At 26.5% G+C, this 230,686-nt stretch carries 232 protein-coding genes, 3 riboswitches and 2 other annotated features (2 of these 237 running past the window's edge); of the genes, 53 read left to right on the top strand and 179 right to left on the bottom strand.

The features are described 5' to 3' along the window. From ABCP60_RS02350 to ABCP60_RS02320, 7 genes are all read right to left on the bottom strand, one after another. Positions 1–657, bottom strand: the 5' portion of a protein-coding gene (locus tag ABCP60_RS02350) for a DUF4179 domain-containing protein (protein WP_343101140.1). The gene continues 426 nt to the left of window position 1, outside the view; 657 of the gene's 1,083 nt are visible here — the first part of the coding sequence; it begins with the start codon at positions 655–657; its stop codon lies off the left edge, out of view. Positions 658–666: 9 nt separating this feature from the next. Further along, entirely contained in the window at positions 667–1,200 is a 534-nt protein-coding gene (locus ABCP60_RS02345; RefSeq protein ID WP_343101139.1) for a sigma-70 family RNA polymerase sigma factor, read from the bottom strand. Positions 1,201–1,544: 344 nt separating this feature from the next. Then, positions 1,545–1,634 (bottom strand): cold shock domain-containing protein, encoded by a 90-nt coding sequence (locus tag ABCP60_RS02340; protein WP_343101138.1) that lies wholly within the window; start codon positions 1,632–1,634, stop codon positions 1,545–1,547. A 33-nt stretch (positions 1,635–1,667) separates the two neighbouring features. Then, entirely contained in the window at positions 1,668–1,871 is a 204-nt protein-coding gene (locus ABCP60_RS02335) for a helix-turn-helix transcriptional regulator (protein ID WP_166505131.1), read from the bottom strand. A gap of 5 nt (positions 1,872–1,876) precedes the next feature. Beyond that, a complete protein-coding gene (locus tag ABCP60_RS02330) occupies positions 1,877–2,239 on the bottom strand; it encodes a DUF3796 domain-containing protein (RefSeq protein WP_343101137.1) in 363 nt (120 codons plus the stop codon). 304 nt (positions 2,240–2,543) lie between these two features. Next, positions 2,544–2,765, bottom strand: a complete 222-nt coding sequence (locus ABCP60_RS02325; protein ID WP_343101136.1) for a hypothetical protein — start codon at positions 2,763–2,765, stop codon at positions 2,544–2,546. 367 nt (positions 2,766–3,132) lie between these two features. Continuing rightward, positions 3,133–3,351: a hypothetical protein gene (locus tag ABCP60_RS02320; RefSeq protein WP_343101135.1), complete on the bottom strand. Its 219-nt coding sequence runs from the start codon at positions 3,349–3,351 to the stop codon at positions 3,133–3,135. A gap of 812 nt (positions 3,352–4,163) precedes the next feature. Between ABCP60_RS02320 and ABCP60_RS02315 the strand changes: the two genes are divergently transcribed. Next, complete coding sequence (locus tag ABCP60_RS02315; RefSeq protein ID WP_343101134.1) at positions 4,164–4,862, top strand: hypothetical protein; 699 nt, start codon at positions 4,164–4,166, stop codon at positions 4,860–4,862. Between the two features lie 285 nt (positions 4,863–5,147). Here the strand turns inward: ABCP60_RS02315 and ABCP60_RS02310 are convergent, their stop codons facing one another. After that, positions 5,148–6,419, bottom strand: a complete 1,272-nt coding sequence (locus ABCP60_RS02310) for an SMEK domain-containing protein (RefSeq protein WP_343101133.1) — start codon at positions 6,417–6,419, stop codon at positions 5,148–5,150. Between the two features lie 590 nt (positions 6,420–7,009). After that, entirely contained in the window at positions 7,010–7,672 is a 663-nt protein-coding gene (locus ABCP60_RS02305; RefSeq protein WP_343101132.1) for a hypothetical protein, read from the bottom strand. Positions 7,673–8,474: 802 nt separating this feature from the next. Here ABCP60_RS02305 and ABCP60_RS02300 point away from each other — a divergent pair. Continuing rightward, positions 8,475–9,116, top strand: coding sequence for a VanZ family protein (locus tag ABCP60_RS02300; RefSeq protein ID WP_343101131.1), 642 nt, complete (start codon positions 8,475–8,477; stop codon positions 9,114–9,116). 73 nt (positions 9,117–9,189) lie between these two features. On the opposite strand, the gene ABCP60_RS02295 is transcribed toward ABCP60_RS02300, so the two are convergent. The 4 genes from ABCP60_RS02295 to ABCP60_RS02280 all read right to left on the bottom strand — a co-directional run bounded on the left by ABCP60_RS02295 (position 9,190) and on the right by ABCP60_RS02280 (position 10,929). Further along, positions 9,190–9,372: a hypothetical protein gene (locus tag ABCP60_RS02295; protein WP_343101130.1), complete on the bottom strand. Its 183-nt coding sequence runs from the start codon at positions 9,370–9,372 to the stop codon at positions 9,190–9,192. A gap of 127 nt (positions 9,373–9,499) precedes the next feature. Beyond that, entirely contained in the window at positions 9,500–9,970 is a 471-nt protein-coding gene (locus tag ABCP60_RS02290; RefSeq protein WP_343101129.1) for a peptidase dimerization domain-containing protein, read from the bottom strand. Further along, positions 9,912–10,496: a hypothetical protein gene (locus ABCP60_RS02285; protein WP_343101128.1), complete on the bottom strand. Its 585-nt coding sequence runs from the start codon at positions 10,494–10,496 to the stop codon at positions 9,912–9,914. The genes ABCP60_RS02290 and ABCP60_RS02285 overlap by 59 nt, the downstream gene beginning before the upstream one ends. Before the next feature lie 151 nt (positions 10,497–10,647). Then, positions 10,648–10,929, bottom strand: a complete 282-nt coding sequence (locus tag ABCP60_RS02280) for a Mor transcription activator family protein (RefSeq protein WP_343101127.1) — start codon at positions 10,927–10,929, stop codon at positions 10,648–10,650. Positions 10,930–11,049: 120 nt separating this feature from the next. Here ABCP60_RS02280 and ABCP60_RS02275 point away from each other — a divergent pair, with 120 nt between their 5' ends. Genes ABCP60_RS02275 through ABCP60_RS02265 form a run of 3 tightly spaced genes read left to right on the top strand, consistent with a single transcriptional unit; the run spans position 11,050 to position 11,697 of the window. Further along, positions 11,050–11,274, top strand: coding sequence for a DUF1659 domain-containing protein (locus ABCP60_RS02275; RefSeq protein WP_166505127.1), 225 nt, complete (start codon positions 11,050–11,052; stop codon positions 11,272–11,274). A gap of 29 nt (positions 11,275–11,303) precedes the next feature. Next, the gene (locus tag ABCP60_RS02270) at positions 11,304–11,531 is read left to right on the top strand and encodes a DUF2922 domain-containing protein (RefSeq protein WP_195928376.1); all 228 of its coding nucleotides are present in this window, start codon (positions 11,304–11,306) and stop codon (positions 11,529–11,531) included. Between the two features lie 13 nt (positions 11,532–11,544). Next, on the top strand, positions 11,545–11,697 hold the full coding sequence (locus tag ABCP60_RS02265; RefSeq protein WP_195938084.1) for a YvrJ family protein: 153 nt from the start codon (positions 11,545–11,547) through the stop codon (positions 11,695–11,697). Positions 11,698–11,716: 19 nt separating this feature from the next. On the opposite strand, the gene ABCP60_RS02260 is transcribed toward ABCP60_RS02265, so the two are convergent. Beyond that, complete coding sequence (locus ABCP60_RS02260; RefSeq protein WP_343101126.1) at positions 11,717–12,685, bottom strand: hypothetical protein; 969 nt, start codon at positions 12,683–12,685, stop codon at positions 11,717–11,719. Positions 12,686–12,942: 257 nt separating this feature from the next. Here ABCP60_RS02260 and ABCP60_RS02255 point away from each other — a divergent pair, with 257 nt between their 5' ends. Next, positions 12,943–13,377, top strand: coding sequence for a type II toxin-antitoxin system HicB family antitoxin (locus ABCP60_RS02255; RefSeq protein ID WP_343101125.1), 435 nt, complete (start codon positions 12,943–12,945; stop codon positions 13,375–13,377). Between the two features lie 168 nt (positions 13,378–13,545). On the opposite strand, the gene ABCP60_RS02250 is transcribed toward ABCP60_RS02255, so the two are convergent. From ABCP60_RS02250 to ABCP60_RS02240, 3 genes are all read right to left on the bottom strand, one after another. Further along, on the bottom strand, positions 13,546–14,139 hold the full coding sequence (locus ABCP60_RS02250; protein ID WP_343101124.1) for a GNAT family protein: 594 nt from the start codon (positions 14,137–14,139) through the stop codon (positions 13,546–13,548). A gap of 198 nt (positions 14,140–14,337) precedes the next feature. Further along, positions 14,338–14,526 carry a hypothetical protein gene (locus tag ABCP60_RS02245; protein WP_195928372.1) on the bottom strand — a complete coding sequence of 63 codons (189 nt, stop codon included), beginning with the start codon at positions 14,524–14,526 and terminating at the stop codon, positions 14,338–14,340. Positions 14,527–14,551: 25 nt separating this feature from the next. Beyond that, positions 14,552–14,863 carry a hypothetical protein gene (locus ABCP60_RS02240; protein ID WP_343101123.1) on the bottom strand — a complete coding sequence of 104 codons (312 nt, stop codon included), beginning with the start codon at positions 14,861–14,863 and terminating at the stop codon, positions 14,552–14,554. A gap of 442 nt (positions 14,864–15,305) precedes the next feature. On the opposite strand from ABCP60_RS02240, the gene ABCP60_RS02235 reads away from it, so the two are divergent. Then, positions 15,306–16,268, top strand: a complete 963-nt coding sequence (locus tag ABCP60_RS02235) for a bile acid:sodium symporter (RefSeq protein WP_343101122.1) — start codon at positions 15,306–15,308, stop codon at positions 16,266–16,268. A 187-nt stretch (positions 16,269–16,455) separates the two neighbouring features. Here ABCP60_RS02235 and ABCP60_RS02230 read toward each other — a convergent pair whose 3' ends face one another. Beyond that, positions 16,456–18,549, bottom strand: a complete 2,094-nt coding sequence (locus ABCP60_RS02230) for an FtsX-like permease family protein (RefSeq protein WP_343101432.1) — start codon at positions 18,547–18,549, stop codon at positions 16,456–16,458. Then, positions 18,542–19,297 (bottom strand): ABC transporter ATP-binding protein, encoded by a 756-nt coding sequence (locus ABCP60_RS02225; RefSeq protein WP_343101121.1) that lies wholly within the window; start codon positions 19,295–19,297, stop codon positions 18,542–18,544. The genes ABCP60_RS02230 and ABCP60_RS02225 overlap by 8 nt, the downstream gene beginning before the upstream one ends. A gap of 136 nt (positions 19,298–19,433) precedes the next feature. Between ABCP60_RS02225 and ABCP60_RS02220 the strand changes: the two genes are divergently transcribed. The 3 genes from ABCP60_RS02220 to ABCP60_RS02210 all read left to right on the top strand — a co-directional run bounded on the left by ABCP60_RS02220 (position 19,434) and on the right by ABCP60_RS02210 (position 21,985). Continuing rightward, positions 19,434–20,135: a LytTR family DNA-binding domain-containing protein gene (locus ABCP60_RS02220; protein WP_343101120.1), complete on the top strand. Its 702-nt coding sequence runs from the start codon at positions 19,434–19,436 to the stop codon at positions 20,133–20,135. Positions 20,136–20,143: 8 nt separating this feature from the next. Then, a complete protein-coding gene (locus ABCP60_RS02215; RefSeq protein WP_343101119.1) occupies positions 20,144–21,415 on the top strand; it encodes a GHKL domain-containing protein in 1,272 nt (423 codons plus the stop codon). 138 nt (positions 21,416–21,553) lie between these two features. Beyond that, a complete protein-coding gene (locus tag ABCP60_RS02210) occupies positions 21,554–21,985 on the top strand; it encodes a hypothetical protein (protein ID WP_343101118.1) in 432 nt (143 codons plus the stop codon). Positions 21,986–22,007: 22 nt separating this feature from the next. On the opposite strand, the gene ABCP60_RS02205 is transcribed toward ABCP60_RS02210, so the two are convergent. The 4 genes from ABCP60_RS02205 to ABCP60_RS02190 all read right to left on the bottom strand — a co-directional run bounded on the left by ABCP60_RS02205 (position 22,008) and on the right by ABCP60_RS02190 (position 25,146). Then, positions 22,008–22,541: a permease gene (locus tag ABCP60_RS02205; RefSeq protein WP_343101117.1), complete on the bottom strand. Its 534-nt coding sequence runs from the start codon at positions 22,539–22,541 to the stop codon at positions 22,008–22,010. Continuing rightward, positions 22,538–23,017 (bottom strand): permease, encoded by a 480-nt coding sequence (locus ABCP60_RS02200; protein WP_343101116.1) that lies wholly within the window; start codon positions 23,015–23,017, stop codon positions 22,538–22,540. Before ABCP60_RS02200 ends, ABCP60_RS02205 begins: the two co-directional genes overlap by 4 nt. A 94-nt stretch (positions 23,018–23,111) precedes the next feature. After that, complete coding sequence (locus tag ABCP60_RS02195; RefSeq protein WP_166505116.1) at positions 23,112–23,822, bottom strand: tRNA threonylcarbamoyladenosine dehydratase; 711 nt, start codon at positions 23,820–23,822, stop codon at positions 23,112–23,114. An 88-nt stretch (positions 23,823–23,910) separates the two neighbouring features. Then, positions 23,911–25,146, bottom strand: coding sequence for a nucleoside transporter C-terminal domain-containing protein (locus tag ABCP60_RS02190; protein WP_092926548.1), 1,236 nt, complete (start codon positions 25,144–25,146; stop codon positions 23,911–23,913). A 393-nt stretch (positions 25,147–25,539) separates the two neighbouring features. Between ABCP60_RS02190 and ABCP60_RS02185 the strand changes: the two genes are divergently transcribed. The 5 genes from ABCP60_RS02185 (at position 25,540) to ABCP60_RS02165 (ending at position 28,780) form a co-directional block, all read left to right on the top strand. After that, positions 25,540–25,755, top strand: a complete 216-nt coding sequence (locus ABCP60_RS02185; protein WP_343101115.1) for a hypothetical protein — start codon at positions 25,540–25,542, stop codon at positions 25,753–25,755. Positions 25,756–25,852: 97 nt separating this feature from the next. Further along, complete coding sequence (locus tag ABCP60_RS02180; protein ID WP_166505115.1) at positions 25,853–26,602, top strand: DUF6873 family GME fold protein; 750 nt, start codon at positions 25,853–25,855, stop codon at positions 26,600–26,602. A gap of 21 nt (positions 26,603–26,623) precedes the next feature. Further along, positions 26,624–26,836, top strand: a complete 213-nt coding sequence (locus tag ABCP60_RS02175; protein ID WP_092926554.1) for a hypothetical protein — start codon at positions 26,624–26,626, stop codon at positions 26,834–26,836. Positions 26,837–26,951: 115 nt separating this feature from the next. Then, positions 26,952–27,671, top strand: coding sequence for an ABC transporter ATP-binding protein (locus ABCP60_RS02170; protein ID WP_343101114.1), 720 nt, complete (start codon positions 26,952–26,954; stop codon positions 27,669–27,671). After that, positions 27,668–28,780 (top strand): ABC transporter permease, encoded by a 1,113-nt coding sequence (locus ABCP60_RS02165; RefSeq protein ID WP_092926558.1) that lies wholly within the window; start codon positions 27,668–27,670, stop codon positions 28,778–28,780. Before ABCP60_RS02170 ends, ABCP60_RS02165 begins: the two co-directional genes overlap by 4 nt. A 58-nt stretch (positions 28,781–28,838) precedes the next feature. Here the strand turns inward: ABCP60_RS02165 and ABCP60_RS02160 are convergent, their stop codons facing one another. Continuing rightward, on the bottom strand, positions 28,839–29,750 hold the full coding sequence (locus ABCP60_RS02160) for a hypothetical protein (RefSeq protein WP_343101113.1): 912 nt from the start codon (positions 29,748–29,750) through the stop codon (positions 28,839–28,841). Between the two features lie 136 nt (positions 29,751–29,886). Continuing rightward, positions 29,887–30,696, bottom strand: a complete 810-nt coding sequence (locus ABCP60_RS02155) for a transporter associated domain-containing protein (RefSeq protein WP_166505108.1) — start codon at positions 30,694–30,696, stop codon at positions 29,887–29,889. 437 nt (positions 30,697–31,133) lie between these two features. On the opposite strand from ABCP60_RS02155, the gene ABCP60_RS02150 reads away from it, so the two are divergent. After that, positions 31,134–32,276, top strand: coding sequence for an AraC family transcriptional regulator (locus ABCP60_RS02150; RefSeq protein ID WP_343101112.1), 1,143 nt, complete (start codon positions 31,134–31,136; stop codon positions 32,274–32,276). Positions 32,277–32,366: 90 nt separating this feature from the next. Here the strand turns inward: ABCP60_RS02150 and ABCP60_RS02145 are convergent, their stop codons facing one another. The 8 genes from ABCP60_RS02145 to pfkB all read right to left on the bottom strand — a co-directional run bounded on the left by ABCP60_RS02145 (position 32,367) and on the right by pfkB (position 38,634). Continuing rightward, positions 32,367–32,582: a DUF3955 domain-containing protein gene (locus tag ABCP60_RS02145; RefSeq protein ID WP_240276036.1), complete on the bottom strand. Its 216-nt coding sequence runs from the start codon at positions 32,580–32,582 to the stop codon at positions 32,367–32,369. 229 nt (positions 32,583–32,811) lie between these two features. Continuing rightward, positions 32,812–33,909 (bottom strand): DUF4179 domain-containing protein, encoded by a 1,098-nt coding sequence (locus ABCP60_RS02140; protein WP_343101111.1) that lies wholly within the window; start codon positions 33,907–33,909, stop codon positions 32,812–32,814. Position 33,910: 1 nt separating this feature from the next. Beyond that, on the bottom strand, positions 33,911–34,444 hold the full coding sequence (locus tag ABCP60_RS02135; protein ID WP_092926570.1) for a sigma-70 family RNA polymerase sigma factor: 534 nt from the start codon (positions 34,442–34,444) through the stop codon (positions 33,911–33,913). Positions 34,445–34,935: 491 nt separating this feature from the next. After that, the gene (locus ABCP60_RS02130; protein WP_343101110.1) at positions 34,936–35,502 is read right to left on the bottom strand and encodes a maltose acetyltransferase domain-containing protein; all 567 of its coding nucleotides are present in this window, start codon (positions 35,500–35,502) and stop codon (positions 34,936–34,938) included. 27 nt (positions 35,503–35,529) lie between these two features. Further along, positions 35,530–36,057, bottom strand: coding sequence for a GNAT family N-acetyltransferase (locus tag ABCP60_RS02125; RefSeq protein ID WP_271934585.1), 528 nt, complete (start codon positions 36,055–36,057; stop codon positions 35,530–35,532). A gap of 57 nt (positions 36,058–36,114) precedes the next feature. After that, positions 36,115–36,951, bottom strand: coding sequence for a GNAT family N-acetyltransferase (locus tag ABCP60_RS02120; RefSeq protein WP_343101109.1), 837 nt, complete (start codon positions 36,949–36,951; stop codon positions 36,115–36,117). A 283-nt stretch (positions 36,952–37,234) separates the two neighbouring features. Continuing rightward, positions 37,235–37,507: a hypothetical protein gene (locus ABCP60_RS02115; protein ID WP_271934619.1), complete on the bottom strand. Its 273-nt coding sequence runs from the start codon at positions 37,505–37,507 to the stop codon at positions 37,235–37,237. A 191-nt stretch (positions 37,508–37,698) separates the two neighbouring features. Continuing rightward, positions 37,699–38,634, bottom strand: coding sequence for a 1-phosphofructokinase (gene pfkB, locus ABCP60_RS02110; protein ID WP_343101108.1), 936 nt, complete (start codon positions 38,632–38,634; stop codon positions 37,699–37,701). Positions 38,635–38,891: 257 nt separating this feature from the next. On the opposite strand from pfkB, the gene ABCP60_RS02105 reads away from it, so the two are divergent. Next, positions 38,892–39,281: a 4Fe-4S binding protein gene (locus ABCP60_RS02105; protein WP_092926580.1), complete on the top strand. Its 390-nt coding sequence runs from the start codon at positions 38,892–38,894 to the stop codon at positions 39,279–39,281. Between the two features lie 145 nt (positions 39,282–39,426). Then, complete coding sequence (locus ABCP60_RS02100) at positions 39,427–40,557, top strand: anaerobic sulfatase maturase (RefSeq protein WP_240276042.1); 1,131 nt, start codon at positions 39,427–39,429, stop codon at positions 40,555–40,557. A gap of 157 nt (positions 40,558–40,714) precedes the next feature. Here the strand turns inward: ABCP60_RS02100 and ABCP60_RS02095 are convergent, their stop codons facing one another. The 4 genes from ABCP60_RS02095 to ABCP60_RS02080 all read right to left on the bottom strand — a co-directional run bounded on the left by ABCP60_RS02095 (position 40,715) and on the right by ABCP60_RS02080 (position 46,100). Continuing rightward, a complete protein-coding gene (locus ABCP60_RS02095) occupies positions 40,715–40,879 on the bottom strand; it encodes a DUF4177 domain-containing protein (protein ID WP_141664391.1) in 165 nt (54 codons plus the stop codon). Positions 40,880–40,982: 103 nt separating this feature from the next. Further along, the gene (locus tag ABCP60_RS02090) at positions 40,983–42,701 is read right to left on the bottom strand and encodes an ABC transporter ATP-binding protein (RefSeq protein ID WP_343101107.1); all 1,719 of its coding nucleotides are present in this window, start codon (positions 42,699–42,701) and stop codon (positions 40,983–40,985) included. Between the two features lie 292 nt (positions 42,702–42,993). Beyond that, the gene (locus tag ABCP60_RS02085; protein WP_343101106.1) at positions 42,994–45,408 is read right to left on the bottom strand and encodes an ABC transporter permease; all 2,415 of its coding nucleotides are present in this window, start codon (positions 45,406–45,408) and stop codon (positions 42,994–42,996) included. Further along, positions 45,399–46,100 carry an ABC transporter ATP-binding protein gene (locus tag ABCP60_RS02080; protein WP_343101105.1) on the bottom strand — a complete coding sequence of 234 codons (702 nt, stop codon included), beginning with the start codon at positions 46,098–46,100 and terminating at the stop codon, positions 45,399–45,401. The genes ABCP60_RS02085 and ABCP60_RS02080 overlap by 10 nt, the downstream gene beginning before the upstream one ends. Before the next feature lie 218 nt (positions 46,101–46,318). Here ABCP60_RS02080 and ABCP60_RS02075 point away from each other — a divergent pair, with 218 nt between their 5' ends. After that, positions 46,319–46,924 (top strand): hypothetical protein, encoded by a 606-nt coding sequence (locus ABCP60_RS02075; RefSeq protein ID WP_166505100.1) that lies wholly within the window; start codon positions 46,319–46,321, stop codon positions 46,922–46,924. 126 nt (positions 46,925–47,050) lie between these two features. Here the strand turns inward: ABCP60_RS02075 and ABCP60_RS02070 are convergent, their stop codons facing one another. Beyond that, on the bottom strand, positions 47,051–47,272 hold the full coding sequence (locus ABCP60_RS02070) for a PC4/YdbC family ssDNA-binding protein (protein ID WP_092926592.1): 222 nt from the start codon (positions 47,270–47,272) through the stop codon (positions 47,051–47,053). A gap of 215 nt (positions 47,273–47,487) precedes the next feature. On the opposite strand from ABCP60_RS02070, the gene rbr reads away from it, so the two are divergent. Further along, positions 47,488–48,081: a rubrerythrin gene (rbr, locus tag ABCP60_RS02065; protein WP_092926594.1), complete on the top strand. Its 594-nt coding sequence runs from the start codon at positions 47,488–47,490 to the stop codon at positions 48,079–48,081. Between the two features lie 31 nt (positions 48,082–48,112). Here the strand turns inward: rbr and ABCP60_RS02060 are convergent, their stop codons facing one another. Continuing rightward, positions 48,113–48,646 (bottom strand): solute carrier organic anion transporter, encoded by a 534-nt coding sequence (locus ABCP60_RS02060; RefSeq protein ID WP_166505099.1) that lies wholly within the window; start codon positions 48,644–48,646, stop codon positions 48,113–48,115. Positions 48,647–48,848: 202 nt separating this feature from the next. Between ABCP60_RS02060 and ABCP60_RS02055 the strand changes: the two genes are divergently transcribed. Beyond that, entirely contained in the window at positions 48,849–49,265 is a 417-nt protein-coding gene (locus ABCP60_RS02055; protein WP_343101104.1) for a hypothetical protein, read from the top strand. Positions 49,266–49,345: 80 nt separating this feature from the next. Here the strand turns inward: ABCP60_RS02055 and ABCP60_RS02050 are convergent, their stop codons facing one another. Then, positions 49,346–50,749, bottom strand: coding sequence for a YfcC family protein (locus ABCP60_RS02050; RefSeq protein WP_092926600.1), 1,404 nt, complete (start codon positions 50,747–50,749; stop codon positions 49,346–49,348). Positions 50,750–50,928: 179 nt separating this feature from the next. On the opposite strand from ABCP60_RS02050, the gene ABCP60_RS02045 reads away from it, so the two are divergent. The 4 genes from ABCP60_RS02045 (at position 50,929) to ABCP60_RS02030 (ending at position 53,805) form a co-directional block, all read left to right on the top strand. Then, positions 50,929–51,276 (top strand): DUF1622 domain-containing protein, encoded by a 348-nt coding sequence (locus tag ABCP60_RS02045; RefSeq protein ID WP_092926602.1) that lies wholly within the window; start codon positions 50,929–50,931, stop codon positions 51,274–51,276. A gap of 85 nt (positions 51,277–51,361) precedes the next feature. Then, positions 51,362–51,621: a binding site (T-box leader), on the top strand. A 93-nt stretch (positions 51,622–51,714) separates the two neighbouring features. Then, complete coding sequence (locus ABCP60_RS02040) at positions 51,715–52,506, top strand: amino acid ABC transporter substrate-binding protein (protein WP_343101103.1); 792 nt, start codon at positions 51,715–51,717, stop codon at positions 52,504–52,506. A 17-nt stretch (positions 52,507–52,523) separates the two neighbouring features. Beyond that, positions 52,524–53,135 carry an amino acid ABC transporter permease gene (locus tag ABCP60_RS02035; protein WP_343101102.1) on the top strand — a complete coding sequence of 204 codons (612 nt, stop codon included), beginning with the start codon at positions 52,524–52,526 and terminating at the stop codon, positions 53,133–53,135. A gap of 10 nt (positions 53,136–53,145) precedes the next feature. Beyond that, positions 53,146–53,805: an amino acid ABC transporter ATP-binding protein gene (locus ABCP60_RS02030; protein WP_343101101.1), complete on the top strand. Its 660-nt coding sequence runs from the start codon at positions 53,146–53,148 to the stop codon at positions 53,803–53,805. Positions 53,806–53,936: 131 nt separating this feature from the next. Here the strand turns inward: ABCP60_RS02030 and ABCP60_RS02025 are convergent, their stop codons facing one another. Beyond that, complete coding sequence (locus tag ABCP60_RS02025) at positions 53,937–54,347, bottom strand: FxLYD domain-containing protein (RefSeq protein ID WP_092926610.1); 411 nt, start codon at positions 54,345–54,347, stop codon at positions 53,937–53,939. Positions 54,348–54,425: 78 nt separating this feature from the next. Then, positions 54,426–55,583, bottom strand: coding sequence for a serine/threonine-protein kinase (locus tag ABCP60_RS02020; RefSeq protein WP_343101100.1), 1,158 nt, complete (start codon positions 55,581–55,583; stop codon positions 54,426–54,428). A gap of 111 nt (positions 55,584–55,694) precedes the next feature. Here ABCP60_RS02020 and ABCP60_RS02015 point away from each other — a divergent pair, with 111 nt between their 5' ends. Both ABCP60_RS02015 and ABCP60_RS02010 read left to right on the top strand, forming a co-directional pair. Then, positions 55,695–56,990 (top strand): hypothetical protein, encoded by a 1,296-nt coding sequence (locus ABCP60_RS02015; RefSeq protein ID WP_343101099.1) that lies wholly within the window; start codon positions 55,695–55,697, stop codon positions 56,988–56,990. Positions 56,991–57,005: 15 nt separating this feature from the next. Then, complete coding sequence (locus ABCP60_RS02010; protein ID WP_343101098.1) at positions 57,006–57,440, top strand: hypothetical protein; 435 nt, start codon at positions 57,006–57,008, stop codon at positions 57,438–57,440. Between the two features lie 78 nt (positions 57,441–57,518). On the opposite strand, the gene tlp is transcribed toward ABCP60_RS02010, so the two are convergent. Then, positions 57,519–57,746, bottom strand: coding sequence for a small acid-soluble spore protein Tlp (gene tlp / locus ABCP60_RS02005; protein WP_166505089.1), 228 nt, complete (start codon positions 57,744–57,746; stop codon positions 57,519–57,521). A 304-nt stretch (positions 57,747–58,050) separates the two neighbouring features. Further along, a riboswitch (glycine riboswitch) is annotated at positions 58,051–58,138 on the top strand. 225 nt (positions 58,139–58,363) lie between these two features. Between tlp and ABCP60_RS02000 the strand changes: the two genes are divergently transcribed. After that, positions 58,364–59,734 carry a sodium:alanine symporter family protein gene (locus tag ABCP60_RS02000; RefSeq protein ID WP_343101097.1) on the top strand — a complete coding sequence of 457 codons (1,371 nt, stop codon included), beginning with the start codon at positions 58,364–58,366 and terminating at the stop codon, positions 59,732–59,734. Positions 59,735–59,833: 99 nt separating this feature from the next. On the opposite strand, the gene ABCP60_RS01995 is transcribed toward ABCP60_RS02000, so the two are convergent. The 23 genes from ABCP60_RS01995 to ABCP60_RS01885 form a co-directional block, all read right to left on the bottom strand. Further along, the gene (locus tag ABCP60_RS01995; protein ID WP_343101096.1) at positions 59,834–60,817 is read right to left on the bottom strand and encodes a lipoate--protein ligase; all 984 of its coding nucleotides are present in this window, start codon (positions 60,815–60,817) and stop codon (positions 59,834–59,836) included. Positions 60,818–60,835: 18 nt separating this feature from the next. Next, positions 60,836–61,693, bottom strand: coding sequence for a lipoyl synthase (gene lipA, locus ABCP60_RS01990; protein WP_092926624.1), 858 nt, complete (start codon positions 61,691–61,693; stop codon positions 60,836–60,838). A 179-nt stretch (positions 61,694–61,872) separates the two neighbouring features. Beyond that, positions 61,873–63,858 carry a tetratricopeptide repeat-containing diguanylate cyclase gene (locus tag ABCP60_RS01985; protein WP_343101095.1) on the bottom strand — a complete coding sequence of 662 codons (1,986 nt, stop codon included), beginning with the start codon at positions 63,856–63,858 and terminating at the stop codon, positions 61,873–61,875. Positions 63,859–63,935: 77 nt separating this feature from the next. After that, the gene (locus tag ABCP60_RS01980; RefSeq protein ID WP_092926628.1) at positions 63,936–64,712 is read right to left on the bottom strand and encodes a sulfite exporter TauE/SafE family protein; all 777 of its coding nucleotides are present in this window, start codon (positions 64,710–64,712) and stop codon (positions 63,936–63,938) included. A 761-nt stretch (positions 64,713–65,473) separates the two neighbouring features. Next, positions 65,474–67,855, bottom strand: coding sequence for an ATP-binding protein (locus ABCP60_RS01975; RefSeq protein ID WP_343101094.1), 2,382 nt, complete (start codon positions 67,853–67,855; stop codon positions 65,474–65,476). 149 nt (positions 67,856–68,004) lie between these two features. Then, positions 68,005–69,345, bottom strand: a complete 1,341-nt coding sequence (locus ABCP60_RS01970) for a nucleobase:cation symporter-2 family protein (protein WP_343101093.1) — start codon at positions 69,343–69,345, stop codon at positions 68,005–68,007. A gap of 195 nt (positions 69,346–69,540) precedes the next feature. Continuing rightward, on the bottom strand, positions 69,541–70,716 hold the full coding sequence (locus ABCP60_RS01965; protein WP_343101092.1) for an MFS transporter: 1,176 nt from the start codon (positions 70,714–70,716) through the stop codon (positions 69,541–69,543). Between the two features lie 239 nt (positions 70,717–70,955). Continuing rightward, the gene (locus ABCP60_RS01960) at positions 70,956–71,105 is read right to left on the bottom strand and encodes a hypothetical protein (protein ID WP_176698697.1); all 150 of its coding nucleotides are present in this window, start codon (positions 71,103–71,105) and stop codon (positions 70,956–70,958) included. A gap of 21 nt (positions 71,106–71,126) precedes the next feature. Then, entirely contained in the window at positions 71,127–71,303 is a 177-nt protein-coding gene (locus ABCP60_RS01955) for a hypothetical protein (RefSeq protein WP_176698698.1), read from the bottom strand. A gap of 192 nt (positions 71,304–71,495) precedes the next feature. Next, a complete protein-coding gene (locus tag ABCP60_RS01950; protein ID WP_092926636.1) occupies positions 71,496–72,440 on the bottom strand; it encodes an L-lactate dehydrogenase in 945 nt (314 codons plus the stop codon). 205 nt (positions 72,441–72,645) lie between these two features. Then, positions 72,646–73,500 (bottom strand): DUF4438 domain-containing protein, encoded by an 855-nt coding sequence (locus ABCP60_RS01945; protein ID WP_343101091.1) that lies wholly within the window; start codon positions 73,498–73,500, stop codon positions 72,646–72,648. 219 nt (positions 73,501–73,719) lie between these two features. Next, a complete protein-coding gene (gene nagE / locus ABCP60_RS01940) occupies positions 73,720–75,159 on the bottom strand; it encodes an N-acetylglucosamine-specific PTS transporter subunit IIBC (protein ID WP_343101090.1) in 1,440 nt (479 codons plus the stop codon). Between the two features lie 96 nt (positions 75,160–75,255). After that, positions 75,256–75,744 carry a PTS glucose transporter subunit IIA gene (locus tag ABCP60_RS01935; RefSeq protein WP_092926642.1) on the bottom strand — a complete coding sequence of 163 codons (489 nt, stop codon included), beginning with the start codon at positions 75,742–75,744 and terminating at the stop codon, positions 75,256–75,258. A gap of 221 nt (positions 75,745–75,965) precedes the next feature. Next, entirely contained in the window at positions 75,966–76,562 is a 597-nt protein-coding gene (locus ABCP60_RS01930) for a TIGR04100 family radical SAM protein (protein ID WP_092926644.1), read from the bottom strand. 16 nt (positions 76,563–76,578) lie between these two features. Next, entirely contained in the window at positions 76,579–77,100 is a 522-nt protein-coding gene (locus tag ABCP60_RS01925) for a TIGR04002 family protein (RefSeq protein WP_092926646.1), read from the bottom strand. A gap of 157 nt (positions 77,101–77,257) precedes the next feature. Beyond that, the gene (locus ABCP60_RS01920; protein ID WP_092926648.1) at positions 77,258–77,467 is read right to left on the bottom strand and encodes a hypothetical protein; all 210 of its coding nucleotides are present in this window, start codon (positions 77,465–77,467) and stop codon (positions 77,258–77,260) included. A gap of 294 nt (positions 77,468–77,761) precedes the next feature. Beyond that, positions 77,762–79,030 carry a HAMP domain-containing sensor histidine kinase gene (locus ABCP60_RS01915; RefSeq protein WP_092926650.1) on the bottom strand — a complete coding sequence of 423 codons (1,269 nt, stop codon included), beginning with the start codon at positions 79,028–79,030 and terminating at the stop codon, positions 77,762–77,764. After that, on the bottom strand, positions 79,014–79,679 hold the full coding sequence (locus ABCP60_RS01910; protein ID WP_092926652.1) for a response regulator transcription factor: 666 nt from the start codon (positions 79,677–79,679) through the stop codon (positions 79,014–79,016). The genes ABCP60_RS01915 and ABCP60_RS01910 overlap by 17 nt, the downstream gene beginning before the upstream one ends. A 135-nt stretch (positions 79,680–79,814) precedes the next feature. Beyond that, the gene (locus ABCP60_RS01905; RefSeq protein ID WP_092926654.1) at positions 79,815–80,024 is read right to left on the bottom strand and encodes a cold-shock protein; all 210 of its coding nucleotides are present in this window, start codon (positions 80,022–80,024) and stop codon (positions 79,815–79,817) included. Positions 80,025–80,234: 210 nt separating this feature from the next. Then, on the bottom strand, positions 80,235–82,514 hold the full coding sequence (locus ABCP60_RS01900; RefSeq protein ID WP_343101089.1) for a heavy metal translocating P-type ATPase: 2,280 nt from the start codon (positions 82,512–82,514) through the stop codon (positions 80,235–80,237). Between the two features lie 276 nt (positions 82,515–82,790). After that, complete coding sequence (locus ABCP60_RS01895) at positions 82,791–83,429, bottom strand: hypothetical protein (protein ID WP_343101088.1); 639 nt, start codon at positions 83,427–83,429, stop codon at positions 82,791–82,793. Further along, positions 83,429–84,103, bottom strand: a complete 675-nt coding sequence (locus ABCP60_RS01890) for a hypothetical protein (RefSeq protein ID WP_092926660.1) — start codon at positions 84,101–84,103, stop codon at positions 83,429–83,431. The genes ABCP60_RS01895 and ABCP60_RS01890 overlap by 1 nt, the downstream gene beginning before the upstream one ends. Before the next feature lie 124 nt (positions 84,104–84,227). Further along, the gene (locus ABCP60_RS01885) at positions 84,228–84,899 is read right to left on the bottom strand and encodes a PspA/IM30 family protein (protein ID WP_092926662.1); all 672 of its coding nucleotides are present in this window, start codon (positions 84,897–84,899) and stop codon (positions 84,228–84,230) included. Positions 84,900–85,124: 225 nt separating this feature from the next. Between ABCP60_RS01885 and ABCP60_RS01880 the strand changes: the two genes are divergently transcribed. Further along, positions 85,125–85,649 (top strand): 2'-5' RNA ligase family protein, encoded by a 525-nt coding sequence (locus tag ABCP60_RS01880; RefSeq protein ID WP_343101087.1) that lies wholly within the window; start codon positions 85,125–85,127, stop codon positions 85,647–85,649. Positions 85,650–86,288: 639 nt separating this feature from the next. Here ABCP60_RS01880 and ABCP60_RS01875 read toward each other — a convergent pair. Further along, complete coding sequence (locus tag ABCP60_RS01875) at positions 86,289–86,480, bottom strand: DUF1450 domain-containing protein (RefSeq protein ID WP_343101086.1); 192 nt, start codon at positions 86,478–86,480, stop codon at positions 86,289–86,291. A 230-nt stretch (positions 86,481–86,710) separates the two neighbouring features. Between ABCP60_RS01875 and ABCP60_RS01870 the strand changes: the two genes are divergently transcribed. Further along, a complete protein-coding gene (locus ABCP60_RS01870) occupies positions 86,711–87,319 on the top strand; it encodes a GPR1/FUN34/YaaH family transporter (RefSeq protein WP_092926668.1) in 609 nt (202 codons plus the stop codon). 401 nt (positions 87,320–87,720) lie between these two features. Beyond that, positions 87,721–89,544 carry a translational GTPase TypA gene (typA, locus tag ABCP60_RS01865; RefSeq protein WP_092926670.1) on the top strand — a complete coding sequence of 608 codons (1,824 nt, stop codon included), beginning with the start codon at positions 87,721–87,723 and terminating at the stop codon, positions 89,542–89,544. Positions 89,545–89,623: 79 nt separating this feature from the next. On the opposite strand, the gene ABCP60_RS01860 is transcribed toward typA, so the two are convergent. The 3 genes from ABCP60_RS01860 to ABCP60_RS01850 form a co-directional block, all read right to left on the bottom strand. Continuing rightward, positions 89,624–90,931 carry an APC family permease gene (locus ABCP60_RS01860; RefSeq protein ID WP_092926672.1) on the bottom strand — a complete coding sequence of 436 codons (1,308 nt, stop codon included), beginning with the start codon at positions 90,929–90,931 and terminating at the stop codon, positions 89,624–89,626. 31 nt (positions 90,932–90,962) lie between these two features. Further along, positions 90,963–91,697 carry a gamma-glutamyl-gamma-aminobutyrate hydrolase family protein gene (locus ABCP60_RS01855; protein ID WP_092926674.1) on the bottom strand — a complete coding sequence of 245 codons (735 nt, stop codon included), beginning with the start codon at positions 91,695–91,697 and terminating at the stop codon, positions 90,963–90,965. A 382-nt stretch (positions 91,698–92,079) separates the two neighbouring features. Beyond that, positions 92,080–94,095 carry a sigma 54-interacting transcriptional regulator gene (locus ABCP60_RS01850; protein WP_092926676.1) on the bottom strand — a complete coding sequence of 672 codons (2,016 nt, stop codon included), beginning with the start codon at positions 94,093–94,095 and terminating at the stop codon, positions 92,080–92,082. Positions 94,096–94,683: 588 nt separating this feature from the next. Here ABCP60_RS01850 and ABCP60_RS01845 point away from each other — a divergent pair. Then, positions 94,684–95,739, top strand: a complete 1,056-nt coding sequence (locus ABCP60_RS01845; RefSeq protein WP_343101431.1) for a nitronate monooxygenase family protein — start codon at positions 94,684–94,686, stop codon at positions 95,737–95,739. A gap of 148 nt (positions 95,740–95,887) precedes the next feature. On the opposite strand, the gene ABCP60_RS01840 is transcribed toward ABCP60_RS01845, so the two are convergent. Next, complete coding sequence (locus ABCP60_RS01840; RefSeq protein ID WP_092926680.1) at positions 95,888–97,018, bottom strand: aldo/keto reductase; 1,131 nt, start codon at positions 97,016–97,018, stop codon at positions 95,888–95,890. Positions 97,019–97,395: 377 nt separating this feature from the next. On the opposite strand from ABCP60_RS01840, the gene ABCP60_RS01835 reads away from it, so the two are divergent. Together ABCP60_RS01835 and ABCP60_RS01830 are read left to right on the top strand one after the other, a co-directional pair. Beyond that, positions 97,396–98,331, top strand: a complete 936-nt coding sequence (locus tag ABCP60_RS01835; RefSeq protein ID WP_343101085.1) for a magnesium transporter CorA family protein — start codon at positions 97,396–97,398, stop codon at positions 98,329–98,331. A 188-nt stretch (positions 98,332–98,519) separates the two neighbouring features. Beyond that, positions 98,520–99,482: a calcium/sodium antiporter gene (locus ABCP60_RS01830; RefSeq protein ID WP_166505075.1), complete on the top strand. Its 963-nt coding sequence runs from the start codon at positions 98,520–98,522 to the stop codon at positions 99,480–99,482. 45 nt (positions 99,483–99,527) lie between these two features. Here ABCP60_RS01830 and ABCP60_RS01825 read toward each other — a convergent pair whose 3' ends face one another. Then, positions 99,528–101,387, bottom strand: coding sequence for a sel1 repeat family protein (locus ABCP60_RS01825; protein ID WP_092926686.1), 1,860 nt, complete (start codon positions 101,385–101,387; stop codon positions 99,528–99,530). Between the two features lie 291 nt (positions 101,388–101,678). Between ABCP60_RS01825 and ABCP60_RS01820 the strand changes: the two genes are divergently transcribed. Beyond that, positions 101,679–101,825, top strand: coding sequence for a hypothetical protein (locus ABCP60_RS01820; protein ID WP_343101084.1), 147 nt, complete (start codon positions 101,679–101,681; stop codon positions 101,823–101,825). Between the two features lie 43 nt (positions 101,826–101,868). On the opposite strand, the gene ABCP60_RS01815 is transcribed toward ABCP60_RS01820, so the two are convergent. The 3 genes from ABCP60_RS01815 to ABCP60_RS01805 form a co-directional block, all read right to left on the bottom strand. Further along, positions 101,869–102,096 (bottom strand): hypothetical protein, encoded by a 228-nt coding sequence (locus ABCP60_RS01815; protein ID WP_166506227.1) that lies wholly within the window; start codon positions 102,094–102,096, stop codon positions 101,869–101,871. A gap of 107 nt (positions 102,097–102,203) precedes the next feature. Next, entirely contained in the window at positions 102,204–102,608 is a 405-nt protein-coding gene (locus tag ABCP60_RS01810; RefSeq protein WP_166505073.1) for a hypothetical protein, read from the bottom strand. Positions 102,609–102,857: 249 nt separating this feature from the next. Further along, a complete protein-coding gene (locus tag ABCP60_RS01805) occupies positions 102,858–104,021 on the bottom strand; it encodes an AI-2E family transporter (RefSeq protein WP_092926690.1) in 1,164 nt (387 codons plus the stop codon). A 482-nt stretch (positions 104,022–104,503) separates the two neighbouring features. Between ABCP60_RS01805 and ABCP60_RS01800 the strand changes: the two genes are divergently transcribed. The 3 genes from ABCP60_RS01800 to ABCP60_RS01790 all read left to right on the top strand — a co-directional run bounded on the left by ABCP60_RS01800 (position 104,504) and on the right by ABCP60_RS01790 (position 105,575). After that, entirely contained in the window at positions 104,504–104,743 is a 240-nt protein-coding gene (locus ABCP60_RS01800) for a hypothetical protein (protein WP_343101083.1), read from the top strand. Positions 104,744–104,969: 226 nt separating this feature from the next. Then, entirely contained in the window at positions 104,970–105,164 is a 195-nt protein-coding gene (locus ABCP60_RS01795; protein WP_343101082.1) for a hypothetical protein, read from the top strand. 234 nt (positions 105,165–105,398) lie between these two features. Beyond that, positions 105,399–105,575 carry a hypothetical protein gene (locus ABCP60_RS01790; RefSeq protein WP_343101081.1) on the top strand — a complete coding sequence of 59 codons (177 nt, stop codon included), beginning with the start codon at positions 105,399–105,401 and terminating at the stop codon, positions 105,573–105,575. Between the two features lie 76 nt (positions 105,576–105,651). Here ABCP60_RS01790 and ABCP60_RS01785 read toward each other — a convergent pair whose 3' ends face one another. Continuing rightward, positions 105,652–106,851 carry a hypothetical protein gene (locus ABCP60_RS01785; RefSeq protein WP_343101080.1) on the bottom strand — a complete coding sequence of 400 codons (1,200 nt, stop codon included), beginning with the start codon at positions 106,849–106,851 and terminating at the stop codon, positions 105,652–105,654. A gap of 249 nt (positions 106,852–107,100) precedes the next feature. On the opposite strand from ABCP60_RS01785, the gene ABCP60_RS01780 reads away from it, so the two are divergent. Then, on the top strand, positions 107,101–107,892 hold the full coding sequence (locus tag ABCP60_RS01780; protein ID WP_343101079.1) for a hypothetical protein: 792 nt from the start codon (positions 107,101–107,103) through the stop codon (positions 107,890–107,892). A gap of 27 nt (positions 107,893–107,919) precedes the next feature. Here ABCP60_RS01780 and ABCP60_RS01775 read toward each other — a convergent pair whose 3' ends face one another. The 5 genes from ABCP60_RS01775 to ABCP60_RS01755 all read right to left on the bottom strand — a co-directional run bounded on the left by ABCP60_RS01775 (position 107,920) and on the right by ABCP60_RS01755 (position 111,269). After that, on the bottom strand, positions 107,920–108,228 hold the full coding sequence (locus tag ABCP60_RS01775; protein ID WP_092926701.1) for a GIY-YIG nuclease family protein: 309 nt from the start codon (positions 108,226–108,228) through the stop codon (positions 107,920–107,922). 76 nt (positions 108,229–108,304) lie between these two features. Beyond that, a complete protein-coding gene (epsC, locus tag ABCP60_RS01770; protein WP_092926703.1) occupies positions 108,305–108,820 on the bottom strand; it encodes a serine O-acetyltransferase EpsC in 516 nt (171 codons plus the stop codon). A gap of 19 nt (positions 108,821–108,839) precedes the next feature. Beyond that, positions 108,840–109,739, bottom strand: coding sequence for a cysteine synthase A (cysK, locus tag ABCP60_RS01765; RefSeq protein WP_092926705.1), 900 nt, complete (start codon positions 109,737–109,739; stop codon positions 108,840–108,842). A 189-nt stretch (positions 109,740–109,928) separates the two neighbouring features. After that, positions 109,929–110,576, bottom strand: coding sequence for a C40 family peptidase (locus ABCP60_RS01760; RefSeq protein ID WP_343101078.1), 648 nt, complete (start codon positions 110,574–110,576; stop codon positions 109,929–109,931). Between the two features lie 90 nt (positions 110,577–110,666). Continuing rightward, positions 110,667–111,269, bottom strand: coding sequence for an NUDIX hydrolase (locus ABCP60_RS01755; protein ID WP_092926709.1), 603 nt, complete (start codon positions 111,267–111,269; stop codon positions 110,667–110,669). A gap of 127 nt (positions 111,270–111,396) precedes the next feature. On the opposite strand from ABCP60_RS01755, the gene ABCP60_RS01750 reads away from it, so the two are divergent. After that, entirely contained in the window at positions 111,397–111,648 is a 252-nt protein-coding gene (locus tag ABCP60_RS01750; protein WP_092926711.1) for a DUF1294 domain-containing protein, read from the top strand. A gap of 46 nt (positions 111,649–111,694) precedes the next feature. Here ABCP60_RS01750 and ABCP60_RS01745 read toward each other — a convergent pair whose 3' ends face one another. Further along, a complete protein-coding gene (locus ABCP60_RS01745; RefSeq protein WP_092926713.1) occupies positions 111,695–112,642 on the bottom strand; it encodes a polysaccharide deacetylase family protein in 948 nt (315 codons plus the stop codon). A gap of 328 nt (positions 112,643–112,970) precedes the next feature. Between ABCP60_RS01745 and megL the strand changes: the two genes are divergently transcribed. Then, on the top strand, positions 112,971–114,164 hold the full coding sequence (gene megL / locus ABCP60_RS01740) for a methionine gamma-lyase (protein ID WP_092926715.1): 1,194 nt from the start codon (positions 112,971–112,973) through the stop codon (positions 114,162–114,164). Positions 114,165–114,226: 62 nt separating this feature from the next. Here the strand turns inward: megL and ABCP60_RS01735 are convergent, their stop codons facing one another. Further along, positions 114,227–115,141, bottom strand: coding sequence for a DNA-processing protein DprA (locus ABCP60_RS01735; RefSeq protein ID WP_166505062.1), 915 nt, complete (start codon positions 115,139–115,141; stop codon positions 114,227–114,229). A gap of 283 nt (positions 115,142–115,424) precedes the next feature. Between ABCP60_RS01735 and nhaC the strand changes: the two genes are divergently transcribed. Beyond that, the gene (gene nhaC, locus ABCP60_RS01730) at positions 115,425–116,831 is read left to right on the top strand and encodes a Na+/H+ antiporter NhaC (RefSeq protein ID WP_092926719.1); all 1,407 of its coding nucleotides are present in this window, start codon (positions 115,425–115,427) and stop codon (positions 116,829–116,831) included. Positions 116,832–116,866: 35 nt separating this feature from the next. Here the strand turns inward: nhaC and ABCP60_RS01725 are convergent, their stop codons facing one another. From ABCP60_RS01725 to thiD, 6 genes are all read right to left on the bottom strand, one after another. Then, positions 116,867–118,522, bottom strand: a complete 1,656-nt coding sequence (locus tag ABCP60_RS01725) for a PAS domain-containing sensor histidine kinase (protein ID WP_343101077.1) — start codon at positions 118,520–118,522, stop codon at positions 116,867–116,869. Between the two features lie 134 nt (positions 118,523–118,656). Next, on the bottom strand, positions 118,657–119,271 hold the full coding sequence (thiE, locus tag ABCP60_RS01720) for a thiamine phosphate synthase (RefSeq protein WP_092926723.1): 615 nt from the start codon (positions 119,269–119,271) through the stop codon (positions 118,657–118,659). A 29-nt stretch (positions 119,272–119,300) separates the two neighbouring features. Next, positions 119,301–119,924 (bottom strand): energy-coupled thiamine transporter ThiT, encoded by a 624-nt coding sequence (gene thiT / locus ABCP60_RS01715; protein ID WP_343101076.1) that lies wholly within the window; start codon positions 119,922–119,924, stop codon positions 119,301–119,303. Further along, positions 119,912–120,595: a thiaminase II gene (gene tenA / locus ABCP60_RS01710; RefSeq protein ID WP_343101075.1), complete on the bottom strand. Its 684-nt coding sequence runs from the start codon at positions 120,593–120,595 to the stop codon at positions 119,912–119,914. Before tenA ends, thiT begins: the two co-directional genes overlap by 13 nt. Further along, a complete protein-coding gene (gene thiM / locus ABCP60_RS01705) occupies positions 120,595–121,380 on the bottom strand; it encodes a hydroxyethylthiazole kinase (RefSeq protein ID WP_195236924.1) in 786 nt (261 codons plus the stop codon). The genes tenA and thiM overlap by 1 nt, the downstream gene beginning before the upstream one ends. 16 nt (positions 121,381–121,396) lie before the next feature. Next, entirely contained in the window at positions 121,397–122,203 is an 807-nt protein-coding gene (gene thiD / locus ABCP60_RS01700) for a bifunctional hydroxymethylpyrimidine kinase/phosphomethylpyrimidine kinase (RefSeq protein WP_092926731.1), read from the bottom strand. Positions 122,204–122,353: 150 nt separating this feature from the next. Next, positions 122,354–122,450, bottom strand: a riboswitch (TPP riboswitch). A gap of 356 nt (positions 122,451–122,806) precedes the next feature. Here thiD and ABCP60_RS01695 point away from each other — a divergent pair. Then, positions 122,807–123,919, top strand: coding sequence for a DEAD/DEAH box helicase (locus ABCP60_RS01695; protein WP_195580921.1), 1,113 nt, complete (start codon positions 122,807–122,809; stop codon positions 123,917–123,919). 302 nt (positions 123,920–124,221) lie between these two features. Here ABCP60_RS01695 and ABCP60_RS01690 read toward each other — a convergent pair whose 3' ends face one another. The 10 genes from ABCP60_RS01690 to ABCP60_RS01645 form a co-directional block, all read right to left on the bottom strand. Next, positions 124,222–126,372: a YhgE/Pip domain-containing protein gene (locus ABCP60_RS01690; RefSeq protein WP_166505056.1), complete on the bottom strand. Its 2,151-nt coding sequence runs from the start codon at positions 126,370–126,372 to the stop codon at positions 124,222–124,224. Between the two features lie 16 nt (positions 126,373–126,388). Further along, positions 126,389–128,539 carry a YhgE/Pip domain-containing protein gene (locus ABCP60_RS01685; RefSeq protein WP_343101074.1) on the bottom strand — a complete coding sequence of 717 codons (2,151 nt, stop codon included), beginning with the start codon at positions 128,537–128,539 and terminating at the stop codon, positions 126,389–126,391. Positions 128,540–128,710: 171 nt separating this feature from the next. After that, positions 128,711–129,805, bottom strand: a complete 1,095-nt coding sequence (gene orr / locus ABCP60_RS01680) for an ornithine racemase Orr (RefSeq protein WP_343101073.1) — start codon at positions 129,803–129,805, stop codon at positions 128,711–128,713. After that, positions 129,790–131,181, bottom strand: a complete 1,392-nt coding sequence (locus ABCP60_RS01675; protein WP_166505053.1) for a GlmL-related ornithine degradation protein — start codon at positions 131,179–131,181, stop codon at positions 129,790–129,792. Before ABCP60_RS01675 ends, orr begins: the two co-directional genes overlap by 16 nt. A 2-nt stretch (positions 131,182–131,183) precedes the next feature. Then, positions 131,184–133,400 (bottom strand): D-ornithine 4,5-aminomutase subunit OraE, encoded by a 2,217-nt coding sequence (gene oraE / locus ABCP60_RS01670; RefSeq protein WP_092926743.1) that lies wholly within the window; start codon positions 133,398–133,400, stop codon positions 131,184–131,186. Next, on the bottom strand, positions 133,394–133,768 hold the full coding sequence (locus ABCP60_RS01665) for an ornithine aminomutase subunit alpha (protein ID WP_092926745.1): 375 nt from the start codon (positions 133,766–133,768) through the stop codon (positions 133,394–133,396). The genes oraE and ABCP60_RS01665 overlap by 7 nt, the downstream gene beginning before the upstream one ends. 127 nt (positions 133,769–133,895) lie before the next feature. Next, a complete protein-coding gene (gene ortB / locus ABCP60_RS01660) occupies positions 133,896–135,314 on the bottom strand; it encodes a 2-amino-4-oxopentanoate thiolase subunit OrtB (protein ID WP_092926747.1) in 1,419 nt (472 codons plus the stop codon). Continuing rightward, entirely contained in the window at positions 135,304–135,615 is a 312-nt protein-coding gene (ortA, locus tag ABCP60_RS01655; protein ID WP_092926749.1) for a 2-amino-4-oxopentanoate thiolase subunit OrtA, read from the bottom strand. Before ortA ends, ortB begins: the two co-directional genes overlap by 11 nt. A gap of 84 nt (positions 135,616–135,699) precedes the next feature. Further along, positions 135,700–136,764 (bottom strand): 2,4-diaminopentanoate dehydrogenase, encoded by a 1,065-nt coding sequence (gene ord, locus ABCP60_RS01650; RefSeq protein WP_343101072.1) that lies wholly within the window; start codon positions 136,762–136,764, stop codon positions 135,700–135,702. Between the two features lie 271 nt (positions 136,765–137,035). After that, positions 137,036–138,433, bottom strand: a complete 1,398-nt coding sequence (locus ABCP60_RS01645) for a sigma 54-interacting transcriptional regulator (protein ID WP_166505049.1) — start codon at positions 138,431–138,433, stop codon at positions 137,036–137,038. Between the two features lie 268 nt (positions 138,434–138,701). Between ABCP60_RS01645 and ABCP60_RS01640 the strand changes: the two genes are divergently transcribed. Then, positions 138,702–140,648 carry a HAMP domain-containing sensor histidine kinase gene (locus ABCP60_RS01640; protein ID WP_343101071.1) on the top strand — a complete coding sequence of 649 codons (1,947 nt, stop codon included), beginning with the start codon at positions 138,702–138,704 and terminating at the stop codon, positions 140,646–140,648. 31 nt (positions 140,649–140,679) lie between these two features. Here the strand turns inward: ABCP60_RS01640 and ABCP60_RS01635 are convergent, their stop codons facing one another. From ABCP60_RS01635 to ABCP60_RS01625, 3 genes are all read right to left on the bottom strand, one after another. After that, on the bottom strand, positions 140,680–141,534 hold the full coding sequence (locus tag ABCP60_RS01635) for a GTP pyrophosphokinase (RefSeq protein WP_343101070.1): 855 nt from the start codon (positions 141,532–141,534) through the stop codon (positions 140,680–140,682). A 70-nt stretch (positions 141,535–141,604) separates the two neighbouring features. Then, on the bottom strand, positions 141,605–142,237 hold the full coding sequence (locus ABCP60_RS01630) for a hypothetical protein (protein ID WP_092926759.1): 633 nt from the start codon (positions 142,235–142,237) through the stop codon (positions 141,605–141,607). Positions 142,238–142,354: 117 nt separating this feature from the next. After that, a complete protein-coding gene (locus ABCP60_RS01625; RefSeq protein ID WP_195236919.1) occupies positions 142,355–143,188 on the bottom strand; it encodes a DegV family protein in 834 nt (277 codons plus the stop codon). A 224-nt stretch (positions 143,189–143,412) separates the two neighbouring features. Here ABCP60_RS01625 and ABCP60_RS01620 point away from each other — a divergent pair, with 224 nt between their 5' ends. Further along, positions 143,413–143,961: a TetR/AcrR family transcriptional regulator gene (locus tag ABCP60_RS01620; protein ID WP_195236918.1), complete on the top strand. Its 549-nt coding sequence runs from the start codon at positions 143,413–143,415 to the stop codon at positions 143,959–143,961. 91 nt (positions 143,962–144,052) lie between these two features. Here the strand turns inward: ABCP60_RS01620 and uvsE are convergent, their stop codons facing one another. Beyond that, positions 144,053–145,012, bottom strand: a complete 960-nt coding sequence (uvsE, locus tag ABCP60_RS01615) for a UV DNA damage repair endonuclease UvsE (protein ID WP_092926765.1) — start codon at positions 145,010–145,012, stop codon at positions 144,053–144,055. 165 nt (positions 145,013–145,177) lie between these two features. Here uvsE and ABCP60_RS01610 point away from each other — a divergent pair, with 165 nt between their 5' ends. Next, positions 145,178–146,767 carry a polysaccharide biosynthesis C-terminal domain-containing protein gene (locus ABCP60_RS01610; RefSeq protein ID WP_092926767.1) on the top strand — a complete coding sequence of 530 codons (1,590 nt, stop codon included), beginning with the start codon at positions 145,178–145,180 and terminating at the stop codon, positions 146,765–146,767. A gap of 38 nt (positions 146,768–146,805) precedes the next feature. Here ABCP60_RS01610 and ABCP60_RS01605 read toward each other — a convergent pair whose 3' ends face one another. The 8 genes from ABCP60_RS01605 to asnS form a co-directional block, all read right to left on the bottom strand. Then, entirely contained in the window at positions 146,806–147,663 is an 858-nt protein-coding gene (locus tag ABCP60_RS01605; protein WP_343101069.1) for an alpha/beta hydrolase, read from the bottom strand. 87 nt (positions 147,664–147,750) lie between these two features. Further along, the gene (locus ABCP60_RS01600) at positions 147,751–148,497 is read right to left on the bottom strand and encodes a nitroreductase family protein (RefSeq protein ID WP_207741681.1); all 747 of its coding nucleotides are present in this window, start codon (positions 148,495–148,497) and stop codon (positions 147,751–147,753) included. A gap of 90 nt (positions 148,498–148,587) precedes the next feature. Further along, complete coding sequence (locus ABCP60_RS01595) at positions 148,588–149,043, bottom strand: zinc ribbon domain-containing protein (protein WP_092926772.1); 456 nt, start codon at positions 149,041–149,043, stop codon at positions 148,588–148,590. Between the two features lie 19 nt (positions 149,044–149,062). Beyond that, the gene (locus tag ABCP60_RS01590; protein ID WP_343101068.1) at positions 149,063–150,403 is read right to left on the bottom strand and encodes a hypothetical protein; all 1,341 of its coding nucleotides are present in this window, start codon (positions 150,401–150,403) and stop codon (positions 149,063–149,065) included. 87 nt (positions 150,404–150,490) lie between these two features. Further along, the gene (locus tag ABCP60_RS01585) at positions 150,491–150,784 is read right to left on the bottom strand and encodes a rhodanese-like domain-containing protein (RefSeq protein WP_092926775.1); all 294 of its coding nucleotides are present in this window, start codon (positions 150,782–150,784) and stop codon (positions 150,491–150,493) included. Positions 150,785–150,849: 65 nt separating this feature from the next. Continuing rightward, positions 150,850–151,032: a hypothetical protein gene (locus ABCP60_RS01580; RefSeq protein WP_092926777.1), complete on the bottom strand. Its 183-nt coding sequence runs from the start codon at positions 151,030–151,032 to the stop codon at positions 150,850–150,852. A 224-nt stretch (positions 151,033–151,256) separates the two neighbouring features. Beyond that, a complete protein-coding gene (locus tag ABCP60_RS01575) occupies positions 151,257–151,445 on the bottom strand; it encodes a ferredoxin (protein ID WP_092926779.1) in 189 nt (62 codons plus the stop codon). A gap of 158 nt (positions 151,446–151,603) precedes the next feature. Next, on the bottom strand, positions 151,604–153,004 hold the full coding sequence (gene asnS / locus ABCP60_RS01570; protein WP_166505037.1) for an asparagine--tRNA ligase: 1,401 nt from the start codon (positions 153,002–153,004) through the stop codon (positions 151,604–151,606). Positions 153,005–153,098: 94 nt separating this feature from the next. Continuing rightward, positions 153,099–153,331: a binding site (T-box leader), on the bottom strand. A 138-nt stretch (positions 153,332–153,469) separates the two neighbouring features. Here asnS and ABCP60_RS01565 point away from each other — a divergent pair. Next, positions 153,470–153,862 carry a hypothetical protein gene (locus tag ABCP60_RS01565; protein WP_166505036.1) on the top strand — a complete coding sequence of 131 codons (393 nt, stop codon included), beginning with the start codon at positions 153,470–153,472 and terminating at the stop codon, positions 153,860–153,862. 36 nt (positions 153,863–153,898) lie between these two features. On the opposite strand, the gene cspC (ABCP60_RS01560) is transcribed toward ABCP60_RS01565, so the two are convergent. The 5 genes from cspC (ABCP60_RS01560) to cspBA all read right to left on the bottom strand — a co-directional run bounded on the left by cspC (ABCP60_RS01560) (position 153,899) and on the right by cspBA (position 162,670). Beyond that, positions 153,899–155,581, bottom strand: coding sequence for a bile acid germinant receptor pseudoprotease CspC (gene cspC, locus ABCP60_RS01560; RefSeq protein WP_195236913.1), 1,683 nt, complete (start codon positions 155,579–155,581; stop codon positions 153,899–153,901). Positions 155,582–155,602: 21 nt separating this feature from the next. Further along, positions 155,603–157,288 (bottom strand): S8 family peptidase, encoded by a 1,686-nt coding sequence (locus ABCP60_RS01555; protein ID WP_343101067.1) that lies wholly within the window; start codon positions 157,286–157,288, stop codon positions 155,603–155,605. 117 nt (positions 157,289–157,405) lie between these two features. Beyond that, positions 157,406–157,609 carry a DUF3787 domain-containing protein gene (locus ABCP60_RS01550; protein ID WP_334292232.1) on the bottom strand — a complete coding sequence of 68 codons (204 nt, stop codon included), beginning with the start codon at positions 157,607–157,609 and terminating at the stop codon, positions 157,406–157,408. Positions 157,610–157,654: 45 nt separating this feature from the next. Continuing rightward, positions 157,655–159,340 (bottom strand): bile acid germinant receptor pseudoprotease CspC, encoded by a 1,686-nt coding sequence (cspC, locus tag ABCP60_RS01545; RefSeq protein ID WP_343101066.1) that lies wholly within the window; start codon positions 159,338–159,340, stop codon positions 157,655–157,657. Positions 159,341–159,364: 24 nt separating this feature from the next. Continuing rightward, positions 159,365–162,670 (bottom strand): bifunctional germination protease/germinant receptor pseudoprotease CspBA, encoded by a 3,306-nt coding sequence (gene cspBA, locus ABCP60_RS01540; RefSeq protein WP_343101430.1) that lies wholly within the window; start codon positions 162,668–162,670, stop codon positions 159,365–159,367. A gap of 158 nt (positions 162,671–162,828) precedes the next feature. Here cspBA and ABCP60_RS01535 point away from each other — a divergent pair, with 158 nt between their 5' ends. Beyond that, positions 162,829–163,920 (top strand): AI-2E family transporter, encoded by a 1,092-nt coding sequence (locus ABCP60_RS01535; RefSeq protein WP_092926793.1) that lies wholly within the window; start codon positions 162,829–162,831, stop codon positions 163,918–163,920. A 178-nt stretch (positions 163,921–164,098) separates the two neighbouring features. Continuing rightward, complete coding sequence (locus ABCP60_RS01530) at positions 164,099–164,449, top strand: hypothetical protein (protein WP_166505029.1); 351 nt, start codon at positions 164,099–164,101, stop codon at positions 164,447–164,449. A gap of 27 nt (positions 164,450–164,476) precedes the next feature. On the opposite strand, the gene ABCP60_RS01525 is transcribed toward ABCP60_RS01530, so the two are convergent. From ABCP60_RS01525 to ABCP60_RS01510, 4 genes are all read right to left on the bottom strand, one after another. Then, on the bottom strand, positions 164,477–164,683 hold the full coding sequence (locus ABCP60_RS01525; RefSeq protein WP_092926795.1) for a hypothetical protein: 207 nt from the start codon (positions 164,681–164,683) through the stop codon (positions 164,477–164,479). 45 nt (positions 164,684–164,728) lie between these two features. Beyond that, positions 164,729–166,300 (bottom strand): hypothetical protein, encoded by a 1,572-nt coding sequence (locus tag ABCP60_RS01520; protein WP_343101065.1) that lies wholly within the window; start codon positions 166,298–166,300, stop codon positions 164,729–164,731. Positions 166,301–166,544: 244 nt separating this feature from the next. Next, on the bottom strand, positions 166,545–167,609 hold the full coding sequence (locus ABCP60_RS01515; RefSeq protein ID WP_343101064.1) for a peptidylprolyl isomerase: 1,065 nt from the start codon (positions 167,607–167,609) through the stop codon (positions 166,545–166,547). 167 nt (positions 167,610–167,776) lie between these two features. After that, the gene (locus ABCP60_RS01510) at positions 167,777–168,637 is read right to left on the bottom strand and encodes a hypothetical protein (protein WP_092926800.1); all 861 of its coding nucleotides are present in this window, start codon (positions 168,635–168,637) and stop codon (positions 167,777–167,779) included. A 294-nt stretch (positions 168,638–168,931) separates the two neighbouring features. Between ABCP60_RS01510 and ABCP60_RS01505 the strand changes: the two genes are divergently transcribed. Further along, complete coding sequence (locus tag ABCP60_RS01505) at positions 168,932–170,170, top strand: NAD(P)-dependent oxidoreductase (protein WP_092926802.1); 1,239 nt, start codon at positions 168,932–168,934, stop codon at positions 170,168–170,170. Between the two features lie 18 nt (positions 170,171–170,188). On the opposite strand, the gene ABCP60_RS01500 is transcribed toward ABCP60_RS01505, so the two are convergent. From ABCP60_RS01500 to ABCP60_RS01475, 6 genes are all read right to left on the bottom strand, one after another. Then, a complete protein-coding gene (locus tag ABCP60_RS01500) occupies positions 170,189–170,779 on the bottom strand; it encodes a hypothetical protein (RefSeq protein WP_092926804.1) in 591 nt (196 codons plus the stop codon). A 163-nt stretch (positions 170,780–170,942) separates the two neighbouring features. Then, positions 170,943–171,902: an alpha/beta hydrolase gene (locus ABCP60_RS01495; RefSeq protein ID WP_343101063.1), complete on the bottom strand. Its 960-nt coding sequence runs from the start codon at positions 171,900–171,902 to the stop codon at positions 170,943–170,945. Positions 171,903–172,080: 178 nt separating this feature from the next. Further along, a complete protein-coding gene (locus tag ABCP60_RS01490) occupies positions 172,081–174,198 on the bottom strand; it encodes a DNA topoisomerase III (RefSeq protein WP_195580909.1) in 2,118 nt (705 codons plus the stop codon). A 145-nt stretch (positions 174,199–174,343) separates the two neighbouring features. After that, a complete protein-coding gene (locus ABCP60_RS01485; RefSeq protein WP_343101062.1) occupies positions 174,344–175,015 on the bottom strand; it encodes a hypothetical protein in 672 nt (223 codons plus the stop codon). 614 nt (positions 175,016–175,629) lie between these two features. Next, complete coding sequence (locus ABCP60_RS01480) at positions 175,630–176,136, bottom strand: superoxide dismutase family protein (protein WP_343101061.1); 507 nt, start codon at positions 176,134–176,136, stop codon at positions 175,630–175,632. A gap of 179 nt (positions 176,137–176,315) precedes the next feature. Next, positions 176,316–176,612, bottom strand: a complete 297-nt coding sequence (locus ABCP60_RS01475; RefSeq protein WP_166505022.1) for a hypothetical protein — start codon at positions 176,610–176,612, stop codon at positions 176,316–176,318. Positions 176,613–176,761: 149 nt separating this feature from the next. Between ABCP60_RS01475 and ABCP60_RS01470 the strand changes: the two genes are divergently transcribed. Next, the gene (locus ABCP60_RS01470; RefSeq protein ID WP_195236901.1) at positions 176,762–177,112 is read left to right on the top strand and encodes a cupin domain-containing protein; all 351 of its coding nucleotides are present in this window, start codon (positions 176,762–176,764) and stop codon (positions 177,110–177,112) included. A gap of 121 nt (positions 177,113–177,233) precedes the next feature. On the opposite strand, the gene rbsB is transcribed toward ABCP60_RS01470, so the two are convergent. The 9 genes from rbsB to ABCP60_RS01425 all read right to left on the bottom strand — a co-directional run bounded on the left by rbsB (position 177,234) and on the right by ABCP60_RS01425 (position 186,170). Then, complete coding sequence (rbsB, locus tag ABCP60_RS01465) at positions 177,234–178,127, bottom strand: ribose ABC transporter substrate-binding protein RbsB (RefSeq protein WP_343101060.1); 894 nt, start codon at positions 178,125–178,127, stop codon at positions 177,234–177,236. An 11-nt stretch (positions 178,128–178,138) separates the two neighbouring features. Continuing rightward, positions 178,139–179,113 (bottom strand): ribose ABC transporter permease, encoded by a 975-nt coding sequence (gene rbsC / locus ABCP60_RS01460; protein WP_092926820.1) that lies wholly within the window; start codon positions 179,111–179,113, stop codon positions 178,139–178,141. Positions 179,114–179,115: 2 nt separating this feature from the next. Then, the gene (gene rbsA, locus ABCP60_RS01455; RefSeq protein WP_092926822.1) at positions 179,116–180,609 is read right to left on the bottom strand and encodes a ribose ABC transporter ATP-binding protein RbsA; all 1,494 of its coding nucleotides are present in this window, start codon (positions 180,607–180,609) and stop codon (positions 179,116–179,118) included. Between the two features lies 1 nt (position 180,610). Beyond that, positions 180,611–181,006 carry a D-ribose pyranase gene (rbsD, locus tag ABCP60_RS01450; protein ID WP_092926824.1) on the bottom strand — a complete coding sequence of 132 codons (396 nt, stop codon included), beginning with the start codon at positions 181,004–181,006 and terminating at the stop codon, positions 180,611–180,613. Between the two features lie 3 nt (positions 181,007–181,009). Further along, positions 181,010–181,918 (bottom strand): ribokinase, encoded by a 909-nt coding sequence (gene rbsK / locus ABCP60_RS01445; protein ID WP_092926826.1) that lies wholly within the window; start codon positions 181,916–181,918, stop codon positions 181,010–181,012. A 577-nt stretch (positions 181,919–182,495) separates the two neighbouring features. Then, positions 182,496–183,140, bottom strand: a complete 645-nt coding sequence (locus tag ABCP60_RS01440) for a pentapeptide repeat-containing protein (protein ID WP_343101059.1) — start codon at positions 183,138–183,140, stop codon at positions 182,496–182,498. Next, a complete protein-coding gene (locus ABCP60_RS01435; protein WP_343101058.1) occupies positions 183,141–184,526 on the bottom strand; it encodes an MATE family efflux transporter in 1,386 nt (461 codons plus the stop codon). Positions 184,527–184,658: 132 nt separating this feature from the next. Continuing rightward, a complete protein-coding gene (locus tag ABCP60_RS01430) occupies positions 184,659–185,441 on the bottom strand; it encodes an HAD family hydrolase (protein ID WP_092926832.1) in 783 nt (260 codons plus the stop codon). A 99-nt stretch (positions 185,442–185,540) separates the two neighbouring features. Next, positions 185,541–186,170 (bottom strand): DUF3786 domain-containing protein, encoded by a 630-nt coding sequence (locus ABCP60_RS01425; protein WP_343101057.1) that lies wholly within the window; start codon positions 186,168–186,170, stop codon positions 185,541–185,543. Between the two features lie 210 nt (positions 186,171–186,380). Between ABCP60_RS01425 and ABCP60_RS01420 the strand changes: the two genes are divergently transcribed. Continuing rightward, positions 186,381–187,418 (top strand): YdcF family protein, encoded by a 1,038-nt coding sequence (locus ABCP60_RS01420; RefSeq protein WP_343101056.1) that lies wholly within the window; start codon positions 186,381–186,383, stop codon positions 187,416–187,418. 54 nt (positions 187,419–187,472) lie between these two features. On the opposite strand, the gene tpx is transcribed toward ABCP60_RS01420, so the two are convergent. From tpx to ABCP60_RS01405, 3 genes are all read right to left on the bottom strand, one after another. Beyond that, positions 187,473–187,958, bottom strand: a complete 486-nt coding sequence (gene tpx / locus ABCP60_RS01415; protein ID WP_166506224.1) for a thiol peroxidase — start codon at positions 187,956–187,958, stop codon at positions 187,473–187,475. 127 nt (positions 187,959–188,085) lie between these two features. Next, a complete protein-coding gene (locus ABCP60_RS01410) occupies positions 188,086–190,224 on the bottom strand; it encodes a sensor histidine kinase (protein WP_343101055.1) in 2,139 nt (712 codons plus the stop codon). A 228-nt stretch (positions 190,225–190,452) separates the two neighbouring features. After that, a complete protein-coding gene (locus ABCP60_RS01405; RefSeq protein WP_092926838.1) occupies positions 190,453–191,145 on the bottom strand; it encodes a response regulator transcription factor in 693 nt (230 codons plus the stop codon). 599 nt (positions 191,146–191,744) lie between these two features. On the opposite strand from ABCP60_RS01405, the gene ABCP60_RS01400 reads away from it, so the two are divergent. Next, the gene (locus tag ABCP60_RS01400; RefSeq protein ID WP_092926839.1) at positions 191,745–192,143 is read left to right on the top strand and encodes a GtrA family protein; all 399 of its coding nucleotides are present in this window, start codon (positions 191,745–191,747) and stop codon (positions 192,141–192,143) included. A 53-nt stretch (positions 192,144–192,196) separates the two neighbouring features. Here ABCP60_RS01400 and ABCP60_RS01395 read toward each other — a convergent pair whose 3' ends face one another. The 41 genes from ABCP60_RS01395 to fliD all read right to left on the bottom strand — a co-directional run. After that, the gene (locus ABCP60_RS01395) at positions 192,197–192,550 is read right to left on the bottom strand and encodes a response regulator (protein ID WP_092926840.1); all 354 of its coding nucleotides are present in this window, start codon (positions 192,548–192,550) and stop codon (positions 192,197–192,199) included. A gap of 21 nt (positions 192,551–192,571) precedes the next feature. Then, positions 192,572–193,381: a protein-glutamate O-methyltransferase CheR gene (locus ABCP60_RS01390; RefSeq protein WP_092926841.1), complete on the bottom strand. Its 810-nt coding sequence runs from the start codon at positions 193,379–193,381 to the stop codon at positions 192,572–192,574. Next, on the bottom strand, positions 193,365–193,847 hold the full coding sequence (locus tag ABCP60_RS01385; RefSeq protein ID WP_092926842.1) for a chemotaxis protein CheW: 483 nt from the start codon (positions 193,845–193,847) through the stop codon (positions 193,365–193,367). Before ABCP60_RS01385 ends, ABCP60_RS01390 begins: the two co-directional genes overlap by 17 nt. A gap of 19 nt (positions 193,848–193,866) precedes the next feature. Continuing rightward, positions 193,867–194,352, bottom strand: a complete 486-nt coding sequence (locus tag ABCP60_RS01380) for a chemotaxis protein CheD (protein WP_166505011.1) — start codon at positions 194,350–194,352, stop codon at positions 193,867–193,869. 10 nt (positions 194,353–194,362) lie between these two features. After that, entirely contained in the window at positions 194,363–194,977 is a 615-nt protein-coding gene (locus ABCP60_RS01375; RefSeq protein WP_092926844.1) for a chemotaxis protein CheC, read from the bottom strand. 16 nt (positions 194,978–194,993) lie between these two features. Continuing rightward, complete coding sequence (locus ABCP60_RS01370) at positions 194,994–196,061, bottom strand: chemotaxis response regulator protein-glutamate methylesterase (RefSeq protein ID WP_166505010.1); 1,068 nt, start codon at positions 196,059–196,061, stop codon at positions 194,994–194,996. Between the two features lie 25 nt (positions 196,062–196,086). Then, positions 196,087–198,231 carry a chemotaxis protein CheA gene (locus ABCP60_RS01365; RefSeq protein WP_343101054.1) on the bottom strand — a complete coding sequence of 715 codons (2,145 nt, stop codon included), beginning with the start codon at positions 198,229–198,231 and terminating at the stop codon, positions 196,087–196,089. 107 nt (positions 198,232–198,338) lie between these two features. Continuing rightward, positions 198,339–200,084, bottom strand: a complete 1,746-nt coding sequence (locus tag ABCP60_RS01360) for a methyl-accepting chemotaxis protein (protein WP_240276099.1) — start codon at positions 200,082–200,084, stop codon at positions 198,339–198,341. A 430-nt stretch (positions 200,085–200,514) separates the two neighbouring features. Further along, complete coding sequence (locus ABCP60_RS01355) at positions 200,515–201,633, bottom strand: hypothetical protein (protein WP_166505008.1); 1,119 nt, start codon at positions 201,631–201,633, stop codon at positions 200,515–200,517. A 32-nt stretch (positions 201,634–201,665) separates the two neighbouring features. Continuing rightward, positions 201,666–201,929, bottom strand: a complete 264-nt coding sequence (fliN, locus tag ABCP60_RS01350; protein WP_092926849.1) for a flagellar motor switch protein FliN — start codon at positions 201,927–201,929, stop codon at positions 201,666–201,668. A 3-nt stretch (positions 201,930–201,932) separates the two neighbouring features. Beyond that, the gene (locus ABCP60_RS01345) at positions 201,933–202,820 is read right to left on the bottom strand and encodes a FliM/FliN family flagellar motor switch protein (RefSeq protein ID WP_092926851.1); all 888 of its coding nucleotides are present in this window, start codon (positions 202,818–202,820) and stop codon (positions 201,933–201,935) included. Positions 202,821–202,884: 64 nt separating this feature from the next. Continuing rightward, the gene (locus tag ABCP60_RS01340) at positions 202,885–203,634 is read right to left on the bottom strand and encodes a flagellar hook-basal body complex protein (protein ID WP_092926853.1); all 750 of its coding nucleotides are present in this window, start codon (positions 203,632–203,634) and stop codon (positions 202,885–202,887) included. Positions 203,635–203,646: 12 nt separating this feature from the next. Then, positions 203,647–204,420, bottom strand: coding sequence for a flagellar hook-basal body complex protein (locus ABCP60_RS01335; protein WP_343101053.1), 774 nt, complete (start codon positions 204,418–204,420; stop codon positions 203,647–203,649). Between the two features lie 15 nt (positions 204,421–204,435). After that, positions 204,436–205,149 (bottom strand): FliA/WhiG family RNA polymerase sigma factor, encoded by a 714-nt coding sequence (locus ABCP60_RS01330; protein WP_092926857.1) that lies wholly within the window; start codon positions 205,147–205,149, stop codon positions 204,436–204,438. A 17-nt stretch (positions 205,150–205,166) separates the two neighbouring features. Next, positions 205,167–207,224 carry a flagellar biosynthesis protein FlhA gene (gene flhA / locus ABCP60_RS01325; RefSeq protein ID WP_092926859.1) on the bottom strand — a complete coding sequence of 686 codons (2,058 nt, stop codon included), beginning with the start codon at positions 207,222–207,224 and terminating at the stop codon, positions 205,167–205,169. A gap of 17 nt (positions 207,225–207,241) precedes the next feature. Then, positions 207,242–209,068, bottom strand: coding sequence for a fused FliR family export protein/FlhB family type III secretion system protein (locus ABCP60_RS01320; RefSeq protein WP_166505004.1), 1,827 nt, complete (start codon positions 209,066–209,068; stop codon positions 207,242–207,244). A 4-nt stretch (positions 209,069–209,072) separates the two neighbouring features. Further along, positions 209,073–209,342: a flagellar biosynthesis protein FliQ gene (gene fliQ, locus ABCP60_RS01315; protein ID WP_092926863.1), complete on the bottom strand. Its 270-nt coding sequence runs from the start codon at positions 209,340–209,342 to the stop codon at positions 209,073–209,075. A 13-nt stretch (positions 209,343–209,355) separates the two neighbouring features. After that, positions 209,356–210,024: a flagellar type III secretion system pore protein FliP gene (fliP, locus tag ABCP60_RS01310; RefSeq protein ID WP_092926865.1), complete on the bottom strand. Its 669-nt coding sequence runs from the start codon at positions 210,022–210,024 to the stop codon at positions 209,356–209,358. Further along, positions 210,008–210,484, bottom strand: a complete 477-nt coding sequence (locus ABCP60_RS01305; protein WP_207743597.1) for a hypothetical protein — start codon at positions 210,482–210,484, stop codon at positions 210,008–210,010. Before ABCP60_RS01305 ends, fliP begins: the two co-directional genes overlap by 17 nt. Further along, positions 210,481–211,188: an OmpA family protein gene (locus tag ABCP60_RS01300; RefSeq protein WP_195236884.1), complete on the bottom strand. Its 708-nt coding sequence runs from the start codon at positions 211,186–211,188 to the stop codon at positions 210,481–210,483. The genes ABCP60_RS01305 and ABCP60_RS01300 overlap by 4 nt, the downstream gene beginning before the upstream one ends. Beyond that, positions 211,178–211,993 (bottom strand): motility protein A, encoded by an 816-nt coding sequence (locus ABCP60_RS01295; protein WP_092926871.1) that lies wholly within the window; start codon positions 211,991–211,993, stop codon positions 211,178–211,180. The genes ABCP60_RS01300 and ABCP60_RS01295 overlap by 11 nt, the downstream gene beginning before the upstream one ends. Before the next feature lie 20 nt (positions 211,994–212,013). Further along, positions 212,014–212,883: a flagellar hook-basal body complex protein gene (locus ABCP60_RS01290; RefSeq protein ID WP_166505001.1), complete on the bottom strand. Its 870-nt coding sequence runs from the start codon at positions 212,881–212,883 to the stop codon at positions 212,014–212,016. Between the two features lie 21 nt (positions 212,884–212,904). Further along, on the bottom strand, positions 212,905–213,435 hold the full coding sequence (locus ABCP60_RS01285) for a flagellar hook capping FlgD N-terminal domain-containing protein (RefSeq protein ID WP_343101052.1): 531 nt from the start codon (positions 213,433–213,435) through the stop codon (positions 212,905–212,907). A gap of 11 nt (positions 213,436–213,446) precedes the next feature. Further along, positions 213,447–214,688 (bottom strand): flagellar hook-length control protein FliK, encoded by a 1,242-nt coding sequence (locus tag ABCP60_RS01280; protein WP_343101051.1) that lies wholly within the window; start codon positions 214,686–214,688, stop codon positions 213,447–213,449. A 12-nt stretch (positions 214,689–214,700) separates the two neighbouring features. Beyond that, a complete protein-coding gene (gene fliJ, locus ABCP60_RS01275; protein ID WP_166504998.1) occupies positions 214,701–215,141 on the bottom strand; it encodes a flagellar export protein FliJ in 441 nt (146 codons plus the stop codon). 15 nt (positions 215,142–215,156) lie between these two features. Beyond that, positions 215,157–216,464, bottom strand: a complete 1,308-nt coding sequence (fliI, locus tag ABCP60_RS01270; RefSeq protein WP_240276106.1) for a flagellar protein export ATPase FliI — start codon at positions 216,462–216,464, stop codon at positions 215,157–215,159. Beyond that, positions 216,461–217,237 (bottom strand): FliH/SctL family protein, encoded by a 777-nt coding sequence (locus ABCP60_RS01265; protein WP_195580895.1) that lies wholly within the window; start codon positions 217,235–217,237, stop codon positions 216,461–216,463. Before ABCP60_RS01265 ends, fliI begins: the two co-directional genes overlap by 4 nt. Next, on the bottom strand, positions 217,221–218,297 hold the full coding sequence (gene fliG / locus ABCP60_RS01260) for a flagellar motor switch protein FliG (protein ID WP_195580894.1): 1,077 nt from the start codon (positions 218,295–218,297) through the stop codon (positions 217,221–217,223). Before fliG ends, ABCP60_RS01265 begins: the two co-directional genes overlap by 17 nt. Before the next feature lie 16 nt (positions 218,298–218,313). Further along, positions 218,314–219,876 carry a flagellar basal-body MS-ring/collar protein FliF gene (fliF, locus tag ABCP60_RS01255; protein ID WP_166504997.1) on the bottom strand — a complete coding sequence of 521 codons (1,563 nt, stop codon included), beginning with the start codon at positions 219,874–219,876 and terminating at the stop codon, positions 218,314–218,316. A 22-nt stretch (positions 219,877–219,898) separates the two neighbouring features. Beyond that, positions 219,899–220,216: a flagellar hook-basal body complex protein FliE gene (gene fliE, locus ABCP60_RS01250; RefSeq protein ID WP_166504996.1), complete on the bottom strand. Its 318-nt coding sequence runs from the start codon at positions 220,214–220,216 to the stop codon at positions 219,899–219,901. 15 nt (positions 220,217–220,231) lie between these two features. Continuing rightward, positions 220,232–220,636 carry a flagellar basal body rod protein FlgC gene (flgC, locus tag ABCP60_RS01245; RefSeq protein ID WP_166504995.1) on the bottom strand — a complete coding sequence of 135 codons (405 nt, stop codon included), beginning with the start codon at positions 220,634–220,636 and terminating at the stop codon, positions 220,232–220,234. 4 nt (positions 220,637–220,640) lie between these two features. Then, positions 220,641–220,964 (bottom strand): flagellar basal body protein, encoded by a 324-nt coding sequence (locus ABCP60_RS01240; RefSeq protein WP_166504994.1) that lies wholly within the window; start codon positions 220,962–220,964, stop codon positions 220,641–220,643. 453 nt (positions 220,965–221,417) lie between these two features. Then, a riboswitch (cyclic di-GMP riboswitch) is annotated at positions 221,418–221,499 on the bottom strand. 917 nt (positions 221,500–222,416) lie between these two features. Continuing rightward, positions 222,417–223,895 carry a CDP-glycerol glycerophosphotransferase family protein gene (locus ABCP60_RS01235; RefSeq protein ID WP_195580893.1) on the bottom strand — a complete coding sequence of 493 codons (1,479 nt, stop codon included), beginning with the start codon at positions 223,893–223,895 and terminating at the stop codon, positions 222,417–222,419. A 65-nt stretch (positions 223,896–223,960) separates the two neighbouring features. Further along, positions 223,961–224,266: a hypothetical protein gene (locus ABCP60_RS01230; protein WP_343101050.1), complete on the bottom strand. Its 306-nt coding sequence runs from the start codon at positions 224,264–224,266 to the stop codon at positions 223,961–223,963. Positions 224,267–224,758: 492 nt separating this feature from the next. Then, positions 224,759–225,409, bottom strand: coding sequence for an NTP transferase domain-containing protein (locus ABCP60_RS01225; protein WP_166504992.1), 651 nt, complete (start codon positions 225,407–225,409; stop codon positions 224,759–224,761). Further along, positions 225,382–225,984: an HAD-IB family phosphatase gene (locus tag ABCP60_RS01220; protein WP_166504991.1), complete on the bottom strand. Its 603-nt coding sequence runs from the start codon at positions 225,982–225,984 to the stop codon at positions 225,382–225,384. The genes ABCP60_RS01225 and ABCP60_RS01220 overlap by 28 nt, the downstream gene beginning before the upstream one ends. 37 nt (positions 225,985–226,021) lie before the next feature. Then, positions 226,022–228,256 carry a glycosyltransferase gene (locus ABCP60_RS01215; protein WP_343101049.1) on the bottom strand — a complete coding sequence of 745 codons (2,235 nt, stop codon included), beginning with the start codon at positions 228,254–228,256 and terminating at the stop codon, positions 226,022–226,024. Between the two features lie 85 nt (positions 228,257–228,341). Next, positions 228,342–229,145 (bottom strand): flagellin, encoded by an 804-nt coding sequence (locus ABCP60_RS01210; RefSeq protein WP_166504989.1) that lies wholly within the window; start codon positions 229,143–229,145, stop codon positions 228,342–228,344. Between the two features lie 137 nt (positions 229,146–229,282). Continuing rightward, positions 229,283–230,089 carry a flagellin gene (locus ABCP60_RS01205; RefSeq protein ID WP_166504988.1) on the bottom strand — a complete coding sequence of 269 codons (807 nt, stop codon included), beginning with the start codon at positions 230,087–230,089 and terminating at the stop codon, positions 229,283–229,285. A gap of 117 nt (positions 230,090–230,206) precedes the next feature. After that, the gene (locus ABCP60_RS01200) at positions 230,207–230,527 is read right to left on the bottom strand and encodes a hypothetical protein (protein ID WP_195580891.1); all 321 of its coding nucleotides are present in this window, start codon (positions 230,525–230,527) and stop codon (positions 230,207–230,209) included. Between the two features lie 15 nt (positions 230,528–230,542). Further along, positions 230,543–230,686, bottom strand: partial view of a flagellar filament capping protein FliD gene (fliD, locus tag ABCP60_RS01195; RefSeq protein WP_343101048.1) — the 3' end only. The gene runs 1,428 nt beyond the window's last position; only the last 144 of its 1,572 coding nucleotides appear in the window; its start codon lies beyond the right edge, outside the window; its stop codon occupies positions 230,543–230,545.

Raw genomic sequence — 230,686 nt, 5'->3', positions numbered from 1 at the left:
ATATTCTTCTTTATCATTATAATAAAGATTGCTGATAGTCATCTTTAAATTATACTCTTTGCCAGATTCTATATTATCTAAAATTTCATATGAATTTTTATCTGCATTATTTATATCAGTATTTAGATCCCAGAAATTAATTTTTAATAACATATTTACTTTATTCTCCCCTTTGACATTTTCAGATTCTACTACACCACCACTTGGAGCTAATAATGGAATATTATCAATAGTAACAGTAGGAAGAGATGGATGTATCTTAGATGCATCTATATTTTTATCTTTTGGTTTAAAATTTGTATAGTCCATACTCATACTAACTAATATCTGTCCATCATCTATCATTAATTCGCCTAAGCTAAATTTTAGTCCATTATCTTCAACAGTTTGCAACCCCTCAAATTTATATTTATCAAATATACTATCCTCTCTGCCTAGAAAAGATTCAATATGTTTTGTTATATTTTCTATATAAGCCCATGTTGTTTCACTATTTATAGCTATAGTTCCTACTATAAGGGCAGCGGATAGTCCTGCTGCTATACTTTTTCTTTTACGTGATTTAATTCTCTTTTTTTCACTAAAAGCCTTATCTATAGCTTCATCTATAGCACAATCAAAATTACTCGGTATCTTTATATGATCTAATTTATTCACTTAGTTCCCCTACATTAATATCTTGTATAGTTTTTCTTTACCTCGTCTTAGGTAAGTTTTAACTGTATTTTCATTAGTTTCAGTTATATCCGCGATTTCTTTTATAGTCATATCATAAAAATATTGAAGTATTATAGGGGTTTTAAATTTATCTTCTAATATGTCTATAGCATTATACAAATCAATTTTATCTTCTAACTTTTCATATGATATATCTTCAATTGATTCGAGTTTTTCAATATTATTAATAGTTCTACCCTCATTTCGACTTCTATCATTAACATTATTTATTAGTATTCTAGTAATCCATGTTTTAAAATAATCAGGATTTTTTAGTTTATGTATATTTATAACTGCTTTATATACTGTTTCTTGGCATATCTCTACAGCATCTTGTTCATTTTTTATATATAAAAAAGCTGTTTTATATAAGTATTCTTTATGATCGTTTATAATTTTTTCAATTGCATCCCTATTTCCCCTCATAGCTTTTTCTACTATGAGCCTATAGCTGTTATTATTTAGATCTTTAATAGTTTCCATTAGTAATAATTCTCCCTTATGTGTCCTTTATATTCCCTTTATTAGACGTAATAAGTGTATCAAAAGTTTCAGTTTTTTTAAAAGTATTAAAACTTTTTTCTGTCACAAATTATAATTTAAAGACGTTATGTATAGTAAGAAATATTATTTCAAACAAATCAAGTAGTCAAGATCTAGAAGAAAGAATATTTTAATTGTTAATTTATAAGATGATTTATTTATATGTATTTGGAAAAATAGGCTATGTTTTAAGTCAATGTTGATATTAGGAATAATTTCAATAATAAAAAAGTAGGGGTATACCAATTGGATAACTCCTACTTTTCGTTCGCATTATATTAATATTATTCTTTAATATCTTCTACTGATATAAAACCAAATCCTTTTTCATTGTCAAACCATTTTACTATTCCGTTATTCATTAAAAAATACACTTGTACACCTATTTCTACGTTTCTATTAATTTATTAAAATTCAAAAATAAATAATTCTTCAATGGGAGTATTTAACTCCCTTGAAATTCTAACAGCTAATTCAAGTGAAGGATTGTATTTTGCATTTTCTAAACGAGCTATAGTTTCTCTTCTAACACTAACTTTATTAGCTAATTCTTCTTGAGTTAACTCATTAAATTGACGATATTTCTTTAAATTACTAATAAACTTTGCCATATTTTTTACTTCCCTAAATCAAATTTGTAAGTTAAAAATGCCCATAAATTCATTGATATTGCAAAAGTAAGTGCTACTATTAATATTTGTAGTCTATAAAGTGTTAGTACATCTACTGTATATAACTGAATTAATACACTTGATACAATTGCTATAGCAAAACATGCAGGAAATACTATAGAAGCTGCTCTATGTTTATTGTGAATTAATCTCTCATCTTCACAATCACCTAGCTTGTACCACCAATAATTAGCTAATTGACCAAAGAAGGCAAAATATAGAAGTCCTAGTGGATCACCATTTAATTCTTTAAAACCTAAAAATCCAAATAGTGCAAATAAAATTGAATACTTGCTTACCCCTTTCATAAATAAATCCCCCTTCGTTAATGTGATATATTTATATCTCTATATTACATATATATCACATTGGTTTTTATATTATGACTAAAGTAAAAAAATATATAAACAAATAGATAATACCATAGCAAATTTGACTTATACCCTTTATTATTAATCAGTTATCATTATCAAATTATAAAAATAATCTTTTATCAATACCACAAACCCAACTTGTAGTCTTTTCATAATCTAGTATATTTTTGACTATCTTATCCTTTTTTCTTCATCTTTAAACCTTGATAATCCACTATTAATTTTAATAGGTATTATCTTAACCGTATACATTACTATCAGTTATATCCTTGTCTAACGCATATTTAATATCCTTATAATCCTTTATTATTTTACTTTGATATAATAAATCTCCATTATACATCCCTGTAATATCACGAACAAAATCACTAAAATTATGCCATCTATCACATACAATAATACCCTTTGCTCCATATAAATTGTATTTTATATTTTTAGGATTATAATATCTTTCCAGCATTTAGCCCAAATTAAAAATAAAGGATGCCTACTATCACATTTGATCCTTCTAAACTCTTTACCTTCTCCATAATATCCAATACAAAAAACAGACTTTCTATATAGATTTTTAGGCTTCTATTCTGCTATTTTAAACAAATGTGTTTCTGTAATATATTGATATTTGCCTAAATATTTAATTAATCTATAATTACTTTTATCACATTTTCCTATAACCTTAAACTTTTCTCCGTGCCTATTTTTCGTGTATTGTACCTACCACATATTTTTTATTTCTTAGCATCTTATTCACCTTTGTAGAATACTTCTATTCTACCCTTTCTAATATTCATAATTTCCTAATATTCATTTTATAAAAATACATTCTTTTACATTTCTAATATATCTATAATATCTTGTATTATATAATCTAATTCTTTCTCATATACACTCGATATTGGCTTCTTATACTTATATGTATAACTTATTGTGGTATCACTTAACCCTAATCTCTTAGCTATATTTGTTTTATTTATATCTATGTCTATAAATTTTTCAATCTTACTTACTGTTGCATTGACTTTATTTTCATTCATTTTTTCAGACAATAGCTAAATCTTATAGATCTACTAATTGCCTCGCAATCACTTATTCTTTTTATAAAAAATATTACATACGAACATAAGAAAGGTATTTTTGAAAAACTTATTTCGTAAAATATATGTATTATGTGAAGTATGTCGCCAAGGATTGGTTTAGGTTTGTATTTGATAAAAAAATATCTCTCGTCTATTAAAATAAGCATTGGTAGTTAAAATCTCCATACACCTACCTTTGAAGCCATATTCAAGTTCTAATGTTTCCTTGAATTGCTTCTGTTGTTCTTTAGACATTCTAACACCAACAAACTTACTCATTAAAAATTGTTCATATTATTCTTTATTTACATCTACATATTTTGCTTCAAGTAAATCTGCTATTGCTTTAGGATAGCCATTTTCTTTGACTTCTTCAAACTAATCTTTAGTATACTTTAGTTCTCTTAGCATAGATTTATTTACTATGAATTCACCTTGCTCTGTAACCTCTATTTATTGTTATTGCGTTATCGTTAATTGGTTCGCACCTCCTTAATCAAAAGCTTTACATTATTATTAATACATTTTTTTCCGTCAGTTATAATAATTACTTCTAGACTTTTTTCTAATTTTATATTAGATATATAATCAAGCTTTTAACTATTCTGATATGTACATTAACTTTTTTATACTGAACTTCGATATGTTAATTATATTTATAATTTAATTTCTTGCAATTGATGAATACTGAATATTTTGTTTATAAATAGGGTTTGATTGAATAAGTCATTTTTTTTATATATAATATAAGGTATAATTCAGTAAATTTAAGGAGGGTAACTATGCCAATAAAAGATAGTGTAAAGAATAAACTAAGAATAGAGTCTGGGAATAGATGTGCTTTTCCTGGATGTAATGAGAAACTTGTTAATGATACAAATACAAGATTTAATTTTTGTCATATAATTTCAGAAAAACCTAATGGTCCAAGATACGATGCAAATTATGTAGATTATGACCAAGAAGAAAATATAATATTATTATGTGCAACTCATCATGCAGATATAGATAAAAATGAAGATAAATATACTGTTGAAGTACTAAGAGATATGAAAAATCAACATAAATTAGAAGTGGAAAAAGCTACAGATAAAAATTCACAATGTAATAATATAGATAAAGAAATATTAGATTTATTTTTTAAGTTAGTTAAAGAATTTTCAGTCGATAATATTATAGAAAAGAACGACTTTATGTCAACTTTTAAATCATCATTTGTATATGATTTAGACACATTTAATGAAATCATTGATGAACATATATGTACTTCTTATAATAGAAAATATGCTAGTGAAGATATAATGGAAAAAATTTATGAAATTCACTATAGTTTAAACAATTTATTAACTGAAATATCTCTTAAATGCCATCCAAGTCAATGTGGTCTTAATTCTGTTATATTTGAAAAAATGGATGAATGCAAAATATTAAATTCAAGGAAACTAATTATTAATAATATTGGATATCTAGAAAAACTGTAAAGCATAAAAAAATTAACTTACATACAAATTAAAATATTGATTTTAATTAACATTACTTAAACCAAAATTGGGCAAATTTTAAAATGGATATATTGGTACAAAAAATTCGTATCAAGAAATTTATAAAAACGACCTAAAAATTTAATAGTTAAAACAAGGGTACGAAAAAAATTCGTACCCTTTAGTTGTGTTATAGTAGTTAAGGTACAAGCAGTATTGTATCCATTACAAGGATATAAACATTATTTTAACATTTGTTAAAATTATTAAAAATGTAAATTTTAGTTATAACTCTTCTTTTTCATACTTACTTACTATCTTATATATAATCTCTTTAACATCATTACTTATATCTTTAGATAAACAAAGTATATTCTCTTTTAGTTTAAGTTTTTCTTTTATATAATCATTCTGATAAAATTCCTTGAAGAAATTATATGTATAAGCTATATATTCTGCTTTTGTATAATATTGTTTATTATTTATATCTTCATGAAGTTTATTATCTATTAAGTCTTTCTTAGAAATAGGCTTTCCATTTGTTAACATAGTAAATGCAGTATTATATTTCTCTACTATTATTTTATAGTTTGCATCATCAAAATATCTATTATAATAATCATACTCCCCTTCACTATTAATTAAATTCAATATATCTTCAGGATATACTATCATATCCAAAATTTCTATTTCTTCCAATGGTACCTCTTCCCAATATACAATATCTCCATCATCATCCATAATAGGATATTCACCTTGCACAGTGTATCCGTATAAATCATTTATCCCTCTCTTAAATTGACTTAGAAATATTGACATACCAATAGCTAACGAATTTATCTTCTCATAGTTCTTTATATTTAGTATAAGGTTTTTTAACCTTTTTATAAGATTTTTATCTAATGCATATTTATAATTATTATTAACTACTTCTTCTATAAATTTATAATTGAACTTTGATGTAATATCTATTTTTTGTGATAATATATTTTCTAGCTCTGTTACTATAGGTTGATAAACATTATTCTTTCTGCTATTTACATCAATTTGATATCTCTTATTTTCAAATATCATATCTATATTATCTTTAAGGTAATTTTTTATCTTTTCAATTTTTTTTATCGATTTAGTGTTTATTAATTTAGATAAATCTGTTAAATCAATTATATCAAATTCAAATTCATCATATTGAAAGTCATTTCTGTAATTAAGCTTTTTTCCTAAAATCAAAATATATACCAGGTTATATTTTTCATATAATTTTTTATCTTTAAACTTTTCTAATGTTGATTTTATTTTTGAAGAAGTGTTTGTAGTTGTTATTTGAAAGCATACACCTTCATATTCATCTCCTAAATCAATTGCTGGAAAATTCATTTTCAATTCATTTAAATTTATTAATTCTAAGTTATATAATATATTTAAAAGCCCACAAAATAAATCTTCACAATCAGAGTTTATATCATACAATCCTTTAACATTTCTTTTTTCAATATAATGTTCGAGTACACTTAAGTATTTATCTATCTCTTCTGTTAAATTAGATTTCTTTATCATTCGTATCTCCCTATTAAAATTTTTATATTACTATTATAACAGCAGACTTATATGGCACATAGATATTTTATAAATAAAATTTAAAATGACATTCTCAATGTACTAATAAATATTTAATCAACTAAAAAGGACATACTCGCAAGTACATCCCTTAAATCAGATATGATATTAAATGTATTTATAATCAAAGTCCAACTACTGGAGTTTAACCCTTGGACTATATAAGCGAATGTAGAAGGATAGCACACCTTCTACATTTCCAATTTATATGTAAATCGGTAACAAAATTGATTTTTTCATTCATATTTTCTCTTTATCCTTTCTAATATTTTTATTAGTATTTATTAGTATCTGTATGTAAATTTTTATCGTATTTTTTCTTGCATAGTTATTTAAGAGCTAATATTGGATTTATTTTAGAGAAGTAAAATTAATAAAAAAGTCTTATTTTATGGAATTATAAAGGTTACGTAAAAAGTTAGTAACCTTTATATGGATACAAATATTACTTGTTCCCTTACATAGCCTAAATAAATGTGAATTTTATTTTAAAAAAGCATCTAATATATTACTATATCAAATGCTTATATCTAAACGATACCACCATTTTTATGTTTAAATATTTTTTCCTTTATTTTTAGGAAGAATAAAAAAATAAGTTTTACACCTACTATCATTCCAAAATACATTATTGTTCTTTTTATCTTTGCATCATTACTTAATTCAACATTAAAAATAATGTCATTAACATATAGCCCCCATATAATAATTGTAAATCCAACTATATCTGTAATAGTTTCAAATATGACTCTACTACCAATATTAAGCTCCTTTATATTTTCTGAAGTATTATCATGTATTATTCTAAGATTCGCTATTTCTTTACAGATTTCTTGATGTTTTTCTTGTGTAATACAAGCTTCTCCATCTGATGTTAATACTTTCAATTCTTCCTGTATCTCGTTTGTTTTTTTATCTAATTCCCTTGTTACTTTCATAATAGTTAATGTTTCTCTTCTATATATTTTCACAGAAACCAAAACATATAATATTGCAAATATAACTACATTTAAAATTAAGCATATAGTCATTAATCTAAATATATCTAGTTTTAAAAATAATTCTCGCTTATACAAAAACATCATTGAAAAACTAGGTGCTATCAAAGAAAATATAATAGCAGATGTATTTATAATTTTTTTATATTCTTTTTCTTCTATCCATGTAGTACACATTGTAAAAAATTTATCCATATTTTACCTTCTCCCACTTAAATTATGCCAATTTCTATTTTAACATTTTATTACAAAATAAAAAAGATATCCCAACAAGAGCATCCTCTTAAATTATATGTGATACCAAGTCTATTTTATAATAAAATCTTTCAATCTATGAGGTAGTTACCTAGAAGTACTAATAAACGAGGTAATATGGTCGGTAAAATTTTTTACATAAATTAAAAAATAATGATTGAGTAAGTATAAAGTAACCCCTTACAAATATTAGCATAACTACTGACTTCAATAGTTACAAATATTTTTTAATAACAATTAGTTACAACTTTGTCGTATGAATTTACAAACAATTTACATAAGTGAATAATCAAAATAATACATAAGGAACTAATTACCCAATTTGAACATTATAGGTAATATTATAAGTAATATCACTAATATAGTATATTGAAATACATTCCAAAGCTTTTTTAACACTAAATCATCTCCCTCTTAACAAATCCCTATTTTAAGCATACAATCTCAAAATTTATTTATCAGTTTAATAAAATTATCTATTTTATATTAAGTTCAGTATTTATAATATCTACTAAGTATTATGCCTTTAGATTCAAAATAATTATAATATCTCTTAAATATAGTACTCACTAAATAAAATAGTTATTTAATATGTAAATAATAGTAACCTTAATAAACCTTAAGAGCATCTTAAGGTTTTCTTAATATTTAAAAATTAAGATTATGATAGTATTTATATTAACAAATAAACTAAATTTTAAAAGGAGATAACTTATAATTATGTCGATTCTTTACCACTTCTTTGTGTAATATTGCCTTGTTCAATATATCAAATAATTACTATAAAATCAGGAGATTTAAAAGAAAAAAACATTTAGTACCGCATTTAATATGGATATATATTTTCCTAATTTATATTTACTCAGCACTTGATATAGCAGGAATTGGTAGTGTATGGGACATTGGTCAATATAGTGAAATTATTAGATTAGAAGAAATAAATTTAATTTTATTTAACTCAGACGGTATTTTGACTTATATTCTAAATATTATTATGTTTATGCCTTTAGGATTTTTACTTCCTTTAATTTGGAAAGAATTTAGAAATCCTGTTAGAGTATTCTTGACTGGAGTAGGTTTTTCATTAGTAATTGAGATTTGTCAATTATTCAACCACAGAGCTACAGATATTGATGATTTAATTATGAATTCTTTAGGTGCTATTATTGGGTATTTTATATGGGTATGTGCAAATAACTTATTTAATAGTATAAATAAAAAAGCTATTTCTATATCTAAAAGTGAATCTATTATTCAAATTGAAGATACTATAGATAAAGATAAAGAAACTATTTTAATATCTAAAAATGAGGCTATCATATACCTTATATTATCTGTTTTAGGGGAATTCTTCTTGTATAACTGGTATATTATCTCTAGCTAAGCTATTAAAATTATGCTATAAATATAAAAAAGTGACTAGAAGTTAATCTAAGTCACTTTTATCTCTATTAAAATTAATTAAACAAGAATATTGTTTCTTTTTCTATATCATTCTCACTAGAATTTTTCAAAATATCCTTACTATTTTCATAATTTCCATTATTAGGATTATGCTCTTTATAATAAATCTTTGATTCATATGCATACATTTCTTTTGAAGTATTTAATATATTATATTTATATAATTTAGCATGCATACATTACTTACTTCTTCTTTATCTTATTCTTCTTCTTTTTCTTGTTCTTCTTTTTCTTGTTCTATATTTTCATACGAGTCGTTATAATTTGTTTAACGATTAGCTATACGTATCGTAGTACGAGTCGCTATAAATTTACCTTATTAGTTAAAACATCATATCCTGTATATGCTAATGCTAGTGCCCCAGTTAGTAGTCTTTCATGACCAAGTAGAGTTATTGTAGCATCTGCTAATTCTTTACTATGTCCCGTTATATAAGTATCTGAGATTCCTATATATGGATGAATCGTTGGAGTTATATGACTTACATTTCCTATATCACTTGATCCTGCTGATTCTTTTTCCTTAATTTCTGTAATTCCAAGAGCTCTTAAATTTTCGTTAAATGCTTCTGATAAATTTTCATTCGTTACTAGATTATCATAAGGTAGCTCATATCTTTTCATACTAAGAGTTGCTCCTGTCATAAGGGCTGCTCCTTCTGCAATTTTCTTTACTTTTTCTAATATATCTTCTAATGTTTCTTTTGTTGATGCTCTAAAATAAAATTGAGCAATAGCTTCGTCTGGAACTATATTTGCCGCTACACCACCCACTAGTTATTATTCCGTGCATTCTAACATCTGGTGTAACATGTTGACGTAAGGCATCTATCCCATTAAATAATTGAATAACACTATTTAGAGCATTTATTCCTTCATGAGGACTATCTGCTGCATGTGATGTTTTTCCTTTATATGTAAACTCTAATGGATAAAGTGCTATAGTATCTCCACTTTTAATTGTTTCACTTGATGGGTGCACCATCATAGCTGCATCTAGTTCATCAAATACGCCATTTTCAGCAAATATCACTTTTGCTCCATTAGTTTCTTCAGCTGGAGTTCCATATACTATAATACGACCTCCAACCTCATCTAATATTTTACTTAAAATTACTCCTGCACCAGCTGACATTGGACCTATCATGTTGTGACCACATCCATGACCTATTTCTGGTAGGGCATCATATTCGCATAAGTATCCTATTGTTGGTCCTTCTTTTTTACTATCATAAGTTGCTCTAAATGATGTTTTTATATTTAAAAATTCTCTTTCTACAGTAAAATTATGTTCTCTCAAAAAAGAAGTTAATATTTCTACCGCTTTAAACTCTTGGTTTCCTAGCTCTGGATTGTTGTATATATATTCACTAATATCTGATAATCTATCTTTTATTTTTTGTCCCTCACTAAATAATAATTCTTTAATATAAATCTCCCCCTTTATTTAATTAGCTTTTTCTAATTGATTTAGCTATTGTTATATCTTCTTTTAGTATTCTTTTTATATGAGTAACACTCATATTGTACTCTCTAGCTAAATTATTTACATTAAACCCATTGTATTTTTTAATAATCTCTCTATTTCTAGCATTTTTTATAGCACTAGTATATGTTGGTATATAAACATTACTCCCTCCATACATTCTAGCTATTTCTAAAAACTTCTCCTTACCTACTATTTCAAGTAGCATCTCTAATCTTTCACTAACATCTTCACTTTTTATCTTCATATTCTCCTCCTAAACAAAATTTGTACACTTATGTTTTAACTACATGTGTTTAATCTTAAGTACTATCTAATTATAAGTAAGGGAAGTTACTTATAGTTTAAATTTAAAGGGGGAATAAATATGGCAGTAACTATAACTAAAAATCCATCATATTTAAAGCTTAGATTTGATTGTGGAAAAGATGATGAAACTGGTAAAACAGTAGTAAGAACAAAGTCTTACTCAAATGTAAATCCAGATGCAACTGATCAAGATGTATATGACGTAGGTACTATATTATCATCACTTCAAAATCAAACATTACTTGAAGTGGCTAAAGTTGATAACAATACTTTATCAGCTTAATATTAATTATAATTTTAAGGAGGTATGCTATGGAAATCAAGAAAAAATTAATTATGTCTTTTAAAACTTTATCTGGTAAAAAAATATCTATATCAGTTGATGACCCTAGAGAAAATTTAACTGAATCTGAAATAAAAACAGCTATGACTACTATATTATCTAAAAATATATTTAAGGTAAATGGTGAGGATTTAGATTCTTTAGTTGAAGCTAAAGTTGTTGAGACTGGCACTACTGAATACGATTTAGTATTATAATATAGGTGATATTATGGAATTTGATATACAAACTTTAATATCTAATATTGGATTTCCTATCACTTTGTCTATGTATTTACTTATACGAATTGAAGGAAAGCTATTAAATCTTACTGATAGTATTAATAATTTATCTAAAAATATATTAAGTATCAAAAAGGGATGAATTTCATCCCTTTTTATTATTAACTCTTTTTCTTCTCTAGGCATTTTTCAGGGTAAATATAAATTAATTCCCATTTACCATCTTTACCTTTTTTATAATCAGCTATTTTTATATCAACACCATTAGTTAACTGGTAAAATAAAACATAATATTCATTTCCATCTTTATCCTTAAAATAAACTCTCTTTTCATATCCTTCTTGCTTAACATCTATATCACCACTAACTAAGGAACACCAATCTCCATACTCAATGGCAACAAAGCTATTTGCATCATATGACCATCCATGATAAGGTGCACACAAATAGTTTTCAGCTGTATATTTTATATCTTTAATTTTATAATATCCATTTTCTTTATCTAAATAAATATATCCATAATAGTATGCAAATAATCCCTTTTGCTCCTTAGAACCTTCTATTACTTCTAGTTCAACAAAGTACTTAATTTCATTAGGATTATTTTCACTTGGTGGAACTTCATTTAGCTTTATTAAATTAATATGTAGCTTGTTTTCAAATGATTTTAAATAATCTTTATATGAATATTTTTCTTTATAAGAGTCTGATAAAAAGTTATATGAAACAGGATAAGGACCCTTTGCTTCACCTAATGTACCACATCCAGTGTTTGTACCTTTAGTAGGATTTGCTGCCTCTCTTAAAACGCTAAAATAGTTTATTATAGTATCCCTTGGAGTTTCTAAAAGCTTTTTAGGTAATTTTACATCAGAAGGTTTGCCATTGTAGATATTGTAAAGTGAAGTTTCTATTCTATCGTTTAATATAGGCATATTAGATGGTCTAAAAAATCTTTCTAGGCTATAATACTCTTCACTATTATCAACATCATGCTCATATTCTACTTTTCTTTCTTTTATATATTTTCCACCTAGTGTTAATTTATCATGTTTTCCTTCACATATTCCTATTATAGGTGTGCTTATTAGTGCTATTGTAATTAAAAATATAACTTTGATTTTAAACATAGCTGTCCTCTTTTCATTTCTTAGTAAGTTCATTACTATGTTTAACAAATAGAATTAAATTTATTATTAAATTTATAAAAATAAATAAATCACAACTAAAAATATAATTATTTATATATTGGATTATTTTGTATTTACCTATTTACACGTATTTAAATACGTATTATTATATATATAGTAATGGATTAAATTAGTTATCTTAAACCTATTTTTCTTTATATTAACAAACCAACTATCATCAAAGGAGAAAATAAAAAATGAAAAAAGATTTTTATACTTATATAGCCGTAGTATCTTTAGAAAAAGATGATTCACGTCCTGATGAATATTATGCAGCATATGTCCCAAATTTCGGTGAAGTATATACAGATGGTGAAAACTTAGAAGAACTCTTAAAAAATATAACTGAATGCTTAGAATTTGGAATATATGGAAGAGAAAAAGACAATGAAGATTTACCAGATCCAATAAATCCTATTGAATATAAAGATAAGTTAAATGATAATGAATTTTTAATGTCTGTAAATGCAATAATGCCTAGAGTAAGAAAGGCTTTCGATAATATATCTATAAAGAAAACTTTAACTATTCCACAATGGTTAAATATAGAAGCTATGAAGCAAAATTTAAATTTTTCTCAAATACTACAAGATGCTTTAAAAAAAGAACTTGGAATAATAGAAAAGTATTAATATTTAAATAATTTTTAAAAATATATTCACTATTCTTATTATACTTTTTATAAAATTTATGATATAATGTTAAATGTTCAATTTTAATACAGATACCTTTCTGTGTTAAATTTGTTTTCTGTGTTAAAGCTGGTAGGATTTTTTCCTGCCAGCTTTTTATTTTTTCTGTTATATGAATTCTTCAATTCTCTCAAATTTAAGTATGTCACTTTTTAAATTATCCCAATCTTTTTTTAATAAATCCATATATATTACATCTGCAAACTTACCATATCGACTATCAAAATAAGCCTCTCTAATTATACCAATTTCTTTAAAGCCTAATTTTCTATATAATTGTTGTGCTCTTTTATTATCACTCATAGTAGTCAGCTCTATTTTATTTATATTTAAGAACTTGAACATAAAATCTATAAAGTGATATAAAGCATCTACTCCATTACCTTTACCTTGCTCTTCAATATTGCATATTTTTATGCCTAACTCAGCTTTCTGATTCCTACTATCCCAATTACAGTAATTTATTTCCCCTATCGGAACCAAAGTATCTTTTTTACAAATAATAAATCTTTTAGAATTTGGAAACATTGTTGTATCTTCAATATCTTTTAAAATGCTCTTCTTTATCGATTCTTTACTCTGTAAAGTTCCAAATACATGAGTAGCATGTTCCATCATCTCTCCATCATTCCACCATTTATATAAGTATTCTTCATCTCCTAATTCCAATTGTCTTATTATTAAATTTTTGCTATTAATCACTTTGCTTATCCCCTTTTAATAAAAATTTTATAATAAACACTACTACATAAAATTTTACATATTAATTTAATATCCTTTAATAACTTATAAGAAAATTAGTGTACATAAAAATAGATGTTTTCGTGAACATTCATATTTATAACCTTTTTACACTCTTTATTTTCTTGTAATAAAAAAGGAATGAAATACATTCCTTTTTTATTTATTATCTAATTTACTAAGTATTAGTTGAGTACAATAAATTATGGTAAATATTATAGTTGCAAACATTGATACATATATCCCAAGCTCTCCTAATACAGAATTTAAAATCATATTTACAACAAACAAACATACCAAAACTATACCTATAGTAATTAATAATGAATATAGTATTTTTTTATCCAAACTATCACCCCTTATCTCATATTTACTATCCATCGCCATAGTAATCAGCAAAGTATAAAATTCCTTTTTTTACTACTTTATAATTTCTAAGTATCCCTTGGGTTGCTTTTTCTACTGGTGGATTAGTTAACGTATAACATTTTGCTTTTTGCTTTTCTAAAAGCTCTTTGTCTATTTTGTTGTGAAATTCATCATCAACTATATCTGTTGTAATGGCTTCTATAAAATATCCACTAAAAAATACATGTGTTCTTAATGCAATATTAGGTGTTATATGTAGCATAACGAATAATATGATAGATAATACGATTATTATAGCTATTTTATTCTTTCTCATAATTTTCTCCCTCCTTTCATAACTTAAAGTTTAATATATTATTTTTCAAATACGCCCTACAATTTTTGCATACTTATATTATAGCTTAATATTAGTATCATACATTTAAAAAACAACAATTCTTTTAAACATATAAAATAAAAAAGGGAATGAAATACATTCCCTTTTTTATCTATTATTTTAATGTTTTTCATAAATCTTTATTAGCTCCCATTGTATCATCTAATATATCTTTTGCAATATTAGCAGAGAATATATCTTTAATAACTCCAGTAATAATTACTAATTGTGATGATAATATAATTAAATATAAATTTTAGATAAAGAGGAACGAATCGTTCCTCTTTGACTTTTCCATTTTTTGCATTTTAATTCTTCTTAATAAACAGTTGCAATTGATAATAAATATCTATAGAATTGTAAATATATAAGGAGGTTTAAAATGGACAATATTAATAAATTTCAAAGTTTAATTATATTATTAATGGTATTAATAGGAATAATACTCGGGCAAATAAATATTGTACAAACCTATTCTGAATATTTAATTATGCCTTCTTTGATAATAATGTTATTTTTAGTATTTATACAAATACCATTAAAAGATATTACAAAATCATTTAAAAATATAAAGTTTACATTAACAGCAATACTTATAAATTTTGTATGGACACCTATTTTAATATTCTTTTTAGGGAAATTTTTCTTACAAAATAGTCCAGAGCTTTTAATTGGATTTATAATGCTTATGGTAACACCTTGTACTGATTGGTATTTAATATTTACAGCTATAGCAAAAGGTAATGTTGCATTAGGAGCATCAATTTTACCACTAAACTTTATGCTTCAATTACTACTACTTCCTGTGTATGTATTTTTAATTGGAGGCTCAAGTGTAAACATAGATGTATTAAGCCTTACACAAGGAATGGTTGTAAGCTTATTTATACCTCTTTTATTGGCGACTATTTTTAGAAAAATTGCAATTAATAAAAAAGGGTTAAGTTATTTTGAAGAAAATATATCTTTAAAAGCTTGTGATTACCAAGGTTATTTTTTAAATTTAGCAATAATTTCAATGTTTGCATCTCAAGGTAAAGTATTACTTAAAAATCCTCAAGTACTTTTACAGCTTTTACTACCAGTACTATTATTTTTTATAATTAACTTAGTTATTGGACAAGTTGTTGGTAGAAAAATAAAATTAAGTAAAGAGGATAATGTTGCTTTAAGCTTAACTACTTTAGCTAGAAACTCACCTATAGCACTAGCAATAGCAGTTTCAGCTTTTCCTAATGAGCCTTTAATATCATTAGCGCTTATAATAGGACCTTTAATAGAATTGCCTGTGTTATTTCTAGTGTCTAAAATATTATTAAATATTAATTATGTTAAACAAACATAATATAAAAATAACTGTACCTTATGTATTTAAACACTTTAAAATCTCAGGTACAGTTATTTATTAAATTTTATATTATAGTTTATAATAATAAAATTTACTTTATATATATAATAGTTTTATATTTTCTTTAATTAATATATTAATCATTCAAATAGTTATATAGGCAAGCATAAATATACACTGCTATCTAAATTTTTGCTATCTTTTTAACTTTTTCAAGAGAAAACTTATATATTATAAACATAAATAATATTACTAATAAAATTATTAATAACCCTACAACAAGAGCTAAAAACTCTCCTTGTGATATATTTCCTCCACTATTTCCGTAGAATATAGTAAGATATATCATATATGTAAAAATACTTCCTATTACTGTTGGATATATAAATACCTTAGCTAATTGCTTTTTAATATTTTTTTCAATATATTTTTTGTTTGCTCCAAGCTTTTTAATATCTGAAAATAGCTGTTTATTATCAAGTCCAATAGTTACTGCTCTAGTATAAGCTATTATTGCCGTTGATGCTAAACATATTATTGCTATATAAATGAATAACATAATAAACACAGCCATATTCTTAAGTAAATCTTGTTTATCTAAAGGTTTAAACATAGGATAATACTTCCACTCATTAAAAAGTTGATTATTATCTGAAGAAAGTTCTAACTTGATATCATAATCATACTCTTCTCCATTTTTTTGTGCTAACATTTTTTCATACTCATCAAAAGAAGTTAATACTGCTACATCTTTTGAACTTCTATTTATAATTTCTTCTTTTAAAGCTTTAGCAAATTCATAAGTTTCATTAGGATTTATAACATTAAATAACACAAACTTCTCGTATTGTTCTTTTGGTAATCCTTTTGAAAGTCTTAAATAATCTTCATCTGATATTACATACTTTCCTTGATGTTCTTTCGCAAAAGGTCTAAAAGAAACTGTTCCTGCAAATTTTATTTTGTCAGATTCTCCTGTTACTGGATGAGTTATTGTATCTAAATCATTAAATTTTGACCAAATACTTTCAGATTCTCCATCAGCTATAACTTTATAATACTCACCTTTAGCAACATCAATATTTTGTCCTGATACTTTATTAAAATCACTTTCTTTGAAAAACTCATTATATTGCATTTTTTTTATATACTCATCTATAAGCATATTGTTTTCATCAAAATCTCTATAATATCCATTTGTAATAAGTGAAATAGCATCTACTTCATAGTAATCTGTTATAGAAACGTTATTATCCTTAGAAAGAGAATATATTTCTTCTTTATTTATTTGATTTTCATTTCCTTTATAGTAAAAAGCATAATCTATAGGATTGTTTTTTATATCTACTAAAAGACCAGTCATCGCTGTAGGTGTATAAAATGCTGCAAACACTCCTCCTGCAATTAAAAATGTTATTACACACATGTTCCTAACTGTCTGTTTTCCTGAAAATCTCATCATATTTGTTGATATAATATTTTTATAATACTTTTTAGGATTTTTTCCTTTTTTACTATAGATTATTGCGTGAGTTAATACCATATAAAGACCTAAAAATGATAATAAATACACTACATTCCATATAGATGGCATAATATATCCTATTGTTTCTACTATTATATTTGGAACACCATATCCTAAAAACAATCCACTTATAACTAATATCCACCCAACTACACCAGTCCAAGGTTTAATATCTTTTACAACTTCAGACTTTCTTTGTTCATAGATAATATCCATAATATTACTTCTTTTTATAAACTTAGCACCATTTATAAATATACATAATGTTACAAAAATACAAAACCCAACTCCAAATATAAGTCCTGTAGCTCCAAATTGATATGCCATTTCTTTTGTATCTATAATAAATATCTGAAAAACTTTCCATATTATATAAGAAACAGGAATACTAAGAACCACCCCAACTATTAAACATATAGGAATAATAAATAAAAGTTCTTTTAATAAAACTTTTTTAAGCTTTGACTTTCTTTCTCCTAATGCCATTAAAATTCCAAACTCACGACTTTTATATTTATAGAATAAAGAAGATGCATAAGTTGTAAATACAGCACATCCAATAATTGCTATGGAAAATATCATATAACCTTGTTTTCTACTATCTCCTCCTGATGGTAAGATGTTCATTACTGTTGGGCTAAAAAACATTAATGCATATGAAGTAACTAATAAAACCGATAAAGTTATACAAAAAGCAAGCATATAATAATTTTTTATGCTATTTTTTCTAAGCTTTGATATAACATTATTCATTGTCACTATCATCACCTCCTAGTTTTTTAAGTGTATCTAGGAGTCTATCCATAAATTCAATTCTATTTGTAGTTTTAGTAAGCTCTGTATATACTTCGCCATCTTTAAGAACTATAACTCTATCACAAAATGATGCTGCAAAACTATCGTGAGTTACCATAAATACAGTTGCACCTAATTCTTTTTTTGCTTGAACAAACGAATCTATAACAACTCTACATGATTTACTATCTAAGTTTCCAGTTGGTTCATCTGCTAAAATAATATATGGTTTATTAATAAGAGCTCTTGCAACAGCACTACGTTGTTTTTCTCCTCCTGATATTTCTGCTGGATATTTATCTTTTATATGTGAAATACCAAAAGTATCACAAAGCTTGTTTGCAAGTATTTCCATTTTAGTAACATCTTTATCTGCTATAATCTGTGGTAAACAAATATTTTCTATTACACTTAATCCGTCTAATAACATAAAATCCTGAAAAACAAATCCTAGCTTTTGATTTCTTATATCCGCTAAACCTTCTTCATTTAATCCTGATATATTTTCTCCTCCAAGTAATATCTCACCTTTTTCAAAAGGCACAAAGCAAGAAATACAATTTAAAAGTGTAGTTTTTCCACTTCCTGATGGCCCCATAACGGCTACAAACTCTCCTTTTTTCACATCAAAAGATATATTTTTTAATACATCATAATTTACATTTCCTGTTTTATAACTTTTATATAAATTCTTAACTTTAAGCATACTGTTCCCTCCTAATATTTTATAATTTAATTGTATATTTTTATTAAGGCGTTAAAAACTATACCAAATGTAATCTTTTGCAGTGATATTGTAATTTTTGGTATGCTATAATAAAAAAATAGGGGGAATAATTTTTATGCTTAAAATTGCAATATGTGATGATGAAAAATCTCAAATTAATTTACTAAAAAATATATTATCAATACATTTAGATTTAAAGGGGTTATATTATAGAATCTATGAATTTGATTGTGGAGAAAGTCTTATTAATTCAATTACTAAAGAAAATTATGATATTATATTTTCAGATATAGAAATGAAAGATCTAAATGGAATAGATACTGCAAAAAACATTAGATTACACAATAAAAAATCTATAATTATATTTGTTACATCATATCCTGATTTTGTTTTCCAAGGGTATGAAGTTAAGGCATTTAACTATATATTAAAGCCTTATAAACCAGAAAAAATAGGACAAGTTTTAAACTCTGCTCTTGAAGAATTAGATGAAATTCAAGATAAGTTCTATATTGTAGAATCCAAATCTAAAACTGAAAAAATAAACTTAAGTAATACCTATTATTTTACTAGCGATAGGCGTAAGGTAAATGCAGTTACTTTCACGGAAACTATAGATTTTTATGATAAACTAGACAACCTTGAAAAAAATCTACCTTCATTTTTCGTAAGAATTCATCAACGTTATCTTATTAATATCAACCATGTATCTTCAGTAGAATCTAGTAGCTTAGTTATAAATAAAGAAACCTTACCTATAAGTCGTGGTAGATATAATTCATTTATGATTGAGTTTGCAAAAACAATGCTAAGGTAGGTACTTTTATGTATGATATAATTTACAATCTTACAACTTTAATACTTTATGCAGTAACAAGCTACTATTTTTATAAAGTTATAGTAAATTTTTCATCAGTTAAAGATAATAAATATGCTAAATTTGCTTCTATACTTGGAGCTTATCTTATTCCAAATGTAATTATATATACTTCAGATATTGTTAATGTTTTTTATACTATGATTGGTTTTATTTTAATAATGGTTGTTTTTTATAAATCTAGCTATATTAAAAATATTTCTTCTGTAATGATTTTTTATCCTATTGTAGTATCTATAAATTTAATGGCCAATGACTTTTGTGCTAAGGTTTATATTTATTTAGGTGAGACTTTATGGATGGATTATTTTGCTCAAACACTAGAAATGTGTATTATTTCATTTTCTTGGTTTTTAATTTACCATTTTTCTAAAGACAAGCTAAGTAATATAGGTAGATATATTGATATAAAAACATGGATTATGATAGATATTATATGCTTAGCACCTTTTATTTCCATAATAACAACAATTATAAATACACCTTTAGGAAAAGAATATCAAGCATATCCCATAGCAATTGCATGTATAATTACTAGCTTGAGTATGATATTTCTTATTGAGTATATAGTTAAAAATGTTAAAAATCGCCTTGAAAATCAAAACCTAAAACTAGAATATAGCTACTATAGAGAGCTTGAAGAAAATCAAAAAAATGTAAGAAAGCTACATCACGATATGAATAACCACTTATCTGTAATATATTCATTTTTAGAATATGATAATTTAGAAGGTGCAAAAGATTATTTTAATGAACTTTCAGATAAGTTTAATGTAAGCAATAGAGTGTTTTGTAAAAATAGTATTGTAAATGCAGTTATAAATTCAAAATACAATTTAGCAATACAAAATCAAATTGATTGTTTTTTTAATATTGATATAGACGAGATTCTTCCTTTAGAAGATATTGACCTTTGTTCTATTTTTTCAAATACACTTGATAATGCTATTGAGGCTTCTTTAAAGTTAAGTGATATTTCACAGAGAAAAATATCTTTGAAAGCTCGCTGCAATAAAGGTTATTTTAGTTACTCTATTTGCAATAATTACAACGGTGTTATTAAATTTAACAATGGAAAGTATAATTCTACTAAGTTAGATTCAAATATGCATGGATTTGGCATTGAAAACATAGATGATATTGTAAAAAAATATAGTGGCACCCTTAATATTACTTATTCTGAATGTGAATTTAATGTATTGGCAATTATTAAAATTTAATTACTCATAAAAAAGGAGGAAGCAATCGTTCCTCTTTTTTAATATAATAATCTTTTATACACTTATTATTATCATAATTAAACTTAATATAAATTCATGTTATAATAACCAATAAATACATAATAGAAAGGATACAATATGGAAATTTACTTACCAAAAATAATAGCTAATTCACCAACTAAGCTACCAATACTTGAAAAAACAATACTTTACTATATAATTGACAAAGCATTTAAATACAAAGATGAAAACACTAAAGATTTAAATATAGAAATTAATATAAATGAAATAATAGAAATTATAAAAAACTCAACAATAGAATGTATGGATATAGTATCTCAAACTAAACAAGCTATAAATAATCTAAAAAATATAAAATTAAGTTTAGTAGATAATGGTTTTCATATAAAGCTTAAACCAATCGAAAATATAGGTATATTTGCATCAAATATTTACGTTTATTTAAATCCTATAATTGTAGAATATTTAGACCAAGTCCAACTTGGAAATTACGTTAAATTTGACTTAATTACAAATTCTATAGTTAATAAAACTAAAACATTTATATAATATTTTAGAAGATATAATACATTTAGATATTATGTCTTCTACTAAAATGTATTTGTTTTTTATCTATAAACTCAACCAAGTATCCCATAAATATTACTCCAATTATATCAATTATAAGTCTAACTAATGTAAACTCATATCCAAGAGCATCTATTTCAAATGTCAACGTAGAAATCTTAACAACACACCAAGCATTTAAAAATATAATTATATTTGAAAACCTAACCCCTTTATCCATAAGAACTTTGGCAAAAGGAAATGCTGCATACATAGGACCTGCTGCAAAACATGCTAAAGCAAAAGATAAAAATATACCAAGTAAGCCTGATTTATTTCCCATATACTTAATAAAATACTCTCTAGGAACCCACTCATCCAAAAGGGAAAGTAAAATCATAACCCCTGGAAGTATACCTAACATCTGCAAAGTACTAGATTTTACGTTACTAAAAATATTAGTTCCCAAATTATTATTAAAAAAATATATAAATATACAAATAATAAATCCAATAAGTACATATTTATATCTATTTAAAATAAATTTTATATTTATCATCCTAAAATTCCCCCTACAAAAGAAGCTACTACAAAAGCAAATAAAAATGCTACAATATTTCTATAAAAAGCAGCCTTCTTTCCTATAAATTTTGATTCTAGTGGAAGTGTTAGTATTCCAACCATAGTAGAAGTTGATATAAATGCTGCTACTTGTGCATATCCAGCCCCACTTTTAAGTAGAGAATCCCCTACTGAAAAAGCCACAAATGTAGGCATCATAGTAACTGCACCTATCACTGATGATATAGTTGTTCCAATAAATTTTGATTCTTCGCCAATAAGCTTTGATATAGACTCTGTGTCTAATACAGATAAGATTATAGCAATTATAATTACAATAAGAAAAAATTGAGGCATTATCGCTTCTAATGATTTCACACCTTTTACAAAAGCACTTTTTGTTTTTTTTGAATCTCTTATAAATGAAAAAATAAATAAAATAATACACATTAAATAAATAATAAAATTAATCAAACATACTCCCCCCGTAGCCATGCTATAATTAGAATTTAATTATAATATGCAATATTTATTATCATTGCCACTTAAAGAAATTATAGAAAAAATTCTATTTATTATTTAACAAATCTCTAACAACTTCAGATGCTATAATAAGACCTCCAGAAGATGACATAAAAGATATACTTCCAGGAATTATTCTATGACCATCTGATATTTTTTCTTTTAACTCTAAAGGGTTTTCACTTGAAAAAACTACTTTTAAATGATCAATATTTCTGTCCCTTAATTCTTTTCTTACTACTTTAGCTAGAGGACAAGTATGAGTTTTTGAAATATCACTTACTTCTATTTTTGTTGGATCTAATTTATTGCCCATACCCATAGAACTAATTATTGGTATATTTCTTTTTTTACACTCTTCTATTAAATGAATTTTAGATGATACCATATCTATTGCATCTACTACATAATCATAATCATCATTAATTATTTCTTTGCTAGTATCTTTATTAAATATAGTATTTATAGCTTTTATATTTAAGTTTTTATTTATATCTAAAAGCCTTTCTTTTACTACTTCTACTTTGTCTTTGCCTAATTTTGAGTTAAGCCCTGGTAGTTGCCTATTAAAATCACTTTCACAAACTTTAGCATAATCTACTATAGTTATATTTCCTATTCCAGCTCTTACTAAAGCTTCTACACAAAAGCTTCCTACTCCCCCTACTCCTATAACTAGAATATTTGAATTTTTAAGTTTCTCTAATCCATCTTCACCTATTAAAATGGCTGTTCTTTTTATAAATTTATTTTCCATTTTAACTCTCCTTTTTATTTATATCTTAACTAGTATAACAAAAAAAGAAGGAACGATTCGTTCCTCCTTAATAATCTTATTTATTTAATTATATAGCTATTATTAATCCAACTACTAATGCACTTAGTACACTAACGAAGAATCCACCTAACATTCCTTTGAATGCTAATTTAGCTAATAAACTTCTCTTTTCTGGACAGAAAACTGATATTCCTGATATACATATACCCATACTTGATATATTAGCAAATCCACAAAGAGATATTGCCATCATAAGACCAGTTCTGTAGTCTAAGTTTGGTAACATTGTACCTAATTGTCCAAAAGCAACGAATTCATTTAATACTAACTTACTTCCTAAAAGCTGAGAAGCTGTTAATATCTTGTCTGTAGGAAGACCCATTAATGCTCCTATTGGTGCAAATATATATGATAATATTTGTTCTAATGATAATCCTACAACTCCTAATATACCATTAACAAGTGCAACTAAAGCTATTATAGCTATAAGTGAAGCACCTATACCTAATGCCATTTGAAGCCCGTCATTAGCACCTTGAGATATTGCAGATATAAGATTTGGGTTATCCCCTTTATTATCTATACTTATTTCTTCTTTAGCACCTTCATGTTCATGACCCTTAGCTACAAATTCATGTTCAACTTCTGTTTCTGGAAGTATTATCTTAGATACTATTATACTTCCAAGTGGCACTAATGCTCCACCTATAAGTAAGTATTCCATAGGTATTCCAAGACCTGCATATCCCATTAAAACAGTTGCAGACATACTACCCATACCAGATACTAAAACTAACATTATTTCACTTTTAGTCATTCCTGATAAGTACTTTGAAACTAATATTGGAGATTCAGTTTGTCCTAAGAACATATTAGCAACAGCAACGAAACTTTCTACTTTAGAAGTTCCAAGTACTTTACCTATAACCCCACCTATTGCTTTAACAACAGCTCCTATTATACCTAAGTAGTATAATGCAGCTACTAATGCTGATATAAATATTATGTTACCTAAAACTTGTATACCAAATATCATCCCTGTTGGAGCACCTGAATCTGCTAGTGGCCCAAATACAAATGATAAACCTTCAAATCCATAACTTAAAGTAGCAGTTACTACATCAGATACCTTTTGTAGTGCAGCTCTTCCAAGTGGGAATTTTACCAGTAAAAATGCTAGGATAAATTGTATTATAAATGCTTTAGCTATCATCTTTTTATTTATTGCTTTTTTATCAGATGATAATAGATACAATATTCCTAACAAAATAATTATGCCTAGTGCATTTATTAGTATTGTCATATTTTCTCGCCCTCTACTTTTGTTTAATTTCTGATAAATTTAGTTTATTTATCTAGTCTAAGTATTTATGATATGCACCTCTTAAAAATTAAATATTAGAAGCCTTGCCCCATACATGTCATTTTTCAATACTTTTCGACAATTAATAAAACTTTATTTACCAATATAATTAAAATGTAAATGTTATTTTTCTTTAATATTATAACCTTTTCTTATTTATTATGACAAGACTTTTATTTTATTTATTAATTATTTATTTACATTTTTATATATATTACCCATTTTTAATCTTTATATTATCTAAATTTATAACAATTTAATCTAAGTATTAGTATAAAATATATTAGCTTACATATACTTTTAATATATAATTTATTATTAAAGGAGTATAAAATGAAAAAAAACTCTAACAAAAAACATGATAATTTATCATTTTTAAATCATTTTGATGACCAATACAATCAAATAATAGATAATAACGACGTTTTTGAAAGTTCTGATAGTGAAACTACTGATTTAATAAATTTTAGAGTAATAAATACAAATAACTCTTATCCATCTCAAGATCCTAATATTTACGAAAGTAATAGTGAAGATAACAAATCATAAAGTTACTTAAAAGGCATGTAAAAACATGCCTTTTAATATTGTAAAATATTAAATTTTTATGATAAGCTAAAATTATTATATATTTAGGAGAAAATTTATGAAATTTATAAAAGATTCTTTTATAGTTAATGACTATGTTAAATTAGCAATAGTAGACAAAAGAATTACTCCTACTATGGAGAAAAATTTAAGAGCTAGAGGTATAGATTTAATAAAAACAATTGGATGTAAAAATTCTTATGATGCTATAAAGTTTCATCCAGATATAAGTATATTTAAATTAAATGATGAAAATATAGTTGTATCTCCTGATGTCTATGATTATTATAATGATAAATTAAAAAAGTATAACTTTAATGTCATAAAAGGAAATCTACCTATAGAAAGTAAATATCCAAACAATATACAATATAATGTTTGCTTGTTTGGAAAGTATGCTATTCATAATTTTGATTATACAGACAAAAACATTTTAAAGTACATAAAAGAAAATAATCTTACTATGATTAATGTAAATCAAGGATATACAAAATGTTCAGTATGTATTGTTGATGAAAATTCTATTATAACTTCAGATGAAGGTATATATAAAGAAGTAATAAAACACAATATTGATTGTTTACTTATATCTAAAGGAAATATTGATTTATTTAATATGAATTATGGATTTATAGGTGGATGTAGCGGACTTATATCTCATAAAGAATTAGCTTTTTACGGTAATATCAAGCTTCACCCTGATTATGATAAAATTTATGATTTTGTTAAATCTAAAAATAAAGAAATTATTTCTTTAAGTGATGAAAAATTATTAGACTTAGGCTCTTTAATACCTATTATGTACTAAATTTTGAAAGGTGTGACATATTTGAGCGTTGATAAATTAAAAATAACCTTTAATAATGGCTTTACTAAAATAGTAGAAAGAAATAACATTAAAAACTTTAATGCCCTACTTGATTGGATGGACAAATTTAATTCTAATCAATATGTAAGTTTACTTACTGTCTCTGGATTTGAACTTGGTAGTTCTATATCTTTAGATAAAAATAATATAAAATCTATAGAAATAATAGATTAATAAAAAGAGGACTTAAAAGTCCTCTTTTTATTATCCTTAAGTTTTTTAACTTTATTATAATTGTAGTATAGTCATTAATAGGCACAGTATATACTAAAATAGAAAGGAGTATTTTATGAATATTGTTGAAGTTTCAAATATATCTAAGGAAATATCTAAATCTATAATTTTAGATGATTTAAGCTTAGATATAAAAAAAGGTGAAATAGTTGGTCTTATAGGACCTTCTGGTGCTGGTAAAACGACTTTTGTTAAAGCTATAATAGGTATGGAAAAAATAGATAGCGGATTTATAAAAGTATTTAATAAACCCATTCCTAATTTAGATGTATTACAAAACATAGGATATATGGCACAGTCAGATGCTTTATATGAAGATTTAAGTGCAAAAGAAAATTTAGATTTCTTTGGAAAAATATTTGGATTAAATAAATCTAAAATAAAAGAAAGAATAGATTATACTTCAAAATTAGTTAATCTTGAAAATCACCTTTCTAAAAAAGTTAAAAGTTTTTCAGGAGGTATGAAAAGAAGACTATCACTTGCTATATCTCTAATTCAAGACCCTGCTCTTTTAATATTAGATGAACCTACTGTAGGTATAGACCCTCGCCTTAGATTTGATATATGGAATGAGCTTTATAACTTAAAAAATGAAGGAAAATCTATAATAGTAACAACTCACGTTATGGATGAAGCAGTAAAATGTGATAGATTAGCTTTAATAAGGGACGGTAAAATAATTGCTACTGGTACGCCTAATAATTTAATAAAAGAATTTGAAGTTAATACTATAGAAGAAATATTTTTAAAATTAGGAGGTGAAACTAAATGAGAGTTAAAGCATTAGCAATTAGAATTATAAAACAAACTATAAACGATAAAAGAACCCTAGCTCTTATGATGTTTGCACCTCTTATAGTTATGTCTTTAGTATATTTTTTATTTAATTCAAGTAAAGATGTAAAACTAAATATAGGTGTTTATAATACTAATAGTGAATTTAATGATAACTTAAAGGAAACAGATTTAAATATACTAAATTATTCAAATAAAGATAATATAAAAGATAAAATATTAAAAGATGATTTAAGCGCATTTATATATTTAGATGATAATACTTTAAATGTTACTTATGAAAATAGTTCTCCTCAAAATAGTAAACAGATTGAAGCTAAGATAAATGCTACATTAGCAAAAGACGAAATGATTAATATTAAAAATTCACTTAGCTCATATCAAAAGCAATTTGCCTTTTCTAAAAATACACCTAACTTAAGCGCTAACTTAGGTATTAGCAAAGTATCTGTTAAAAATAACTATATATATGGAGATAAAAATTTATCTTACTTTGATACTTTAAACCCTATACTAATTGGATTTTTTGTATTCTTCTTTGTATTTTTAGTATCAGGTATATCTCTTTTAAAGGAAAGAACTTCAGGTACATTAGACAAACTGCTTTCTACTCCAATTAAAAGAAGTGAGATTATAAGAGGTTACTTACTAGGTTATGGATTATTCTCAGTTATACAAACTATAATTTTAGTACTATTTTCTGTATATATACTAAATATAAAAATAGTTGGAAGTGTATTTTTAGTAATAATTATAAATATATTAATAGCCTTTGTAGCATTAACTTTAGGTGTTTTAATGTCTACTTTTGCAAATTCAGAATTTCAGATGATGCAATTTGTACCAATTATAATAGTACCTCAAATATTTTTTACAGGAATAATTCCAGTAGAATCTATGGCTAATTGGTTACAAGTTTTATCTAGATTTACACCATTATACTATGGTTCTAATGCACTTAGTGGTGTAGTCTTAAAAGGATATACCTTTAATGATATATATATGGATATAATTATATTGCTACTCTTTGCTATAATACTTTCATTATTAAATATAGTAGGTCTAAAAAGATATAGAAAAATATAAAATTCATTTTTTAATCAAATAAAGCGTACCTTATAAAATTATAAGGTACGCTTTATTTTTAGTCTACTCTTCTAAATTTAAATCTAGTTCTTTCATCAGCATTTACTGCCCTTGCTACTAGTCTAGCATCACTTTCTCTAACTCTAACAAAGTATCCATTAGGTGCCCTTAATACATATTCTCTATCACCTGTTCTATATATTGTAAACTCTGTAGCTCCTCTTCTATCAGTATCTGCAATTAAAAAGTCTCTATTATCTACTCTTACGAAACTTCCTCCTGCTTCTCTTATTTTTGCTTTATTACCATCTATTATAAGTCTAAATGTATCACCGCTATTAGCATTTTGAGCTGTTGCATATAAAAAGACATCTCTTCCAATTACTACAAATTTATCGTCAAATACTGACTTTATCTTTACTCTTGACCTTTCATTACCACTATCAGGCTGTGGCTTTGACTTTAGTTGTTGTTGTTGCTGTGGTTGTGGTTGCGGTGGCATGCTTGGTAAACCAACTTGTCCTGGTGATCCTCCTGGAAATTGTTGATTTGTTCCTTGATTTTGAGATCCTCCTGGAAATTGTTGATTTGTTCCTTGATTTTGAGATCCCCCTTGAAATTGCTGATTTGTTCCTTGATTTTGAGACCCTCCTGGGAATAATTGGTTTGTTCCTTGATTTTGGGATCCTCCTGGAAACTGTTGATTTGTTCCTTGATTTTGAGACCCACCTGGAAATTGTTGATTTGTTCCTTGATTTTGAGATCCTCCTGGAAATTGTTGATTTGTTCCTTGATTTTGGGACCCACCTGGAAATTGTTGATTTGTTCCTTGATTTTGAGATCCTCCTGGAAACTGTTGATTTGTTCCTTGATTTTGAGACCCACCTGGAAATTGTTGATTTGTTCCTTGCCCTTGTAAAGATTTATTATTCATATTATTTTTATTCATATTGTCATTATTTAATTGCATGTAAAATCCCCCTAGTTGATTTTTTTATTTTGTATATGTATATGACAATATATAATTAAAAGTTACTCTATTATGTATATCAAATAGATACTATTATTTTTTATAATATTATAAAAAGGTGTAGAATAATCTACACCTATAATATACTTATTTGAATATCTTCTATTCTTCTTTTATTAATTCTTATTAATTTAAGAATTAACTTCCCTAAATTAATCTGTATGTCTTCGTTCTCATTTGGAATCTTTCCTAGCTGATTTATAATATAACCGTTTAAGGTGTCATAATCTCCTTCTTCAATGTTAACATTAAATATTTCGTTAAAGTCACTTACACTTAATACTCCTTTAACCATAAAGTTGTTGTCATCTATTTTTTTGATTTTATCATGGTGTAAATCACTTTTGTCATAAGTTATACCCTTGATCTCACAGATTAAATCTTCCATACTTACTATGCCTGAAAATGCTCCATATTCATCTATTAATATAAATAAATTATCATTTTGTGAATCTATTGAATTGAATAATTCACTTACATTTTTAGTTTCTGGTATGAAACATGGTTTATGAAGAATCTTTCTTATGTCTATATTTTTAAATCCTTCTTTTCTAGCCTCAATCATTAAATCTTTTACATGTAAGACTCCTATTATATTGTCTACATATTCTTCGTATACAGGTATTTTCGAATAATTTATTATAGATATATCATCTAATATAGTATCTATATTTTCATTTACATCTATTAAAAATGCATCTTTACTTGATACCATAATTTCTCTAGCTACTTTATCGTTTAATTCAAACTTACTATCTACAGCTAGATTATCTAATTCATTATTTTCTTTTTTACCTGTTATAATGTGAATAATATTATTTATAAAGTCCTTCACATTTTTAAAAATTGATTGTAAGATGGTCCTTTCGGGTTCAGGTTCTAACATACTCATATCTCCTTTAAATATAAATTTTTAAATGATTTTATCACAGTTAATTATATAAGTCAATTTACCTATAGTATATACTATGACTTATGTCTGTATAAGTTGTTAGACAAATATTTACTACGTCTATACTTATATCTTATAATTTTATTTTATATTAAAATCAAATATTTTAAAACCAATTTTTATAAAATTTACTTTGAACTTTTATTCATATATTTTACTTAATAAATTCACTTTAGGATTGTTTCATCCTACAAAAATAATTCATTATACATTTTTTACTTTTATACCCTAATTTACTTAGAATAAACATTTTCCTTTACAACTTTTTTAATAAATACACTTTTATTTATCTTAATTTACATACCATATTAAATAGTATAAAATTATATTAGGGGAAAATTTTAACATATTAAACTTTTTAGGGGGTATCCATGTTCATAAAAACTACTAATCCTACCTTTAAAAATTTTGGGGAACTAGTTTGTGATAGTTTAGATAGAGATTTTTCAAAAGATATAAATATAAAAAACAAAAGTATTAAGAAGTTAAAATTAACATCTGATAATTCTACCTTTTTAAAAGTAAATAAAGGTGTTGTTATGATACTAGTTTCATTAGATGGAAAAGATATAAAATCTTTTATAATAAATAGGATAATTAACTTAAAAAAAGGAATATATTTCAATATAATATCAATTTCAGATGAAAGTGAAATAAGCATAATATCTAAAGATGAATTTAAGTCTATAAATCTAAAAGAAGAATATACTTATACTAAAATTTCATCTTCCCTTAATATTGATCAAATTTATACTAAGTTTTATCAAGAAAAGGGGACTAACTATTCTTTTGCTGGTGAATCTCACCCTTATTGGGAACTTACATATGTTGATAAAGGAAACCTATCTACTAATGTAGATGGTAAAGAATATAATTTAAAACAAGGCGATCTCATATTTTATGCTCCATTTCAATTTCATACTCAAGCTACTTCAGATAATATTAGCTCTTACTTAACTATTAACTTTAAAATGGACTCTAATGACTATGAAGTACTTTGTAATAAAGTATTTACTTTAGAAAGAGAATCCTACAATATTATAAGTAAACTTATAGAAGAACTTTCAAACGACGATATATACTCCAATGATTTATCTATTTGTTACTTAAAACAGCTTATTATACATACTGCCAGACTAAAAAATACCTACTTTCAATCTAAACCAACGACTCACATGCGACAAACTTATGAAAACAGCTTATTAAATGAAATACTTTCATTTATAGATGAACATATATACGAAAAATTATCTATAAATACATTATGTAGTCATTTTTGTATAAGTCCATCTATGATACACTCATTATTTAAAAAGAATATGGATAATACTGTAAAAAATTATATAAATGAATTAAAATTATCAAAAAGTAAAGAACTTATTAAAAACACTTCTTATACTATTAGTGAAATATCTGAGATGCTTGGGTTTTCTTCTATTCACTATTTTTCTAAAAAATTTAAGACATCATTTGGTATTTCTCCAACTGAATACTCAAAATCAATATATGATTAACCTCATTTTTATTAATTCTAAACAATTTTATACTTAACATAAATTCTATATATATGAAAAAGCTGGCTTATATGCCAGCTTTTAATTTATCTATTGATTACATTTTGATCTTTTAAAATAATTTAATCCTACTCTAACTAATACTCCTATTATTCCTATAAATAAAAATAGATATCCTATAGGTATTAAGAAAAATGGCTCTACTAAAGTACCATCTGGTGCTACTTCACTTCCTATAAAATTAAAACTTACAAAACATCCTATACCTATAATAAATGGTATTAAATTTAAAATATATTTTTTCATATTTCCTCCATACACGATATATAATTATTGTTTTTCGATAAATAAATTATATAATACATAAAGATATATTTCAATACTTTTTATTGTTTTTCGATATTTTTTATTACATATTTGCAATTATATTATCTAAAATATTTATATAACCTTATTAAAAATTCACAAAAGTTTAATAAAAATAAATAATACCAATGACTATTAATAATCATTGGTATTATTAAAAAATATTAATTTAAGGAATATCTATTTCTATTTTTTCATCTTCAAAATATTTAGTATTATTTTCCGAATAGATTACAGGAATTATGGTAATCTTCTTTTCGCTACCTTCACGTTCAAAATTATGGTATATACCATTTCCATTTGAATTACCAATTCCCCCACCAAATAATCTATTTCCACTTTCATCTTTTACAAAAACATCTGCATTATGTATTAAGGATGTTACATTGGACTCATCTCCTTCTAATTGTGTTTTAATATTCACTGAAGTAGGAGAAATTCTTACTTGATCAATTTTAAATTTAACCCCTTTACCTATATCTATAACTTTGTTAATATCGACAATTTTTAAATCACTAGATATATTAGAACTATTTATAGTTGTATTAAACTCCCAATTGCCAAAACTTTTACTTAATAACCTTCCTTTTTCAGTCTTTGATTCCCCTATATCAAAATCTTTAAATTTGATTTTTAAATTATAATCTTTATTTTTTTCTAGATTATCAAGTATCTCAAAGTCAGTATCCACAAGTCCATCTCCGTCAGTGTCAATACTAGTTAAATTAACAGTATATAAAAACTCTTTTTTATTTTCAGCTCTTAAATCTCTTTGCATGATTCCCCCTCCTTGACCAGGGAAAGACATATCTCCTATAGTTACTATTGGGATATCTGGTATAAAATCTTTTTTATTAATGCCATGCTCTTTAAAATTAAAATTAGTATAATCCATACTTAAACTTATAATTAATTGTCTATCATCAAGCATTACATCTCCTAGATTAAGAACTAATCCATTATCTTCTATTGATTGATTCCCTTCAAATTTGTACTTCTCAAATTCACCATAATCTCTATCTAGGAAAGATTCAATATGATTTACTAATCTATCAATATATGCCCATGTAGTTTCATTAGTTAGAGCCACAGAGCCTAGTATAAGTGTTGCTGATATACTTGCTGCTATTAATTTTTTATTTACTTGTTTTCTTGACTTTAACTTAGATTTCATTATATTTTTCATTTTTTCGTTATCAGTTTTTACTTCATCATATCTATCAAATTGAATTTTTTCATTATTTAATACTTTATATTTATCTATCATATTATTTTCCTCCGTCATTTAATAAAGCTTTTCTTATTTTCGCCTTACCCCTAGATAATTTACTATGTATACTTGAAATAGCTAACTTTTTATCATTTGCTATATCTACTACACTTTCATCATCTAGATAATATCGTCTAAATATTTCTTTGTCTTCTTCTGATAAGAAGTTTAATGTCTCATTTAATTCCTCTTGAATTTCTACCTTTAGTAAATTTTTGTCTATATAATATGTTTGTTCATCTAAACTAGATGTCTCTATCTTATTTAGATATTTTCTTTTGTAGTCAATTGCTTTATATTTAGCTATTGCACATATCCAGTTTTTAAAAGAGTTTTTATCTTTTTCAAATCCTTCTATATTATCCCAAATGGCTAGTAAAGTATCACTAACACATTCTTCTTCGTAATTAATAAGTGTACCTAAGTGATATCTAACTACTGAAGTAATAAGGGCATTATACTGGTCTATTAAAATTTCCATTCCTTTTTGATTTTTCTTTTTGATATATTTAATCATTAATTTGTCTTGCAAGTTACTTCCTCCTAACTATAAAAGCTTTTACAATAATTAATTCGTAAATAAAATTAAAAAACTTGCATGTTTAAATATTTTTTTATTTAATTATTTATTTGTTATATAATCAAAATTTTGACACTAACTAAATTACTCTAGCAAAATCAATACATTTAACAGTGCCATAAACTATTAATTTATAGATTTTATCACAAAGAACTTTATACCAAATGATTTATAGATACGCAAGTGTAAGTAAAAAACACAAGAATGTATTATTGATTTTTATACAGATAAGTCACTTAGAAAAGAAGTTAAAAATATTTTAAATAAAAAGTTGATATTTTTGGAAGGCATTTATTTGAAGGTTATAATTAATAATATATAACTAAAAATGTACATAAATTAACACCAACTAATATCAGAATAAATTCTATGATATTACTTGGTATTACTTATCTTTAATAAAGTTTTATAGTTTTTGAAAAATATTTAATAATAGATATTTACTATAAATATTTTATAATTTTAGCAGGATTTCCACCTACTACTACATTGCCCGGAACATCTTTTACAACTACAGCTCCTGCTGCAACCACTACATTATCACCAATTGTTACCCCAGGCGCTATAACTGAATTTCCACCAAGCCAAACATTATTTCCAATAGTAACTGGCTTACCATATTCTAAGCCAGATATTCTTAATTCTACATCTAATGGGTGAGTTGCAGTATATATGCATACTCTTGGAGCCATCATACAATTATCTCCTATTGTTACTTTACAAACATCTAATATAATGCAATCATAATTTGCAAAGAAATTTTCTCCTACATAAATATTGTATCCATAGTCACAACGGAAAGTAGGTTTTACACAAAAATTTTCACCTGTTTTTCCAAATAAAGATTTTAATATTTCACTTCTATTTATATCTGAAGAATTGTTAAATTTTCTAAGAATGCTTTGAGCTTTCTCATGTTCTTTTACTAATTCACTATCTAAAGCACAATAGAGTTCTCCTGATAACATTTTTTCTTTTTCTGTTTTTTGATGTATTATTTTCTCCTTCATTGCAAATATCTCCCTAACTAATTTTAATTATAAATTTATCTGTTTTTCCATTCTTATATCACTATACCAATTTTCATTGTAATACACAAAATTTTCAGATTTTCCTATTGCTTTATACCCATTTTTCTTATAAAAATTTATAGCTTTAGTATTGTATTCAAATACCCCTAACTCTATTTTATTTTTACCTAACTCTCTTACCTTATCTTCTAATAACTTCATTACTTTTAGTCCTATACCTTTCCCCCTACATTTATTATCTCCTACACATATACTAATCCAAGCAGTATCATCACATTCATTAAATAACATTTTAAAATTTGTATCAATAGTTACAAATCCAACATTTCTATCATTTTTAACTATCATGTATGTATGCTTGTATTCATTTATTCTAGTTCCTTCTATTAATTCCTCTAATGTTATATCTTCTATTTCTCCTTCTTTAAAATTTGGTCTAAGTAAATACTTTATACTGTTGTCATTATTCCATTTTTGTATTAATTTAAAATCATCTATATCTTTATGCGTTATCTTTTTTAATTCTACACCCATTAATTTTTCCCCCTTTATACAAATAAAGTATATAGATTAATCTATATACTTTTACCTCTATTCTTTATAAACATAATACAAACAATCATTTTCAAAATTAGTTAATGACTCATATTTGTTTTCTTTTAACTTACTTATTAATTCATCACTTGGATTATGTATATATATTTCAGCTTCACTAGAATTTTCTTTTAATAAATAATAATTTACACAGTCATTAATACCTTCAAAAGTATTATCTATACATATTATAGAAGGATTTCCTTTCACTTTAACTATACATCTATGACCATTTACTATTACTAAAGAATTACTTTTAACTAACTCATCATATATTTCTTTACATAAATTAAAATAAGTAAATCCATAAGTTATTCTATTTTTATTTTTCTTAAAATAATCTAAATTTTTAAATTCTTCATATGATATGTCCCATTTTTCAATATTAAAATCATTTATATCTTTATTGTAATTATCATTTTCTTTAAATACTACCAGACAACTATCTTCTAAATAAAAATTCTTTGCCTTCATCATATTTATGCTAGCTACAGTATCTTTATGAGTGCACATTGCTATATTAGTTATCTTATTATTTCTTAAATCTTCTCTTGCTAAATTAAACAACATATCGCAAATTGCATGTGCATATTGTCTCCCTCTATAATCAACATGTACTCTAAGCCCTTCAAGCCATCCTTGTCCATCTATTAGAATACTATATTTTCCTACTGCTACTACCTTATTATCTACAACTAGCCCTAAAAAACACCCATCTTTTTCATCTACCCATTTGTGAAATACACTAGGTAAATAATCATTGCCTTCCCAAATATTTCTTGATATATCCACTATATCATCATAGTCTTCATGTGTAAGTATTTTATAATTCATTTTTTCACCCTTTTTACTTCTTTGTTTTAATAAAATTGATTTATTTTAATTATACATCTTATTTACTTATTATTAATACATAAATATATTTTATCCTAGGAGGAACGTTTCGTTCCTCCTTCTTTAATCATGAAAATGTGTCCACGATTTTATAAATACTTATATATTATTTTGACTACTTCACAAGGCTTTATATATTCTTAAAATCAAATAAACAATAAAAAGAGCAGTAATTTTAATCTTACTACTCTCAATATAATAATTTTATTTAAATAGATAAATATTACTCCTCAATATTTTTATATAAAGTATATCCACTCATCAATATCCCTAATCCACCTATAAAAGAAAAAACAAATCCACCTGTTCTAAAATTATCTATATTAGATTTAACAATCATTTCATATTGAGATGTTTCCATTCCTCCACCACTAGCTTGAATTGCATCATATCCCATTTTTAGCCCTATAGATGTCGATAAAAATATTAATATCATACCGATAATAAACGAAATTACCATACACTTTAATGAACCAATTAAAAATTTATTTTTCATACTTCCCCCTTAGTTTGATATTAACTGCTAATTTAATTATAACACACAACATTTTTAACGCATATTCATTCAAATAGAGGTTTTTGTATTTATATTATTTTATAATTAAAAAAGCTATAAAATTTAGTATCTTCCCTAATTTTATAGCTTTTTAACTTATTTTATTTTTTAGTTTACATAACCTAATTATATTAGATTTTACTATACTCTAATACTTCTATTTCTTTAAATAACTTTTCAACTTCATTTACATCTATAAATCCAGTTTTAATATTCATAGCATTAGACATTCCACAAGCATTAGATAACCTTAGACAGTCCTTTAATGAATAATCATTTAATAATCCATATGCAAATCCTGCTATTGATGAATCTCCACTACCAACTGTATTTTCTATTTTTATACTTGGTATTTTTACTTCATATATACTATCCTTATTTACAAGAATCATCCCATCTTTGCCCATAGATATACATATATTTTCTATATTATATCTTAATAATTTATAAGCCTCTTTTATAGCATCTTCTTTATTATTTATATTACACTTACATAAAGCCTCTAGTTCATCTATATTAGGTTTTATCATATATATATGACTATTTATTGCACTTTCAAGGTATTTACCGCTAGTATCTAATATAAATTTTATATTTTTAATCCTACATATTTCTCCTAACAATCCATAATAATCAATTGGCAATCCTTTAGGTAAACTTCCACTAGCTACTAGTATTTTAGTTTCTTCTAATATATGTTCTAAATGTCTTTCAAACTTTATCATGTCGTTTTCTTCTACTGTAGGACCACTTTCAAGTATTTCTGTACTTACTTTATTTTTATCTATTATATTTAAACAAACTCTAGTTTCACCATCTATTTTTATAAATTCATCTCTAAGACCAATCTTTTTTATTTCATCCTTTATATAAAGGCCATTGTATCCACCTACAAAACCCATACATATAGGACTATGCCCTAATTGATTTAGTACTCTAGCTACATTTATACCTTTTCCACCTGCACTTTTTTTAACATCCCCTGCCCTTTGAACCTTTCCTATTTCAAAAGATTCTAGTTTGTAAAGTGTATCTATTGATGGATTAAATGTTACAACTGTTATCATAAGCTTTGTCCTCCCTTTTTATGATTACACTAATATTATATAAATTTGATTTATTTATGTATTTGTAATTTCATTTGATTAATTTGTTATTTTCTTCTTCATATTTAATATATTTTTCATATTGTTGTTCTAAAATTTTTAAGTTCTATAAATTATTTTACTTGTCACAATTTCAAATTGATTTTTATAAGTATTTGTCCTACACTTAACTTGAATACAGTTAGCAATACAATCTAAATTTTTAGGGGGAAAAGGGAATGAAAAAATTAGTTGTTACAGACAGATCTCTATGTCAAAATTGCTTAGCTTGTGAAATGACTTGCTCAAATGCATTTTATAAGCATTATGGATTAAACACTCCATGTATAAAAATAGGATTAAAGAAAGATGATTCTTTAGATGTTAAGGCATGTAATCAATGTGGTCTATGTGCTAAAAAATGTCCTCAAGGAGCAATAACTCAAAATCCTAAAGGTGTTTATATGATTAATAAGAAAAAATGTAATGGTTGCCTTACTTGTGTTGATGCCTGTCCTAAAGGCATAATAGCAAAAGTAGATGATAAGCCTGTGCCATCTAAATGTATAGCTTGTGGACTTTGTGTTGATGCTTGTCCTATGGGAATTCTTGAGATTAAAGAAGGTTAATTTTATAATAAAATATATTAATAACCCCTGTTTAATATAAAAACAGGGGTTATTAATATATTTTATATTTAATAAATATTATTTTTTAATATATAATAGTTATTAATAACAGATATACAATTTTATCTACCTAAAGGGGGATTTTATGAATCATTTAACAATTTTAATAAAGCCTAGTTCTAGTGCTTGTAATTTAGATTGTAAATATTGTTTTTATAAAGATATATCAAAAAATAGGGATGTTTATACTAATGATTTTATGGATATTTCTACACTAGAAAATATAGTTAAAAATGCTTTAAGTAAAAATGTAGATTATATAAACTTTATATTTCAAGGTGGAGAGCCTACTTTAGTAGGCATTGATTTTTATAAAAAGCTTATAACATTACAAAATAAATATAACAATAATAATATTAATATTGTAAATTCTATTCAAACTAATGGTATAAATATAGATGATGAATTTGCGATTTTCTTTAAAGAAAACGATTTTTTAGTTGAAATATCACTAGATGGTTTAAAAGAAACTCACGATTTATATAGGACATATAAAAATGGCTCTTCCACTTTTGATGAGGTTATATCAGCTATTAATATATTAAAAAAATATAAGGTTAATTTTAATATACTATCTGTTGTAACTAAAGAAAGCGCTAAAAATATAGATGAGATTTATGAGTATTTTAAATCTAATGATTTTCCATATATACAATTTATACCCTATATAAAAAACTTCGAGATAGATAATCAAAATAAATATATAGAAAATGAGTTTAAAAATTACTTAGATACTACTAGTTTTTATATATTTTTAGATAAATTATTTAATCTTTGGTATAAAGATATTAAAAACGGTAAGTTTGTAGAAATAAGAAACTTTATGGATTATATAACTGTTCTTAAAGGATATAATCCAACTAGCTGTGGTATGAATGGATTTTGCAGTCTTAATATAGCTATTGAATCCAATGGTGATGTTTATCCTTGTGACTTATACTGCTTTGATTATTGGAAATTAGGTAACATTAATAAAGATTCTTTAGACGAACTTATGGCTTCTTCTAAGGCATTAGAATTTTTAAATCGTTCTTTATACATACATAATACCTGTAAAAAATGTAAGTACTTTAAGCTTTGCGGTGGTGGATGTAGACGTAACCTAGAGCCTTTTGTTGATAATATACCTTCTTTTAATTATCAATGTAAAGCCATCAAACAATTTTTAGATAAAAACTTAAATAAGTTAATATCTATATCTAATATGTTTGATTGAATATAGTTTTATTTAAAAATTTTAAAATTTAAATATATAAAAATGTATCCTATGTAAGTAGATAATTTAAAAACTACTCTATAGGGTACATTTTTTTAATTTACTTATACATTAATTTTTACATATTTAATTAGGCTAATATATTTTATAGATTATTTTAATCTTCATCTTCTATTTTTATCTTTTTGCTAAGATAGTGCCAAGAGTTCCAAACAGATACTAACTTCCATCCATCACTTCCATATTTATTTAATATTTCAGCTGTCTTTTTAGCATTTTCATTTATTACTACACATTTATATTCATATGTTTTTTTGCTCATAAAAAACCCCCTTAAATATACTCTTATAATTGATATATTTAAGAGGGTTATAATATATGCTATTTTTACAAATTTTTAAGTTAATTTTGTTTGCTTAAATTGTCTATGTTATTTTATTTTTGTTATCATCACTTTGTATATAATATAAGCTATAAAAATATCCTTTAAGGTCGATTAATTCTTTAAAGCTTCCTTTTTCTATAACCCTTCCTTCTTTCATAACTATTATCTCATCATAATTTATTAATATATTTTTTATAAGCTTGTGAGTTACAACTATCATCGTTAAATCATTAAGACTTAACAGTGATGTTTCTAAGTTATAAGCAGTTTCATTATCTAATGCAGATGTAGACTCATCTAGTATAAGTATCTGTGTATTATTTATAAGTGCTCTAGCTATAGCAATTCTTTGTTTTTCTCCACCTGATAACTTATTTCCATTTTCTCCAACATGTGACTCTATTCCATTTTCAAGTTTATTTATGAGAGGTAATATCCCTGACCTTTTACAACTTTCTAACACTTGTTCATCGCTATAATTTGCAAATAATTTTATATTTTCCTTTATAGAATCATCAAACATAAATACATTTTGTTGTATCATTGATATATTTTTATATAAATCTAAACTGTATATTTCTTTTAAATCTTTATTATCAAAATTTATACTTCCTTCATAGTCTGTATAATACCTCATAAGTAATTTTATTAAAGTACTTTTACCGCATCCACTTTCTCCAACTATTGCATACTTTTTATTTTTCTCAAAAGTTAAATTTATATTATCTAAAGCTTTTCTATCACTAGTATATGAGTAATTAAGGTTTTTAACTTCTATAGAATTTTCAAACTCATTAAGCTTAACTTCTTCTATACTTTCATTGGATGTTTCAAGTATTTCTTCTATTTTATCTGCTATAAGAGATACTGATTTTATTTGATTTATGAGAGATATACTTGTTTTAACTGGAGATACTATATGGGTACTTAATTGTATTATTATTATGGCAGTACCTACTGATATACTTTTTTTATACATTAAATACCCACCTAAAATTAATACTCCTAGGTATATAGTTACACTAAAAGATAGAGAAAATCCTTTTATTATTGCTTCAAGTATTGCATATCTTCTTTTACTACTTTCTACTTTAATCGAACTTTCTTTAAATATTTTATTTATCTTATTACTTATATTAAAGCCTTTTATAACTTCAAATCCTGTAAACAAATCTTTCGTTAATGAAGTTATTTCTTCTAGATTTTTTGAGTATTCATTCTTTTCTATAACTAACTTCTTAGATAAAGCATTTGGTATTATAAATCCAAATGCTCCAAATACTGCTATAAATACAACTATAGATGGACTTATAAAAAATAATACTCCCAATGATATTGTAAAAGATATTAATGATGATATTATTAAAAATATATTATTTAAAAAATTATCTTCTATCATTTTTACATCATTGTATAATACTGATATGTACTTACCACTGTTATCTAGTGAAAAGTCTTTTATATCTTTATTTATTACTTTAAAAAATATATCACATCTTAAGTAATTTACTGTATTTTTTATATATTTAGACATTACAAGACCATCTAAATACTCTGTTATAAACATTATAATTATTAATCCAATTGTTGCCACTATTATTGGTATAAATTTATTTACATCCCCACTTGCAAATATGTCTACTATAAATCCCATCATAAAATCAAAACATATACTAGCTAATGCTACTAAAGATATCGTAGCTATTCTTGTAAAAAACTGCCCTTTGTATTTTAAAGCATATTTCAAAAGCATTTTCATAACTATTTCTCCTAATATTAACAATCAATTTTTAACTTATCTAAACTATTTTAATTTAAACTTTAATATAAAAACTGTAGTTTAGACTACAGTTTTTATATATCTATATTATTTAATAGTTCTTTACTCCATCCTGAAGTTGTACTAGATATCACTCCTATTTCTTTAACTATATCGTATTTTATACTTGCCATAATTCACATCTTTACCTTTATTATACAATGATTATACCACAAAAATGATTGTATAATACTTATACAAACAGTATATTGTTATATGGAATTTGTGTAATTTATTGCTCACTACAAGATTTTAAAACTTCCTGTAATGATATTTTTTCTATTTTTTTCTTAGCTGCATATGTTCCTAGCATAAATATAAATAATATTATAATTAAGCCAACTATACCTTGCCATATTTCAAATTCAAATGGCATAACCATTCCAAACTCACTAGCTAGATATCTAATGCCAAATCCTAATCCAAATACAGTTATTGGTATACTTATAATATATGAAATTATAGAATAAACTAGGTAACTACTTAACATCATAGAATTAACTTCTTTTTTAGAATATCCCATTACTTTAAGTAAAGATATTGAATAATAATTATCTTCTACAGTCATAGTTGTAAGCACATATAAAACTATAACAGCTATAAATACTGCAATAATTATCATTGAATATATAGCTACTTTTACAAATCCTTGCATTGATTTTGTTTGTTCTAATATATCATTTTTATTTATAACTAATAAATAATCACCTTTATCTAATTTATCTTTTGAATATACACCAGTATAAAAATCATCTTTATCTATATTTTTAAATGCTTCATCTTTAGTTATTATATTACTTAGATTATTTCTATCCATATATACTTTAGGCTCACCATAATCCCTAGATATCCCTACTATCTTTTCTTTATATACTTTATCATTTATAGTTATATTTATAGATTCACCATTTTTTACTCCATAAGTTAAATAAAAACTATTATTTACCACAATACCATCTTTTAATTTTTTAGTTATATCATTTTCTTTTTTATCATATACTTTATGTAATTTATTATCACTGTCTATTCCTGTAATATTTATATTATCTTCTTTGTATATTCCATTAGGTAAACTTATAAATTTCTCATCATCATTGTTAAGCTTTGGATATTCTTTAGACATATTAACAATTCCCTCATATACATATCCTACTGATTTATAATAATCTACACTCATTTTATCAAAGAAATCAGACATCATAAGACTCATTATTATAAGCATTGATGAAAATACTATTCCTAAGAAAAATACTAAAAATTTATTAGTATTTGCAAGTATAAATGAGTATTTAAATTTTGTTTGAGGTTTAGCATTTTTTAATAATTTACTAACTAATTTATTAAGTTTTCCTACCTTTTCATTAACACTTGATTTTATAAGGTTTATTGCCTTTTTAGAAAGCATCTTATTTATAAGTATAGTTGAAAGTCCTATTATAACTACTAATGGTACTACTATTGCTACTAATAATACACTTAAATTAGTTCTTATTTCTCCACTAGGTATTAAATAAAACTCTAAGTAAAAATTACTCATATATGGTGCTGTATATACCCCTAATATATATCCAGTAAGTAAAAGTGGTAAAGATATTATTGTTAGTATCATTATATATGGTTTAAGTATTTCATATTTTGAATATCCTAGTGCTTTTAAAACTCCTATTTGAGTTTTTTCATTTTTAACTATTCTATAAGTTATCATAAGTACTATTAAAACAGCTATTGTACTAATACTTACACTTATACCTATAGTCATAGCTTGACCGCCCTTTATTTCTTCATATATTGCTCCACTTTTCATTTGATTTTTTGTAAGTACTATACTAGTTATATACTTTAAATCATTTTTATCCTTATATGTTTTAATAATATCTTCATTGAAGTTTTTTAAGCTTTCTTCATTATTAGAAACTCCAGATAAATAAAAATCTTCTTTTCCCTTTATACTTTCATATTCTGTATTATTTACTAATCCTAAAGTCATTTTAGAATTATCTATATTAAAATCTGTTCCACTTATAGGCAGTGTATTATCTGCAAACAATACAAACCCTGTTATAATGTAATTCTTTCCGTTTATGTCAATACTATCGCCTATATCTAAGTTATTTTTCTTAGCATATATATTAGTTACTGCTATTTCATTATCTAATTTAGGCTTATTTCCTTTTTCTATATATGATAGGTTTATATTTTTACTATCTTTAAATAATGTTATCTTATTACTTTTACCATTATTTTTAAAGTTTACTTCTTTGTAAGATCTATTTTCTAATTTAAAACCTTTATAATCTTTTTCAAATGCATTTATTCTATTTTCTATTATCTTATTATAAATATTAATATCTGACTTTTTTATATCACTTAATGTATATATAAGCATACTACTTGCTTTCATTTTTTCTTTATCTGATAAATTATTAATATCAAATTCTGTTAAACCATTTATCATACTTATAGAAAAATCTTCTTGATTAGTTTCATTAATAAAATTTTCCAAAGGTGTTTTTAAGCTATCAATAGCATAAAACATGGTTGTATATAAAAAAGAACTAAGTGCTATTATTATACCTATAGCAAGAATTTGTAATTTCTTTTTCTTAAATGTATTTAAAGTATTTTTAAATAAAACTCTTACCCCCATTTTATTTCACTTGCCTTTCTTTTTTTGGTATTTAAGATTTCTTCGACTATTTTTCCTGAATTCATTTTTATTACTCTATCAGCCATAAATGCAATATTTGGGTTATGAGTTATAACTACTGTTGTTGTTTTAAATCTTTCATTCATATTTTGTATCATTTCTAATACTTGCTTTCCAGTTTCTTCATCTAATGCACCAGTTGGTTCATCACAAAACATTATCTTTGGATTTTTAGCTATACTTCTAGCTATAGAAACTCTTTGCTGTTGCCCACCACTTAATTTGTATGGATATTTATCTTTTTCATTTTTCATACTTACTGCATCTAACACTTCATCAATATTTAATGGATTTTTTCCTATACTTGAACCTATTTCAATATTTTCTTTTACTGTAAGATTTTGAAGTAGATTATACTGTTGGAATATAAACCCTAAATTATTTCTTCTAAATTTTGTAAGCTTATCTTCATTGTAATCACTTATTTTTTCATCATTATAATAGATTTCTCCACTACTTGGTGTATCTAATCCACTTATAACATTTAACATTGTACTTTTTCCACTACCACTTGGACCTAGTATAACTATAAATTCACTATCCTTAATTTCTATATTTATATCTTTTAATGCTACTGTTTCAACTTCTCCACTTTTATAAATTTTCCCTACATTCACTAATCTAATAGACATGACAAAGCCCTTTCATTTTTAAATTTTTTATAATTAATTATACTCATACATTTTTAAGTACTTTTAATAAAGTTATTATATATTTATATTCTCAAATTTTATTATATAAAACATCATGTATAACTTTAAACATTAAAATTATTAAATAATAAAAATCACATTTAATGCTTTGTTCATATGCTATATTAGACGCTAAAAATTACTAAATTTCAAAGGAGGTGTTTGGTATATCATACTACCAAGACAATGAATATAATTGCAGCTGCTTATCAAAATATAGTATAGTTGGAGCTAATTCTTTAGATATTGATGTTGACTACTGTGAGCCTGAAATAAGATCAGACATTGTTATGCCTGAGTACAAATCAGTTAGACTTTGGGGGCAAATAGTAAATCATAAAGGAGAGCCAGTAGAAAATGCCTTAGTAAAATTGTTAGGAGTTGAATGTTATGACGATCAAATTTACTATAAAGGAATAGCTCATACTATAAGCGATTGTGAAGGATTTTATCAATTTGATTTATCTGACTATGAAGATAAATATTCTAGTTTCAAATTATTAGTAAACAAAGCTACTTATGATTCAGAAAAGGTAGTATCACTTGAATCTAACAACTGTGATTCTTGTTGTAACCAAAATTACTGCGATGATTACTCTAAGTGTGATATTTCATCATTTAGTTCTCTAAACTATTACCCTAGAAAATTTTCTACTTTTTATGAAATAAAAAATAATTTTAATTGCATATGTAAAAAAAATCACAACTGCAAAAACAGGATAACTTGTAACAAAAAACATGATAAAAATATCTCCAGAAGCTAGTTTGCTTTTGGAGATATTTTTTGTGTATAAAATGCTATCTTAAATCCATCATAAAATAAAAATATATAAATATGCTAAGTTATCTAAGTTTTTACTTCAATATAAAAAATATATAAACTAAAATTTCTATATATCCATATTATTTAATAATTCTTTAAGAGATTTTAATTCCTCTGCTGTTAAAGTTATTCCTTTTCCCATTTTTTCATGTTCTGATGACCAATCTCTTAAATCATACTTAGGTTCCCTATTGTTCCAACTTATAATATTTAATTCTTTTTTCCACCCTGAAGTTGTAGTTGATATTATCCCTACCTCTTTTACTATATCATATTTTATACTTGACATGATTTCACCTCTTTATGTTTGTATATATAGTAATTATACCACGAAAAGTTTTATATAAAACTTTAATAAATAATTTAACAAATGCTTTAATTTACTTAATTTTTATTAAAAATATCAATCTTTATTAATTAAAAGTTATTAAATTACTATAAATGTATATTTTATTTATTTTGGTAAATAATCCTAATAGCAATATTTTATTAAAGGAGTATAATATGAGTTTATTAAAAGATAGTAGAACAAAAGAAAATTTAATGAGGGCTTTCGCTGGAGAAAGTCAAGCTAGAAACAGATATACATTTGGAGAAAGTTTAGCTAAAAAGCAAAATTTATATGTAGTTCAAAAAGTATTTAATTATACAGCAGAACAAGAAAAAGCTCATGCTTGGGTTTTTTATAATCATCTAAAAGAACTTTCTGGCTCTTCTATAACTATAGATGCTGGATATCCTGTTGAAGTATATGACGATTTAATTAAAACATTAAAAGATTCTCAACATAATGAATACGAAGAATGGGATAAAGTTTACAAAGAATTTGCTAAAACAGCTCGTGAAGAAGGTTTCTTAGAGGTAGCTAATAGTTTTGAGAAAATATCTGAAATAGAAAAAATTCATGGAGATAGATTTGGAAGATTTGCTAGTGACCTTGAAAACAATACTCTATTTAAAAAAGATACTGAAGAAAAGTGGATTTGCTTAAACTGTGGTCATGTTCATACAGGTACTAAAGCTCCAATGGCTTGCCCAGTTTGTTCATATCCACAAGGATATTTTATATTATATTCTAATTCACCATTTGAAAATTAATAAAAATCCCTAGTTATTCTAGGGATTTTTATTATCTACAATTACATACACATTTACAATTTAAGTTACACCCGCAGTTATGATCATTTGAATTACACCCACAGCTATGATTATTCGAGTTACATTCACAGTTATGACCATTTGAGCTACATCCATCATTCTCTTCATGACAATTTTTATGACATTCATCACTTTGTTTCATAAGTCTTCGAGCTTCACACATTAACTCTTCACCCTCATTTGATATTCTTCTACAATCATTCCATAATCTACGAGCTCTTTCACATTCTTCCATAGCTTGTCTTTTTAATTCCTCTGCTCTTCTTTCTGATTGTTGTGCTTGTTGTGCAGCTTGATTTGCTCTATTTATTCTTTCATTCGCTTCATCACATTTTCTTTGAGCTAAACATTTAAGTCTTCTACATTCTGAGCAATCAATATCATGATCACATTTACATTTATGATTTTTTTCACACTCTTTTTTATTTATATTTATGCCTTTACAACAAAAATTTTTATGACATCCACAATTATGCTTTTTATAATTTCCTTTTTTGCATACCATAATATCCACCCTTTTTTTTTATTAGACATGATATATTAAATATCATCTTCTTAATAATATATATATGCAGTCTTCTACAAAATGTGAGTTAACTTTTATAAATACTTATATTTTTTTGTACTTAATAACTAATTATATAGAGGAAACTCTATATATTATAAAGAATACTTATATAATCTTTTAATTTGGAGGTTTTTATATTATGAGAAAGTTATTTATGGCTTTTTTATTATTTTCATTAAGTATGTATTTAATAGGTTTTAATTCTTTTGATAATAATATAGACCCTAATTTGAAATTTGAATTTTTAGGTTATATAAGTGATAATAATTGCACAAAAATAAATATAAGATTAAAAAATGAATCGAACGATGAATTTATAGATCCAGATATTAGCTTAATATTAAGCGATAAATACGAAAAACAATATAGCTATACTATAAAATCTAAAGATATAAATAATATTACTCCAAATAGTTATGTAGATTTAGAATTTGTTTTTGAAAATAAATTCAATTTAGAAAAGTATAACCTCAAAGATAAAAATGTGATATTTAAATCTTTTATAAAAGATAAGTCTCCTTCAAATTCTATTAATATGCTTTTTAGTATAAATTAGGTATAAAGTAAAATATGAGATAGTTATAGTATAATTTAAAGCACTACTATCACTATCTCATATTTATTAAATATTTTTAATTATAATAACATCATCCCTATTGATAATATAATAGCTGATGATATATATATACAAATGATTATCTTACTTGCAAACTTAACCCATGTACTATATTCAACCTTTGCTATAGCAAGTCCCCCCATTATAACTCCAGATGTTGGTGTTATAAGATTTACAAGTCCGCATCCAGCACCAAGAGTTGATATAATTAATTCTGATGGAAATCCTAAACTTTTTGCTAATGGTCCAAATATAGGCATTGATACACTAGCTAAGCCTGATGTAGAAGGTATTAAAAATGATAAACCTATATATATTAAAAATGCTATGTTTATAAATAATATAGGTGACATTCCACTTAATGCATGTGATGCATTATTAAGAACATAAACATCAAGTCCTGTACTACTCATTATAACAGATACTCCTCTTGATATACCTATTATAAGCGCAACTCCTACCATCTCAGATGCTCCGTCTATTATAGCTGAAACTATTTCTTTTTCTTTTAATCCATATACTACACCAATTACAATAGCCATTAATGTATACCATGTAGCAAGTTCTGAAAACCACCAGTTTCCAAGTGCATTACCTGTTAAAAAGTCAGTATGCTTAAATATAGTTATTCCAAACTTTTCCCAAGGAATAACTCCACATATCATAACTACAAATGATAATCCAAATAAAGCTAATACTATTTTTCTCTTAGTTGTAAATTCTAAAGTCTCTTTTTTTGAATTTATAAATGCACTTTTAGCTGATTCTACTTCTTCTTTTGATAATAAAGTTGCATTAGGATTTTCTTTAACCTTTTTAGCATGCTTCATAACAAAGTATATAGATATTAATAGTGATGACAACCAAAGTGCTGCTCCAATTCCCATAACTACCGCTTGATTAACTTCAACTCCAACACCTTTAAGAGAATCTATACTTATTGAAACCACAAATGGGTTTACAGTTGAACCTAAAACTCCACATCCAGCACCAAATAATATAGTAGCAACTGCTGTTAAAGAATCAAATCCAGCAGCTAACATAGTAGCTGTTATTAATGCATAAAAGGCTAATGTTTCTTCTGACATACCAAAGCAAGTTCCACCTAATGAAAATGTAAACATTAGTATTGGTATTAATATAAATTCTTTCCCATTTAGCTTTTTTACTATTGAACCTATTCCTGCATCAAGTGCCCCTGTTTTTGCTACAACACCTAAAAATCCACCCATTAAAAGCACATATAAAGATACATCTATAGCATCTTTTAATCCTTTTATAGGAGACATTACAACGTCTGATATCCCTGCTTTATTAACCTGTGGTATAAACTGTGTAATTATACCTATTACTATAATTATAGAAAACAATATAGTATATGCAGTAGGCAGGTTAAACTTCTTTTTGTCAGTTTGTCTTCCCATAACTTCCTCCGTATATTTTTTTTCTAAAATAGTTATAGCATACTTAATAATAAATTAAAATACTTTACTTTTAAATTTATGTTATATTCAGTAGTTTTTTTTAATATTTTGTCATATCTAATTAGTAATAAGTTTTTATATTTTACACAACCTATATTTATATAATTTATTTAAAGGATATGGTTAATTTGGATTTTAAAAATATTTTAGAAAAATTAATAATTATTTTACAAGGTTTATCTACAATAGTAATAATATGGGGTATAGCAATTCAATTTGCTTTATGGTTAAAATCAGAAATTGTATCTAAGACTAGAAAGACTGCTGTTGAAAATGTTACTACCATCAAAAACTTTTTGGGCACATACATACTATTTGGCTTAGAAATTCTAATAGGTGCAGATATTATAGAATCAATATTAGACCCTAGCCTTAATCATATATTAGGCCTTGCTGCCATAGTTATAATAAGGACAATTATCTCTTATTTCTTAAATAAAGAAATTGAATCTATTAATAAAAACTAATATATTAATTTTTAGTATTAAAAAAAAATATTGACATAAATAAAAAATAGATTTATTATTTAAAACAATAAAGTTAATTACATAACTAAATGCAATGATAAGAAATAGTAAAAGTAAGTATCTTTAACAGAGAGTTACCGGTTGGTGAGAGGTGCAATTGATTTTACTTTGAACACATCTTTAAGCAGAGCACCGAAAAGATATCTTAGTAGGCTGTTTCCGGATTCCCTGCACCCGTTATAGTGCTAGAGTATAAACAATTTATTTGTCGTACTCAAAGAGGTTAGTGTCGTGAGGCATTAATAAATAGAGGTGGAACCACGTGAGTTAACTCCCGTCCTCTAGCAATAGCTAGAGGCGGGAGTTTTTTTAGTTTATTTCCTTATGCGCGCAAAGAAATACACTTAAAAAATTAAATTTACTATAAGGAGATATTATATGAAAAATATATTAAAAAAATTTAGTTTAATGATATTAATTATAATCCCTCTAATATTAATTGGAGGTTGTGAGAAAAAATTTACTAATTATAAAAATAATAATCAAGATAATACAGTAGTTATAGGGTATGACAATACCTTTGTACCTATGGGTTTTTTAGATGAAAATAATGAAGTTGTAGGATTTGATATAGACCTTGCTAAAGAAGTTTTCTCTAGGCTTAATATGAATGTAAAATTTCAAAATATAGATTGGAGCATGAAAGATACAGAGCTAGACTCTGGTAATATAGATGCTTTATGGAATGGTTATACGCTAACAGAAGAAAGAAAGAAAAAAGTAGAGTACTCTAATTCTTATCTAACTAACAAACAAGTTATAGTTACTTTATATAATTCTTCTATAAAAAATAAATCTGATTTAAAAGGAAAGTTACTAGGAACTCAACAAGGTAGTGCTGGCTTTGATGTTATAGAAAAAGATACTAATCTAGTTAATAACTTACAGGATAAAACACCTATACTTTATGATAGCTTTGACAATGCATTTAGAGACTTAGAGTTTGCTAGAGTTGATGCAGTTGTAGCTGATGAAGTATTAGCAAAGTATTATATAAGCAATTCAAATAAACAAAATTTTGTAATCTTAAAGGATAACTTTGGGGAGGAAAGCTTTGTCATCGGATTTAAAAAAGGAAATACTTCACTTTCCAATAAAGTAAATAAAGCTTTAACTGAAGTTAAAGAAGATAAAACTTTCGATAAAATTTATAAAAAATGGTTTAACTAGATTTAGGAGGATTTAATATGTTACAAGGATTAAAAATAGTGTTTATTGTATTTATGCTAACACTTATAATATCAATACCTCTAGGTATAATTATTTGCACATTAAGATTATCTAAAAACAATATTTTAAATGGTATTTCAAAATTTTATATATTAATCTTTAGAGGTACTCCACTTTTATTACAACTAATATTTATATTCTACGGACTTCCTCTTTTAGGAATTGTATTTGATAGATTTACAGTAGCAATACTTGCCTTTTCTCTAAACTATAGTGCATATTTTGCAGAAATATTTAGAGGAGGCATAGAGTCAATAGATAAAGGTCAATATGAAGCCTCTTTAGTACTTGGGTTTGACAGATTAACAACTTATAAAAAAATAATAGTACCCCAAGTAGTAAAAAGTATTTTAGCTCCAATGTCTAATGAAGTTATAACATTAATAAAAGATACATCTTTAGTTTATATATTAGGACTTAACGATATACTAAGACTTGCTCAGATAGCTTCTAATAGAACTTTAAGTTTAATTCCCCTACTTAAGGTTGGTCTTATATATTTAGGATTAATTTTCATACTAAGTAGTGTCTTTAAAGCTTTAGAAAATAAGTGTTCATATTATAGATAGGAGTTTTTATATGTTAGAAATAAAAAATTTAAATAAATCATTTGGTAAAAATAAAATATTAAATAATATATCATTTAATATAAATAAAGGTGAAATTGGAGTTTTACTTGGAAAATCCGGTGCTGGTAAAACAACTTTACTTAGATGTATATGTGGACTAGAAGATTTTGATAGTGGAAGTATTGTAATAGATAAAACCACTATGAAAAGCTCTATGGATATACTAAAGTTAAAAGGTCAAATTGGAATGGTATTTCAAAATTTTAATTTATTTCCACATATGTCTGTACTTGAAAACATTACCTGTGCATTAGTTAATGTACTAGGTCAAAGTGATAAAGAAGCTTTAGAAAAAGCTACTAGTTTTTTAGATTTAGTTAACTTAAAAGATAAACTAAATTCATATCCTTTTGAACTATCTGGTGGACAAAAACAAAGAGTAGCAATCGCTCGTGCAATAGCCATATCCCCAAAGATATTATGCTTTGATGAACCTACATCTGCACTAGACCTAGAATCTATAGAGGATATAATAAATATCATGTATAAGTTAAAAGAAAATGGTATGACTATTTTAATAATTACTCATGACTTAGATTTTGCAAATAAAATTTCCGATAAAAGCATAACTATAAAAAATGGATTAGTTGATAATTTAGCCATACTTTAATAAAAAATTTCCTTCACTTGAACTACGTATAGGCAAAGTGTTTCATATCACCGACAACTACTTCCGTTAATCAAGTTTAGCATTTAGTATTAAAAAAAGTATATCTTAACAATTGTTAAGATATACTTTCCTTAAAATGCAGTATTCGTAGCAGTTATTTCGTAGCTATCAAAATCATCTTTTTCACATAATATTTCAACTTTTCTTTTTTCTCCTGGTGCTATATCACTTTCATTAGTAAAAGATTTTTCTATAACAGTACCATCTTTTCCTAATAGCTTATAATCAAACTGAACATAATCTATCATTTCATTACTTGTATTTTCAAAAACTCCAACTATTTTAGTCATGTAATCTTCTTTTTTTATTTCCCAAGTAATATTTTTAGCCATCTCTTCTATTTTCTTATTTTCTTTTTCTGATTGTGATTGTGTTTCTTCTATAGCATGGTTAACACTAGATGCACCTTGTGCAAGCATTAGAGCGCAACCTCCTATTATAACTACAAATCCTATTATAACTCCTAGTAAAACTTTTTTCATAAATAACCTCCATAATAACTATTTCATTATTTATTATAAAGTTTATTTATAGCCTATTGGTATGCTCATAGCATACAACTACCCTACAATATGAGTTAATGGTATACCTAGACCCCAAAATATTATATTAGAATATAGTACATATCCAAGTATCTTTATATGTAATTTATTACTTTTTATAATTGGTAACTTGTTTTTTATATCTAGAAAATTAGTATATAATAAAAAATACATTAAAAGCATTATTACTACTATTAAGTTTTGTATTAATTCACCAATGCTACTTCCAACAAATAGTCCTATTATTAAAAATATATAAAATACTGTAGATAGTGTCATATTGATCCTATTTCCATTTCTAAACCCTGGTATATACTTAGATTTTAACCTAGTGTTTTTATTAATTTTTTTAGTTTTAATATTTATAGGTTTACTACTATCTTCATTTATAATTTTTTCTTTTAATTTATATCCTATTTTTTTTATATTTTTTTCTTTACTGGCTTGTGTTTTATAAATTAATTTTATTAGATCACTCTTTAGTGCTGATACATCTTGATACCTATCATCTGGAGATATCTTAGTACATTTCTTTATAACATTTTCCAATAACCCTTTATTTTCAACTTCTTTTATATGCTTTCCTGTAGTTAGCACATTCATCATAATACCCAATGAGTATATATCGCTTCTACAATCACTTTGTTCAAATCCAAATTGTTCAGGAGATGCATAACCTTTAGTGCCTAGTAAAATTGTATCCATATTTTCTCCGTATTTATAATTTCTAGATATATCAAAATCAATAAGCTTTAATACATTATCATTACTTATCATTATATTAGATGGCTTAATATCTCTATGTATTATTGGTGGATTTAGATTATGTAATATATTTAATATGTCACATAAAGATATTATATAATTTATAACTTCTATTTCTTCTAAATGATCTGTTTCTTTTAATTTTTCATGAAGAGTTTTACCATTTACAAACTCCTCTATTACTACCAACTTATTATCTATTTCAAATACTTCATATATTTTAGGTATATTTTCACTTTTTATATTCTTTAAAGCATAGTATACATCTTTATTACATTCTTTTAATAATCTTTTTATATATAATTTGTTTTTTATATTATTATGAACAAGTATTACTTCACTTTTACTACTTTTATGTATTGTTTTTAGTTCTTCATATAAAGACAACTCTAGTTCTGCTTCTAAATTCAAATTTAATCCCTCTTTATCTACATTTTCAGTAAAATTATATCATACATAAATACTATTTTGTTAAACTTCTAATTTAATGATAATATTATATTATCTGTAAGGAGGTTTTATATGAACGTAAAAACTATATCCCCTTTTTCTATATTATCAAAATCTATAATTTTATTTATACTAGGACTTATTATGTTATTTAGTTCTGATTTTATAGGAAGTATAACAACTGATATGATACTAACTTTTTTATTAGTTATAGGTACATTATCTATGCTAACTTATATTTTTAACAAAGAAAAGCGCCATATAAGTACACTAGTTGAAGGTATTCTTTGTATTTCTCTTGGGCTTTTTATTAAATATAATCCTATTTTTTTAACGGTATCTATTATAAGAGTAATAGTTCTGTATGCATTATTAAATTTTGTAGGTAGAATTACTGCAGCTATTATTTTATACAAAAACAATGTAAAAGAATGTGTAAGAGGCTTTATTTTTAGCTTAATATCATTAGGATTTGGTGTTGTTTTATTATTTTATCCACTAGATTATATATCTATAGTAGATAAAATATGCAGTATATATGTAATACTAATATCTCTTACACTTTTTTCTGATTTTTTAAGGGAGATTTTAGATATCAATGCCTTTAAATCTAATTTAAAAAGGAGATTTAGGATTACACTACCAATAGTTTATGCCGCATTTATACCTCAACATCTATTAGATAAAATTAATAATTTTATCAAGGTAAATCCTAATAATAAAGTTTTAGTTGAAAGTAGTGACTATGATAATCTAATAGATAACTCTTTTTCAACAATAGATATATTTATTCATCTAGCTCCTGATTGTGCTAATGGATTTGGTCATGTTGATATATCTTTTGATGGAATAACTTATTCATATGGAACTTATGATAGTAGTTCTAATAGATTATTTACACTTGTTAGCGATGGTGTTTTATTAGAAGCTAATACTAAAAAATATATTAATTTTATAAATTCTAAATGCAATCGTTCTCTAATAGGGTTTACTTTAGCATTAAATAAAATTCAACATAATGCTATTAAAGATAAAATATCATCTATTAAAAACAATTGTATTCACTGGGAATGTAATTCAAAGAAAGATCCATTTAAGGAGTATACTGATGAAACAAATCTAATGTTTTTAGATACTAATTGTAAATTTTATAAATTCAAATCTGGGTATTTTAAAACATACTTTACTCTAACAGCAAATTGCGTAAGACTTGCAGATACTATCGTAGGTTCTATAGGTTTAGATTTAATAGCAATAAATGGTATAATAACACCTGGTACTTATTATAATTATTTAGATAATTTATTTAAAAGAAAAAATACTATAGTTGTAAAAAAACAACTTTATATGAAACAATCTTCTATATAAATTGGAGGTGATAGCTTGAATAATGAAACAATAGAGTTAATGAGAGTTTTAAAAAATATAAAAGATGAAAGCTGCTTAGATGAGTATCTAGTAGATATCTATGATAAATATAAAGGCTTAGAGTTCAAAACATTTTTTGAAGATATTTTAAAACATAAACAAATTACTAAAAGTGAACTTATAAAAAATGCTTGTATAGATAGAACTTATGGTTATCAAATTTTAAATGGAAGTAAAAAACCTAGTCGCGATAAAGTTATCAAACTTTGTATCGGAGCAAGTCTAGATATTAAAGAAACTAATAAAGCTTTAAGACTTGCAGATTGTGGTGAGCTATATTCTAAAAATTTAAGAGATGCTGTAATTATATTTGGTGTAAACAAAGGAATCGGTATTCTAAAATTAGATGAACTTTTATACGATAGAGGTTTGGCTTGTTTAGATGATTAATATTTTAAAAGGTAATAAGTTTATGTTAGTACATACTTATTACCTTTTTTATATTTAGGATTAAATTATATATTTTATTTATCTATACTCATTTTTATTTACATTAGCTTCTTCTTTTATTTCACTACGCATATTACTAAGAGATTCCTCTCTTCTTTTATTTTTTTCCTCTAATTTTCTTCTTTCTTCAGGATTATCTACCTTTTCAATCATTTCATTTGCTAATCTAATATTTTTTAGAGTATGATTTATATTACATTGTATTTTCTCAACATTGTCTCTTCTATCGTCTGGATTTGGTTTCATTTTATATCTCCTTTTAATTAATTTTCATTAGTTATATTGTTCAATAGACATATTTTTATTCTAGTTTGATTAAGTCAAAAAATATATATTGTAGAAATTATCCTAAGATTTTAAATATCTAGTTTATATAGCTAAAGTTTTTAATTTTATTTTTTTTGATTTGACATTTGATATTTTTTTTTGTACTATTATAGCAAATGCAATAACAAATCAATACCCGATTGAAGCTTTATAGAAGAGATGTCATTTTGACACACCGAAGGAGTCGCACTCTCAGGTACTTTTATAAGTAGGACTGTAAAGCTTAGGGAACTCTGGAGAGACCTATATAGGCGCCGAAGGGGCAAGGCAATTTTGCTCAATCTCTCAGGCAAAAGGACAGGGATTATGTACTATACTTACTTTTTGTATAGTTTTATAGTTGTAGTTTATCCAGAGCTAAGTCTTAAGACTTGGCTTTTTTTATTCAAGCAATTATTATTCTTATTATTTAGAAAATTAAAAATTTCTAAATATCTTATCTTCCTGTCAATTAATTCATTTTCCTTTATTGATTTATTAAGGCATAAAATTCACTTCGCTTAAAAAATAAGCGAATATATAAGGAGTGTATTTTTATGAATTTAATTGATGTTTTATCTCAAATTAACTCATTTATATGGGGACCACCTTTACTAATACTATTAGTTGGTACTGGTATATTATTTACTTTTAAACTTGGATTTTTACAAATAACTAAATTACCTACTGCTTTAAAATTAATATTTAAATCAGAAAATAATGGTAGTGGAGATATTTCAAGCTTTAGCGCTTTATGCACTGCTCTTGCTGCTACAGTTGGTACTGGAAATATAGTTGGTGTTGCTACTGCTCTAAAAATAGGAGGTCCTGGTGCATTATTTTGGATGTGGGTTGCAGCATTTTTTGGAATGGCTACTAAATATGCTGAAGGAGTACTTGCTATAAAGTATAGAACTAAAAATGAAAAAAACGAAATTTCTGGTGGTCCTATGTACTATATAGTAAATGGTATGGGATCTAAGTATAAACCTCTTGCTATTTTCTTTGCTATAAGTGGTATTTTAGTTGCTCTTTTAGGTATAGGTGCATTTACTCAAGTTAATTCTATAACTGATTCTATCAATGGAAGTTTTGGAATTAATCCTAAAATAACCGGAATTATATTAACATTAATTGTAGCCTTAGTTATATTTGGAGGTATTAAAAATATTTCAAAAGTAGCATCTACAGTAGTTCCATTTATGTCTTTTGTATATATACTAATGTGCTTTTTAATTATTTTAGGCTCATTTAATAAAATACCATCTACATTTATATTAATACTAAAAAGTGCTTTTACACCTACATCTTCTATAGGTGGATTTATGGGAGCTAGTGTATCTATGGCTATTAGAAATGGTATTGCTCGAGGTGTATTTTCTAATGAATCTGGACTTGGTAGTGCTCCAATTGCAGCAGCAGCTGCTAAAACTAATCATCCAGCTGAGCAAGGTCTTATATCTATGACTGGGACATTTATAGATAGTTTGATAATCTGTTCTCTTACTGGATTTTCACTTATATTATCTGGTGTATGGAAAGGAGATTTAAATGGTGCTCTTATGACTCAAAGTGCATTTGAAAGTGTTCTTCCACATATTGGACCTTTATTTTTAACTATTAGTTTAAGTTTATTTGCTTTTACTACTATACTTGGTTGGTGTTATTATGGAGAAAGATGTTTTGAGTTTTTATTTGGTATCAAGTTTATAAGTGCTTACAGGGTTGTCTTTGTTTTAATGATACTTATTGGATCATTTTTAAAACTTGAAATGGTTTGGATAATTGCGGATATTGTTAATGCTCTTATGGCTATACCTAACCTTATAGCTCTAATTTATCTTACTCCTGTAGTTATAGCTGAAACTAATACCTATATGAATTATTTAAAATTAAAAAAAGAAGATTCTTATGCTATTAATATATAAATAAATTACATTAATAACTTATATTTTATATATGTTATTTTAAATATAAAACCTGTATCATTATCTATTGATACAGGTTTTATATTATTATATCTAAAATTATATTATACATTCTATAAGTTCTTCTTTGTTCACTCTATAGAAATACTTATTTATATCAATATTTTCTAATATATCTAATATATCTTTTTTATTATATCTACATCCACATAGTAAACTTGATATATCCTCTATTTCGCCCTCTCCAAAAAAGTCTCCATTTATCTTACATTCTTTTATCATGCCTTTATCTACATTAATCCTAAACTCTACTTTTCCTCCATCTAATCTTTTTCCTTTAGTGATTTCAAATTTAGGAGATTTACCGTAGTTCCATTCCCAAGTTTCAAATTTTTCTTTAGCTATTTCTTCTACTCTCTTTATATCTTCTTCTGTTAAATTATAAACTCCACTAGATTCTTTAAGTAAACTCTCTAGCATTATATCTTTAAACTTTAAACTATCCATATCTTCCTTTAAATAGTTTTTAAGATTTGTAACCCTATCTTTAACTGATTTTATTCCTTTAGATATTATCTTATCTTCAGCTACAGTTATACTTCTTACCATTTCCTCTATGTTAGTGTCAAATAGTATAGAACCATGGTGTAATTTACATCCATTTTTAACACATTGTGCATTTCCAGAGAATTTTTTGCCATCTACTAATAAATCATTTCTACTATTAAAGTATGCATCTATTCCTTGACTTTTTAATGCCTCAATAATTGGTGTTGTAAATGTTTTAAAGTCTATTCCATTTCCATTATAGTTTTTAGTTATAAAGCTAAATTGCCATCCATTCATATCCGTATATATAGTTCCGCCACCTGTTATACGTCTAACTACATTTATATTATTATTTTTTACATAATCTTCATTAATTTCTTCTATTGTATTTTGGAATTTTCCTATCATAAGTGTTGGATTTGTTCTCCAAAACATAAATATAACATCATCTTTTAAGTCTTTCTCATTTATAAGATAATACTCTAGTGCAAAATTAAAGTATGGATTAGTTGAATTATTTTCTACATATATCATGGTTTTATCCCCTTTTGTCTATTTAATAGCTTCTTGTGCATTATACGAACTTCTAACTAAAGGACTACTTGCTATATACTTAAATCCTTTCTCTACTCCAACCACTCTATATTCTTCAAATTTTTCTGGTGTTACGTATTCATAAACTTCTATGTGTTTGTTTGATGGTCTTAGATATTGACCTATTGTAAATATGTCGCATCCTACCTTAAGTACATCATCCATAACCTTAAATACTTCTTCATCACTTTCACTAAGGCCAACCATTATACCAGTTTTTGTTAATATATGAGGTGCTACTTCCTTTACATATTTTAAAACATCTATACTTCTTTCATATATTGCTTCTGGACGAACTGTATCATATAATCTTTCTACAGTTTCGACATTATGATTTATTACATCAGGATTTGCTTTTATAACTATATCTAAATTTTCTTTGATACCTTTTAAATCTGGTATTAGCACTTCTACAGTAGTATCTGGATTTAAACTCTTCACAGCTTCTATAGTTTTTGCAAAGTGACTAGCTCCACAATCCTCTAAATCATCTCTTGTTACACTTGTTATAACTGCATGAGATAATCCTAGTTCTTTTACTGCTTTTGCTACATTTTCTGGTTCATTTATATCAAGATTTTGAGGTTTACCATTAGTTACATTACAAAACCTACAATTTCTAGTGCATTGACTTCCCATTATCATAAATGTAGCTGTTCTTTTTTTATAGCATTCACCTAAATTAGGGCATTTTGCTTCTTTGCATACTGTATTTAATGATAACTGTTCCATCATAACTTCAATCTCTTTTATAGATTGACGTTCATAATTTACTCTTAGCCACTTTGGCTTTCTTCTTACTTTTGTTTTTTCCATATAATCCCCCTGATAAACGTTTGTCATATACCTTTCTTTATACAATATTAGATATTAACATATAAATTCCTTCATACTTATTCAAATTTTAAATAAAAGCCCTTAAAACATTAATATCATTTTAAGGGCTTTTATTTAAAATTTAATATAATTTTTATAATTAAAAGTTCATTACTTTTTTAATTATATATACTATATCTATTTCTTCCATTATTTTTAGACTCATACAATGCCTTGTCTGCTTTATCTATTGCTAAATATATATCTTCTTTCATATTTTTCTTTTTAGTATATATACCTATACTTGTAGTTACTATGTCATTAACTAATGAATATTTATGTTCTATTGCCTTATTTTTTATATCTTTTTGTATTTTTTCTACTATTTCTATGGCTTCATTTTCACTAGTGTCCTCTAGTATAATAACTATTTCTTCACCTCCAAATCTTATTCCTATCCCTTTCTTTCTAATATTCATAAGAACTGAATTTGATACTTCTTTTATTACTTTATCTCCTTCTATATGTCCATAATTATCATTATATTTCTTAAAGTAGTCTATATCTAGTAATACTATAGAAATTTCCTTTTCTTCTAGTTTCTTTATATTTCTCTGTTCATAATCATCTAGATATCTCCTATTATAAAGACCTGTCATACTATCTTGATAGTGTAATTTTTTTAATGCTTTCACACGAACTATTCTTGCTATTAAAATAATAATTAATATTACTACTATACATGTCATAATTAATACTTTTATTTGTTCGTTTTTCTCTTTCTCTTTTAATACTTCATTTTCATATGCCTTTATTGAATATTCAATATAATCATTTTTTATAATTTCATCTAAAGATTCTTTCTTTTCTTTTAGTATTTCATTGTATTTTTTATATGATTCTAGATCTCCTATTTTACTGTATATTTCAGCTATATCAGAATAGATATCAATTTCTATATATTTAGCACCTTCATTTTTTAGCTTTAGTATTTTATTATATATATCTAAAGCTTCTTTATAATTTCCTTCTTCTTTTAATATACTTGCATATGATAATCCTAAGAAAATATCTTTATGAATAAAATATTCTACTTTATCTTCTTTTAATAACTCTGAACCTTTTTTTATATATTTTTTAGCTTCTTCATAATTTCCTTTATGTATATTTATATTGGCTATATTATAATTTAGAAGAATTTCTACATCATCTTGTTCATTTTTATCTAGATATTTTATATATTTTTTTGTCTCATTTACTACATCACTACATTTATCGTAATCACCGATACTTAAGTATGCATGCATCTGATTTATATATGTATTTACCTTCGCTTCTGCATTGTTTAATTTATTTGGTATTTTTATATTTATTGCCATATCATACCAATCTATAGCTTCTTTATGCAGACCTAATTCATATACTATATTACCTATAAAAGTATATGCTTTAGCTTCATACACACCAGCTTTATCTATATTTGGATGTTTCTTTGCTAAATTTATAACATCTAAATAATTATATATAGCTTTGCCATACTTTCTATCCATAGTATATATTATAGCTAAATTTCCCCTTAATGCCATTTTAGTCTCTATATCTAAATTGCTAGTTTCTTCTATATATGATTTTAGTAATTTTATTGATTCATCCTTAGTTTTTGCATTATAACTTAATGGAAATATTACTTCCCAAACTACATTACTATTATTTTTATATGACTTATCTTCCTTTATATATGTAATTGCCTTCTTAGCATTAGTTATTAAATTTTCACTTTTGCCTTCTTCTAAAAGACAATTATTTAAAAGTATATAATTGTATACTTTTAAAAATGTATCCTTAGAATTTTTTATATCCTTTTTGGCTAATTCAAAATTTTTTATTGCACTTTTATAATCATTTATACTATAGTCTATATAACCTTGTATAAAGTAATATTCACTGTCTTTTACTTCATCCTTTAAATTAGCCCTAACTTTATTTATATAGTTTTTTTCTAATTCCTTTTTATTATATGTACTCTCTATACTATCTATTATGATATCTTTACTCAAATTACTATCATTTAGTTTTTGTGCATATACACTATTATTTTTTATTGATACACAAATTATAAATAAAATGGTAAAGAGTAAAAAAATACTTTTTATATTTTTTATCATTATATTTTTTCCCCTCATTTTCTTACTTAGATATTTTTTGATATTAACAATTATTTGGTTATTAAATATATATTTAACTATTTTTTTATTAAATTGTACAAATTAAAACACATAATAATTAACATAGTATATGTAAAAAGATTTTTTATATTGTTTTTCTTCATCTTTCCTAATAAATAACTTCCTATAAATCCTCCCATAATACCACCTACAACCATGAAAGGAAGTACCTCTAAGTTATATACACTAAATCCTTCTGATAAAAACACCGATAAAAGTTTAGACCCTTGTGAAAAAAATATTATAAATATAGAATGTATAGAACTTTCCTTACTTCCCATACCTAGTATATACATTAATGCAATTACATTTATCGGTCCTCCACCTATTCCTAAAAATGAAGAAATTATACCTAATATAATACCTATCAATGCACAAAATCCTATATTATTAACTCTAAAACCTTTAATTTTACCTTCATTAATATATAAAATTAAAACTACACCCATAAGTATAAATAATGTAGTTGATTGTATTTTTTGGCCTAGTAAATTGTTGTTTAAAGCCGCTAAAAATAAGGTAAATAAATTTTTACCTAATATCCCACCTATTATAGAACCTATTGCTAGAGATATAGTTCTCTTTCCATCTAATTTAACTTTATTTTTTATGCTTTTTAATAAAGCTACTATTGACATAGAAAACACAGTAAAGCTAGATAATATACTTATCGTACTTATATCATAATTTCCTAATGTATCAAGTACTGGCTTTATTATAACTCCTCCACCAATTCCTGATATTGCACCAATAGTCGTCGCTATTATTCCTACTAAAAAATATATGATATTCATTAATTCCCCTCCCTTATGCAAAATATCTTAATTTATGGTCTATAGTCATATTTTATCATAGTATTATTTATTTTTTATGATAATTTTATAATACCATTTCAATGAATCCTTTGATTTTAGCCAATCTGTATTATTATTTATCTTCATCTTTTTTCATATTTTTAAATTAATCTTATCTTATTAATTCTTGCAGTTTTTACAAAAAGTACATATAGCAATTCAATCGCTTTAGCTGTATCATTTATAACCCCTCTTATTATGGGCAGCGCATTCTTCTTTTTATTTAAAGGAAGTAAATTTTGTTGTTCCTATGAAAGTAGCAATTCATTTGAAAGATAGGTAAGTTAACTTTGTGTAATATGTCTAATACATTGATGTTTAAAAAATACAAACTACAAAAACTTAATAAATTAAATAATATTGCTATATAATTATAATCATGTTTATTTACTGCATCTAAAAAAGTAGATATATCAAATATTTTTTATTACTTGATATATCTACTTTTTTTAAGATTCTATACATTACTTTTTGTAAATTAAAGCATATAAGATGTATATTTTATATTCTTTAATTATTATCAGTAAACTCCATATTCCATTTATTTTCTATCTAATTTACTATAAATACATTTATAGTCTGCGTAAGCAACTATACAAAGCATCGATAATAATAATATAATTCAAAAAAGGTTTTCACTTTAGCTAGTGAAAACCTTCATGGTTTATAATTAATTATTCATTAATTTATTATATATATTTTTAAATATTATATATATCTGAAAACTCTATATTACACTTTTCTATTTGTGAATCTCTTAAATTTTTATCTAATATAGTTACTTCTTCATCTTCAATTAAAGATACAGGTATTTCAAATATAAATTCACTTCCTATATTTAATTCACTTTCTACCCTTATAGAACCTCCATGCATTTCTACTAAAGATTTAACTAAGGATAAACCAATTCCACTACCTTCTCTTCTTTTTATTAGTGCATCATTTACTTGTCCAAATCTATCAAATATAATTCCTATTTTATCCTTAGGTATTCCAGTCCCATTATCTTTTACAGATACTATTACCTTTTTACCATCTGATTTTAAACTTACTATTATTTCTCCATATTCTCCTGTATATTTTATTGCATTTGATAATAAGTTTAGCATAACCCTCTCTATTTTATCAGGGTCACATGCTAATATTTCACACTCTGTATCAGTATCAAATATTAAATTTATATTTTTACACTCTACATAATTTACAACTGATAGAGTTATATCCTCTATTATATTAACTATATTATTATTAGAAAGTTGTAATTCATAGTATCCTGTTTCTATTTTACTTATATCTATAAGATTATTTACAAGTCTTAAAAGTCTATAAGAATTTTGCTTTATTGTACTTATATGATTAATAAGTTTTTCAGTAGTTATGCTATTTTTATATATACTTTGATTTAATAACTGCATGCTCCCAAGTATTATATTAAGTGGAGTTTTAAATTCATGTGATATATTAGAGAAAAATTCATTTTTCATACTCTCTATTTCAATAGCTTTTTCTAGTTTTTTAGTTTGTTCTTCAACATACATTTCTTTTGTTATATCTCTTCCTGTAACTAAAAAATGATTTTCTTCCTCTACATACTTGCTACCTATATGTAACCATATATATTTTCCATTTTTGTTTAAATATCTATACTTAACATTTTTTCTAAATTTAGAACCTTTTTTAAAATCTTTAACTGATAATACCTTTTTCATATCTTCAGGATGTAGTAAATTTTTTAAATTAATATTTATTAATTCTTCTTCTGTCCATCCTAATACTTCACTCCATTTTGAGTTTGCTTTTTTAAAATATCCATCTTCATCTATAACCCCTACTAAATCAACTGCTGTTTCTAAAAACAATGCCAATTCTCTTTCTGTATTGCTTCTTTTTTTATTTTCTATTTTTATTTCATTAGTGAGTTTTAAGTTTTTGATTAATATAGCCATCTGACCACATATAGCTTTTATAAAATTACTTTGGTCATATTCTGGTGGTTTATTATCATATTTATAATATATAGTTAATATGCCTATAATATCATCTCTTAATTTTATTTTATAAGTTCCTATGTATTTCACTCCATCATTTTCCATTTTTTTGCATATATCTATATGGCTTACTTCATTTATATCCCTTAAGCCATCTGACATATTATTAAAAATTTCCCACTCTATTGTATCTTTACCTAGTTTTATTATACCTTCATGCTGTGATACAACAGAATAACCTCTTCTTATATATGATTTTAATTCTTTTTTATCTTTATCATACAACCATATAGATATTCCATCAATACTTAAGTATTTTAAGAGCTCATAACAACCATTTTCTAATAATCCTTTTATATCACGATTAGATCTATTTAAAATATTGTTCAAAGTTGATACTTGATTGTGGTTATTAAATACCTGCTTTTCTATCTTTTTTCTCAAACTTATATCCCTTGTAGCTCCTACCGTATAAATTACATCTTCATTTTCACCAAGTATAGGTGCCTTATACGATTCAAACTCTTTGCTTATTCCATTTACTATTATAGCTTCTTCAAGTAGCCTTGGCTTTTTTGTATTTATTACCTCTTCATCTACCTCTTTATATAAATGTGCATATTCATCTTTAAAATTATCTATATCATAATTTCCTATCATATTTTCTTTTTCTTTGTTGGCAAGACTTGCTAGATATCTATTTGAGTATAAATATTTACCATCTATATTCTTAATCCATAATCCTATCGGTATACTATCTAGTAGATTATCTAAGTCTTCTATTGTATATGATTTGCTTATTTCTTTACATAATATAAAAATTACTTCTTTTTCTTCAAAAAAATCTATTATTATATCACAGTTAAATTTGACAATGTCTTTTGTCTTTCTATAAAACAACAAATCTATATTTTCTTCTTTTTTTATACAATCAATATCTTCTATATTATATAAAATATTATTTATATTATTTTGTATTATATCCTCTTGTTTATACCCTAATTTTTCTAATAATACTTCATTACAAAATAATATATCTCCTTTATTATTTATAATTATTATATTCTCATTTAATTTATTAAATATCCTTTTCATCGGTATATTTCCCCCTGTTATATCTTTCCCTATTATAATTATATATAACTTATACCTAAATTTAAATAAAATTTTAACACATATATATAAAGTTTTTTATAAAAAAATAGCTATTTTTACATATAAAAATAACTATCTTTTATTTTGTATTAAGATATTTGACCTTCTAATTTAACTTCTAATTCTACAGATTTTTCTTCTTTTGGAAGTACTATATTTAAAACTACTGCTATAATTGCAACTAATACAAGTCCTGAATCTCCAAATATTAATTGTATAGATTCCGGCATATTAGAAAGAACTCCTGGAACAAATGATAATCCAACGCCAACTCCTAATGAAAGTGCTACTATTGTGCTATTTCTATTATTAAGAGGCTCACTAGTTATAAGCTTTATCCCACTAACTGCAATCATTGCAAACATCATTACACTAGCTCCACCTAATACACTTGAAGGCATTAAAGATATTATTGCTCCAAATTTTGGAAATATTGCTGCTAATATTAAAAATACTGCACCTGTTGCTACTACATTTCTATTTATAACTTTAGTCATGGCTATAATCCCTACATTTTGGCCAAACGAAGTATTTGGAAGTACACTAAACATTGCCCCTATAACACTTCCTATACCATCTGCCATAACTCCACCTGCTATTTCTTTATCAGTAGCATCTCTTCCTATCCCTGAATGGGCTATTGATGTTATATCCCCTACTGTCTCAACAGCTGAAACTATAAATACACAAGCTACTGCAAATATTGCGTCTAGATGGAATTCAAACCCGAATGTAAACGGCATTGGAACAGATATCATAGACATCTGAGATAGTTGCGAAAAATCTATCTTTCCCATTGGTATTGCTACTATATATCCAACTATAAGTCCTATAAGTATTGATGCTAAACTAGTTATCCCTTTAGTATATTGATTAAAAATTAATACAGTTAGTAAAACTACTGTTCCTAATATAAGATTTGATATTGAACCAAAGTCACTAGCTCCTACTCCACCTGCAAAATAATTTATACCTGTTGGAAGTAAAGATATACCCATAGCTAAAACTACTGTTCCTGTTACCACTGACGGGAAAAATCTCCTTAATTTTTTCATACTTTGACCAAACATTACTTCTATAAGCCCACCTACTAGACATGCTCCAAGTATCGTTTCATATCCATACTTAGCACCTATTGCTGTAAGTACTGGTACAAACCCAAAACTAGTTCCCATAACTATTGGTAACCTTGCTCCAAATGGACCAACTTTATAACATTGTATTAATGTTACTATTCCAGATACAAACATAGCACATTGTATTAAAGAAGTTTTATCAGCTAATGACAAGTTAAGTATATTAGAAATTATTATAAGTGGTGTAACATTTCCAACAAACATCGCTAGTATATGCTGAAGACCTAAGGGTATAGCTTCTGTTAATTTTGGCTTACCATCTAGTTGATAAATAACCGAACTTTGATTCTTCATTTTATATTTCCTCCCCTATGAAACCGATTATTATTTCACAAATTTATTTAATAATTCGTATTTATAGGTTAATTATAGCATAACAGTATTTTTTTTCAATAATTTATGAACTTTTTTTAAATTTTATCTATTTAAGTACGATTTAATAAGTACTTTATTCTTAATATTCATATTAATTTCTATTTTTTATACTAGTTATTCTTCATTTATTTCTAATTTAAGTTTTTTTAATATTAAAAGTCCGAATGCTCCTATAAAAGAAGCCAACATAACTACTATCCACCCTATAGATATAGAGCTTGAATCTATAATTTTCCCCATTATCATAGGTCCCATTGCATATCCCATTCCAGTAATTAATGGTATTACAGAACTTATCCTTCCCCTATGAGATATAGGAGTATTGTTCGCTATAAAAGCCGAACTATTAATAGCTATTAAAACTTCGCCTATAGTTAATAATATTATTGCTAGGAAAAATAATGACATCACTTTTGAAAAACTAACCACTAAAAAACATAACCCATATAAAATTCCTCCTATAGACATAATGTTCATAGATTTATATTTTTTAGTTTTACTAGTGAGTATAGGAGTTAATATAATTACTATAAATCCATTTAATCCTCCTAATAATCCATACAATCTTGCCCCATCCTCTCTAAATATTTCTCCCATTTGAAGAGGAAGAGAAAATCCCCATTGAGAATATGAAAATTGATATAATAGCATTATAATAGGAAATGCTATTAGTATAGGTCTTTTAATTAATACTTTTAAAGTAGAAAAATCTTTATATTCATCATCATATATCTCTTTTGAGTCTATTACATTGCTTTTTTTAATTTTTGTTGGCTCTTTTACATAAAATATAAATAGTGTTAGGGCTATTAAGGTAGTTATAGCATCTCCTATAAATATTAAAAATAAATAATCTTTATATAAAAATCCACCAAGTATTGGACCTATAGAAAAACCAATATTCACTCCCATATACAATAGTGAGTATGATTCTTTTCTATTTCCTTCATTAGTTAAATCTGCATTTAACGCATCATAAGCAGGTGATGATATTGAATAAAAACATGATGATAATATCATTATCTTAGCTGTTAATACAGTAGTATCCATAAGCCCACATATAATTAACATAAGTGCACCTAAAGCTTGAAATGTTATTATAACTTTTCTTCTTCCAATCGTATCACTTAACTTTCCTCCAGTTATCATACATGGAGCCTGAAATACTGCAAGCATTGTCACAAATTGACCGGCTTCAAAAGCTGACATTCCTATTTTTTGTGTAAGTATCAATGACATAAGAGGATGTACAAAAGAACCTATACTATTTACTATTTTACCTATAAACAATATGTATATCTCTTTTGGGAGTCCTTTATATGTATTAAGTAATTTATTAATAATAATCCCCCCTAAACTCTATTACCTCATTCATTAATAATTAATATTAGTATTTCTATTTATATTTTTCAATAATTTATATATCTAAATGCGCCTACTTAAATAATTTATTCAAATAAAATAGTAGGTTATTTAATATAAATATTAATTAACCTACTATTTTATAACTATATTATTGTGTTACTAATTTAATTATCACTTACTTTTTTATTATCGTCTTCTTTTTCTAATTCATTTATATTCTCAGCTATTTCTTTTATAGAGGAACTATTTGAAAGTATATATTTTGCATACTCAATTGCGTCTTTATAATGTCCATTTGAAAATTTATTCTCCATTAGTTTCCTCCTAAATTTAATTTAACATGGTGGGAAATGATGTTTTTTAGCTAATCTTTCGCCTACTATGTCACCTATTTTTTTATTAGTACTTATTTCTTTTGCAATTTCCATTCTATTTTTATTTTCTTTTAATAACTTATCCATATGTGGATTATTATCTGACCTTCCTTCATTTACTTTAACTTCTTTTTTCATAACTTTATCCTTTCTTTTAAATTGTGCTTACTTTTAAGTTCTCCATATATTGAAGTTTTATTATTATAAGTTTTTTTATATTTTAGATAAATTTGTTTAAACTGATACTCTAAATATTTCATATACTATTACATAACTATAAATAATTAAAAGCGCTACTTAAAATTAAGTAGCGCTTTTAATTATTTATTTTTATAAGTCTAATTTTTTTATATTTTCTTTCATTATCTTTATAGAATCATTTAACTTTTCTTTTTCTGTAGCATCAAGTGGTAAATGTATCACTTCTCTTACTCCATCTTTATTTACTATACTTGGAACTGCTATATACACGTCTTCATTTCCATATTCTCCATTTAAATATGATGATACTGTAAGTACTGTATTTTCATTTTCAAGTATAGCTTTAGTTATCTTAGTTAAAGCCATTCCTATACCATAATATGTCGACTTTTTACAATCAATTATTTTATAAGCTATATTTCTAACTTCATCTTCTATTTTTTCTAAATCATCAAAATCTATATTCTTATCTTTTCTAGATGCTATTTGATATATTGGTTGTAATCCACAAAGTGCATAACTCCAAGCTACAAATTGAGAATCTCCATGTTCACCCATTACATATGCATTTATATCTTTAGGATTTACATTTAATCTTTCACCTAATGTATATCTAAGTCTAGCTGAATCTAGTGTCGTTCCTGATCCTATGACTTTCGATTTATCATAACCAGATAATTTCCATGATACATAAGTCATTATATCAACTGGATTTGTAGCTATTAATAATATTCCTTTAAAGCCTGTCTTTTTTATTTCTCCTATTATAGACTTCATTATTTTTGTATTTTTATGTAATAAGTCTAATCTTGTCTCTCCTTCATTTTGTATAGCACCTGCTGTTATGCATATTATGTAGGCATCACTACAATCGCTATAATCCCCTGCATATATCTTCATTTTTCTTGGTGCAAAGCTAAGTCCATGATTTAAATCAATAGCTTCTCCTTCAGCTCTTTTTTTATCTAAATCTATAAGTACTAATTCTTCGCATGTTCCTTGGTTCACCATTGAATAAGCATAGCTCATTCCCACCATTCCTGTTCCTACTATTACAACTTTACTTTTATTCATTTGGCCCCTCCTAGTTAGTCTTTTCATATTATATACCATTTTTTGCAAATTTTAAATCTTTAAAATTGTTTTTATAATAGATTTCACTTTTTTGGATATACATATTCTCATATATTAAAATAAAATATTTATTTTTTAGTAACTATAGATATACTTACTTTTAACTCAAAAAAAGGTCTTCTATTTAAATAGAAGACCTTTTTTTTTATTTCATATAATTTTTTATATTAGCATTTTCATCTATAATACCTTCTATAGTGTCATCTTTACAAGTCATTATAACTGTTACCCCTGGCCCATGACCTGATTTCACACAATCACTATGAACTACAACTCCTATACTTACAGCACCTTTTAAATATCCTACACCATATGTGTTATCACAATCTTGAAGTAATACTAAATCACCAAATTTTAACTTATCAAGCCCTAATCTCTTTATTTCTTCCATATCAGCTGTCATTATGTCATAATCACCATCTGTAGCAGCACTTTTAGAACCTATACCAGACCCCATTAAATATGCTGGAACTTTTCCTACAACATTAACTTTAAGCTTTCCATTTTCTTCTTTTATGTTTAATTTTTCAAATAAATTAGGATCTATATTCATTATGTGTACATTTTCATAATTATTTAACTTAAGCCCTTGTCCATATGCTTTTACCATTATTTTATCATCGATTGCTAAATCTTCTAAAGTTTCCTCATCAAAATATATTAACACATGGTCTATGCCTCCATGCATACCTGTTACATATCCCTTTTTACCTTTAGCATCCCCTGATACTATTTTAGCTTCATTTCCAATACATGCAAATGTCATTAATGCTGCATTTTCTGAACTATTTTCATTTCTTATAGATACACCTGGCTCTACATGGTCACCTGCCCAATTAAAAACACTATCACCAACAGATACATTATATGATATTCCACCTGTTGCTGGAAGTATCATAGGTTTTCCATCATAACTTATTCTATAGTTTCCACCTATTGGATGATGAATTTTACCTTGTACTGACCATTTAACTACATGTTCTTTATTAGTATTTAACATATATCCCCCTCCTATTTTTAGATAATTTTTTATTTTCATTTATTTTATATTATAGCTATATTTTGGTAAAAGTTGAACAACAAAAATTGACTTTACTCATACTACCTACACTTTTTCTTAGTATTCACTAAGAAAAACCTTCGCTTAAATCTTTTAAAATTAATAGAATTTAAAATTCACTATATTATAAATAAGGATACCTAAGTTTAGATATCCTTATTATTTTCTAAGACTTTCATTTATTCCATCAGCTACGAATTCAACTTTCGTACCAACTATAACTTGAGCACTAGTCTTGTTTAATTTAACAACACCTTTTGCTCCCAATGATTTTAAACCTCTTTCATTCATTTTATCAGTATCAACTAATTCTAGTCTTAGGCGAGTTGCACAGTTTTCTACCTTAATTATATTATCATCTCCACCTAGATATTCTATATATTTTCTAGATATTTCATCTTCACTAGTTACTGCTACTTCACTATTTTGTATTGGATTTGAACTAAGTTCATCATCATCTTCTCTACCTGGAGTTGGTAAGTCTAGCTTAACTATTAAGAAGTAAAATACTACAAAGTATAAAGCACCAATTCCAAGTCCTACTAGTAATATATATATTGGATTAGTAGCTAAGTTAAAGTTTAGTAAATAGTCTATCGCTCCTGCTGAAAATGTAAATCCATGAAGTACTCCTAGAGAATCTGTAATAAACATAGATATTGCTGTAAGTATTGCATGAGCTACTAATAATGCTGGTGATAAAAATATAAATAAAAATTCAAGTGGCTCTGTAACACCTGTTAATAAAGCTGTAAGTCCTAAAGAAAAAAGCATACCTGCTACTGCTTTTTTCTTTTCTTTCTTAGCTGCACAGTATATAGCAAATGCTATTGCTGGTAAACCAAACATCATTACTGGGAAAAATCCTGCCATAAAGTGTCCTGCTGTAGGATCTCCTGCAAAGAATCTGTTTAAATCTCCTGTTGTCCCATTAAAGTTTCCTAATTGGAACCAGAAGAATGAATTAAATACATGATGAAGTCCCATTGGTATTAATAGACGATTAAAGAATCCATATAATGCTGCTCCCATAGCTCCAAACCCTGCTATAGCTGCTGATATATCTCCTAAAAAAGCTTGAATACTAGGCCAAACTATAGCTAAAGGTATAGCTACTATAGCTGATATTAATCCAGACATTATAGGAACTGCTCTTCTTCCACCAAAGAATGCTAAAAATTCTGGCAGTTGAACTTTTCTATATCTATTATATGATAATCCACCTATTAAACCTGCTAGTATACCTCCTAAAAATGATATATTTAATGTTGATGCTATTTCTGGTGCAAAATTTATACCCCAGTATTTAGTAGTAACATTAGTTAAAGTTAAATAAGATATAACACCTGCTAGAGCTGATGCACCATTTTGATCATCAGATAAGCCAACTGCAACTCCTAGTGCAAATAATAATGGTAAATTATCAAATAATGCAGACCCTGCTGCTCCAAAAAATGGAAGTACTTGAGACATAAATGGCACTGCATACAATGCTTTTATTACATCAGGTTGTCCAATTCTTAGCATAATACCTGCTATTGGTAGTGCCGCTATAGGTAACATAAGTGATTTACCTATACGCTGTAAAAATTTAAGCATATAATTTCCTCCTGTTGATGTCATTATTTATTTTAATTTAATTTTATTACATATAAAAGGTCCTTAGATATATCTAAAGACCCCCCTATTTGTTAGTTATTTAACTATTTCTATTCTATTTTCTTCTTTAGCTTCTACAGCACCTGTTACAATTTTTACAGACTGTCCATCTTCTAAACTAGTAAATATTATAGGACTTATATCCGATGTTGCATTATTTTTTATAAAGTCAACATCCATTTTCATTATTTTATCTCCTGCTTTAACTTTATCTCCAACATTTGTGAATATCTCGAAACCTTCACCTTTTAAATTCACTGTATCTATTCCTAAATGTATAAGTAATTCTAAACCATCATCAGTTTTTAACCCCATAGCATGTTTAGTATCAAATATCATCTCAACTGTTGCATCTACTGGTGATACTATAACCCCATCATTTGACTTTATAGCAAATCCATCTCCCATAATCTTGTTGGAAAATACCTCATCTGGTACATATGATAACTCTAATATTTCACCATTTGTAGGCGATAATATAATACTGCTTTTATTTTTCTTTTTGAAGATATCAAATATTCCCATTGCTCTTTGCTCCTGTTCTTTTGTTAATTTAATTTTCTTTTTAGTTGTAGTTTACCATAAATACCGTCAAATTTTATACTTTTTTTATATTTTTTTTACTTTTTATGAAATATTCCCCATTGAATTTAAATTTATATTTTAATACTTATTTATTATTATATATACTAAAAAACTATAAAAATAAATTTATTTTTATAGTTTTTTAGTGTACTCTAAGTATTTTAATTTTTATTTCTTACTTTTAAATCTATTCCAAGCTTATTTGCTAACACTTTTGACATTTCTATTTCTTCTTGCGATATTTCATCTACAACGGAAAAAGCTACTTCACTTATATACTCTTTACATTCTTTTGCAAAATTTATCATATATTCAAATGATACTTCCCCGTATTTAGGTCTTGTAACCTTTGTATAAACCTCTTTATTTGGAGCATTTAAGCTAATTGATATAGAATCTATATTATCCTTTAATAGTATTGCTGTTTTCTTTTTATGAATCAAATCACTTAAACCATTGGTATTAACCCTAACTTTTACATTACTTTTTTCTTTTATAAACTTACTAATTTCTATTACTTCGTCTAGTCTAACTAAGGGTTCTCCATATCCACAAAATACAACTTCATTATAATCGCTTAAATTATAATTTTTAAAAGCTTCCTTTATTTCGTCAATACTTGGTTCATGTTCTAGCCATAAACTTCCACTTTTTTCAATTTCATCCTTCTCATCTCTTATACAAAATATACATCTACATGGACATTTATTAGTTAAGTTTACATAAAGACTATCACCTATTGTATATAATATATTCATATCTATCTCCTTTTTATTAAAATTTTTTCTTTATTTCTAATTTATCAAAAGTACTTCCAATTAATAAAAACACTATAAAGCTTCCTATTGGTTGTACAAAACCTACAAGAGACAATACAAATGCACCTACAAATGTACCTGATATAATTCCCCCTGCTATCATATATAAAAACCATCCTACAAATCCCGCAATAAAGCTTCCTATTATATTTCTTTTAGTTATTATTTTTTCGCTATTTGAGCTTATAAATAATACTAATATTGGCTTTATTATTATTGTTGGTATTAGCCATATAGCTGCACCACTAACTAAATCTGCCATTCCAGCTCCTATTGCTGCACAAATCATTGCGTAAGGAGTAGGAAGTATAGCTGCTGCTAAATATATAAATGAATCCCCTATATGAACATACCCTCCATTAGCTCCTACTGGAATATGTAATATATATGCTGTTGTTAAACAAACTAGTGCGGCAAATAAAGATGATGTCACTAAAAATTTTGTTTTAGTTTTACTTACTTCATTCATTCTATCCATAATTATTCCTCCACTTTTAATGAATCCTAATTAAATATTACTACCTAACCCATACAATTTCCATATATGGATCTTAAATATATAATAAATATAAAATGTAATGATACAATTTTATTTAAATATTAAAAGAGCTAAATAATTTAGCTCTTTTAGGTATTTATTTATGTTCTTTTTCCATTTGTTTTTTTAAATTTTTAGCAAATTTTTTTTCTTTATATCTTTCCATTCCATCTTCCACTTGATTTTCCATATTAGCCATAAATCCTAGTACATTTTCTTTTACATCTTCTGCTTTTTCTTTAGCTCCATCAAGTCTTTTTTCCATATCATTTTTCATATTATTCATATAATTTTTCATAGTAGTCATATATCCTCCTTTATTTATATTATTTTTTGCATTTTATTAAAAATTATTACTTTCTTTTTTTGTACAAAATCTAATTTATTATTTTATAAATTATACATTTTACTTACAATTAAAAATATCCCCTATATAAAATATAGGGGATATAAATAATGGCAACCCATAGGAGGATGTGAGGGAGTGTTGCCATTATTTTAGGGTATTATATTATGGTTTTTAAGCTAGTCTTTCTATACTTATATATTAACTTTTTAATATGAATTTAATATGAGTTTTAAGTGAATGAACTTTGAAAGTTTAATTAAACTCTATAGTAAATATTACTGAATTCTCTTTATTTTTTATGTTATGCTTAAATCCATGACTTTGAAGTATTTTACTAACTAAATATAACCCTAGCCCACTTCCTCCAGTTTTTCTAGATCTTGATTTTTCTACTCTAAAAAATGGCTTAAATATCTCATTTAGATATTTTTTATCTATAGTAATGCCTGTATTTTCGACTTCTAAATATATTTTTGAATCAGTTTTTCTTCTAGCAATTTTTACACTTTTAGTGTACAGCTTCACTATTATAGTTTCTTTATTTGGTGAATATTTTATAGCATTGTTTATTATATTACTTATTGCTTTTTTTATTCTATCTTCATCACATTTTACATACAAATCTTTTTCTATATCTATTACTGTATTTAAATTTTTATCTTCTATTAAAAATGCTTGTCTTTTTATTATATTTTCAACCATATTGCTTAAATTAACAGTATCTAAAGTCAAATCAGTTTCTAATATTTCACATTTTGATACTTCTATCATCTCATTTACCAATTCTTTTAACTCTTGTGTAGTATCATATGATTTTTCTAAATATAAATCTCTATCTTTATATTTCCCTATATTATAAATCATACCTTCTAGTTGTCCACTTATTATAGTTATTGGCGTTTTTAGTTCATGAGATATAGTAGCTATAAATTCTTTTCTTTTATTTTCAGCTTCTCTTTCAGTTTCTATTATATCTATCAAAGGTTTAGTTATTACTTTTGTATATATGTATGCACCTATTATAGCTATTAATATAGCTACCCCTATAATATATGGCATAAGATTTCTTATAACCTCAGTAGCTTCATCTATAGGCTGAAGCGGCATTACTATACTTAAATTATATGGGAGTATTGAATCTTTAGTATATATAGTAATATTCTTAGGGTATTCTCTACTATTATTTATTATATATTTACTATGATTAAGTATTAATAATTCTGTTCTACCATAAATTCTTCTTCCACTTTGGTTAGTTAAAAGAACAGATAGATTTTGACTCGCTTCTAGTTGATGTAGCTTCTCTTTTAATTCATCCGTTGTATAAAATACTGATTCTTTCTTAAGTCGTGCTACACTTTTTTCGAAATTCCCTATTTTATACTCATAATAATATGTTGGTAATAAAAAATATAAGATTAGGTATATTATTATAGCTAATGCTAGTAATAACCCTGTTGTTATTGTAAATAGTTTATACTTTATATTTAATTTTTCCCATTTACTAAATATCTTTTTCAAGAGTATATCCTATACCTTTTACTGTTTTTATATATGGTAATACTATTTTTTTTCTTATATTTTTTATATGTGCATCAACTATTCTTGTATCTCCATAATAGTCATATCCCCATATACTATCTAATAAACTTTCTCTAGTTACCACTTGTGGATATTTTTCTATTAAAGTCTTAAGTATATTAAATTCCTTTAAAGTAAGTTCTATAGTTTCTTCTTTTATTTGTGCTGTATACGTATTTAAATCTAATTTTAAGTCTTCAAAGATTAAACAGTCACTACTAGTTTGTGATGTCCTTCTAAGCACTGCTTCTACTCTTTTTATAAGTAACTTAAATGAAAAAGGCTTTGTTATATAATCATCACACTCTAAATCAAACCCTTTTATCTGATCTGATTCGTCAGTTAATGCTGTTAAAAATATTATAGGTACATTTGAATTTTTTCTAATCATTTTACATACTGAATGTCCATCTAAATTTGGCATCATAATATCAAGTATTATTAAATCATATTCTTTTTCCTTAAACTTTTGTATACCTTCTACTCCATCATTAGCTGAGTCTATTTTATATCCCTTAGAACCTAAAAACTCAACTATGAGTTCTTGTATATCTGAATCATCTTCAATAACTAATATAGATTCACTCATTTTATCAACTCCATTTGATCTTTATTTATATTTAATTTTATCATAATTAATTTATAACTATATGAATTTTTTATGAAGTATATAATTTTTTCCGTAATTAAAAATAAGGAACTATCAATTGATAGTTCCTTATTTTTATAATTTGTGTACATTTATAGCTGACATTCCTTTTGGAGCCTCTACCATATCAAAGCTAACTTCTTCACCTTCATGTAAATTCTTTTCATCATTTTCTTCTTTTATATTTGTAAAGTGAACAAATACGTCTTCACCAGTATCACAAGTTATAAAACCATATCCTTTTACACTATTAAACCACTTTACTACACCGTTGAACTTTGCCATTTTGTCTACTCCTTTAATATTATTAATTAATAATATTATTTCTTTACTTATATATTTTATACTATTAACTCTTTAAAGTTCATCTTGTTTTGATTTACTAATACCAAATAATAGCTTGCCTAATTTACAAACTTTATTTTCATCATTTTACACTATTTTAAATTAATTTTTTATAAACTAAAAAGAGTTACTTAAGGTAACTCTTTTTTATTATTTGTATGTTTTAAAGTTTTTTAGTCTAAGTGCATTACTTACTACTGATACTGAACTTAAACTCATAGCTGCTGCTGCAAACATTGGATTTAGTAGCGGTCCTCCGAATATATAAAGTAGCCCTGCTGCTATTGGTATTCCTATTGTATTGTATCCAAATGCCCAGAATAAGTTTTCTTTTATATTCTTAATTGTCTCATTACTTAGTTTTATTGCATTACATACATCAATTAAATCACTTTTCATTAAAACAATATCTGCAGATTCCATAGCCACATCTGTTCCATTTCCTATAGCTATACCTACGTTAGCTTGTGCTAGTGCTGGTGCATCATTTATACCATCTCCAACCATAGCAACAAACTTACCTTCATTTTGAAGATTTTTAACTACATTTGATTTATCTTGAGGTAATACTTCTGATACTACTATATCTATTCCAACCTCTCTAGCTATAGCATTGGCAGTCTTTTTATTATCTCCTGTTACCATAACTACTTTTATTCCCATTTCATGTAATTTGTCTACTGCTTTTTTACTATTTTCTTTAACAGTATCGGCAACTGCTATTATTCCAGCTATATTATTTTCTATAGCTATATACATAGGTGTTTTTCCTTCTTGTGCTAACCTATCAGATTTTTTATGTAGAGATTCTAGACTTATATCTCTACTTTCCATTAATCTTTTATTACCAAGTAATATATTTTTATTATCTATGTTTACTTCTATACCATGTCCTGGTATAGCTTTAAAGTTTTTAACTTCTACAAATTTTATTCCTATTTCTTCACCATACTTAACTATAGCTTCCCCTAATGGATGTTCTGATGTTTTTTCTGCACTTGCTGCTATTTGTATTATATATTTTTCATCTATATCATCACTTACTATAACATCTGTTACTTTTGGCTTACCTTCAGTTATAGTTCCTGTTTTATCAAATATTACAGTATCTACTTTATGTGCAAGTTCTAAAGCTTCTCCACCTTTTATAAGTATTCCATTTTCTGCCCCTTTTCCTGTACCAACCATTATAGCTGTTGGTGTTGCAAGTCCTAATGCACATGGACAGGCTATAACTAATACAGATATAAATATTGTTAAGACAAACTCTAAATCTTTATTTCCAAATAGAGCCCAAGCTGCTGCTGACACTATAGCTATTATTATAACAACTGGTACAAAATATCCTGATACAGTGTCTACAAGTTTTGCAATCGGTGCTTTTTTACCTTGTGCATCTTCCACTAATTTTATAATTTGAGATAAAGCTGTATCACTACCTACTTTTTCTGCTTTAAATTTTATACTTCCATGCTTGTTTATACTAGCTCCAGTTACCTTATCACCAATATTTTTTTCAACAGGTATACTTTCCCCTGTAAGCATTGATTCATCTACTGATGTAGTACCATCTACTACAACACCATCTACTGGTATCTTGCTACCTGGTTTTACTATTATTATATCTCCAACTTCAACTTCATCTATTGGTACTTCAATTTCTTTATCACCTTTTAATATAAGTGCAGTTTTTGGTTGAAGTCCCATAAGTTTTTTTATTGCTTCACTAGTTTTTCCTTTTGATCTTGATTCTAAATATTTCCCAAGTAATATTAAAGCAATTATTATTCCCGCACTTTCATAGTATAACTGATGATGTCCGTGAGACATTTGTCCATTATAAGTTGCTATTTTAAATGTTGTATATACACTATATAAAAATGCTGCTGATGTACCTATTGCAACTAGAGAATCCATATTAGGACTTTTTGTTAGTAATGCTTTAAATCCATTTACATAGAATTTGTACCCAGCTCCCATTACAGGTATAACAAGTAACATTTGAATTAGTGCATAATTTAAAGGGTTTGTATTAGGATTTATTATGCTTGGTACTGGTAATGGACCAAAAGGTTTTGTTATCATAGGTCCCATCGCTATATAAAATAGTGGTATAGAGAATCCTACAGCTATTATAAACTTAGTAAATAAAGTTTTCATTTCTTTTTCTTTTCTTAATTTATCTTCATCTATTTGATTTTTATCTTTATTATTCTCTAATACTTCATATCCTGACTTTTTAATAGCTTCTTCTAATTTAGATAATTTAATCTTGCTTGGATCATAACTTATTGATGCTATTTCTGTAGCTATATTCACACTTGAACTTTCTACTCCATCTAATTTCTTAGTAGCTCTTTCAACAGCTTTTGCACATGCTGCACAAGTCATTCCTGTGACTTTATACGTTTTTGTAATTATATTACCCATGTCATTTGGCTCCTTTATTTTTTAATTATATTTTTTCTATACCCGGTATAGGTATATTAAAACATTTTTTATAAGTCTATAAATTTTTAAGTGCTATCACTTAACAAATAAAAAATATACTTTCCTAATATCATAATAATTTCCTCTTATACTTAAAATATCCATTTTATAACCTATTTTTTATCAATACTTTTATACTAAAAAATCCTTATCTGTAAAAAAATAACCTATGTATAGACTTATTATCTACCATAGGTTGTTTTTTCTTTACTAATATTAATCTCCGTCTCTTCTATTTTTTATAAAATCTATTGCTATATATAACACTACTACTATAGTTAATATAACTACTAGCTTTACTATCCACGAGCTCATTGAAAAACTATAAAACATTCTTCCAAAAGGATTAAATCCTCCGCTATAATATCCTCCTCCAAATATAGGCCTACTTGATTTAGGCTCATCATAGTCATAATATTTTTTATTGGTATTAGAATTATTTTCATTACTTTCATTTTTAGGCTTTGTAGAAAAACTTCCTGAGTCTGGTTTTATAGTGCTATTTGATTTGCTATCTGTTTTACTGTCTATATTGCTGTTATCACTTGGCTTAGTCGTAAAGCCTCCTGAATCTGGCTTTATAGTACTTTGTGGTTTGCTACTTTTACTGCTCTTTAAGCTACTACTTGGTTTACTAGAAAAACTACCAGAACTTGGCTTTATACTCTTTGGCTTAGAGTAACTTTTACTAGAACTACTTGAATGAAAAGAGCTCCTACTTCTTGAGTAAGCTACTTCACCTAAATCTTTCCCATAGGCCTCTGATTTTATCATTGAGAGTGAATTAAATGTAACTAAAAACGTAAATAAAGCTACTAATAATAGGGGAAATAATCTTAACTTATTTTTCTTCACTATACTGTAAGCCCTAGTTCTATAAATTTATTATTAAGTCTTATAAGTTCATCTTGACTATCATCAACTATTACAGAATCATAATTTTCTTCCCCTTTAAATTTAGAGTATCTTAATAAATGTTGATTATCATAGTCTTTTGAATCAATTAAATATACATATCTAAATATATTGCTATCACTTTTTTCTATTAAGTATCCTGCTACATTAAATATTATTTCTTTATTACCATCGTATAAAGTCACAGTTTCCTTTGTTTTAGTAAATGCATCAGTTTTTTTATCACATCCATATACATATTCTTCTTCTCTACAATTTAAACAAGAATTAACCATGCAATTTGATGCACAATTTATACACTTACATTTGCTACACTTTTGTAGTTTATCTATATCCCTTTTTTTATCTATAGTTAAATAATTATTAATTTTTGATTCTATATCATCACTTTTACTGAATAATTTTTTAAAAAAGCCTTTATCTTTTTTACTTTCACTTTCTAATCTATCTAAAAAGTCCATATAATCTTTTAATGTTTCAACTTTATTTATAAATGTTCTTTTATTTAATTCATTTTCATCTAACATTTGTCTTAAGTCATCATAAGAAAACATTATATCTGAGTAAATCTTTTTATATTTGTCTTTTTCGCTTTGTATTATTTCATTTGCCATAACTTTGCACCCCTTACATTAACTAATAAAAAAAATTTGCTTCGTCTATATAACCAACTTTTATGATTTGGTATTTAAACGAAGCATTCATCTACAAATATTTAAATAGATTAATATAATCTACTTATTTTTTCATTTGTTCTTTTATTCTTTCTAATTCTTTAGCTACTTCATCATCAACTGATGGAGAACTACTTATATATTCATCTAAAAGTTCATCTTCGTCTTTAGGTTTTAAATCTTCTAATGCTTTACCATAGCTTTCCTTTTGAGCAACTTTCTTTTCTAGTTCATCTAAGTTTATACCATGATCATCATTTAAACCAGCTAATGTCTCATTTATATCATTATTTATTTCAGCAACATCAAGTCTTGTAGCTAATTCTTGCTTTTTAGATTTCATTTTAGATATTTCTATTTCTAAGTCTGATATTTTATTTTTTACAAGTTGTATTTTTTCATCTTGTTCTTTTATTCTAGCTTCTGTTTGAGTTAATTTTCCTTGAAGTTCTAATTTTTGTTTTACAAAGTTTTGCGCTTTTTCATTGTCTTCCTTTTGTATAGCAACTTTAGTGGCTTCTTCATATTTATCTATTTTTTCTTGTATATCTTTTTTCTCATTTCTAATTCCATCTACTGATGCTATAAAGTTTGCACATTGTTTTTTAGCATCTTGTAATAACTTTTCTTTTTTAGTTATAGATAGTTCTAACATTTCAATTGGATTTTCATGCTTATCTAACGCTTTGTTAGCCTTTGCATCCACTATATTTTTTAGTCTTTTAAAAAAGCTCATTTTTCATCCCATCCTTTTATTATTGTGATTATACATTGATAATCATAACCTTATAATATATTGTATATTTATATATAACATGTGTCTATACTATAATTGGTATAAATACTGTAACCTTTTAACTTAATATATAAATATATGTTGTATTTCATTTTATAATATTTATATGAATTCTTTATGAAATATTTGTTAAAAATTAGTATAAATATACTTGGAGGTAAACATTTGAGATATGTAATAGTTAGTGTTTTAAAAAAAGATGCAGGCAAATTTAATAACACTTTAAGAAAGGATGTCTTTGATAAGTTTGGTGTTAAATCTTCTAAACTGCCTGCTCACTTTACTATAAAATCCCCTTTTGAAAGTGATGATATTTCGCAATTAGAAAAAACATTAAATATATTTTCTAATTCTAATAATGCTACACCTTATGAAATACATGGATATGATCATTTTGATGATCGAGTTATATATATGAAAGTTTTTATGAGTAATGATGCTAAATTTGTTCATGATAAACTTATAGATGAACTTTCCTCTATAAATTATATAAACTTTGATAGCCATGATGGTAAGGATAAAATATTCCATGTTACAATAAGTTCTAAAAAAATAAAAAATAAGTTTAATGAACTGTGGGATTATGTAAATAATATCCCTTGTGATTTCTATTGCAGTTTTGATAATATTTCAATATATAAGTGGATAGATAATAATTGGATACTTCACAAAGAATATATTCTCAAATAAATATATTTTTATATAAAATTCCCCTTTAAAAAATAAAGGGGAATTTTATAATTATATACATTTTCTACTTTTTAGGATTACCAACCCTATCTACTTCACTACTTTCGTATAAGTTTACTATCGTATTAAACCCTTTTTATATCTTAAAGTATATATTATCTATTGATAGATTCATATTCATTCTTGCACTTTTATTTTGTAGTACTACAAATTGATCAACATTTGAAGTTTTAGTAGAGCTACATCCTACCAACATAAGTGACGAGATAAATGTAATTCCAAGAACTGTTTTTGCCTTCTTTGTTCATATTACCCACACTAATATTTCCCATGTTTTTGTTTTAATTTATATTGTATATTTATAGATAGATTTTTTTATCGATTTTCTGAATTATATATATATTAATTAATTTATATATATCCCTTTCCTTTTATATATGATAAAAAATTTACTTCGCCTAAGCGACGTGTCAGAGAAACACTTCGTGTCGCCAATGACTTCCTCCGTTGCTCAAAATATCTTTTTTTCGATCAACTAAACTTATTGGTATTACTTGACTACAATAATTATACACAGTTTTTAAAGTATCATAATTTCCTTAAGCATAAAAAAATACCATGATTAATCATGGTATTTTTTTATTTTTTTATAATATCAAATAGCTCTTTTTCTGTTTGCTTTATAACAAGATTTCCATTAATCTTAGCTACAGCCTCTTTTGAATACATTCTACAAACACCTATACATCCTGTACTTACATTTTCTCCTCCAGCTATTTCTTTTAATTTATTAACATCAACGTTTGAGCAATATGGACACACTCTAATCATTTTCATTCTCCTTATTTAATTAATTATTTTAAATTATTATTACCCTATAAAAATATACAGTAAACATTTGTATATTTTTATAAATTTTATTCAATTTGAATTTTTTTGAATTTTCTCTTGCGTTTTTGTCAATAAAGATGTTATTATAGTTTAGTCTTTGTTATGAATAAAGTATATTGTATACAAAGATGAACTTATATAATTATAAATAAATTTTTTTGGAGGCAATCATGAACGAAACTAAAGTTAAAGTTGTAACTGCTGATCCTTCAGCATTAGGGCTTTTTGGATTAGCAATGATAACATTAGTTGCATCATCTCAAAAGTTAGGATTAACTTCTGGTGTATCTTTTGTTATACCATGGGCAATATTTTTAGGAGCATCTGCCCAATTAATGGCAAGTATAAACGATTTTAAACATAACAATACATTTGGAGCTACTGCATTTGGTGGATATGCATTTTTCTGGTACTCAGTTGGATTAGTATGGTTAATTCAAAATGGAGTATTTGGACAAGCTTTAGCTTCTACTATAGATGTTAAGCAATTAGGTTTTGCATACTTAGGTTACCTAATATTTACTTTATATATGACTATAGGCGCAATGGAGACACATAAAGTATTATTTATAATATTTGTACTTATAGACTGCTTATTTATAGGGCTTACTTTAAGTTCATTCGGTATAATGTCAGAAGCAACTCATACATTTGCTGCATACTCAGAAATGCTTATAGCAGTATTCTCATTCTATGGTTCTGCTGCTTCAGTACTGAATGCTCATTTTGGAAGAGTATTTTTACCTGTTGGTAAGCCATTTGGAATATTCAAAAAATAATTTAATATTAACTAAGATTTTTAAATTTATATTATAATAATTTTTAGACATATTTTAGACATTAAAATCCTACCTATATATATAGGTAGGATTTTTTCATTTAATTAATATTTTTTTATTTGTATTTATTGATTTTCTCATTGTTATTTTCATTAAACTTAAAAATGCAATCTAAATTCTATTCAAAACTTTTAATACATATCTACCCTTTACCACAAACATTTTCCCTTAGATAAAAAAACTAACTTTTATTTTTTATCTTTAAAATTAACTTTAAATTATTTTTTTTTACATAAAATATATTCATTGTTATACTTTTATTTTAAGTTTTAGTATCTTGTATACACAGTTATACTGTGCTATACTAAATAAGTTATTTTAATGCGAAAGGAGCATATTCAATGTCAAAAAACAAAATAATAAACATAGCGGTTATAGCCCACGTTGATGCTGGTAAGTCAACTTTAGTTGATGCTTTCTTGCATCAATCTGGAACATTTAGAGATAATGAAGTAGTTAAAGACTGTGTAATGGATAGTAATGACCTTGAAGCAGAAAGAGGTATAACAATATATTCTAAAAACTGTTCTATAAACTATAAGGACTACAAGATAAATATAGTAGATACACCAGGACATAGTGACTTCTCTTCTGAAGTTGAACGTGTTATAAAGACTGTTGATACAGTTATATTACTAGTTGATGCTAGTGAAGGACCAATGCCTCAAACAAGATTCGTTTTACAAAAATCTTTAGAAGCTGGACTTAGACCAATACTTTTCATAAACAAGATAGACAAGCAAGATCAAAGAGCTGAAGAAGTTGTTGATGAAGTATTTGACTTATTCGTTGACTTAAACGCAACTGATGAGCAATGTGAATTCCCAATAATATACGGTATAGCTAAACAAGGTATAGCTAAGAAAGAAATGGACGATGAAAGTACTAACTTAGCTCCATTATTTGAAACTGTTGTTGAACATGTTGAAGCATACCCTGATTACAGTGAAGAACCTCTTCAATTACAAATATCTGCACTTGCTTATGATGACTATGTAGGTAGACTTGGAATCGGTAGAGTTTACAAAGGAACTATAAAAAATGGTTCTCAAGTTTCTATATGTAAAGCTGATGGTTCAGTAGCTAAAGGAAGAATATCTAAGCTTACAGTTTATGAAGGATTAAACCAAGTTGAAAAAGATGAAGCTTATGCTGGAGATATAGTTGTTATAGCTGGTATAAGTGATATATCTATAGGTGAAACTATATGTGATAGTGACAATCCAATTCCAATGGAAATGATACACATAGAAGAACCTACTTTATCTATGAACTTCTTAGTTAATGACTCTCCATTCTGCGGAAAAAGTGGTAAGTTCGTAACTACAAGACACTTAAAAGATAGATTAGACAAAGAATTAGAAGTTAATGTTGGTCTTAAAGTTGAGCCATTAGACACAACTGATGGATACAGAGTATCAGGACGTGGAGAGCTTCACTTATCTATCCTTTTAGAAAACATGAGACGTGAAGGATACGAAATAGGTGTTTCTAAACCAGAAGTTTTATTTATAAAAGAAGATGGTAAGTTATTAGAGCCAATGGAAAGAGTTATAGTTAACTGTCCAGAAGTTTACTCAGGAACTGTGATAAATAAATTAAACCTAAGAAAAGCAATGATGGAAGCTATGGAAATAGAAGGTGACTATGTTAAAATAACATTCATCGCTCCAACAAGAGGATTACTTGGATACAGAAGTGAATTCATAAACGATACTCGTGGAGAAGGTTCTTTAGTTAGATCATTTGAGAGATATGAAGAACATAAAGGTGAAATACCTGGAAGAACTAACGGAGTTTTAATAGCTCAAACAGCTGGTACTACTATGGCTTATGCTCTTAATGCATTAAGCGAAAGAGCTCAAATGTTTGTTGACCCTGCTGTTGAAGTTTACGAAGGTATGATAATAGGTATGAACTCTAGAAAAGATGACATGACTGTTAACCCTTGTAAAAATAAGAAATTAACTAACGTTCGTGCTTCTGGTACTGATGAAGCAGTTAAGTTACAAGCTGCTAGAACATTCACATTAGAAGAAGCTTTAGAATTTATAGAAGATGATGAGTTAGTTGAAATAACTCCAGATGCTATAAGACTTAGAAAGAAATTCTTAAATGAGCATGATAGATTAAAATACAACAAATCTAGACAAGCTAATAAATAGTTTATAAAAAGAACACTTTAGTAATTCTCTAAAGTGTTCTTTTTTATATTTCTAAAATATTAATTCTAGATACTATTTATTATTCAACATTTTTAACTTTATACACTTTAGTCATATAGAAATAGAATGGTACAGCTATTAGTAATCCACCTAGTCCCCATACTATCTTCATAGGGTCACTAATTCCTGCTTCTATTAATAGCCATAAACTAATTAATACTGCAAATATTGGTACAAATGCTCCACCTGGTATTCTAAATCTTACTTGCTTATCTTTATATTTCTTTCTAAATACTAATACTGCTATACATGTTGGTATATATTGTATAAATCTAGATATAACACTTATTTGTAATAAAAATTTAAATGAACCTGACCAAGCTATTAAAAGAGTTCCAACAACTGTTATTATTATTGCTATATATGGAGCACCTTTTTTATTATTTTTAGCTATGCACTTTGGAACTAATCCTTGTTCAGCTAATGCAACCCCTGATCTTGGTGTTAAGAAAGATGCTGCTATATTTATACCACCAACAGATATTACTGTTCCTATTGTTATTATATAAGTTCCAATATTACCTACCATTGATTTAGCTGCATCTGCTACAGGTGTTGCTGCTCCACTTAACTTAGGGCCTAATACACCAACACTTATAGCTAAAACAAACACATATACAATTGATACTATTGCCATCACTGTAATTAAAGCTTTTGGAACGTTTTCCCTAGGATTTTCCATATCCTTTGCTGCAACTGCCAAAGATTCAAATCCTGTAAATGCATAAAATAATGATATTGCAGCTGCAACAAATGCTGTTGTTGTAGCTTCACCAGATGGTACAATTACAAACGGTTTAAAGTTACCACCTTTTACAAAGAAAATTCCTACAACTATAAAGAATATTAATGGAACAAGTTTACCTATAGTTATTATATCATTTAAAACTTTTGATGCTTGTACACCCATTATGTTTACTATTCCAAGACCTATTAATACTACACCTATTATAACATTTTTAGTAAATGGATCTGCTGCTTGAGGCCAAACAGTAGAAATCGTTATTGCAAAAAAGTTTGCCATAGCTGCCCAAGCTATCATACCTATAGCCCACTTCATAAATCCAACTTCAAAACCTATAAATTGACCAAACGCTTCCTTAGCATAAAGATATGGTCCACCATTTTCATCAAACCAACTTCCTGCCTCAGCAAAACAAAGCGCTATAGATACTGCAAGTACTGTACAAAATACTAGTACAACAATACTTGCAGGTCCTATCATTTTATATGCCTCTCCTGGCAATCCAAATATACCTGAACCTATGATTGAGTTAATGCCTAGAAGTACTATACTCCAAAAACCTAATTTTTTACTACTTTCCATAGTCTTCCTCCACCAAAATATATATTTATAATTATTTAGTTGCTTCTGTTATTAATGCCTTAAATAGCTTTTGCATGATAGGATAATCCTTTGTCATCATTTCTGGATGCCATTGAATTCCTAATACAAATTCTTCTCCTTCTTTTTCTATAGCTTCAATTACTCCATCTTTAGATTCTGCACAAACTATATATCCATTAGCTAACTCATTTACAGCTAAATGGTGAAAACTATTAACATGTATCTCACTTTCTCCTAATATATTATGTAACTTCGTACCTTCTCTTATTATGGCTGTATGTGTAGCTACATTTGATAAATGACCTTGATTATGTTTTATATAACATCCATCTATTAGAGATAAGTCTTGATATAAGCTACCTCCTTCACATACATTTATAACTTGTTCTCCTCTACATATACCTAAAATTGGCTTCTTCATTTCTAAGGCATATTTTAATAATTTAAAATCATAAGCATCTCTTTTAGGTAATATTCCACCTAATTTTTGATGTGGTTCTTCTCCCCAATTTAAGGGATTTACATCATGCCCTCCAGATAAAATAAGAGCATCTATATTTTTTACTTGTTCTCTTATTATTTCATCATTATAAACCATTGGAACTATGTAAGGTACACCCCCACACATAGCGACTGATTGAACATAGTCATTATTTACATATGCTCTTTCGTATCCTGGAAACATTCCTCCTTCATCTATTATAAGGCTACCTGATATACCTACTATAGGCTTTTTGTTTGTCATAAATTAATGCACTCCAATTCTTCTATTATTTTTAGATTATAACTATAATCTTTTGTACATCAATTACTTTAAGCAAACACTATGCCAAATTTGTATTTTATTTTTTTATATTTAGATATTTTGTATAATTTTTAAGTCCATTAACTTAATATATTTTTTAATTTTATACATTTTCAGATGTTCTTCTAATAAAGGTATACACTCATTTTATGAGTTAATTTAGTCTAGTTTCATGAATATTTTCAATAGAAAAATAGCAATAATCATAAAAATTTTTTCAATATTTGTTTTAGGAAAACTTTTACTTTACTTATTAAATAATACATAATGTTAAAATATATTTATAGGTTAAATAGGCAGTTAAATCTGCCTACTTAACTGCCTATTTTAATAACTTAAGCACCTCTATTCCCTTTTGACTTAATTCGCTTCCTTTCCTACCACTTTTTGATACTACAATATTTCTTCCTTTTAATACTTCTAATATATGTCTAATTTCACCTTCACTTATTAGTATATCTTCTTTTATAAGTTCTTTAAGTATAGCACTTCTTCCTAATGATTTATTTAAGTCATTATGATTTTTGATACATTTCATTACCTTTACTGTCTTTTCTAAAGATGTTCTATTTTTTATATAATCTATATCTTTTTTATAATCCTTTTTTATATTAGTTAGATTATGAGGTAAATCATTTGTAGTAACTTCATCTTTTGATGCCATAGTATCTATATACATAGCTGTATTTCTTAACTCTCTTATATTACCTGGCCAATCATAATCATTTATTATAATTTTTACATCTTCACTTACCTTAATTTTTCTTTTTATAAAATGTTTAAGCATCATATCTATATCTTCTTTTCTCTCTCTAAGTGGAGGTATGTGTATAGGTAATACATTTATTCTATAATATAAATCTGCCCTAAACTTTTCTTCTTTTATCATTTTAAGCAAATCTCTATTTGTTGCTGCTATTACTCTAACATCAATATCTATTACGCTTTGTCCTCCAACTGGCATAATTTGATTTTCTTGAAGTACTCTAAGTAACTTAGTTTGAAGATACATAGGCATATCCCCTATTTCATCTAAAAATATAGTTCCATTATGAGCTTGTTCAAATAGTCCTTTTTTACCACCTTTTAATGCACCAGTAAATGCTCCTTCTTCGTATCCAAATAACTCACTTTCTAATAAATTTTCAGGCATAGCAGCACAGTTTATAGCTATAAAAGGTTGTTTACTTCTATTTGAATCATTATGTATAGACTGAGCTAACAACTCTTTTCCAGTTCCACTTTCACCAGTTATTAAAACTGTATAATCTGATTTAGATATCTTTCTGGCTAACTTTTTTGTATTTTCCATATTTATAGAATTAGTTTTAATATCATCAAAAGTATATCTAGCTACTTGACCTTTATCTTTAAGAACTTTACTTAAATTTTGTTCTAATTTTTTTATATAAGTTACCTCTTGTATACAAAAATATGACCCTATATTTTTACCAAAGCTATTTATTGTGTGCTTGTTTATTGTTATATACTTATCTTTATATTTAATAACATTATCATCTTTTGTCTTATCTTTATTTAATATATCTTTTAATTCTTTATCATCTAAATTTTTAATGTTTTTACCTATTATATCTTCTTTTATATCTAAAATATTTTTCACACTTTCATTAAGGACTTTTATAATACCTTCATTTGAAAGTAATATCATACCATTTTTAGATAACTTTATAATAGATTTTAGCTCATCATTTTCTACTGTAAGATTTTTATAGGTATGATTTATTCCTGAATGTATACTAATAACTTCTTCAGAGTATTTTATTAGTCTTTGTGTTACTTCTTTTTCATCGATTTTTAGTTTGGTTATTATTTGTAGAAATGTAGATATGTCTATAAATCTATGCCCTATATCAATTACTTCTTCTATATAATCAGGAACTAAGTGTGTTTCACCAGGAGTTACACAAACTTTAATATCCTTGTATTCTTTTTCTTTATCATAGGGAATTAAATTTAAGTGATTTATACCTATGTGGTATAGCATGGATATAGTTTCAAGTATTGTTTCCTTGTTATCGTTTACAACTAACACATCTATATTTTTAGGTAGTGAAAACAGTCTGTATATATCTTTTTGCTTTACACTTCTATTTATTATTATTATTTTCTTGCTATCATCTATATAATTTTTTAGTTTTATAGACCTATCTCTAAGCATGACAAGAATTATATCATCATCGATTTTTTGACCTTTTTGTAGATTATTAAAAAAATAATTGTTTATTTTTAATTTGTCTTTGAATATCATCTTTATATTGTTGTTTAAAAAGACCTCTAATGTGGATAATCCATCTGTAACTATACCTATTGTTTTCATATTAAGTCTCCCTTTTTACTTTGTATTATATATTTTTTAATTTTTGTTATCTAATTATCCACTATTATATCTAATTTATACTTAATTTGTCTTTTATAAAAAAGAAGTTTGCTATTTTTATAGCAAACTTCTTTTTTATGTTTATTCTATATCTATTTAATATTTTATTTTATGTCGTCTATTGGTTTATATCATCTAGTATGTGATTCTCGCTTAAACATGATAAGAATGTTAATCCATACATAACACAAACTATTACTGCTGTTATAAGTATTATACCCATATCTATCACTCCTTTGCTTATATTATATCTTTAATATATGAAGTATTTATGAATTTATTTTGAAATTTCATGTATATTCATTAGTTTTTCCTATTTTTTACTATGTATACATTATAGTACTTTTTTATTATTTATTTATAGTTTAAATATTGTAACCTTTTTAAATTTTTATAATATATCATTATACAATATCTTTATTTTTCTAAAAATTTACTTGTTGTTTTCTTACAATTTATTATATAATATTATTAGTACCTGGTATTAATATTTGATATAATTTTTTTTATATTAAGGAGGCGTTTTTTATTAAAGCATTAAAAATTGGAGATTTAATAGCTAAAGTTCCTATAATACAAGGTGGAATGGGTATAGGAGTATCTAGATCTTCCCTTGCAGCTGCTGTAAGTCGTGCTGGTGGTATAGGAGTTATATCTGGCGTACAAATTGGCTATGATGAAAAAGATTTTGAATATAACCCTCTAAGAGCTAACTTATCGGCCCTTAGAAGTCATATAATAAAAGCTAAAGAAAATTCTAATAAAGGAATAATAGGTGTTAATCTAATGGTAGCTATGAACTACTACGAAGAACATGTAAAGGAAGCTATTTCCTCTGGTGTTGACCTTATAATATCTGGGGCTGGTCTTCCTATTAAATTACCTTCTTTAATTAAAGGCTCTAAAGTAAAAATTGCACCAATAGTCTCAACTGCTAAAGCTTGTAGTGTTATCCTAAAAATGTGGGACAAAAAAGACAAAACTACAGCTGATTTAATAATAGTTGAAGGTCCAAAAGCTGGAGGTCATTTAGGTTACAAAAAAAGTGAACTAGAAAATATAGATAGCATTAATTATGATAAAGAATTTGTAGATATACTAAAAATTACCAAAGCTTATAGTGTTAAATATAATAAAGAAATACCAGTGGTAGCCGCTGGCGGCATATTCAGTGCTGATGATGTTTTAAAATATATAAATCTAGGTGCTAGTGGTGTACAAGTAGGTACAAAATTTGTTACAACTTATGAGTGTGATGCATCTTATGAATTTAAACAAACCTATATAAATTCTACTAAAGACAATATAAATTTAGTTGTAAGTCCAGTTGGAATGCCTGGTCGTGCAATACACAATAAATTTATAGAACGTAATTCTATATCATCACCTAAAATAACTAAATGCTATAATTGTTTAATTCCTTGTAATCCTAAAACTACTCCTTATTGTATATCAGAAGCTCTTATAAATGCAGTAAAAGGAGATGTTGATAATGGATTGCTATTTTGTGGTGAAAATGCCTACAAAGTAGATAAATTATCTTCTGTTGATGAGGTTATAAGAGAATTAACTTCTAAGTTATAGATAATTAAATTTTAGCTTTAATTGTATTTAAATGCTCTTACACTCCTAAATCTAGGGCTATTTCCTAATTCTAAAGCTAAAAATTTAAAATAAAAATAGACTAACATATGTTAGTCTATTTTTATTTTCTAAAACTAATATATTTTTATCATTTAAATGTATCTTTAACTTCTTTTAACTTTTCTATTATATTTATATGTTGAGGACATTTCTCTTCACATAATCCACATTCTACACATTTTTTTGCATCATTTCCCGACCCTACTAAAAACATATTGTATTGTTCTTTATTTTTTCCTATATCATTAAACATGAATGCATTATTTAATAATTCAAAGCAGTTTGGTATTTTAACACTGTTTGGACATGGTATACAATATTTACATCCAGTACAATTTACTCTTATTTTGGATTTAAACATATCTCTAAGCTCTTTTATCGTTTCTTTTTCATATTTACTCATAGATTCTTTTATACCTTCCTTAGAAGCTATATTTATATTCTCTACAACTTGTTCTAAACTTGACATTCCACTTAAAACTACATCTATCTCTTTCTTATCATATAAAAACTTAAAAGCCCATCCTACAGCATTTCTACTAGTTAAGCTATTATTAATTATATTTGTTATATCACTAGATAAATTATTTACTAATGCTCCTCCTCGAAGCGGTTCCATTATAACTATACCTAATCCTTTTTCTCGAGCATACATAAGTCCATCTGTACCTGCCTGATAATCTTCATCTATGTAATTATACTGTATCTGGGCAAATTCCCAGTCATAGTCATCTACTATTTCTTTAAATACATCTAATGTATCATGAAATGAAAAACCAATATGTTTTACTATTCCTCTTTCTTTTATATCTTTTATAAAATCAAATAACCCATTTTCCTTTAATCTAGTATAATCTTTCTTATTTAGATTATGTATTAAATAAAAGTCTATATAGTCAGTTTGTAATTTTTCTAATTGTTCATATATATATTTATACATATCTTCTCTTTTATTTACTAGCCATGAAGGTAGCTTTGTCGCTAATTTAACCTTTTCTCTATATCCATCTTTTAATACTTCTCCTACAAATATTTCACTTTCTCCATTATGATATGGGTATGCTGTATCTATATAATTTATACCGTTATCTATTGCATATATAAGCATTTCCCTTGATTTTTTCTTGTCTATTTTATTATCCTTTAATGGAAACCTCATACACCCAAATCCTAATATAGACACTTTTTCACCAGTATTTCCGATTTCTCTATATCTCATATTACTTCCTCCCCCTCTAAAAATATTATCTACTTATATTATATTTAATAATTTTTCCTATATATTACAATTTTTTATTATTAATCAAATAAATCATGCTATATTCTTTATTTTTTTAATATATTTTTAACTGAAAACTTGATTTATGTTTGATAACAAGGTATCCTATTTAAAGGATATAAAATTTTTAATATTATTTTTAATAGGAGAGTGATGGAAAATGGATCAAAGTCCTTTGGGGGATATTGATTTAAAAAGCATCACTTATTATTATCTTTTAAATGGCTAATTTACTTATCTTCTTATATAAATCAGTCATTTAATTAATAATACTAAGTGATAAGATTTATATAAAATTGAATAAAGGATGTGTTGCCATGATAAGATACTATAAGACTATTGACAACAAATTAGAAAAGTTAAATTCATTTGAAAATGGCTGTTGGATAAATCTTGTTGAACCTAATCAAAATGAAATAAGTGAGATAGTTAATTTATTAAATATAGATGAAGATAGTGTAAGATCTGCTCTTGATGAGGAGGAACGCTCTAGAATAGATGTCGAAGATAATCATACACTTATACTTATTGATATCCCAGTTGATGAAAGTGATGTAAATTCAACTCATTATACTACTATTCCTATTGGTATAATAATGTGTGAAAATGCAATACTTACTGTATGTTCTGCTCAAACTAAAATTATAAATGATTTTATTGTAGGCCATATAAAAGAATTTTACACTTATAAAAAAACTAGGTTTATACTTCAAATTCTTCATAAAAATGCTAGTTATTATTTATATTATCTAAGAAAAATAAATAAAATAACTACCGTTATAGAAAAAGAAGTTACTAAATCTATGAAAAATAAAGAACTTATACAGCTTCTAGAACTTGAAAAATCATTAGTTTATTTTTCTACTTCTTTAAAAGCTATAGAACTAGTTTTAAATAAAATGGTTCGTACTACTAGTATAAAAAAATACTCTGACGATGAAGATTTGCTAGAAGATGTTATAGTTGAAAATAAACAGGCTTTAGAGATGGCCACTATATATGGAGATATATTAAGTAGAATTATGGATGCTTTTAGTGCTATTATTAGTAATAATCAAAATAATGTTATGCAGTTTTTAACATCTGTTACTCTTATAACTACTATACCTACTATTGTATCTGGTTTCTTTGGAATGAACGTTGGAGGTATTCCTTATGCAAATCATATTAATGGATTTTGGATTGTAATGGTTATTACTGCTTTAATTTGCTTAGTTGTTACATTCTTTATGTCTAGAAATAAGCTATTATAATATAACAATTAATTTTAATATATTCTATAATATAATTTTCATATATTATAGAACCCTTGTAAAATAACTTGATTAACAAGTTTTTTATAAATCAAGACCTTCGAGGCAGACATGCTCTACCTTGGAGGTTTTTTATTATAAAGTTGCGTGAACTTATATTTACTTATTTATTTTTGGGAGGTAATTGTATGAATTACATATTACTAATTTTCGGTTTTTTACTGCTTATAAAAGGGGCTATCTACTTTGTTGACGGTTCATCAGATATTGCCACTATACTAAAAATTCCTCCAATTTTAATTGGACTTACTATTGTAGCTTTTGGTACATCATTACCTGAAGTTTCAGTTAGTATAATAGCTTCTATAGATAATCAAAATGGTTTATCTCTAGGAAATATTATTGGCTCTAATATATTTAATATATTGATGGTTTTAGGTACAACTGCTTTTATTAAAAATTTACAGGTTAGAAAATCAATAGTAAAAAAGGAGATGCCAATACTTATAATTACCTCTATGATAGCTTTATACTTGTCAATAGACTTAACTATAAGTCGTATTGATGGTATGATACTTTTATTGTTATTTTTACTATTTTTATATGATATGATAAAAGAAGCATTAAGAAATAGAAACTTGTCACTAAAAGAAAGTTATGAATTTTTAGAAGCAAATACAAATATAGCCTCTATATCTATAGATAATTCTTTAGCTAAGTCTTTATTAATTTCAGGAGTTGGTCTTATAGCTATTATAATTGGTGGGAAAATGGTTGTAAGTTGTGCAACTAATATAGCTTATTCCTTTGGCGTAAGTGATCACTTAATTGGTATCTCAGTTGTAGCACTTGGTACTTCTTTACCAGAATTTATTACATCTGTTATTGCAGCCACTAAAGGTGAAAACGATATTGCTGTTGGGAATGTAATTGGTTCTAATATATTTAATATTTTATTTATTTTAGGTGCATCAGCATTTATCTCTCCTTTATCTCTAGAGCCTGCACTAATATTGGATAGTATATTTATGATATGCGCTATAATACTTTCTTATATATTTGTTGTTCAAGATAAAGAAATAACAAAGTACGAAAGTTTATTTTTAATAACTACATATTTTATATATATGATATATTTAGTTTCAAGGTAAAAATACCTCAAAGTAATATATTTTACTTTGAGGTATTTTCTTCTATTATTTATCTATTATCATTTCTTCTAATGGTTTTTCAAATTGTAATTTTAAATTCTCATCTTTTTCTAATATATATATTGGTACATACTCTTCTTCTTCCTCATTTAAATCAATTTCTTTAAATGGCGGAGTAAGTACTTCATCAAAGTTTATGCTCAGATCTGGCATTGTCTTTAATATTTGCTTAGAATTATCATATTCTTCTTCTGCTAGACTTTTATACATATCTAAACTTTTCTTATAATATATACCAGCTAGCATGTATTCACATTTTTTATTTCCTAAATTAAAACCTTCTTTATAGTATTTTTTAGCTTCTTCATCTTCATTTAATTTTAAACTTAATTGCCCTAAGTTATATATAGATTCTTCGCACTTTTGGTTTCTAGCCTTTTCGTACCAATACTTTGAATTTGTATAGTCTTTATAGAAAATATCATATATAAGACCTAGCATGTGTTGTGAATATATATTTGAATCATTCGCTGGTGTTTCAAACATTTTCTTTGCTTCTTCATAATTTTCTTCTGCAAAGTATATTCTACCTAAATGTATTCTTGAATTTATGTGATTTTTTAATATGGCAATATTAAAATACTTCTTAGCATTTTCTATATCATTATTAGCTTCATATATACATCCTGCTTTATAGCTAGATTCTACATCTTGATTTTCACTAGCTCTTTTATACCACATTAAAGCTTTCTCAAAATCACACTTATCTTCATATATCTTCCCAAGCTTAACTTGACATGATAACTTATTTTCTATTTTTCTATAACAAGATATGGCATTGTCTATATCATTTATCTTATGATATAAATCACCCATATTTTCAATAGATTCTATTAATCCTCCTTCTATACATTCCTCATAATATTTTTTCGCTGTTTCATAATCCTCTTCTTCAAAATATAAACCTGCTAAATTATTTTTAGCTTCTATTATATCTGAATTTGATGCTATCTCATAATACTTTTTAGCATTTTCTATATCATTATTTCTATTATATAAGTTTCCTAATCTATAACTTGCTAAAGCACATCCATTTTTTATACTTTCTTCATAATATTCTATAGCATTTTTATCATCTTCATCTCTATCATATATATATGCCAATCTATATTGAGACTTTGTACAACCTTTGTCAGCACTTTTTATATAATATCTTTCGGCCTCTTCAAATTCTTCATTAATCTCCATTATAAGACCTATATTAAAGCACCCTTTTAAATTTCCTACTTTATGTAAATGTTTATATAAGCTTATTGCTGACTTATCATCACCATCTATATAGTTTATTATCGCTAAATTATACTTAGATTCTTCATTTAATAATACTGAACCCTTCTTATAATATTCAATAGATTCTTCTTTTTTTCCTAATTTATCATAAAGTATACCTAGATTAAAGCAAGCTAAACCAAAATTACCTTTAGCTGCTTCTTTTAACCACTTTTCACTTCTTATATAATCTTTAAGCTTATAATGAACAACTCCTAAATTATTTTGAGCTTGTAGATCTCCTAAAATAGCCAATTTTTCATACCAATAAAGTGAATATTCATAAGCATTAGATATAAAATATATATTGCCTAGATTAAGAGCAGCTTCTTCTTGTCCATTCCTAAATGCCATAGAATACCACTTTTCTGCTTCATTGTATTGACCTCTAGATTCAAATATATTACCTAATGCATATTGAGATTTTACATATCCTTCTTCTGCAGATTTTATATATACTTCTATAGCTTTATCTATTTTACCCATTTTCTCAAGCAAACTTGCTTTAGTATGATGTATTGCTGGGTCTTTTGGAATATTTTTTATATTTTGTATTGAAAATTTTGTACTTCTCATATTTAACTCCCTATTTAAACTTTACTTTTATTTTAGTAATCTGTTTTAATAATTATATATTATATAACAAACTTACAATTTTTAGCTAATTTTTTGTCTTTCTGTAATAATATTGTAATAGTAGATATATTTAATTAATTTTTATGTAGTGTATAGCCATGCATACTAATATCTTATATAATTTATGTATAAATTATATTTATTATGAGTTTAAGTGGCTTGTTCATTTATGTATTAGCATTATAATGTTTTTTAATAAATATTTATAACTTAGTAAATAGGAGTGATTTTATGAGTATAGATTTAATTTTTAAAATAGTTATGGCTATTGTATTAATTGGTATCGCTATAAAAGCAATTAAGTTTTTAGGTGGATTAGTCTTTAAGATAGCACTTGTACTATTTATAATACTTTTAGTTTATAGAATGTTTATCTAAAATAGAAAATACCCCACTTGATTTACTTTAAGTGGGGTATTTTCTATTTTAATGTTTTTAAATCTATATATGCTTCAATTTGAGGTATATACAACATATGATTTTCTTTTATATGTGTATTACCAAATTCCTTAAGTTCTTTTCCTTCTTTATCTTTAGTTATTTTATATCTTACAACTTCATTACCTTCATTTATACTTGCATTAAAAAACATTCCTTCATACTGCTTAAATCTAAAATTAAAATTATCTCTTGTAAGTTTTATAGTTATTTCTGCCATAACTCTTCCTTTCTTTATATATTTTAATTTTGTCTTATTATATCATAATTATAAATCATAAAAAAGAGCCATCTAATATTAGATAGCTCTTTTTTATATTAAAAATATAGCTCTTTAATCTTCATAGCATCATTTGTCCAACCATTGTTTTTACGTATTAATTTTAAATTTTTACCTTTACTTACTAATATTGTAACTAACTCTTCTTTCCCCTTTTCTTCTACAATAAAATCCTCAACATTTTTTAAGGGTATCTTTGATAAATTGTTTCCCTCGGATAATCCCCCTAATGGTACATGATATATTCCTTCTAAGTATAAATTTTTATCTGTTAATGTAACTATGTATTCATTAACGATTTCTCCTGCTGCAACTAGTGATTGACTCGCTACAAACATATTGGTTAAAAAATTTAATACTAATTCAGTATTGCTTACTTTCCTATAACACTTCATACTAGCTCTTACTATTTCGTTGTCTTCTAATTCTAACTCCCTACTCATAAGACTTTTCCTCCTAATGATGTGATTATTATGATTAATAATTTATAGCTAAGTACTCTTATATAAAATAAGCTTTTACTCCATTATACAATGTATAATTGACTCAATCAAGTAAATTATTTTTTTATGTATATTTATATTCTTTTTGTCAATAATATAAATGTTATTACGTTACTCTCAGAATTTATAACATTTAAGAGGCTGTTGCAAAATGATTAGATTTAATCATTCTACAACAGCCTCTTTGCATTACATATATTTTTCTGTATCTTCTGGCAGCCCTTTTTTCTTTAATCTATATTCCACTATCTCTTTTACTATAGAGTATAGCCAAGCAAATAAAGGAACGCCTATTATCATTCCAACTAATCCTAATAACTTTCCTGCTACTAATAATGAGAATAATATCCAAAATGCTGATATTCCTATTGAATCTCCTAATATCTTAGGTCCTATTACATTACCATCTAATTGTTGTATAATAATTATTATTAATATAAACCATAATGCTTTAATTGGAGATACAAACATTATTATTATAACTGAAGGTATAGCTCCAAAGAACGGCCCAAAGAATGGTATTATGTTAGTTATACCTATTATTACTGATATAAGTAATGTATATGGCATTTTAAATATTGTAAGTACAATGAAAGTTAATACACCTATTATAGCTGAATCTATTATCTTTCCACTTAAAAACTTACCAAATGTATCATTAGCTCTATTTGTTAACTCAATAGCTTTGTCAGCACGTGCTTTATTAAATATCGCATAAGTTACTTTTTTGCTAAGTCCACAGAACTTTTCCTTATCTATTAACATATAAATAGATATTATTAAGCCTAATACTATATTCCAAACACCTGATGCAGTAGTTTTTAACATGCCTCCAAGTACCGGAATTAAATTAGATATTATTTTTATAGTATAGTCTATAAATTCGTTCCACTTACCTACAGCTATAGTCATATATTCATTGTTTAAATCTATATTTTTAGTTAGACTTTCTATGAATACAGTTACATTATTTACATATGTTGGTATGTCATTAACAAGTCCTACCACACTATCTACTAACTGTGGTAACACAAATTGTATAAATAAATAAAGTATTATAAAAGCTGTTGTGTAAGTTAATAATAAACTTATAGCTCTTTTACCTTTTTGTTTCATGTTTTTAATTGAATCAAACACTAAAATTTTTTCTTCAAAAAATACTAGTATAAAGTTAAGTAAATATGCTATTACAAATCCTATAACAAAAGGTTGTAATGTTGACATAACCCAACTTAAGTTTTCAGTAAATGCTGGTAGTTTGTCTAATATATTAAAAAACAATAAACTACAGCATATAACTATAATCGCATACACCGATATAGTAGTATATTTGTTATTCCATTCAACTTTCATTTACTTTGTGATTCCTCCTAATTAAATTTACCTTCTAATAGATGATTATTTTTTACCTATCATATAATTATAACCAATATAACATATTTATTGTCAATAAATTGATATATTTAATATGAATTTATCTTCATATTAAAATTTAATCTTAACTACATAGTGTTTCATCTTTGTCTGTTTTAGTAAGACCACTTATATATTTTAATATTATTGATTTACCCACATCATTTATTCCAAGTAATGCTGTTATCTTTCCTTTTTATATATTTTCGTTTTATGTTGAAATACAATAAATTCGACTTTTGCTTTTTTACTAAGCTTAATTTATATATTAGTAATTTGTTAAATACTTTTTGTATAATTTTAAATATTTTTGTCGAAATTAGTAACTTTTTCTGTATTTAGTACATATTATTTATTAGATATATGAAAATATATCTTTTGATTTAAATCTTAAATAATAAAAATATAGTGGAGGTTTTAATATGTTTGGAAACGACTTTAATGGATTTGGAAGAAATAATGGTTTTTGTGATGATAACTTTTTAATAATATTACTTTTATTACTTTGTAACGATGGATTTTGCTGCGGTCACGGTAGAGGCCATGATGGAGACAATTGTGAAGATAACAATAGAAGATGTAATAATAACGAATTCTTTATATTTATAATAATCATTTTATTCTTCTGTAATAAAAAAGGACATGGTAATTGCTTAAGATAATGTAAGTTATAATATATATTAATTAACAAAAGGCACCTATTATAGGTGCCTCATTTATATATATATTTATTTTTTATTTAAATTAATTACATAATTCATTAATTTACTCCAATCACTTTGTCGAAATTAGTAACTTTTTCTGTGTTTTATACATATTATTTATTAGATATATGAAAATATATCTTTTAATTTAAATCTTAAGTAAAAATATAATGGAGGTTTTAATATGTTTGGAAATAATATTTTTTGTAATGATAATTTTTTAATAATATTACTTTTATTACTTTGTAACGATGGATTGGACTGCGATCATCATAATGAATGTGATCACCATGATAAATGCAACGATAGAAATGTATTCTTTATATTTATAATAATTCTTTTATTCTGCTGTAACAAAAAAAGACATGATCATTGTTAAGATAATATAACTTATAATATCTATTAATTAAAAAAAGGCTCCTATTATATCATAGGTGCCTTTTTTATATACAATTTTTTATATTTTTAATTGATTTAATTACATAACTAATTCACTCTATTTTTTTGTCGAAATTAGTAACTTTTCCTGTATTTAGTACATATTATTTATTAGATATAAAAAATTATATCTTTTAATTTAAATCTTAAGTAAAAATATAATGGAGGTTTTAATATGTTTGGAAAAAATAATTGTTTTTGTGATGATAACTTTTTAATAATATTACTTTTATTACTTTGTAACAATAGATTTAACTGCGACTTCGACTGCGATGATAATAATAAATGCTTTATATTTATAATAATAATCCTTTTATTCTTCTGTAACAAAAAAGGACATGATCATTGCTAAGATAATATAACTTATAATATATATTAATTAATAAAAGACACCTATAATATTATAGGTGTCTTATTTATATATGCAATTATTTTTTAGATATCTTTTTTATCATTCCCATAATTTCTTCCATAGACTTTCCTTCTACTTCTTGCTTTAGTTTATTTATATCTATGTCTTCTAATATATTACTTATATCATTATTCATATTTGGTTTGCTTTTATCATTTTGTACATTATCAAAATCTATATTTGATGCTATTTTTTTAGCCATTTCTACAATTTCTTCCATAGACTTTCCTTCTACTTCTTGCTTTAGTTTATTTATATCTGCATCTTCTAATATATCACTTACATCATTATTCACATTTGATTTATTTTCTTCATTTTGTCTATTATCGAAGTTTATACTTGATGATACTTTTTTAGCCATTTCTATAATTTCTTCCATAGATTTTCCTTCTACTTCTTGTTTTAATTCATCTATATTTACGCTTTCTAGTATTCTTTTTAAATTTTCATTTATATCTTCATTATTTTTATTACTTTTTTCATTTCCATAATCTGGTTCCATTTTTGATATTCCTCCATTCATTAGTTTTATAATTTCGCCAATTGAATTATTATTACTTTCGTTTAGTTTATAATCACTCATTAACATATTTGATAATAAACCATCTAATACATTTACACCTTCTAAATTAGATTTTGAATATATATTTTCATCTAAACTCATTATGGTTAATGGATTAATTTTCTTATTATTAATATATTGTAGTAATAATTCTACCAACTTGTTTGTGTTAATTTTCTTGCCTGACTTTTTGTTGTGCTCTTCTCCTTTATGATTTTTATTACCATTAATTCTAGTATTGTTATGCAAGCCTGTTGCTTTATATCTATTGCTACTCTCGATTGACTTTTTATTGTTCTCTTTTTCTTCTTTATCATTTTGATTTACATTACTTTTAGTGTTATTATTTGATTCTATTACTTTGCATTTGTCACTACTCTCGTCTGATTTTTTGATTTGCTCTTTTTCTTCTTTATTATTTTGATTTACATTACTTTTAGTACTGTTATTTGATTCGGTTACTTCGCAGTTATCACTACTCTCGTCTGACTTTTTATTATATTTTTCTTCTTCTTTACAATTTTTGTTGTACTTTCTTTCAACACTCTTGTTCAAATTGTAAAAAGGAGATCTTTTAGAAATGCTATCCATTAACATATAATCTTCATAGTCTTCATAACCTTCTATTCTATTATTTTTCTCTTCAGAGTTCACAAAATAAGCCTCCTTTTATTAATTAAAGTATCTATACGACACCTTACATCATTATATGTATTAAATTTCTTAAGGGTGACTTATTTAAAATGCTTGATAAAATGAATATCTCTTATATTTTCCCATCACTTATTGTATATATATTTTACTTATTTTGGTGACTTATTGTTTCCTTTTAAATGTTTTTATCATATATGTATATTATGTAGTATTACTACTAAATTAAAATATTTGACATGGGGTGTTTGTATGCATAAAGATTGTATGAATAAAACTAAGAAGTGTAAAAAGTACTATGATTTAGATGATTGCCATTGTGAAAAAGAATATAAAAAAGATAAGGGTGCAAATTTAAAAATGTCCCCTATGTTTGTATATCCTGTCGATTTGTGCAACTGTGAAATATTTCATATATTATGTAATTGTATAGGAAGGATTGTTGGATTAAAGTTAGTAGATAATAATTGTATATTAAGACTTTGTATATGTGATGTAAATAGTTGCGGAGTTGTTGGTAAAACTCCATCCGGTAAGGGACCTATATACGTAAAACTTAATGCCATTCAATATATAGATTTTGGTAAAGAAACCTATGTTAATCCTCTATGTGGTACAAATTTGAGTATAGGTGTACAAGTACCTAAGGGTGAAATGGGACCTATGGGGCCTGCTGGTCCTAAAGGCGAAATGGGACCTACTGGGCCTAAGGGGGCTCAAGGTGAAATGGGACCTATGGGACCTGCTGGACCTAAAGGCGCTAAAGGCGAAATGGGACCTATGGGACCTGCTGGTCCTAAAGGTGAAATGGGACCTATGGGACCTTCTGGACCTAAAGGTGAGATGGGACCTATGGGACCTTCTGGATCTAAAGGTGAAATGGGATCTATGGGACCTGCTGGTCCTAAAGGCGAAATGGGACCTACTGGGCCTAATGGGGCTCAAGGTGAAATGGGACCTATGGGACCTAAAGGATATGAAGCTCCTGGTAAAAAAGTAAAAGAAAAATATATGCCTCCTAAAAAAATCCCTTATAAAAATTAATATAAAATATATAAAGAGGAAGCTTGATTATTTTAAAGCTTCCTCTTTATATATTTTATATTCTTCTTTATCTTCTAATTCATTTACAAACTCTTCATTATTTTCTATTAGCCAAAGCTTTTTATTTCTAGAAAGTTTTTTTATATAACTTTCTAATTTCATAGCTTTACTTTTCGTATCACTTACAAAACATACTTCTAGTTTTAAAAAACCTCTTGATCTTGTGTATTTAGAATTTATACCTTTTTCGTGTTCTTTCATACGTCTTATTACATCAGTTGTGTATCCTGTATATAAAGAATTATCTCTACATCTTATTATATATGTAAAATGCATAAAATCATCCATCCTTAATTTTTAACTTTATAATATATAATAACATGTTTTAGATATATTATGTTACTTTTTGAGATTATCTTATCTTCACAACTTTACCAGGTATTCCAACAACTGTAGCTCCATTTGGTACATCTTTTAAAACAACTGCATTTGATCCTATTTTTGAATTTGATCCTATATTGATAGGACCTAAAACTTTGGCTCCTGCCCCAATTATTACATTATCACCAACAGTTGGATGTCTTTTTCCCTTTTCTTTTCCTGTTCCACCTAAAGTTGTTCCATGATATATAGTTACTCTACTTCCAACCTCAGCAGTTTCTCCAATAACTACCCCCATACCATGATCTATAAGTATTCCTCCACCTAATTTAGCCCCAGGATGTATTTCTATACCTGTTAAAAATCTTGAGATTTGTGATACTAACCTTGCTAAAAAAAATCTCTTATGTCTATATAAAAAATGAGAAATACTATGCCCTATCCTTGCATGTATAGATGGATAAAGTAAAAATACCTCTGTTTTGCTTCTTGCTGCTGGATCATTCTCCATTATATACTCAATATCTGCTTTAATTTTCTCAAACATATAATCATCCCTCTATGATTTAATTAAATATATTCAAAGACATATATTTATCTAACCCATCTGGTGATACTGTAACTATTTTCTTATTAGGAAATCTCTTTGATAATTCTAGTGCACCATAAACATTTGCACCTGATGATATTCCTACTAATATCCCTTCTTTTTTAGCCATTAATCTTACTCCTTCATAGGCCTCTTCATCACTTACTGTAATAACCTCATCTACTATACTATCGTCATAATTTTTAGGTATAAATCCTGCTCCTATACCTTGAATTTTATGAGGTCCTTTAATATTTTTAGATATTACAGGTGAACTTTTTGGCTCTAATGCTACCACCTTAATGTCTTTATTTTTTTCTTTTAGGTATCTTCCTATTCCTGTCAATGTTCCTCCTGTCCCTACACCACAAACAAAAATGTCTATATCTTTAACATCATTTAATATTTCAACTGCTGTTGTATTGTAATGAGCATATGGATTATCTTCATTTTCAAATTGATTTAAACTTATATAGTTTTCATTATTTTCTATTAACTCTTTAGCTTTATTTATAGCACCATCCATACCTAGCTTGCCATCTGTTAATATTAATTTGGCACCATAACATTTCATAAGTGTCCTTCTTTCTTCACTCATAGTGTCTGGCATTACTATTATAACTTCGTATCCTTTTAAAGCTCCTACCATTGATAGAGCTATACCTGTATTCCCACTTGTAGCTTCTACCAATACACTTCCATTTTTTAATATATTTCTTTCTTCTAGCCCTTTTATCATATTTAAAACAGCTCTATCTTTTATACTTCCTCCTGGGTTGTATTTTTCTAGTTTTACATATATATTTTTATTACCTATATTGTTAAGTTTTATCATAGGAGTATTTCCTATTGTAGATAGTATATTTTCATTAATCATAATTTGCTCCTTATATTTTAGTATTTATTTCTATTATTTTATAATATATAAATATAAATTCCATAAATATATATATTTATACTATAAAAAAAATCACTTACTTAATCTTAAGAATATCTGCCTATAAAATAAGTTAAGCTATATCATAAACTTATGATACATCTTAACTTATTTTATAGGTAATTAATTCTATGGTCTTCTGGCTCCTCTATAGTGTTTTTCGTAATAACCTGTTAGTTTAGATTTTTTAACTCCATCTTTTGGATTAGATGCATGTATAAATTCACCATTTCCTACATACATTCCCACATGACTAACTCTGCCTTTATTCATAGTATCGAAAAATATTAAATCTCCGACTTGTAAATCCTTTTTGTCAATAGCTTTGCCAAACTTACTTTGTTCATAGGATACTCGAGGTATATCTTTACCTAGTGCATTTTTATAAACATATTGAACTAGCCCAGAACAATCAAAAGATTTTGGTCCTGTTGCCCCCCATACATATGGCTTTCCTATTTGGCTTTCTAGCAATTTTATTGCATCATTCATCTTATTATTACTTTTTTGATCATTATTTATATTACTACTATTATTAACTTTACTTACGTTAACATTACTTAAAAGTGTATCTAAACCATTAAGTTTATTTTGATTCTCATTACTACAGCTACAACTACAGCTACATGTTGGACTATCATTAAGTATACTATTAAATGTACTTTGTAATACAAAATCAAATACATTTGAATTATTGTTTGTACAAGCTTTATTTTTTGAATTAGATTTGCTTATAGCATTTAAAAGCTCTATCATAACTATTTGGTTAACATTCATACTAAATCTCCCTACTTACTTATATATAAAAAACCGTACATTAAATAATACGGTTATCATATATATATATTTAGTAATTATATAATATAATTAATGAAATAGTTTTTCACCTAAGTTTATAAACATTTGAAGTAGTAGATATGATTTTATATCTATTTTTTCTCTTCCGTTTATTATTTCTTTAGCTTCTTCCTTTGATACTAAAAATGCTTCTATATCTTCATCTTCTTCTAAAAATTCTTTACTTAAATTGCCATCACATAAACAATATACAAATGCTACTGATTCATCAGTCATTCCTGGAGATAAATATAATTTATCATTACTATTTATATTATTTATACTTATAAGTTCTAGACCTGTTTCCTCTTTTAATTCTCTTTTTACCGCTTTTTCTATACCCTCTTCATTATCCACAAGTCCTGCTGGAAGTTCATATATATAACTATTTATAGGTACTCTAAATTGTTTTATAAGTACTAACTTCTTTTCGCTTTTATGATATGCTGCTATTACTACTGCATCTATTTTATCTTCTTTATCGTTTATATATATTTCCTTTAGATTATTTTCATCTTTTCTTGATGCTACCATCCAGTGTCTTATGTCATTATTTTTATTTTCATATTCAACATCATAAAGTCCTACAAATTTAGTTTTAACTAATGTGGTTACATCTTTTATTTTAGTCATGTTTTACACTTCCTTTTTATTTATTCTATGTTAATATTATACTAATGTATAATATATTTTTATAGTATATAAGTTATTATATTCATTTACGATTATTAATATTTTAATTAAAAAGAAAGGATTATATATGGAAAATTTATTTTTATTTTATATGTTAATTATAAATATAGCTTCTTTTTATTCAATGTATATAGATAAGAAAAAGGCCATAAATCATGAATATAGAATAAGCGAAAATACTCTTATGATGCTATCATTAGTAGGTGGCAGTTTAGGTATATTAATTGGAATGTATAGATTCCACCATAAAACGCAAAAAAACAAGTTTAAAATAGGAGTTCCAATAATTTTAATTATTCAGATGCTAATTTTAACATAATAAAAAAGCCTACAAGGTAATAAATACCTGTAGGCTTTTTATAAAATTAAGATAATGTTTTAAATTCATATCCATTTGATTTGAAATATTCTATTATTTGAGGTAATGCTTTTGCAGTAGCTTCTTTTCCATATGTATCATGCATTAATACAACTACCATTTCTTTACCTTGTGCTGTCTTTTTAGCATATTCTACTAATTGAGCTGGAGTTTTTCTTCCACCTTCTGCATCTCCACTTAAAGCATTCCAGTCTATAGATGCCATTTTATTTTCGTTTAAATACTGATCTAATGGTTCCATACCTTTCCATGACATATGTCCACCTGGACATCTTATAACTCTTGTTGAGAAGTTTGGACCTAAAGTATCCTTTAATATCTTATCAGTTTTTGCAAAGTCACCTTTAAAATTATCTAAATTTAAAACTCTATTAGGATAAAGTATTTTATAATCATGGCTATAAGAGTGATTAGCTATTGCATGACCCTTATCAAATTCTTCTTTTATAAGTTCTTTAGCTTTTGATCCGCCACGTTCAATATTTTCTCCTGTTAAGAAAAATGTTGCTTTAACTCCGTACTCATCTAATATTTTTAATATTTGTGGAGTAACTGTTGTTGATGTTCCATCATCAAAAGTTAAAAATACTACTTTTTCTCCATTGTTGCTATAATCGTATTTCTTTAATTTGTCAGCCACTTTTAATGCATCATAAGTATATTTTTTACCTTCATGATTAACTCCGACCATTCTCTTTTTAGCTTCTTCTTCTTCTTTACGCTTCTTCTCAGCTGCTAATCTTTCTGCCTCAGCCTTTTTTTGCATTTCAATTTTTTCTTGCTTTTGTTCAGCTATAAATGATGCTGTCGCTCCGACTAACTTATAGCCTCCAAATATTATGACTATTGATGCTACTGAAACTAATGCTACTTTTTTAACATCAACGCGACCTTTTTTCTTAGAACCAAAGTTTATATTGTTCTTTTTCGGCATAAAAAATTCCCCCGTTCTGTCTTTTATTGTCTATAATTGTTCTACATTTAATTATATAGCACTTATTTGTAAAAAACCACATGATAAAATTTACAATTTTGTATCCAACTATTTTATACTAATGGTTTTTAATTTATCAAATAATGGTATCTAATTTCTTTAATTTTCATTATATCTAAATATTTTAAATTATAGAAATCTTACTATTTTATTCCATATTGTTTACAAAAATTTTTTTTAGTGTTATATTGATGTTGAAAACTTAACAAAACGTTTTCAAGAAAATTGTAAGACACTACTATTTAATCAAATTTAGGAGGGAATTACTATGGAAAACTTAAGAGGGAAAAAATTTGCTACAAAAGCTATTCACGGAGGACATCATAAAGATCCAGTATCTGGTGCTTTAACTACACCAATATTCCAAACATCAACTTTTGTATTTGATAGTGCTGAACAAGGTGGTAGAAGATTTGCTCTTGAAGAAGGTGGATACATATATTCTAGATTAGGAAATCCTACAAATTCTCAATTAGAAGAGAAAATGGCTTTACTTGAAAATGGAGAAGCTTGTATGTCAACAGCTTCTGGAATAGGTGCTATAAGTTCTGCTCTTTGGACTGCTTTAAAAGCAGGAGATCATGTTGTTGCTTCAAAAACATTATACGGTTGTACATTTGCATTACTAAATCATGGTATAAGTAGATATGGTGTAGATGTAACTTTCGTAGATGCATCTAATATAGATGAAGTTAAATCTGCTATGAGAGAAAATACTAGAGTTGTTTATTTAGAAACTCCAGCAAATCCAGATTTAAAGATAATGGATATTGAAACTATATCTAATATTGCACATGAAGTTGAAAATTGTATAGTCATAGTAGATAATACATTCTGTACTCCATACATACAAAGACCTCTAGAATTAGGTGCAGATGTAGTTGTTCATTCAGCTACTAAATACTTAAACGGTCACGGAGATGTTATAGCTGGTTTTGTAGTTGGTAAACAAGACTTTATAAATCAAGTAAGATTATTTGGAGTTAAAGATATGACTGGTGCTGTTTTAAGCCCTTTCGATGCTTATTTAATACTTAGAGGTATGAAAACTTTACAAATTAGAATGGATAGACATACTCAAAATGCTATGAAAGTTGCAGAATTTTTAGAAACTCATGAAAATGTTATAAAAGTAAATTATCCAGGACTTAAAAGCTTCCCTCAATATGAACTAGCTAAAAAACAAATGGATATGCCTGGTGGTATGATAGCCTTTGAAGTTAAGGGTGGATTAGAAGCAGGTAAGAAATTATTAAATTCTTTAGAATTATGCACTCTTGCTGTTAGTTTAGGGGACTGTGAAACATTAATTCAACATCCAGCTTCAATGACTCATTCTCCATATACTCCAGAAGAAAGAGCTGCAGCAGGAATTTCAGATGGATTAATTAGAATATCTGTTGGATTAGAGGATTGTGATGATATAATAGCAGATTTAAAACAAGGTCTTGATAGACTATAGTAATTTTTCTTTAATATAACTAGAGAGGTAAACGCCCTCTCTAGTTTTTATTTAGATAACTTTTATAATTTAAATACTAGTTGCTTACCATTATCTATATAATTTTTATTACCATTTTCTATTTTTTCTTTAAGCTTATTTATATCACATTCATCATTTATAACTATACAATTTTTATTATCTATAATCTCTACATTTCGCTTAATATTTATACAAGATAAAATCCTATTTTGATTTATGCAAAAATTAATGGTATGATTTGTACCAGAATTTTCATTTGTCTCACATACTATTAAAGCATTGCTTAATCCACTTTGAAGTCTATTCCTTCTTATAAAATTGCTTTTATGTATATTACTTCCTAATGGATATTCGCTTACTAAGCACCCTTTATTATCTACTATATCATTTGCTAACTTTACATTACTTTTAGGATATATATTATCTAAAGGACATGGTAAAACCGCTACTGTACTTCCAAATGCATCTAAGCAACCTTTATGTGCTTGTTCATCACAACCTTTAGCTAGTCCACTTATAATACTATATCCATCTTTCCCTAGTAAATAGGCCATATTGTAAGATGACTTTAGCCCTTTTACACTAGCTTTTCTACTTCCTATTATAGCTATTGATTTATTATTTGTCATAGCACTATAATTTCCTTTATAAAAAAGTAATAATGGTCTATCATTTATGTGTCTTAACTTTTCAGGATAGCTACTTTCTAGTATGCTTACAATTTTTATATTTTGTTTTATACAAGATTCTTTAATTTTATATGTTTTATTAATAGCTATTTTTATATCATCTAACGTATATATTCGTTTTGTTTTACCTTTCAAATTTGCCTCTTCCAGTAAATGTAAAATCTCTTTTTCATTATGTTTTGTACTTTTGCTAATATGTAGTATGTATTCTATTGTTTTATTTCCTATGTATTTTAAATTAAGCAACGTAAGAATTAAATCATTCATATCTTTCTCCTGATTTATCGTTTTAATTAGTTTAACCAATCTAAATAGTAATTTTTGCTTTTCAGCAAATTTTTTTGCATAGTTGCTTATTTTTTTGCAATAATGCGTTTTATATTTTTATAATTTTTTTAATTTTTAGATAATTTTCTAATTAATTACATATATAATACTTTTTTATTTATTATCATATACATCTGGCATATTATTTGCTTTATTTAATTGTAATCATATTTTTATTTACTTCTAGTGAAAATTATAAATTTCTAAGGGGGACTTTTATTTTATGAGTAAAAGAGAAAAAAAGCAAGCTACCTTAGTTGATGCATTAATACCAATTGTATGTTTAGCTTTATTTCTAGGTATATCTATATTTAAATACGGAGCTTCTCCTCATGTTCCTTTAATCGGTGGAGCTATAGTCGCTGGCTTAGTAGCTGTTTACAGACTTGGATTTGAGTGGAGCGAATTAGAGGAAAGCATGTTTTCTTCTATAAAAATGGCCATGCAGGCTATTCTTATCATAATGATAATAGGTGTGCTTATTGGAACTTGGATAATTAGTGGTGTTGTTCCATCTATGATTTATTGGGGATTAAAAATCTTATCTCCAGGAATATTCTTAGCAGCTACTACTATTATCTGTGGTATAGTTTCTTTAGCTACTGGTTCATCATGGAGTACTATGGGAACTGTTGGAGTTGCTCTTTTAGGTATTGGGCAAGGTCTTCAAATTCCAGCACCTATAGTTGCAGGAGCAATAATATCAGGTGCTTATTTTGGAGATAAACTTTCTCCTCTATCAGATACAACAAACTTAGCTCCTGCTATGGCTGGTGCTACTTTATTTGAACATATAAATTATATGCTTTATTCAACTATACCTTCTCTTTTAATATGCCTTGTACTTTACAGTATAATAGGTATGAGATATGGAGGACAAGAATTAGACATGTCTAATATTAATTTAATAAGAGATACTTTGGCTAGTTCATTTAATACTCTATCACCTATATTATTTATACCTCCAATAGTGGTTATTGGTCTGGTAATATTTAAAGTTCCTGCTATACCTGGGCTTATATTTGGTGCTATTTTAGGATTTGTATTTGCTATAGTATTTCAAGGTGCATCAGTTGGAGATATAATAAGTGCAGCTCATACTGGTTTTGTTTCTAATACTGGTGTTGCAGAAGTTGATGAATTATTATCTAAAGGCGGATTAATGAATATGATGAGTACTGTTTCTTTAACAATATCTGCTCTAGCTTTAGGTGGAATACTTGAAAAAACTGGTATGTTAGAGGCTTTAGCTTCAGCTTTACTTAAATTTGCAAAAGGTACATTTGGAGTTGTTTTTTCAACTATGGTTACATGTGTAATGACTAATACAGTAGCTGGTGAACAGTATTTATCTATAGTTATACCTGGAAGAATGTTTAAAGATGAATACGCAAAAAGAGGTCTTCATCCTAAAATGCTATCAAGAGCGCTTGAAGATAGTGGGACTATGAGTTCTGCCTTAGTTCCTTGGAATACATGTGGAGCTTACATCTATGGTACATTAGGAGTTAGTACTTTTGCCTATCTTCCATATGCATTCTTAAACTTAATAAATCCTATTGTTTCACTATTTTTGATAGCAATTAAATTTAAAATAGCTACAATCCCTAAAAAAGAAGTAAATAAATAAAATACTAAAAAATAAAAGCATCCATATGGATGCTTTTATCTATATATATCAGAAAATTCTATATTACACATTTCAATCTTACTATTTTCTGATATAAATTTCTTTATATTTGTTTTGCTTTTTACTAACTTGCTTGGTAAATAAAATTCAAACTTACTACCTTTTCCTACCTCACTTTTTACACTTATATCTCCGCCATGAAGATTTACTAAAGATTTAACTAGTGATAAACCTATTCCACTACCTTCATAACTACTTGCTATATTACTCTTTACCTGTGTAAATCTTTCAAATATACTTTGTAATTTATTACTATCTATACCTTCTCCATTATCACAAACAGATATATACACTCTATCTCCTTTGCTTTCTACATTCACATAAATACATCCATTAATACTTGTATGTTTAATAGAATTAGATAATAAATTTAAAAGTATTCTTTCTATTTTTTCTGGATCAAATGCAAGTATCATTTCCTCACAGTTTGTATCAAATACCAAATCAATTTGTTTATTTTTAGCATAAGGAGTTACAGATAAACTTATCTCTTCTACTACATTTACTATATTATAGTTTCCAAGCTCTAATTCATAATATCCTGCATCTATTTTTGTTATATCTATGATATTATTTACCAATCTTAGTATCCTATATAGGTTTTGCTTAAATAATTTAATATAATTTTCTAAATCTATCTTATCATTAAATTTTATATTTTCTTTTACTATATTAATATCTATTAACTGTATTATTCCAAGCATAATATTAAGCGGTGTCTTAAATTCATGGGATATATTTGCGAAAAATTCATTTTTCATTGACTCTAAATATATATTTTGCTCTAATTTTTGCCTAGCTTCTACATCTTCTTTTTCTTTATCTATATCTCTTACAGAAAATGCTATGATATCTCTTTCTTTTATATATTTTAAGTGCCATCTCAGCCATTTATAGCTATTATATTTACATATCATTTTATTTTCTATTACCTTTACATTTCCATCCTTTAAACTTAAGATATTTAAAAATTCTTCTTTATGATCATCATATATTTTATCTATTATACTAGTTGATGTTAATTCTTCTTCATTAAATCCTGTTATTTTATTACATTCTTTTGTAAAAAGTTTAATGTAAGCATTTCTATCTATAGCTCCTATTACATCTGCAGATATACTTAAGAATACCTCCAAATCCTTTTTTATAAATTCTACTTTTTTTATTTCATCTATAAAGTTAATTATAGTACCTTCTAAATCTATATTTTCTAAGATTTTATATATATCGCTGTCTTTTTTTATTTCATCTAAGATAGCACTCATATCATATATTAATTTCTCTGAATTTTTAAACTCCCTTTTTCTATTGTTATCTATATTAATTACCATATTATCTATATTATTGTCAGTTATATCTCTTACTAATATATATGTACCATTATCTTTCGTTTTAGTTATATTAGTGCTTAATTCAAATTCTCCATTTGATGTATTTAGTTTTATACCTATATCGAAGTAGTTTTTAAACTCTAATTTTTCTATTTTTACTTTACTACTTATATCTATGTTTAAGGAATTAATGTCTTTTTCATTTATATACTCTAATAACTTATTGTTACAAAATATTATATTAAAATCTTTATCTAATATAAATATACTATCACTCAAATTATTAAAAAACTCTTTCATTCTTATCTCCCCCAAATATAACCCTTAATAAGTATTCTACACTTTTAGGCAATTTCCTTGAATTGTATTACCTTTTTAGAGTTTAATTTATAATAAAAAAGAAGATACTTTTAAAAGCATCTTCTTTTTTTATATTATATAACATCCATAAATTTTTTAGTTTGACCATATATATCATCATATTTTAATATCTCTGATACTATTGCATATCCATCTATATTTTCATTTTTTAAAGCAGATATATTAGATAGATTTATACCACCAATACATACTATTGGTATATCTATATTTTCTTTTATACTTCTTAATTCTTCTATACTCACATGTTTTGCATCCAATTTAGTAGTTGTAGTAAACATTGATCCTACACCTATATAATCTGCACCATCATTTTTTGCCTTAAGTGATAATTCTAAATTTTGAGTAGATACCCCAATTATCTTATCATTCCCTATTAAATGTCTAACTTCACTACATGGTATATCACTTTGTCCTATATGAACACCGTCTGCACCTACTAACATTGCTATATCTACTCTATCATTTATTATAAAAATTGCATTATATTTTTTTGTAAGTTCTCTTAATTTATAAGCTTTTTCTAAAAATTCTTTTCCTGATGCTTTTTTCTCTCTTAATTGAACTGTTTTTACGCCTGCTTTTAATGCTTCTTCTATAGACTCATAAAAATCTCTACCTTTTAAAATATCTGAGTCTGTAACTAAATATAATTTTAATTTTTCTCTCATCTTTATCTCCTATATTAATTTTTTAGTATTTATTGGCTAATTGATATATTTAAAACCTTACTAAACCTCTTTATAGGTATAAATAATATTAATATGCTAGTTAATAATCCTTCTACACCTGCACTTGATATATTATATACACATGAATATACTATAGGATTCATTCCTTTAGGTGCATATTGTGCAAAATATAATACTCCTGATATTATATACATTAAAACACTAAGGCTAGTTGCTAATATGCATCCTGCAAATATATTAAATTTTTTATCTCTTCCAAATATTCCTGCTAACCCTAGTACCATCATTGGAAGTATATAATCTAATAAAAACTGAGCTGGATGTATTATTGTTGGTCCACTTATTAACTTTATTAAAGCAAAAACTAAACCTGCAGTTATCCCAACTTCTTTACCGTAAAGTATAGCAAGTAGCATTGTAGGTAACATTGAAAATAAAGTTATTCCCCCGCCTTGAGGATATTTTATAAATTGAATCATAGAAAGTATATAAGACATTGCTGAAAACATACCGATTAGTACTATTTCTTTTGTGCTTAATTTTCTATTTTTCATATCTTTTAGATACAAGCAAAACCATCCTATACTAACGATTAATATAACTATTCCTAATATATTATTTAAACTAGACATAAGTCTCCCTCCTTAGTTTCTTTATAGGCCATATTCCAAAATTCTAATTCATGTAAACTTGATTTTATAAATATTTCTTTTAAGTTTTCTCTTTCTTCATTACTTATATCTCTACATAAATAGTTAACATAATCTAACCACTCCCTTAGATTCTCGTCAAATTTTCCTTCAGAGTACATATCTATCCATTCTTTGTAGTAATTTCCTTCTAATGTCTCTTTGTAATTATCTAGTAGATAGTGTCCTATATAATTATAGCTCCAGTTACAAGGCATTGTAGAGATTACAATTTCTCTTAAATTTCCTTTTAAGGCTATAGCTTGCATATAACTAGTATAATTATCTGTTGTTATTTCATATTTACATGTTTCTGCTATTTTTGGTGGTACTCCTAATTTGTTCATATAACTAACATGTACTGCTGTTTCATATTCTATCGATGCACTTATGGCTCTACTGAAAAAGTTTATTTCCTCTATAGTCTTTGACTTTATTAAGCACATTGCAAATACTTTACCAAATTCTTTAAGGTATAAATAATCTTGTACTAAATAATTTTTAAATTTCTCTTTAGGTAAAGTACCTTCTCCTAGTTCTTTTATAAATGGATGTTCTAAGTATTCTTGCCATATATTTTTAACTTCTTCAAATAAATAATCTGTAAATTTCATTATATAACCTCAACCTTTCCAAATTTATTTAGCTTTTCTTCATCTAGGTCATATATATTATTCATAAGCTCAACTTTGAAGTCTCCTATAGATATATTTTCTTTATCAGCTAGCTGTCCGCATAAACTCATCGTCATTATCCCCATAGAGATAGCCTCTAAAGTTTTATCACTACTCCCAAGATATGATCCCATTAAGCTAGCACACATACACCCTGTACCAGTTATATACTTTAACTTAGGTGTTCCATTATATATTTTAATTATTCTATTTCCATCAGTTACACTATCTACTTTTCCAGTTGCACAAACTACACATTCTAATTTGTTAGCAATCTTTTTTATAGCTTCATCAATATTTTTGTCATCATCAAAAGAGTCAACACCCTTGCCTTTAACATCAAATCCACCTATATATTTAATCTCAGCTACATTTCCTTTTATTGCAGTAAATCTTACTTCATTTAATAATCTTTTTACAAAATTTGCCCTAGTTTTTGTAGCAAATACTCCTACTGGGTCAAGTACAACAGGTTTATTGTACTTATTGGCCATTTTACCTGCTTGTAAAAATAATTCTAAGTTAGAAGATTTCATAGTACCTATATTTATAACCACTGCACTTGCTACCTGAACAATCTCTTCTACTTCTTCATATGAAAAACTCATTAAAGGACTCGCTCCTAGTGCCAATGTTATATTAGCACAATCATTTATAGTTACTTCATTAGTATAATGAAGTACTAATGGATTAATTTCTTTAACTTTATTTATTAAACTATACATATTCTCTACCCCAATACTATATTTTCTTATTTTCTATTTCATAGAAATGATGAACAGGTCCTACTCCACTTCCTATATCAAAACTATATCTTATTGCGTTTGTTATATACTCCTTACTTCTTTTTACGCTTTCACATATATCATATCCTAATGCTAAGTGTGCAGCTATTGCTGAAGATAGTGTACATCCTGTTCCATGCGTATTTTTTCTATATAGCCTTTCACTCTTATATACTTTAAATATATCTTTGCCTATAAGTATATCTACAGCATCACCGTCTAAGTGTCCCCCCTTCATAAGTACAAACTTCGGACCTAATTCTAATATTTTTTGACCTGCTAATTTCATATCCTCAACATTGTCTATTTTAATACCTGTTATTTCTTCTGCTTCTGGTGTATTTGGTGTTATTATGTAGGCCATTGGTATAAGATACTCTATCATACTTTGCTTAGCTTCTGGCTTAAGTAGTGAATATCCACTCTTTGATATCATTACCGGATCAATAACTAGATTTTCTGGTTTGTATTTATCTAGAGTTTTTGCTATTTCTTTTATTATTTCTTCACTAGATACCATACCTATTTTTAAAGATTTTGGACGTATATCATCAAATACAACTTCTATTTGTTTTTTAATTATCTCTTTGCTTAAATCTTCTACCATAAATACACCTTTAGTATTTTGGGCTGTTATAGCTGTTATAACACTCATCCCATAAGTTCCTATTGCACTAAATGTTTTTAAATCAGCTTGTACACCTGCTCCACCAGACGAGTCTGAACCTGCTATTGTCAGTGTAGGTATTTTGTAGTTTTTCATATGATCTTCTCCCTTTTATTTATTAAATATTTAATTTGCTAAAGCTTGTTATCTCCTCAATTAACTTCAATATCATATATTTTTGCAATTAAAAAGCTATACCCCAACATTGGAATATAGCCTTAATTTCTAATTTAATATATAATATAATAATATATTATCAAGCTTTCCTACGCTGGTATTATCCAGATCAGGTACAAGGGTTAACGTTTCGTCTCTCAGCCTTTCGGCACCCCTAGCAAATATTTTATTTTATACTTATAGTATATTTCTATAATCTAAATAAATCAACTTTAATTATAATTTATAAAATCTTCTGTATATTTATAAATACTAACATTTATTTAATACCCATTAATATATAAAACTAACATTAATATTTTATATTAATAAATAATATTATTAGTATTAATTATAACTATATGATATTATTTATTAATACGGAAAATATAAATAAAAAGTTTACTTCGTTTAAGCGATATTCAGGATAACTATTTCTATGTCGCAACGATATAACGTTCACTAATGCTTTAAGCAACGTGTTGGCAAACTATTTCGGTCAAATCCGTTGCTCAAATTATAAAGATATTAAGAGGTAATATAATGAATTTTGAAGAACTTGGAATTAGTAAAGATTTAGTAAATGTACTAAAAAATAGGGGAATTAACTCTCCTACACCTATACAAAAAGAAAGTATTGGATTTATAAAGTCTGGAAAAGATGTTATAGCAGAAGCTCAAACTGGTACGGGAAAAACTCTAGCATTTTTACTTCCTATATTTGAAAATATTAATCCAAACGCTAATTATGTTCAAGCACTTATATTGTCACCAACAAGAGAGCTAGCTATTCAAATAACTGAACAAGCCATTGAACTTTCAAAAGGTAAGAATATAAATGTATTATCAGCTTATGGTGGAAAAGATATAGCAGGTCAATTAAAAAAGTTAAAGGGAAATATACACCTTATAGTAGCTACACCAGGAAGACTTTTAGATCACTTAGATAGAAAAACTGTAAATCTTAGTAAGTTAAAAACTTTTGTACTAGATGAAGCTGACCAAATGTTATTTATGGGATTTAAAAATGAAGTTGAAGCTATATTAAAGGAAGTTCCTAAAAAGCGTCAAACATTGTGTTTCTCCGCTACTATGAACTCACAAGTTAAAAAATTAGCTTATAGATATATGACTGATCCTGTTGTTGTATCTATAGAAAAAGAAGAAATAACACTTGAAAATATAAATCAAGAAGTTGTAGAAACTACAGATAGAAGAAAACAAGATGCACTATGTTCTGTACTTGATAAAGATAATCCTTTTTTAGCTATAATCTTCTGTAGAACCAAAAGAAGAGCAGATGCTTTAGATGAAGCACTTTGTCAAAGAGGGTATAATTGTGCTAAACTTCACAGCGACATCCCTCAATCAAAACGTGAAAGAATTATGAAATCTTTTAGAAATGCAGATATACAATATCTTATAGCTACTGATGTTGCATCTAGAGGTATTGATGTTACTGGTGTTACTCATGTATATAACTATGATATACCAGAAACTTCAGAAGACTACATACATCGTATTGGTAGAACTGGTAGAGCTGGTGAAAAAGGTTATACTTGTCTATTTGTTGCCCCAAAAGATGAAAGATATTTAGAGCAAATTGAAAATGCTATTCAATATACTATCCCAAGAAGAGAAATAGATAATAACTAATAGTAATGTTAATAAAAATACCTAAAGGAATTATTCCTTTAGGTATTTTTATTTTCTATATCAATATTCTCTAATTCTTCTTTAGTCAATATCTTCTTTCTAGATATAAGCATATTGCACTCCATGCAATAATAATTAATAGTACCTCATCCATCTAGTACATCTAATTTAGATTTACAGTATGGGCAATAATAATCCTTGTTCATATTGTCACTTCCTTAATGTTTATTATGATTATTATTTTACTAGTCATGGAAATGCTATTCAATATTTATTTGTTAAATAATTACCATTATTTATAACTATAAACCAGACTCCTTAAACTTATCATTCATAAATTCAGTTATATTATGGAAAGTTTTCTTAAATATGACTAATGATATAAATATTACAAAGAATATTGCTAACATAGATAAATCATAATATACAGCACTCATGCTAGGTCCTGCTATAGCTTCTCTAAATCCATCTATAGCATAAGTAAATGGCCAATATGGTTGTAATATTTCAAATATCTTAGGGTTAGTTTGTATAGGATATATCCCTCCAGAACCTGCTATTTGGAAGACCATAATAACTATAGCTATAGCTTTACCTAAGTTCCCAAATAAAGAAACTAATGTAAATATAATTGTAGTAAATAGTATAGAAGATACTATAGTAAATAAATACATTAAAGGTATACTAACAGGCTTATCAAATATAAATATATTACCTGTTGCAATTATTAAAGACTGTATTAATGATACTGTCATAAATGTAAGCATTTTACCAAAATGTTTTTGAACTAAATTAGTTTTTTCTCCCGCTAATTCTTCACACTCTGTTGTAAGTAGTGATGTAGATAAAAGTGCTCCTACCCATATTGCAAGTACTGAATAAAATGGCATTAAAGCGACTCCAAATATACCTGCCTTATATAACTCTTCTGTCTTAACATTAACAGGTGATGATATAAAAGATGCTATCTCTTTTGAATTTTTATCTAATATTGAAATTAACTTGTCTAAATTTTTATCTGTTAATATCTTAGTTTTTTCTACTAACTTATCTAAATCATCTTCAAACTTATTAAGTTCTTTTGATATATTACCTGCTTGTTTTACAAAAACATCACTACTTGATATTCCATAAGTAGAAAGTGCATCTATTTGAGGTATTATAACATTTATACTTTCTAATATGTTGTTTATATCAGAAGAGCTAGAAATCATAGCATCTCCTACACTATCTAAAACATTAGATACATCAGAAGTAAATATAGTATTTGTTAAATTTAACTTATTGTTAAATGAATTTTCTAATTCTGATAAAGAATTAAGTTGTTCATCTATTTGTTCTTTAGTTCCACCACTTTCAATTACTGATTTTAACTCACTTAATTTATCTTTTTCTGAAGAAAGTATAGTTTTTAAAGTATTAAGTGAATCTATTATATTTTGTGTCTTAGAACTTTCATGTTTGCTATTTATATTTTCAAGATCACTTATAACTTTATCTATCGTATTTTCCATAGTTGATATCAATTTTAATACCGACTCTATCGTATTTTCTACATTTTCAATTGAAGAACCATCATTTATATTTTTTAAATTATCAATTTCATTTTGTAATTTAGTATTTATATTATTTATAGTATTCATATTATTATTCATATTTTCTGATGCATTATTCACACTATCCTTTGTAACTAATACTAAATTTTTACTATTTTTTACTACATCTTGAAGACTATTTATTTCTTTTTTTATCTGAGGAAGATTTCCTTTTGTATTATTTAAATACTTTTTAAGTGTATTTGCATGAGAATTTGCTTCTTTTACATAATTATTTATTTTCTCTAAATTATTATATGTACTATCTAAAGCATTTTTTAATTCTATTATCTGCGGTTTATTGTCTTCTAACTTAACTCCTAATGTTGATAAAAATGAAAAAGCTTCTTTATTTAAAGTATCAACAAAATTAGCTTTTATTTCTTCTACTAACTTATTTTTAGCAACATCTGTTATTTTAGTAGCTATTGCATTAACTTTTTCATTAGCCTTATATATAATATTTGGCTTTTGAGGGTCTTTCGTTGTAAGTGTTGACAAATCTTTAGAAAAATCAGGTGGTATTTCAATTAATGCATAAAATTTTCCTTCATTTAACTGATAATTTCCTTGCCACTCATCTACAAACTGCCACCCTATGTCTTTATTCTTTTTAAGCTCTTTAACTATTTCATCACCTACATTTATAAACTTTCCATCAACGGAAGTTCCCTCATCTTGATTTACTATAGCTACTGGAATATTTCCCGTGTTTGAATAAGGATTCCAGCAAGCCTCTATATTAACCCACGCATATAACGATGGTATCAAACAAAGCCCTCCGATTATTATAAAGGCTGACTTAATAGTTAATATATTTTTTAAATCTCTTAAATAAATTTCAAAAATCTTTTTCATATGTTCACCTCTATAATTATTCTGATAAACCAGATTCTTTAAATTCTTTCTCAAATTTTCTAACTGATTTATTAAGCTTTTCTTTAAGTAAATATCCTATGAGTATAGTTACTACTCCAAACACTATAAGTATAGACACATTAAACATAACTGTACTTAAAAGTGGACCTGCTATAGCTTCTCTTAAGTTGCTTAGTGTATATGTAAATGGGAAAAATGGTTGCATTATTCTAAATATTAAAGGGTCTACTTGTATAGGATAAGTTCCTCCAGATCCAGCAATTTGTATAACCATAAGCACTATACCTATTGCTTTTCCTATATTCCCAAATAGAGAAACCAATGTATATAAAATAATTGCAAATGCTGCTGATGAAAGTACTGTAGTAAATATAAATAGTCCTAGATTTTCAGTTTGAACGCCAAGTACAAATTTATCTCCAAGACCTACTATAAAACCTTGTATCATTGCTAAAAATACAAATGTAATCATTTTTCCAATGTATTTTTCTTTTATACTTAATTCTTTAAATTTATCCACTTCAGTTGTAAGAAGTGATGTAAGTACTAATCCTCCAACCCATAGTGAAAGTGTTGTATATATAGGTGCCATACCAGATCCATAATTTTCAATAGGATATATTGGTTCTGATTTTAAATTAAATGGATTAGATATATAATTTCCCATAAGTTGTGGCTTACTTTGAAGTATTGATATTATAGAATTTAAATCATTATCACTAACTTTTTTTAATTCTGTACTTAATATATGTATAGTATCTTTAAATTGGTTTAATTTAGAGTCTAAATCCTTAGACATTTCTGCAGTTAAACTACTTCCTTTAGATACATACCCTAGCATATCATTTAAAGCTTGAACTAATCCCTTTGAGCTATCTACTAATGTAGCTGCATTTTTAGCTGCATTTACTAAACTATCCGCAGTATTGTTTAGTGCTGGTCTAACCTTAGAATCATAGGAATTTATTGCATTATTTACATTACTTGATAAATTACTTGCAGTTAAATTTATAGAGTTTAATGTATCTTTCATAGATTCTATTGATCCATTTAGTTGATTTTTAAGATTCCCTATGTTTTCTTGCTGTTTACTTAATTCATCTTTTATTATATTTAATTCATTAATTAATTTATTTATATTTTTATTAGATTTAACTTCATTAAATTCTTCTAAATATTTAATAACTGAATCTATTTGGTTTTTAGTACTATTAATTTGATTATTTATCTGCGATATCGCTGATGCAACATCTGCTTTTGAAATATTACCAGAATTATGACTAATACTATTTACTATATCCTTTGTCTGATTATTTTCATTATTAATCTGGTTTAAAGTTGATTTAATACCATTAAATGAGCTATTTAAATTATCTTTTATGTTTTCTATGTTTTTACTTGTATTCATATTATTATTAGATACTGCATCTAGCCCACCTGTAACTTGTGGCAGTGTACTTTGTATACTTTTTAAATATGTAGCTAAGTTCTCAGAATTATTATTGACACTATCAAGTATAAAATTAATAATATCCATGTGTTCATCTAAACCTATCACAGCTTTTTTTAATTCTAATATTTTATCTTTACTATCTTCAATATCTTTTCCATATGTATTTAATGAAGAGAATAAAGTTTTATTTACAGTGGCTATAAAATTTGAATTAATCTCATTTACAAGTGTTTCCTCAGCAACCTCTGTTATTTTACCTGCTACTGGATTTGATTTAGTGTTTACTTTATAAATAATGGTTGGCTTTATAGGTTTTCCACTTGTAACACTAGTTAAGTCCTTTGAAAAATCGCTAGGTATTTCTATCATTGCATAATAGCTTCCATCTAATACACCCATATTACCCTTTTTAGAGTCAACGAATTTCCATCCAATGTCCTTATTTTTCTTAAGTTCACTTATGACATCGTCTCCAACATTTAATTTTTTGCCATCTAGAGTCGTTCCCTTATCATTATTTACTATAGCAATTGGAACTGTACTAGTATTTTCATAAGGGTTCCAACAAGCTTTTATATTTACCCATGCATATAACGATGGTATGAAGCATAATCCTATCACTATTATTAGAGCTATAGGATTTTTAATTAGATTCTTCATATCTGTTTTAAAAATTTTAATGGAATTTTTCATATTTACCTCCATTTTAGTTTGATTCCTAAACATACTTCATGTAGTATTATATCACTTTTCACGTTATAATTAAATTTTTTTAAAATCATAAATATACTTATTCTATAAACTTAAAAGCCATTTTTATATAAAATATTATAAAAAAAGCTATCTTTAAAGATAGCTTTTTACCTATACAAGTTGTATTTGAGTACTTAAGTTATATACTACTTTTTTTTCTACATAATTACTTGTGCAAGCTGTTAATATTCCACCATAGCTAGTAACTACAAACCCTAGTATATCTCCTATATTATATATACTTTCACTATTTGTTATATCTAGTATCATATGATCAGAACTTGCACCTATTATCTGTATATTTTCATCAGTTGGAAATATTGATTCAATATCTATATCTTGCTTTCCTATGCCAACTATTGCTCTTTTCATTATGCCCTTATCCTCATAATGAGGCACTTTTCCAAAGGCATCTTTACCTATTTCTCCTATTGGCATTGACGGTTTATCTTTTATTTCTATAATTTCACAATATAATTTAAAACTATCATGATATGTTTCTTCTATGAAGTTTCCATATGCAGTTTCTTTTCCAAGAAGTATGGCTTCTCCTAGTCTTAGATTTGTTATACCTTTTGGCAGTTTTCCTTCTTGAAGTAAATATATAGAACTTGAATTTCCACCAGATATAAATTCTAATTTTATATTATGTTTATCTTCTATATTTTTAGCTATTTTTACTAACCCTCCTAAATTTTCCTGTGATGGAAGTATAGCTCCATAGCAAGTTAAATTAGTGCCTATCCCTATAAGTTTTATATTTTTTAGGTTTAATACGTTATCTACTACATTATATAGCTCTTCTTCATTAAAATATCCTTCTCTTAAATCCCCTAAATCGACCATTAAAACTATATTATGAACTTTATTAATGTTTTTAGCTTCTTCATTTAATCTATATATAGTTTCTATTTCAGAATTAAAACTTATATCTGAGTATTTAACAACTTCTTTTGATTCACTTATCATTGGTATTCTAAGTAATATTTTAGGAAGTTTTAGACTTTGAAGTTTCTTTAAATTTTTAATTCTTGAGTCAGCTATATAATCTACATATTCGTTACTTATTTCTTCTACGACTTCAGGAATTGCACAATATACTTTTGTTACTATAACCATTTTTAAGTTCTCTTCATTTAATATACTTTTAAGCCTACATACATTGTGTTTAAGTTTAGTTATATTTATTTCTAATCTTGGATACACAAAGTTTCCTCCTTAAAATTTAAACTCTTTAACATAAGCTTAAGAGCTGCATCTTCGTATTTTTTAGATAATACTCCAAGAGATGCCATTATATAGTCATTATCTACTAATACCTTTACAGTTTCTTTTGGAAACAATAAGTCCTTATTTTTGTTGTTTTTAGGTATTTCTTTCATTATTTCAACTCTGTTAGGAAGCCTAGTTAAAGCACCACCAGTTCCTACAATATATCTAACTTCTGTTAAGTCCTTACCTTCAGCTATCCTACTTTTACCACTAGTAGAATATATACTCCTTATAATTCCTGAATGTCTTTTAGTGGCACGAAGAGCTGCTTCTTTAGTAAGTCTTTCTACTAAAATTATTTGTTCTTTAGTTTTCGGTATTGGTAAATAATTTTCTATAACTTCATCTAAGTTTATATCACTTAATTCTTCCTGTAGATTTTCTTTTCCTATGGTATTTACTATATTTCTCATATTAACGTAAACTCCTAAGTCACCTTCAACACTTCTTTTAGCTATTGGTTCTGGATTTACAAGTATTCTACTTATTCCATCATTTCCTTCTGTTACAGAATGTATATCAGTAGTTGCACCTCCTACATCTATAACCATCAAATCTCCTATATTTTTTCTAAGTAGCTTTGATGCCTCCATAACAGCCCCTGGTGTTGGCGTTATATGAGAATTGACTAATTCTTTTATATGTTCCATACCCGGCGCATTAGTTATATGTTCTTCAAATACATTTTGTATAACGCATCTAGTTGGTTCTATATTTAGATAATCAATTTTAGGATATACGTTGTCAACTATATATAGCTTATAGTTTGTATCTTCAAATATTAATTTTATTTCTTCTATATTTTCAATATTTCCAGCATATATAACAGGTATTCCTAGATTAAGTCCTGCTATTAATTCTGCATTATAAATTGCAGTATCTCGCTCTCCATAGTCTACCCCACCAGCTATAAGTATTATATTAGGGCTTATCTCTTTTATTTCTTTTAAATCCGTTCTTCTTAGTTTTCCCGCTGTTACCTTATGTATAACAGCTCCCGCTCCAAGTGCTGCTTCTTTGGCAGCTTTAGCCGTCATATCATATACAAGTCCATGAACAGTCATTTTAAGACCACCTGCTGCACTAGATGTAGCAAAAAAGTCATTATATTCTATACTGTCTACTCCTAACTTCTTAGCTAAATCATCTATTGCTCCATTTAGTCCATTTCTTACATCTCCACCTTCAAATACAGTTGTTGGTGCTTGACCTTGACCAATAAATTTTGGACTGTCTGTATGTATGCCGAAAAAGGCATTTACAACAGTTGTTGTAGAGCCTATTTCAGCAACTAATACATCTACTTTCATGTTTAATTATTTCCTTCTAGTGCTAATTTTTCTCTTCTTTTTTCAACTAAGAACGTAGCTACGTTAACCCCTCTATCACTTCTTCCAAATCCAGCATCCATTCCATTTTCAACTGCTATATCAGGCGTTACTTGAGTTCCTCCTGCTGCTACCATTACCTTATCTCTTATTCCCTTTTCTACACAATATTCATGTAATTTTTTCATATTTTTGTAGTGTATATCATCATGACTTATTATAGTTGATGCAAGTATAGCATCTGCATTTAACTCTATTGCTGCATTTACTAATTTTTCAACTGGTACTGATGTTCCTAAGTAGTGGCATTCTATACCATATTTTTCTATACCACCATGTTTTATGTCTATAACTTCTCTAAGTCCAACAGAGTGTTCATCTTCTCCTATTGTTGCACAAACTATCTTCATAGGCATTTTTTCTATATCTTCTCTTATTTCATCATCTGTCATTACCTTTTGCTCTTCTGGTATATCAAGTTTAGCTATATCTATGCTAAATGGAACTTTACCTTTTAACTCTATTCTAGTTCCTTCTGCACTATGCATAACTTCTCTGTGGATAACTTCTACTTCTTCTAGATTCATTTTCTTAGCAAATTCTATAGCTGCAAATTCAGCAGTTCTCTTATCTGTTGGTAGCATCATAGTAAGCATTACTGTACCATCTGCACACCATTCCATTTCTGGCTTTATCTTAGTAGAATTTCTAAATTCTTCTACCTCTTTAAGTCTTACGTTTACATTATCCATATCATCTAGTTCATCTATATATATTATTTTATCGGGTTCTTCAAAAGTACATCCATCTATCAACTTAGAAGGATTATCTACTAAAGTTTCATCATATTGAGCTACATTATTGTATCCAAAGTGAGCTGTAACTGGAGCTAGATAATCTTCATCTCTTTCATATACACTTCCTGCTCCTACTCCTTCTCTTATCTTTCTACTTATTCCGTCTCCATTTCTTTCTGGGTAGTTACCAGAATCAACAAAGAATCCTTTTTCAACAGCTTCGAAATATCCACCTTCTTCTAATATTTCTTCCATATATAATACTGCTCTTTCTTTTAACTCTCTTGCTTTATCTCTAAGTGGACCTGTTTTTTTAAGTTCTATCATATCCATAAGTCCATCCATACCAACAAGTGCTTGTTTTGCAGTATCACAAGCTTCTATGTTGTACATATGCCAAGGAACGTTTCTTCCTTCGTCTGGAGTTATAGTAGATTGTATATCCGCTCTTGTTAAAACTGAAGTCAATAAGTTAAGTACATGAGTTACTGTTGCTTCTCTAGTTGATGAATCCATATATTTAGTATTCATTTGTGCTCTCATTTTATAGTCACTAAATAACTCTCTTAAAGCTACTGCATAAGGTAGGTCTAGTGTTAAACATGGTGCTGGAGGTGCTGTTGGTGGTACTGTTGATAGGCATATATTGTCTTTATTAATTCCTACTTTTTCTGAGAATACTGAGTTTAGTGCATGTTGAACCATAAGTTCAGGCATAACCTTCCAAGCTTCTCTAGCTGTTGCATTTGCATTGTGTGCTCCATCTATTTGAGCCATATTAGCAAAAGCCATTATATTTTTTGCTTCACAAGCATCAACAAATGATCTTATCATATTTATATTTCTATATAATACGTTGTATTGTGGGTCTTGATGAGCTCCGTTTATTCCTTCTTCTGCAAACATTACAGCAACCTCAGGTCCTGCAACTCCACTTACATAGGAATGATAGTTTATTGGTCTTCCAACTTCTTCTTCTATAAAATCAAGAGCTTTTCTTTGTGCTCTAACTTGCTTTCTTGTTATAGGAACTCCTCCTATTCCCTGTGGTGTTCCTTCTATTAATCCATCAAAGTGAGATTGACCAGCCGTTCTTATAACCATTAAATGGTCTGCTCCATGATGTGCTGCCATTCTCATTCTTCTTATATCATCTTCAAATCTTCCTGATGCTATTTCTGTTGTTATAACTGCATTAGGTTGAGGGTCTATATTATTAAAGTATTTAGCTGAAGGAAGTGCTACACTTTCTTTTAAAGGTGCTGAACAATCCTTATATTTAAAAGGTCCCATTTCTAAATCTTTTTCATTTTCTCTCCATGTCCAGCCTCTTCTTTTTGGTCTATAATTTTCTAGATCTTTTAATATATATTCTATATCTAATTTTTTATTTTCTTTTAACATTGTGCTCCCTCCTTCGCAAATAAACTAACTGCTTCATCCCAATACTTATTTTCTATAAGCATAAGACCAGCTTCGCGAACACTTATATTTTTTTCTTTGGAAAATTTATAAACAACATGCCCCGCACCTTTTCCTATAAGTCCATTTTCAAGTACACCATTTACTATTTCTTTAGCTTCTAAAGAAGAAAATCCCATTCTTAGTAGTACTGATCTTTCTATTGATGGTGTGGTATTTTTTCTTCCTAGTTCTATCATCGGTTCAACTATTTCACTTGCTAAGCTCCAAAATCTATTCTTTAATTCTTCATCACTTAAATTTGCTAGATGAACTCTTCTTTCATTAAAATCATCATTTCTCTTTTTCATACGTCTCCCCCTATTCTCTATTACTTTCTATTTATGAATCTCTATATTATAATTTTAAACCCTAATTTTTAGTTTTTTACACTCTATACCAACTAATCATGATAAGTGAAATAATTAGTATGTAAGGCTATTTCCCTTTAACTAGTACTTCATTAGCAACCTTTTTTACAAACTCTATATCACACTTACAATCTTTAGCTAAAAATTCTATATCTTCATTATTTAACTTACTTACATTATTATTTTTTATTGCATTTTTTATATAAGATTTTTTTATCTTATTCATATCCAAATCAACTGCTTTTATCATACTTGGATGTGATGGTAATATTAAATTTTCTCCACAAACTTCATCTTGTGGATTTCCGAACTTAATTTCTATCCCATTTTCACGCGCAAATGTAAGTTGTGGATTTATATGTTTTCCAGCTCCTGTATACTCTGTTTCTTGAACTACTATTATTTGGTCTTCATCTAGTTCTCTAGCTAAACTAAATGCTACTGCCAAAGATGTATTTCCAGCTGGACCTCTCTCTATACCTTCAAGTTGTGCTAGTAGTTCTGTCATATAAAATACTTCCCCTTGACTTACTGTTAAGTATCTATCCATATATCTTAGTGGTCTTGCAGCTGATCTTGGTACATCTGAACGGTCTGGCCAAGTACAAAATGGTATTCCAAACCCAGTGTGCCCTGTAGTAAATGATTTTTTATTAAATTGAGTATCACTAGCCATATGAAGTCCTTTTAGGTTGACGCTTGCACCTACTACTTTAACATCTGTAGCCCCAGCTTTTTTTAGTCCTCTAGCTGTTCCCGTTAAATTTCCTCCCCCTGCATTAGTGCATACTACTACATCTGGATCTTTTCCTAATTTTTCTCTACACTGCATAGCTATTTCATATCCTAATGTCTCAACACCAGCTATCCCAAATGGAGAATAAAGTGATGCATTAAAATATCCTGTTTCTTCTAATAATGTTAAAAATGTATAAAATAACTCAGGTCCTACAGTTAATTGAACAACTTCTGCACCATAGGCTTCACATTTTCTTGCTTTTTCTATTATTTCAGGCTGACCTATTCCATTACTGTCATAACACTCCTGAACTATTATACATTTAAGGCCTTGCATAGCTGCTTGAGATGCAACTGCTGCTCCATAATTTCCACTAGTTGCTGCAATTACTCCCTTATATCCCATCTTTTTAGCATGATATACTGCTGTTGCTGCACGTCTTGCTTTAAAACTTCCAGATGCATTACATGCTTCATCTTTTACAAATATCTTTGCACCTTTTCCCTTTGGCGATACTTTTCTAGCAAGTTTAGTTATATTTTTAAGCTCTATTAATGGAGTATTTCCTACTGCGAAATTTCCTTGGATTTTTTCTATTTCGCTTAAAGAATATCCTGTTTCTTTCATCATTTTTTCATAATCAAAGGATATTCCTTCGTTTTCAAACTTTGTATAGTCTATCCCTATTGCATTTTTCATTATTTCATTTTTTCTACTCATTACAGCACTATAACTATTATCTTTCATTTTCTTCACCTCCAAATAGTATATTTCTTGCCTGTAAACCTATTTGAAGTAATTCTGGTATACACTTTCCATAATCATGTTCATAATATGGTTCTACTTTTAGTAATTTTCCACTTACATTTCTTCCTGTTATAGTTTTTATATTAACTAGTTCCCCAATATTAGCATCTTCTTCTATAAATCCTTTAACCCACATTTCAAGAGGATGTAATTTTGTATCATCTGGAACTTGTGGCGCCCTTTGGCTAGATTCTAATACTATGTTGTGAATTATTACCCAATTTCCACGCTTAGCATCCATAAATCTACTCTCCTTTTTTTCCAATACTAGTAAAATTAATTTACTAGTATTGGTTTGTTATATTCTTTATTTATAAATTTATATTTAAGCCTTAACAGTTTCTTTTAAATTAACTAATTCTCTCATATCGCCCATTATTGCTCTTGGAACAGGTATATCAAGCATTGTTCTAAGTCCTGGTATTGCATTTATAACATGTGGTATAGAATTTACACACATTGCTATAGTACCTATCCCTCCTGGTATCTCTGGAGTTATTTGTAAATTTATATTTGGAGTACCTTTTATAGTTACATAATCTCCTGTTGATTGCCCTTCTAAGTGAGGTAATATTTGTTGTGGATGTTCCATTTCTATTTTAACTTTTCCATCAACATATCCATATCCACATTGTCTACAACCTGCAACATTTCCTGCTTCTACCTCAGCGTACTCGCTCTTTCTATATACACTACTCATTATTGGTTCTCTAGTTTCCTCTACTTTTTCTAAATTCCATCCTATACCATGTGTTATCATGTTTATAGATTCAGGAAAACCTACATGACCTGCTATTGATCCATCTTTAACTCCATTTTCAAATTCATCTTTTGTAACTCCAACCCCCTGTTCTATCATAACTGCTTTACCAAATGGAGATAAGTCATTTACTCTAGCAGCCTTTATATACTCTACTTCTTCGCAAGTTCCAGTTAAAGCAAGTATTAATAAATCAAGTACAAATCCTGGGTTTATTCCTGTACCAAGTACACTTACTCCATTTTCTTTAGCTATCCTATTTAATTCTTTAGCTAATTCTGGTTCTTGTGCTTTTGGATAAGACATTTCTTCTGCTGTTGATATAACGTTTATTTTTCTTTCTAATATGTATTTTATCTTATCAAATGCTCCTTTAGTGAATGAGTCAGTTGCAAGTAACACAACATCTGCACATTCATCAGTGAAAGCTTCTTTATAATCAGGCTTTATTATAACTTCTGGCCTTTCTCCTCTTTCACACCCTAGTACATCATATACACTTTTATTTACTCTTTCTGGATGCATATCACAAACTGCAACTATATCTACTCCATTTTTTTTAAGTAACATTTTTGCCATTCCACTTCCCATTGCTCCAAATCCCCATATTCCAACTTTTATATTTCTCATATATACTTCCCCCTTATATTTATTTTTTATGCTTTATATATAAAGCAAGAGTAATGCCAATTTTTTAATTTTTCCTATTTTTTAAAAATTTATCTATTTTTCCCCTCGTAATTTTTTATACATAGGGTATCTTTCCTTTTTTACATGCAAGAATTTTATATTAATCATAAAACTGTTGATACCTTATACAAATGATATATATCAATAGGTTTGAAAATAAAAAAAAAGAGCATTAAATTTTGCATGTACTGCAAAATTTTTTGCTCTTATACTATCTATTAATTCTTATATTATATTTTTTCATTTTATACTGAAGGTTTTGCCTTGTTATTCCAAGTATAGCAGCTGCTTTTGTTACATTTTCTCCCGATTTTTCTAAAGCTTCATGTATATATCGTTCTTCTATATCTCCTATTATCCAATCTAAAGGCTTTGAGCCTATATCTATTATATATGTATTTTCTGATAAATTGGTTTTATATTCATTTATATTTATCATATCTTCATCTAAAACATCTTCATTTTCCATAAGGCTCATACTAGAGTATATAGTATTTTCTAATTCTCTTACATTTCCTTGCCAAAAGTGATTTTTAAGTACCTTAGCTCCCTTTTCAGATATACCAATTAAGTTTTTATTTAATTTATAATTATATTTTTTTATAAATTTATTTGCAAGCAATATAATGTCTTCACCTCTTTCTCTAAGAGGTGGTATTTCTATATAAATTACATTTAATCTGTAATATAAATCTTTCCTAAGTTTTCCTTCATTTAATATATCTACAGGATTTTCATTAGTTGTAGCTATTACCCTTACGTCAACTGGTATATCCTTTGTTCCTCCAACTCTTCTTACATATCCTTCTTGAAGCACCCTAAGTAGCTTTGCTTGAAGTTGAAGTGGCATAGAATTTATTTCATCTAAAAGTATTGTACCCTTATTAGCTTGTTCAAATAAACCTGGCCTATCTATTGCACCTGTGAATCCTCCTTTTACAGTTCCAAATAGTATTCCTTCTAATAAGCTTTCGGGAAGTGCCGCACAATTTTGTGCTATAAATGGTTTGTCTCTTCTTTTACTTTCATAGTGTATAGATTGACTTATAAGTTCTTTTCCTGTTCCTGTTTCCCCATATATAAATACTGTTGCATCACTTTTAGTTGCTTTTTTTGATATGTTAATTGCTTTTTTTATACATTCACTTTCACCTATTATATCGCTAAAATTATATCCTTCTTTTGTCTTATTTTTTCTATTATTTTCCTTAATATCATTTAATTTTATAATCTGTTCTGATAATGTTTGAATTTGAGTCATATCTTTTGAAACTTCTAATGCGCCAATTAGCTCCCCATTAATTTTAACTGGTATTGTCGTATTTATAGTAGTTATTTCTTTTCCATCTTTGTTTAAGTATTTTTGTACATTATCTTTTATCTCTTTTTTATTTCTAATAACCTTAAGTAGCGTACTATTTTTTATTTCCATATTTTTTAATACATCTTTGAAAGATTTATTTAATACATCTTCTTTATTCATATGTTCTAATTTTGCCATAGCATTATTATATATTAATGTTTTTCCATTTTTATCTATAAAATGTATACCTTCATCTATGCTTTCTATTATTTTTTCTATAACTTCTTTATATATATTATTTTGCATAGCCCCTCCACCTAAATATCTATTTTATAATATAAAAATTTTTTGTATCAAACTTTTTCTTAAAATTACAACATACTTTTAAGAATTTAACTTTTGCACCCTATTTTCCTTTTTTATCAAATATATTTATTAGATATATAATTTTATATTATTTCAATTATTTATATATGTGTTATAAAATATCTTTCTATTTTTGATGTAGGTATTTATACTTTTTTCTGCTATAATTTCTATATAATTACAATTTTTTTCAAAAGGGTGTATAAAAATGTTGAATAAAGTTAAAAATAATTTTAGGTATTTAATATTACCTACAATAATAGTTTTATTTTGTCTAAATACTACAAATACAAATGCAATTTCAACAAAAAATGTATTATTCATCAGTTCATACTCTCCAAGTTTTATAACATTTGATGACCAATTAAATGGTATCTGTGATTCTATCGATAGTAACTACGAAGTTCAAATAGAATATATGGATATAAAAAAATTTAATGATGAAGAATTCAGAAAAAATTTCTATAATTTAATAAAATTTAAAACTAAAAATTATAGAAAATATGATGGCATTATTCTCGGGGACGATGCTGCTTTAGATTTTGCACTAAATAATTTAGAGTTATTTAAAAATACTGCTGTGGTATTTCTTGGTATTTCAGATGAAGATAATATAAAAAGGGCAATGGAGAGTAATATAAATGGGGGTGTTATTGAAAAGCCATCTATATCAGAAAATTTAAATCTAATACATAATTTATTTAATGAAAATAAAAACTTAATCTTAATAAGTGGTGATGAAAGTAAGTATAAAAAAGAGATTGATGAATTTTATAGCTTTAAATCTAAATACAAAAATTTTAATTATAAAAATATTGTAATACCCGATAAAATTGATGAATCCTTTTTATCTAAGCTATCTAATATAGATAAAAATAAAGATGTTGTTTTGTATCTACATCCATATATAATCAACTCACCTAAAGACTTATATATATATGAATCAGTTGAAACAATCTCTAAGTATATAGATGCACCTATGTTTACAACCTTAAACTATAATCTTTATGATAATATGGTTGGTGGGAAAGTAGTAAGTCATTATGAACAATCTACTCTTGCAAGTAAATTACTTAAATCGATATTAGATGATAAAGTAAATACAAAACAACTTATAACCAGTGATGAGGCTAATGTATGGTGTTTTAATTATGATAATTTAGTTAAATATAATATACCAAAAAATAAGCTTCCAAAAAACTCAATAATAATAAATAAACCCATTCCATTTTTTGAAAAACATAAGGAACTTATTTTTCCTGTTACTTTGACTTTAATTGGACTAGTATGTATAATAATTGCTTTACTTATACATGCCCATAAAACTTCAAAACATAAAGAGGAATTAAATAAATCTAAAAAGATTGCTGAGGATGCTAATATTGCAAAAAGTAATTTTATAGCTAATATAAGTCATGAACTTAGGACACCAGTTACTGTTATTTCATCAGCTAATCAACTTTTAAGTATATTATTATCTAAAGAAACTTTACATAATGATGATAAAATACTTAGCAACTTAAATATTATTTCTCAAAATTCAAATAGACTCATTAGACTTATAAATAATGTTATCGACGTAGCTAAGTTTGACTGTGGGTTTTATAACTTAAAACTTAAAAATATCGATATAATATCATTTATAGAAAATACTGTTTTATCTGTAATTCCTTATGCTAAATCTAAGAAACTAAATATAATATTTGACACTAATATAGAAGAACTTAATATGTGTGTTGATCCTGAAAAAATTGAAAGGATAGTACTAAACCTTCTTTCAAATGCTATCAAATTTTCAAGTGAAGGAGAAGATATATTTGCAACAATAATTTCAGATGAAAATAATTTTAATTTTATAGTTCAAGATAATGGTGTTGGTATAGATGAAGCTAACTTAAATAAAATATTTGAAAAGTTTACTCAAATAGATAGTGTATTTACCCGACAAAATGAAGGAAGTGGAATAGGACTTTCTATTGTTAAATCATTTGTAAAACTTCACCAAGGTACTATAAGTGTTAACTCAAAATTAGGTGAAGGATCCTCTTTTATAGTATCATTACCTATAAATTCTACATTAACTACTGGTGATGATTTAGAAATACCTTCTAACTTAGATGGTGCTAGCATTGAACTATCTGATATATTTAAATAAAAAGATACAAGTTAAAACTTGTATCTTTTTATTATATTAAAATTTCATCTATATCTCTTATAAACTCTAATTTCTTAGTGTCACTTATTTCTTTATTAACTTCTATTTTCTCTTTTAGTGCTAACAATTTCTCTTTTTTTATATCTAGTCTAGATTTTCTTATGTCCATTTCATCAAAACTTTTACTTAACATATTTATAAGAGACGCCATTTCATCAGAACTTCCTGCTATTCTATTTAATAACATTAAATTTTGTTCTAATAACTCTGGTATTTCGCTTAATGAATATCTAAGTTGATGATCTATTTCTCCATATCCTTCTTCAAATATAGTTCTAACTTGTATCTCAGATATAACTTTTTGCGTCGTAGGGTAAGATTCTATAAGATAATGTACTGACCTATACCCTGATATTCTTGAACACACTTCTATACCCAATTCTTCAAATTGCTTAGTATTATCCCCTTCTCTAACATTTGCTACTATTTCATTAACACGCCACATAAGGCTTATAAAATCATGTATTTCTTTCCAATCTTCCTTAAATATATGTATAACTCTTATTCCTAATAAATCTGTTATTTCTTGTTTATAGTTTGATACAGTAAAATTAAAATCTTCTCCATACTTTTTTCTTCTGTCTGGTGTTTTTCTTATTACTTTTTCTAATAAGTGCTCTTCATCTTTAACCCTAGTTTTAACTGAGTGTACTTTTTTATGTGCCCTTAATATATTTGCTATTAATTCAGCTTGCGTTTCATAACTTTTTCTATAATTTTTAAAATCCTCATATATATCTACTAGATCATTCCAATTTATATTATTTTCAATTAAAAAATCTTCACTTATATTGTAACTATTTAAAAAGTCTGTTTTATTAATCATTTCAGCCTCCACTTAAGTTCGTATAAATAATATTATAACCTATAAAAAACTTTATTTGTAAGCAATCTTTCTATAGGCTAATAGATATATTATTTTGATTGTCTATAATAAATCCATATTTTTTATATAAATTTCTTAAATCCTTTTCACTTATAATATTCTCATCTGCTACTAATAGACCTTCTATAATTTTTATTTCCTTTAGATTATTCTCTTTAAGTACCTTATTAATATCTCTAATTATATCTTTTAAATTAATAAGTATCTTTCTACCATATCCTTTTTTTGATTTAATAGCTCTAAAATTATTTATGTATAAACTAGATCTTTCTTTGTATTGATAGTATACACATTCCATATATGCCTTATTTTTACTGCCACTTAATGTTTGTATATTCACAGGTATACCTACAGATATAGTATTTATATCTATACTAATAATAATATACATTAGTCTATCTAAATTATCTTTATATTCTTTAATTATTATATTTTTTTTATCATTTGATTTTATATACCTTTTTAAATTTCTTAAAAATTTAACATAGTAATTATACTCATCAATATATTTAAAATCATCTTCATTTAAATTGTATTTATTATTATCTTTAATCACACTAAGTTTTAGTTTGTTTATAGCACTTATATCTTTAGTATTTATATATTGTTTCATTTTATTTATCTTAATATCTAAAGTTTCCATATGCTCCCCCCCTAAAAATAGTATTTTTACAATTTTATAGGAGTATAAAACAAAAAAGAACTTACTCATATGAGTAAGTCCTTTAATTTATTTAATACTATTTATATTTTTGAGCTACTATAATATGCTTATAAGTATTGCACCTTTTGAAGTATATGTTCCCATAACTGATCCAACTTCACTTATAGTTATATTTTTAAAATCATATTTATCTTTCATTATCTCTTTTATTTTTTCTGCTTTTTCTATACAATTTGAATGTGCTATTGCTAATGATTTTTTATCATCATTTATATATTTACTTACACTATCTATTACTTTTTTTATACAATTATTATCTCCTCTTGCTTTATCTACTGGTTTAACTACACCATCTATTACCTGTATTATCACCTTAAAATTAAGCACATTTATTATTTTTCCAGCTAAAGGATTTACTCTTCCTCCCTTTATAGCATTTTCTAGAGTATCTAGTGCTCCAAAAAATATAACTTCATTTTTTAATTTTTCAATTTCACTAACTATTTCCTCAAGAGATTTCCCTTCCTCTGCTAATTCACATGCTTTAACAACTAATAATCCTTGACCAATTGAGCCATTTAATGTATCTATTATTTCAATCTTTTTGTTATTTTCTTCTAAAAACATATTTTTAGCAAGCAATGCTGTTGAGTATGTAGCTGATAATTTAGATGTTAATGTAAGTACTAAAATTTCCTCTTCCTTGCAGTCATAATGCTTTACAAACTTTTCAGGAGATGGACAAGAAGTTTTTGGAAGTTCATTAGAATTGTCCATCCTTTTATAAAATTCACTTTTTTCTATGTCTCCATCTTCATAAACATCTTCTCCAAAAGAAACATTAAGTTTTACTATGCCTATATCATATTTTTCTATTGTATCTTTATTTAAATCACATGAGCTATCTGTTATTATTTTTACCCTTTTCATAGATCTTTCCTCACTTTATTATTTTTAAATTCACCATAATATTAAAAATATAAATCAGTCGGTCGGTTGACTGATATATATTTTCATTGTATATTTACTATATATAAAAGTCAATAGTTAAAATATATTATTGAGATCTTCTCAATTATATGATTTATTGACAATAAAATTTTATGATATTATAATTTACTTGTTATAATAGTAGTATTTGAAAGGGATATCACATGAAACCAAATAATATGAAAGAAAATATTTTGCTTACTGCAACAGATTTGATGATTAAAAATGGTATTAAAAATACAAGTCTAGCAGATATAGCAAAAGCTGTTGATATAAGTAAAGGAACTTTGTATTATCATTATTCTTCTAAAGATGATTTAATATCAGATATAGCCAACATGCATTTAATGGCTATTACAAATGCTGCTCTTGATTGCGTATGTAATATAGATTCTGATGCTTCTAACGAGCAAATGATAAATCTTATAATGGATAAAATATCAACTATTGAAGGAAGAGGCAGAATTCACATGTATATACTTTGTGAGGCTATAACTAGTAATGATAATTTAAGAGAAGAAATAAAACTTAAATATATTGAATGGAGAAATACTATTAAATCAGAGCTTATAAAAACTAATAAAAAAGATGCAGAAGCCCTTTCTTTTTTACTAGTATCTATAATAGATGGTTTAGTTGTACAAGGTTTATTAAAAACTGAAAAGATACCATATGAATCTATAGCTAACTTTTTAGTTAGTCGTTTTATATAAAAGACATCTTAAATTTAAGATGTCTTTTTTATATAATAGTGATTTTCCTATATTTAAAATACTGTTTTTATATTAAGAAAATAATCTTACATTATAGTATAATAGTACTCTCGTCTTCAAATACTATAAGCTTGTCTAGATTTTTTATATCACTCACTAATCTTTGTAGTGCTAAATCTTTTTTCTTAGCCTCTATCATTACATCTACATCCTTATTTACATTATCTTTTATTAAATATATAAACTTTAAGAATTCTTTAGCATCTATATAATCAGAATGTCTTCTATCATTTTCAAATTCTCTAGGCGTAGAAAAATGTATCTTAGGTTGCAATTTTTCATTTTTCCACGTATTAAATATATCATTTAACAATCTATCTATATTTTCACCATTATTGTTACAATTATGGTGATGTATGTCTAAAACCATAGGTAAATTCAGTATTTTACATATATACAAAACATCTTTTACAGTAAATATTTTATCGTCATTTTCTAAGATTAACTTATTTTTAACTATAACTGGAAGTTTATTAAAATTTTCTATAAATCTTTCTATAGCTTTTTCTTTTTCTCCCTTTGCTCCACCAATATGAATAACCATCTTAGCATCCTTACAATTTATATCTTCTAAAAAATTAGCTTGCATAGTTAAATTCTTAGATGTATTTAAAAATACACTTTCTCTATCAGTATTTATTACATTAAATTGGTCTGGATGAATATCAATTCTTAAGTTATTATCATTTATGATCTTACCTATATATTCAAAATCTTTTTTAAAATACTTTCTATAGTCCCACATAACTTCTGGATGAGTTGCTAATGGTATAAGATTTGAAGTTATTCTATAAAAGTGTATATTATTTTTTATATTATATTTTAATATTTTCTCTAAATCAATTATATTTGAATATGTTACTTTTTTTAATTTGTTCAATCTTTCTTCATCACTATTCATACTAGAATATCTTTTAAATGTAAGAGTACTTGATGAAGTTACTTTTGGTAAATTAAGTGCTATAGCAACATATCCTAGCCTTATTCTCATATCTATTCTCCTTATCATCTTTTATATTTACTATTAATTTTTGCTTTTTTTTTAATTTTATTAATAGATAATATTTACTATTAATTTTTCATATATATATACATGTCTATATTAATATAATTATTTTTATAGACTATATATTAACTTAATGAGGAGATAAATTTTATGAACATAGTTAAAAGAAGAAAACTTTTAATAAATGCGTTTATTTTAACGTTTACCACCGTTACACTGGGATTTATAAATACTGGATTTCGAGTGTATATTTCTAATGAAATTGGTGCTGAAGGTATGGGGTTATATCAGCTTATAATGAGTATTCATATAATGACTTCTACTTTTGCCATATCTGGTATTAGAGTAACTACCACTAGGCTTATAGCTGAAGAACTTGGAAAAAATAACAGAGCTAATATAAAAAAAATTATGAACAGAGCCTTTGTATATAGTCTTTTCTTTAGTTCTTTAACTACATTTATAATTTACAATAGTTCAGAGTTTATAGCTATAAAATTTATCGGAGATGAAAGAACTATATTCCCTCTAAAAATATTAGCTTTAAGTTTACCTTTTATCGGTATTTGCTCTTGTCTTCATGGATATTTCTATGGAATGAGAAAAATTGTAAAAAGTATAACTTCAGATATTCTTGAAGTATCTTCATCAATGATAATAATAATAACTTTTTTAGGTTTATATTTGCCTAAAGGTCTTGATTATACTTGTATTTTAGTAGCTATAGCTATGACTGTGGCTAATATACTAGCAGCTGTTTATTCTTACATTCTATATTTATTTGAAAAAAAATCCGGATTTAGGCGCATTGATAGTACTAGTTCTAATTGTAGTTTATTGACTATTTCCAAAATAGCTTTTCCTATTGCTTGTAGCGCTTATATACAAACAGGCCTTAGGACTTTAGAAGATATTTTAATACCAAATGCTCTTAGACAATTTGGTTCTACTACTTCTGCTTCTTTATCTATATTTGGTATGATTAAGGGTATGGTACTTCCTATTCTCTGCTTTCCATCTATATTTTTAGCTTCGTTTTCTACGCTAATAATACCTGAAATAGCCGAAGCTAAAGCACTTAATCAAACTAATCGAGTAAATAGTATAATATCTAGAGTTTTTAAATTTACACTTATGATAGCAGTGTTTGCATCAGGACTTTTTATTATATACTCTAAAGAAATGGGCATTACTATATATAATAGCGCTAAAGTTGGAGATATGATGAGAATTCTTGCTCCTTTGATACCTTTTATGTATCTAGATAGAGTTGTTGATGGTAGTTTAAATGCTCTTGACCAACAAGTTAGTACATTAAAATATAACCTTATAGATATGAGTGTTAGAATTGCATTAATATTTTTTGTAATCCCTAAAAAGGGTATTGAAGGTTTTATATTAGTATTATTTGTTGGTACTTTACTAAATGCAACTTTAAGTATAAATAAACTATTAAAAGTTACAAAACTTGAGTTTCTTATAGGTGATTGGATTTTTAAACCAGCCATATCTGTTACTTTGTCTGCTACTATAGTAAAATATATTTTTGATGTTACAAATATAAAGACTCTAATTATACCACAAGTATTACTAGTTATTTTGTTTTATTTTATATTTTTAATATTATTTAAATCTATAAGAAAAAATGATGTTATGTGGTTTATAAATGCTTTTAGAAAGGATATAAATCCTACTAAAATTAGTGACGTAGGTTTTTATAAATTTTACAATAATATGTAAAAATAAAAATACTATAGGAATCCTATAGTATTTTTATTTTAATTTATCTCTTTTAAGAATTTAATTATACTCTTAGCAGTTTTGTTAATTTGCTCTTTTTCACTTATTAATGCTTCATTATCTCCATTTTGAAGTCCATAATCTCCAAAATAGGAATGATTAGCACCTTCTATTTCTACATAAGTAGTATTGTTGGGTAAATCTTTTTTAGAATCTATTAGTGATTCAAAGTTTACTACACCATCCTTACTTCCCCATATAGACAATACGTCTTTTGTCATATTTTTTAACTTATCAGTCATAGGATATGATGAAAGTAATACAACTCCATCTACTAAGTTGTTTTCAGCTGCAAAGCTTGAAGCAACTACTCCTCCTAAAGAATGTCCTCCTACTACCCAATGTGTTATATTTTTATATTCCTTCATTACTTTACTAGCTTCATTTTCTCCAAGAAAAGCTATATTAAGTGGCATTTTTAATATAACTACTTCATATCCAGCCTCTGCTATCTCTTTGCATATTGGTGCATAAGCTTCTGGATTTATTTTAGCTCCTGGATAAAATATAAACCCTTTAGTTACATCCTTATTTTTTGGAGTAAATACTATATTTTTATCTATTTTAACTTCTACCTTCTTATCACTTATTAACGCTTCTTTTGCCAATGTTCCTGGTTCATATGTATTTCCTATCCATATAAAAAATCCTAAAAGTGATATTCCTAACATTATAGAAATTGTTATAAGTATTTTTCTTTTGATATTTTTTCTTCTTAATTCTTTTTCCTTTTGTTCAGTATGCTTATTTATCTGATCTATTATTAGTGGTCTTTCTAATTCCATAGTTATGCTAAAAGTATCGTCTGATATTCTTTCTTTTCTGTCTTTTCCCATATGCTCCCTCCATAACTCAAAATACTATTATAGTTTATCATATATAAAGTATATTTTCATTAAATTAAGTAACTATTTTTTATTAAACTATCCAGTAAAATCTTTTATCCACTCTTTTATAGACCTATCCATTTCTATTGAAAATTCTGAACTAATTTTATTTTTGTATATTAATTCACCAAAGTTTTTAGCATTTTTTTGGTTATTTTTTATCATTTTTTCTTCTTTATATTTATACATTTTATTTAAATCATCTTCATTTAATCTTTGGTATTTTTCTTCAAAAACAACATATTCTTTTTCAAATCTATCTCTATAAATCTTTTTAAAATTATCAGGATAATAGCCTAGTGTTATCATACAAGCTGGGAATGTATAGCTTGGTAAATCTAATATTTCTTTATGCTTTTCATAATTTTCCATAATATCTCCTATATAGCAACTTCCTATACCTAGGCTTTCAGCAGTTAAAACTGCATTTTGACATGCTATTATAGCATCATTTACTCCTAACATAAAATCATTTATTCCTGGTGTTTTTATACCTTTAATATCACATATCTTAAAATAGTCAAACCATTTTCTCATATCTGCTAAAAATAATAATATTACTTGTGCATTTTTTATAAATGGTTGATTATCACAAGTTTTACTTAATAATTCTTTAGTATTTTTATTTGTTATCTTTATAATAGAATACATCATCATATTTCCTGCTGTTGGCGCTTTTATTGCACTATTTATTATTAAATCTAAATGTTCTTTCTCTATCATTTTATCCTTGTATCTTCTTAATGACACTCTTTTATTTATAGTATTTATTACTTCATTCATAATATCCCCTCCCTATATAATTATATATCTATATGCAATTTATATTAATAAAAAATAAGCACCACGTAAAATTTACGTGATGCTTATTTTTTAATTTATTTTATTTCCACAACATGTGCAATATATGGAATCTATATCTATATTCATATTACATATTTCACAAGTTATATATTCTTTTTCTTCTAGCTCAAGTTCTACCTTTTTGCCACATTCTGCACAGAACTTAGCACCTTTACTTATTGTGTTCCCACACTCGCATATACTCTCTTTCATAGATTTATTCAGTTCTTCTATTATTTTCATATTTTCATATATTATTTTATCTATTTTTACTATATCATTACTTATTTCATCAAAGTCAGTATCTACGATTTCATTTTTTCTTATCTTATCATAAAGTAATATTCCCATATCTAAAAATAGCCTTGCTTTTAATTCTTGATTTTCATTTATAATCTTATTTATACTATTTTTTTCTTTTATTAAATCTACTTTATCTTTAATCTTTGATACTTCACCTTCTATTTTCTCTTGTAAATTTTCCATATTTATCCTCCAATTATACTTATTCAAAATTATAAAGTTTATATCCTATAAAGGCTAATATATAGCTGTATATAAATGAACTTATAATTGTAATTATAATAGGTAATCCAAATGTAATAACATTATGATTATTTGCATTTGTAGTTAACATTCCCACACCAACATCAATTTTACTTAACATAGATATTAATACCATAATAAAAGAATACATTGTACTAAATATAAGCAATACATTTTTATCATTATTTTTAAAATTTTTCTTTAAATTACATCCAGCTATTAATATTATAAGACTTACTAATATAAATACTATTATAAATATAATCTTAGTATCAAAAAATAAATCAGAATTAAATATATTAAATATAGATATTGTATAATCACCTATAACCATAGGAATTAAATTTGCAAATCCCCACATATAAACAGATAATTGACTTACAATTATTCCTGTGTTTATATATTTCATATATTCAGATATACCAAACTCGTATAAATATGTACTATCGGATATAGTAAGTATACCAACAATTATAAATACTAATATGTAACCTATTATAAATATATTTATAACTTTTTTAAATATATTTATATATATGTTTTCTTTGCCTATTCTTTTTTTATATCCTATAGTAAATGTAGATAAAAATCCTATTAAAAAACTATTTATAAATATACTTGTTGTAGCAAACTTTACTTTAAGTAAAGTAGCTATGTTCATCATATCATATGAGTTTAATTCAATTTTTGATATCATACTTATAACTGCCATAAATAAAGCGTAAACTATTCCAACCCCTATAGAATTTATAATAAGTTCATTAGGTGTGTTACTTTTATTTTTCATAAATAATATATTACTTATAACTAAGGATATTATAGGTGCTATTAATAAAGATATTACTCCTAAATGTACGCTTACTTCACCTACACCTATTAAAGATGATGATGTTATATTAATACTACCTAAATTCATACCTAGCATTGTATGAAGTGGACTTATACTAATCCCTAATTTTCCTAAACTTATATCCATCATACCATTAAAAATTACAGATAAAATAAATAAAATCAATATAGATGATACAGAGGTTATAAATATATTAGTGCTACTAGCATAGCTTTTTATATTATTAGTATTAAATTTACTTTTTTCTCCTATATTAAATAAGTTTTTATCTACTACTTTAAAAAGCTCATTGCCGCATTGTTTACAATAATTACTTCCATATTTACTTTCAGTATGGCACTTAGAACAGTTCATTTCATTATTTATTTCTAGTCTATAATAATTTGAAATTTTATTTAAGATTTTCCCATCCTCTTTTGAATAATTACTATATTTTTCTTCTGTATTCATTCTTACCTCCAATACAAGCATTTAACTTATTTATTGCTATACTCATATTATCAAGTATACTATAAAACTCTAGCTAAAAGCTAGAGTTTACAATCCAATTATTCCCTTTTCTAAATTATATAATTTGTTGAATCCTTCCATATGAAGTAGATTACATGCTGTTATACTTCTATGTCCACTTCTACAGTAAACAATAACATTTTTTTCTTTGTATTCTTCTAATTCATCTATCTCAAATAATAAATTATTTAATGGTATATTTATAGAGTTTTCTATATTATTCTCTTCATATTCTTCCCTTGTCCTTATATCAATTAATATAGTATCCTCTTTTTTCATTAATTCTTTTAATTTTTTATTATCTATATTTATATAAGCCATATTATCCTCCTTAAATCTTTAATCTATCTATTTAATACCCTGAATATTTTGTTAAAAACATTGTATTAATTAACTTTTCTAGATTTCATAAGCTTAATATGTCTTATTATAAATGATATTTCCATAGTTATAGCTGCACAACTTATAAGCCTTTGAACTATATCTGTTGTATCAACTGCATAGTTATAAAAATATATAATTAATAAAATATCTATTATCAACATTATATTGTCAAGTATCTTTATCATTTTGCCTCCAATTTTTATTATGATTAATAATTATAACATAAAATATAATCTATTTTTCTATATTTTATTAAATTAGGACTTATACTACTCATATATTATTTAGATAATTTGTTAAATTTTTCTGTATATAAAGTTCGCTTATATTTAGTAACGTGTAGATAATTCGATTTAAAGCCGAATAATAAAATTAAAAGCTTAGGATATTCCCTAAGCTTTTAATTTTACTATTCAATTGTTATTGCACTTACTGGACATCCTTCACATGCTTCTTGTGCACTTTCTTGTAAATCCTCACTTATTTCTCCTTCTATAGCTACTGCTAATCCATCATTATCCATATCAAATACTTCTGGGCATATTCCTACACATGCTCCACATCCTATACATACGTCTTTATCTACAAATGCTTTCATTTTAAAGCCTCCTATTTAATTTGTTTACATTATGTATATATCCATATTGTGATGGTCTAAACAGATTTTTTTATATAACTAATTTTTTATTTATTTTTTAAATATTATTATAATATAAAAAGCACTAAACATAAGTCTAGTGCTTTAATATATAAATATTAGAATTCAGCATTTTTAGGAGTTCTTGGGAATGGTATTACGTCTCTTATATTAGACATTCCTGTCATGTACATTATTATTCTTTCAAATCCTAGTCCAAATCCTGAGTGAGTAGCTGTTCCGAACTTTCTAAGTTCTAAGTACCACCAGTAATCTTCCTTGTTTAATCCCATTTCTTCTATTCTTTCTAATAGTTTTTCTTCTCTTTCTTCTCTTTGAGAACCTCCAACTATTTCTCCTACTCCTGGAACTAATAAGTCCATTGCTCTAACAGTCTTTCCATCTTCATTCATTCTCATATAGAATGCTTTTATGTCCTTTGGATAATCAGTAACAAATACTGGAGCTTTAAATATTTGTTCTGTTAAATACCTTTCATGTTCTGTTTGAAGATCATCTCCCCAATTAACTGGGTATTCAAATTCATGTCCGCTTTCTTGTAATATTTTAACAGCATCTGTATAAGTAAGTCTCTTAAATTCAGAGTTTACTACGTTGTTTAATCTATCTAATAATCCTTTGTCTATAAAGTTATTGAAGAATTCCATTTCTTCTGGAGCATTTTCCATTACGTAGTTTATTACGTATTTTATCATGTCTTCAGCAAGTTCCATATTGTCTTCTAAGTCTGCAAAACATATTTCAGGTTCTATCATCCAGAATTCTGATGCATGTCTTTGAGTAAATGAGTTTTCAGCTCTAAAAGTTGGTCCAAATGTATAAACATTTCTAAATGCAAGTGCCATTATTTCTGCATTTAATTGACCACTAACTGTTAAGTTAGCTTCTTTCCCAAAGAAGTCTTTAGAATAGTCTATATTTCCTTCTTCATTCTTAGGTATGTTGTTTAAATCCATAGTAGTTATTCTAAACATTTCTCCTGCACCCTCACAGTCACTTCCTGTTATGATTGGAGAATGTGCATACACGAAGTTTCTATCTTGGAAGAACTTATGTATAGCGTATGCTGCTAAACTTCTTACTCTAAATACAGCAGAGAAAGTGTTACTTCTTGGTCTTAAGTGAGCTATTGTTCTTAGATACTCTAATGTATGTCTTTTCTTTTGTAATGGATATGAAGAATCTGATTCTCCTTCTACTACTACTTTAGTAGCATGTATTTCAACTGGTTGCTTAGCACCTTCTGTTGATACTAATTCTCCTTCTACAAGTATTGATGAACTTATTGGTAATTTAGATATTTCTTTGAAATTCTCTAATTTATCTTCTGCTATTACTATTTGCATGTTCTTAAAGAAACTTCCATCATTTAACTCTATAAATCCAAAGTTTTTAGATGCTCTAGATAATCTTATCCATCCAGCTACATTTACAGTTTTACCTACATACTCTTCTTTTTTTCTGTACAAGTCTTTAATTTCTATAAATTCTTTTTGCATTTTGTTTCCTCCATATTTTATTTTTTATATTACTTATTTTATTTATTACTAAAATATTTATTATTTTGTATTAAAAAAGCCCTTCATCCCTATAAAAAGGGACGAAAGGCTGTTGCTCTCGCGGTACCACCCTAATTGCCAAAACTGGCCTCTTAGTAAGCATTGCTTATAGTCTGTAACGGGACTTCCCGTCTAAGTCTACTCTCTTTCAAGATTTCGGTTAGAAACTCCGAGATGTTCTTCAATATAAACTTCGTATTGAGCTTTCACCATCCTCAACTCGCTATGACTACCTTTTATATTTACTCTTCTCTTCACAGTCTATTATTGTTATATTATTTCAACTATTTAAAAAGATTATACCAACTTATATTTTTTTAGTCAATAATTTATTTTCTAAATAATTATCACAAATGTTTAATACTATATTTATTTATCAATAATATTAGCTAGGAGGTGCATTGCTTGAAATATCTATTTATATTTTTATTTATAATAACATTTATATCACCATCAGTTGATAAAGGATATTCTTCTAATATCATACGCTCATCTGTTTATAATTATATAACTTCTCTAGATAGAGCTAAAGATTATTTTGTAGAAAATGTTTCATTTTTTTCAAAGCTATCTAAATTAAGCTATAAAAAAGCATACGATAATGTCATGAAAGATAGAATATTAGTTAAACACTTAGTTTTATCCGGCGAGACTTTAGACGATATAATAAAAATTTATAATTCTGATATTGAGAATATTGAATATTTTAGATTAGTAGCTCTTAATGAAAATCCTGATACCATTTCCAAAGATTATCAAATATCTTATGGTGATTATATACTCGTTCCTAGTGAATAATTTATATTTTATGTAGACCTATTAAAATAGGTCTACTCATCTTAATATTTTAGCTAATTGTATAAATGTGTTTTTTAAATCAAGTACCCCATAACCTCTTGTTACATTTGGATATATATATAGATCTTTTTTTCTTGCTCCAAGCATTAAGTAAGTTTTTAAAACTTCTGTGAATAATAAATTTCGGCTAAATGCACTTTGACTTGTTATATATTCCATAAGTATAGCTACAACTCCACTTACCATAGAACTGCTTACTCCTGTACCCGTTGATGTGGTATAGCTTCCATTTTTAGATGGAGATATTATATCAACCCCTGGTGCTAATAAATCTGGCTTTATAGGTCTACCTCTTACCGGGCCTTTTGATGAACCTATCCATACACTATCAATCTTATCATCATATGCTCCTATAGTTATTGCATTTGAAATTGCACCAAACAAAGTTATGGTTACAAATGAATTTGGATCTGTAAATCTAGTATCGTTAGAGATTAAGTTTTTATTGGGTAAATACACATCGTACAATCCATCTATAATAAATTCTGGAAATAACCTTAAAGTCCATACTCCTGGTTTAACATTATTTAATTTTATTGTTAATTCTTGAGTCGCTGATTTTATCCAAGGATATAGATATCTAATTTCATAAGATGTATCTTCTATATTAAATTTACCTTTATATGTATAATCATCTGGAGCATATACAACTTTATAGCTTATTTCACCTGATGGTGATATTATTGAAGCTGCTATTTTATCAGGACCTGCAACACTTAATGTTATATCTAAATTTTTTTGCTCTCCAACTTGAATTGGTATATCTTGAATATCATCTATACTATTTATTTTTCCTTGGTAGTGTATATCAGTATTTCCTTCGTTTCCTGCCCCACTAACTACTATTACACCCCTTCCTCTTAAATCATTAAAAGTATCTAGTAATGTAGCTACTACTACAGACCTTGATCTTTCCCCTAAAGTTAAATTAATGATCATGTTTTTTTCTTCTTTTCTAGCTATATCTATAGCATATTTTACTCCTGCTAAGAAGTCTGATAGTTCATAATTAATTTTTCCTTCTTTATAAGTATCTTTATATGATTTTAACTTTATTACTAATAATTCACTATCTACTGCTACCCCTTTGTATTCTCTATTTAAGTTTCCCCTGCCACATGCTATTCCTGAAGCCACAGTACCAGTTCCAATATTATCTTTACTTAAACTTGGATCACTATTTCTTATATACTCATTTATAATATCTTTTTTAAACTCGCTTCCAAATAATAATCCTATTGGAGGGTTCCCCATTTGACTTTCTTGATCCCATATAGATACTATTTTTGTAGTACCATCTGAGTTTATAAAATCAGGATGTAGATAGTCTATGCCAGAGTCTATAATTGTAATTATACATCCTTTTCCTGATGTTTTTATATATGGGTTTTTATCAACATAATCAATACCTGATGCTATTTTTACACTTATTCCACTTTCTAAATTATCAGTTATATCAATTAATGAACTCATAGGTACTGATGGTATCCAATCTGATATGCTTTTTATACTTTTTAATGTCTCTTCTTCAAAACTTTCATCAACATAAATTGATGCTATTTGATTATTTAATATAATATATTTATCTATGTTATATAAATTTAAATCAGTCTCTAAACGTTCTAAATTATCATAAACAATCACATATGATTTTTCCATATAAATATATTCTCCCTAAAATTACCTTAATTGTTCAAACAATCCTCTTATATCTAACTCTCCATATCCATAACTATAATTAGGATATACAACATCTTGATTTCTTCTAGCTCCTGCAGTTAGATATGTTCTTATCTTTTGTACGAATGCTTTATTTTCATAATTCCCATTTACTTGTATATATTGAAGAAATAATGCGACTGCTCCTGATGTGTATGCCGATGCTATGCCAGTTCCTGTCCCTGTTGCATATGTTTTATTTATATATGGACCTATTATATTTACGCCAGGTGCTACTATATCTGGCTTTAACAATGATTCTATGGTAGGTCCTCTTGATGATGGTGCCCATAGACTATTATTTATAGTATCATATGCTCCTACACTTATTACATCATCTAATGTAGATGGATAGTTTATTGTACTTGATGGGTCACTCTTTGAAAATTTAGTTCCTGGTTTGATGAATTTTCTATTTTCTAGGTACATATTATATATTCCATTTGTTATATATGCTCCTATTAATCTAATTTTCCAAATTCCTCTTTTAACATCAGTTAAATTTATTACTGTTCTTTGCTGGCCTGAGTAAGAAAATGGATACGAAAAAGATATTGTGTATCTAGTATTTTCTAAGTTAAATAATCCACTTATAATATTGTAATCAGAAACAAAAGCAACCTTACTTTCATCTCCACTTGGAGATATTATATATAAATCGATTTTATCTGGTCTATTTACCCATAACTCTATATTTAAAATTTCCTCATCTTCCTCTACGTCTATCTCTACATCTTGTGTTTCCCCATTGAATTCAATTTTTCCTGATGCATGCGTCTGTGTATTACCTTCATTTCCTACTGCTATTACTTGGCATAATCCATGCTCAAAAAACAACTTATCTGTAGAAAGCCTAGAGCTCATCCCTACTAAACTATTATTTCCCAAAGAAACATTATTAACAAGAGGTTTTCTTTCTTGTCTCGCTTTTTGATACATATATTCCATGGCCGCTATTAAATAGCCATTATTATAATCATTTTCTATTTTCTTTAATTTTACTATTATTAGATCTGATTCTTCTGCTACTCCTTTATACTTAGGGTTTATATTTCCTAATCCTGTGCATATTCCACTTATCATGGTTCCTGTACCTTCTTCATCTACTGATAAAGAAGCATCTTCTTCTAAAATTGCTTTATTTATATCTTCTCTGTTATATTCTGTACCTATATAAAATCCATTTGGTGCTTTTCCTTCTTTTGTTTGATCCCATAGATATAAAATTTTAGATGTTTTATCTGGATATATAAAATCTGGATGTAGATAATCAATCCCAGAATCTGCAATACCAATTATAACTCCTTTGCCACTTATTGATATATTAGGGTTATCTTTAATAAAATTTGCACCTATATCTTCGTTAGCCACAACACCATTAAAAGTTCCTAGATTTATATTTATTAATGATGCTAATCGAATACTAGGTTCTAATCTATATAACGATTTTATATCAATAACATCACTAATATCACTAATATCACTAATACCATTAAGTTCATTATTCTCCGCGAATAATATTCCAAAGTTTTCTGAAATTTTTTCAAACTTAAATTTATCTCCAAATTTTTTTAAATCATCTTCAAAACCTTCTCCATAAATCACATTTCCTACTAAAGTGTAATTTGCTCTAAATTCTTTTTTCATAGTATTTATATCACCCCCATATATGTCAATATTTTATTATTAAAAGTTTCTAAATAAAATTTTTTAATCATCTTTATAAAAAAGTATGCTTTAAATTCTTAAAGCATACTTTTTTTATTATAATCTACTTCCATTATCAACCCACTCTTTAGCATTTTCTACATTATTTAAAGATGGGATTGATACATTAGTTACTTCTTGTAGTTCCTGTGTATTTGCCCAAGCAGCTGTGCTCTCTTGATTTGTTGGCCTATTTGATTTTAATCTTTTGTTATTTTCTCCACTTAATGCTTTACTTTTTTCATTTTGCAAAACTATCACCTCTTTTCATTTTTAGTTTTTGCATTATTTCTTATAAAATACGCTTTATTCAAAGTTATTTGAAATAGAAATAATGGTATCTTTGAGATTTAAAACTCCATATCCTTGAGATACATTTGGAAATGTATATATCTCATTCTTAGTCGCACCAAGCATTAAATATGTTTTTAACTGTTGAGTATATAATGCTTCTTCATACTCATTAGTTTGTTCTTTTATAAACTCCATCATTAATGCTAATACTCCACTTACTACTGATGAACTTACTCCAGTACCTGTTGCTGTATTATATGATTTGTCTTTGTATGTGGAAATTATATCAACACATGGTGCTATTATATCTGGTTTTATCCCACCATTTTTTATAGGTCCTTTTGATGAACCTATCCATAGGCTATCAGTCCTTCCATTGTATCCACCTATTGTTATTACACTTTCTTGTGTTGCATACATAGTTAGAGTTGCTACTGAATCTGGATCTAGAAATCTAGTATTTTCAGACATTAAATTTTTATTTGGCAAATATAAATCATACTCACCTCTAATTATAAATTCAGGTGCAAGTCTTACATTCCATATACCAGGCTTAACGTCTAGTAGTCTTATTATTAATTCTTGATGTCCTGATTCTAGCCATGGATAAGTAAATTTCATTTCATAGGCTGTGTCTTCTAAGTTAAACTTTCCTCTATATACGTAAAAATCTGGAGAATACATTATTTGATAGCTTACTTCTCCGCCTGGAGATATTATTGATGCCCCAATCTTATCTGGACCAACTGCCACTATTGTTATGTCTAAATTTAACTGTTCTCCTACTTGAATTGTTATATCATTTTTTTCTTCTAAAGATGTAATTATTCCTTGATAATGTATATCTGTATTTCCTTCATTTCCTGCACCACTTACTACTATAATTCCTGGTTTATCTATATCCGAAAATGTTTCTAACATAGTAAGATTTACTATTGATTTTGACATAAGACCTACTGTAAGATTTATTATTAATTCTTTTTTCTCTTTTTTAGCTATATCTAAAACATACTTTATTGCAGCTAAAAAATCTGTTTTTTCATAATTTGTTGTACCTTTTTTGTATCTATCTTTGTATTCTCTAAGTTTTACTATTATTAGTTCACTATCTACCGCCACACCTTTATATTCTCTATTTAACCTTCCATTGCCTGATGCAATTCCAGCTGCCATTGTTCCTGTGCCTATATTGTCTTTAGTTAATGTATCATCATTTTCTTTTATAGCTTGATTTATTTCATCTCTTGTAAATTCACTTCCATATAATAATCCTTTTGGAGGATTTTTTTTCATACTTTCTTGGTCCCATATCGATACTATCCTTGTTGTACCATCTAAATTTATAAAATCTGGGTGTAAGTAATCTATTCCAGAGTCTATTATAGCTATTAATATACCTTTTCCTGTAATATTTATATACGGATTTTTATAAATATAATCAGTTCCAGCAGCGCTAGTAGTACTTTCTCCTTCACTCATATTATTTGTTATATCTATTAATGAACTCATTGGAGCTGAATTTTGCCACCATGCAATAGTATCTATTTTAGTTAATTTTAATTCATCAAAATCTATAGGAACATATATTACTAATATAGTATCATTTAATATTATATATTTTTCTATTTGATTTTTTAATAAATCATTTATTACTTCATCTAAACTACCTTGATACACTATAATATAAGATTTTTCCACAGTGATTTTACTCCCTATCTAACTTTATTTTAATTGATTAAACATTCCAATTATATCTAGCTCTCCATATCCATAACTTTCATTTGGATAAATTATTTCCTTATTTCTTTTTGCACCTGCCTGAAGAAAAGTTCTTATCATTGTTGTGAATGATTTTTGTTTATAATAGCCTTCAACTAATGTGTACTGTAAGTAAAAACTAACAGCTCCAGATACATACGCAGCTGATGCTGCAGTTCCAGTTATAGTGGCATACTTATTATCTGGGTATGTTGATATTATGTTTACCCCTGGAGCTATTATGTCTGGCCTTAACAAACCATTTATAGTTGGTCCTCTTGAAGTAGGTGGCCATAAACTATTATTTATTATGTTATATGCTCCTACTGATATAACATCACTATATGTAGAAGGATAATTTATAGTATTATTTGGACTTGAATCTCTAAACTGAGTCCCTGGTTTTATAAGCACTCTATTTGGTAGATATATATTATAGATTCCATTACTTATGTATTCTCCTCTTAATCTAATCTTCCATACACCTTTTGTTACATTCTTTAGTCTTATTATAGTTTTTTGCTGACCTGAAAACGATGTTGGATATATATAAGTTATTGCATACCATGTACCTTCAAAATCAAATATTCCCGTTACTTCATTAAAATTTTCAACTTCAATGAACTTACTTACTTCTCCACTTGGTGATATTACTGCTACACTAGCCTTATCTGGTTTATTTATCCATAAATTAATATCAAGAAATTCTTCATCTTCAGCAAGTTCCAATTCTATATCTTGCTCATCTCCATTAAAATTAATCACTCCTGTAGCATGAGTTCTAGTATTGCCTTCATTTCCAACTGCAGATACAAGGCATACTCCTCTACTAAATAATGGTGTATCTGATAATATCCTCTGTGTAGCTCCTACTACGTCATTACTTCCTAAAGATATATTTATTACCAAAGGCATTTTCGCTTCTGCTGCTTTTTTATAGGCATAATCCATCGCAGCTTCTACAAGTGCATTATTATAATTTCCATCAATTTTTTTTAGTTTTACGATTATCAACTCTGCATCTGGAGCTACACCTTCATATCGTTTATCTATATTTCCAAGTCCTGCACATATACCACTTAACATTGTACCTGTTCCCTCTTCATCTACTGACAAAGACTTATCATTTTCTAAAATTGCTTTATTTATTTCTTCTCTTGTATATTCTGTACCTATATAAAACTCATTTGGTGGTCTACCATCTTTAGTTTGATCCCATAAATATAATATTTTAGATGTTCTGTCTGGATATATAAAATCTTCATGTAAGTAATCTATTCCAGAATCGATTATAGCTATTAATACACCTTTACCGGTTAAATTTATATTTATATTATCTTTAAAAAAATTTGCACCAATTTCCTCTGTGGCTACAACTCCGTTCTCTATCCCTCTAGTTATAGTTCCTAGTGAGTTCATTGTTATTATAGGTTCTGAGGTTTTATAAGAGCTTAAACGTTTTATTGTACTAATCTTATTTTGTTCTCCTAAAGGTATCATTAATATTCCATTTTTATCACTTATAGGATAAAACTTATAATTTAAATTTGTTTTTTTTAATTCTTCTTCAAATCCAGGTCCATGAAAAATTTGAATATATGTTTTTATATCGTCTGGAATTTCTAGTCTTCTAAGCTTTTTCGCTTTTTTTTTATTACTTCTATATAAAAAATCGTATTCATTATTCATTTGAGACATACTACTCAAATCTACATTTGATAAATCAAAAAGGCCGTATCCCATAGAGTTATTTGGGTATCTATATACAGGGTTTCTTCTAGCTTCCTTTATAAGAAATGCTCTTAACTTTTGACCATAAAAAAATAAATCATTTCTATTTACAATTCCCCATTCCATTAAGAGCGCTGCCGAGCCAGTCACATGTGGAGTAGCCATACTCGTTCCTGTTAAAGCACCTAAACTCCCACCTGGTAATACTGATAGTATATCTTCTCCTGGAGCTAGTAAGTCTGGCTTAATTACATTTCTTTCTATATCCCCTTCTCCTGAGAATACAGATACATTGTCAGTTCTTGAGTTAAAACTTCCAACAGTTATTACCTTACTTGCAGTTCCTGGAACAGTTACAGTCAAATTTTTATCTGCACCTAAAAATCTAGTATCTTTGCTTATTCCTTCTGACGTTGGTAGGTATATATTTACATTTCCTACGACTACATCTATAGGCGTAAATACCAATTTCCATATTCCCGCATTTATAAATGTATTCGATGTCATTTGAAGAGTAACCCTTCTTATAAGAGAATATGGTGCTATAGGGTAAAAGTATCCTTTTATTCTAGTTGCACCTATTATATTTCTTATTTCTCCTGATGTTAATGATATTTCTTGCGTTTTAGCGTTAGATGGACTTACCAACCTAACACTAAAATTATCAATAAAGTCAGGCCATATATTTATATTTAGTATCTTTTCTGAATCACCTACTACAAATTCAACTTCAACTTCTCTATCTTGCTTTATGTTTATATTTCTATGTCCGCCTTTGTCTGCATTATTTCCAGCTGCAACAACTATATTATTCTTCCAAAATGAACACATATCATCTATATATTGTTCAAATAACGATAATCCTCTATGAGATCCTTCATTACTACCATAGCTTATATTTATAACAATTGGCATTAATAGTTCTAATGCTTTATTTAATACAAATTTTATAGCCCTCATAAACTCTGTACTTCTAGAAAAAACATCAGTTGATCTATTTCCAACTCTTACAACTATTAATTTAGCTTCATTTGCAATTTGAGCGCATATCCCTGCTACATGAGTTCCATGGGCACTAGTTGCAGATACCGGTATTATCTTTTCTCCTCTTATTGCACTATTTATATCTTCATTTGTATAAAGAGTACCATTTCTAAATCCTTCTGGAGGGTTTCCTTGTATTGATTGGTCCCAATAATAAAGTATTTTTGAATTTCCCTGATTATCTTTAAATACATCTAAATTGTAATCTATCCCCGAATCAATGATACCTATTATTGTTCCTTTTCCACTTAGATTATTTAAATTCTTAAACCTAGTTATTCCAGTTCTCGAAAAACTTTGTACATCTTGAGTGGTTAATATAAATGGTTTTTCTATAAATACTATTTGAGGATAATTAAGTAGCGCATCAATTTTTTCTGCACTATCAGCTGTTATTATGGCGTAGTTATATTCTAAAATTTCTACGAATACCCCTAATTCTTGTTGTATAAACGAAATATCTCCATTATATCTGACAATTACTTCAAATTCGATAAAAACACCCCCTATGCTTATACCTATATTTATTTTTGCTATTTCTAATATTTATAATATATATGTATGTATTTATGCTAAATTTATTGTATAATACATATATTGATTTATTTTAAATCAATTAAGATAAAATATTAGATTAGAAAGGATGTATTAATTTGAAAAATAAAAAAATTAATCTAAGTCTCGTACTTACATTAGTAGTTTCTTATATAATAATAAAACTTATAGATAATTATCAGTACTTCTTAGGTATTTTGAAAGTTTTATTTTCGCTTTTAACTCCATTTGTTATAGCATTTGTATTAGCATATATATTCACTCCTATTGTTAGTTTCTTAGAAAATAAGTTTAAGATTAAAAGGATATTTGCTTTATGTATAACATATGGATTTTTACTTCTTATAATAGGTTCTTTCATATTCATTACAGTACCTATATTAATAAGTAGTTTAGCAGATATAATAAGTCAAGTTCCTTTATATGCTGAAAAGACTCAAACTTTTCTTATACAGATTGGTGATAGCTTAAAAAATGTTGATCCAAATACTTTAAAATCAGTAGGAGATAAACTATTTTCTGCTATGCCACAAATAAGTAATTTACTAATAGGATATTTAGGACAAGTATTTTCAACTACATTCTCGATATCTAAATTTATTGTACAATTTGTATTAGCGTTTATAATATGCTTTTACATTATTCTCGAAAAAGAAGATTTCTTTTCATTTTATAAAAAGACTCTAAACGTAATATTTGGTCAAAAGTTTTGTAATTTAACTTTAGATATTGGAAGTACCTTAAACGAAAATATAGGTAAATATTTCACAGGAAAAATAATAGATTCTGCTATAGTTGGTTTAATATCAGGTATAGGTCTTCAGCTTATTGGGTCTCCATATTCTTTATTATTTGGAGTTTTAATGGGAGTTACAAACTTAATTCCTTATTTTGGACCTGTTATTGGTATGACACCAGTCGTATTAATAAATATATTTTATAACCCTAGTATAGCAATATTTTCATTAGTATATTTAATGCTAGTTCAACAAGTTGAGATTGCCTTTATAGAACCTAAAATAGTCGGTGGTCAGCTAGGGCTTAGTCCATTTTTAACTATACTTGCTGTAACAATTGGTGGCGGTTTTTTTGGTATACCAGGTATGATTTTATCAGTTCCTATAATGGGTGTTATAAAGATATATCTTAATAAATTTTTTGATTATAAACAAAATCAACTAAATATATAAAAAATGAGTAGCATATGCTACTCATTTTTTATATATTTACTGTTTATGTATAAATTAATTACGATATTGTAATCATAAGTAACAGGGGTGTAACTATTATATTTTGATAATTATGTTAATATTTAATTATAGAAATAATATTTATATAATTAAAATAATTTATGAAAGTTGGTGTATTATGAAAAAGGCAATTATAGTTTTATCTATCTTATGTGGTTGTTTAATTATTCAACAACCTTTACAAAAAGTTGTTTTTGCTCAACCTGCTATCACAATTTCAAATAATCAACATGAACTTACTAAAGAAGATGCTAAAAACCTTCTTATAAAATATAATGATAAAGTAGATTATATATATCAAGGAGATGCTAGTAAATTCGAATATCTAAAATCTAAAAATCTTGAAGGATATGTATTCTTACCAGATGTAGAAACAGATATTGGATATTTTGTTGATAAAAATACTAGTGATATATACTATTTCCATCCAAGTGGATATTTAGAACTAGTAAATGATATAAAAAAATAAAAGGAGTGGGTAACCACTCCTTTTATTTTATGAATTTTCTTCGATTTTTTTACTAAGCCTAGATAACATATTCTTAGAAAAGTCTGATATATCTTTTGGGATACATGTATACGTAGATAATATTGAATAGATTTCAATGGCTCTTTTGTAGTCTCTTTTGCCTGCATATGACTTAAAAGCTTCTTCTGCTAAATCTTTAGAAGCACTACTTATTTGTTCATATCTTCTTCTCAAAACCATCTCTCCTCTAATAAGGTATATCTACTTATATGTTTTTTATTACTGATTTATTACTGGTTCTTCTATATCTACATCTTCATCGCTAACTTTTCTTTTTATAATTTCAATATTACTATGTTTTGAATATTTATCATCCTTGTTAGCCTTTACATAAACTTCTAGGTCTACATTTTCATCAGAAAGTTTTATTGTATATTTATTACTTTCTATATTACTTTCAAGAAGTGTAAACCCTTCATCTTGATTTAAATTGTTTTTAACATAAATACTGTATTTAACATTTTTTATATCTAATTTATCCCAAGTAAGTGTTGCTAAATTATTATTACTATCTATAGATGCTTTTAGATTTTTAACTTCTACATTCTGTATATCTTCATCTATTGGCTTTATATTTATAGTATTACTTGGATTTGTCATTCCATATTTAGTTTTACCAGCTACATATATGCTTATATCTGGTATTTTACCATTTATTAAATCTATTTCTATATTTTTGTATACGGTATTTGAATCCATTTTATCCTTTTGTACTTTTATTGAATCGTATAAATTAAAATCTGGATAATTTAATGAATTATTTTTTAAATATATATAATATTCATTTACATCATTTATATAATCCCAAGATAATTTAACTAAAAGTTTACCATCTACTATCTCATATAAAGCTTTTATATTTTCTACTTTGTTGCTTGTAACTGACTCTTTACTAACTTTTATGGTTACTATTTTTTCTTTTTCACCGCAGATTATTCTTATCTTTTCTTTTCCTTCTTTTATTCCAGTTATAACTCCTGTATTTTTATCAAGACTTATATTTCTATCTACTCCTAATTTATTTTCCACTAGTTCATATCTTATCTTAGGATGTTTAAGTCCAACAGGCATAGTTATTATATCTGGTTTTAACTTTTTACTTTTTTCAAGTCCTACTTCTATAGTGCTACTTATAGATATTTCTGCAATCTTTGCTTGTATATTATACTTTAAAGTTTCTACCATATCTTTAGACTTTATATATACTTTAGCGCTACCTACACCCACAGCTTTTATTTTATTGTCATCTATTTTTATAACATCTTCATTACTACTCTCATAAAATACTTTTTCTTTTTCTTTAAATTTGTCATAATCTACTTTAACTTCTGATGTTATAGTAGCAATATCTCCTACATACTTTAAATTATTATCAACATCATACGTTATATCCTCAACTTTCGGATCTATAACTCTTACATTAACTTTCCTTAGTACTCTTTGATTTTTCATAACACCTATAGTTGATATTCCTTCTTTTTTACCTATTAATTCATTTCCTTTTATCTCTAGAATATTCTTACTATCTAATACATTAAACCAAATATCAGGTTTTTTTGCATAAGATGGTATACAAATATAATCTCCACTAGATAGTTTAACTTTATCATTTAATTTTATAGTATATTCATCTATATCTGTAACATAATCTCCATTTACTACTTTAAGTTCTATACCTCTTACAATAGGACTTAAAACTCCAAATTTAAAAAGAAAGTACTGCAAAAATACTAATATAGGTAAAGATACTAATATGAATAACCACTTGCTGTTTTTACTAACTTTCTTCATTTAACCACATCCTTTATGACAATTCATTTTACCTATGATTAAATCTTAGTGTACTAATATCTATATTAATTCCATATGTTTACTAAAATCCCTTTAAAGCACTTTTTATTATTATATTTGATTATTATCCATAAAGTTAAACTCTAATCATTCTTGCATTTAAGTATAACTTTATAATTTAATAAAAAATTTTACAATAAATAAAAGCTACAGATTTAGGAATACCTATATCTGTAGCAAAATATTATCTATCTTTTACTTGGACATTATACTTTTCTATTAAATTATCGACAACATTACTTTGTTTTTCATATGATAGCTTATACTTTAATTCTTCTTTTATATCATCAAAGTTTTCTTGCTTTTCATCAGTCTTTTTTATTATGTGATATCCAAATTGAGTTTCTACAGGTTCTTTGCTTATTTCACCTACTTTTAAAGCAAATGCTTCTTTTTCAAATGGCTCAACCATTTGACCTTTTGTAAAGAAATCAAGGTCTCCTCCATTATCTTTACTACTATCTTCAGAGTATTCTTTTGCTAATGTAGCAAAATCTTCTCCAACTTGGGCTTTTTTAAGTATTTTATCTATTTCTTCTTTAATCTTTTTCTTTTCATCTTCACTTACATCATTTCCATCTTTATCTGTAGTTTTAAGAAGTATGTGAGATGCTCTAACCTTTAAGAATTCATCTTTGTTTTTATCATAATAGTTTTTAGCTTCTTTATCACTTACTTCTGAAGCCTTTTTTATATATTTAGTAGCTATAATTTCTTTTTCTAAATCTTTTTCAGAATCTTTCTTGTTTATTCCAAATTTATTTATATATTCTTCTTCTGATATTCCAAATTGTTTACTAATACTTTCCATTAAAGATTTATATTCAGCATCTATTTCTTCTTGTGTAGCTTTTATACCATCCTTTTTACCTTCTAAATATAATACTTCTGTTGTAGTCATATAATCTATCATGCTATCTTCATAAGCTTTTATTTGTTCATCCGTCATTTCTGTTTTACCATTTATATAAAATAAAGGTTCCATCTTTTTTTCAAGTTCTTTTCCCGTTATTTTAGTATCTCCAATTGTTGCTATTACCTTATTATCGCTATAATTTTTGTGTGTTGCTGGTAACTTTCTTCCAACATTTTTTCCTGTAGTAAATCCTACTCCTATGCATAATATCCCTACTAATGAAGTTATCATAGCAGTTTTTACTATTCCTTTATTTTTTTTTGCTGGTTTTATTTCACTTTTTTCTACCTTTTCATGTTCATCTAAATTATTTATCTTCTTATCTTCAGACATTTACATCCTCCCTAATACCTATTTTTTATAACTATTTATATTTTACATCATTTGACATGTAAATAAAATTAAATTTTAATAAAGTAGTGTATTCTTGTCTCTGTCATTAACTATTCTAGTATATATAAGTGAATGGTAATTGAAGTGCTTATGAATTTATTATGAATTTAAATATTTCTTAAACTATATCTTATTTCATATCTACCTACTTTTGTATCTTTTTCTTTTAGCATTTTAACAACTTCTTTTTTATCTTTTTTTAAATGATTCGCACATTCATCTAAAGACTTAAATATCTCTATTACTTCTCCTTTTGTATCTATAAGTTCTACTTTCTTTTTCCCCCCTCTTTTAATTATTGATTTATATTTATTAAAATACTCATCATACTCTTCATCTATACACTCAAATATATAGTGCATTTTCACAGGGTCTAATTTATCACTACATAATATTTCTTCTCTTTTTTCCTTTGATATTTTTGAAGTAAATATTTTATTATTTAATATCGTTAAAATCTGAGAGGGCTTTTTATTGCTATCCAAATAACTTTCATACTCTTTTTCAAGATTTAACTCTTTACTTAAATACTTTATAGCTCCTCCTAGATAATCAGTATATCCATACTTTAGGTTTTCCTTTATATACTCAATAGGAATTCCTAGATTTTTAGCACACTCTTTATGTGTCTTAAAAACTCTCTCTTCTTTTGTATATACATCTATAGCTTTAATAGACATACCTCTTTTTATTTTTATATCTTTTATATAACATTTATCGTCTTCACTAACAATTTCTATACTTTTATTTTCAATTTTTTCTTTTTTATGTTCTTTACTTTCATTATAAGTCCTATCTTCATTATGTATTCCATCTTTTTTAACTTCTTTTATTTCACTTATTTTATTATTTTTATCTGGTTTTACAATCTCTTCTTTATATACTACTTTATCTTTTTTATGTATTTTTGAGTTATCTTTATTTTGTTCTACTAAATGTTTTACCTTATTTATAAATTTCTTTAACAACACTTTTCCTCCCTAAAATTGTCGATATTATATGTATTATGCCTTATAATATATTACTAAAATATACGTTATTAGTAAACTAATTCCATAATTTTATTAATTAATTATTTAACACAGATTTTTGGGTATCAGGTAATAATTTCTGTATATAATTATCCTTTTTTCTGTTATAATATAACATAATATAACTTATTTCGAGTTAATTAGTGTACTTTATATTTATATATAATATACCTTTAATATAATTTAGTACATCATATTTTATATCATAATATAATAAAGGGTGGTAATATAATGCTTAAAAATTTAAATGAAGCCAACAAATGTATTAATTGTAAAAATGCAAGATGTCAAAATAATTGTCCTATAAATACTCCAATCCCTCAAATTATTGAGCTATACAAGGATGGTAAAATAAAAGAAGCTGGTAAAATACTATTTGAAAATAATCCTTTATCAGCAATATGTGCCATAGTATGTCCACATGAAAACCAATGTAGAGGTAATTGTATAAAAGGCATAAAAGGTGAACCTGTACGTTTTCATGATATTGAACATGAAATATCTAGCGAATATTTAGAAGATATAACTCTAAAAAAACCAAAACAAAATGGTGTTAAAGTTGCTGTTGTAGGTTCTGGTCCTGCTGGTATTACAGTTGCACTTAACTTAGCTTTAAGAGGCTATGATGTTACTATATTTGAAAAAAATGAAAAAATAGGTGGAGTATTAACTTATGGTATACCATCTTTTAGACTGCCAAGAACTAATATTGATTTATTAGAAAAAAGACTAAAAGAATTAGGCGTTAAAATAAAAATAAACTCGCTTATAGGTCCTGTAGTTACTTTATCTAAACTATTTGAGGATGGATATAAATCTATATTTATCGGTACTGGTGTTTGGAATCCAAGAAGACTTGATATAAAAGGTGAATCTCTTGGACATGTTCACTATGCTATTAACTATCTAAGATCCCCTGAAAGTTATGACCTTGGAAATAAGGTTATAGTAATAGGTGCTGGTAATGTAGCAATGGATGCTTCTAGAAGTGCAAAATACTTTGGCTCAGATTGTGTAGAAATATTCTATAGAAGAGACTTTGATAGTATGAGTGCTACAAAGCATGAAATACATGAAGCTCAAAATGAAGGTGTTTTATTTAAAACTTTCAAGGCCCCTGTTGAAATAGTTGATGAAGGTATAATATTTGAAGATACTGAAGTTGTATTAAATGAAGATGGCACTGAGTCTTTAGTTTCTATAGAAGGAAGTCAAAAGCTATATGAATGTGATAGTATATTAATAGCTATTAGTCAAATTCCTAAAAACAATATAGTTATAAACAATAAAGGTCTTGATACTAAAAATAATGGACTTTTAATGACTAACGAGTTTGGCCAAACTACAAGAGAAGGTGTATTTGCCTGTGGGGATGTTACAAATGGAGCTAAGACTGTTATAGAAGCTGTTGTAGATGCTAAAAAAGTTTGTGATTCTATGGATAACTACCTTAAGCAATTTATAAAATAAAAAAAAATTCCTAGATATCTAGGAATTTTTTTTTGCTTTAATAAGATTTAATTTCTTATAACTACTCATTATTATAGGGATCATAACTAAAGAACCAATTAGAGCATCTATCATATCTATAACTGTATCCTTAAGCCCACCTACTTGCATATTAGTTCCTATAAAAGTATCTAATAAAAATTCAATTATTTCCCATAAGCTCGCTACCCCCATGCTAAACATAAATAGGTATATAATTATAAATATTTTGCTTATAGATTTTATTTTGTTATCATTAAAAAATAACAATAATGAATATGCTACACTACAACTTATAAGACCTGACCAAACATGTAAAAAATCATCATAATGATTTATGTCGTAAAAATCATAGCAAGAACCTAATAAAGAAGATATCATTATAAATAAGGCTAATACTAAATATAAATTGTCATTTATAAGCCTTTTATTCTTTTGATTTATCTTATGAAGCGCTATTGTAGCTATCAAGCAAAAAGATGCTATACCTATGTTTCTTATTTCACCATTTTTAAAAAATAATATAAGAGATATTGAGTATAAAATATATAAAGCATATGTTGTATATTTCGTTGATTTTTTATTACCCATAATAATCACTCTTTTCCTATTATTGTATTATTTATATATTAATTTTAATATGTGTTTATAACTTACTATTTTAACATTTTTTTATATTTTACAATATTGATATAGTCAATATTGTAAAATATAAAAATGTAGGAATTACTTTCTATAATTCCTACATTTTGTATTATCCATTATTAATTACATTTTTATCTATAAAGTTAAATATTCTATTAAAATATTCATCTCCTAATATTTCATATCCGTTTACATGCCCAACATTATCTATAAGCCATAATTCTTTTTTATCATGCGGTATATTTTCATATATTATCTTACTACTTTGTGGTGAGCATACCTTATCTTCTTTTCCATGTATTAAGAACATTGGAGTAGTTATATTTTGAACTTCTTTATAAGGTTTTACATCTTCATAGGAAAATCCTGATTTTACTTGTGTGTATATATCTCCCATAAATTTTGCATATCCTACAGGAAGTAGTGGTATATTTTCAGCCTCTATTCCAAGTCTTATTGCATCAGCCATTTCATGATATGGTGAATCTACTATATAAAAGTCTACATATTTATTTTTTTCATTTAAACTAGAGTGCATAAGTGCAGTACCTGCTCCCATTGAATGTCCATGTACCCCAAGTAAACCATTAGGGTATCTTTCATGTATAAATTTAGCTACATTTTCTAAATCATATCTTTCATATAGTCCAAAAGTATAATCATCTCCTCCAGTATTTCCTGTATGTCTTTGATTATATATAACTGCATTGTATCCTTTTTCTAAGTACTCATATGCCTTATCTAAATATTCATAATAATAACTTTCTATACCATGAACTAATATAACAGTCTTATCTGTTTTTATGTTTGACTTTATAAGCTTAGCTTCTATTTTATAACCATTTTCTGGTGAATTTATAAATACATCTTCATTTTCATAATTTTTAAGTCTTTCTAGTGGCTTATTTTCTCTACTTGAAAATACTTCTACAACATCTTCATTTTTTATTTTCTGACTAGAACCTACCGAACCATCATAAACTAAATATCCTATAAATGTAGATACTCCTATAAATACTGTCAAAGACAATCCTATTACTTTTAATCTTATTTTATTGCTTTTATTCATATTTTTCTCCTTTGTTACCTAGTACTAAAACCTAGTATACAATATTTTTTATTATTTTTCTACATGTTTACAAGTTTTTTATTTTAAATTAAAATAAAGCATCTTACTATGTTTAGTAAGATGCTTTATTTACTATAGGTAATAATTTATAAATTCTTTAATATCTACACTTAGTATACTATTTCTTTAACTTAGCTAAAGCCTCTGCAAATGGATTATTAAATACTTCCTCATTTTTGTTTTGATTTTTTAGATACTTATTAATATCTTTTTTAGATGCTTTATTTTTTTCTTCACTTTTTCTTTTGTTAAAGGCACTTAACTTTTCTCTATGCCCACAGCTACAAACAAAAGTCTTTCCTTCTCCTTCTCCACGAAGTTCTAATCTCTTATGGCATACTGGACATCTTGCATTAGTAGTTTGGGATATAGTCTTTCTAGTATTACATTCTCTATCTTCACATACTAACATCTTTCCTCTTTTACCTTTAACTTCAAGCATATATTTTCCACATTCTGGGCATTTATTTTTGGTTAAATTATCATGCTTAAATTTACTATCACTATCCTTTATTTCTCTAACTATATCTTTTGAGTATTCTTTCATTTCATTTATAAATACATTTTTATTAAGCTTTCCTTTTGATATATCTGTAAGCTTAGTTTCCCATGTTGCTGTTAATTCTGGTGTTTTTAATTCATTTGGTACTAATTCTAATAATTGTTTACCCTTTGATGTAATATGTATTTCTTTTCCTTTTTTCTCTACTACAAACGTATTAAATAATTTTTCTATTATATCTGCTCTAGTGGCTACTGTTCCAAGATTACTTTTTTCCATAAGAGTAAGAAGGCTTCCTTCATTTAGATATGATGGAGGATTAGTTTTTCCAATAGTTTTATTAATATTTGATATACTTAAAATTTCGCCTTCTTTTACTACTATTACATTACCATAATCTTCATCATCATCTAAGTCTTTATAGTTTTCTCTATATCCTAGATTTATCACTCTATTTCCTTTAAATATAAAGTGCTCATCTTCAATACTAGCATTTATTAACGTTTGTTCATACTCAAATGGAGGGCAAAGTACTGATAAGAACCTTTTAACAACAAGGTCATATATTTTTCTTTCTTTGTCGCTTAACTCACCTAAAAATACTCTTTCTTCTGTAGGTATTATTGCATGGTGGTCTGTTACTTTTTTATCATCTACAAATGATTTATTTGCCTTTATATTAGACTTTAGTATTTTATTACATACTCTAGAGTAATCACTTATACTAACAGCCTTAACTCTATCTCTTAAGGTTTCTACTATATCAGATGTTAAATATCTAGAATCTGTTCTTGGATATGTAAGTACTTTATGGTGTTCATATAGCTTTTGCATTATAGATAGCGTTTCTTTAGCAGAATATCCATATATTTTATTTGCATCTCTTTGTAATTGAGTTAAATCATATAATCCTTGCGAATATTTTTTATTTAAAGTTTTATCTACCTTTATTATCTTTAAATTTTTTCCTTTTATTTTGTTTATTATTTTATCTATCTTTTCTTCATTAAAACTACTACTTTGATTATTTTTATCTATCCAAGTAAATAAAATATCTGAATTTCCTTTATTGGATTTTAGATTTATTCCATAATAATTTCTTGGCTTAAACTCTATTATTTCTTTTTCTCTTTTATATATCATTCCTAATGTTGGTGTTTGTACTCTACCACAAGAAAGCTGTGCATTATACTTTGTTGTGAGTGCTCTAGTTGCATTTATACCAACTATCCAATCAGCTTCTGCTCTAGCTATTGCTGAGTAGTATAAATTGTCATATTCTTTTGCATCTTTTAATTTGTTAAATCCATCTTTTATAGCTTTATCTGTATTTGACGATATCCATAAACGCTTTAAAGGCTTTTTGACTTGTATTTTATCTATTATCCATCTAGCTACAAGTTCTCCTTCACGCCCTGCGTCTGTAGCTATTACTATCTCACCTACATCGTCTCTTATCATTTGAGATTTTACTGTATTAAATTGTTTGCTAGTCTTTTTTATAACTACTGTTTTCAAATATTTTGGAAGTATTGGTAAGTCATCTATATTCCATGATTTATACTTTTGACCATAGCTTTCTGTATCTGCTAGCGTTACTAAGTGTCCTAGCGCCCATGTTACTATATATTTACTTCCTTCTATATATCCATTTTTATCTTTATTGCATCCTAATACCCTAGCTATATCTCTTCCTACTGAAGGCTTTTCTGCTAGTACCAATGTTTTTTTCATATTTATTTCCTTTCTTCTAGGCTAAATTTAAATAAGCCTCTACGTTGTTCTATTTATAATATTACCATATTTTATACATAAATAATAAAAATAAGTAAAGGATAGTTAACTTCTAGCTAACTATCCTCTATATTATATTTTTAGTTTATCTATAAAAAATTTCTTCAAATGATGCATGATCAAAAACTTCTTGTTTTTTACCATCTATTAAAACATTCACACCCTTTATCCACTCACCATCATAATCTCTTTGTAGTAGTGTTTCTACTATTGTCTTTTGATTTATATATCCACCTGTTGAACCCTGGAAGTGTTGTCTCCAAGAATTTTCATCTACTAGGTTTATTGTAGCCATCCCATCATTTATTGACTCTAATTGTATATTTGCTTTTTCATCTTTAAAATAGTCTTTCTTTAAAGATGATAATAAAGCATTTATTTTGTTTTCTAGCGTATCGTCTTTATCTATATTATGTATATCTTTTAGTACTATCCTTTTATCATTATCTTCAGAGTCAAATGTGTATAATTTAAAATCTATTTCTCCTTTAGAATTTTCAATATTTATATTTTCCTTATTGATTTCTTCTAGGTTTTCAATAGGTTCTTCTTTTTCTGTATTTATACTATTATCATTTTTATCACTATTTTCTATTCCTTCTTTATTAATTTCTTGTTCTTTATTATCTTTATATGTATCTTTATTTTCCTCTATACTAAGTTTATTTGTACTATTATTATTTTCTATTGTTGCGTCTGAACATCCTACTAATGTTATACTAAGTGCTAATGCTAGTAACCCTATTTTGATTTTCATATGTATCTCCCCTTTTGGTTATATTATTTATACTATCATACCAAATTTTATGCATAATATGATTACAATAAAAAAACAAAATAAAAGACAATGGATTTAATGGTGTAACCATCAAATCTATTGCCTTTTACAAAGCTATATGCTTTTCCCTCTTTTTGACTTTTATTAGATAATACTTGCTTCTTAGCATTTAGCCATCTATTGGTTTTGACCTTATTAGCTAACAGCCATAGATTAAAATGAGGTAGTTTTAGCCTAGGTGAACTATCTAATATGATAAAATATCTCGTCTTCTAAACACCCAATAGGTACTAGCAAAAGGTTCGGCAATCCGAGCTTTTATCTAGTGTGCTTAGATACACAATTAATTGTGTAGTTATATATTAACCATTTTTAAAAAAATAATTCATATTTTTTTAAATTTTTATTAATATTTATAAAAATTTAAAAACGAATAATCATAATAAGAAAATTTTCTTTTATTATAAAAGTTAAATACTCTTTTTAATGGTGATACATTTTATTTAAACCTAATATCAAATCCTTAAGCGCACTAATCCTATTAGATTTAACAACTTATTATATTAATCATATAAAGTTTAAGATTTTAACTACTAATAATGATGAATAACTCCACATGCCCATCGCTTTCCTGAATTTCCTGCAGGTTGTGAAGTAAAATCATCATATCCTTCATGAAGTATAAAAGATTTTCCTATAACTTCATCTACAGTAAACCTATTGGTAAATACAGAAAGTATCCCTATCCCATTAGCAGATAGTATTGGCGGTAAATCTCCTGCATGCATAGGGTGTTCTGTGTTGGTTGAATTATAATGAGATTTTGCAGAAGTAAATGGATTATTTTTATCTTCTATTGAACAATCGCCTACTTCATGGATATGAAATCCATGAAACGAACTAGTTTGATTATTTATACTAGGTATTCCTGTTATATATGCCTTTACATATACCCCCTCTTCTAATTGATACAGGTATACTATTCCTTTTATACAAGATGCTAATGGTCCTCCATTTATTTGAGCATATGCATTTGGTTTAGATGGTTTGTATCCAGAAAATATTTTTTGAATATCATATTTTGGGCAAGAATTATCCATGATGCACCTCCTTATAATGAAATACATTTCTATCGCTATATATCTTATGATTTACATTAATAGAATGTTAATATTTATTTCATATAATTTTAGATGCTTTTTATGAGGTTTTGACGTAATTAATTTTTAATGATTTAAAAATAAAAAATCTCCATCTTATTTTGATGGAGATTTTTTATTTAAAAGTGTAATAGCCCAATATCACATTCTATAGAGAACTTATCTCTACTCATTAGTCCGCCATAAGATATATTCATGAAAAATATCTGACATCCTAGTCTTTTATTTATTATTATCTTATATCCATCAACTTCATGAAGTTCATCATCTTCCTTTATTTCATCTAACATAAAGTCTAATTTTGCATCTTCATATATAGACGGACGATTTTTATATATTCTTATATATTTATGCTCGCTATTTTCTAATATTTTATCAAATTGTTTTTTAGCTTCTTCAGTTATTAATATGTCCATATTATCAGCCTCTCCTATCCTTCTGTCTCTTTAATATTATACCATATTTATATAAATAATTATTTCTAATAGTTTAAAATTTATTAATTGAATATAACTTTTATATTTTGAGTAAAATATATTCAATTACGTATATATGGAGGTTTTTTATGGAATCAAATCATAAACATTTACTAGACCCACAAGCAGCAAATTTCAATGATACTGTAGTTCCTAAGACACCAGTCTTTTCTGGTAACGATATAACTTGTGAAGTTTATTATTTTAAACCAAATCAAGATTTAGCAATGCATAGACATCCAAATGGCGAGCAAATATTTTTCTTTTTAAAAGGCTCTGGAGTTATGACTGTTGAAGAAAAAGAACATAATGTTCATACTGGATGCACAGTTTTTGTAAAAGCAAATGAATGGCATGGAATTAAAAACTCTGATAAAGAAGATATGATTGCTGTTCAAGTTACTAAAGTTAATGCTGGTGCTGAATATAAAGATAAATAAAATTTTTATTAAAAGTTGTAAATAATTTTATACTTAATATAAAATCCTTACAAACAAAAAAGCTTGATTGTTAAAATCAAGCTTTTTGTATACTTACAATTTATATTTAGGTTTTATTGAATTACTTTTTTACTAACTTTAATTCGACTGGTATATATTTATCTATTTTCTCACCTTTTATAACTTTGTTAGCAGCTTCAACAGCTGTTTCTCCTATAAGTATCGGTTGTTGTGCCACTGTCGCATCCATTTTCCCACTTTTAACAGATTCAACTGCATCATCTGTTGCATCAAATCCAACTACTAATACATCATTCATATTAGCATCTTCTAATGCTTTTTGAGCACCTAAAGCCATTTCATCATTTTGTGCAAATACAGCATTTATATTATCCTTTGATTGAATGATATTTTCCATAACAGTAAGTCCTTTACTTCTATCAAAATCTGCACTTTGTTTAGCAATTAACTTAAACTCACTATTTTTTATACCATCTTCAAATCCTTTACCTCTATCTCTTGTAGCTGAAGAACCCGCTATACCTTCAAGTTCTACTACATTTCCTTTTCCACCAAGTTTTTCTATTAAAAAGTCTGCTGCCATTTTTCCACCAGCAACATTATCAGATGCAACGTGAGATATAACTTCTCCTCCATTTGCTGCTCTGTCAACTGTTATTACTGGTAGCTTTAGATTATTAGCGACCATAACAGATGCTATTGCTGAGTCTGAATCAACTGGGTTTAAAAGTACTATATCTACATCTCTAACACTTATATCTTCCATATTAGATACTTCTTTAGCTGGGTCATTTTGTGAATCAAGAACTACTACTTCATATCCTAATTCCTTTGCTTTTTCTTCGACTCCAGCTTTTAAATCTACGAAAAATGGATTGTTTAATGTTGATACTATAAGTCCTATCTTTTTCACTCCATTATCTTTAGCGCTACATCCTACTAGTAGGCTTGATGATAATATTATAGTTATTATTATAGAAAGAAATTTTTTCATTTTATTTCCTCCTAGTTACTTCTTCTGTCTAAAAGTACAGCTATTAATATAACTACACCTTTTACCATCATTTGATAATATGATGATACATCTAAGATATTAAGTGCGTTACTTAATACACCTATTATTAATGCACCTATTATAGTTCCAGTTATTTTACCTTTTCCACCTGTTAAACTAGTTCCACCAAGTACTACTGCTGCTATTGCATCTAACTCATATCCAGTACCTGCTGTTGGTTGTGCAGAGTATAATCTTGAAGTTATTATAACTCCAGCTAATGCTGATAATATACCACTTATTGTGTATACCCATATTTTTATTTTATCTGTATTAAGCCCTGATAGCTTTGTTGCTTCTTCATTAGAACCTAATGCATAAGTGTATCTTCCCATTTTAGTACTATTTAGTATATAAGCACATACTAAAAATACTACTATCATTATTATTGCTGGAGTTGGTATAGAGAATATTTCTCCTCCACCTATTTTTCCAAAGTTTATTGCTAAATCTCCACTACCTAATGTTATAGGCTTTCCATCTGTAAATACTAAAGTTAAACCTCTAAGTATTGTCATAGTCGCAAGTGTTGCTATAAATGGCTGAAGTTTTCCTTTTGAAATTACAAATCCATTTAAAAAACCAACAACAGCTCCTATTAATATAGATATTACTATAGCTACTACTATATTTTGTCCTGATACAAGTAAACTTGCACAAATCGCTCCACTTATAGCAAGTATTGAGCCTACAGATAAATCTATTCCTCCTGTTAATATAACAAAAGTCATACCAGCTGCTATTATTGCATTTACTGATGTTTGTCTTAATATATTAAAAATATTTTTAGTGCTTAAAAATGATGGACTTAATATTGAAACTATACCTACTAACAATAATAATCCTACTAAACTTTTATACTTTATTAATATATTTTTTATATCTAATTTACTGTCTTTCGTATTTTGTATACATTGTGATGACATAACTATACTGCCTCCCTAGTTTCTACTGCACATTTTAATATCGCTTCTTGGCTTACTTCTTCTTTATCAAACTCTCCAGTTATTCTTCCTTGGCTAAGTACTAATATTCTATCGCTTAATCCAAGTATTTCTGGCATTTCTGAAGATATCATTATAACCGCTTTTCCCTTTGACTTAAAATCATTTATTAAGTCATATATCTCTTTTTTAGCTCCTACATCAACACCTCTAGTGGGTTCATCAAGAATTAAAACATCCGGATTTGTAAGCAGTGCTTTTGCTATTGCTACTTTTTGCTGATTTCCACCACTTAGATTTCTTATAAGTTGTTCTTGGCTTGGTGTTTTTATATTTATCTTATCTATATAGCTATTTACTATATCTTTTTCTTTTTGCTTATTTATTTTAAATAAAGATGATATAGTATTTAATGAAGATATGGTCATATTTTCTCTTATAGATAAATCTAAGATTAATCCATCTCCTTTTCTATCTTCACTAACATAAGCTATTTTATTTTTTAGCCCGTCTTTTGAGCTTCTATTAAATATCTCTTTTTTATTTACATATATACTTCCACTTTCTTTTTTTATGTGTCCATATATAGTTTTTGCAAGTTCCGTTCTACCTGCCCCCATAAGTCCTGATATACCTACTATTTCTCCACCTTTTACATCAAAGCTTACATTATCTACAAATTTATTTTTTAGATTTTTAACTTCTAATATAGGCTCTCCTTTTTCACATTCAATTCTAGGAAATTGGTCTGTAAGCTTTCTACCTACCATCATCTCTATCATTTTATCTTCGTCTATATCTTTTATTTCTTCTTGACCTACATATTTTCCATCTCTTAGTACAGTTATATAATCACATATTTCAAATATTTCTTTTAGTCTATGTGATATATATACAATTGCTTTTCCTTCTTCTTTTAACTCATTTATAACCTTAAATAAACTCTCAGTTTCCTTATCTGTTAGCGCATCTGTTGGCTCATCCATTATTATTATCTTTGCATCTAGTGATAAAGCTTTTGCAATTTCAATCATTTGCTTTTGACCGATACTTAAGTTTTTTACAAGACATTTTGAACTAGTCTCTACATTTAACTTTTGAAGTAGCTTTTGACTATCACTATGTAGTTTATTAAAGTCTATTTTAAGTCCATTTTTAGGTTCTCTTCCTAAAAATATATTTTCGCCTATACTTAAATCATTTACTAAGTTAAGTTCTTGATGTATTATTGCAATACCTTTATCAGCTGCATCTTTAGGTCCTTTTATATCTTCTTCTTTTCCATTATAGTAAATTTGACCTTTAGTTTTTTTATATACACCACTTAATATTTTCATAAGTGTAGATTTTCCCGCTCCATTTTCTCCCATCAAAGCCATAACTTTTCCTTCATAAAGCTCCAGATTAACCCCGTCTAGTGCCTTAACTCCTGGAAATTCTTTTACTATATTTGTCATTTTCAAAATAGGTGTTTTCATGTTAAAATACAACTCCCGATTTTAATATTATATTAGCATAAGGACTGCACTCCCCAGTTCTAACAAAAGCTTTACTGTTATTAGTCATCTTTTTAAATTCTTCATGACTCACTTCTGTAACTTTTACATTTTCAAATCGTTTTAATATTTCTTTATATATTTTTTCGTTTTTTTCTTTAATCTCACTAGCTATTATTATCTCTTCAACACATAGTTCTTCTAATATTACATCTAAAGTATCTATAAAACTTGGTACGCCGTGAGTTAATGCTAGATCTATCTTTTTAACATCATCACTTATCGGAAGTCCACAATCTCCTATAGTTAAACTATCAGTATGACCCATTTTAGATATAGTGTATGATATTTCACTATTTATCAGTTTAGTTTTTTTCATAATTTACCCCCTAAAGTTCTCAACTTCTATTAATGTTGGTAAGCTACTTTGAGCACCCTCTTTCATAACTGATAATGCTCCAACTTTTGAAGCAAAATCCATAGCATATTCCATATCTTTGCCACATGCTATTGCCACAGCCAAAGCTCCAGTATAACTATCACCAGCTGCTGTAGTATCTATAGCTTCAACTTTATATGCCTTTTTAAACATTGATGTTTCTTTATTTATATATAAACTTCCCTTAGAACCTAAAGTTACTATAAGTTCTTTTACACCTTTGTTTATCATTATTTGTGCACATTCATTTATATCATCTTCATTACTTATTGATTTTTGGCTTATTATTTCAAGTTCAGTTTCATTTGGAGTTAATAAATCGACATTTTCTATTATCTCATCTTCTAAAACTACTGCTGGTGCTGGGTTTAATATAGTATACTTACCTAGTTCTTTAGCTTTTTTAAGAGCATACTTTATAGTTTCTAGTGGAGTTTCAAGTTGAACTACTACTATATCACTATTTTTTATTGCATCTATATTTTTATCTATATCTTCTTTAGTTAATTTATAATTAGCTCCTGGTGCTACTACTATAGAGTTTTGTGCATTTTTATCTACCGTTATAAGTGCTACACCACTTGGACCTTCTTCTACTTGTATGTAATCAGTATTTACATTATCTTTTTTTAATGAGTTTACTAAAGTTTCTCCAAAGCTATCATTTCCAACTTTACCAATCATAGTTACATTTCCATTTAACCTAGCCATAGCTACCGCTTGGTTAGCTCCTTTTCCGCCTGGAACTTCTTTGAAATTACTTCCTAATAAAGTTTGTCCTGCTTTTGGCATCTTTTCTACATTTACAACTAAATCCATATTTAGACTACCTATAACGCATATATTCTTCACAATGTTCCTCCTAATTTTTATAATATATATATCATTTCTATTTTAATATTCATTTTATCTTTCCTATAGAGTATCATATTTATTTATTAAGTGCAACATATTTATATATTTATATATATTTTTTTACATTTTATATCAATTACAACTCTAATTTTATATAAAAGTATATAATTATATTTTAATAATATACTCTTATATAAAAAATTCGCTTAGCTTATGTCCGCCAACAAATTTGTCCGTTACTCAAAATATCATTTTTTACATTTTAAACTTATTAGTATATCTTACTTATTATCAATAGTTTTATAACTAATATAATTTCCTTGTATGTAAAAAACTCGCTGCGCTCATGTCGCCAACGACTTCGTCCGTTGCTCAAAATGTCTTTTTTACGCTCATAAAACTAATTAGTATTACTTAATTTCAATAGTTATCCACAATTTATGAAGTATCATAATTCCCTTAAGCGAAAAAAATGAACTAAAACAATTATGTTTTAGTTCATTTTTACTATCACTATATACTTATTTAAAGCTTTATGCCTTTATTAATCTCTAAATATCCCTTTAATATTTCTTTATTTTACTACTATATTCATGAGTTTAGTTAATTCTAAAGCTTGAATAGGTGTAAAAATTCCACCTGAAACATCTTTTATACTTACTTCTAAACTATCTATATTACAAGTAGTTAAATCTACTTTATCAAGAGAACTTCCTCTAAAAACTGATTTTGTTAAATCTGTAGATTCTAAAATTAAACCTTTACTTTCTATTTCCTGAAATACTGAATTTCTAAAATTAGAATCTTTAAAACATATATTTTTTAATTTAGCATATGAAAAATTTGAATATATCCCTATAGTATCCTTAAATACTACATTTTTCATTAAAGAATCATCGAATCTACTGCCTATTAATTTACAGTTTATAAACTCTGTTCTGTATATACTACTATCTGATATATCTATATTAGATAAATCACAGTTTTCAAATATACAATCTACTATATCTATTTTTTTTAAATCGCACTCCTCAAATATTATATTCTTAAAAACACAGGAATTAAAACTAATTCTTATATTATATATATCACTTATTACAGTATCCTCTATTATTTTATTTTCTATACTTTCCTCATTTATTATAAGTTCTACTATATTGCTACACTCTTGTAGATCACTATATATTTTTGGCTTTTCTATTTTATGCACAACAGACATTTATATCTCCTTTATATCCTCTAATTCTTTTTCTTTCTTATTGTATTTTTTATTTTTACTACAATACCCATATATATTTTTATATTTATTTATAAATAATATAGATATTATTACCGTCAATAGTTCTGCTAATGGGACTGCTAACCACACTCCATTTACATTTAAATATTTAGGTAAAAAAGTTATTCCACATACTATAAATACAAAGGTTCTTAAAAAAGATATAGTTGCAGATATTTTTCCATTTGAAAAAGCTGTAAATATTGCAGAAGTAAATATATTAGTTCCCATAATTAAAAAACCTATAGCAAATAGCCTAAATCCATTATAAGCAATATTAAAAACATTACTTTTAGATTCTGAGAATAATCCTACTATTATTGGAGATGCTAATATCGCTACTGTAAATAATATCACAGAACTTAACAATATAAATATTATACTATACTTTATTATCTTTTTAAGCTCATGCTCATTTTTATTCCCATAATTGTAGCTTATAATAGGTGCAACCCCTGATGAAAATCCTATATATGCAGATGTTATTAAAAACTCACCATATAAAACTATAGTTATAGCGGCTACTCCATCTGATCCTAAAAGTTTCATCATAACTATGTTAAATAACATTGTAGTTACCCCTGCCGATAAATTCGTAACCATTTCAGATGAACCATTTGTTATTGTAGTTAATATAACGTTAATGTCTAAGCTAGGCTTTACAAAATATAAAGAAGCTTTTTTTCTGCTAAAATATATTATTCCAAGTATTGCTGGTATTAAATTTCCCATACCTGTTGCATATGCCGCTCCTGATATTCCCATATCCATAGGAACTATAAATAAATAATCTAATATTATGTTACTAAATCCGCCTATTAAGGTAAATAATAATCCTATATTTGGCTTCCCTGCAGTTATTGTAAGATATTGAAATAATAAATTAATTATAAACGCTGGAACAAATATTAAAGTTGCTGTTAGATAATCTCTACAATACCCATATAATTTATTATTGCCACCAAGTGTATATATTATCTTTTCCAAAAATGTATATCCAATAAATGATATTAAGATTCCTAAAGTAGCTCCTAAAAGTATTATTAATGTAAAATTCTTTTTAGCTTCTTCAGTTTTCCCTTCACCAATTTTTTTAGCTATAACTGCGCTACTTCCAGTTGCTAACATTACACCAACTGCTATTACCACATTTATAAATGGATATACTATATTTACAGATGATAATGCGTCAGTATTTACAAATCTAGATACAAATATTCCATCTATTATTGTATATAAAGACATAAATACAAGCATTACCACCGATGGTATAGTAAATTTTATAAGTGATAAAAAGCTAAAGCTTTTTGCTATTGAATTATCCATTTTATCCTCCTAAATTTTGTATCTTATCATATTATACAATAAAGTATATGGTTACAATACAGTCAATAGATATTTTAGTAATGAATATAATAAAAAACTACTTAGCATAAATTTATACTAAGTAGACTTTTATTATAATATATTTAATTTTATAGCTTCTAAAACTCCATTATCATCATTACTTTTTGCAATAAATCTAGATACTTTCTTTAAATCATCATGAGCATTTTCCATAGCATAACTGTGATAAGCTGCTTCCATCATCTCCAAATCATTTAGATAATCTCCAAATACCATAGTTTCATTAAAATCTATACCCATTTTCTCTTGAAGTGCTTTAATTGCCATTCCTTTATTGGCTCCTTTATTCGTTATATCTAACCATATCTTCCCAGATATAGATACTTGTAAATCCTCTCTATAGTCGTCGTAATATTTATTGCTATTTTCTTGAGCCCCATTAAAGTCACATATAGTAACCTTTAATATATCATCTTCTATTTCATTTACATCTTTTACTACTTCATACTTTTCATAGTATTTTTCTACTTCTTTTATAAATTCTTCATCAGTAGATTCTATATATGCAGAATTTTTACCACAAAGTATTACATTTGAATTTTCTATATTTCTTCCTATATTAACTAATTCTTTAGCTATATTTCTATCTAATGAGTTTATAAATATCTCTTCTCCCTTATAAACTACAATTGTTCCATTCTCAGCTATAAACATCATCTTATCTTTAACATCTTCAAATCTTTTTAACAAATTAAAGTATTGTCTTCCACTAGCAGCTGCAAATATTATATCTTTTTCTTGTAGTTTTTCAAATACATCTATAAAATCATGGTGTATTTCATTATTATTATTTAATAGTGTTCCATCCATATCTGTTGCAATAAGCTTTATCATCTGACTCCTCCTTTGATGCTTTATGTATATTATATCAAATGTATTTGCTTATTTTAATTATAAAATCTAGGTTAATAAATGTGAACACTATTATATAATTTATAGGTTATCTAATTCTTCATATATTCTTATAAATGGTATATCGCCAATTACTGCTATATCCTCTGCATTAAAATAGTGCTTTATATTTGAGTCAAATAATATATTAGATGCTGATTCTATTTCATCATCCCCACTCCATAAAATATATATAATATATGTATCATTTAAAAATCTAATTTTATAGGCACTATCTCCCATATTTATTTTACTTGCTCCAATATTTTTCATTACAGATTTAAATTTTTCTACATTTCCTCCAAATTCTTTAGTTAATCTATTTATACTAGTTCTTAAAAATGCCGGGTAATATACATGCCCTCCATCAATTTCTTTAAATGTTATATATTTATTAGTTGGTGGTATTGGATTAGCATTGACTAAAAATCTTATTACTAAAATTTCTAAAGTTATTTTATCTAGTTTTTCTCCATTTTCTTTATATATATCTCCACTTGGATATTCTACATATAAAGTAAAATCCATGCACTTTACATGAAATATGCTAGTATTTTTATCATAATATGAATTTGATAGCTTTGCCATAAGAATAGGATCTTTTTTCCTAAATTCATTTTTAGCATAGTCTAACGGTATATTATAATTTCCAACTTTATTAAATTTCTCCATGATAATTCCCCCAAAATAATTTATATTACTACTTTCTACATAAAGTAGTTTAAAACCTTTTAATTATACTAACATTTCATACTATATTTAATATATTATTAATAATTAGTGTCTACCTAGTAAATTTGATGTTGTTATTTGTATATATTTTTTACTTATGCTAATATTATTAATTATCAATAAAGTTTTATTTTAATTTGGAGGTGAAGTATGAAAATACTTTTAATACTAACTCTAATTTCATTTTCTATCTTTTTAATCTCTTATAATCTAGATAAAAGAAAACTTTATAATGGCTTTTTATTTAATCTTTCATTATTTATGTTTTTATTAACTGCAACATACATAACCTTCTCTACTTCTAATATATTATTGATGGTTATATTTTTTATATTTTTTATTATAGCAATTTTTATTTTAATATTTGGGATTTATATACTCATAATTGGATTATTTATAAATGCACGAATTGTAACAAAAAGAGAGAGTCGGAGCTTATCTAATCTATTAACATTTTTCTTAGGCTTAGTTTTACTTTTTCATGTGATACTAACTATAATTAATCCTGAAAGATTTTTACCTAGTGATGTTAATATATTTATTGGTGGATTTTTCGTTATAGAAATATATTTCTTATTTAGTGTTTTTAATTTCTTGATGATTTCACTATTATATCAATTTAATAGACCTAAGCTAAACCAAGATTTTATAATTGTTTTAGGTAGCAGAGTAATCGGAGATAAAGTTCCACCTTTACTTGCTAGCAGAATAAAAAGAGCAATTGAATTTTATAATAAACAAGCTAAAGTATCGAAACCACCTAAAATAATATTTTCTGGTGGTCAAGGTAAAGATGAGAAAGTTTCTGAAGCATTTGCTATGCAACAATATGCTATAAAAAATGGTATACCTATTTCTGATACAATACTTGAAGATAAATCAACAACAACATTTGAAAATATGAGTTTTTCTAAAAATATAATGGATAAAATTAAACCAAGTGGATACAAAAGTATTTTTATTACTAATAATTATCACCTATTTAGAGCTGGGCTTTATGCTAAAAAAGCTAACTTAAAAAGTGAAGGTATTGGCGCAAAAACTGCTCTTTATTTTATTCCAAATGCTTTAATAAGAGAATATATTGCTATTGTAGTAATGAATAAAAAACGTCATTTTATTGTTGTATCCTTTATATTAATTTGTAGCTTTATATTAGCCTTAATAAATTATTTTTTAGTAGGCTAAAGTATAAAAAAGCAGTATACATAAATTATGTATACTGCTTTTTTATTTTTACATTTATCTTAATATTTCTAAAACTTTATTATAATTTGGTTCTTCAGTTATTTCTTCTAAATATTCTACATATATAACTTTATCATTTTCATCAACTACAAATACTGCTCTTGATAAAAGACCTAATTCATTTATATATACTCCGTAATTTTCCCCAAATTCTCTATCTTTATAATCTGATACAGTTTTTACATTTTCTATGCCAGCTGTACCACACCATCTAGCTTGCGCAAATGGTAAATCCATTGATATTGTATATACTGTAACGTTGTTTAATTTTGAAGCTTCTGTATTAAATCTTCTTACTTCCATATCACAAACTGGTGTATCTATTGATGGAACAGATAAAAATACTCTTTTTCCTTTAGTATCATCTAATTTTAATGGATTTAATTCGTTATCTATAACTGTAAAGTCAGGAGCTTTATCTCCAACTTTTAATTGACTTCCTTTTAATGTTAATGGTGCTCCTTGAAATGTTACTTTCATCATAACTACCTCCTAATTATTTATATAAACCTAAGTTATTTTTAGTATTTATTAATATATTTATACCTTTATATTAATTATACAAACAACAAAATATAGTTTTTTATAAATATTAAAAAAGTAGTATTTATTTACCTATCTTAGGAAAGGCTAATATAGACTTAAATAAATCACCATCTATTTCTACACTAAACTTACCACCTTGGAGATTTACTAAGTCTTTACTTATAGCAAGTCCAAGTCCACTACCTTCTGTATTTCTAGATTCATCTGCCCTTTTAAATCTTTCTGTTATCTCTGTAGCATCAAAGTTAAGTTCATATGAAGATATATTTTTCATAGTAATAATTACACTTTCATCATCTTCTAATAAATCTATATATACCCTTGTACTAGGTAATGAGTACTTTGATATATTTGATAATAAGTTTTCAAATACTCTATACATTCTTCTACCATCTGCATATATATTAATTTTTTCACTACTTAAGTTTAGTCTTATATCTAAGTTAGAATTTGATAATTTTTCTTCCATTTCGCCTATACTTTGTCTAAGTAGCTGTACTATATCTATATTTTCCATATTAAGCTCTAAATTACCGCTACTTGCTTTACTAGCTTCAAACAAATCTTCAATTAATATTTTTAATCTCTTTGACTTTTGGTCTAATACTTTTATATAATCATTAACATGTTCTGGGCTTACTTCTTCTTTTTTTATTAGTTCTACATAATTTATTATAGATGTAAGTGGAGTCTTTAAATCATGGCTTACATTAGTTATAAGTTCTGATTTCATTCTCTCACTTCTTAATTGAGTTTCTATTGACTTTTCTAGCCCTTCGCCTATGTTATTAATATTCTCTGCTAAATTAGTGAAACTATCATTTCCTAATATATCTATTTTGTAATCTAATTCTCCAGTTTTAATTCTAGAAGTTCCTTCTATTATATCGCTTAAATAAGCTAATTTTTTTACTATATATAGTGTAAATAAAAGCATAGACATAGGTATTCCAAATAAAAGCATAACCTCATTATAGATAAGTTCATACAATAAGACTGACACTACCCCACCTATAAATGTTATACCTATTGATACTATTATTATTCTTTTTATTAAAGGTATTTCTTTAGATGCTTTTAACCCACTGATAACAGTATTTTTTAATATTTTATATAGTTTATATACAATAGTTTCTTTTAATATATATATTTTTTTATCATATTTTTTGCTTCTTCTATTTATAGTGTAAGCTGCATATATAAGTAGATATGCTCCTATTACTGCACATATTTTTTCTATCATATACCTATAACCTTGATAATAAGAAAGTGAAAATGGTACATATAATAAAAAGTCTATAGCCATTAACCATAGTATAATATCTATTGGTACTTTGTTTGATAACTTAGTTAATATGCCTTCATCATGGTCTTCATTTATTTTTATTTTTTTATATGTAACTGCTGATATAATAAATACAATTATATTTACAATCATTAAAATTAAACATATATACACTTCTTTTATAGTTTGTGTATATTTGTGATACTCATTATATACCTTATCTGAAACTTCTACATTAGATAATAATTTAGGAAAAGACATATGTACTTCTAAATTTTCTTCTGATGTAGCATCTAATAACTTACCCTCTATATAATGAGTTGGATTTTCTGATACTTTTTTATTTATTGTTTTTATGTAACTTCTATTTGAATTATTTTTGTCTATTTTTATATTTGTATATTCATCTATATTTTTATCAAATTCATCAAATGTTTTATATTCTGTATTAGTATAATACTCATTAGTTTTAGTGTTTTTAACCATAAATTTAATGTTATGTATTTGCTTTAGTTCATTTCTACTATAATTAACCTTATTTAAAAGATCATTTTTAGCTTCTTCTTTAGTAGGTTTTCTTTCCTTAGTCTCTTTTATTTCATTTCCATATTCATCTAAACCTTTAGTAACATCTTCATAATATGTATTTTCATTTATATAATTGCTTATATTTGAATCTACATCTGATACACTTTCTCCCATCCAATATAAAATAGGTCTAAGTACATTAAATTCAAATACATTACTTTTATAAAAATCTGTTTCTAGTATTTGCTTGTCTTTATGCATATAACTCGTCCATAGTCCCATATTTTGCCTATATATTGAAAATGTAGTTGGTATTACTGTAAGTAGTATTGATAATGAAATCATAGATAACATTAAAAATACATTCTTTAATCTATTTTTTTTCAAATTTATCCCTCATCTCAATTTATTTAAATTATTATCTATAATATAGATAGTTTTCTCATTATTTTGTATATAATAAAATTTATCAGTGATAAATTAGCTAATATCATAAATAAATTTTGGCTAAAAAATTTAAAACATGTTATTATTCCTATTATTTGTGTAACCATAAATATAGTTAGTATAAGTATTAAATTAAACACTAAACTTTTATTTTTTATAATTTTGCCCCTAAAGCTTTTCAACTTTGTATCCAACTCCCCACACCACCTTTAAATATTTTGGTTCTTTAGGATTTATTTCTATTTTTTCCCTTATTCTCCTTATATGAACTGCTACTGTATTTTCTACATTAAAGCTTTGTTCTTTCCATACCTTCTCATATATTTCATCAATTGAAAATACTACTCCTTTATTGGACAACAAAAGCCTTAATATATTAAACTCAATTGGAGTAAGCTTCACATATTCTCCATCTACTAAAACTTCTTTTGTCAATAGATTCATAGAAAGTCCTCCACTTTTTATCACGTCTTTATCTTCATTTTTATAAGTTCCTAAATTAACATACCTTCTAAGGCTTGACTTTACTCTAGCTACAAGTTCTAGTAAATTAAATGGTTTTGTTATATAATCATCTGCACCAATATTAAGTCCAAGTATCTTATCTGTATCTTCACTTTTTGCTGATATTAATATTATAGGTATATTTTTTTCTTCTCTTATTTTTATAGTTGCTTTTATTCCATCTAACTTTGGCATCATTATATCCATCAAAATAAGGTGTATTTTTTCATTTGCTATAATATCTAATGCATCTAATCCATTATAAGCTTTGTATATTTTATATCCTTCATTTTTTAGATATATATCTATTGACTCAACGATTTCTTTATCATCATCCACTACTAATATATTGTACATATAAACTTTCACCTTCTTTATTATTTTCTTTAATATTATACAATAATTTCACATCCTTTAAATATTAATAATATAAATTCATTTCCTATCCTACAAATATATAATAGAGTATAAATCTTAAAAATTTCTTAACCTAATTCTTAAGATTTTATTACAAAATATGTAAACATAGAGATATTCGGCAAATGCTATTTTACTTTGAAGATATAAACATGTAATCTTTGGTTAATATCTACGGTGTCGCTTCTATGGCAGATTTTGATACTTGTTCTAAGGTAGAATCATTTATATTATTTAGTGCTATAAAGTGAGATGGTTACTCTTATAAGCTATACGATATCTTATAGATCGTAAGGATACCTGCTTGATATTTATTTTCTAATTTCTTTGGTGTAAATGTTATATTGATGGGAATTCCTGTTGGTTAGATAATTGAATTTTTTATAAAACTTGAAACTAGAAGAAAAGACAGTTATTTATAATCAGTATAAATCCATATTAAATTTTGAACTAGTAAATACTTATAATGAAGAATAAATTGAATTTTTGCTCAAATAATATTATTATAAGTTTATGTCTTTCATCTTAGGAGTGTATATATGTCAACAATATTAAAAAAGTACAGACATAAAATAATCGAATATATAAAGTTCAATATAATAGGTATAAGCAATTTTGTAATATCTCAAGGTATATATCTTACTTTGTTTATTTACTTTAAACTTCACTACCTATTAGCCTATACTATAACTAGTGTTATTAGTATAACAGCATCTTATATATTAAATAGTAAATATACTTTTAAAGAAAAGAAATATTCTTATAAAAAATTTTTCTATTCAATCTTAATATATATATTTGAGTATATATTAAATATGGGAGTTATAGTAATACTTGTAAATGTATTTAAACTTGGAGAAATATTATCACCAATAATTGCTCCAGCTTTTACTACTCCCCCAATATTTCTTCTTATGAGGAAAGTAATAAAAAAATAGTTAGCAATATTGCTAACTATTTTTTGTCCTTCTATATTTTCATATAAATTAAATTATATTTTAGATAAAGCAGATACTATAATCTCTTCCTTAAAAGGTTTTACTATAAACCCTTTTGCTCCATATATTATAGCTTCTTTCATTCTTGCCTCTTGTCCTAATGCAGATACCATTACAACTGAGGCAGATGGATCAATTTTCTTTATTTCTCTTAGTGCTTCTAATCCATCCATTTCAGGCATAGTTATATCCATAGTAACAACTTCTGGCTGTAATTCTTTATATTTTTCAATTGCCATTACTCCATTTTCAGCTTCTCCAACTATCTCAAATCCATTATTTTCAAGCATATTACGTATAGACATACGCATAAATGCTGCATCATCAACTATTAATACTCTTTTCATATTTTTTCCTCCAATTACTTGTTATAAATTTTTTCTATATACAGATGGTCTCACTCTTTCAAAGTCAGTTTGTAGATTAGATAAATTTTCTGACATACCTATTATCAGGTATCCTCCTGGTTTTAATGAATCATATAATTTCTTACATAATTTTTGCTTTGTAGGATTATCAAAATAAATCATAACATTTCTACAAAATATGACATCATACTTAGAACGATTCCAGCCTATATTGTCATTTAAGTTAAAGTATTTAAATTCTACTATGTTTCTTACATTATCTGTAATTTTATAATTTCTATCATTTAATTTCCTAAAAAAGCTCTTAATCCATGCTGGTGGTAGTTTAGCTATTTTGTCTTGTGAATAAATCCCCATTTTAGCTTGATTTAAGACATTATTTGATATATCAGATGCAGTTACAGAAACTTTTAACCTAGGATTTTTAGACATCATTTGTTGAGCTAACATGGCTATACAATAAGGTTCTTCTCCAGTAGATGAAGCTGCTGACCAAATTTTAACTCCTCCTATTGGAGGTTTTTTTAAAGCATGTGTTAAAACTTCATCCCTTAAAAATTCATAATGTTGTTCCTCACGCATAAAATATGTAAAGTTTGTAGTTAACTTTTCTACTAAAACTGCTGCTTGTTCTCCACTTTTATCTTGCATTAAATTGTCTATGTAACTCTTAAAATCTCTAAATCCTAATCTTTTTACCATAAGACCTAATCTAGTTTCTATCAGGGTCCTTTTTTTGTCAAGATTTATCCCATAATTATTATACATAAAGTTCTTTAGTCTTATGAAATCTTTATCTGTTAAGTGCATAATCTATATCCTCTACAATTTTTACTAATGAATCACAATCTAGTATTAATTGAACTTCATTATTTATTTCGCTAACTCCCTTTATAAAATTAGGCTTATCATCACTATCATTTGAATCCATTTTCATACTTTGACCATCAGGAATATGAATAACCTCATTTACTGCATCTACAATTAAACCTATTTTTTCATCATTATTTTCAATTATTATTATACAAGTTCTCTCATCATATTCTTTTGGACTAATTCCAAATCTCATTCTTGCATCCATAACAGGTATTATATTACTTCTTAAGTTTATAATTCCTTTTATATATTCAGGTATAAATGGAACTTTAGTTATAGGTAGCATTTCAATAATTTCTGTAATATATTTTGATGATAAAGCATATTTTTGATTATCTATAATAAATACCATACATAAATCATCAATTTTATTATCTATTATTTCATCATTTGTGCTCATATATAAGGCATCCTCCTTTTTAAATGACTTTTTCACCTTTTCCTACACTTTTGATTTTTAGTTTACTTGTTAATACATCAAAGGTAATAGTTCTACCACAGGTTCCTAAAACATCTTCAGATACAATAGGTATATGTAATTTTTTTAATGTTTCTTTACATGCCTTTACATTTTTTTCTCCAATAGTAAATATACTACTATCTGCATTTTTAAAAGTAAACATGTGAGCTCCACCCGCTATTTTAGCTTTTATAAACATTGGATTTGCTCCTGATTTTTTCATTTCTTCATACAGTAAACTTATTCCAGTATCTGCATATTTAGCTTTATTTACAACTTGTCTCTCATTCTTTGAATCTGATAATAAAATATGAACTAAACCTGCTATCTTTTTTGTTTCGTCATATAATACTATTCCACAACATGATCCTAATCCAATAGTCGTAATTTGGTCTGGAGCCTTAACAATATTAAAATCGGCTATACCAACCGTTATATTTTTCATTTTTTATCTCCTAAACATTAAATCCTAGTGATGCTAATAATTTATCACATGATTCAGCCTTTGGAAGGAAATAATATTTTCCTTCTATTTCATGATCTTCCGTGAAAAAGTCTGTTTCTATACAAAGTATAGAATCAAATACAGGCCCATACAATGACATTGGTAAATTCATAATAGCCATGACCATATCTACACTAAAATATGGAATAGAAGGAGTTACATTTAAATTTGTCATATCCGAAATTGCTGTTAAATACGTTCCACAAAGTATATTACAAACTTCACCAATAGAAGATAATGTTTCACAAACTTTATTATAATCATTTCTATCGCAATCTATTTTACTTCCTGAAAGTCTAGATAATAAATTGAATGCAGAATCTACCTTCATTATCACCATAATAAAACCTTCCATATCTCCTGATAGTTGAAGTACCGTTCCAACAACTAACTCCTCTGGTGATTCATAGCTATCTGTTATATCAGAAAAACCTACCATATCACTTTTAGGAATACCTATATCTACTAACTCATTTAACATAACTGCCAATGAATTAGATGCATTTCCTGATCCTATATTACTTATCTCTCGAAATACATTTAATTTATCACATTCAAATTTCATATATATTATCCTCCAACTATCCTTTTACTTTCGATGTTAATTGTCTTCTTTTTAACTGATTTAATATAATATTTGGCATCATATCTAAAGATGCTTCTTTTAGCACTGCTCCAATTTTCTTAGCAACCATAGGCATACCATATACAACACAAGAGTTTTTATCTTGTCCTATAGTATATCCGCCTTCATTCTTTATACTTAAAAGTCCTCTTGCTCCATCTGACCCCATACCCGTTAAAATAACTCCTATTGAATTATCCTTTGCTTGCTTTGCAACGGACATAAATAAATAATCTACTGACGGACAATGACCACTAATCTTTTGGCCTTTTTTTATATCTAAGATATATTTTCCATTTCTTTTTATAATTCCCATCTGTAATGCTCCTGGGGCAATATAAGCATGTCCACTTAATAGTTCTTCTCCATCTTCACCTTCTTTTACTTTTAATACGCACCCTCTATCTAATCTTTCTGCATATTTTTTTGTAAATATTGGTGGCATATGTTGTGTTATTACAATTGGTGGCAATCCTAGTGGTAGTTGTTTTAATAACTTTTCTACTGCCTCAACACCTCCCATAGAAGCTCCTATGGCAATTATATCTTTATCATTTTTTCTTACTATATTATTTTCTAATAACTTACGTTTATTTTGTATAATACTAGATTGAACTTTTGTTTTCTTGTCTAATTTTGCAATAGATGCTTCCTTTATTTTTGTCGATAAATCATCAAAAAACTGGTTCATCGTATCTGCAGTAGGCTTTCCAACAAATCCTACTGCTCCTGCATCTATAGCTTCGAAGCATCTTCCATCTGCTCCACTTATTACAATAGTTGGTACTGGATGTTGTTCCATTAGTATTTTTAAAAACTCAATACCATTTATACCTGGCATTTCTATATCTAAAGTTAATACATCTGGCTTAAGTTGTATTACTTTGTCTTTTGCTTCAAAAGAATCTTTAGCTGTTCCTACAACTTCTATACCTGAATATTCTCGTAATCTAGTTGACACTACTCTTCTAAATACCATAGAGTCATCTATTACTAAAACTTTTATTTTTTTACTACCTTCCATAGATATCTCTCCTTAGATAACTAAATTACTTGTGTATTATTGCATTTACATCAAGTATTAAACTAATTGAGCCATCTTCTAAAATAGAGCATCCTGACATATAAGATTGAACTTTGTCAAATTGAGTAAGTAAAGTCGGTATTGGCTTTATAACCACTTGTTGTTGACCTAAAATTCCATCTACTATGATACACACATTTCCCATTTCAGACTCTACTAATATCATAATACCTTCATCATTTTTCTCAGAGTTAATACCTAATACATTAGAAACCCTTACTATTTCATAGCAATTTCCTCTTATAATGCTATGTTCTTGCCCATTAGGATTTTTAACTATTTCATAGTCTCCTTGTCTAAATACTTCTTTTATACTTAGAGCTGGTATAATATAAATTTGATCCCCTATATTTACCTTCATTCCATCTACTATCGCTAATGTTAAAGGAATTCTAAGTATAAATGTTGTCCCATTTCCTGGCTCACTATCAATACTTATTGAGCCTCTTAACTTACGTATATTGGTATATACAACATCCATACCTACTCCTCTTCCAGAGTATTCACTTACTGCTTCTTTTGTTGAAAAGCCTGGTGCCATTATAAAGTTATATGCTTCTTTGTCACTTATTTCATCTATACTTTTAGTTGTTATTCCTTTTTCAATAGCTTTTTTTACTATAGTTTCTTTATTTAAACCTCTACCATCATCTTTAATTATTATTACAACATCTCCACCAGTATTTTTAGCTTCTAATGTTACAGTAGCTCTTTCTGGCTTAGTTGTATTTTTACGTTCTTCCAAAGTTTCAATACCATGATCCATACTATTTCTAATCATGTGCATTAAAGGATCTGAAATATTTTCTAATATGTTTCTATCTACTTCTGTTTGCTCTCCTATTAAAACTAAGTCTACTAATTTTCCAGTTTTTCTACTCATATCTCTTACAACTCTTTGCATTTTAGTAAAGGTTGAAGATATTGGAACCATACGCATAGACATTACAACATCTTGTAATTCATTAGTTAATTGGTGAAGCCTTCTAGCTTGTTTTTCAAAGCTATCTCTGTCAAAGTTTTCTACTTGAGATTGCTTTTCTACCATTGACTCTGTAGTAACTATTTCTCCAACAAGGTTCATTAATGTATCTATTTTATTAATATTTACTGTTAGATAGCTATTTTTACTATGTGTATGACCTTGATTTTGTTCTTCTTTTTTATCTTTCTTTTGAACTTGTGCTTGTTTTTCCTCTATTATATTTGTACTTTGTTCTTTTGACTCTTCTACTACCTCTGCACTTTCTTCTTTTGGAGCTTCTATTATTTCTTCATTAATATCACAATTTTTTTCTTCCTTTATTTCTTCTTTTGGAGCAATTATTCCAAATACACTTTCTAACTCTTCATCATTTAGTCTATGTATTTCGTATTTATCTAAAAACATTGTATCTTTTATAGCTTCTTCTATTAATGATTGTTCCTGAACTGTTCTCATATATAATACAAATCCGTCTTTAATTATTACATCATCACAGTCTGAATCTAAATCTTGTGGTATATGCTTTACTTCAGAGCATAGACTTTGTAATATTGTTAGTACACCTAAAGCCCTTATGCTTTCCATTGCACATCCTTTTTCAAAGAATACTTTTGCACATAAATAATTTTCATTACTATTTTTAGCTGTAATTTTTTCTTCTTTATTTTCCGCTAACTCTTGTATATTTTCATTTGATTTATTATCTATATCATCTTCTTTATTTGTTGCACTTTTTAAAAAATTAATTGCCTTATCATGTAGTTCTTCAATACTTGCTTCTGGAAGAAGACCATCTTGAATATTTAACATTTCTTCTTTCAAGAAATCTATACTCGCTAAAACAAGATCAACAACTTCATCCCACTGATTACTTGAAAGTTCTAACCCATTACGTATTGCATCAAATATGTCTTCTACACTATGAGTTAGTTTTGTTAAACTATCATACCCCATCATTGCAGACGAACCTTTAATAGTATGCATCGCTCGGAAAATTTCTTCTATATGCTCTTTATCTAACTTCCCATTTTCTGATTGACCTGCAAGTAAAATCTCTTCCAATTGTTCTAATAACTGCATATTTTCATGCACATAAAATTCATTTAAAGAATCTACTCCACTCATATTTCTCTCCTTTATTAAATAAGATAACTCCTTTAAAACTAACTTTTAAAAATGGAAGCTAAAAGCTTCCATTTTTTAAATCATAATTTATGATATATTATTTTTTACTAAAACTCATTCATTTCAAAATAGCTAGCTTCGTCAGTATTAAAGTTTATTGATCTATTTGAACTATTTACATCTTTTAATCTAAAGTTTTCAATAAGTGATTTTAACATTTGTGCTTGACCACTTAATTCTTCACTTGCTGCAGCACTTTCTTCTGAAGTTGCTGAATTTGTTTGCACCACTTCAGAAATTTGTTCAACACCTAATGTAACTTGAGCTATAGCAACAGCTTCTTCTTCTGATGTTTTAGCTATATCATTTACTATAACAGTAGTTCTGTTTGTTGTATCTATTATCTTTTGAAGAGATTGTGCTGTATTATCAACTATTTCAGTTCCTTTATTTACAGCTTCCATAGAATTTTCAATTAATGTAGCTGTGTTCTTTGCAGCTTCTGCTGATTTAGCAGCTAGATTTCTTACTTCATCTGCAACTACAGCAAATCCTTTACCTGCAGAACCTGCTCTAGCAGCCTCAACAGCAGCATTAAGTGCTAGTATATTTGTTTGGAATGCTATATCGTCTATAGTTTTTATAATTCTGCTTATTTCGTTAGACGTAAATGATATTTCTTCCATAGCATTTACCATTTGTTTCATTTGTTCATTACCTTCTTGAACTTGTTTTGCAGAACTGTTAGTTAATGAGTTAGCATTTCTTGCATTGTCAGCTGTTTCTTTTATCTTATCTGATATTTCTATTATTGTTGCTGATAATTCTTGTATAGCACTTGCTTGTTCTGTAGCACCTTGAGCTAACATTTGTGATCCACTTGAAACTTGATTTGATGCTGCTTCAACTTCTTCTGCAGCTGCATTTATTTGTGCTATTGTTTCACTTAAATCATTACTTATTCTTGTAACAGACTTTTCTATATCTTTAAATACGCCTATATATTCAACATTAGTTTCAACATTAAAGTTACCTTTAGCAAGTTCTCCTAGTACACAAACAGTGTCATCTACTATTGATTTTACTTCTTTACTCATATGACGCATACTTTCAGATAATAAACCTAGTTCATCTTTTGATTCGTATTCTATATTTATATCAAAATCTCCATTTGCCATTTTATTTGAAGCTTCTTCTATTTCTTCAATTGGCTTTGTTAAAGATTTTGTTATATAAATTGATATAGCAAGACCGACAACTATAGTTAATACACTTACGGCTACAGATGCAATTATTGCATTTTTTACTGTTTCATGGATGTTTTTATTAAATTCAATACCTCTTTGGTTAGATCCTTCGTTTAACTTTACAGCAAGATCTACAGCTTTGTTATAATCATTATAAAATGGAGTATTTTCATCACTCATTTCCATAGCTTTTTTGTAATCACCAGTTCTTGCCACATCATAAATATTTTGACACTCTAATTTATAATTATTTACAGCAGTTCTAACCTCTTCAAGATCACTTTTATCTCCTGTAAATGTTTTAGATATTTTATCTATTCTATTGTTTATACTGTCAAAATTTTCTTTTGCCTTTTGGAAGTAAACATCAGGCTTTTGTCTAAGTACGATATTAACTGTATTTCTTCCGGCAGAAACTAAATCCCTACGTATACCCATAGTTTCATTAGTTCCTACATACGGTCCATTAAATAGCTGAGAATTTAACTCTTCCGCTTCTTTTAATTTCGATATTGTATATATACTTGAAAATGTAGCAAGTAGTAATACAATTATAAATGATATTGCAAGTTTTCTACCTATTTTTAAATCTTTAAACTTTCTCATAATCGTCTCCCTATAATTCATATTAGATAATATAGATTTTAAAATTATACATAAGTATATAAACTATTTTAATTCCTTATAAAATTTTGAGCTTTGATTATATTAATATATGATTCTATGTTATTAGTTTATATTTCATTAATATTAATTCTTGAAGTTCGTGCACGCTAAATCCTAAATATACCTTTAATAAACATACCAAATATATTAAATACATTTAACATATATTTTATACGGATACTTAATTTAATACTTTAGATTTTATATATTATGTTTTTAATAATTACATAATATGAATAAATTTTATATTCTATTTATACGGATAAAAAACAAATACTTTATATATTAAATATTTTTTTATATTTAATATATAAAAATAAAGCATATGAAGCTATTTAATATATTTATAATAGACTCATATGCTTTATTTTTATATTTTTTTTATACTGTAGTCTTTAGATCTCTTACTTTTATATTCATTTAAAAGTAAAGTAAGGGTTTGAATTATTTCATATTCACTAGGTAATATTATTGCACGTCTTGAATCTAATACAAACTTAGTTTCCTTGGTTACAAGAGTATTACTAGATACTTTCTTATTTACACTCCCCTTCATATCCATAAGAAGTTTAGTAACTTCACCCTTTGTAATGTTTTTTAGTATAAGTTTTACTTCTTTTTCAGTCAATAAATTTTCATAGCTAACTTTTTCTAATTCTTCGTCGAATAATTCCATTATGGATGATGTACTATTTTTTACATATTTTTTCGTGATAAAATTTATACTTTTTATCATAATAAAAGCAACTATAGACATTGTAATAGCATTTAATAATAGATATACTATTTCATTTGAAATATTTTCTCCAAAATTAGTAGCAATCTGTACAATCATAAACCCTAGTAATCCACCTAAAAAACCTAGTGGTAAATCTAAACTTTTAAAAATCTTATGTTTTGGATTTAAATCATTTTCTTCAATTTCATTATCTATACTATAGTTTTTAGATTTATATAGTTCTACATCCATTAGATTTTCTATTGAAAATATACTCTTTGCAAATTTTAAGTACTCAACTTCATCTGAGTCTTCATCTAGAGTTATCCCATATATAAAGTCTTCACCATAAACTTTTATAGATCTAATTACTGCTTTTTCTAAAGCTTCAATCTTACTTTCTCCATTCCAAATAGATAGTGCATACTCTATACTTCCTGATATGCCAAGTATGTGTTCACATTCTACACTTCCATCTATCTCAAAAAAATCTAAACCTTTAATTTTTCCATCTATAGCTAATTCTTTAGCTTGATTATAACTTATAGTACCTCTTTTTAATATTGCTTTAGGATTCATATCCTTTTGAGCTATACCTTCTTTAATCCTATCTTGAAAATCACTTATAGCTTCCTCATATTTATCAAAAGGTATCTCTATATTAACTGGTGATCCATCTTCATTTACATATCTTAGCATCCCATAATTTAAACAAGCATCTACACACCTTTCCCCCGTACTGCTGTATTTACTTTTTAATATTTTTGCCATGTGCTGCTAACCATCCTTTACTATATAGGTTCTTAGCTTAAAGTTTTTACTAATTCTTCTTCTCCTAATATACTTGTTATTCTTATACCGAAATTTCTATCTACTACTACAACTTGTCCATAACCTATTTTTCTTCCATTTACATATATTTCTACTTCTTGATCTTCGAATGTATCTAATTCTATTAAAGATCCTTTAGATAACTCAAATATATCTTTTAAAGACATCTTAGTTCTTCCAAGTATAGCACTAACTTTTAATTCTATATCTAATACTCTATCAAATTTTTCACTCATATTCTACCCTTCCTTTCTTATAGAGTTTGTTATTATAACACCTTTTTTATTTTTTATAAGTCCAGGTTTACACTTAAATGCTTTAGCCCCTGCAACATACAAATCTAAATCTCCTGCTACTTTTGTATCTAGTGATAAAATATCACCAACTTGTAAGTTTAATAAATCCTCAACACTTATATTTGTTTCACCTAGTCTAGCTACTATATCTACATTTGCACCACAAACATTGTTATAAATTGCATTTGTAAATTCAAAATCATACTCTATATTCTTATTTCTAAATAATATCTTCGTTTCTAGTTGATCTAATATTGGTTCCATGCAACTATAAGGGTTGCAAAAGCGCATTTTTCCGATTTCTTTGTCTCCATACATCATTTTCATATGAGCTATAAGTACTGATTCACTTACTGGATACTTTTTACTAGCACCTGCATTTGAATGTACTCTTAATACTTCTCTTGATTTACAAGTCTCAACTATATATAACCTAGTTAACAATTTTGTGCATAAATGAAAAATTAATTGCTTATCAATTTCTGTTAAATCTCTTTCATAATTTTCAAATACTCCATCTCCACCTAGCATTAAATCTATGTATGTTAATGCTACAGATTTATCAATTTGATAAATAAGATCCTTTACTAGTGGTTGTATTGCATGTTCTACGATAACTGATTTTGGACTTATTGAGTTAATAAATTCTTCATAATTTGTTTGTTCTACTTTTTCAACCTTGCAAGTTATATTAGGTCTTTTTAACTCATATGCTAAAAATAAATTTGTATTTTTGCAATAGTCTTCAGATATAACAGATAAAAATCTCATGTTATCAGTTGAATATCTTTGTGGTTTTTTAAAATCATATGTTTTTACATTTTGTTCCATAAACTGTATATATCTAAAATATATAATTATACATTTTAGAATACTAACTCCTTTCTATAAAAATTTATCTACTTTGTAGATTATTTATCATACTCCACATATCATCAGTAGCTTGTAGCCCCTTACTATTAAATTGGAAACTTCTCTGAGCTATGATTAAGTCTGTCATTTCAGTTTCCATATTTACATTAGACATTTCCACATATCCTTGTAGTATATTTGAATTAGTTACTAACTCAATTTTAGCGCCATCTCTTAAATTAAATAAATTATCACCTGCAGGAATAAAATCTTTATCGCCTTGTACTTTATATAAATTTATCTTACCAACTTCTTCTTTATCTACAAATATTTCTCCCAACTTATTTATGCTTACTTCTCCTTTTGATAAATCAACATCATTTCCATTTATAACTTGTATATCTAATTTATTTCCCTTATCATCAACTAAATCACCATTTGAATCTACATTAAATTCTCCATTTCTAGTATAACTAAATGTACCATTTGGATTTATAACTCTAAAAAATCCATCTCCATCTATAGCTAAATTACTTTTTATTCCTGTATCCTTTATTGCTCCTTGGGATAAGTTTCTAAAAGATTGAGATACTTTTACTCCAGTACCAGTATTGTTATTATTATTGTGCGGATAGTAGCTTCTATCTAATGTTTCATTATACAAATCTAAAAAACCAATGTCTAATTTCTTATACCCTGTAGTCTGCACATTCACCATATTATTTGAAGTTACCTCTATTTTCCCTTGACTTGCAGACATTGCAGATACGCTATTTTTCATTATATTGTACATATTTTATCTCCCTTATCTTACTGTTCCAATTTCATTTGCGACTTTACTAAGAGTAGAATCTATCGTTTGAATAACTTTTTGATTTGCTTCAAATAGTTTTACAGTCTCCATTAATGATGACATTGTACCTATACTATCAACATTTGAACCTTCTAAATACCCTTGTTTGATCTTTATATTATTGGTTTTTATTTCATTTTTACCATTATATAGATTATTTCCACTCTTTGTTAAATCATGTTTATTATCAAACTTAACTATATTAAAATCATACATTTTATTACCATCTATGCTTATACTATTATCTGGATTTATAACTAGCTTTCCATGTCCGACATATATAGGCTCTGAATTATTTGTATTTCTTTTTGTTCCAAGTACATAATCCCCTGATTTTGTTACTAAATACCCTTGATTATCAATATTAAAAGATCCGTTTCTCGTATAAAATGTTTTATTATTATGATCTAATACCTTGAAAAATCCATCACCATCTATAGCAAAGTCAGTATTGTTTTCAGTTGAAATATGTGCACCTTGTTTATGATTTGTAGCATTCTCATCTATTCTTGTACCAAAGCTTAATCCACCTAGCTTTTGTTTATGAGCAATTCCATTTATGTAATTGTCATTATTTGATAGCATAATTTCATCAAAACTTTTCTCAACTAAAGTATCTTCTTTATAACCTACAGTATTTACATTGGCTAAATTATTTGTAACAATACTTTGTTTAGCTTCTAATGCCATCATGGCAGATACAGACGTATATAATCCTCTTATCATTTTTTCTCCCTCCAATTAGTCTATATATTTTAACTTTTTCATAGCTAACTTTAAATTCTTTATGGCTCTACTATTTAATTGGGATACTCTAGACTCAGAAACCCCTAATATTAATCCTATTTCTTTTAATGTTAATTCCTCATAATAGTATAAAGATAAAACAAGCCTATCTTTTTCATTAAGGGTATCTATAGCCTTTGCCATTATTTCTTGTAGCTCATCTTTTTCAACTAAATGTGTCGGAGATAACTCTTCTTTTTCTTTTAAAGTATCTATAAGCTTAACTTCATTTTCATCATCAAAAATTACATTATCAAGATATACGTTGTTTAAATCTAACATTTTTACATTTATATCATTAATTTCATTTTTACTAACACCCATATGATTTGCTATTTCATCTATAGTTGGTTTTCTAAAAAATTTATTTTGCAAAATTTCTACAGCCTTATTATATTCTTTTATTTTGCTCATATACATTCTAGATATAGGTGAGTATTTTCTTATTTCATCAATTATATAAGATGATATTCTTATAGATGCATAAGTTGAAAATTTCACTCCTCTACTTTCATCAAACTTATTAGTTGCGTCTATAAGTCCCATGACTCCATAACTAACTAAATCTTCATATTCCATTCCCATTTTGCTCGTATAGTATTTTGATGCAATATGCTTAACAAGAGGCATATTACTAATTATAAGTTCTTCTTGTTGATGTGACTTCATTATTACATTCCTCCATATTATATATTTACTACACCTTGAGCTTTTATCTGAATATCACTTGGAACTTCATTAAGAGATAGTACTGAGACATTTGGAAATACAATCTCAACTAATTTTCTAAAAGGTGCTCTTATCTTTGGTGATACCAGTAATACTGGTCTGTTATTCGTAAAGTTAATTTCTTCTATTGTCATTTGTATACTATTAAATATTTTATTAGTAGTGTCTGGGTCTATAGCTGGATATGTTCCATTTACTGACCTTTGAAGATTATTTCCGATTAAATTTTCTATTTCCATAGATAATGTAGCTACTGTAATAGAGTTATCCTCATCTATTAATTCCGAGCATATGCTTCTACTCATTGCCATTCTTACATATTCGGTTAAAAGTTCTATATCTTTAGTATTTCTTGCATTATCTGCCAAAGTTTCTAAAATAGTTACTCTATCTTTTATAGCAATTTTTTCTTTAAGAAGGTTTTTAAATACCTTTTGAATTTCACCTAATGTCATTAAATCCGGAATTAGCTCTTCAACAACAGCACTATATCTTTCTTTTGTTTCATCTATTATTTCTTTAACTTCTTGTCGTCCTAAAAGTTCATGAGACTTCGACTTTATAACTTCTAATAGATGTGTTACTAAAATTGTAGTAGGATCTACAACTGTAAACCCATATAATTCTGCTTCTTCTGCTTTATCTTTATTTATCCATAAAGCATCAAGGCCAAATGTAGGTTCTTTTGTTTGTATACCTTCTATACTTGAATCTATTCCCATTGGATTCATACAAAGTAACATAGATGGCATTAAATCATATGTTGCTACTGCAATTCCTTTTATTTTTATACTATATTGATTTGAATTTAGCTGTAAATTATCTCTTATTCTTATTGGTTGAACTATTATACCCATATCAATAGCACATTGTCTTCTTACTGATACAATTCTTTGTAGTAAGTCTCCTCCATTACTTTCATCTACTAGGGGAATTAGACCATATCCTATTTCTACTTCTATAGGTTCTACATTTATTAACTTAGATACATCTTCTGCGTTTTCTAAACTAGCTTGAGCATCTTCTTCTTTATATTCTAAGTCATAAGATTCTGCTTCTTTTTCTTTTTCTGCTTTATTTAATAAAAACGAAATTCCTACTGCTCCTATACCTAATGAGAAAAATGATAGTTTTGGAAGCCCTGGTAAAAAACCTAATACTATAAGAACTATTCCTGTCATTCCTATAGCTTTTGGTATAGATATTAATTGTTTTCCTAGTAAATTTCCAAAACTTTCATCTGAGTCTGATCTAGTTACTAATATACCTGCTGATGTAGATATTAATAGTGCTGGTATTTGACTAACTAGACCATCTCCTATTGTAAGTCTAATATATGTTTGCACAGATTCTGAAAAACTCATCCCAAGCATTATAACACCTATAATAATTCCACCTAATACATTTATAGTTGTTATTATTATACCTGCTATAGCATCTCCCTTTACGAATTTAGATGCTCCATCCATAGCTCCATAGAAATCTGCTTCTTGTTGTAATTCTCTTCTTCTAATTCTTGCCGTTTTTTCATCTATTGTACCTGAGTTTAAATCAGCATCTATACTCATTTGTTTACCTGGCATGGCATCAAGAGTAAATCTTGCTGAAACTTCAGAGACTCTACTTGAACCATTTGTTATGACTATAAACTGAATAATTATTATAATTAAAAATATTATTACTCCAACTACATAATTGCCACCTACAACGAAACTTCCAAATGATTCTATTACATTTCCTGCATAACCTTGCCCTAATATAAGTCTTGTAGATGATATATTTAGAGCTAGTCTAAATAAGGTTGTAACAAGCAATATAGTAGGAAATATTGATAGTTGTAATATATTAGTTGAAAAAAGTGTAAGTAATAATATTAATAATGAAAATGCTATATTTAATGTTAGCATTACATCCAATAGAAATGGAGGTAGTGGTATTATTATCATTAAAACAATGCCGATTATTCCAAATCCTACTATTATATCAAATCTTTTCTTCAAATCTAGTTTTTCCATCTATGACCTCTTTTTAACTATTTGTATTTATTTTTAATTTTATAAACAGCCACTAATACTTCTGCTACTGCTTGATACATTTCTTCTGGTATTTCTTGATCTATTTCTACCTCTTTATATATAAGTCTTGCTAGAGGTTTATTTTCTAAAATAGGTATATCATGTTCCTTGGCTATTTCTCTTATTTTAAATGCTACTACATCAGCTCCTTTTGCAACAACTATAGGAGTTGTATCTTTTCCTCTTTCATACCTTATTGCTATAGATATGTGTGTTGGATTTGTTACTATTACGGTAGCTGATGGAACAGCTTGCATCATTCTCTTACTAGCCATTTCTCTTTGTCTTTGTTTTATCTTTCCTTTTATATGAGGATCTCCTTCAACTTGCTTAAATTCCTCTTTTACTTCCTGTTTAGTCATTTTTAGACTTTTTCTGTAACTATACTTTTGATATACAAAATCAATTACTGCTATTATTACTACTGCTAAAACTATATTTATTAGTAAATCTTTTATTATATTTACTATAGTGTATATAAGGTATGGAAGATGTATGTCTCCACTGTTCATTATTAATTCGAAATTTTTTTTCATAAAACTGTATCCTATTTCAAAAAGTACAGCTATTACAACTATACTTTTAATCAACATTCCTACAGATTTCATAGAAAACATATTTTTAAATCCATTTATTGGATTAAGTTTTGAAAATTTTGGCTTAATGCTCTCAAAGTTAAACATAAACCCTGTTTGCATAACATTTCCTATTACAGAAAATACAATTATTATCAATCCTATTGGTAAAAATAACTTCATAAATGAAATTATTAAATTTACTGTCAAAGTGTGTAATATGTTATAATCCATATTAAATTTAAAATTATTACTTAAATAATGTATTATATTATTTTTAAAATCTGATATCATATAATTTGACATTGTACCAATTATAAATAATATGGCTATTAGGGTTATTGCAGTTGTTACTTCTTTACTTTTAGCTACATTACCCTTTTTTCTAGCGTCTTTCTTTTTCTTTGATGTAGGTTCTTCTGTTTTATCACCACTAGAAGATAAAATCATACCTACAGGTCCAATAGAGCTTAACACTCCATGCTTTACTTTTAAAGTTCCATCTAGTATAGATGGTAATTGATTAAATAAGTTATGAATTTCTTTTAGTATAAATGGCATTCCTATAATAAAAACTGCTATTCCTACTAAAAGTTTAATTGGCATTCCTATAACCATTACATTAAATTGTGGAACACTTCTTGATATTAATCCCATTATTATCTCAGTTATTATTAAGCAAAGTACAATAGGAACTGCTATTTTAAAACCAATTGCAAAATATTCAATAAATACATTTATTACGTAATTGAAATTTCCAATTAGTATAGATTTTCCTACAGGTATTATCTCAAAGCTATGTTGTATTCCTTCTATTAAACTATGATGTCCGTTCATAGTAAAAAATACCAAAATACCTATCCAATACATTATATTTTCTATAAGTGTTGATTGATTTTTACTGTTAGGATCATATATGTTTATCATAGATAATCCTAACTGTTGATCTATTAAGCTACCTACAATTTTTAAGCTATTAAAACACAAACTTGTTATAAATCCTAATACTAATCCTGTTACTATTTCAACTACACTATAATTTATTAATTGTAAAACTGTAGTAATGTGTACATTTACATGTACCGAAAAAGCTATTATTGTAGACATAAATAATGAAAATACTACTTTAAATATATTTGGTGTTCCTGCAGGAAATATTACATTTATGATAGCAAAAAAGGTTATTATTCTAATAAATATAAATATCAATTTTTTATCCTTTTATATTAGCTATTATACTCATTATTTTTGTTGTAAATTTTATAAGTTCCTGCAACATCCAATTTCCACCTAAAGCTAATGTTAATGCTATAACTATCAACTTAGGTACAAAAGTTAATGTTTGTTCTTGAATCTGAGTAGTTGCTTGAAATACACTTACTAGTAGTCCAACAACTAAAGATAGTATAAGAATTGGGCCTCCCACCAACATACTTGTATATAATGCTTCTTTTACTATACTCATTACCATAGTTTCATTCATAATATTCTCCTCATTATTTAAAGCTTAAAAGTAAAGATTTTATTAATAAATTCCATCCATCTACCATAATAAATAATAGTAATTTAAAAGGTAATGAAATCATAACCGGAGGGAGCATAAACATCCCCATAGACATAAGTGTGCTTGATACTACTAAATCTATTAATAAAAATGGTAAATATATTAAAAATCCTATTTGAAAAGCTGTTTTTAATTCACTTATAGCAAATGCTGGGACTAATATATATAATGGAATATCATCTCTTGTGACTTTTTTTCCATCCATATTAGACATTTCTAAAAATAATTTTATATCTTTTTCTCTTGTCTGCTTTAATAAAAATTTTCTTACAGGTACTTCAGCTTTTTCTATAGCTTCTTTAAATTCAACCTTTTTTTCCATATAAGGTTTTATTGCAGTTTTATTTATATCACTTATAGTAGGTGCCATTATAAATATGGTAAGTGCCATGGCTATACCAATTAAAATCTGATTAGGTATAGATTGCTGTGCTCCTAATGCTGATTTTAAAAATGAGAGTGTAATAATTATTCTAACAAAGCTTGTCATCATAAATATTACAGTTGGCAAAAACATTAAAAATGTTAAAACTATAAATAATTTTATTAAAGGAGCTAAATGTTGCTGATTTTTTAACATCATACTAGCGAAATCTTCCATATTTATTCCTCTTTAAGTTTAATTTATCTATCTTGTATTTACTAAGATTTAAATTATTATAATCTGATTTATTTACTTTAAGGCTTTTATATTTTGATTTATTTCCAAAAAAATTAAATTTCTTATATCTTGGAGCAAACTGCCCTAAGTTTATTTCAGAATCATCTTTTATTTTTTCTATTGAATTTATTTCTTCTTTAGTTAAATCCTTAATTTTATCTACTTTAGAAGGTGATGATACTAATACACATCCCTCATCACCTATCTTTAAAACAAATAAATCTATGTCTTTTTTTAAATTTGTAACTTCTAAAACTTTAGTATATTTTTTGCCTGCAATAGTTGACATACTTGCTTTACTTAATCTTAAAGAAACTACTATTAAGATTAAAATTAGTGGTACAAATATCAATAAATTTATTATATATTGCAACATATTATCCATGATGTTTATTATCACTTCTCCTTTTGCTCAACAATTAAAATATCTACTCTCCTATTTGTTGCCCTGTGTTCTGGTGTATCATTTTTAACTAATGGTTTAAATTCTCCATATCCTTTTGCAGAGAATCTAATAGGATCTAGTTTTTGCTCATCTACGAAATATTCAACTACACCTACAGCTCTTGCAGTTGATAGTTCCCAGTTAGAAGCAAACTCTTTATTATGCATAGGAACATCATCTGTATGACCTTCAACTAAAACGTCATTATCAGTGCTTTTTATTATACTCGTTATTCCATCTAGCACTTTTTTTCTATCTTCTTTTAAATTTGCTTTTCCTGGGTCAAATAATATATTTTCTCCTAATTGTAATACTATACCCCTATCTTCTTCTCTAACTTTTATGTCATCTTTAAGACCTTTTTCATCTATTATTTTATTTAATTTTTTAGATAAATCTTCGTATTTTGATGCTAATTTATCTCCATCTTTTTCTATAGCTACCTTTAGCTGGTCTATATTTTTTAAATCAGTTACTTTTGTACTTCCTTGAAGTGAATTTTTTAATGCAGCAGTTAACTCATTAAGTTTTTGAGTATCTACTGCAGACATTGAATATAGCAATATAAAAAATGTAAGAAGTAAAGTTATTGTATCGGCATATGTGTCCATCCACGCATTTGTATTGACATCATCGCCTTTCTTTTTTTTACGCGCCATCTAAATCTGCTACCTTTTCATTTCCTTCTCTTTTATAATATTTTGCTCTTTCTTTTTCATCTAAGAATGCTATTAATTTTTCTTCTATTACTCTTGTACTTTCTCCATTTTGTATACTGCTAATTCCACAAATCATCATTTCCATAAATACAACTTCTTTTTCACCTTTTCCCTCTATATTAAATCCTATAGGGTTTAATACTGCATTTGAGAATAATGCACCGTAAAAAGTAGTTATTAATGCTTTTGACATACCACTTGCTATTACTTCAGGAGAACCCATGTCTGTAAGCATTTGTATTAGACCTATTAGTGTCCCAACCATACCAAATGCTGGTGCATAAGATCCCCATACTTTAAACATTTTAGATCCACCCGAATAAAGTACTTCTTTTTCTGCTATTTCTGTTTCTAATATTTCTTTTATACTTTCAGTGTCCACACCGTCTATTACTAATTCTAATCCTTTTTTTAAAAATTCATCTTCTATCTGCGAAACTTCCTCTTCTATAGCTAGTACTCCATCTTTTCTTATCTTTTTAGAAATTTCTTTAAACTGGTCTACTAAATCCATCTTGTATAAATTGTTTGATGTTGTACATAACTTAAAGTACTTAGGAATCTTTTTTATATCAGCAACCGAAAATGTTACTAATACTGCAGAAAATGATCCTCCTAATGTTATTGCTAAAGAAGGCATATCTATAAATGGTTTGATTCCAGTCCCACCCATAGATATTCCAAACATTACAAGAGCAAAAGCTAGCACTAGTCCTATTGGTGTTAAAATATCAAGCTTTTTCATTTCTTTATCTTTCTCCTCTTTTATCTCTTAAGGTTTATTATCTCTTGTAATAATTCATCACTAGTTGTTATAACTTTACTAGAAGCTTGGAATGCTCTTGTTGTAACTATCATTTCTGTAAATTCTTCTGATAAATCTACGTTAGACATTTCTATGGCTCCTTGGTTAATTTGACCATGAACAGCTGTCTTTAACGGTTGTCCTGAGTTTGCAGATTCTGAATAAAGATTTCCACCTAATAACTTTAATCCTTCTGGATTTTGAAAAACTGCTATTTTAAGCTTTTGCTGCGTTCCTTTAACTATATTTCCATTTTTATCAACTAATGGCATTTTTGTACCATCCTCTAATAAATAAGATATTTTACCTTCCTTATCTATATTAAAAGATAATACCTTTTTAACATTCTTAGCTCCATCTGGTGCTGGATTTCCATTTGCATCTACTGCCTTTGGTATTTCTATAGGATTTCCATCCTCTCCTAATACTTTATAACCATCAGCTGTTACTAAATTACCATTTAAATCTAGACTAAATGATCCATCTCTTGTATATGCATATTGATTAACTCCTGTTTGAACTGTAAAAAAACCATCTCCATCCATAGCTAAATCTGTTGGTCTTCCTGTTGGTTGTATTGGTCCCTGTATCATATTTTTAAAGATACCACTAACTTTAGTACCTATACCAACTTGTCCAGGGTTTACTCCACCAATTACTCCACCTGGAGCACTTGCATATAAAAATGTTTGGTTTAAAGCATCAGAAAATCTTGCAGATTCTTTTTTAAATGCACTTGTTCCAACATTCGCAACATTATTACCAACAACATCCATCTTAGTTTGATTTGCTTTCATACCGCTTATCCCTGAGTACATTGATCTTAACATAAAACTAATCTCCCTTAACTTCTAATTTTTTTCATTTATTTTCATTAAAGCTGCATATTCAATAGATGCAACTTCGCCTGTATCTTTATCTTTTACGTCCATATATACAGTCCCATCTTTTATATGAACACCTTCTACCATACCTTTTATAGTTTTGTTTTCTGACTTTGCGTTATTTGAATTTTCATCTAATTTTGTGGCATTCATTTCGACTTCCTTACCTATTAAAGATGTCGCAGAATTTAATGCTGAATTAGTTAATAACCCACTAGTCATTCCCATCATCTGTTCCATATTATGATTAAGAGTCATTGTCTGTTCTAGCATAGTAAATTGAGATAATTGTGTTACATATTGAGTGGGATCTTGAGGATTAAAAGGATCTTGATTTTGCATTTGAGCAACTAGCATTTTTAAAAATAATTCTTTGTTATTTTCTTCCCCCGGCATTATTATAGGAGTGTTATTTTCTGTTTTTTGACTTTTTTGATTTTTAGGTACTTTTTGACTTCCTATTATATCTGGTTTATTCATACTTACTAATCCACTCATTTTATATTCTCCTATACTAATATATTTAGATTATCTTCTTCTATATTAGAGATTTCATTTATATCTTCTAACATAATATCACTTATACGTCTTTGGTTATTTTTCTGTCTTTCTTGCTGGCTATTTTTATTATTAAAATTTTGGTTTAGATTGTCTGAAAATACATTTTGGTTTTCTGAATTTATATTTATTGATACATCTTTTACTTTTATGTTCATATCATTCAAATGTTTAGTTATATCATTTATATTTTTATTTACCAAGTCAAATATATTATTTTTACTAACAGTTATAGATAAACTATTTTCTTCTCCATGCTTTACAAGTTTTATAGTCATCTCTCCTAATTCTATTGGATTAACTTTAATTTTTATTTCTTCATTACCACTTCTTTTTAAGTAGTTTACTGTTTTTATAATATCTTCATTTATAAATGTTTTTCTAATCTCTTTAACTGAGCTATCATTTAAATTATATGTATTTTCATTTTTTAAAATATTATTTGTATTTAGATTTCCTATGCTTCCTTTATTAAGGATGTCTTCTAACTTACTTATTTGTAGATCATTGTTATCTAAACTACTACTTTGATTTAAGTTTTTTTTATTTATTAATGAATTAATTTCTAATTCTCTATACTTAGTTTCCTTTATTAAGTCATTTTTTTTATAATTTTTAGTATCTTCAAAATCATTATTTAATAATTCATTGCTATTTGAAGTTGGTTTTAATTTGATATTATTACTACTTTTGTTTTCGTTTATATCAAATTTTTTTATTATATTTTCTGTATCATTATTTATTTTCTCTAATAAATCATTTAATTTATCTTTATCATTGTTACTTAATAAATTAGACTTAAATTCAATTTCACCTAAAGTATTTTCTAAAGTTTCTAATCCTTCTTTATTATTTATATTTATTTCTAAATTATTTTTATCTATATTCATAGAATCAAAAATAACTTGTATATTATTGATACTTTCATTTAACCCTTCTACATCTTTACCTTCTTTTAACTCATCATTTACGAAATCATATATGTATTTAAGGTTAAATATTATATTTTGAAGGAGATTAAAATCAATGTCTTTTTTATTAGATTCATCTGTATTGAAATTTAAACTCATATCTTCAAGCTTTGATTCTATTTCGCCAAAAAAACAATTGACTATATCTTTACTTCCTTCTGTTTTTTTTAAAGTATTTTCTTTTGCATTAGTCATTGCTTTTATAGACATATTTAAATTCATATTAATTCACCTTTATGATATATTTGTTCTATTTCTTATATATGCATATAATGCAAATTCGTCATTTTTTAATTGTTCTAATCTATCTTCTTCTTTTTTTAATCTATTAAGTTCGTTTTCTTTAAGGGTTTCTAAAGATTTCCTATCTATTTGTTTTTCTATAAAATCTTTTTTTGCTTTAGAAACATTAATTTCTTCTTTTCTCAAATCTTCACTAGTTAATTTTATAGATTGAGTAAGTGCTGCTAAATAATTAATAGTAATTTTTTGACTAATTATATCTTTAGACATTCCTATATCTGAGTATTTTTTATAAGAATTTTCTAAATTCCTTAAATTATTCTCTATTATTCTTTTTTGATTTTGAGCTTGTGTATATCTTAATTTACTTTCTTCCTCATCTTTTACTTTTATATCTAGCAGTTTTTGAAGTTTGAATTTAAACTTACTCACTTACATCAGTCTCCTTTAGTTGAACATATTAATTAATAACTCTTTGCTTTCATTAAATGGTGTACTATCATTAACACCTTGTTTTAAATAATCATTTACTCTGTCTATATATTTAATAGACATATCTATATCTTTATTTGAACCTTCTTCATAAGCTCCAATATTTATTAAATCTTCAGCTTCTTTATAAGTAGCAAGTATATCTCTAGCAAATGATGCAGCTTTATTATGATTATCATCTGCAATTTCTTTCATAAGTCTACTTACACTGTTTAATATATCTATAGCTGGATAATGATTTTTATGTGCTAATTGCCTAGATAAAACAATGTGTCCATCTAGTATTCCTCTTACAGTATCTGCTATTGGTTCATTAAAATCGTCTCCATCAACTAAAACAGTATAAAAAGCTGTTATAGATCCTTTTTCAGACATTCCTGTCCTTTCCATAAGCTTTGGTAACATAGCAAATACGGAAGGAGTATATCCTTTTTGTGCTGGCGGTTCTCCTATAGCTAATCCAACTTCTCTTTGAGCCATAGCAAATCTTGTTACAGAATCCATCATTAATATTACTTTTTTACCTTTATCTCTAAAGTACTCGGCAATAGATGTAGCTGTTAGTGCTCCCTTTAATCTTACTAAAGGTGATTTATCTGATGTAGCACAAACAACTACCGACTTCTTCATGCCTTCTTCACCTAAATCTCTCTCAATGAAGTCTAAAACTTCCCTTCCTCTTTCTCCAATAAGGGCTATAACATTTACATCTGCTTCTGCCGTTCTTGCCATCATTCCTAAAGTTGTACTTTTACCAACTCCACTACCTGCAAATATTCCTATCCTCTGTCCTTCTCCACAAGTTAAAAATCCATCTATTGCTCTTATTCCTGTTGGCATTATATTTGTTATTCGAGGTCTTCTCATTGGATCTGGTGGTTCATTAAATAAACTATATCTCTCACCTTGTAAAATCATATTTTCATCTATTGGATTACCTATGCCATCAAGTACTTTTCCTAAAAGTTCATCACTACATTTAACACTAAGTGGTACTCCTTGTGCAATTACTTTGCAACCAGGTCCAATCCCTGTTAACTCACCAAGAGGCATAAGTATTACATCTCCATCTCTAAAACCTACAACTTCACAATTTATAGGGGTATTTAAATTATTGTATACAGAGCATAACTCACCTACAAATCCTTTTATACCTTCGACTTCTATTGTAAGACCTATAACTTTTTTTACTTTTCCTTCAGATATAACAGTAGGCATATCCTTTATCCTACTAAGTATTCTTTCAAAATCTATGTCTATCATAATAGCTCCTCTTTAACCTTATCTATTACAGCATCTACACCTACTATTATTCTTCCTTTTACGTTCTCTATAATAGCATTTCCAATATCTATAGATTCATCTTCTAAAACGAATACGTCGCCTTTAAGTTTATTACATTCTTTTAAACTTAATATTTCATTCTTTAAGCTATCTTTATATAAAGGATTTACTTTTATTACTATATTTTCCTTGAGTTCATACTCTTCAATTACCTTAGTTAATAAAGTATTCATAGATGATTCTGATTTGAATTCATCCCTTAGAACTTGTTGAGCTATACTTATACTAATTTTTAGTATTTCTTCTTTATTTAAATTCATATACTCAGCTACTTTATCTTTGGCTTGTATCAATAATTTACTGGCATTATTTACAATTTCTTCAGACTCTTTTTTTGCCTTTTCTATATTTTCTTCATATGATTCTTTGTATCCATCTTCATATCCGTTTTTAAGCCCTTGATTGTATCCTTCTTCATAAGCTTTTTTTTCTATTTTTTCTCTTTCTAACTTACTTTCTTCAATTATCTGACTTGCCTCAGCTTTAGCTTGATCTATAATGTCATCATATTCTTTTTGAGCTTCTTGTAACTTAATATTTATTTCTTCTTTTTTTTCGCTTAATTTTTTTTCTAAGTCTTCTCTAAGCTTTCTTTCTTCTTCACTTTCAATTTGAGAGAGGTTATTTATTGTTTTTACGCCTTTTAAATTAACATTTTTAGCTTTTATTATGTTACTACATGATAAACTCATCATCTGATCCTCTTGTTAAAGTTATTTCACCCATATCTTCAAGTCGTCTTATAACATTAACTATATTTTGTTGTGCTTCCTCTACTTGAGATATTTTTATCTTTCCTAATAAATCAATTTCCTCTTTAAGAGCTTGTGATGCCCTTTGAGATTGATTTCTAAATATGACATTTGATACTTCCTTAGATGCTCCCTTAAGAGCAAATGCAATATCTTTAACATTAACCTCTTTAAGAATTCTCTGAATAGTAGAATTTTCAAGCCTTACAATGTCGTCAAATATAAACATATTGGCCTTTATATCCTCAGCTAATTCATTGTTTCTTTCTTCTATGTAACTTATAATACTTTTTTCTGTTTTTCTATCTACATTACCAAGTATTTCAACCAAGCTATCAATACCACCAGAACTTTCCATTTCTCTTTGTCCAAGTTTTGATAGTTTCATTTCTACAGCTTCATCAATGGCCTTTATTACACTTGGTGATACTGATGATGTTGATCCTATTTTTAGTGAAACTTCATTTTTAATCTTAGGTGGTAACTCACTTAATATCAAAGCTGCTTTGTCTGATTGTATGTGAGATAAGATTATAGCTATAGTTTGTGTACTTTCACCTTGTATACATGCTAATATCTGCTCTGGTTCAGCTTTTCTCGCTGCCATAAACAGTTTTGTATAAGCATCATATCTAATTCCTTCTATTAATTTATTAGCTCTTTGGTTTCCTAAAGCTCCATTAAGCAGTGATTTTGCATAGTCTATACCACCTTTTAACACAAATTCTTTTCCTTTATTTAGTTCTATAAATTCTTGGAGAATTTCTCTTCTTTCTCTTGCGTTGACAGTGTGTATATTAGCTATTTCTACACCGATTCTTTGTATTTTCTTATCAGATAGATTTTTAACTATATCCGCTGAAACGTCAGTCCCTAATGTCATTAAGAGTACTGCTGCCTTTCTAGCACCAGTAACTCTTCTCACTTTAGGTATATCACCTAAATCAAATGCATTTCCTGATTTAGTACTCTCTACTGATTTAGTAACTTCATTTTCCAAAACAAACTACCACCCTTTACTCATTTAACCAATTATTTATTAATTCTGTAACTTCTTCTATATTTTCTGAAGCGTATATCTTAACTTCTTCCTCTAAAGTCATATTATCTTCATCATCTTCTAAATTGTGTAGCCTATGTTTTTCCATTTCTTCTAGCTTTTGATTTATCATATCTATTTCATTAGATTCATCTATTTCATCAATTTCTTTAGATTTATTCTTTTTCTTAATAACAAATATAGCTATAAGTGCTATTACTATAACTAGTAATAATCCGGCTACTATATATCCTGTTGTTTTTAATAACTTAGCCACTTCATCTTCATCACCTAATGCATTTTTTAGATTCTTTTTAGCATTTGCTTCAAAGTCCATAGCAACAACTACTACATCATCGCCTCTATTTTTTTCTACACCAATGGTATTAGATACCATATCTTTAACGTCTTTAATATCTCCCGCATCTAATTTGCCATCTATAGCAACCGAAGCAGTTATTCTATTTAATTCACCTTGAGCCTTAACAGTTTTAATTTCTGTCTTTCCTACTTCATACTTTATATCTTCACTTTTACTTTCAGTAGTTCCATCATTTACATTGCCTTTATTATTCATATTGTTATCAACAGTACCACCTGTATTTACTGGCTCTGTAGATTTATTTTCACTTTTTGACTCACTTACTATAACCTTGTTAGGATCTATTATCGTTTGAGTTTTTTCATTAGTGTCAAAATTCAAATCAGCATTAACAGTTGCTCTTACTTTTCCCTCTCCAAATATAGGTTCAAGTAATCTAACTATATCTCTTTCTAATCCTTTATCTAGATCTCTTTCTGCCTTAGTTGCAATATCAATCCCATTAGAATTATCGCTAGAATTTGATTTTCCATTTTCATCAAATATTCCTTCTGATAATAAGACCATATTTTGGTTGATTACCTCAACATTTTGTTTCGGTATATTTGGTGTACTTGCGGATACTAAAGATATTATAGATTTAACTTGTTCTTGACTTAATTGTTCTCCTACATTTAAATCTACATAAACGGCTGCTTTTCCAGGTATGCTCTCTTTAGCAAATACAGATTCTTCACCTTCTGTTATATGAACTCTTGCATCTTGTACTTGCGGAAAAGTTTTTATAGTTTTTTCTAGTTCACCTTGAATCATTCTTTGTTTTTTTACCTCAAATTCTTCATCTGTAAGACCTAACGATGATCCTTCATCCATAAGTTCAAATCCTTTAGAACCATTTGAAACTTTTCCAGATAGTTCAAGTCTTAACTTATCTACCTGATCTTTAGGTACATATATACTATCGCCCTCTATTTTCGTTTCAATTTTTTCTTTTTCTAGTTCTTTAGTTATAACAGATGCATCATTTGAATCTAAACCCGAGAAAAGAACATCATATTTATTATCATTTTTATACTTAATTCCAAATATTATAGCTAATATAATTGCAATCACTCCAACTATAATGGCTATTTTCTTTTCTTTTCTCATTTCCTTAAATTTTTCTTTTCTTGTTTTTATAAAATCTTTTATTTTTTCTATTATCTCTTTAAAATTCATCTATCTGCTCCTTATTAAGGAATTACAATTGCACTCTATTAATTTCTTGGTAAGCATCATATAACTTATTTCTAATCTCAATCATAAGTTGCACTGACATTTGAGATTCTTGTGCTGATAGCATAACATCATGCATAGAAACATCTTCACCTTTTATAAGCGCTTCTATCTTTTCATTTGAATTTATAATACTATCATTTACCTTACCTATAGCATTCTTTATAACATCTTCAAATTGCTTGTCTGGCTTTTCATTTCCTTTAACTTTATATGTAGTCTTATTATTAATAGCATTAGAGAATATATCAGAATTAATATTTATATTGCTTATTCCTGTCATTTAACCACCTACTTTCTATCTACCTATCTCTAAAGCTTTAGATATCATATTTTTTTGAGCATTTAAAGTATCTACATTAGATTCGTAAGCTCTCGATGCACTTATAAGATCTGACATTTCAGCTAATAAATCTACATTTGGATATTCTACATATCCATCTTTGTCTGCATCAGGATGATTTGGTTCATATATTTTTCTGAGAGGAGATTTATCTTCTTCAATCTTTTTTGTTTTAACACCTAACATCCCTAATTTTTCATCATAATTTTCTTCAAAGCTAGCTACTTTTCTCCTATATGCTCCTCCATTTTTAGTTCTTGTAGTCTGCATATTAGCAACATTCGAAGATATTATATCCATTCTCATACGTTCTGCTGTCAGACCACTTGCACTAATTCTCATACCACTAAAAACACTCATTTATTTACCTCCCAGATATTATACTTTTTGTCATAGCGATTTTTATATTTGTAAGACTTACTAACGCATTATATTCTAATGTCGTAGCTGCTTGATTAACCTTCTCATGTTCAATATCAACGTTATTACCATCTTCTCTGACCACAGATTCCTTATCAACCTTTAACTTTATACTAGGAATTTCTAGTTTATTCTTTAAAGTATCTTCGAAACTAACATACTTTCTTTTATACCCTGGAGTATTTATGTTAGCAATATTTTCTGCAATGGCATTACTCCTTAAATGTGTAGCATCTAATCCCATTTTCATTAAATTATAGATTTCCATATTACTCTCCTCCATTAATTTTATAAATCAAAAAACCACTCTATAAAGAGTAATTTTGTATACTACATAGCATACTATCATTGCTAGAATTTGATTATTTTAGATATAAAATTAAATCAATATATTTATTATTCGTTTTCTTATATTTAATTTTCTTATCATTTTAATTATAAACTTTTACTTATTTTTTTCTATATAATTTATACTATTACATAATTTTTCCTATAATAAAAAATGTAAGATACATAATGAACTTTGATAATATAATTGAATTATTAGATTTATTAAAATATTATTTCTTCAAAAAAAAATAACTCTAAAGAGAGTTATATAATATCAGCGTCGATAAATAGAGATGCATAATTTGGACACAAACAATCAAAATAATTTATATATTATTCATAATTCTCCAAAATTATAAACCTTATATATCGAAAACAAAAACACACAGTTTTTTGCAACTGGCTAGCATAGTTTCTACTTTAGCTCCTATAGTTTTGCGTCACTAGATTTCTCTAGCTTGCCTATTTTGTTTTTCGTTGTTTTTCGTTCTTTTTTTACACTTTTCGACATTTTTTCCATACACTAAATATTATAGTATAATTACCATTTAATCAAGTTTTTATTTGTATTTTCTTACTATTTTTTTTCAAACTAATATTAAAAATACATTTAAACTTATTTGTTAAATCACAAAGTGTAATTTTATTTTATATTATATTTTATATTGTATTTTATATTATACGGCTGATATAATTAGAACTTTATATTTTTTATTAAAATAATACAAATTATGTATTAGACAATAAATTCTACATCACTAAAAATTTTTAACTTAAACATCCTTATTCAGATTAATTCCTAAATATTATAAATTTAGATAATATTCCTATTTTTTTCAATTATGACTGTAATTTTATTTATAAATTCAAAATATTAAAACCAGAAAATTAAATACATTTATATCTATATTAGTTCCTAAAGATATTTTTGATATAAATATTGATTTAACACTCAATTATATTAATAAAATTTCTTATGATACTTATCTACCTTATTAATAAATCAAAGCTTATTATACTAATAAAATGTATAGTAAAGTTAGTTTTTACTTAGATAAATTTTATAACATTTGCAATATTAAAATTTATTCTTTCTTTAAAGAAAATTTAATATTGTGTTCATATAATATTATAAAAATTCATGATTTTGAAAAATGATTAAAGACTTTAGTAGTAATTTAACTACTTTTAATTTAGATTTATTTTATGAACTTATCGGGATATGTATAAAACTATTAATTATTATAAATACTCTTATAGTTAAAATTATATACCTGTATTAATTAATACTTAATATTTTTAATAATAAAATACAAAAAGTCTTGTAAAAATAGTTACTTAATATAATAAGTTATTCATGACTTTTTGTATTTAATATCATTGTGAAATTTTAAAAATAATTATTTTCAATACACTGCTTTATATGTTTGTGAACTTGTTCTCCACAACTACCATCAATATTTGAAAGAACAGTATTTAGTGCATTAATTCTATTATCTTTTTTGTAATCTTTTTTATTGACTACTAAATCTATAAATTTATCTACAGTCATTTCATCTTCACCAACTATATAATTAGAAAATATATCAAATACTTTTTCATGATAGTATTCTCTGTTTAATTCTATGTCATATATTAAAACAGGTTTTCCTGTAGCCATATATTCAATTAATACAGAAGACCTATCTGTTATTAGTGCATCAGATATTTGAAAAGCTTCGTAATAACTAGGTGAATTATCAATAATTATATTTTCTGTATTTTTTGCTGAGCTTAATAACTCTTTATATCTTTTATAGCATTCTGGGGCTCTTGATTTAACATATGACAGCTCCAGTGGGTGAGGTCTATATATTAATCCATAGTTTAAATCATTTCTAATTTTATTAAAGACTTCTTCAACTTCATCTAATACTTTATCTCTTCCATTTATAACTTTCATTAAGTTTGTAGTCCATAAAAATACCTTTTTACCTTTAAATTTATTTTTATAATATTCATTTGTAGTATTTGATTTTAGACTACTAACTAAAGCATCAAATTTAGGTGACCCAAGAGGCAATAATTTCTCTCTAGCTACCCCACTATATTCTGCAATGTCTGCAAATGCATGAGATTGTACAACAACTTTATCAAATTCTCTTGTTCCTATAAATGAGTAAAAATCTTTATAAAATGAAATTGGATAAGTACCTAATATTCCATAAGTAACATATACTAGCATATCTGTATATTTTTTTAAATTATAAGAAAAATAGTTGCTATCTACTCTAGTAGCATTATTATATTCATCATATTGATTGTGTATATATATAACATCTGGACTAATTTTTTCTAAATCAAATGTTTTATAATCAGTAATAGGTACATATTTAGGCAACATATCACCTTCATATGTAAATATAGCGTCCATATTCCCATTTCTATTATAAATTAACTTATAATATGGAATTGGTACTACATAACAATTACAATTTTCATCTTCTTTAGCTTCTTTCCAAATACTTTCAAGGCTATTCCACATAGATGCATTGTATGGCATAAAAACAATATTATATTTTTCCTTAATATTTTTATTTATAATATCTATCATATCATTTATCATATTAATAATTTCTTGGCAATCATAAAGTGTATCTGTATCTTTTGTTTTATTTAAATCTTTTAATTTTTCTAATATACTATTTGATAGATTATAAAGTCTACCGTCACATTTTTTAGCATTTTCAAAGCTATTTTTAACTGTATTAATAGCTTGTATACAAATTTCAGACATAAACTCATAGTCTGTATTTAAATTTTTAATTATATAAGAAATCCCTTCTATTGAGGTTTTTAAAATTTCTATTATTCTTTGTTTTTCATTCATTTTTAATCACACTACTTTCTATAAATCCAAGATTTAAATTGTAACTTTAGTTATAAGTTTATTGTTTAACCTCTATTTAAAATAAAATAGTGTCTCTCAGTTTCTTTGTATTGTTTTTTATCAGTTAGAAACATTTCATTTTCTATAATCTTAAATCCATTATTTATAAGAACTTTAAAAACATCTATGTATTCATCAATTGTTCTATATATAACATTATATTCACTATTTAATTCATTAGAGTAAAAATCACCTAGGGTTAATCTTTCTTTTGTAGCAATTGGTGATGCTATATATATCATAGCCTCTTTATCTAAGACTTTAAGTAAATTTTCAAAGCATATGTTAAATTCTTCATCATTTATATACATTATAAGACCTGCTAAAATTACTTTATTAAACGGGGCATTACTTTTTACAACCTCATTATCATATATATTTATAAAATCACATATTTGAAAATCATAACTATTATTACAACCTATTCTTTTTCTCGCTATATTAAGTAAATCTTATGCAAAATCAGTACCTAAATAGTATTTACTATTTAATACTATCATTTCTGCTAATCTTCCTACTCCACAACCTATATCTAAAACTTTAGAATTTTTATCTATTTTTAATTTAGGTATTATAACCTCTTTTTCATACTCATCTAATAATTTTGCATATTCAGAATCATTATCGTTACATTTTACAGCTTTATAAGGATTATCTTCTGTGTACTTTTCTGCTCTTTTATCCCAAAATAGTTTTACACTTTTTTATTTATATTTATGTTTTCTTTATATACCCTTGTATTTTTTTTCGTCATCCCATTTCTCCTAGTTAAGGTTTGATTATAAATTCATATTTAACCGATTTTATTTGTATCCATTTTTATACCAATCTAAAGCTTTTTTATATTCATTCATATTATCTATTTCCTTTAAATTTACATGAACTACTTTTAAAGGTAAATTAGGTGTTATCATTTTATATACATGGTCATTTCCGCTATTAAGTTTATGTGCATATATTTTAAACAACCCAGTCCATTCATACTTTCCATGTTGTCTTGAAAAACTAACTGCATGTTCAGTTCCATCTATAAATTCAGTATCTATATATACTGGTTCATTAGTATATGGAGAACAAACACCTATTGCTTCTTCATCATCTTCTAATATAAATCTTTCGAGGTCTTCAGGTTTAAATAATACATCTCCATCTAATGATATAATCATCTCATTAGAATGTTTTTTCCCTAGTGATAAACTAGCAGCAGTTTTTGTATTAGTATAATCATGATTAAACACAAAAGTAATATCTTTTCTATATGAGCAAACTACGTCAATAACTTCTTGGGCTTGATATCCTACAACAATTCTTATATCATCAAACTTGTCTAAACATTCTAATTGTCTTATTATTAATGGTTTTCCATCAATATCAATTAATGATTTATTAGTATTTAGACCTAATCTAGTTCCCATTCCTGCGCAACTTATAATAATCGTTTTAGAAACTGACATAATTTCTCCTCCTCATAAAACGCATAGTCACAAACATTTAATACACTCGGAGCTATTGGTCTAACAGCACCAAATCCAATTCCTATATCAGCATACTCTATCATTTTTGAGTCATTACTTCCATCTCCAATAGCTACTACTGGTCCATCTATTTCTTTTATTATATCTTCCTTTTTTATAACATTTACAACTGATTTAATATATTGACCATCCGTTAAAGCCTTTGATGAATAATATATATCATTTAAACCTAACATATCCATGAGTTCACAAATCCAGATATCTAGATTACCAGTTATTATAATACATCTATCTATATTCTCTAAAATAAATTTAATTAATTCTTCATTTAATGTTATATTTTTAACTATATTACGTACTTTTTTTATAGGTATCTCTTTTAATATTTCAATTCGTTTTAGAAAACTTTCTTCAAAAGACAACTTACCTAACATAGTATCTTCTGTTATTTTGCTAATACTTTCATGACATCCAATATACTTTGCCATTTCAGGAAGTATTTCCTGTTTTGTTAATGTTGAATCTAGGTCAAATACAAATTTATATTTACTCAAATTTGAGCCTCCTCTTATGACATAATTTTTGTATATTTTAATTTATAATCATAATTTTTTCTTTTGATTCTAGAACTATGTTTTCGTCTTCACAGTTTTTTACTATTAATTCAAAATATTTAGTGGCATCTTCATATTGTCCTAATATTTCTTTTATGCTCCCTATATTAAAAACCACATTATAATTGTATCTATCTAATAAATATGAATTTTTAAACATTTTATCAGATTCTTCGAACTTTCCTTCTAACATTTTTATAATTGCTTTTAAATTTAGTATCTCTGCCTCTTCTTCTTCAAATATACTTTCATATTCATATATATTTTCTTTAGCTCCAATAATATTTCCTACCTCTATGTCATTTTGAATTATCGATTTATATTGTTTTTTAAGACTATTTAGCTCTTCATTTATATCAAATTCATTTTTAAATTTCTCTATTAATATTTCTATTCCCTTTTTGTATTTTTGATTTTTTATTAATAAGTCTTTCATTTTTTTTACATACTCTAATTTATCAGTTTTACTAAGTTTTTGAGCTCTATTTATACTTATAATGAATATTTCATCTTCATTTTTCAATAAATTTAGTAAATCATCATCTTCTAAGTCTGTATTATATAATTGCTTCAAATAATCATAAGTATAAGTTATATACATTAAAAATAAATTTTCATACTTTTTACCAACTAAACCACCATATGTTAACAATGATTTAGATACACAACTATAAATTTGAAGTTTCTTTATGTCTAAAGTATTTAAAGTATTGTCTAAGTAATCATATAAATCAAATATAAAATCTCTTTTATTTGAAACTAAATAATCTATATAACCTTGCATTTTTAAGTTACTTATATTTTTTAATATATCTTCTAATTGTAGATTTCCTTTCATAGCATAATATATTATATCTGCATAATATATTTCTTGCTCTTTTGTTAGTATCTCATTATATTGTTCAATCGTTAATTTTTCACCTAATCTTATTTTATTTAAAGTACCGTAATTTCCATCTATTTTAGAAAGCATTTTATACATTTTAGGCAAGTCTTCTTCTTTTATTCTTTTTAGTATACTTTCTAACGCAACTTTAAATTTATTTTGCTGTACTATACAAGATGAAAGATTTTTATATATTTCAATGATTTTTTCTTCTTGATTTAATTTATATAAACTCATAAATATAACTAAGTAAGCTTGTTCTAAAATATTAATATTTATATCATCTATATTATTTATTATCTCTTGATACATCTCTAATTTGTAATAAATATCAATAATGTTAACTTTAGCTTTATCTTGGTATATCAATGTATCTGCATTACACTCAACAGCATTAGCTTGTGTAGATATATCATAATTTTCTATAAGATATAAATACCTTTTATAATTTTCTAAGCTTCGCTTATATTTTCTTAAATATTTTTGACTTGTCGCTAGGTAATAATATATATCTATATTTTTATTATCATTTTTTATATACTTAGTGCATAAACTTTCACATTTGTCAAACTCATTCATTTCTAAATAAAGCATAGCTAAATCTAATGTTACAAATATTGGTATATATTTAATTTTTGTATACAAATCATACCCTTTTTCCATATAATATATTGCATCTTCATAGTTTTTAGATATAGAATAAGTTTTTCCTAATTGATAGTTAATATATGGGTTATTCGGTTCTTTCTTTATTTCTTTTAATAAAATATTTTTATTTCTATTATCTTTTAATTGTTTGATTTCTTCATTTTCAAATAAATATCCATAGTGATCAAATAAAGCTACATTGTTATATATAGGATGTTTAAATTTTGGTTGTTCGTGTATTGCTCCTTCATATCTAAAATCTTTTGAGTTTTTAAACATTCTAATTAAAGGAGTCATACTATAACTTTTTTTATCTAGCGAAAGTATATTTTTTAGATTTATACTTGCACTATTATATTTATTGAATAAGCTTTTATCAAAGAATTCTTTTAATTTCTCATAATTAATTAACTCTTCATCTGCATCTAATATAAGTATCCAGTCTCCCTTTGCATAACTTATTGATATATTTCTCATATCTGAAAAGTTATCATTCCACTTTGCAAAAAATACTTTATCAGTATATTTTCTTGCAATATCAACAGTCGAGTCAGTTGATCCAGTATCTAGTATTACTAATTCAGAATTTATTTCTTCCATTAAAGGACGTAGTGCGTTCAATGTTTTATCTAAATTTCTCTCTTCATTTTTTACCATCATTACAATACTTAGTAGCATATATTTAATACTCCTTTTAAGTGATTAAATTTAAAAATAAAGAGTAAAGCACATGCTTTACTCTTTATTTTTTAACTTAATAAAGCTATCTTAATAACTGAGTTACACTTTGAGGTTGTTGGTTAGCTTGTCCAACCATAGCTTGTGCTGCTTGATTTAATATGTTTAACTTAGATAAATTAACCATTTCTTTAGCAACATCAACATCTCTTATTCTTGATTCTGCTGCACTTAAGTTTTCTGTAGAAGTTGTTAAGTTAGCAGAAGTATACTCTAATCTATTTTGAGTTGCTCCTAATTTAGCTCTTCCTGTGTTTATGTTTTCTAATGCTGCATCTACCGTACTTACGAAAGCTTGAGCCTTTGTATTATCAGATACATCTATAGTTAAACTTCCTGCAGTCTTAACTAAATCTATTGTATTTATAGTTCTAGTTTCATTATTAGCTCCTGATTGTATTGTAAATGTACCTGCTCCACTTAATAAGTTTTTACCATTGAATTTAGTTTCTTTACCTATTTGGCTCATTTCTTGTTGTAATTGAGTTAATTCTTCTTTTATCTTATCTCTATCAGTTGTAGTTAATGTATCATTTCCTGCTTGAACTCCTAGTTCTCTCATTCTTTGAGCTATATTTCCTGCTTCTTCTAATGCACCTTCTGCTGTTTGTACCATTGATATACCATCTTGTACGTTTCTATCTGCTTGTTGCATTCCTCTTATTTGAGATCTCATTTTTTCTGAAACAGCAAGTCCTGCAGCGTCATCTCCTGCTTTATTTATTCTTAGCCCTGTTGATAATTTTTCCATAGACTTTCCTGATAATGCAGTATTTTTTGCCATTTGGTTAGTCGCTATCATAGCATTCATATTAGTATTTATTCTCATTGTTTTTTCTCTCCTTAGAACTTTACGACATCCTTGTCTTTTATTTATAAAAGTATATCTATATTATATATATCGGCATAATATAGATATACTTTATATTTTTAAATATATTTATAATTTATTTACTTATTTTAAAACTATCTTAATAACTGAGTTACACTTTGAGGTTGTTGATTAGCTTGTCCAACCATAGCTTGTGCTGCTTGATTTAATATGTTTAACTTAGATAAGTTAACCATTTCTTTAGCAACATCAACGTCTCTTATTCTTGATTCTGCTGCACTTAAGTTTTCTGTAGAAGTTGTTAAGTTAGCAGAAGTATACTCTAATCTATTTTGAGTTGCTCCTAATTTAGCTCTTCCTGTATTTATTTGTTCTAATGCTGCATCTACTTTACTTACGTAAGCTTGTGCTTTTGAACTACTAGAAACGTCCATACTAGCTAAAGTTTTAGCTTGTCCTACTAAATCTATAGTATTTATAGTTCTAGTTTCATTATTAGCTCCAGCTTGTATTGTAAATGCTCCTGCTCCACTTAATAAGTTTTTACCATTGAACTTAGTTTCTTTACCTATTTGATTCATTTCTTGTTGTAATTGAGTTAATTCTTCTTTTACCTTGTCTCTATCAGTTGCAGATAATGTGTCATTTCCTGCTTGAACTCCAAGTTCTCTCATTCTTTGAGCTATATTTCCTGCTTCTTCTAATGCACCTTCTGCTGTTTGTACCATTGATATACCATCTTGTACGTTTCTATCTGCTTGTTGCATCCCTCTTATTTGAGATCTCATTTTTTCTGAAACAGCAAGACCTGCAGCGTCATCTCCTGCTTTATTTATTCTTAGTCCTGTTGATAATTTCTCCATAGACTTTCCTGATAATGCAGTATTTTTTGCCATTTGATTAGTCGCTATCATAGCGTTCATATTAGTGTTTATTCTCATTGTTTTTTCCTCTCCTTAGGACTTTACGACATCCTTGTCTTTTGCCTTTTGTATTGTGTATTTTGTACTTGGCCAAGTACCTTACATATATATATATCGTTATAATTTATATTAACTTTATACTTTTTTGTTAAAAATATTTAAATTTTCTTTTTTCGTACTTAGATATGAGGTATTTACTCTATTTGATAGTTTGTGATTTTTTATCTCATCTTTCGTTTTTTCTATACTATCACTAAGCAATATATGTATCTCTCTATCAATTTCTAATATTCCTTCATCGATCATCTGGATTTTAAATGCTTCAAAGTCAAGTACATTACTTAATATTTCTTGTCTTTTATCAAATAAATCACCTATATTAATTAAACTACTACTTTTTAATTTATTTAATATGTCTAATGATACACTTTTATATAATTTGATACTTTCCTTCATTTTTAACACCTAGCCTTAAGCCTGCATAAAATAACTCATCTGTGAATTTAGCTTATTCATACTAGCTTCTAGGTCTGCAAATTTTTTATATAAAGCATTTTCCTTAGTATCCATTTTTCTTTGAAGATTTTTTATCATATCCTCTTGTCGTTTTATTTG

Origin of the sequence: Romboutsia sp. MSSM.1001216sp_RTP31141st1_G3_RTP31141_220114, from assembly GCF_039031195.1 — a bacterium.
Taxonomy (GTDB): domain Bacteria; phylum Bacillota; class Clostridia; order Peptostreptococcales; family Peptostreptococcaceae; genus Romboutsia_C; species Romboutsia_C hominis.
The sequence above is the reverse complement of the archived record's forward strand: the minus strand, read 5'-3'. Positions and strand labels throughout refer to the sequence as shown.

Excerpts from the sequence above, each read along its gene's own strand:
- ABCP60_RS02345 (WP_343101139.1), bottom strand. The coding sequence starts at position 1,200 with ATGGAAACTATTAAAGATCTAAATAATAACAGCTATAGGCTCATAGTA.
- ABCP60_RS02335 (WP_166505131.1), bottom strand. The coding sequence starts at position 1,871 with ATGGCAAAGTTTATTAGTAATTTAAAGAAATATCGTCAATTTAATGAG.
- ABCP60_RS02330 (WP_343101137.1), bottom strand. The coding sequence starts at position 2,239 with ATGAAAGGGGTAAGCAAGTATTCAATTTTATTTGCACTATTTGGATTT.
- ABCP60_RS02325 (WP_343101136.1), bottom strand. The coding sequence starts at position 2,765 with ATGCTGGAAAGATATTATAATCCTAAAAATATAAAATACAATTTATAT.
- ABCP60_RS02315 (WP_343101134.1), top strand. The coding sequence starts at position 4,164 with ATGCCAATAAAAGATAGTGTAAAGAATAAACTAAGAATAGAGTCTGGG.
- ABCP60_RS02310 (WP_343101133.1), bottom strand. The coding sequence starts at position 6,419 with ATGATAAAGAAATCTAATTTAACAGAAGAGATAGATAAATACTTAAGT.
- ABCP60_RS02305 (WP_343101132.1), bottom strand. The coding sequence starts at position 7,672 with ATGGATAAATTTTTTACAATGTGTACTACATGGATAGAAGAAAAAGAA.
- ABCP60_RS02295 (WP_343101130.1), bottom strand. The coding sequence starts at position 9,372 with ATGCATGCTAAATTATATAAATATAATATATTAAATACTTCAAAAGAA.
- ABCP60_RS02280 (WP_343101127.1), bottom strand. The coding sequence starts at position 10,929 with ATGAAGATAAAAAGTGAAGATGTTAGTGAAAGATTAGAGATGCTACTT.
- ABCP60_RS02275 (WP_166505127.1), top strand. The coding sequence starts at position 11,050 with ATGGCAGTAACTATAACTAAAAATCCATCATATTTAAAGCTTAGATTT.
- ABCP60_RS02270 (WP_195928376.1), top strand. The coding sequence starts at position 11,304 with ATGGAAATCAAGAAAAAATTAATTATGTCTTTTAAAACTTTATCTGGT.
- ABCP60_RS02265 (WP_195938084.1), top strand. The coding sequence starts at position 11,545 with ATGGAATTTGATATACAAACTTTAATATCTAATATTGGATTTCCTATC.
- ABCP60_RS02260 (WP_343101126.1), bottom strand. The coding sequence starts at position 12,685 with ATGTTTAAAATCAAAGTTATATTTTTAATTACAATAGCACTAATAAGC.
- ABCP60_RS02255 (WP_343101125.1), top strand. The coding sequence starts at position 12,943 with ATGAAAAAAGATTTTTATACTTATATAGCCGTAGTATCTTTAGAAAAA.
- ABCP60_RS02240 (WP_343101123.1), bottom strand. The coding sequence starts at position 14,863 with ATGAGAAAGAATAAAATAGCTATAATAATCGTATTATCTATCATATTA.
- ABCP60_RS02235 (WP_343101122.1), top strand. The coding sequence starts at position 15,306 with ATGGACAATATTAATAAATTTCAAAGTTTAATTATATTATTAATGGTA.
- ABCP60_RS02230 (WP_343101432.1), bottom strand. The coding sequence starts at position 18,549 with ATGAATAATGTTATATCAAAGCTTAGAAAAAATAGCATAAAAAATTAT.
- ABCP60_RS02225 (WP_343101121.1), bottom strand. The coding sequence starts at position 19,297 with ATGCTTAAAGTTAAGAATTTATATAAAAGTTATAAAACAGGAAATGTA.
- ABCP60_RS02220 (WP_343101120.1), top strand. The coding sequence starts at position 19,434 with ATGCTTAAAATTGCAATATGTGATGATGAAAAATCTCAAATTAATTTA.
- ABCP60_RS02215 (WP_343101119.1), top strand. The coding sequence starts at position 20,144 with ATGTATGATATAATTTACAATCTTACAACTTTAATACTTTATGCAGTA.
- ABCP60_RS02210 (WP_343101118.1), top strand. The coding sequence starts at position 21,554 with ATGGAAATTTACTTACCAAAAATAATAGCTAATTCACCAACTAAGCTA.
- ABCP60_RS02205 (WP_343101117.1), bottom strand. The coding sequence starts at position 22,541 with ATGATAAATATAAAATTTATTTTAAATAGATATAAATATGTACTTATT.
- ABCP60_RS02195 (WP_166505116.1), bottom strand. The coding sequence starts at position 23,822 with ATGGAAAATAAATTTATAAAAAGAACAGCCATTTTAATAGGTGAAGAT.
- ABCP60_RS02190 (WP_092926548.1), bottom strand. The coding sequence starts at position 25,146 with ATGACAATACTAATAAATGCACTAGGCATAATTATTTTGTTAGGAATA.
- ABCP60_RS02185 (WP_343101115.1), top strand. The coding sequence starts at position 25,540 with ATGAAAAAAAACTCTAACAAAAAACATGATAATTTATCATTTTTAAAT.
- ABCP60_RS02180 (WP_166505115.1), top strand. The coding sequence starts at position 25,853 with ATGAAATTTATAAAAGATTCTTTTATAGTTAATGACTATGTTAAATTA.
- ABCP60_RS02170 (WP_343101114.1), top strand. The coding sequence starts at position 26,952 with ATGAATATTGTTGAAGTTTCAAATATATCTAAGGAAATATCTAAATCT.
- ABCP60_RS02165 (WP_092926558.1), top strand. The coding sequence starts at position 27,668 with ATGAGAGTTAAAGCATTAGCAATTAGAATTATAAAACAAACTATAAAC.
- ABCP60_RS02160 (WP_343101113.1), bottom strand. The coding sequence starts at position 29,750 with ATGCAATTAAATAATGACAATATGAATAAAAATAATATGAATAATAAA.
- ABCP60_RS02155 (WP_166505108.1), bottom strand. The coding sequence starts at position 30,696 with ATGTTAGAACCTGAACCCGAAAGGACCATCTTACAATCAATTTTTAAA.
- ABCP60_RS02150 (WP_343101112.1), top strand. The coding sequence starts at position 31,134 with ATGTTCATAAAAACTACTAATCCTACCTTTAAAAATTTTGGGGAACTA.
- ABCP60_RS02145 (WP_240276036.1), bottom strand. The coding sequence starts at position 32,582 with ATGAAAAAATATATTTTAAATTTAATACCATTTATTATAGGTATAGGA.
- ABCP60_RS02140 (WP_343101111.1), bottom strand. The coding sequence starts at position 33,909 with ATGATAGATAAATATAAAGTATTAAATAATGAAAAAATTCAATTTGAT.
- ABCP60_RS02130 (WP_343101110.1), bottom strand. The coding sequence starts at position 35,502 with ATGAAGGAGAAAATAATACATCAAAAAACAGAAAAAGAAAAAATGTTA.
- ABCP60_RS02125 (WP_271934585.1), bottom strand. The coding sequence starts at position 36,057 with ATGGGTGTAGAATTAAAAAAGATAACGCATAAAGATATAGATGATTTT.
- ABCP60_RS02120 (WP_343101109.1), bottom strand. The coding sequence starts at position 36,951 with ATGAATTATAAAATACTTACACATGAAGACTATGATGATATAGTGGAT.
- ABCP60_RS02115 (WP_271934619.1), bottom strand. The coding sequence starts at position 37,507 with ATGAAAAATAAATTTTTAATTGGTTCATTAAAGTGTATGGTAATTTCG.
- pfkB (WP_343101108.1), bottom strand. The coding sequence starts at position 38,634 with ATGATAACAGTTGTAACATTTAATCCATCAATAGATACACTTTACAAA.
- ABCP60_RS02105 (WP_092926580.1), top strand. The coding sequence starts at position 38,892 with ATGAAAAAATTAGTTGTTACAGACAGATCTCTATGTCAAAATTGCTTA.
- ABCP60_RS02100 (WP_240276042.1), top strand. The coding sequence starts at position 39,427 with ATGAATCATTTAACAATTTTAATAAAGCCTAGTTCTAGTGCTTGTAAT.
- ABCP60_RS02095 (WP_141664391.1), bottom strand. The coding sequence starts at position 40,879 with ATGAGCAAAAAAACATATGAATATAAATGTGTAGTAATAAATGAAAAT.
- ABCP60_RS02090 (WP_343101107.1), bottom strand. The coding sequence starts at position 42,701 with ATGAAAATGCTTTTGAAATATGCTTTAAAATACAAAGGGCAGTTTTTT.
- ABCP60_RS02085 (WP_343101106.1), bottom strand. The coding sequence starts at position 45,408 with ATGGGGGTAAGAGTTTTATTTAAAAATACTTTAAATACATTTAAGAAA.
- ABCP60_RS02080 (WP_343101105.1), bottom strand. The coding sequence starts at position 46,100 with ATGTCTATTAGATTAGTGAATGTAGGGAAAATTTATAAAAGTGGAGAA.
- ABCP60_RS02070 (WP_092926592.1), bottom strand. The coding sequence starts at position 47,272 with ATGTCAAGTATAAAATATGATATAGTAAAAGAGGTAGGGATAATATCA.
- rbr (WP_092926594.1), top strand. The coding sequence starts at position 47,488 with ATGAGTTTATTAAAAGATAGTAGAACAAAAGAAAATTTAATGAGGGCT.
- ABCP60_RS02060 (WP_166505099.1), bottom strand. The coding sequence starts at position 48,646 with ATGGTATGCAAAAAAGGAAATTATAAAAAGCATAATTGTGGATGTCAT.
- ABCP60_RS02055 (WP_343101104.1), top strand. The coding sequence starts at position 48,849 with ATGAGAAAGTTATTTATGGCTTTTTTATTATTTTCATTAAGTATGTAT.
- ABCP60_RS02050 (WP_092926600.1), bottom strand. The coding sequence starts at position 50,749 with ATGGGAAGACAAACTGACAAAAAGAAGTTTAACCTGCCTACTGCATAT.
- ABCP60_RS02045 (WP_092926602.1), top strand. The coding sequence starts at position 50,929 with ATGGTTAATTTGGATTTTAAAAATATTTTAGAAAAATTAATAATTATT.
- ABCP60_RS02040 (WP_343101103.1), top strand. The coding sequence starts at position 51,715 with ATGAAAAATATATTAAAAAAATTTAGTTTAATGATATTAATTATAATC.
- ABCP60_RS02035 (WP_343101102.1), top strand. The coding sequence starts at position 52,524 with ATGTTACAAGGATTAAAAATAGTGTTTATTGTATTTATGCTAACACTT.
- ABCP60_RS02030 (WP_343101101.1), top strand. The coding sequence starts at position 53,146 with ATGTTAGAAATAAAAAATTTAAATAAATCATTTGGTAAAAATAAAATA.
- ABCP60_RS02025 (WP_092926610.1), bottom strand. The coding sequence starts at position 54,347 with ATGAAAAAAGTTTTACTAGGAGTTATAATAGGATTTGTAGTTATAATA.
- ABCP60_RS02015 (WP_343101099.1), top strand. The coding sequence starts at position 55,695 with ATGAACGTAAAAACTATATCCCCTTTTTCTATATTATCAAAATCTATA.
- tlp (WP_166505089.1), bottom strand. The coding sequence starts at position 57,746 with ATGAAACCAAATCCAGACGATAGAAGAGACAATGTTGAGAAAATACAA.
- ABCP60_RS02000 (WP_343101097.1), top strand. The coding sequence starts at position 58,364 with ATGAATTTAATTGATGTTTTATCTCAAATTAACTCATTTATATGGGGA.
- ABCP60_RS01995 (WP_343101096.1), bottom strand. The coding sequence starts at position 60,817 with ATGATATATGTAGAAAATAATTCAACTAATCCATACTTTAATTTTGCA.
- lipA (WP_092926624.1), bottom strand. The coding sequence starts at position 61,693 with ATGGAAAAAACAAAAGTAAGAAGAAAGCCAAAGTGGCTAAGAGTAAAT.
- ABCP60_RS01985 (WP_343101095.1), bottom strand. The coding sequence starts at position 63,858 with ATGATAAAAAATATAAAAAGTATTTTTTTACTCTTTACCATTTTATTT.
- ABCP60_RS01980 (WP_092926628.1), bottom strand. The coding sequence starts at position 64,712 with ATGAATATCATATATTTTTTAGTAGGAATAATAGCGACGACTATTGGT.
- ABCP60_RS01975 (WP_343101094.1), bottom strand. The coding sequence starts at position 67,855 with ATGAAAAGGATATTTAATAAATTAAATGAGAATATAATAATTATAAAT.
- ABCP60_RS01970 (WP_343101093.1), bottom strand. The coding sequence starts at position 69,345 with ATGAAGAATCAAAGTTCGGTTATTTATCAACTAGATGGTAAGCCAAAA.
- ABCP60_RS01960 (WP_176698697.1), bottom strand. The coding sequence starts at position 71,105 with ATGGAGAATAAATTTTCAAATGGACATTATAAAGACGCAATTGAGTAT.
- ABCP60_RS01955 (WP_176698698.1), bottom strand. The coding sequence starts at position 71,303 with ATGAAAAAAGAAGTTAAAGTAAATGAAGGAAGGTCAGATAATAATCCA.
- ABCP60_RS01950 (WP_092926636.1), bottom strand. The coding sequence starts at position 72,440 with ATGAATAAAAGTAAAGTTGTAATAGTAGGAACAGGAATGGTGGGAATG.
- ABCP60_RS01945 (WP_343101091.1), bottom strand. The coding sequence starts at position 73,500 with ATGTTAAATACTAATAAAGAACATGTAGTTAAATGGTCAGTACAAGGT.
- nagE (WP_343101090.1), bottom strand. The coding sequence starts at position 75,159 with ATGCTTAAATTTTTACAGCGTATAGGTAAATCACTTATGTTACCTATA.
- ABCP60_RS01935 (WP_092926642.1), bottom strand. The coding sequence starts at position 75,744 with ATGGGAATATTTGATATCTTCAAAAAGAAAAATAAAAGCAGTATTATA.
- ABCP60_RS01930 (WP_092926644.1), bottom strand. The coding sequence starts at position 76,562 with ATGAATATATTATATACAATAGGTGATAGTCTTTATGTAAACTTAACT.
- ABCP60_RS01925 (WP_092926646.1), bottom strand. The coding sequence starts at position 77,100 with ATGGATAGAATGAATGAAGTAAGTAAAACTAAAACAAAATTTTTAGTG.
- ABCP60_RS01920 (WP_092926648.1), bottom strand. The coding sequence starts at position 77,467 with ATGACTACTATGAAAAATTATATGAATAATATGAAAAATGATATGGAA.
- ABCP60_RS01910 (WP_092926652.1), bottom strand. The coding sequence starts at position 79,679 with ATGAGTGAATCTATATTAGTTATTGAAGATGATTCAGATATACAAGAA.
- ABCP60_RS01905 (WP_092926654.1), bottom strand. The coding sequence starts at position 80,024 with ATGGCAAAGTTCAACGGTGTAGTAAAGTGGTTTAATAGTGTAAAAGGA.
- ABCP60_RS01900 (WP_343101089.1), bottom strand. The coding sequence starts at position 82,514 with ATGGGTAATATAATTACAAAAACGTATAAAGTCACAGGAATGACTTGT.
- ABCP60_RS01890 (WP_092926660.1), bottom strand. The coding sequence starts at position 84,103 with ATGGCAAATGAAATAATACAAAGCGAAAAAGACAAATATAAAAAGATT.
- ABCP60_RS01885 (WP_092926662.1), bottom strand. The coding sequence starts at position 84,899 with ATGAGCTTTTTTAAAAGACTAAAAAATATAGTGGATGCAAAGGCTAAC.
- ABCP60_RS01875 (WP_343101086.1), bottom strand. The coding sequence starts at position 86,480 with ATGATTAGAGTGTGTCCATATTGCTCAAACGTTGATGTTAATAAATTA.
- ABCP60_RS01870 (WP_092926668.1), top strand. The coding sequence starts at position 86,711 with ATGAACGAAACTAAAGTTAAAGTTGTAACTGCTGATCCTTCAGCATTA.
- typA (WP_092926670.1), top strand. The coding sequence starts at position 87,721 with ATGTCAAAAAACAAAATAATAAACATAGCGGTTATAGCCCACGTTGAT.
- ABCP60_RS01860 (WP_092926672.1), bottom strand. The coding sequence starts at position 90,931 with ATGGAAAGTAGTAAAAAATTAGGTTTTTGGAGTATAGTACTTCTAGGC.
- ABCP60_RS01855 (WP_092926674.1), bottom strand. The coding sequence starts at position 91,697 with ATGACAAACAAAAAGCCTATAGTAGGTATATCAGGTAGCCTTATAATA.
- ABCP60_RS01850 (WP_092926676.1), bottom strand. The coding sequence starts at position 94,095 with ATGAAAACAATAGGTATAGTTACAGATGGATTATCCACATTAGAGGTC.
- ABCP60_RS01840 (WP_092926680.1), bottom strand. The coding sequence starts at position 97,018 with ATGAGATATAGAGAAATCGGAAATACTGGTGAAAAAGTGTCTATATTA.
- ABCP60_RS01835 (WP_343101085.1), top strand. The coding sequence starts at position 97,396 with ATGATAAGATACTATAAGACTATTGACAACAAATTAGAAAAGTTAAAT.
- ABCP60_RS01830 (WP_166505075.1), top strand. The coding sequence starts at position 98,520 with ATGAATTACATATTACTAATTTTCGGTTTTTTACTGCTTATAAAAGGG.
- ABCP60_RS01825 (WP_092926686.1), bottom strand. The coding sequence starts at position 101,387 with ATGAGAAGTACAAAATTTTCAATACAAAATATAAAAAATATTCCAAAA.
- ABCP60_RS01820 (WP_343101084.1), top strand. The coding sequence starts at position 101,679 with ATGAGTATAGATTTAATTTTTAAAATAGTTATGGCTATTGTATTAATT.
- ABCP60_RS01810 (WP_166505073.1), bottom strand. The coding sequence starts at position 102,608 with ATGAGTAGGGAGTTAGAATTAGAAGACAACGAAATAGTAAGAGCTAGT.
- ABCP60_RS01805 (WP_092926690.1), bottom strand. The coding sequence starts at position 104,021 with ATGAAAGTTGAATGGAATAACAAATATACTACTATATCGGTGTATGCG.
- ABCP60_RS01800 (WP_343101083.1), top strand. The coding sequence starts at position 104,504 with ATGTTTGGAAACGACTTTAATGGATTTGGAAGAAATAATGGTTTTTGT.
- ABCP60_RS01795 (WP_343101082.1), top strand. The coding sequence starts at position 104,970 with ATGTTTGGAAATAATATTTTTTGTAATGATAATTTTTTAATAATATTA.
- ABCP60_RS01790 (WP_343101081.1), top strand. The coding sequence starts at position 105,399 with ATGTTTGGAAAAAATAATTGTTTTTGTGATGATAACTTTTTAATAATA.
- ABCP60_RS01780 (WP_343101079.1), top strand. The coding sequence starts at position 107,101 with ATGCATAAAGATTGTATGAATAAAACTAAGAAGTGTAAAAAGTACTAT.
- ABCP60_RS01775 (WP_092926701.1), bottom strand. The coding sequence starts at position 108,228 with ATGCATTTTACATATATAATAAGATGTAGAGATAATTCTTTATATACA.
- epsC (WP_092926703.1), bottom strand. The coding sequence starts at position 108,820 with ATGTTTGAGAAAATTAAAGCAGATATTGAGTATATAATGGAGAATGAT.
- cysK (WP_092926705.1), bottom strand. The coding sequence starts at position 109,739 with ATGATTAATGAAAATATACTATCTACAATAGGAAATACTCCTATGATA.
- ABCP60_RS01760 (WP_343101078.1), bottom strand. The coding sequence starts at position 110,576 with ATGAATGTTAACCAAATAGTTATGATAGAGCTTTTAAATGCTATAAGC.
- ABCP60_RS01755 (WP_092926709.1), bottom strand. The coding sequence starts at position 111,269 with ATGACTAAAATAAAAGATGTAACCACATTAGTTAAAACTAAATTTGTA.
- ABCP60_RS01750 (WP_092926711.1), top strand. The coding sequence starts at position 111,397 with ATGGAAAATTTATTTTTATTTTATATGTTAATTATAAATATAGCTTCT.
- ABCP60_RS01745 (WP_092926713.1), bottom strand. The coding sequence starts at position 112,642 with ATGCCGAAAAAGAACAATATAAACTTTGGTTCTAAGAAAAAAGGTCGC.
- megL (WP_092926715.1), top strand. The coding sequence starts at position 112,971 with ATGGAAAACTTAAGAGGGAAAAAATTTGCTACAAAAGCTATTCACGGA.
- ABCP60_RS01735 (WP_166505062.1), bottom strand. The coding sequence starts at position 115,141 with ATGAATGATTTAATTCTTACGTTGCTTAATTTAAAATACATAGGAAAT.
- nhaC (WP_092926719.1), top strand. The coding sequence starts at position 115,425 with ATGAGTAAAAGAGAAAAAAAGCAAGCTACCTTAGTTGATGCATTAATA.
- ABCP60_RS01725 (WP_343101077.1), bottom strand. The coding sequence starts at position 118,522 with ATGAAAGAGTTTTTTAATAATTTGAGTGATAGTATATTTATATTAGAT.
- thiE (WP_092926723.1), bottom strand. The coding sequence starts at position 119,271 with ATGAGAGAAAAATTAAAATTATATTTAGTTACAGACTCAGATATTTTA.
- thiT (WP_343101076.1), bottom strand. The coding sequence starts at position 119,924 with ATGTCTAGTTTAAATAATATATTAGGAATAGTTATATTAATCGTTAGT.
- tenA (WP_343101075.1), bottom strand. The coding sequence starts at position 120,595 with ATGAAATTTACAGATTATTTATTTGAAGAAGTTAAAAATATATGGCAA.
- thiM (WP_195236924.1), bottom strand. The coding sequence starts at position 121,380 with ATGTATAGTTTAATAAATAAAGTTAAAGAAATTAATCCATTAGTACTT.
- thiD (WP_092926731.1), bottom strand. The coding sequence starts at position 122,203 with ATGAAAAACTACAAAATACCTACACTGACAATAGCAGGTTCAGACTCG.
- ABCP60_RS01695 (WP_195580921.1), top strand. The coding sequence starts at position 122,807 with ATGAATTTTGAAGAACTTGGAATTAGTAAAGATTTAGTAAATGTACTA.
- ABCP60_RS01690 (WP_166505056.1), bottom strand. The coding sequence starts at position 126,372 with ATGAAAAAGATTTTTGAAATTTATTTAAGAGATTTAAAAAATATATTA.
- ABCP60_RS01685 (WP_343101074.1), bottom strand. The coding sequence starts at position 128,539 with ATGAAAAATTCCATTAAAATTTTTAAAACAGATATGAAGAATCTAATT.
- ABCP60_RS01675 (WP_166505053.1), bottom strand. The coding sequence starts at position 131,181 with ATGAAAGTAGATGTATTAGTTGCTGAAATAGGCTCTACAACAACTGTT.
- oraE (WP_092926743.1), bottom strand. The coding sequence starts at position 133,400 with ATGTTAAAAGAAAATAAAAAATTAGATATAGAATATATATTAAAAGAT.
- ABCP60_RS01665 (WP_092926745.1), bottom strand. The coding sequence starts at position 133,768 with ATGAAAAAGAGAAATGATGATTTTAATGAAAGAAGAGTTCATCTAGCA.
- ortB (WP_092926747.1), bottom strand. The coding sequence starts at position 135,314 with ATGAAAGATAATAGTTATAGTGCTGTAATGAGTAGAAAAAATGAAATA.
- ortA (WP_092926749.1), bottom strand. The coding sequence starts at position 135,615 with ATGGATGCTAAGCGTGGAAATTGGGTAATAATTCACAACATAGTATTA.
- ord (WP_343101072.1), bottom strand. The coding sequence starts at position 136,764 with ATGAGAAATATAAAAGTTGGAATATGGGGATTTGGAGCAATGGGAAGT.
- ABCP60_RS01645 (WP_166505049.1), bottom strand. The coding sequence starts at position 138,433 with ATGCAAAATAATATATATAAAGAAGTTATAGAAAAAATAATAGAAAGC.
- ABCP60_RS01640 (WP_343101071.1), top strand. The coding sequence starts at position 138,702 with ATGTTGAATAAAGTTAAAAATAATTTTAGGTATTTAATATTACCTACA.
- ABCP60_RS01635 (WP_343101070.1), bottom strand. The coding sequence starts at position 141,534 with ATGATTAATAAAACAGACTTTTTAAATAGTTACAATATAAGTGAAGAT.
- ABCP60_RS01630 (WP_092926759.1), bottom strand. The coding sequence starts at position 142,237 with ATGGAAACTTTAGATATTAAGATAAATAAAATGAAACAATATATAAAT.
- ABCP60_RS01625 (WP_195236919.1), bottom strand. The coding sequence starts at position 143,188 with ATGAAAAGGGTAAAAATAATAACAGATAGCTCATGTGATTTAAATAAA.
- ABCP60_RS01620 (WP_195236918.1), top strand. The coding sequence starts at position 143,413 with ATGAAACCAAATAATATGAAAGAAAATATTTTGCTTACTGCAACAGAT.
- uvsE (WP_092926765.1), bottom strand. The coding sequence starts at position 145,012 with ATGAGAATAAGGCTAGGATATGTTGCTATAGCACTTAATTTACCAAAA.
- ABCP60_RS01610 (WP_092926767.1), top strand. The coding sequence starts at position 145,178 with ATGAACATAGTTAAAAGAAGAAAACTTTTAATAAATGCGTTTATTTTA.
- ABCP60_RS01605 (WP_343101069.1), bottom strand. The coding sequence starts at position 147,663 with ATGGGAAAAGACAGAAAAGAAAGAATATCAGACGATACTTTTAGCATA.
- ABCP60_RS01600 (WP_207741681.1), bottom strand. The coding sequence starts at position 148,497 with ATGAATGAAGTAATAAATACTATAAATAAAAGAGTGTCATTAAGAAGA.
- ABCP60_RS01595 (WP_092926772.1), bottom strand. The coding sequence starts at position 149,043 with ATGGAAAATTTACAAGAGAAAATAGAAGGTGAAGTATCAAAGATTAAA.
- ABCP60_RS01590 (WP_343101068.1), bottom strand. The coding sequence starts at position 150,403 with ATGAATACAGAAGAAAAATATAGTAATTATTCAAAAGAGGATGGGAAA.
- ABCP60_RS01585 (WP_092926775.1), bottom strand. The coding sequence starts at position 150,784 with ATGGCTTATATAAATATAGATAATAAAAAATTAAAAGAATTAATGAAA.
- ABCP60_RS01580 (WP_092926777.1), bottom strand. The coding sequence starts at position 151,032 with ATGATAAAGATACTTGACAATATAATGTTGATAATAGATATTTTATTA.
- ABCP60_RS01575 (WP_092926779.1), bottom strand. The coding sequence starts at position 151,445 with ATGAAAGCATTTGTAGATAAAGACGTATGTATAGGATGTGGAGCATGT.
- asnS (WP_166505037.1), bottom strand. The coding sequence starts at position 153,004 with ATGCAAAAAGAATTTATAGAAATTAAAGACTTGTACAGAAAAAAAGAA.
- cspC (WP_195236913.1), bottom strand. The coding sequence starts at position 155,581 with ATGGAAAAATCATATGTGATTGTTTATGATAATTTAGAACGTTTAGAG.
- ABCP60_RS01555 (WP_343101067.1), bottom strand. The coding sequence starts at position 157,288 with ATGAAAAAAGAATTTAGAGCAAATTACACTTTAGTAGGAAATGTGATT.
- ABCP60_RS01530 (WP_166505029.1), top strand. The coding sequence starts at position 164,099 with ATGAAAAAGGCAATTATAGTTTTATCTATCTTATGTGGTTGTTTAATT.
- ABCP60_RS01520 (WP_343101065.1), bottom strand. The coding sequence starts at position 166,300 with ATGAAGAAAGTTAGTAAAAACAGCAAGTGGTTATTCATATTAGTATCT.
- ABCP60_RS01515 (WP_343101064.1), bottom strand. The coding sequence starts at position 167,609 with ATGTCTGAAGATAAGAAGATAAATAATTTAGATGAACATGAAAAGGTA.
- ABCP60_RS01505 (WP_092926802.1), top strand. The coding sequence starts at position 168,932 with ATGCTTAAAAATTTAAATGAAGCCAACAAATGTATTAATTGTAAAAAT.
- ABCP60_RS01500 (WP_092926804.1), bottom strand. The coding sequence starts at position 170,779 with ATGGGTAATAAAAAATCAACGAAATATACAACATATGCTTTATATATT.
- ABCP60_RS01495 (WP_343101063.1), bottom strand. The coding sequence starts at position 171,902 with ATGAATAAAAGCAATAAAATAAGATTAAAAGTAATAGGATTGTCTTTG.
- ABCP60_RS01490 (WP_195580909.1), bottom strand. The coding sequence starts at position 174,198 with ATGAAAAAAACATTGGTACTAGCAGAAAAGCCTTCAGTAGGAAGAGAT.
- ABCP60_RS01485 (WP_343101062.1), bottom strand. The coding sequence starts at position 175,015 with ATGAAAATCAAAATAGGGTTACTAGCATTAGCACTTAGTATAACATTA.
- ABCP60_RS01480 (WP_343101061.1), bottom strand. The coding sequence starts at position 176,136 with ATGGATAATTCTTGCCCAAAATATGATATTCAAAAAATATTTTCTGGA.
- ABCP60_RS01475 (WP_166505022.1), bottom strand. The coding sequence starts at position 176,612 with ATGGACATATTAATAACTGAAGAAGCTAAAAAACAATTTGATAAAATA.
- ABCP60_RS01470 (WP_195236901.1), top strand. The coding sequence starts at position 176,762 with ATGGAATCAAATCATAAACATTTACTAGACCCACAAGCAGCAAATTTC.
- rbsB (WP_343101060.1), bottom strand. The coding sequence starts at position 178,127 with ATGAAAAAATTTCTTTCTATAATAATAACTATAATATTATCATCAAGC.
- rbsC (WP_092926820.1), bottom strand. The coding sequence starts at position 179,113 with ATGTCATCACAATGTATACAAAATACGAAAGACAGTAAATTAGATATA.
- rbsA (WP_092926822.1), bottom strand. The coding sequence starts at position 180,609 with ATGAAAACACCTATTTTGAAAATGACAAATATAGTAAAAGAATTTCCA.
- rbsD (WP_092926824.1), bottom strand. The coding sequence starts at position 181,006 with ATGAAAAAAACTAAACTGATAAATAGTGAAATATCATACACTATATCT.
- ABCP60_RS01440 (WP_343101059.1), bottom strand. The coding sequence starts at position 183,140 with ATGTCTGTTGTGCATAAAATAGAAAAGCCAAAAATATATAGTGATCTA.
- ABCP60_RS01435 (WP_343101058.1), bottom strand. The coding sequence starts at position 184,526 with ATGGATAATTCAATAGCAAAAAGCTTTAGCTTTTTATCACTTATAAAA.
- ABCP60_RS01430 (WP_092926832.1), bottom strand. The coding sequence starts at position 185,441 with ATGATAAAGCTTATTGCAACAGATATGGATGGAACACTATTAAATAAT.
- ABCP60_RS01425 (WP_343101057.1), bottom strand. The coding sequence starts at position 186,170 with ATGGAGAAATTTAATAAAGTTGGAAATTATAATATACCGTTAGACTAT.
- ABCP60_RS01420 (WP_343101056.1), top strand. The coding sequence starts at position 186,381 with ATGAAAATACTTTTAATACTAACTCTAATTTCATTTTCTATCTTTTTA.
- tpx (WP_166506224.1), bottom strand. The coding sequence starts at position 187,958 with ATGAAAGTAACATTTCAAGGAGCACCATTAACATTAAAAGGAAGTCAA.
- ABCP60_RS01405 (WP_092926838.1), bottom strand. The coding sequence starts at position 191,145 with ATGTACAATATATTAGTAGTGGATGATGATAAAGAAATCGTTGAGTCA.
- ABCP60_RS01400 (WP_092926839.1), top strand. The coding sequence starts at position 191,745 with ATGTCAACAATATTAAAAAAGTACAGACATAAAATAATCGAATATATA.
- ABCP60_RS01395 (WP_092926840.1), bottom strand. The coding sequence starts at position 192,550 with ATGAAAAGAGTATTAATAGTTGATGATGCAGCATTTATGCGTATGTCT.
- ABCP60_RS01390 (WP_092926841.1), bottom strand. The coding sequence starts at position 193,381 with ATGCACTTAACAGATAAAGATTTCATAAGACTAAAGAACTTTATGTAT.
- ABCP60_RS01385 (WP_092926842.1), bottom strand. The coding sequence starts at position 193,847 with ATGAGCACAAATGATGAAATAATAGATAATAAAATTGATGATTTATGT.
- ABCP60_RS01380 (WP_166505011.1), bottom strand. The coding sequence starts at position 194,352 with ATGAAAAATATAACGGTTGGTATAGCCGATTTTAATATTGTTAAGGCT.
- ABCP60_RS01375 (WP_092926844.1), bottom strand. The coding sequence starts at position 194,977 with ATGAAATTTGAATGTGATAAATTAAATGTATTTCGAGAGATAAGTAAT.
- ABCP60_RS01370 (WP_166505010.1), bottom strand. The coding sequence starts at position 196,061 with ATGGAAGGTAGTAAAAAAATAAAAGTTTTAGTAATAGATGACTCTATG.
- ABCP60_RS01365 (WP_343101054.1), bottom strand. The coding sequence starts at position 198,231 with ATGAGTGGAGTAGATTCTTTAAATGAATTTTATGTGCATGAAAATATG.
- ABCP60_RS01360 (WP_240276099.1), bottom strand. The coding sequence starts at position 200,084 with ATGAGAAAGTTTAAAGATTTAAAAATAGGTAGAAAACTTGCAATATCA.
- ABCP60_RS01355 (WP_166505008.1), bottom strand. The coding sequence starts at position 201,633 with ATGGCAAAAATATTAAAAAGTAAATACAGCAGTACGGGGGAAAGGTGT.
- fliN (WP_092926849.1), bottom strand. The coding sequence starts at position 201,929 with ATGAGTGAAAAATTTGATAGAGTATTAGATATAGAATTAAAAGTTAGT.
- ABCP60_RS01345 (WP_092926851.1), bottom strand. The coding sequence starts at position 202,820 with ATGGAACAAAATGTAAAAACATATGATTTTAAAAAACCACAAAGATAT.
- ABCP60_RS01340 (WP_092926853.1), bottom strand. The coding sequence starts at position 203,634 with ATGTACAATATAATGAAAAATAGCGTATCTGCAATGTCTGCAAGTCAA.
- ABCP60_RS01335 (WP_343101053.1), bottom strand. The coding sequence starts at position 204,420 with ATGATAAGAGGATTATATACGTCTGTATCTGCCATGATGGCATTAGAA.
- ABCP60_RS01330 (WP_092926857.1), bottom strand. The coding sequence starts at position 205,149 with ATGAAGTCACATCAACAAGAAGAACTTATAATTAGTAATATGCCTCTT.
- flhA (WP_092926859.1), bottom strand. The coding sequence starts at position 207,224 with ATGGAAAAACTAGATTTGAAGAAAAGATTTGATATAATAGTAGGATTT.
- fliQ (WP_092926863.1), bottom strand. The coding sequence starts at position 209,342 with ATGAATGAAACTATGGTAATGAGTATAGTAAAAGAAGCATTATATACA.
- fliP (WP_092926865.1), bottom strand. The coding sequence starts at position 210,024 with ATGGAAGATTTCGCTAGTATGATGTTAAAAAATCAGCAACATTTAGCT.
- ABCP60_RS01300 (WP_195236884.1), bottom strand. The coding sequence starts at position 211,188 with ATGGCGCGTAAAAAAAAGAAAGGCGATGATGTCAATACAAATGCGTGG.
- ABCP60_RS01295 (WP_092926871.1), bottom strand. The coding sequence starts at position 211,993 with ATGAAAAAGCTTGATATTTTAACACCAATAGGACTAGTGCTAGCTTTT.
- ABCP60_RS01290 (WP_166505001.1), bottom strand. The coding sequence starts at position 212,883 with ATGTTAAGATCAATGTACTCAGGGATAAGCGGTATGAAAGCAAATCAA.
- ABCP60_RS01285 (WP_343101052.1), bottom strand. The coding sequence starts at position 213,435 with ATGAGTGGATTAGTAAGTATGAATAAACCAGATATAATAGGAAGTCAA.
- ABCP60_RS01280 (WP_343101051.1), bottom strand. The coding sequence starts at position 214,688 with ATGAATTTAAATATGTCTATAAAAGCAATGACTAATGCAAAAGAAAAT.
- fliI (WP_240276106.1), bottom strand. The coding sequence starts at position 216,464 with ATGATAGACATAGATTTTGAAAGAATACTTAGTAGGATAAAGGATATG.
- ABCP60_RS01265 (WP_195580895.1), bottom strand. The coding sequence starts at position 217,237 with ATGAGTTTATCATGTAGTAACATAATAAAAGCTAAAAATGTTAATTTA.
- fliF (WP_166504997.1), bottom strand. The coding sequence starts at position 219,876 with ATGAATTTTAAAGAGATAATAGAAAAAATAAAAGATTTTATAAAAACA.
- fliE (WP_166504996.1), bottom strand. The coding sequence starts at position 220,216 with ATGACAGGAATAAGCAATATAAATATTAATTCTGATATATTCTCTAAT.
- flgC (WP_166504995.1), bottom strand. The coding sequence starts at position 220,636 with ATGAGTGTTTTTAGTGGTATGAGAATTAGTGCAAGTGGTCTGACAGCA.
- ABCP60_RS01240 (WP_166504994.1), bottom strand. The coding sequence starts at position 220,964 with ATGGAAATCTATAATTTAATGAAAATGGGATTAGATGCTACACATTTA.
- ABCP60_RS01235 (WP_195580893.1), bottom strand. The coding sequence starts at position 223,895 with ATGAATGAAAAACAAAGAATAATAGAAATTTTAAAAACCTCAATAGAA.
- ABCP60_RS01230 (WP_343101050.1), bottom strand. The coding sequence starts at position 224,266 with ATGTATATAAATGATGAAGAATTTAACATATGCTTTGAAAATTTACTT.
- ABCP60_RS01225 (WP_166504992.1), bottom strand. The coding sequence starts at position 225,409 with ATGTCAGTTTCTAAAACGATTATTATAAGTTGCGCAGGAATGGGAACT.
- ABCP60_RS01215 (WP_343101049.1), bottom strand. The coding sequence starts at position 228,256 with ATGCTACTAAGTATTGTAATGATGGTAAAAAATGAAGAGAGAAATTTA.
- ABCP60_RS01210 (WP_166504989.1), bottom strand. The coding sequence starts at position 229,145 with ATGAGAATAAATACTAATATGAATGCTATGATAGCGACTAACCAAATG.
- ABCP60_RS01205 (WP_166504988.1), bottom strand. The coding sequence starts at position 230,089 with ATGAGAATAAACACTAATATGAACGCTATGATAGCGACTAATCAAATG.
- ABCP60_RS01200 (WP_195580891.1), bottom strand. The coding sequence starts at position 230,527 with ATGAAGGAAAGTATCAAATTATATAAAAGTGTATCATTAGACATATTA.